The sequence below is a fragment of the Virgibacillus sp. Bac330 genome, from assembly GCF_003667845.1.
In the GTDB taxonomy this organism is placed as follows: Bacteria; Bacillota; Bacilli; order Bacillales; family Amphibacillaceae; genus Virgibacillus; species Virgibacillus chiguensis.
This window is the reverse complement of the sequence record NZ_CP033048.1, coordinates 2,249,183-2,479,868: the sequence shown is the minus strand read 5'-3', so window position 1 is coordinate 2,479,868 and position 230,686 is coordinate 2,249,183. Positions and strand designations below refer to the sequence as shown.

The following is a 230,686-nucleotide window of genomic DNA, read 5'->3' as shown; positions in this document are numbered from 1 at the left end:
ACTAGAAGATTTACAGCTTGCAGCAGAAGCAGCCTCTTTTTTACAGCATGAAGTGAACGAACAGGATTTTAAACGGTACGAGACGAGAGCATTTAATTTTACTGTGTGGCGACAAGAAGCAGAAACACATTATCAATTATTAGATACGATTACAGAAGAAGTTCGTACGTACGAACAATTAAAAAAACAGCTGGTAGAATTTCAAAAGCGCTTAGCTGACTCGTCGCTGCAGTTGGATACCGTTCGCCAAGAAGAAAAAGATTGGCAAAATGTATTTGAAGAGGATAAGCAGAAAAAACTTTCCGACATCTATCAGTGGGCAGAAGCAAATGATTTTTTAGCGATAGAAGAGGAAACATTACAAAAGACAGCTCGAGAGATGGAACAGCTTTATGAAGAAAATACGTTTGAAGATATACGTCAATTGTTTGTACAAAGAAGCACCGCTTATCAGATGGAAAAAAACGAACGCATTGCAACGTACAAAGGAAATTTGTCGCTTATACAGGATGCATTACAAGAAAAAGAAATAGAAAGAGCAACGTGGCAAAACAAACGTGATCCTGAACCACCTCATCAGAAAGAAAAAACGAAACAAGCAAGAGAAAAGTTAAAAGACAATCAATATGCATTTGCTCCTTTCTATGAAGTGGTTGAATTTCAAGATCATGTACCGGAAGAAATGTGTAAACAATTGGAGGCTATTCTACTAGATGCTGGTATACTAAATAGTTTAATTGCAGAGCACGGAACACCATTGCATCATGACCGTATTATTCAGCCTAACCCACAAATGATGGCTCATACACTTGCTGACTATTTAAAGCCTGATATTGATCATGAGCAATCGGTGTCGGAACAACTAGTAGATGATGTGCTTCGCAGTATCGTATTTGAAGAACAACTAGAAACGGGAAATTTTAGTATCAATGAAGACGGAAAGTATCGAATAGGATTGCTGAAAGGACATACGGAACCTGTAGATGTCGTTCGTTATATTGGGAAAAATGCCCGTAAACGTTACCGAGAGGAAATGATAGCGCAAATTGAAAAAGAGATACAAGATTTACAGCAACAAATGCAAGAACTGGAAACAAAAGTAAGCGATTCGGAAAAAAGTGTTGCTAAAGCACAAGTAGCTATGGATCGATTCCCTGACGATAAAGATTTACAAGTAAGTTATACAAAAAGGAAAGAAAAGCAGTTTGAACGCAAGCAACTGCAAAAAGAATTAGAACGAATGGATGCGGAGATGCAAGGAACGAATCGAAATTACCAAGAGAAAAAACGTATCCTTGATCAAAAAACGAGAGACTTAAATATTACCTTTTCCCTAGAAGGCTATATAGATGCGAAGCAAGAAATGCGTCAATACGAGAAGACGCTAAGCTCACTAGTTACGGCCCATAAAACTTTTTTACTACAACAAGAAAGTATTTTTCAGGCTAAAGATCGTTTAAGTCAAATGATAGCTGAAGTAGATGAATTAAACGGAGAGCTCAATGTATTAGCTGATAAAAAGGCAAAAGTAGCTGGCAACATAAAACAGATTGAACAACAATTGGATATGCACGGTGTAGCAGATGTTCGGAAGCAAATTCAAGAAGTGCAGCAATCGTTGCAACAGATAGGTAAAGAATATCTTGATAATCAAGCGAGTATTCCTAAGAAAGAAGCGACACGTGATATGCTTCAGCAACAAATTCAAGTAGGAAAACAGCAACTCACATTTTTAGAAAAGATGATGGAAGCTTGGGAAGATACCTTTGTTAAAGAGATGAAATATCAATTTATCGCTTTTCCTGCGTCCTATGAAACGAATGAGACTTGTGCAAAATGGATTCTCCAAAATTATAAGCATTGGTTAAAAGAAAAAAATTTAACGACGATTGAAGGTCAATTAACAAGTGTATATTACGAGCAGCATTCTAATTTAATGGAGTATCGTATGTCGGATTTACAAGTTCAAGCCGAAAATTACCCTTGGATGGATCATGATTGGACCGATGAGCAACTGTTAAAAATTCAATATTGGAAGGAGAAAGCTGCAAGGCGACTCATTCAACTTGATTATCAAGGGAAACGAGTTGACCCGTATGTTGTAAGTGAGAAACTAGAAGAGGATCGGTTGCAACAACAGCACTTATTGGACGATCAGGATCGCAAGTTGTATGAGGAAATCCTATTTGATTCTGTTGGCAAAAAACTGAGAAGCCGTATTAGTAGAGCACAACAATGGACGGAAAAAATGGACAAGCTGATGGCAGAAAGCGATTCTTCCTCAGGGTTATCTTTTTCAATTAAATGGAAACCTCGTACAGCAGAATCAGAAGCGGAACTGGATACAAAAGAGTTAGTCGATTTATTGCGTCGTGATTCTAGGTTATTGAAAGAAACAGATATGCTAAAAGTAATGGATCACTTTCGATCAAGAATTGCTAGAGCAAAAGAACTAGTTGAAATAAAAGGCGAAGGAAGTACGCTTTTACAAGTATTAAAAGATGTCTTAGATTATCGTAACTGGTTTTCGTTTGTATTATCTTACAAACGAAAAGGCGAACCGAAAAGAGAGCTTTCTAACCATGCGTTTTATCAATTTAGTGGTGGAGAAAAGGCGATGGCGATGTATATTCCATTATTTACAGCTTGTTATTCCAGATATAAAGAAGCTGCCAATACAGCGCCTTATATTATCTCATTAGATGAAGCTTTTGCAGGTGTGGACGAAGCTAATATTAGCGTCATGTTTCGTTTAGTTGAAGAATTAGGTTTTAACTATATGATGAACTCTCAGGTGCTTTGGGGAGATTATGAAACAATATCCAATCTCGCCATCTATGAGCTCGTTCGTCCCAAAAACCAAGACTTTGTAACGGTTATTCGTTACCATTGGGACGGGAATAAGCGCTCATTAGTTATAAATGATACAGAAGAAGAAAAAACAACTACGTTACATGCATAGGGATGAAGATGGGGAGAACCCGTTGTTTGCAGTGAAGAGGGAGCTTTTTAATCGAACGCTCCTTTTTCTTTTTTATCAAGGAAATTATTATCGACTTTCTAGTCGGTGGATTGTTGCCACACATAGGAATAACCAAGGTAATTACAAGAAATGTAAGAAAGTGGTGTACAACATATGAAAACGGAAGCTATTTTAAAAGCAGCTTGTTCATTTTTTAAAAGTGAACAGGCATATGATAAGTTATTCCAACAGTTTCGAAAAAAATATGAATCACTAGGCCGAATCGGGGGGACAGTACCGGTTCGACTATTTTCTGCGCATGAATTAGAAGTAATTGCACGTTTTTATGGTACGACAAAACAAGCGCTAGTGAAGAAGGGGGTGATTCATGTTGTGCAATTTGAAAAGCAATTACAAGAAACAAAATTTGCTGCAATAGGATTAAAGCAACTATTAGACAATTATTTTGATGAGGAAATAATTTCTAAGAAACAACGTAAGGAAATAGAACAACAACAACTCAGATCTCTTTTACAAGAGTTAGAAAGGTCTTACCCGTCACTTAAGGACTGGTTTCGTTATATACAATCTGTAACAAAAGAAAAAAGGTGGATAACTCGTATAGCGGAAAAGGATTTTACGTACTTTCATTATTTAATAAAGCAAGTAGCGAAAGCAAGAGAACAGCTCCCTTCTACACCTGAACGTTTACCTATGTTTAGCCAACGGATAACTGCTGATCCTCACGCCTTTGACATTCATACAGATTTAGGGAAGTTGCTTCTGGAGGTGCTAACTTTTTACCATCCTACTTGGCCTAATAATGAAGTACCACAAACAACAGAGTCGATTAATGAGCTGTTAAGAATGTATGGCATTTATCGTGATGATCTCTTGAATTTTGTTACTTGTTCAGGCTTACAAGCTCAAACGAAAGAAGGAATGCTACATCCAGTATGGCAAGCAGCTGTGGAAATGAATAGCGTACAAAATGTACCATTGCGAGAGCTGTTATCTATAGATAGAATATTCCCTGCAAGTGGTAAGCATGTATGGGTAGTAGAAAATTCTGGTGTATGTTCTGCTTTATTGGATGTGTTACCAAGCACACCAATAATTAGTACGAATGGACAATTTAAGCTAGCAGCGTGGATTGTGTTCGATTTACTAGCAAAGGAAGATTGTATCATTCATTATGCGAGTGATTTTGATCCAGAAGGAGTGGGAATGGCGGAAAGATTATTACATCGTTATGCACCCCAGTTGCGTCTATGGCAAATGGATGTAGCGGCATATCATAAAAGTAATCCTATGAAACCAATCGATAAAGAACGATTAAAAAAACTAGAGCGCATGGAACACACTACACTATTGCCACTTGTAAAAGAAATGAAACGAATGAAAAAAGCAGGCTATCAAGAAGCGCTAGTAAAAGATATGATCCAGGACATTAAAAATAAATGAAGAGGCGGGGAAGTTGGAACAAATTTGATGTGCGCTGCATTAAAAATCCAAATATATTCTCAAACTACTTCTATTTTGATCCGATAATAACAATAAAGAAGAGTTTTTAAACCCTTAGGAGTGTTCATATGGAGGCAATATCGCAAAAGCAGCTATCACAAGCGAACAACATATTACATACCATTGTTGAGGCAACAGAATATTTTTATCAGTTAGTAAAGCAAGAAGAAAGCCATCAGGCAATCTTTATATTTAGTTCTATTGTGGAAGGTGTACAATCCGTAAGTAAGACGTTTGAGAATGACGAGTTTTTACGAGATGACAAGCGTAAATTAGAAAACTATCTATTGCAAGTCGCTCAATTATTGGAAGCAAATAAATTCATTAAGATTACAGAAGTACTTCAATTTTCATTTTTGCCACTTTTAAAGAGAATGTTATCCTATATGGAAGAAATAGATGAGCAAAATAAAGCTGAAAAAGTGTATACAATTGGTGTCTTCTCCCCACAGGCGAATCCTGTAAAGTTCTTACCTCAACCAAGGCTTCAAGCTTTAGTTAAAGAAAGTCAACAACAACATGCCCGTTTACTATTCTTTACAGAAACAGATGTCGACCTAAAGAATAATGAGGTAGAAGCTGATACATATGTAAATGGAAACTGGGAGAGAATAACTGCTCCTTTTCCAGATGTCATTAATAATATAGGAACAATTAGACCTTCCCATGTCGAAAGGGAATTAAGACGGAAAATCCCTTTTACAAGCTATCATGTAGGTAACAAATTTTCTTTGCCTAAACGAATGGTTAAGTACCGTAAATATGCTGATTTACTCGTTCCGTTTAGACTTTGTCAAAAGGAAAGTGATGTTTTTGACTTTTTACAAGAAAATAATAAAGTAGTGTTTAAATCACTATTAAGTAACCGCGGGGAAAATATTTTCTTTGTTACCAAAAAAGGTAACCGTTACATTTTAATGGAGCATAAAAAAGAAAAAATTTTAAATCAAGATGTGTTTTCAAAATGGTTGCAAGAGCATATTTTAAGAAAAAAAGGTAGTTTTATTATTCAACGGTATATTCATACACGTACGAAAGATGATGAACCGTATCATATTCGCTCTCACGTCCAAAAGAATGGACGAGGGGATTGGATAATTACACACATATACCCGCGTGTTGGAAATAGAAAAAGTAATTTAAGTAATGTTGCTACAGAAGGAAGAGTAGAAGACTTTCATACATTTTTACTTCATGAGTACGGGGAACTTGGAGAAAAGTACGCACATGATATTTTGCAACTCTCCTTAGAAGTAGCGAGTCACTTAGATAAATTATACAACTTTGCATTAGATGAGCTTGGATTGGATTTTGCCATTGATGAAAATGGTAGATACTGGATGCATGAAGCGAATAATGGACCGCAAACTGCCTATCACGAAGAAAAACGAGCAGTTAATACAATAGCCTATGCGAAATACCTTGCTAAAAACGGTATATTTCGTTCTGATCGGATACTTCAGCAACGGTTTAATTCCAGTGTTACCAATATCTCCAATGCGTCAACGAATGGAAAAACTACAATAGGTATGTTAGTAGGAAAACATGTTCGAGATGAATTAACCGAGGAATTTGCAAAGCTGGCAGAACAAAAAGAATTTTATTTTTATGTATTTAGTCCCAAGGATGTTGATGAATATGAAAGAGTTATCCGCGGTTATGTATTAGAGGGTGGGGAGTGGACTGCTAAAATAATCGAGTATCCTGACATCGTGTTTGATAGATTGAAGATGAGAAATAGTAAACAGATGCAATGGCTGTATGAAGAATTATCTGAGAAAGCAAGCTTTACTAATAATTGGAATGATCTTATCGAACGATCTGATTTATATAACCTTCTAGCAGACAGGGAGTATATGTTACCTTTCCAACAAGTAAAGAGAACGAGAGATATTTTTAGAATGTTAGAGACCCATCAGCAGGTTGCACTAAAGCCTGAAGTTGGGGCATTAAATGATGAACATGTTATAAAGGAACTTGAACATGGTAAATATTTGCTTGTTCATGGAAAAAGAAAAACAGTGTATAGTCAACTTCCTTTGACAAATAAACTAAAGGAATTATTAGAGGAAAGAAGCTATGTTGTCCAAGTTGATCCACGTATTACAGATTTCGACAATAGAGATAATTTGGTTTCTATACATCTTCATTTAATGAACAAGGGAATGGAAGATTGGGATTTCATAAGTGGATATGTCAAAACGAAAAATTTTGAAGCAGAAAGCCATCCGACTGTTCACAGGCAAGATATCCTGGAGTATTTAACAGGGAAATACGATGATCAAGAGGTAAAGTTATTGGAATCAGAGCTTATAGCTATTGCTAAAAATGTTGCTTCTACTTTAAAAAACACGTATCAAGAAAGTATGTCTGAAGTAGCTATTAGCTTATCGATGAACGATTTGAGAAAAATTTATGTCCTAGATGTGAATCCTAGCGGTCCATCTTATATATACAATCCTACAATTTTAGCAAAACAATTGCTTTCCTATATTTCTGAGTTGTTCACAGGAAGAGGGTGATAAGGGGAATTATATCTTCTTCAACTAGTCCATGACTATTGCGGCTTAAAAATATAAAAAAAACTGTACCCAATTGGGTGCAGTTTTTTATACTATAGATTGTTCAACGTGCGAGTTTTAACTATATGGATAGTTTCTAGCCTTGTGCTGAACGCTAATCCATTTAAAAGTAGTAAAGGCATCTAAGCTCCATTCCCCATTTAAACGTCCTAAACCTGAATTTTTCATTCCCCCAAATGCGACATGAGGCTCGTCGTTAATGGTCCCGTCATTAATGTGGATCATCCCTGTATCTAATTGCTTTGCAAGCTCTGCACCACGCTCAACGTCTCTTGTATGAATAGCTCCACTTAGACCATATAAGGTATCATTTGCAATAGAAATGGCTTCTTCGTCGTTCGATGCTTGTAAAATCGACACGACAGGGGCAAATACTTCTTCTTTTGCTATAGACATAGTAGGAGTCACATCTGTGAAGATCACAGGTTCTATTACATTTCCTTCTATTTTTCCTTTAAGAATGGGTTTGGCTCCTTCTTCTATTGCTTTCGTAATGAAAGCTTTCGTTGTTTCTACTTGCTGTTGATTAATTAACGGCCCAATAATGGTGTTTGGATCTTTGGGATCTCCGCACGGTAATGTAGCTACTTTCGCTACATATTTTTCAATAAATTCTTTATAAACTGCTTCATGTATAATTAAGCGATTCGCAGACATGCAAATTTGCCCTTGATGCGTAAAACGGCTAAATACAGCAGCACTTACTGCTAAATCAATGTCCGCGTCTTCTAATACTATAAGTGCACTATTTCCTCCTAATTCTAAGTGTGCATCCTTTAAATGTTTTCCTGCAATGGCACCGATATGTTTCCCAACCTTTGTAGAACCGGTAAAAGAAATAGATCGAGGGATAGGGTGTGCAACAAAGTCATCCCCGATTTCCGAAATTTCTGTTGTGATTACATTGAGTAGACCTTTTGGTAATCCGGCATGTTCAAAAATAGATGCAATCATTGTTCCACCAGTAATTGGTGTATGTTCATGGGGTTTTAGCACAACTCCATTACCAGTTGCCAATGCTGTTGCGACCGATTTCATGGATAAGAAAAATGGAAAATTGAAAGGGCTGATTACGCCAACAACACCTACAGGAACACGGTAAACTCTATTTTCCTTATCATCAATAGGGGAGGTTAAAATTTTCCCATCCATTCGAAAAGGAAATGTGGTAGCTTCTTTTATAATGTTGGTTACAAGACCTATTTCAAATTCTGCTTTTAACCTTGTACCACCAATCTCTTCTATGATTATTTTAACAATGGATTCATAGTTATCGTTTATATATTGAACTGCGTTTTCAAACACCTCGCGCTTAGCGACAGGGTTGGTTTTTTCCCATTGTTTCTGTGCCGCATTTGCAGCTTGATAAGCATCATCCAAATCTTTTTTACTGCCTGCACGATATGTGGCGAGAAGGTCGCCATTATAAGGGTTTTTGTTTTCCATAATAAGGGGAGAAGCCCCCTCTTTCCACACGCCGTTAATATATTGACTTGGCAATTTTTTAAATGACATAGTTACCCCTCCGATAAATTAATTTTTCAGTTGCATATTTTCTTTGGCAAGTTGGGCTAGCATTTGAATATTACTATTTATTTCTTGCGCAGTTGCAGATAATTCTTCAATAGCCGCTGATTGGCTATCTGATTCTACATTCGTATCTTGAATATGCTTATTCAAATTAGCAATGACTTCTTTAATCGTATTTGTTATTGTTTGGATTTCAGACACATGCTCTTTGGAGTTTGTCGCCATTTTTCTAATTTCGTTTGCTACAACTGAAAATCCTTTCCCATGTTCACCAGCTCTGGCAGATTCAATGGCTGCATTTAACCCTAATAAATTGCTTTGGTCCGCTATTCCTTTCACCACATTGGAGACGTCTTCAATTGTATCTACTTGTTTGGTAACTTCTGTAGCTTTTTCTGAAACGACGGACATGTTATTTGCTAAACCGGAAATGGACTCTGCCATATCTTGTATGGTATTGGTTACATCTTCAAAAACCGTTGACAAATTGGAAGAAATTTCAGATAGCTGATTTGCTCTTTCTACGCTAAGCCCGACCCCAACACCCCCAATAAGGTTTCCAGTCTCATCATGAAGTGGTACAGCACGAGCAATTAAGTTCACACCAAATAACGAAGCAGGAACGATAGCTGATTGGTTTTTATTTTGCCGAATGGCATTTGTCACTATATCCCCTTCTACTAACGGATCGCCAGGTTGTACATTTAAAGAGAAGGTGTTAGCTGGAAAATTAATAATTAACTTCTCTGTGTCATAAATACCTATTGTAATATCATCGTTAATTAAATCTTGTAAAAATGGAGCAACAGTAACAAATGACTGCAGCAAAGGATGCGTATTTATTTGCTCAACTGTTGTTTCCTTCATTTTATCCACACTCCTAATCAGGTTGTAAAGTATATTGATTTGTTTTTTAATTCAATATGTTTTTAATACCTCTTTCTCCTCTTCTACGAGAAAGTCATTATAAGGATTTGTTAAATAAAGTAACAGCGAAGAATGTGTTATTTTCATTCACAGGAGAAAGACGTTCATTATTTATATCGGAAGTATAGCAATAATTATAAATAGCTCCATTTTTTTCCTTGATTATAAACGAAAGAAATATAAAAGGAGTAAGGTAGTTTTTGCCTCGCATTAAATAAGAAGATTTTATAAAAAAGCTTCATAGTTTGTACCTTTATACCGATAAAAAAATAAGTCCATTGCTGGAACTTAATGTTATTCACTTCTTAGCTATATCAATGTTTTAAATAATTATACCTCCGCGTTGGAGAAGGGAAAAATATATATGGATCTAAATGTTTATATAAAATTTACTTATTTATGATAAAAGCTTGGATTATCGCCAAATCTTTAGCAAGGATATGTTGTCGTTTTGCTATACTAACAACCTTATAATTTTATATTTTCCGATTGTGGAATAGCTAGATTTTATACAAAGGGGAAATGAACATGCGTAAGTTATTTACATTTAAAAGCATCCGGATGAAACTTTTTTTTGCTTTTTCGATTATCATCATTCTAGTTATTTTATTAGGAGTCACAAATGTAATAAGCATTAGCGGAAGTAATCAGGATACAGAAGAAATGATCAAACAAGATATGCAATTATTAGTTACTGAAGAACAATTGGCAATTAATATGGCTGAACGAACCGGCTATTTGCGAGGATACTTATTATATAATGATGAACGATATAAACAAAGCTTCCAAAATACAATTGATGAAACGATGGAATTGGAGAACTATGTTTTAAAACACAATAATTCGGAAGAAGTTCGGTTTTTAATGGATAAGAAAATAGAATGGGGAGAACTTACCGATAAGTTTTTCCAAGAAATGGATGAGGGGAATAGTGCTAAAGCCAAGGTGATTATGGCGAATGAAATTCAACCAATTGGAAATCAATTAATTGATGGTTTTAAAGAGTTAGCAAAAAAGAGTGAAAATAATATTACAAACAAAGGTGAGAACGTTATTCAAGCTGGAGAATTCACGCTAAGCTTTGGGGTAATCGTTACAGTATCCGTCGTAATATTAGGAGGAGTTATTGCTTTTCTAACTGCCCATTCCATAGCAAAACCATTAAAGCGTGTAAAAGAAAGAATGACGAAGATAGCTAACGGAGAACTGATTAATGAACCGCTAGATATAAAAGGGAAAGATGAAATTGCTGAGCTAATGGTAACAACGAATGAGATGAATGAGCAATTAAAAGAATTGTTAATTTCCATTAAAAACGTGTCTAGTGTGGTTGATGATAAATCGAAAGCTCTGAACCAAGCTTCTGATGAAATGCAACAAGGAACAGAGCAGGTGGCTGCGACGATGGAAGAGCTTGCTTCTGGGGCGGAAAATCAGGCAAATCATGCAGCTAATTTAGCAAGTATGATGAACGATTTAAATAATGTCATTCAAGAAGTAAGTCAGAACAGTACAGAAATAGAGCAAACCTCTGCTGGTGTTTTAGTAAAAACAAAATCTGGACATGATATTATGGGGACGACAAACGACCAAATGGTGAAGATAGATCATATTGTAAAGAATGCTGTAGAGAGCGTACGCGGTTTAGATATAAAAACGAAGGAAATTTCAAAATTAGTAACTGTGATAGGTGAAGTCGCTGAACAAACGAATTTATTAGCGCTAAATGCAGCTATTGAAGCAGCGAGGGCTGGAGAGCATGGGAAAGGATTTGCGGTCGTTGCCGATGAGGTACGGAAACTGGCAGAACAGGTATCTTTGTCACTAAATGATATTACAAAAGTAGTTAAAGATATTCAAACGGAGTCCAATCAAGTAACTACATCGCTTCAAGATGGTTATAAAGAGGTAACGAATGGTTCGGAACAAATGAAAGAAACAAAGGATACATTTGAATCTATTTATCATTCTGTTAATGAAATGGCAAATGCCATCTCTCAAGTTAAACAACATTTTGATCGGGTTTCTGAAAATAGTAAAGAGATGAATGGTTCTGTAGGAGAAATTGCCGCGATATCAGAAGAAGCTGCTGCTGGTATTGAGCAGACATCTGCGACTGCTCAGCAAGCTAGTAGTTCCATGCAAGAAGTATCTGCCAACGCTGATCGTCTTTCCAAACTCGCTGACAATCTAAAAACTTTAATGCAACGATTTACTATATAATGAAGCTTAATATGGAAAACAGCGGATATTTGCGTATAGTTATTCAGTTTTTTGGGTGCTAATGATTTTTAAGCACCAGCTAAAGTTATCCAGTTAGAAAAACTCGGTTGATCGCTACATCTTAAGGGCGGTCAACCGAGTTTTTCTATCTAGTTATTATTTTCGACAAAATTTGGTAAAACTAGTCAACTATTACTCTTATAAAAAAATTGACCGTGAGGATTTAATACGTTATAATTAACAATCGTATTAAGAAAAATTAATATTAAATTTAAATGGATTTAAAAGAACAAATTATGAATTTAACAATTTGAGGTGAAGAGAGTGAAGAAATTTATATCCAGTAAATTAGGATTCTTCGCGGTAGCACTAGTGCTTTTTTGGGTGAAAACGTATTTGATATATAAATTTGAATTCAGCTTAGGGGTAAGTGGAGTAATGCAAGAATTTCTATTATTCTTCAACCCGCTAAGTTCTGCCTTGATTTTTCTAGGACTAGCGTTATTTGCAAAAGGTAGAAGAGCTGGAATTTGGATTATCATTATTGATGCGATACTTACATTTATTTTATATGCGAATGTCGTGTTTTATCGTTTCAATAGTGATTTTATAACAATACCAACGATGCTTCAAACAGATAATTTCGGGAGTATAGGTGGAAGCATTGCTGACCTAGCACAGTGGAGTGATTTACTGTATACGATTGACATTATTTTATTAGTCGGGTTATTTGTTTTTGTGAGGAAGAATTGGTCTGTGCAACGGATGCAATTCCGTAAACCATTTTTAGTAATTGCAGCTGGGGTATTAGCTTTTAGTATTAATCTTGGTCTAGCGGAAGCAGACAGACCACAATTGCTAGAACGTACATTTGATAGAAACTATCTAGTAAAATATTTGGGGGCATTCAATTTTACAGTTTATGATGCTATTCAAAGTGCAAAGACGTCAACAAGGCGTGTTTTAGCTGATAGTAATGACATTACGAAAGTAGAAAATTACACGAAATCCAAGTATGCAGCTCCAAATGAAAAGTACTTCGGTAAAGGTAAAGGAAAAAATATTATTAAAATTCACTTAGAATCATTTCAATCATTTTTAATTGATTACGAACTCCATGGAGAAGAAGTAACACCATTTCTTAACTCCTTAGTTCATGATCAAGAGAAAGGTTTTACGTACTTTAATAACTTCTTCCATCAAACAGAGCAAGGGAAAACAGCGGATGCTGAATTAATGCTGGATACGTCGTTGTATGGTTTACCACAAGGTTCAGCTTTTGTTACAAAAGGTAATAATACGTATCAAGCATTACCGGCAATTCTCGAACAAGAGCAGAATTATACAAGTTCTATTTTTCATGGTGATGGAAAGTCGTTTTGGAATCGGGATGAAGTATATAAACACCTGGGAATTAATGAATTTTACCATGAAGATTTTTATGATATGAGTGAAGAAAATGTAATCAACTATGGATTGAAGGATAAACCTTTCTTTGAACAATCCATGCCGTATTTAGAAGATATGGATCAACCATTTTACGCGCATATGATGACGTTGACGCACCATCACCCATATTTAATTGATGAGGAAGATGCTACGATTGAACCTGCTGAAACGGGCGATGGATCAGTAGATCGATATTTCCAAACAGCTCGCTATTTAGATGAATCATTGGAACAATTCTTCAATGATTTGAAAGAAAAAGGACTCTATGAAGATTCGATTATTATGATTTATGGTGATCACTATGGTATTTCTGATAACCATAATCGTGCAATGAAAGAAATAACGGATGAAGAAATTACACCAATGAAAAACGCAGACTTACAACGTGTTCCGTTTATGATCAGAATTCCTGGTGTAGAGAGCGAAGGAACAGTAGAAACATATGCTGGTCAAATTGATGTCATGCCGACCATGCTTCATATTCTTGGTATTGATGCGAAAGACTATATTCAGTTCGGTACGGATATGTTCTCTGAAGAGCATCATGAGGTTGTTCCTTTCCGTAATGGAAACTTCATGTCCCCAGAGTACAGCTATGTAGACGGAGAATATTATGATAGTGAAACAAAAGAAGTCATTGAAGAGCCTACAGATGAAATGAAAGAAATGCATGAGAAAGTTATGAAAGAACTTGAACTCTCCGATGAAGTGCTATATGGCGATCTGCTTCGTTTTTACACACCGAATGAAAAGTGGGAAGCCGTTGATACAAGTGATTATTTCTATGGTGGTCCAGAAAGTATTGTAGATGAAAGTGAAAATAAAGAAGAATAAGAGGAATAAAGAAAATAACCAATCGTAGCCAGCCTTATAGTGTGCTCCGATTGGTTATTTCATTATAGAGTACGTTGCTTGTAATTTCGTGGAACTAAATGCCGGAGGACGCCGACATACTCCTGTTGCAGGAGCATGATTCCTAAAACTTTCGTTAATTCGTTCCGACAGTCGCTACGTTGCTAACTGGGCGCCCCGAGCCTTTGTTCATCATGCTCATGCCCTATAGGAAAGTGTAAAAAATGATAGCAGTTGCTATAATTTAACAAGTAAGCTTTTTAAACCGTTGAAAAATATGCATTTCGTATTAAATAACTATTTAGTTAATATACATTCCAAATGCATTACATCGTGGCACGGAAAGAACATATAATGAAGTATACAAGCTTTAGTAAGTGGCTTGTGGTTGCATATAGGTCTAAAGGAACGTTTGTTCTATTTTTGTGTATGGAATTCTATATGTATGGCATACTAAATACAGATAACGTTCTTATGGAGTCGGCGGCAAACCCTAAATGAAAGGGGGTGAGCCAGGTGAATGTATATGAAGTTTTTGTAGTGATTTTCGCATTTGGCACCTTTCTGGTGACACTGTTGACGTTAGTGGTACGCATCATGAATAAAAAATAGACCTCATGCTCTTAAAAAACGTCGTTCGCAGAGGCCTATCCTATAAAGCCGATCCTCTTTTGAGAACCGCTTATCCATAGACCACAGCTAGCACTGTGGTCTTTTTAGTATATGTGTTATTATAGCAAAGTTATACGGAAAATGCTAAAGAGTTTGTTTTGTTTCAGGGGCTAACCTTATTTTTTGTGCTATGATTAGAGAAGAGATTTTTAAAAAGGAGAGTAGCGACAGTGGAACAAATGAAAGAAAAGAAATCCGTTTTGTATCAATATGTATTAATAGCAGGCATTATTGTCGCTGCTTTTAACTTACGACCAGCAATTACTTCTGTTGGGCCGCTTATCGGTATGATACGTGACCAACTAGAATTAGCTAATTGGAGTGCAGGGTTACTTACGAGTCTGCCATTATTAGCATTTGCGGTTATGTCACCGCTTGTAGCGAAGTTCAGCTATCGATATTCCAATGAGATGGTTATGTTCATGGGGCTACTTACTTTATTTCTTGGTATTAGTTTACGCAGCGTTTCGGTGGTTTTATTTGTTTTTGCAGGAACATTATGCATTGGCTTAGGAATTGCGGTTTGTAATGTTCTTTTACCGAGTATAATAAAAGAAAAATTCCCAACGAAAGTAGCATGGATGACAAGCCTTTATTCTACAGCTATGGGAATTTTTGCAGCATTAGCTTCTGGAGTAAGTGTTCCTATAGCGGAAGGACTTGGACTTGGATGGCAGATGGCATTATGGATTTGGGCCATTCCGGCATTGATTGGGACGGTCGTATGGTTTTACCTAACAAAACGTGAAAAAATGAAGCGTCATGTTTCTTATCATGGGAATAGCAGTGGGAATGAACGAATATGGCTTTCATCACTAGCTTGGCAAGTTGCGGGGTTTATGGGGTTTCAATCTTTTTTATTTTATGTCACGATATCATGGATGCCAGAGATTTTGCAGGCAAATGAGGTTAGTGCTTCAACAGCAGGTTGGCTATTATCTTTTATGCAATTTATTGGATTGCCTGCAAGTTTTCTTGTGCCAGTAATCGCTGAGAAATTTCGTTCTCAACAAGGGCTTGTACTAGCATTAGGATTATTTTCTGTTAGTGGATATGCTGGTTTATTATTCGGAGGAACATTTTCCATTATGGTGATCAGTGTTATTTTAATTGGCTTTTCGTTAAGCGGTACATTTGCCTTGGCATTGACATTCCTAGGTATGCGAGCGAAAACTGCAAAACAAGCTGCCTATTTATCAGGAATGGCACAGACCCTTGGTTATATTCTTGCCGCTTTTGGACCGTTTTTAATAGGATTTATTTTTGATAAAACCAAGAACTGGGACGTACCATTAGTCGTGTTAATTATTGTTTCTGTAATTGTTGTAACATTTGGTTTTGGTGCAGGGAGAGACAAGTATGTTTTTGAAAAATAATGTAACAAAAGAAGAAAATTCAAATAAAACGATTGAAAAAAAACCATATAGTGTGAAAGATAGTTATTTTTGGAGGATTAATGCTAGTTTAGCGTTAGCATCTTTTTTTATTTTTGCTAGTATGTACGCAATTCAACCCCTATTGCCAGTCTTTGTTGATGAATTTCAAATTAGTGTTTCCGTCTCTAGTTTATCTATGTCATTTACTATTATTGGTTTAATTGCAGGTTTAATCATCTTGGGTTTTTTATCAGATCGAATGGGAAGAACGCAGTTTATTAAAATATCATTATTAGGAGCTATTTTTCCGTTTTTCATTATGCCGCTAACGGATAGCTTTATCATATTTATTATACTTCGGTTTATACAAGGCTTTGCTCTTGCTGGTTTACCAGCTGCAGCACTTGCTTATTTACATGAGGAGATTGAACCTAAAAGTGCCGCTTTTGCAACAGCATTATATATATCTAGTAATGCACTAGGAGGGATGGCTGGAAGAGTAATAACGGGGGTAGTGTCAGATGTTATGTCTTGGCAGGTTGCCTTTTATGGACTAGCAGCATTTGGAGGGCTTATTTTAATACTAACTCATTTCTTGCTTCCACATTCCAAACATTTTCAACCTAGCCGACTACCATTTAGTAAGGATATAGAGGGATTTCTATTTCATCTCAAAGATCCCCAATTATTGCTCGTTTTTGGATTAGGAATTGTTTTGCAAATGTCGTTCACAGGGGTTTGGACCTACTTGCCTTTTTATCTACAAGGAGAGCCGTTTTTATTATCATTGCATACTATTTCTTATTTTTTTCTGGCTTATGGGCTTGGAGTCATTGGTTCACCTTTAGCCGGGTGGCTTTCCAGTTTCATAGGTTTAGAAAAAGTTCGCATAGGTGGTATGATTACCTTAGGCATTGGTATATTGTTTACACTACATAACGCATTACCTATTATTGTGGTTGGGCTTTGCATTACTTGTCTTGGCTTTTTTACAGCACATTCATTAACAGCTTCTTCTGTCAGTGAAACAGTTACACACCATAAAGGGAGTGCTTCTAGCTTATATTTAGTTTCCTATTACATAGGTGTTACCTTAGGTAGTTCCGCTTTAGCGCCGATATGGGAGAATTTCCATTGGAAAGGACTAGCTGTGTTACTTGGACTACTACCAATGATTTATTTACTTATCATTCGCTCTATTCCACATGGCAGTCGTCAGAGCACTTCTAATTCTGCTTACATGAATAAATAAACTTACGTAGGTAACTCTTATGTGTTATAAAGAACTTTGCTTTATTATGGAAGGAGGAAAAATAGTTTATATGTTAAAACATTTGCTTTATGAATTAATTGGTTGGATTTTTACCGGTGTAGGGGCTTACTTCATTTATGAAGATCCAACACTTATTCTACCTTACATTAGCCTAGGGATAGGTTTAGCTTTCATCATTTTTCATTTACCGAAGAGTTTACGACGAAAAAAATAAGTGTGAGTTATATTTACGCAAATGCATATAGGTTCGATTTTGAAATACAGTTACGAAAATAATTAAAATTAACGAAATGTAATTTTAAAAGACGCCTAATTATGATATAGTTAACATGGAGCGAGCTGAAAACGCTTATATAAATTCATTTTATGAACACGAAAGGATAATGGAAATGTTAGAATCAGGGACGTCAAGCAATATTGTTATTGGTTTAATGTCTGGTACTTCTTTAGATGGTATTGATGCAGCGATCGTCAAAATAAATGAAGACCATGCATTAGATTTTGAACTACTTCATTTTGCTAGCTTTTCCTATTCAAAAGAAATGAAAGAAAGAATTTCAAACATGTGCAACCCGGAAACAGTACGTATTGAAGAAATATCAAGCATGAATATGTATCTTGGGAAGTTATTTGCAGATGCTTCGAAACAAGTGATGGAAGATGCTAGGTTGTCATCGGAACAAATTTTGTTAATTAGTTCACATGGTCAAACGATATATCATCAGCCAGAACCAAAGGAAGTAGAAGGAAATAAAGTTGTTTCAACGCTACAAATTGGGGATATCGGTATGATTGCAGAACTTACCGGTATTACAACAATTGGAGATTTTAGAACGAGAGATATGGCAGCTGGTGGACAAGGAGCTCCATTAGTACCATACACGGATTATAAGTTGTATCGGAAAGAAGAATACGGAAGAGCCCTAGTTAATATTGGAGGGATTTCCAATGTAACCATACTTCCAAAAGGATGTAAAGAAGCGGATGTACTAGCTTATGATACCGGGCCTGGAAATATGATAATGGACGCTTTTACAAGTTTAGCTACAAACGGTGTACAAAATTATGATGAGAATGGTGCTATAGCAGCTAAAGGAACAGTCAATGAAACCTGGTTATCGCAGCTTTTAGATCACCCTTACTTTCATCTAACAGCACCTAAAAGTACGGGAAGAGAATTATTCGGAGAAGCGTACTCTAACCAGCTATGGCTTGAAGCTGAGCGTCTTCAAATTGATAATGATGATAAAGTAGCTACGGTAACAGCTTTAACTGCAAAAACTATTGCTTTAGAGATTAATAAATATATCGCATCTGCTAGCTTAAAAGAAGTGTTTATTAGTGGTGGGGGCAGATATAATAAAACGCTATTAACGTTAATTTCTAAATATTTGTCTAAGGATGTCATTGTTTGCGGAACGGATGAAATTGGCATGCCTGCAGATGCCAAAGAGGCGATCTCTTTCGCTTTACTAGGATATCAATGCTATAAACAAAGAACGAATAATCTTCCTGCGGCAACTGGTGCAAAGAAACCAGTAGTTATGGGAAAAATATCGTGGTAGTCCACCATGCGAATGAGAAACATAAAGGAAAAAAAGGTTAAAGATGATAAGTAATCTGCCATTTACTACTACGTAAAAAAGCTACGCTTATTGTTCAATCTTTTTTATTGCTTTCCAATAGTATGAAAATAAACATGTGGGAATCTATTCGTTCCCACATGTTTATGAATAACAACAAACGTCACTGTCTGTTTCTGTTTATTTCACAAAATCAGGTACTTCTGTAATGTTTATTCCCCAAAGCATCGGCAGTAAGAAATAAATGGCTACCGTGACTAAAATAGAGCCTATTATATTTAACGCCACGCCAGCTTTAACCATATCTGGAATGCGTAAGTAACCTGAACCAAAAACGACCGCATTTGGTGGGGTAGCAACCGGTAACATAAAAGCACAAGATGAAGCTACACCAGCAGCAATCATAACTGCAAATGGATGGACTCCTAGAGCTAAAGCAAGCGCCGCCATGATAGGGTACATCATATTTGCTGTTGCGGTATTGGAAGTAATCTCTGTTAAGAATATAACTAGTCCTGCAACAACTAGCAATACAATGAAAATATGAATACCTTGCAATGCAGTTAATTGATTTCCGATCCATTCAGAAAGGCCAGACTGCGTAAATCCTGCTGCTACTGCTAAACCTCCCCCAAACAATAACAAGATCCCCCATGGTAGCTTCACAGCTGTATTCCAATCTAATAGAAATGTGTCTTTATAATTTTTGGAAGGTAGCAAAAACAAGAGGATAGCTGCGCTCATTGCGATAATCGCATCATTTATATTAGGATTAATTTGAACAAGTAAAAATGAACGAGTTATCCAAGCCAAAGCTGCTAGAATAAATACAGTGAAAACAGCCTTTTCCTCAGCCGAAGGTTTACCAAGCTTTTGCTTTTCTTGATGAATCACTGCTTTGCCACCAGGAAGCTGTTTTAGTTTTAATGGGTAAGCTATTTTAATTAGGTAAAACCAAATGATAAAAATAAATACCCATGCGATTGGCACGCCAAATAACATCCACTTTGCAAAGGATAGTTCTATTCCATACATTTTATTAATGACGCCTGCTAATGCTGCGTTAGGAGGTGTTCCTATTAGTGTAGCAATACCTCCAACAGATGCTGAATATGCAATACTCAGCATGAGAGCCTTTCCAAAAGCAAAGTTCTCTTTAGAAGTGTCGATGGAAGGATCGTCCTTTAAGGCGTCCGAAATTTGGTAAATAATAGCTAGACCAATGGGAACCATCATCATTGCTGTAGCGGTGTTAGAAATCCACATGGATAAAAAACCAGTTGCAACCATGAATCCTAGAATAATACGGTTCGTGTTCGTACCAATTACAGAAATAATGGATAGTGCAATTCTCCTATGTAGATTCCATTTTTCCATTGCTAGCGCTATCATAAAACCACCCATAAACAAAAATATGGTATCGCTTCCATAGGAAGATGTAGTAGTACCAATATCTAAGCCACCTGTTAAAGGAAATAAAATGATTGGTAATAAAGAAGTTGCTGGAATGGGGATTGCTTCGGTCATCCACCAAATTGCAACCCAAATCGTACTAGCTAAAATGGCTAATCCCTGTTGAGATAAGCCTTCAGGTGAAAAAAATAATAAAGTGATGGTAAATAATAATGGTCCAGCAATTAAACCAAAAAGCTGCCCAGGCTTATAGTTACGATTTTTTCCCGGCTCATTATTGTTTCCTACTAGACTATCGGAAGGGTCTATGGATCTACCAGTTGATAATCTAGAGGAATTAGCTTGAACAAAAAATGTAAAAAAAGATTTTAATTCGTCATGTTTCTCCCACATCCAATTCCAAGTTGACGAAATCATACATATTCCCCCTTTTTCTCCCATGTATAACATTATATTTAACTATCATAGTTTGAGCAAGATAAGATGATTTCGTTTTCATTGTCAATAGAAATTTTTCGCTTCATTTGGTAATTATTTTACTTTTCCGCAAGCAACTCGTTCATTGCATAGATAGGAGTGAGTTTAACTTTCAATGTATGTTATGATGTTCATGATAAGGCATTCTTTGTTGTAATGTTGGAGAAATAGGAAAAGGAGTTATAAATGATGAAAAAATTGTTGTTAACTGGTTTTGCAGCATTTTTAGATAATCCAATCAACCCTACAGAAAAAATAGTGGAAGAACTAGATGGAGGAGTAATAGATAGTTATAAAATTGTTGCTAGAAAATTGCCGGTTGATTTTATGACGGCAGGAAAACAATTGATTACACATATGGAAGAAGTAGAGCCACAAGCTGTTATTGCTTTGGGATTGGCTACAGGAAGAAGTGCTATTACACCTGAGCGGATTGCGATAAACTGTAATGACGGTTTAAAAGACAATCGAGGATACCAACCGCACGGAGAGAAAATAGTAACTGGTGGTGCAGATGGTTATTTTTCTACCTTACCTTTAAATAAAATAATTGATGCATTACATGACGAACAGCTACCTGCACATATATCAAATACTGCCGGTACATACGTATGCAACAACGTTATGTATCATGCATTACATTTTGCGCAGAAGCAAGCTCTATCCACTCCAATTGGTTTTATCCATCTTCCAGCATCTCATGCGCTCGCTTTGAAAAAACAACTTCCTAGCTGGTCGCAGTCCGATTTAACGCGTGCTGTAAAAACAATCATTTCTACTTTATCTTGAATAGAAGGTGCTAAAAACCCCAATTTGAACATTTACTAGAAGCATTGCAACTATGTTAATAAATTTTAACAGTATATGTAGAGCTACTTTATTGATTCGCTATCCGAAATGATTTAAAATAACGTAGACACGATCATAGGATAGAAGGTGATAGGTATGCCAAAACAAATTTGGCTACTCGTAATTGCAACAACGGTAAATGTCACTGGTGCTTCTTTCTTATGGCCATTAAACACTATATATATGCACAATGAATTGGGGAAAAGCCTTGCTTTTGCAGGGTTTATTTTAATGCTTAACCAAGGTGCATCTATTGCAGGTAACTTACTAGGCGGTATATTGTTTGATAAGTTCAGCCCTTATAAAACGATCCTTTACGGAACAGGGTTAGCAATGATGGCTTCTACCGTTATGGTATTATTGCATCATGACATTGTATATTATTCTATTGCGCTTATTCTAATAGGTTTTGGTTCTGGGATAACGTGGCCTGTTATGTTTGCGATGGCTGGTTCGATTTGGAAAGAAGGAGGAAGACGTGCGTTTAATGCCATATATGTTGCACAAAATTTTGGAGTTGCATTAGGAGCTACTGTCGGTGGCTATGTAGCAAGTATATCGTTTAATTATATTTTTATAAGCAATGCGATTTTGTTCTTTAGCTTTTTTCTTATTGTTTTCATGACGTTTAAACCAATGGACGCTTTTGTAGATCGCCAGATGCATACGACCGTTTTAAAACAGCAAGGAAAGATGAAAGATAAATCAGCCTTTATCTCCTTACTTATTTTATGTGGCGGCTTTTTAATAACTTGGATTGCTTATAGTCAATGGCAATCCACTATTGCTTCCTATACGCAAGATTTACAAATACCATTAGAATTATATAGTACTTTATGGGCAATTAATGGCTTTCTTATTGTGTTAGGTCAACCTCTCATAAAGTTGCTTACCACAAGGGTTACTTCACAAAAAAAGCAAATATATGTTGGCAATACCATTTTTCTTATATCTTTTCTGATTGCTTTATGGTCAGAAACCTTTAGCATGTTTGCCATAGCTATGGTAATCTTAACAGTGGGAGAAATGCTTGTTTGGCCTGCCGTTCCTACTTTGGCAAATGATTTAGCCCCACAAGGAAGGACAGGTTTTTATCAAGGAATAGTAAATAGTATTGGTGCCGCAGGAAGGATGGTCGGGCCATTATTAGGTGGGGTTATTGTAGATATGTTTAACATTGAATTGTTATTCTTTATTTTATTAGCACTACTCATTATTCCTTATATAACAACGAGTATGTATGATCGGGGTTTCGTTTTCACTAGAAATACTTGATAAATGGAGGCTAGAAAATGGAGCAAGCAAAGAATATTAAACTTATCGCTTTAGACATGGATGGCACGCTATTAACAAAGGATCATGAAATTACACCGCTTACTCGTCAAGCAATTTCAGAAGCAATGGATAAAGGAATTCATGTTGTATTAAGTACTGGACGTTGGTTGCAATCTTGTTACCCATTTGCGGAATCTTTAGGATTACAATCTTATCTCGTAACAGTGAATGGTGGAGAGATTTGGACGAAAGACAAAGAGCTTGTCGAGCAACATTTGTTTGACGCTAAGAAAATTGAACAGATGTACCATATCGCTGCAGGGCTTGGACTTACGACGTGGATGATCACTACAGAACAAGTATATCGTAATGAGTTGCCAGAAAATGTTCATGAGCTAAAATGGTTGAAATTTGGTTGTGAGTCTCATGACCCAGTCACTTTAGAAAAAATGATTAAAGAGTTATCGTTTATAGATGGGCTGGAAATGACGAATTCTTTACCAACAAACCTAGAGGTAAACCCTGAAGGAGTAAATAAGGCCAAAGGTTTAGAAAAAGTTTGTAACTTGGTTGGAATAACAATGGATGAAGTGATGGCGGTTGGAGATAGTTTGAATGATATAAAAATGATTCAACAAGCTGGAGTAGGTGTTGCTATGGGTAACGCGCAAGAAGCGGTAAAAAAAGCTGCGGATGATATTACAGATGTGAACAACGCAGATGGAGTTGGCAAAGCTATTAGACGGCACGCGCTGTAAATATATAGAACGTTAAACAAAAGGGGAGATATCTTTCTCTCCTTTTTATACGTATAGGAAAATTTATAGTATAATAAAATGACAGCGTTTTTCTAATAGCAAATGGAAGGTGTTGTAAGTTTATCGCTTCAAGAAGTGATGGGAAGTTTCATTTTTCACCTAGATTACACAAGTGACAATAAGATGCCTTGTGCACGGTTGTCACATGTAATTCCATACATAAATATTTTCTTATTAACATATAATATAAGTAGAATAGCCTTTTAAATCCTATAGACGGGATGCACCGAACGATAGTTGTATGCTTAGTAGCTTTCCTTCTGGCAACAATAGGCGTATAATAGAAGTTAGTATAAGAAAGGAGATGCTCACATGTCTTTTTCACGTGGACCAAAAGAACCGGTTCCAGAAGTGGAAACGAACATTTGGTCATGCACCAGTGACGACTGTCAAGGTTGGATGCGGGAGTCGTATAGTTTTGAGGAGGAACCAACATGTCCGTTATGTAAGTCCACTATGCAAAAGGAAGTAAGGACTCTTCCTGAACTTAAGTAGCATGAACCAATAAGTATCTCTTTATAAGATATAAACCACTGCTACTAGCCCTTGATAGAAATCAAGGGTTTTTTGCATGTATAATTTATCTTTATTGATTCGTTCGATTCGCTACGTTGCTAAAACTGGCGCTCGGCCTTCGCTCATATATTATAAGAATCGTATCATTCAAGATATGATAAAGCTTAGACATACTATACAAATAGATATAATCTTGCAATTATTCGAAATGATTTGTTATACTAAAATTACAATTAATTGAAAACGCTTTCTTAAAAGGGAGGAGAAAGTTTGATGAGGTATGCTAATCCAAATACGGAAAATGCTGTAGTTCATTTTAGGGAAAAATATGATAATTTTATAGGAGGAGAATACATTCCGCCAGCTAATGGAAATTATTTTGAAAATGCAAGTCCGGTAACTGGAGAAGTATTTTGTCAGATAGCAAGGTCGACAAAGGATGATGTAGAAGCTGCATTAGATGCCGCGCATGAGGCGAAAAAGATATGGAGTCAAACCTCAGTAACGGAAAGATCATTGTTGCTTCATAAAATCGCTGACCGAATGGAAGAGAACATGGAAAAGTTAGCTGTTGCAGAAACTTGGGATAATGGAAAGGCAGTCCGTGAACCGTTAGCTGCAGATATACCACTTGCTATCGATCATTTTCGTTATTTTGCAGGTGTGATTCGAGCGCAGGAAGGCGGAGTTAGTCAAATTGATAAAGATACGGTCGCTTATCATTTCCATGAACCTTTAGGAGTAGTAGGACAAATTATTCCTTGGAACTTCCCGTTATTAATGGCTACATGGAAATTAGCTCCTGCACTAGCTGCTGGAAACTGTGTTGTTTTAAAACCAGCTGAACAAACGCCAGCTTCTATTCATGTATGGCTTGATCTAGTGAAAGACTTAATTCCTGCAGGTGTTGTGAACGTGATTAATGGATTTGGTGTTGAAGCAGGTAAACCGCTAGCTTCAAATAGTAGAATTTCAAAAGTAGCCTTTACAGGGGAAACAACTACCGGACGATTAATTATGCAATATGCGTCGGAAAATATCATTCCTGTAACATTGGAGCTTGGTGGTAAATCTCCAAACATATTCTTTGCAGATGTAATGGATCGGGATGATGGTTTTTTAGAAAAAGCAGTCGAAGGGTTTACGATGTTTGCGTTAAATCAAGGAGAAGTATGTACATGTCCATCTAGAGCATTAATTGAAGAAACGATATATGATGAATTTATGGAGCGTGCTATAGATAGGGTCAAACAAATTAAGTTAGGGCATCCATTGGATACTACTACGATGATGGGTGCACAAGCATCTCAAGAACAAATGGAGAAAATCCAATCTTATTTAAATATAGGTAAGCAAGAGGGCGCAGAGGTTTTAATTGGTGGAAATGTACAAAAAGCTGATGACCCTGATTTGAAAAATGGCTATTATGTGGAGCCAACTATTTTTAAAGGGAATAATAAAATGCGCATTTTTCAAGAAGAGATATTTGGACCAGTTCTGTCAGTAACAACTTTTAAAGATAAAGAAGAAGCACTTACGGTTGCAAATGATACATTGTATGGACTAGGTGCAGGGGTCTGGACGAGAAATATGAATACCGCTTACCGTTTTGGTCGAAATATAGAGGCTGGTCGCATATGGACAAATTGTTATCATCAATACCCTGCACATGCAGCATTTGGCGGATACAAAAAGTCTGGTATTGGTAGGGAGAACCATTTAATGATGCTTAGCCACTATCAGCAAACGAAAAACTTGCTAATAAGCTATAGCGAAAGGCCGGCAGGATTATTTTAATGCAATAAAAAGTGGAAATGTTCTGTACTTCAAATGCGCCAAAAAGACCAATTTCACGATAAGAAATCGACAATAAACTATATTGTTTTAATAGGAGATGGGGAAATGGAGAGTGCTTTTAGAGCTCTATAGACTTTTTGTTAAAAGGGGGATCATATGGTAGAACGGGTAACAGCGACGAAAGAAGCACTTCAATTGTTAGAAAAGTTGAAACGTGAACATGGCGAATTAATGTTTCATCAGTCTGGAGGCTGCTGTGATGGAAGCTCACCAATGTGCTACCCTCTCCATGAGTTTCGTGTCGGTGATGCGGATGTGTTATTGGGGAGTATTGCTGGGGTGCCATTTTATATATCAAAGGATCAATATGAATATTGGAAGCATACACAGCTTATTATAGATGCAGTTAATGGCAGGGGAGGCATGTTCTCCCTAGAAGGGCCTGAAGGGAAGCGTTTTTTAACGAGATCTAGAGTTTTTACGGAACAAGAACAATTAACTTTAGAACAATAAGAAAAGGATACGCATATTCCCATGTGCGTATCCTTCTTCATACCAAGCGCTATTTCTCATGAATGGTAGTCAAAGTACGTTAACAGTTATTCTTTCATTTTATGGAGTATTTCTACTGCCTTTTCTGTAGAAAGACCACTATTGCCTTTTGTTTCTTCAATCATAATAGAAACAATAATGTCTTCATCGTCTGTAGGATAACCAACAAACCAACCGTTTTCCTGACCGTCACTATCACTAGTTAATTTTAACTCAGCCGTCCCCGTTTTACCCGAAACAGGGAATTTAGCATTTTTTGCAGAACGCTTTGCTGTTCCATCTACAACAACATCTCGCAGTGCTTCTTTGATTATGTCCGCTTGCTTTGGTGTAATTAATTTATCTTTCCACACTTGTGCCTTCTCTTCACTTGTTAATAAAGTTGGTTTTAGCATGTTCCCGTCATTTAAAAATGCTGTATAAGCTGTAGCTAGGTGTAACGAGCTCATTTCTACTTCGCCTTGACCATAGCTTGTATTTGCTAGTAGCACTTCATCATCTAGCTTTTCTGAAGTGGATATAGAAGATGCTGTAATCGGGTATTCAAATGGGAAATCCGTACCTAAGCCGAATGCTTTCAGTCCTTCAACGTAAGCTTTTGCACCCATATCGACAGCTTGCATGGCGAAATAGATATTATCAGATCGAACGATAGCATCATGTAGGTCAACAGGGCCGTTTGATTCGGATACACGTGTTACCTCATAATCTCCCCAGCCTTCTCCGTTACTCCAAGTAAGACCACTTATTTTTAACCCCTCTTTTGGATCAATCGTTCCATTTTTCATTCCAATTGCCCCAGTAATTGGTTTAATTACCGATCCAGGAGCATAGGTGGAAGAAAAACGATTTAAGAGTGGATTTTCTTTGTCCTCTTCTAGTTTTTTCCAAATATTTGCTGTTGATCCATATAATATCTCATTTGGATCAAAAGAAGGGCTGGATACTAAGCCAAGCGTTTCCCCTGTTTTTGCATCTATGACAGAGGTTGTAGACTTATCGCCATCTAGTGTGTTATAGATTTTCTCCTGCGCATTTATGTCGATGGTTAGCTTTACATTCTCGCCATCTTTGGCCTCTTTTTCTGTGAGAATCGTCTCTTCTCCATCATTTATAACTTTAACAGTACTCCCTTTTATGCCGCGTAGCTGTTTTTCATATAATTTTTCTAATCCTCTTTTACCAATAGTATCTTGTGCAGAGTAATTATTTTCCTTCTGTTTTTTTAACTCTTCTGCAGTTACTTGTCCGATATAACCGACGAGTGCTCCGGTAGCTGCTCCCCCTGGATAGATTCGTCCTGTCGTTTCTTGCCTAGTAATACCATTGATAGCAACAAGCTCATTCCAGAGCGCTTCATCCTCTTTCGTAATTTTTGCTATTGGCACAAATAAATTTGGCTCTACCCAACTGGCATTCAGTTTTTCGTCAATTGATTCAATAGATAGTCCAAGTAGTTGGGCGATTTTTTTCTTGTTTTGTTCTGCATCTTCCCCAAGGTTCTTAGGTACAATTCCTATTTCATAAATGGTATCATTCATCGCAAGAGGCATATCATTGCGATCACGAATCTCGCCTCGAGCAGGTGTTGTAGAATCAATCCGGAGCTCACCGCTATCTTTCATTTCTGGGAAAATAAAACCAGTGTCCCAATCTACATACCAGTTTTCTTTATCCTTATCCTCTTGCTTGATTAGATTTGCTTCGTAATCAAAAGATATAGGACCTGCTGTTGTTTTCATGCTTACGGAAAAAGGAATGGATACTTTTCCATCTTTCATCGCTTTTTCACTTTCTTTATCACTCAATGGTTCTGCTTCAATTTTTAAATCAGAAACATTTAAATCCTGATAAATTTTTTTATAACGATCGACGAATTGTTCTGTTGGATAATTTTCTTTAGCTGATTTGCTTAACATGGCATACATTTTATCGAATTCTTTCTCGTTCCAATGATTGATATAATTGGAAAAGCGATCGCTTGGTGTTGCGTTATCGTCAGAACAGGCAGTTATAGCTCCTACTAACAATATGATTGCGATAACAATTAATTTTCTCATAGTAACCTCCCTTTATTTTAAATTAGCAAAGTAACATGGACGTACAGTTCTTTCATGTTATTTTATTACAAACTATTTCGCATCCATATGCGTTTTAATCTCAGACTGTACACGACTGAACTCCGAGTCAGGGACAACATAAAACCAAACCCCACCAATCATTTGACCGTTCCCTTTCATTTCTATCGTGGATATGTTATTTCTCGTGTTTCGATAGTTGCTGAATAACGTCTGCATATCATCCATGTCCAAATTCGTCTTGACATTATCCCCGAGTATGGTAAGTATTTCTCCAAACTTAGTAATGCTTGAAAAGCTAGCTCCTTTATTAATAGCAGCCATGATTACTGCGCGCTGTCGTTCATTACGACCTAAGTCACCTCTGGGATCATTTTTTCGCATCCGTATGTAGTCTAATGCTTGTTCTCCGTTTAATTGCACGTCACCTTTTGGAAATTTAGAACCCCCTTGAGAAAAAGCGGTCTTATTCGTGACGGTCACTCCACCTAATGCATCAATCCCTTGTTTAAAACCTTCCATGTTGACACTGGCATAGTAATGTACTGGAATATTAAAGTTTTCCTCCACGGTTTGGACGGATAGTTCTACATCTCCGAACGCATATGCGTGATTAATTTTATCTTTTCCTCTACCAGGAATGTTGACATATGTATCACGGGGGATACTTATCATTTTCATTGCATTCGTTTTTGGATTAAGCGATAAAAGGATCATCGTATCCGATCTTCCTTTATCCCCGCTTCGTTCATCGACTCCGAGCAGTAAAACGTTCACAGCTTTTGTATCTTTAAAGATAGCTTCGAGTTCTTTTTGTCGTTCTGGATCATTGTCACGTGAAAGTGGGTTATGCATCGTGTCAACTGTGTTATCAATTTGATTCCAAATGTAAAAAATAGTTGCTCCTACAATTAACAGAATGGCTATGAAGATGCCACCTAGCCATAGCGGCCATTTCCGTTTCTTTTTGCTTTTCTCCATTCTCGTACTCAATAAATTCACTCCTATATCATTATTCTTGTTAAGTTAGCTATATTCCTTATGGGGAAACGAATTTTTAACAATGTATAAAGTATAAAAAATGTGCCGTTTATAAAAAAGTAAACTATATTGATTTAGAGATAACTAAAGTATTTCTAAAGATAATTATAAAGCCACCTTAATCTAACTTGGGCTTAACTACAGCCAGTTTGAACATGCGCTTATTTGAAAGTGTTTTTCTAAGATAATAGAAGGCTGTTAGTGTTATTTGTTCATATTTTACACCTTATTGCATTTGTCTAGATGCAAACTATAAAACCAATTACGGTTTGATTATATCGAAATTAGTCGTATTCGTCTATTTTTCCTCTCCTTTCAATTTTGTAAGCAAGTGCATATACCTGTAGATAAAGTATTCGTTTTGTACCAGAAGGAAATAATATAAAAAAATTTTTCGGGAAAATCGAACTATCACCAAAGATTATGGCGCATGCTTCTCCTTCGTTTTTACTTGTACTTCGCTGTTTTTATTCAGAGGGAATCCCAATTTTATTTTAGTGACATATAATATAGTGCCTAAAATATTTGGCGCACCTTTACTAAGAAACGTAAAAATTTCCCCGCCAGTTTTAGCAATAGGCCAAGTTTTTCTTATTTTAAAATAAGAGCGGGACGGAGGATTGCATTTTTAACACAAAATGAGCTACTTCAACCAACGCTAAAAGTAAGTAAGTAATAAGGATTCAACTTTATGTATATTCCTAATTATGAAAAAAATAGCGAAATCATTGTATAACTGTGTAAAGTTTAGTAGAATTTATAGTGATTTGGTAAAAAATTATAAAATTATTGAAGCTTCATGTCAATGATTCATTTACACAAAATGGAAGTTTAGAGGTGGGAAATGAATGGGTGAGCAGGAAAAGTATAAAAATTTATTAAAAAAGGTTATTCAAGAAACAGAGAATCAAAATATAAACTCTTCACAAGAAATGGTGAACATGCTTGTTAAAGAATTAAGGAGTATTACGTTAACAAGTTCAGTGGCACCTAAATCTTAAAACTAAGAAGTAGTATTTCAATATCTGGGATGCTACTTCTTCATATGTTATTAGCATTATATTTTTGAGGAATTTATGGTATAAATTATGTTGATAGCAAAAATTTGTCAGCAAATCGCAAAGTGATAACTGATTATAAAAAATGTGAAGGATAACACAAGTTGTGTTATTATGGTGCTTCATGCAAGAAATGATGTTTTTAATAGATAATGGTGATTTTGCTTTAATGCAGAATACATATTTTACGTCAAAGGAAGGAAGCGACCTGAAATGGATAAAACTTTGCCTATGTTCATTAAAAACGCTACTATATTCACAGAAACGACAATCATCAAAGATGGCAGTTTGCTTTTAGATGGAGGGAAAATTAGTTCTGTTCACCAACATGGTGATTTTCCATCTTGTTTACCTGAAGCAACACAAGTGATAGATGCAAATGGTTTATCTGTAATCCCAGGCTTTATTGATGGACATATTCATGGTGCGAATGGTTCAGATGTGATGGATGCTACGGAAGCAGCTATAGATACGATGAGTAAAACGCTTCCCAAAGAGGGGACGACTAGTTATTTAGCGACAACGATTACACAGTCTCCTGAACAAACGGAAGCGGCTTTAAGAAATATACGTGATTACGTCAATAAAATTGGTCAAGCAGAAGTTGTTGGGGTGCATTTGGAGGGGCCATTTATTGAAAAGAAAAAAGCGGGTGCTCAGCCATTACAATACATTAAAGATCCCGACATAGACGTATTCAACCGCTGGCAGGAACTATCTGGAAACAAAATAAAAACGATTACAATGGCTCCAGAGCTTGATTCGAATGGAGCGTTTATAAAAAAATTAGCTGCTGATGGGGTCAATGTGTCTGCAGGTCATACGAATGCTACCTTTTCTATGATGCAACAAGCTGTAAAGCATGGGGTTAAGCAAGTTACACATCTTTGTAATGCTATGAACGGTATTCATCACCGTGATATTGGCACAGTTGGTGCAGCAATGCAACTAAAAGAGATACGTGCGGAACTCATTGCAGATGGTATTCATGTTGTACCAGAAATGCTGCAACTTATTTATCAAAACATTGGTAGTAAGCGACTACTTTTAATTACAGATGCGATGCGGGCAAAATGTTTACCTGCTGGTGAGTATGAGTTAGGTGGACAGCCCGTACATGTTTCTACAGATAGAGCAGTATTAGAAAATGGTACTTTAGCGGGAAGCATTTTAAAGATGCAGGAAGGTGCGCAAAACATGTTGCGTTTAACAGAAGCTTCCATGCATAACATTATTGAAATGACTGCTGTAAATCCTGCCAAACAAATAAACATATATGATCGAAAAGGTAGTATCGCACCAGGAAAAGATGCCGATGTTCTCATTGTGGATGAACAGCTAGATATAAAGTATACATTTTGCAGAGGGAAAATAGCATTTAAAGGAGATAGAGAAAATGGAATTAATGAAGGTTCGTAATTATGAAGAGTTAAGTGAACGTGTCGGAGAAATGGTTATTGAAAAAGTAAATGCGCTTGAAAAACCAGTACTAGGTTTGGCAACAGGATCTACTCCGGAAGGCTTATATGAGTATTTAATTAACCAATATAAAGCGGAAAAAGTATCATTTGAACATGTTGTTACTTTTAATCTTGATGAATATGTAGGCTTAGAAAAAGAAGATATTAATAGCTATAACTACTATATGAATGAAAAACTATTTAAACATATTGGTATACCAGCTCATCAAACATACTTGCCAAATGGTAATGCACTTGATCTTAACGAAGAAGCTATAAATTATGAAAAACGTATTAAACAGGCAGGTAATATAGATTTGCAAATTCTTGGTCTAGGTTTAAATGGGCATATTGGTTTTAATGAACCAGGAACTCCGTTCACAAGCAGAACGCATATTGTGCAACTGGATGAGTCTACGCGTCAAGCAAATGCACGTTTTTTTATATCGCTTGATGAAGTACCTACGCAAGCAATAACAATGGGAATTGAAACCATTATGGAGAGTGAGCAAATTGTATTGCTTGTCTCAGGGGAAGGCAAAGCGGGAGCATTGAAACGAGTAGTAAATGGTGAAGTAAGTGAAGAATTTCCGGCTTCCATATTGCAAAAGCATAATAATGTTATTATTATAGCAGATGAAGCGGCGTGTAAGTTACTTTAATAAAGGGCTCACTATGAAGCAGTAGTAAGCGAATGTTTGAAGCTGGAGAGGAATAAAACAAGAGTCAAGGTAATGTTCATCTCCGAAGAAGTGAGTCTTAATTAGAAAAATTTTCAAGGGAACTCTTTTGAAAGAAGAGCTCCCTTGAAATGGTAAGAAGGATAATTATCAGCTTTTATACGTCTATTTCAAGGTAAGTCGTATCTGTTTTGTTTATTCTTGCTTGATCATTGGTTAATTCAACTATAAAAGCTTCAAAATCTGCTTCTGCTCCTACTTCGACATAAACATGGTATGTGACTTGATCTGTGTATTCTGTTTTGTGTAAAATGTATTCCGCTTGTCGTAGAGCATGTTCTAATTTACCAGATAATCCATAATCCGCAGTCACCGTATACCCTTGCATGCGCTGGCGCTTAACCACTCCAGTTGTTTTAATTGCTTGTGAAGTTGTGCTCCCATATGCTCGAATGAGACCACCTGCTCCAAGCTTAATACCTCCAAAATAACGTGTGACAACAACTGCAGTATCTTTCAATTTTTGTTTCTTCAGTACTTCTAGAATAGGCACTCCTGCTGTTCCGCTAGGTTCTCCGTCATCATTCGCTTTTTGAATTTGGTCGTGCTCCCCTATTATATAAGCAGAGCAGTTGTGTGTTGCATCATGATGTTTTTTCTTTATTTCTTGAATGAATTTTTGCGCATCTTCTTCCGTTTCAACTCTTTTAACATATCCGATAAACCGAGATTTTTGTATTACAATTTCGTCTTGTCCTTTTCGTTTTACAGTATAATAACGATCGAGCAATTTCCATTTCCTCCTTGGTATTTGCGTGTTAAAATAAGATAGATTCGTTTCGTAAACCGTTGGATTATAGTGCTAACAAACAGTGTATATTCTCGCGTTTTCTAGTATTAATACTTGCAATCAAACAGATTAACGATAAAATTATATAACCTACAACAAAGGTTTTATAGGTAGAAAAAGGGATATACATCATAAAGTGAATCTTTCATTCACAAGATTTTCTTTTATAGGCTATGGAAAAAAACGGCTTTACAAAAAATGTATAAACATGTCCTTTTATCCCGGGTATAAAGTGCTGTAAGGCACCCATTTCAAGCATTAAAAGATGCTAGCTGACCAAGCCTAAGTGGGTGATAACAGCCACTTTGTTCTATGATAAGAAAGTGTAAAATTTGATGCTATGGTATAACCAAATATACGAGTGGGCCCCGCCCGGCTCCATCATCCAACAACTAGGCGACTTCAGTCCATTGCCTTACGGTACGTCATCATCGGTCCGTTCTAAATAGGAAGGCCGACTAAAGACGGGCTTGCTGAAGGACGCGGCATACTCCTGTTGCAGGAGCGTGATTTCTAAAACTTTAGTTAATTCGTTCCAGTCGCTACGTTGCTAAACGGGCGCCCCGAGCCTTTGTTCATCTAAAAAATCAGTGGGGGTTAAAGAAACACCACACGGATTGAAGCTTCACTTTATAGTAACTAAAAGTAGGAATAGAGATTCGGTTATATTTATAAATTGAGTACAAAGATGCATTTTACGTCTATCTTATGTATGCTAAAAGACCCTATAAAAAGTTGGACAGTTTGCGTATAATTATAACATAGGTTGGTGGGAAATGATGGCGCAAAGAATTAGCGATCGAGTTTTAGATTATATTATTCATGAGATGATTGAAGTAGTGCAAAATAGTAAAGATGAAATTTTTAGTATTAGTGAAGAAGCAAGAAAAGAGCATGAACATCTTGTGAAAGAGTTGCAAGATACAAAAATAAGGGTAGCACAACATATTAATGATGGTGACGATTTGGAACAAAAAGTTCGCTTTTCTCGTAGGAGACTAGCTGAAGTGAGTAAGCATTTCGATAGATACACGGAAGCCGAGATAAGAGAAGTATATGAAAAGACACATGCTATGCAGACTAAACTAGCCATGTTGCGTCAGGAAGAAAGTGTACTGCGTGAAAAAAGAGATGATTTAGAGAGAAGATTAGTTTCTCTTGCACAAACCATTGAACGGGCTGAAGGGTTAGCTGGTAAAATATCTGTGGTTCTTAATTATTTACATGATGACTTTAAACAAGTAAATGAAATGCTTGAAGAAGCAAAAGAAAAGCAGGAGTTTGGCTTAAAAATTATTGAAGCCCAGGAAGAAGAACGACGGAAAATTTCCAGGGAAATTCATGATGGACCGGCACAAATGCTCGCGAATATTTTATTGCGATCTGAACTGGTAGAGCGTACTTTTCTTAACCAAGACGTAGATCAAGCGCTGGTAGAAATCAAAAGTGTGCGTGAGATGATACGAACCTCCTTATACGAAGTAAGAAGAATTATTTATGACCTCCGTCCGATGGCTTTGGATGATTTAGGTTTAATTCCTACCATGAAAAAATATATCTCTACCACCGCAGACTATAATAATTTGAAAATTGAATTTCATGCATTTGGAGAAAAAAAGCGATTGCATCAAAAATATGAAATTGCTGTTTTTCGATTAGTACAAGAAGCTTTACAAAATGCTGTAAAACACGCAGAAGCTTCTTTAATTCAAGTGAAATTGGACATAGGAAAAAGTGATTTAACGATGGTAATTAAAGATAATGGGGTAGGGTTTGACCCTTCTTTAAAAAAAGATAAATCATTTGGATTAATTGGTATGAGGGAGAGAGTGGAGATGCTTGAAGGTGAAATGAATATCTCTTCAAGTATAGGAAAAGGAACAACTATTTACATAAAGGTTCCTTATACGTCTGTATAACGGTATAATAAAATAGAAGGCTCTAAAATTCCGATATGAAACAGAAGTTTTTTTCTAATGAAGATATTAACAAACCTGAACTTGAAGAAGCTTATTCATCGTAGGTACGTCTAGATATAGATAATATTTGATTCTATCATAAGGAATTCCAGGGGAAAGAAATTTATTTTTGATGCAGGAGGAACTATTATAATGACTGAGGAAAGAAAAATACGTATTGTTTTAATAGACGACCATAAATTATTTCGTGAAGGCGTAAAAAGAATATTGGATTTTGAATCGGCATTTGAAGTAGTGGCAGAAGGTGATGACGGTTCAATGGCTGCCAAACTTGTAAAGGAAAATAATCCAGATGTCGTGTTAATGGATATTAATATGCCAAATATGAATGGAGTTCAGGCAACCAAGGATCTTGTCCGTTATTTTCCAAATACAAGCGTCATTATTTTATCTATCCATGATGATGAGAGCTATGTTACCCACGCTCTAAAAACTGGGGCACAAGGTTACTTATTGAAAGAAATGGATTCAGAGGCATTGATCGAAGCGATTAAGGTTGTCAGTGATGGCGGTTCTTATCTGCATCCAAAAGTGACACATAACTTAGTGATGGAGTATCGTAGACTAGCAAAAGACAATCTATCTTCATTAGCGGAAAATGGTATAGAGTATAGGCAACCACTCCATTTACTAACAAAAAGAGAGTGCCAGGTATTACAATTATTGGCAGATGGTAAAAGCAATCGAGCTGTAGCTGAAACACTTTATATTAGTGAAAAGACTGTAAAAAACCATGTAAGCAATATTCTACAAAAAATGAATGTAAATGATAGAACGCAGGCTGTTGTTGCTGCTATCCGTAAAGGGTGGGTAGAAGTGATTTAGTAAGCACTCGACTGCTTCTACTTATTCGTAAATGAAACTACCATTTACAACAAGGCAAATTGTAGCTAATCAAACTATAAAAAGGAGCTGTCGCAAAATGCATAAAATGCATTTGCTGACAGCTCCCTCTTTTTTTTTGCACTATAGGAAGTAGTTATGAGATTTTCCATCCCATGAAGGGAGTCTGCAGTGTATATAGTGAGAGCGATACCGTTAGCTAGGTACAGAAAAACACGAAAAGTGTAGGATTTTTCCGTAGCGCCCACTAGCCATATTCCGTTTACATGTATGTCGAAATAATTATTGGTTTAAAAATGCATAAAACTGTGCATAAATAGAGTGCTGGAAATGTAGCGGTTGTAATTATGTTTAGAAAACTTGAGGCATACGCATACTTCCTTTATTTAAAACATGCATTTTTTATTAATTTCATGTAGAATATAGTAGGATTGTTGTACTAGTATATAAAAGCAAAGACTATATAAAGAGGAGAAGGTTTGCATGAAAGTTGCTGTAATGACAGACAGCACGGCCTATATACCCAAAGAAATACGGAATAAATTTAATATACATATGGTGCCATTAAGTGTCCAGTTTACGGATACTTCTTTTCAGGAAGAAATTGATATTACAACGGAAGAGTTTTATCAAAAATTAAAGGAAACGAACGAACTGCCAAAAACTTCACAGCCTTCGATCGGTTATATAACAAATGTTTTAGAGGATTTGGCTAAAGAATATGATGCGGTTGTTTCCGTCCATCTTTCTAGTGGTATTAGTGGTACATATCAGGCGGTAGTAAGTGCTGGTGAAATGGTAGACGGAATTGAAGTTTATGCATATGATTCGGAAATTAGTTGTATGGCGCAAGGTTTTTATGTATTAGAAGCAGTAGATATGGTGCAAAAAGGAAAACAGCCTAAGCAAATTATCCGTCGATTCGATGAGATGAAGCAAACGATGCGTGGATATTTTATGGTAGACGATTTGAGTAATCTACATCGTGGAGGACGTCTTAATGGGGCACAGGCCATTTTAGGTAGTGTGCTACAAGTAAAGCCAATTCTTCATTTTGTAGATAAAATAATCGTGCCATACGAAAAAATTCGTACCAAGAAAAAAGCGCTACAGCGGATACTTGATATGCTGGAAAAAGATGCTTCTGAAGGTGGGGCAATCAAGGTAGCCTTTGTTCATGCAAATAATGAAGTTGACGCTCTTGATTTGGAACAACGATTTTTAAAAAAATACCCTGACGCTGAAACGACGATCAGTTATTTTGGACCTGTTATTGGCACACATCTTGGAGAAGGTGCATTGGGTGTGACATGGTATAAGCAGAAATAGCATTTGTTACACGCTATGATAGTATAAAATTCTTAAGTAAAAAAAGCCTCTTTACAAAGGAGGCTCTTTTCAGTATTGTTAGCTAACGGATTCCTTAGCATTACTATTTTGATAATGCATTTGTTTTCTCATAGATTTAAATCGAATATAGAACACAATCATAGAAAGTAATGTGAAAATACTAAAATATAGGAATAGCACGCCAACACTCTCCCATGTATTGGAGGTTATGCCTAAAGTTATAATACTTAGGTAACTTTCAAGCGAATACGTGAACGGTAAGAAGGTACTCATTTGACGTAATCCTTCTGGGAGCATATCAATTGGTAAAGATGATCCGGTGGTGGGCAATTGCAGGATAACGAATGCCAATGCTATAAATCTCCCAACATTTCCAGCTGCACTTACTAAGAATAAAATAATCATTAAGAAAGTTAAACTTACCATGATAGACAACAAGACGAAAGAAACACCACTTTGTACATCTAAATTTAGGAATACGAGTGTGTATAAAGATAGGATTAATGCTTGTAGAATAGCAAGCATTATTAGCTTTATTGCTTTGCCAGTAAACCAAGCTGTTGCTGATGGGGGAATAATAACAGGATTGCGATATTTAACTGCAAAGGACATAATTAAAATACCAACATAAAGCGCTAATGTTAAAATGTATGGAGCGTTTGAATCACGGTAAAAAGGAAAACTATTCATTACTTCTCCATCTAAAACAACAGGTTCCGCAAACATGGAAATATTTTCTTCGGCAAGGTTTAAATTGTTCGTTTGCGTAGCGCCTCCCTCTAAACCTGCTTGTAATTCTTCACTTCCATCCGATAATTCTGCTAGGCCCCCGTCTACTTGTGTAACCCCGTCGGTTAATGTTTCCCAGCCTTCTTCTACAGTTTGATTTCCTGCGCGTACTTGACTAGAACCATCTTCCAGTTCTATTGCACCAGCAGACAATTCTTGCCACCCACTCTCTACTGTTTTGTTTCCATCGCGTACTTGTCTGGAGCCATTATGCAATTGTTTCGTACCAGCTGTAAGTTCACTCCACCCACTTTTTACAGTTAGATTACCGTCTTTAATTTGCTTGGTTCCTTCCTGTAGTGTAGCTACGTTTGTCTGTAACTCTTTCCATCCTGTTTCTACGGTTTTATTCCCAGCTGCTACTTCATTCGCTCCTTCTTCTAGTTCGATTATACCGTTTTGAAATTGCTGTTGACCTTCTACAAGTTGCTCAAGACCGTTGTTCAAATCGGTCACACCCGCACTCAACTCATTTTTTATGCCGTCTCGTAATTGATTTGCTCCGGTAACAAGCTTCTGAAAATCTTTTTGTTTTTGTGGACTTGTTTTTAAATTTTCATTTAATTGAGCCATAATGATGTTGTATAAAGCATTATCTTCTAGCCCGTCAACACTGTTGGGTAATTCTTGCAGCGCTGTTTGTAAGCTTTGCATGGATTGAATGGTATCGTGAACACCTGCTTGGGCTTGTTGGACACCTGTCGCTAATTGTTCGCTTCCGGGGATAATCCTTTCACTAAGACCATTTTTTAGTTGTGTTGTTCCAACTTTTGCTTGTTTTGCGCCTGACAATAAATTTGTGGAACCAGTGTGCAGTTCGTTCGCTCCATCTGCTAATTCGGAAGCCCCATTCGATAGACGAGTAATATCAGCTGATTTTTCTTGTAAAGCGTTCATTAACTGTATCGTTCCTTCATGTACCTGTGAAGAGCCATCAGCTAATTTTGTGACATCATTTGTTTTATTTTGTAAGTTGCTTAAAAGTGTGCCTGTTCCTATATTTAATTCTCGCGCACCGTTAGCAAGACTTGTTATATCTTTCTGTTTATAAACTAGCGATTCTTTCATCGTTTGGGACCCATCTTCTAATTGTTGAGCTCCATCTGCTAATCGTTTGATATCGGAGGATTTTTCATTTAAAGAATCGAGAATTTGCTCAGACCCATTTTTTAGTTCATTAGACCCATGATTGATTTGTTTCGCCCCATCTGAGGCCTCTGTAAATCCACCTGATACTTCTTTTAATTGAGAGACTACATTTTCTACATATGTTGTGGTTATTTGTGTAGATAACTGCGTTTTTATTGATTCAGCAGCTTTATCAGTAACTTGTGCTGCCATGAAGTGTAGCCCTTCATTTTGCGTGTATTGTAATGTAGGTCTAATTGGCTCTTCATCCAGAACGGTCAAGGCTTTTGTTGAGAAGTCTTCTGGCACTTCAATCATCATATAATATTTCATATTATCCATGCCTTTTTTCGCTTCTTTGGACGATACAAACTCCCAGCCTAGCAATTCGTTTTCCTTCAAGCTAGCCATTAAACTATCGCCGATGTTTAGACGCTCACCATCTGACATCGCACCTTGGTCATTGTTTACTACTGCTACTGGTAAGTTATTCGTATTGTCATAAGGCCCCCATTTTGGTGACAACATAATCATTGCATATAGAAGTGGGACGAATATAGCTAAAGAGACGGTAAGAATTACATGTTTATTTTGGAAAATACGTTTTATTTCTGCGGAAATATAACCTGATTTTCCCATATCATATCCTCCTTTGAATTATCTTGTTGGCTTCTAGGTGTTGTTCAAATGCTTGTAAGCCGGCACTTCCTTTGTACAGTGGGCAGTGTGGAATTTTAAAGTATGTAGAAGTTTCCTCCAATAAGGGTTGACGGCAAGCCAAATTTTCTAAAAAACATGAATTAAGTATAGATTTTGATGTAAGATGTGTCGTTGTGATTTTCTATCTATTTACTCGATAGATTATAAGTTTAGGAAATTGACTTTAGTACCACTTTCTAAAAAGGCAATGAAAATCAATACAGATTTTCACTGCCAACTTCCATGTTTAATTAAAAATATACTTTCTAAACAAAGGTATGGAAGCGCCTGCAGCTAGAAGCATTGCACCAATTAATAATGTGAACGGTATGTTCGTTGCTGTATTTGGAAGCACTGCGCCACTACCAGGTTTATTGTCATTATTTCCTGCACCTAAATTATTTTCTTCTGGGTTTTCATCATCGTCTGGCTTTTCACCGTCATCAGTTTTTTCACCATTACCCGGTTTTTCGCCATCATCCTGTTGTTCATTATCACCTGGCTTTTTACCGTCACTAGGTTTTTCACCATCACTCGGCTTTTCATCATTGCCCGGCTTTGCACCGTCACTAGGTTTTTCATCATCGCCCGGATTTTCATCGTCACTCGGCTTTTCATCGTCATCTGGTTCTGCAGCTTCTACATATACAGTCCGAGTAGCTGTCGCTTGATTTCCAGCCTTATCTTCTACTGTATATGTAATGTTGTATTCCCCTGGTTTTTCAGTATTCACATCACCAGAAACTATGACTTGCTTAGTTAGGTCCCCATCTATTTCATCTTTAGCCATGACTCCTGGATCGTTGTATGTTTCACCCACTTTTATACTCATTGGGTTATCACCCTTTAACGTAATAACTGGTGCTTGATTATCCAGCTTTTCTTCCACTTTTACTGTTGTAAACAGTGTATCTTCTGGAGGCGTACAAGTGACAGGTAGATCAATTGGTGTCGTGCCTAATTTTGCATAAATTTCTGCTTCTATTTCACCTACATGAATGTTTACATCATTCTCACCTGCATTGAAACTTGTATCATTGCCACTAATTTGAAAGGAAATCTGGGTATCGTTGGGATCAAATGGGGTCTCGGGAATAGCCGCTCCTTCCGAACCAAACACATTCACTGTTTCATTTGACGATGTTAGGTCCAATTGGTTTACATGACCGTTAAATGGGTTAATAAATCCCTTTAATGGTTCGATTTGTCCGGTTAAGTCTACACCAATCGTAGTTTGTATATTAGAAACAGAAAACTCCTGATTGGCTTGTACTTTGTTTGGTACTGTGGCAGTTGGTGTAACGTTCATATTAATAGCGATCTCACCAAAAGAAGTATTGGCTGTACATACATAATTAAATGATTTTGTCGTTTCTTGAGCATGAGCCGTCTTCAACCCACCACTATAGAAAAACACAATAAAAATACTCAACAATACCATGATTAATTTTTTTGGGAATTTATGAATGAGAATCTCCTCCTTCTTCATTTATAATGCTTTCCTAAATGCGTTTTTTGGTATCACGCTCCTTTCAACGATGTTTGCATCATGTTGTAAACCTTTTCATTTTTTGTTAATATAAATTCAGTTATAGTACAGAAATGGAAAATCATATCTGTTATACTGAAAGTTGTTAATGTAACTGTAGATTCTTTTTGTTGTTTAATCAATTCCGAAAATTGTAGCATTTCAAAAAACAGAGCAGTACTACACCCTATAATTGTAGGATTGTCGTCTGGTTATGAATGAATAATCATTCATAAAAGGGGTTGGTGAGGTAATTGTTATTAACTTTTATCTAAAAAAGAAAAGGGGCGAAAGAAATGCGGTTAGACCAATATATGGATACTTTTTTTCAGTATGGTTTACGTTTATTAAGAGAAAACCAAAAACAAATTGAGTATCATTGGAAACAAGTTTCAGGGTATTTTGAAAGTGGTGAAACGAAGTTAGCAAAAATCCCTATTTCATTACAAATGCTTTCAAATTTAATCTTTGATTCTCAATATGATAAAGAAGCTTTATTAATTAAAATAAACGAAGTTGGGAAGAGAGAATCTGTAAGTCAACCCATGAACCAATTTGTTATTACTTTAATGGAAATTGCTGTCCATAGGGTAGTTAAACGGAAGTCAAAATATGATTATAGTGATCTGCAAGCCATTCAATATGTGTTTATGAAGATGCGGGACCATATGCTTAAAGATAAACATGATTTTCTATTTACTATAGATGATTTTCTTGATCAACTTGTAAATTCGGAACAATTTCCAATTGATTGGTTAGCAGTCGTGGAAAAAAATGAACAAGTATTTTACATCAGCAAATGGTTTCAGAGTAATAAACAATCGAACCGTCCATCTCATGATTTTAAAGCTAGCACCTTTTTTAATTTAACAGAAGAATTATTAAAAAGTATGCCATATTCCAATAACAAAAATACAATTACCATACCCTATAAGTATAGTACACTTTTAATATGTATAGATAGAAAAGGAGCTGGCTATACGATTCCTTTTATAAACTATATACTGCAATTATTTGAAAACAGTTCAAGGAGATTAAAGGTGCCTTGTCAAGAACAGCAATGGAAGGACTCTGTTATTATGTTTTATGAATCCATTATTCAAGCAAAAACATTTGATGAATCTGTGAAATTAGTTACACAAGGCTTCGTTAATTATTTACCTTTTGAAAGATGTGGTGTTTTTTCCTATTCATCAGATGATAGAGTGGGAAGTGGCTTGTTAGGTCATCAATTTGATAATAAAGCAATTCAAGAAATAATAGAGGATGTACGAAATCTTCCTTTGATTGACAAAGGAATGAAGTTATTGCAGCTGTTTGGAGAAGGGATGAAATATCTGCAGCCTCTTTTCATTACGGATGCAAAGGAAAGCTTTCCTATTGAATACATTAATAAATTTCAATTGAAGTCTATTGTTGTAGCTCCGCTGTATCAACCTTCAAATAATAGACTTATAGGTGCAGCTATTCTTGATCAAGGGCCTTATAGCCAATTTTCTATCTCTCAAGACGCATATACGGCTTTACTTAAATTTGGACAAAGTGCAGGAGAAGTGATTGGAAAGTTCGAAAAAAAACCGCTTATAGATAAACGCTCATTCTGCTTAACTGTGAGAGAAGTTGAAGTTTTAGCACTGATGGCAGAAGGAGAGTCAACGAGTAGTGCGGCTGATAAATTACATCTAAGCGAGTATACAGTCCGTGATTATATGACGGCAATTATGCGGAAAATGGGGGTAAAAAACAGGACAGAGGCGGTTGCTTATGCAATTAGAAAAGGTATCATGTGAACTGCTCTCTCCACATACCACCCTAACTTGAAGCTGGCATAATGAATTCGATCATTTACTGTTGGGTTGTGCTTTGAAGAAAAATGAACATAGTCATTTCAATGTTATATTATGAGACTGATTATACCAAATGTCAGAGAAAAGAACCTTAAAGCTATCGTCCAACCGAAATTCACTCCCCCTTACCATTGAGCTCAGCCCTTTACACGCTTGAAGAGGGAGACCTCTTTCGGAAGTCGTTAAAACTTAAACGGTCTTATTTTGATTATAAGCAGATAGAATACGTTCTAATTTTAATGCCAATTTCACATTTCCTTCCATTTTCAACTTACCAGTAAAGAGCGCCTTAGCCCCGTTTAATTTACCTGTCGCTAGCTGAAGAAAATGCTCTTCTTTCATAAATAAAATACAATCGGCTTCTATAGCTTCTCCTTCTACCACATAACTGTCTTTTCCGCGTAATAGTAGTTGGTAAGTGGTTGGATAATTGCCTTTTAAATTAAACTGATAAACGACATCCATATCATCTATTAAGGAAGAATCTTCTTTTAAAGCTTCCGTTATTTTCTTAAGCAGGTTAGCGGTTTGTGACATATAATTACATCCTCCTTATAAAAGCTCAATACGTTTAAATTATAAAAGTTCGTATCATTTTGTACTAGCACGAAAAAAGTAGGGTTTTTCACGAAATTTCTAGAGCAAATTTGCTTTTTTAGTTACGCGAAAGAAAACTTGCAATTGTCACTTTATAAACCCTATTTCATTTGCTATGATGGACTATATACGCCCCCTTCTGAACACCACCTATGAGCAGATAAGTAATTATATTTTGTTCTCCGGTAAGTCAAGTTCTCTAAAAAGTGTACCTCTATTGCTATCTGTCCTACTTTATATAATTAATACAAGTAAAGGAGATGAAGATGATCGAAAAACTTACTACCTCGCTATACTTAGAACTTGTCAAACGTTGTGAAGGAAAATTACTGCTCCGAAAAGAAATTCCTCTTGATGAAGATTTATTCCACGCGTTTCTCGGTCAAAACATATTTACCCCGATTTCATCTATCATAAAAACTCCATTTATCAAAATATGTCGACGTTGTGGGAATCGAAAAAAATCTCAATTCTCCAACATGTATGACTTCAATAAGAAACGCCTTATTGCATATTGCCGTAATTGCATCCAAATGGGACGAGTAATAGAGACAGAGCCACTGTATCGGTGGAATGGTGAGCCAGCTTGTTGGCAAAAGCATGAGTCGGCTTGTACTTGGGAAGGTCAACTCACTGATGCGCAAACCAAGGCTTCTGAAACAATCCGTGATGCTATTTTGCAGCAAGAATCTGCGCTTTTAGTATGGGCTGTTTGCGGATCTGGAAAAACAGAGATGCTATTTGCTGGTATTGAAGGAGCTTTACGGCAAGGGATGCGCATTTGTCTTGCTACTCCGAGAGTCGATGTAGTAAGGGAGCTACTTCCGAGAATACAAGAAGCTTTTTCAACCATACCGATTCAAGCGTTATACGGAGGCAGCGAGGAAAAGAGAGGCTCCTCGCAAATCATTATTGCTTCCACCCATCAACTTTTACGCTTTGAACATGCATTTGATGTGGTCATTATTGATGAGTTAGATGCTTTTCCATATCATGCAGATACTTCTTTAGCCTTTGCTACAGAAAGAGCTTTAAAGCCTTCAGGTACAATGATTTATTTAACTGCTACTCCTAGACGTAAAGAACGACGTAAACTACAGTGGAATCAGTTGAAACATGTTTTTGTGCCAACCCGTTATCACGGTTATCCCCTCCCTGTTCCTCAGATGTGCATGTGCTTTTCTCTACACAAGCAATTACAAGAGGGAACCGTTCCTCGCGCATTTATCCGGTGGCTTTGTCAGCGAGAAAACAAGCAACGTCAACTCTTGATTTTCCTTCCAACGATCTCTCTTACAGAAAAAGTAGCTAGTCAAATATATACTATTCTTTTTAACCATAAAATAATTAAAGATGCATCAGAAATAACCTCTGTACATGCATCTGATCCTGAAAGAGAACGAAAAATTTCTCAATTTCGAAATAAAAGGCTCCTAGTATTAGTCACCACGACCATTTTAGAAAGAGGCGTCACTTTTCCTTCTGTTGATGTGGCTATCATAGACGCTGGTCATTCTGTATTTGATGAAGCAGCGCTCGTTCAGATTGCAGGACGGGCAGGAAGAAGCGCAGAAGATCCTGACGGGGAAGTCGTTTTCTTTCATGATGGAAAAACAAATGCCATGGTGCGAGCCATCCGCTTCATTAAAAGAATGAATCAACTAGGAGGATATACATGATGACATGTCTACTTTGTGAAAAGAATATTCTCCCTGAAGTAACGTGGAGAACCGTGCTTTATCCAGAAGCAAAAGTTATTTGTAATGCTTGCAATGAGTTATTAGTGGCAATAGATGGCCCACGTTGCACAAGATGCAGTCGTTCGAGTACAAAAGGGAACTGTTTGGATTGTATCCATTGGGAAAAAACTCCTTCAAAGGATAGTTTAGCTAGGAACTATTCAGTTTACCCGTATAGTAATTTCATGCAAGAAATCATCACGAAATGGAAGTATCAAGGAGATTATGAACTTGGTAATGTGTTTAAAAAAACATTTCGTATCCACTTTAAACGCATGATAAAGACTACTTCAAAGGCGTATGTAGCAGTGCCGATTCCTTTAAGTGAAAAAAGACAAGAGGAGCGTGGATTTAATCAAGCAGCCATGTTAGCTGAGTTTCTCCCCATCCCAAAAGCGAATTATTTAGAACGGATTGGGAGTGAAAAACAAGCAAAAAAATCAAAAGAAGAAAGGATGAAATCCGCAAATCCCTTTAGATTAAAAAAATCGCTTAACAAACCTGTTGTTTTAGTCGATGATATATATACGACAGGAATGACATTGAGGCACGCAGCTAGAGTATTGTTAGAGCAAGGCTGCCCTAATGTAATTTCCTTTACACTTATTCGAAGCTAGTGTATGACCGTGTTATAATAAGAGAAAATGCTTGAAGCGGATTTCAATGGAAAGTGGGGATCTATTATGGCAGAATTAGCAAACTGTTCTCGTTGTGATCGTTTATTCTTAAAAGGAGCGCGTACAATTTGTCAAAATTGCTACCAACAAGAGGAGGAAGCGTTTCGAACTGTTTATCAATTTATGTCCAAACGGAAAAATAGAGAAGCGACAATGTCTGAAATTGTTGAAAACACAGGTGTAGATGAGGAATTAATTATTAAATTTATTAAAGAAAAACGTTTATTGCCATCTGAATTCCCGAACATTGGTTATCCATGTAGTCATTGTGGTAACCGCATTACTGCAGGCAATTTATGTATCTCCTGTAGAGAGAATTTAAAAAAAGACTTACAACAGTATGAAGCGCAAAAAGAAAGGCGAATAGAAGAAAAAGATAGACAAAAAACGTATTACTCGTTTGATAATTAATAACAATGGAATGTGGTACTAAGTATTATATGTTTATGCCAGATATAGGTGTGGAAAATTCCAATTAAGAAATATTGCTGCCCTAGTCTAACCAGAGCAATGAAAGAAAACGTCCAAGATTGAAGATTCACGTTTTAATAACATAGATCAATCACTTGTAAATAATAGCTTCAATAATTAATGATGTAATCCGATAATAGAAGTAGTCATTGGAATTTGCTCTAAAAGAGGTGGAGTGGAAATGAAAATAAATGGGCCTAATCAATCTGACTTTAACCCATACCATAAACAACAACTGCCTAAACAAATGGAAGTTAAACAAACAATGAAAAAAGACCAATTAGAAATATCAAATGAAGCAAAACAGTTGCATGAGGACAATAGGGAAAATAATACAAGAAATGCCAAAATAGATCTACTAAAAGAAATGATAGAATCTGGTGAGTATAAAATGAACTATGATCAAACAGCGCAGAAATTAATTGATTTCTTTACTGGAAAGTAATGAAGGAAAGGAGGATTTGCTTGAGTTTAAAACCGATTATAGACATATTAGAAGAATTATTACATTTACATGTAGAATTCGTTGATCTCTCAAAGACGAAAACAAACGTTGTAAAAAACGGCGATGTGGATACATTATCATCTATTATAGCTAGAGAACGTAAACTGTCTAGAAAAATGGAGAAAGTAGAGAAAGAACGACAACAATATATGGCTACTTGGTTTGAGGCTAATCAGCCTCAGAAGCAAGAGAAAACTGTTACGACGCTTCTATCTCAAGTAGAATCTGAAAATGACAAAGAACAGCTAATCGAAATAACAACGGAGCTAACGAGGACAATGGCGCAGTTGAAACAACAAGAGCAATTGAACCGTATGTTAATTCAACAGTCTTTACAATTTGTTCACTTTTCTCTGGATCTCATGAATCCAACAATTGAATCAATGAATTATGGAACGAATAAGGAAAAGCAAGTAAGATCTAAACAGTCTTTATTTGACTCAAAGGTTTAATAGGAGGCCGTAAGATGAGTAGTTTTCATGGATTAGAAATGGCAAAACGGGCGCTGTTTGCGCAACAATCAGCATTATATACAACGGGGCATAATATTTCCAATGCGAATACAGAAGGCTATACGAGGCAACGGGTTAATTTTGAAACGACGACTCCTTACCCTGCTGCTTCAAGAAACCGTCCTGAAATACCTGGACAAATAGGCACAGGTGTTGAAGCTGGCTCTGTTCAACGCGTACGCGATAAATTTTTAGATTATCAATTTCGGTCTGAAAATAGTAAATCAGGTTACTGGACTTCAAAATCAGAAGCTCTTAGCAGAATGGAAACAGTATTAAATGAGCCATCTGACAACGGATTAGCAAGTACAATGGAAAAATTTTGGAATTCCCTGCAAGAATTGGCAGTTAATCCCGATAACTCCGGAGCGAGATCTGTTGTTGCAAATCGTGGCATGGCAGTAGCAGAAACTTTTCAGCATTTATCTAAATCGTTATCTTCCCATAGAACAGACTTAAAAAATCAAATTGATACAACGGTAGAAGAAACAAATTCATTATTACGGCAAATTGGCAGTCTGAACGAACAAATTAGTGAGCTTGAGCCGCATGGTTATTTACCTAATGATCTATACGATCGTAGAGATAACCTCATTGATAAATTATCGAGTAAAATGAATATAAAAGTAACCTACTCTAAAAGCTCTGAAAGTTCGCCAAAGATAGCTGATGGAATAGCCTCCATTGAAGTTGTAGATAACACTGGTAATTCTTTTAAACCTAATAATATTTTTTTAATAAACGGAACATCTGGGCAACAGCAGATTAATGAGTTTGATGAGCCGGAGTATGGCTCTGATCCGTATGCATCAGTAACCGGCATAAGTGTAAATGGAGAAACAGTTAATGTTCTTGAATCAAATGGAACCTTAGGAGGCCTCATTGATTCTTATGGTCATGATATAGACGGTGATAGGGCAATTCAAGGCACTTACACGGATATGTTAACGAATTTAGATAAAATGGCAAAAGAAATGGCTATGGAATTTAATCGTGTACATAGAGAAGGAAAAGCTTTGGATGGAACGGACGGTGGTAATTTCTTCGTCTTTAAAAGCGGTAAGAGCGATGCTGCTGGAATTACGGTAAACCAACAACTTATTATGGATGAGCCAGATAACATTGCAGCAAGTACAAATGAAACGGATGGAGAAGGAGCAAATGCCTTAGCGCTTTCTGAAGTATTTACGAATAAATCATTAGCTGGAAATCCGTTAGGCGAAAATACATCGATTAATAGTTTTTATGATTCGTTAATTGGAGAAATGGGTGTAGAAGCCGAAGAAGCTAAACGGATGACAGAAAATACAGGGATCTTAAAATCGCAAGTAGAAGAACAACGGATGTCAGTGAGCAGTGTTTCCTTAGATGAAGAAATGTCTAACATGATTAAATTTCAACATGCTTATAACGCTGCTGCACGAAGTATGACAACCATTGATGAGATGCTAGACCGTATCATTAATAATATGGGTCTTGTTGGGAGGTAGATGGTAGTATGAGAATTACGCAGAGTATGCTTTCAAATAACATGTTACGGAATTTGTCCAATAGCTATACGAAGTTGGATACGTATATGGAACAAGTAAGAACAGGGAAAAAAATAAATCGCCCTTCGGATAATCCAGTTGTAGCAATGAAGGGGATTAATTATCGTAGGCAGGAAAATGAAGCGGAGCAGTACTTACGGAATACAGGCGAGGCACATAATTGGATGGATAACTCAGATGCAGCACTTGATCAGGCTACAAAAGCAATGCAAAAGTTACGGGAATTAGCAGTTAAGGCAAGTAATGGAACGAATGATGATGAAGAATATAAGAGTATAAAAGAAGAAGCTAAACAATTGAAAGAGCATTTAGTTAGTATAGCAGATACAAAAGTAAATGGTAAATACATATTCAATGGGACGGATACGACCAATTCCCCGTTTGATCAAAATGGCGATTTTTTACCTAATACGGAATCTGTTAACATTCCTATTGCTGCTGGTTTGGAACTACAAGCTAACGTGGACGGAGAAGCTGTGTTCGGTAATGGTTTATTTAATAAAGTCGATTCTTTTATTCAGAAGCTTGATGATTATGACAAAGAAGGTATTGAAGAGGACATTGGTGCAAGTATTACAGAACTTGATACAGGAATTAATCAAATTATTGATGCAAGAGCAGGCTTGGGAGCTCGCATGAATCGTTTGGAACTCGTGGAAAATAGACTGGGTGATCAGAAAATAATGGCTACAAAAATGATGTCCGATAATGAGGATATTAATTATAGTGAAGCCATTACTAATTTAATTACGCAGGAATTTTTACATCGCGCCGCATTATCAACGGGTTCTAGAATTATCCAGCCAACCCTTGTTGATTTCTTGAGATAATAATATAACCCTGTCCCTTTGTTAGGCGGCAGGGTTTCCGTTATGAATACGAAAGGAACGATGACGCATGAATATTCCTCAACTAAAAATGACATCCCAAATGGCTCAAATTGAACTGCAACAAACGAAACCAAAACAAACAATCCGGCAACCAAAAGCAGACATATCAATTCAACAGCCTAAGGCAGAAATGAGTATGCGGACAACTCCTAGTAAGTTAACTATTGATCAAACGAAGGCATTTGCCGATGCGAATTTAATGTCTATTTTCCAAAGAAATGATCAATTTGCAAGAGAAGGAAAACAAGCCGTTTTAGAGGGGATAGAGAGACGTGCGCAGCAAGGAACAGAACTAATGAAGATTGAGCAAAAAGGAAATCCTCTAATATCTCAAGCAAAAATGAATGCATATACACCAATGAAACGGTTAGGAATAGCTTTTATCCCTTCTCCGTTTTCAGTGAAAATAGACTATAAACCAGCAGAACTTCATATAGATGTACAAGCAAAAAAGCCAAATATTAAGGTGCAAACAAATTCACCTGAGCACCACTATGTACCAGGAGATGTATTGACCAAAATGAAGCAATACCAAGATTTGCAAATTGAAGTCGTTTATCCTGAAGATAAGGTATTATAAGACTCGTACTTCATGAAGAAAAGATATAAGCTGAACAAGTCTAATTAGGAAATAACTTCACCTAAAGCCCTTTTTTGTAAAAAGGCTTTAGGTCATTGGGGGGAAGAAACCCCGACGAATGGAAATTCACTATGTAATGAGGTTTGTCTTTGCATACAGAATATTGTAAATTTGTACTGCACGAATAGTAATATTCCATACTACAACAAGTGTAATAGTACGGTCATCTAACTTAATTAAAACATCATGCTTTGTAACCTATTAGATCAGTTAAAGAAATGGAAGGAGTACGATTATGCGTATAATGACAAAATATTTTGGAGAGATGGACATTGATTCAGCTAGAGTTATCCATTTTTCAACTGGTATATTAGGATTTCCTCAAGAAACAGAATTTGTTTTAATTGATTTTCCTAAGCCATCTGTATTCCAATTATTACAATCCACGAAAGAAAAAGAGATAGCATTTATTGTCATTAATCCCTACCATATGTATACAGATTATACATTTGAATTGGACGACAGTATTGTACAAGCATTAAAACTAAGAGACGAAACGGATATCGTTGTATTATCGATTGTTACTCTAAAGAAGCCTTTTAAGGATAGCACGATTAATTTGCAAGCTCCGATAATTATTAATGCAAACAACTGGTGTGGAAAGCAGTTTGTAATTAAGACGAACCAATACAACACGAGAGAGCCGATTACTGTAAACGATCCTTTAATGGCGAAGGGAGAATAAATATGCTTGTATTAACTCGTAAACGTAATGAGGCAATCCAAATCGGTGAAGATATTGAAATAAAAGTGCTTGGTATGGAAGGCGATCAAGTGAAAATCGGCATTAGTGCTCCTTCATCTGTAGATATCTATCGTAAAGAACTCTATTTAGATATCACTCATGAAAACAATAAAGCGGCAAATATTCCAAATGAAATAGTGAATCTTTTAAAAGATAATACATAGATAGTTTCATAACAAACCAGAGGATAAAATATTTTGCCGCATTGTTATAAGTTCTTAATTAATAGCATTTTTACTAAACAGATTAAATAATTGTACAGTTAATCCGATATAAAAATAAAAAGGTTGTGGAGCAAATGAATATGCGATTAGAGCGCATTGGGACCGGGTCACATCCTAAGTTACAAGAACAGAGTAACGATCGGCAAACGGTGATGAAGGAGGCAATTAATAACGTTCAAAGTCGGACCGATGTTATTCGTCCGTCCATGGTCGTGACAAAAGATAAACTGAAAACAGCCGTAGAAAAGCTGAACGAATTTATTGAGCCACTCCGAACAGATCTACGTTTTAAATTCCATGAAAAGCTGAATGAATACTATGTGACAGTAGTCAATCCATTAACAGATGAAGTTATAAAAGAAATACCGCCGAAAAAAATGCTAGATATGTATGCAGATATGGCGGAATATATGGGGATATTAATCGATGAGAAAATATAAAACGTTTAAAGTGGCTTCTGTACTATTGAGAGAGGAATTTTATACTCTCTTAAGCTTTAGAGAGGATAAAATTTTAGAGTATAAGTAAAATAATGGCGGTTTTCCGCCATAAAGGGTTTTGCGAAAAGCGAATTTTAAAAAACATTTGAATAATACGATGTAAAGGGGCGAGACAAATGGTCATGCGCGTTGGTGGCTTAGCAAGCGGTATGGATATTGAAGCAATGGTAGATAAATTAATGAAAGCGGAACGTATACCATTAAATAAATTAGAGCAAGACCGCACGAAATTAGAATGGAAACGAGACGCTTTTCGAGAAATCAACAGCAAGCTAACAGAGCTAGATGATTTAATGTTTGAAATGAGGAAGAGTGTAGCTTATAACGCAAAAAATGTTAGTTCAACCAAAGAAGGTGCAGTAACAGCAACTGCAAATGCGGATGTTGCCAATGGTACATATCAAATTAGAGTGAATCAATTAGCCAGTACAGCGATTAATGTAAGCACAAATACTGTAAAATCAGATGTACAGCTAGTTGAAGGTGATGAAATAGCATTTAATACGATAAATGAAAAAGGTGAAGAAGTACCATATACGTATACGATTCAAAAAGGCGATACATTAACGGGCGTATTAAAAAAAATATCTCGAGATGATAATAATGTACGTATGTTTTATGATGAACAATCGGAAAAAGTAATTATGGAAACGACAAGGACAGGAAATTACCGTGATGGTGCAGAAATTCAATTTGATAATAATTCATTTTTAGCTAACGTGCTTCACATGGATATGGATAAGGAATCAGGCGGTACTAATGCGAGGTTTGAATACAATAATAGCGGGTTAATCATGGAATCGAAAACAAATTCCTATAAGATAAATGGAATGACATTGGAATTTAAGCAAGAGACAGAGGGTGAAAACGTCAGCCTTACTGTAACAAATGATGTGGACGCTTCCTACGAGAGAATAACGGAATTTGTTGATAAGTATAATGAAGTCGTAGAAGCGCTACACAAGTCACAGTTAGAGGAGCGCCATCGTGATTACCCACCATTAACCGCTGAACAAAAAAAGGATATGTCGGAGAACGAAATTGAACTTTGGGAAAAAAGAGCTAAAAGTGGGCTTTTACGAGGAGACACGACAATTTCTAATGGCTTATTTAATCTGCGCTCTAGCTGGTACGAAAAGGTAGATACTGGCGGAGAATATACAACATTGACACAGGTTGGAATTGAAACATCCAAAGACTATTTAGATGGCGGAAAGCTCATAGTTAACGAAAAAGAGCTGAAAACAGCACTTCGGGAAAACCCTGCTGATGTACAAAATTTATTTACTAACAGTGACGAAGGAAATTCACGTGGACTAATCCAACGTTTAGAAGATTCTCTGGAAACAACAAAAGAGCAAATCAGTGAAAAAGCTGGTAGTATTTTAACACCTTCATTAGAAAGTTATACATTGGGGAAACGAATGAAAGATGTGGATGACCGGATGGAATCTCTTGAAGATCGAATTGCTCAGGCTGAAGCTCGTTATTGGAACCAATTCACAGCAATGGAAAAAGCAATTTCAAGAATGAATCAACAGTCAGCGCAATTAATGTCCCAATTCGGTGGTGGCATGTAAGGATGGGAGTGAGTGAACAATATGTCTTTTAATAAGCAACATCAAGTTTACCGAAATAACGCAGTAAATACAGCGTCACCTTCCGAATTAACGTTAATGCTTTATAACGGTTGCATAAAATTTATTAAACAAGCGATGAAGGATATAGATGGAGATCAGTTTGAAGCTAAAAATAAAAATATCCAAAAGGCGCAAAATATCATTCTTGAGTTAATGGTTACGTTAAATATGGAAGTTGATATTTCCAATCAGTTTATGTCACTTTATGAATATATGCATCACCGCTTAACAGAGGCGAACACACAACATGATAAAGCGGCATTGGAAGAAGTACTTAGCTTTGTTATCGAGTTTCGGGATACGTGGAAGCAAGTAATTTTACAAACTCGAAAAAAACAATACTCTAAAGGTGCTCAAGTGTGATGAATCGGTTAACTTCCTTGTATGATACTACCCAACATTTACATGATCTTCTTCAACAAGAAATAGAACCGAAAGAACGCGAATCGATCATCTCGAAAGTAAATGACTTGATTGAAGAACGTGGTGAACAAATGAATGCACTAAAACCGCCTTTTTCAGAGGAAGAAAAAGCTACAGCAAAAAAAATTATGCAATTAAACAAGTTAATTGAACACGGAATGCTGTTACTGTTTGATGATTTGAAAGTAGAATTGCGCCAAATGAAAAAACAAAAACAATCCAACCGAAAGTATATTCATCCATATGAAACGATACAAGCACGAGATGGAATCTATTTAGATCGGAAAAAATAAATGCAGTGTAATTTTATGCAATGGGATTGTGTTCATTTTCTATTACTCGATGAAGGATTACCAAGTTATTAAATAGATCGGAGGAAAAAAGTGCTTTTTCCTCCCGATTATTTTCCCCGATGTTAAGATAGAAATTTACCAAAAATACGTACTATCTTAACTTGTTTTTTAGTGTAAATTAACTAAACCTAGTTGTATCAAGGTTTAAACGATTTAATGTAACAATTTCTTTACATTTTAATAGTTTTTACAGGAAATTTAATGGGAAACGTTGTATAATGAAAGTAGCAGGAGAAAGGAGGACACTGATATGAATTTTAACATACGTGGTGAAAATCTTGAGGTAACAGGGGCTATACGTGATTACGTGGAGAAGAAGATAGGTAAGTTAGAAAGGTATTTTGATGCTCCACTAGCTTCTGATGTACATGTGAATTTAAGTGTCTATAATGATGAACAAAGGATTGAAGTGACGATTCCGATGACTAATTTGTTATTGCGCGGTGAGGTACAGCATGTTGACCTTTACGCTGCTATTGATTTAGTTGTCGATAAACTTGAAAGGCAAATTAGAAAACATAAAACAAAAGTAAATAGAAAGTTTAGACAAAAAGGATCTCCTAAGCATGTTTTTGCAGAATTAGAAAAAGACGCTTTAAATGGAGAGCAAGAAGAAGAGTCTTCCGATATAGAAATTGTGCGAACAAAACGATTCGACCTTAAACCAATGGACTCTGAAGAAGCGGTGTTACAAATGGATATGCTCGGTCATTCTTTTTACGTTTTTGAAAACGCTGTAAATGGTGAAACAAACGTTGTGTACCGAAGAAAAGATGGAAAGTACGGGTTAATTGAACCAAACGCATAAAAAATTTTATAAAAAGTAAAAGCCAGTTGTTTTATGACAGCTGGCTTTTACTTTTTTTAGTGGTCTAAGAAATTATAAAATTTTGCAGCTGTGGATAAACTAACTAAGTTATATAGCCACGTCCGGCTCCAGCGCCAGCAACTAGGCGACTTCACTACATTGCCTTAAGCTAAGTCATCATCGGTTCGTTCTAAATAGGAAGGCCGACTAAAGACGTATTGCCGGAGGGCGCCGGCATACTCCTGTTGCAGTAGCATGATTCCTAAAACTTTCGTTGATTCGTTCCACTCTTTACGTTGCTAACCGGGCGCTTGCACCTTTGTTCTTAAAATAATCTAGAACCACATTGTACCTACAGCTGTTTTGGTTATCACACTTCTATGATTTTAGTTGGTATGTTTTCTGCGTAGCTAATAAGGAAGGTGTTACTAACAGACTAAAAATCTTGTCGGAAATTGATGTCCATTATACTAAATTTAAATAATGTTTGTAAAAATGTTGTGAAATGTGGTAGGAACCCACTCATTCACTGGGTATTTTATCCTAAAATTGCAGAATTATGTCGTTTGTAAGCCTAAAAACTAATTTTGGCTGTTCGCTTCATGAAGGCTTTTTGTGATATAAAATATGTAAGGGTAGGAGGTGAGCCATTGGATTGTGACAAAAGTCTTTATCTAAAGCATATTACTCAAAAAATAGAGCAACATGAGAGAACGATTAGCCAACTTGTGGAAATTGTAGCAGTTTTAAATCGACAATTAGCTACATACAAGGAGGGAGTAATGGAACGAAAGCGATAAATTTCTCCGTAAAAATTTCCTCGCAATAAGTAAACTCCCAAAACCCCCAATTATCCTCTCTGAAAAGAGTGGTTCATCCCCGAACCACTCTTTTGTATGGTTTGAGCTGCATATTACTAGCATTTAGAATAAGCTCTTAGTGAATGATGACGTTTACTCATATTTTCTTGCTTTTTTCAAGACAGTGACGTTCTTTAGCATGGCTTTTTAACACTATAGGAAAACTACAACTTCCGCTATAAGACTCGGAGACAAGTCAAGTTTTTCTTAGAGAGGGGTGCAAAACAGTTCTGAACGATTACGCATAAATGAAACTGGTAAAAATGAAGTGCTAAAATAATGAAAATACATATTTGCGTCCTCTGACATGGATGTATATGTTCAAATGGTTGAGGGATAAAACTACATAGGGCCCGTCCACCTGTTCTTTTTTCATGCATATGTGTACAAGATTTAGGATGTGACCACTTTCTTTAGAAAGACATTGCTAGGTGTGATTTCATGCTACAAGTTGTCATCTATCTTTAGAAAGTGTTATGATAAATGATGGATGAAAATATTAAAACGAGTTTAACAATACACATCTCCAATTATCCAATGCTACATGTTAAGATATAGGGGATTCAAGAAATTTGTTATTTTTGATAAATATTGAGGTGCTGCGTAAATGGCAAGTATATTACAGAAAATTTTTGGTGATGGAACGCAACGACAATTGAAAAAACTTCAAAAAACTGTCGATCAAATTGAAGCGTTAGAACCGGAAATGGAAAAATTATCTGATGAGCAATTACAACAAAAAACAGAAGAGTTTAAAACAAGATATCAAAACGGAGAAACGCTAGACGAATTGCTAGTAGAAGCATATGCAGTTGTGCGAGAGGCTGCAAAACGCGTTTTAGGTATGCGTCCATTTCAAACCCAGTTAATGGGAGCAATCGCCTTACATGAAGGAAATATTGCAGAAATGAAAACAGGGGAAGGTAAAACATTAGCTTCCACAATGCCTGCATATTTAAATGCTATAGCTGGAAAAGGCGTCCATATAATTACAGTAAACGATTATTTAGCAAGTCGTGACGCAAAAGAGATGGGTGAACTTTATGAATTTCTCGGTTTAACAGTTGGACTTAACGGAAATGGACTTACAAAAGAACAAAAACGAGAGGCTTATAACCAAGATATTACGTACGGTACGAACAACGAGTATGGTTTCGATTACTTACGTGATAACATGGTTTTGTATAAAGAGCAGATGGTACAACGCCCGTTGAATTATGCAATTATTGACGAGGTGGACTCTATTTTAATTGATGAAGCAAGAACGCCATTAATTATATCAGGCTCTGCTAAAAAATCCGCAAGTTTATATCAACAGGCAAATGCATTTGTATCGACATTAACAAAAGATGACTATTCTTACGATGAGAAAACGAAAGGCGTTCAGTTGACAGAAGAAGGGATTAACAAAGCAGAACGTTATTTCTCTATCGATAATTTATTCGACTTGAATCATGTTTCTTTAACGCATCATATTAACCAAGCTTTAAAAGCACATATCTCGATGCACCGTGACGATGATTATGTTGTGGAAGATGGGGAAGTCGTTATTGTCGACCAATTTACTGGTCGTCTCATGAAAGGTCGCCGCTATAGTGACGGATTACATCAAGCAATAGAAGCAAAAGAAGGGTTACAAATTCAAAATGAAAGTATGACATTGGCATCGATTACGTTTCAAAACTTTTTCCGTATGTATAATAAACTTGCCGGAATGACAGGTACAGCTAAGACGGAAGAAGAAGAGTTTAGAAATATATACAATATGGATGTTATTGCCATCCCGACAAACAAGCCTATTATTCGAGATGATAAGCCTGATTTAATTTATAAGACCATGGAAGGAAAATTTCGTGCTGTTGTTGAAGATATTAAAGAACGCCACCAAAAAGGCCAACCCGTTCTCGTCGGTACGGTTGCCGTCGAAACTTCCGAACTCATTTCCAAGATGCTAAAAAAAGCGGGCATTAAACATGAAGTGTTGAATGCAAAGAATCACTTTCGTGAAGCGGAAATCATTGAAAATGCTGGGCAGCGTGGTGCCGTTACTATTGCAACGAACATGGCTGGTCGAGGAACAGATATTAAATTAGGCGAAGGCGTTGTGGAATTAGGTGGACTTGCTGTAATAGGAACGGAACGTCATGAATCTAGACGTATTGATAATCAGCTACGTGGACGTTCTGGACGTCAAGGAGATCCAGGTGTATCGCAATTTTACCTTTCCATGGAAGATGAATTGATGCGTCGATTTGGGTCTGATAACCTCCGTGCCATGATGGAGCGTTTAGGAATGGAAGATTCGCAACCAATTGAAAGTAAAATGGTTTCCCGTGCAGTAGAATCAGCACAAAAACGAGTGGAAGGGAATAACTTTGATGCGCGTAAGACGGTTCTTTCCTACGACGATGTTTTACGTGAACAACGCGAAATTATTTATAAACAGCGTTTTGAAGTGATTGATGCAGATGGCAATTTACGCGAAATTATTGAAAATATGATTGTGTCTGCATTGGAACGTGTTGTTACAACACATACTCAAGACGATGATGAAGATAAGTGGGATTATAAAGCAATTGTAGATTATGTAACAGGTAACTTGCTTGAACCTAATGACATATCAGAAGATGATCTCAAAGGAAAAGATCAAGAAGAAATAACCGAATGGATTATGGAAAAAGTAAAAGCTCGTTATGACGAAAAAGAACAAGAATTAACGGAAGAACAAATGCGAGAGTTTGAAAAAGTGATTCTCCTTCGTACTGTTGATACTAAATGGATGGACCATATTGATCAAATGGATCAGTTACGCCAGGGAATTCATTTACGTGCATACGGTCAAAACGATCCACTTCGGGAATATCAACTAGAGGGCTTCGCTATGTTTGAGTCGATGATCCAAAGTATTGAAGAGGAAGTAGCGAAGTATATCATGAAAGCCCAAATTCGTGATAACCTTCAACGTCAGGAAGTTGTGAAAAATACGCAAGCTGTTTCTGGCGATCAAGAAGAAAAGAAAAAAACGCGTAAACCATTTGTCAAACAGAACAACGTAGGTCGAAATGATCCATGCCCATGTGGTAGTGGAAAAAAATATAAAAATTGCCACGGGAAGTAAAAAGGAAGAAGCACTCCAAAAACGGAGTGCTTTCCTGACGCTTTGGCAACAATAATTACATAGAGGTGATTGAATTGGAACTAGTAGATATTAGAAACGATTTAGATAAGATGAATGGCCGCATCAACGATTTTAGGGGGTCTCTTTGACTTAGAGGCAAAGACAGAGCGTATTCATGAATTAGAGCTACAAATGACTGCTCCTGAATTTTGGGACGAGCAAGAAAAAGCTCAAGGCGTCATCAATGAAATGAATCATTTAAAAACATATGTCAATAATTTTTCTCAGCTTGAGCAACAGCTTGATAATTTAGAAGTTTCTTATGAGCTTGTAAAAGAAGAGAATGATCAAGAGTTATTAGAAGATTTAATTCAGCAATTAACTTCTTTACGACAACAATTCAATGACTTTGAATTACAAATTCTTTTGAGCGATCCATATGATGCCAATAACGCTATCTTGGAATTACATCCTGGTGCGGGTGGTACGGAATCTCAAGACTGGGGAAGCATGCTGTTACGAATGTATCAGCGCTGGGCAGAGAGAAAGAAATTTCAAGTTGAGACGTTAAATTATTTACCAGGTGATGAAGCAGGAATTAAAAGTGTAACATTGCTCATTAAAGGACATAATGCTTATGGTTATTTAAAAGCAGAAAAAGGCGTACATCGCCTTGTACGAATATCACCGTTTGATTCATCGGGTAGAAGACATACGTCGTTTGTTTCGTGTGAAGTGACGCCAGAAATGACGGAGGATGTAGATATCGAAGTAAAGTCGGAAGATATAAAAATCGATACGTACCGTGCTAGCGGAGCAGGAGGCCAACACGTAAACACAACGGATTCTGCTGTACGTATTACGCATGTACCGACAAACATCATTGTTACTTGTCAAAATGAACGGTCTCAAATTAAAAACCGAGAAGCAGCTATGAAAATGCTAAAGTCAAAATTATATCAACGTGAAATTGAAAAACAGAAGCAGGAATTGGCTGAGATTCGTGGTGACCAAATGGAAATTGGTTGGGGTAGTCAAATTCGTTCTTACGTTTTTCATCCCTATTCTATGGTGAAAGATCATCGCACAAATGTAGAAGTTGGTAATACGCAAGCGGTTATGGATGGAGAAATTGATACGTTTATTGATGCTTATCTAAGACAACAGGTGAATTAAAGCAGTATTAATTTTTCATAAATTCGTCATAATTGACTTTGCGAGTTGACCTATCAACCTTTAGCGCCTTTTTTGTAGTAATATTTGGAAACAGAAAGAGTTTTAAAACAGTAGTCTTTGGTTATAATAGAATTGATATATGATTAATAACATAGTTAGGGGGATTAGAATCATGAAAAAATGGTTATTAGCAATGCTGTTTGGTACTGTATTAGTGTTGGGCGCATGTGGGGGCGGCGATGATGAAAATGCTTCCGAAAAACCAGCTGATAAGGACGATACAAAAACAGAGGAAAATGGTGGAAGTGTAGATGCTACCGCTGCTGAAGGAGTCTACCAGGATAATTGTTTAAGTTGCCACGGAGCAGACTTATCTGGCGGTAGTGGCCCTGCTTTGACAGATGTTGGATCAAAGTATTCCTCAGATGAAATTGCTGACATTATTAAAAATGGAAAAGGAAGTATGCCTGCAGGAATGGCTGAAGGCGATGATGTTCAATTGCTTGCTGATTGGTTAGCAGAAAAGAAATAATGAATTTATTAACAAAGCTTACTTGGAAAAATGAACAAGTAAGCTTTTTATATATGCGCTCTGCATGGACGAAAACTTCTAAATGGATTTGAAAAGTCGCTGAAGTTCATCATATTTTCGCTTGAGTTTTATAAAAAATCGCTGAAGTTTACAAAATAGTTACTCGAAGTTCACGTAGAAGTCGCTGAAGTTCACAATTATTCACGATGAGTTGCTACACCTTAAATTAAGAAAAAACAGTAGCCTTTTACAATTGCTGCTGTTTTTTGTTTGTTAAAAAAACGCTAAATTTTTGCTTTTATACAAGTGGAGTTACTTAAACAAGTCTCTAAATCTTCCAAATATGCGTAGAGCCCTTCTTCGGCAATTGCTTCTTTTCACTTACGACATAATCGTGATTGGTAAGTATATCCACTCCTGAAAATAGTACAAAAGTCACTTGATTTTCTATAATATGACAATTTATTTCACATAACCCTCACTTTGAAATACAAATGTAATAATTTTGTGTCTAAAAATGGTGCGGAAAGATGTTATAATTATGTAGACACACTCCTCGAAACATTTATGAGTGGTTATCTTAACTCGATTTTTAAACGTGCTAGAGTCACTATCCTCAAAAGTGGATTTTGCGCAAAAAGGGGGAGTGAGAAAGACCTACGTCTACATATCCAAATTGTTTAGAACCCTTCAGTTATGCCAATTATATGATATTATTGCCTCATAATGATAAAAGGTTCCTATTCTGTTTGACGATGTGCATTATGCTTAACGTGGCACGCTACATTAAAAAAATAAAGGTGATTAATAAAATGATACATATGAAAGATGTATATAAAACGTATAATAATGGTGTTTCGGCACTAAATGGAATAAATATAAATATTGATCGTGGTGAATTTGTATACATAGTTGGTCCAAGTGGTGCAGGTAAGTCCACATTTATTCGGCTAATATTTCGAGAAGTAAAGCCAACAAAAGGAACGGTTTATGTAAATGAAATGAATGTTAATGAATTAAAAGAAAAGCAAGTGCCTTTGCTGCGGAGAAATGTTGGGGTCGTTTATCAGGATTTTAAATTGTTATCTAAACTGACAGTCTATGAAAACGTAGCTTTTGCGATGGAAGTAATCGAGTCCCATCCATCACTTATTCGAACACGCGTCATGGAAGTACTAGATTTAGTCGGCTTGAAAAATAAAGCCAGATTTCTCCCTCATGAATTATCAGGAGGTGAGCAACAACGTGTATCGATTGCACGAGCTATTGTGAACTACCCTAAGATTGTTATTGCTGATGAACCAACAGGTAACTTAGACCCAGATACTTCATGGGGAATTATGAAGGTTTTACAGGAAATCAATGACCGCGGAACAACAGTCATTATGGCTACACATAGTAAAGAGATTGTCAATACTTTTAAAAACCGTGTTGTTGCAATTGAAGACGGGTTAATTGTTAGAGATGAACATCGAGGTGAATACGGCTATGAAGGTTAGAATACTTATGCGACATATACGTGAAGGATTTAAAAACATCCGGCGTAATGGATGGATGACAATGGCCTCGATTGCAGCTGTGACAACGACATTAATTTTAGTTGCTGCTTTCTTAGCTTTAATGCTGAATTTAAACGAAATGGCAGACAACATAGAAAGAGATGTCCAACTTGATGTCATGATTGAACAAACGGCGACTCAGGAAGATATCCAAGCTTTAGGAGAATCTATCAATAAATTAGAAAACATTGATTCTGCTGTTTTTTCTTCCAAAGATGATGAGTTAAAAAAGTTAATTGAAAGCATGGGAGAGGATGGACAAGCTTGGGAAATGTTTGAGCAGGACAATCCATTGAACCATGTTTATATTGTGAAGGCAAAACAGCCTGAAGATACATCAGCTATAGCTGAAGAAATTAAACAAATGTCAGCTGTAGAAGAGGTCGTTTATGGACAAGACGTTGTGAAAAAATTATTTGAGTTTAACAAGTATGCAAGAACGATTGGTTTAGTGTTAATAATTGGGTTAGTATTTACGGCTATATTCTTAATTTCAAACACGATTAAAATCACGATTATGGCTAGAAGTAAAGAAATTGGCATTATGAAACTAGTTGGTGCGACCAATGGTTTTATTAGGTGGCCATTCTTCGTGGAAGGATTATTACTGGGTGTAATGGGTTCAATTATACCAATTATGATTGTGCTTACTGGGTATTATTACGTGGAAGATATTCTAAGTAAGCAAACGACGTACAAATTTATTGAACTTTTACCTTATGCTCCTTTCGCTTTTCAGCTATCGGGAATTATTTTAGCAATTGGTGCAGCTATAGGTGTTTGGGGAAGTTTGATGAGTGTTAGGAAATTCCTAAAAGTCTAACCAAATAATTTTATTGACACCATGAACATGCATAGGCTGAGATGTCCTTTGACATCTCTCTATGTAGAACATAACAAAAACAGAGGGAAAGGTGAACAGACCAATGAGAAAGTTTCCAGTCCTATTATCAACCATTGTTGCAGCTTCTACCATCACATTATCAACGACTTCCATATCCGCAGAATCAACGACAGATTTAAATGAAAAAATTGATGCATTGCAACAACAACAAAAACAACTTGAAGAAAAACAAGGTAAGTTACAGCGTGACACAGATAAAACAGATAAAAAGATTAATAAAAACCTAGATAAACAAGGATCTGTTGAAAAAGAAATTCATTCAATTGATACAGATCTACAAAAAACGTTAGAGCAAATAACAACGAAAGAAACAGAGATCAGTAACACCAATCAACAAATAGAGGAATTAGGAAAACAAATTCAAAAGCTCAAGAAAGAGATTACTATTCTTAAAGAACGTATTGCTAAACGAGAAGGATTATTAAAAGATCGCCTGCGTAATATTCAGCAAAATGGTGGCTCTATGAAATACATAGAAGTAATTTTAGGATCGAAAAGTTTTGGTGATTTTATTAGTCGTTCATCTGCTGTAAACACGATTATGGATCAAGATAAATCGATTATGGAGCAGCATGAAGCGGATAAAATAACTGTGGAAAAAAATAAAGTAGACGTAGAAAATAAAAAGTCCGAAGTGGAAGAACGAAAACAATCCTTGCAAGCTCAAAAACAGGATTTAGTTGCTTTAAAAGGACAGTTAGATAAACAATTGTCGAAAAAAGAAACACTAATGGCGAGCTTGGAAGAAGAACACAAAGAATTGGAAGCATACAAAGTAAGTGTAGAAGAAGAACAAGAAATTTTGGCACAACAGGCTGAAGCAGCGGAAAAAGCAAAACAGCTTGCTCAATCACAAAAGAGTGAATTAGAGCAGCTAGCTAAAGAAAAAGCAGCACAACAAGCAAAACAAGAAACGACGAAACCTAAGTCCAATAATCATTCATCTTCTGCTAATAGTAGCTCTAGTTCAAGTTCAAGTGGTGGTTCAGCACCGGCACCAGCGCCAGCTCCTGAACAAAATATGGGAGGGGATATGATGTATCCTATCTCTGCGCCAATCACTTCTCATTATGGCACTCGTTGGGGATCAATGCACCATGGTACAGATTTCGGTGCGCCAATAGGTACGCCGGTTCGTTCGGCAGCATCTGGAGTTGTTATTATGACGAATTCGGCTTCTCAAGCTGGGATGTCAGGTTATGGAAATGTTATTTTAGTGTCACATAATATAAATGGACAATCTTATACAACCTTATATGCTCATTTAAATAGTATCGGGGTAAGTCAAGGTCAAACTGTAAGTGCTGGCCAAGTTATTGGTGCTAGTGGAAATACTGGGCAATCTACAGGGCCACATTTGCATTTTGAAGTTCATCGCGGTGGTTGGAATGGTTCTAAAAGTAATTCCATTGATCCAATGACAGTTTTAAATTAGTTTTAATCTAAAGGCATCAATCAATTTCTAATTCGATTGATGCCTTTTTTGCTGATAACATGTATAATGACATCATAAAGAGAAGCTGAATGATTGGATGAGTTTAGGCAGCCTCTTAGGATTTACCTATTTCATGGATAGGTATGTTTATAAATGTATTGAGAAGAAAGTTAAAAAATCTCTCCAAAACGGAATAGCGATGGTAATTAATTTTTGAATTGCATATGTTATGATAACAAGAGAATATTTTAACATATTGAAGCATGCTCCTACAACGCTTGTTTGTTACTAAATGACAGTTGGTTTGAAGGTTTGCACAAGTGAGATTTTTATGTTTAATGAGTTGAGGTGAAAGGATGAAATTAAGAAAGCTACATATTGTACTACTTTTTATATTAGCTTTAGCTATTGGTCTGGCTGGAGGTTACACGGGAGTGAAGCTAGCTCAGAAAACAACTCCGCCTACAGAACAGTCAATGAAATTAGGTGGTGAAACGACTGCCAATGAAGCAATAACCCAAGATATGGAAAAAGTGGATCAAGCATTTCGGTTAATTAAAGAAAACTACTTAGAAGATATTGATGATAAGCAGTTAACAGAAGGTGCGATTCAAGGCATGCTTTCTACATTGGAAGATCCATACAGTTCTTATATGGATGCAGAAACAATGAAGAAATTTAATGAGCAAATTGAGTCTTCATTTGAAGGGATAGGAGCAGAGGTAAATAAAGTAGACGATGTATTAAGTATAGTAGCTCCGGTGAAGGACTCTCCAGCTGAAAAAGCAGGATTACGACCAAATGATCAAGTGCTTAAAGTTGACGGGAAAAGCTTAGAAGGCTTAAGTCAAAATGAATCTGTCGCTAAGATACGAGGAGAGAAAGGAACCGAAGTGGAGTTAACAATCCGCCGAGCTGGAGTTGCGGAACCTTTTAAAGTGACAATAGTAAGAGACACTATTCCTCAAGAAACGGTATACAGTAAAACGAAGAATGTAGACGGTAAAAAAACAGGTATTTTAGAAGTGACGAATTTTTCCGAACGCACAGCTCAGGAGTTCAATGAACAGCTGACAAAAATGGAAGACGATGGTATTGAAGGATTAGTGATTGACGTTCGAGGGAATCCTGGTGGGTTGTTAAATGTCATTGAAGATATTTTAAAACAATTTGTTCCAGAAGATATGCCTTACTTACAAGTGGAAGACCAAAAAGGTAACAAAACGCCATATCATTCCGATTTAAAGGAAAAGAAAAAGTATCCGATCAGTGTCATTATAGATGAAGGAAGTGCTTCAGCATCAGAAATATTAGCTGTGGCTATGAAAGAAATGGGTTATGACGTAGTTGGGCAACCAAGTTTTGGTAAAGGAACGATTCAGCAAGCAGTTCCTTTAGGGGATGAAAGTACCATTAAACTCACTTTTTTTAAATGGTTGTCACCAAAGGGGAAATGGATACATGAGAAAGGTGTCCAACCTACTATTAACCAAAAACAGCCTGAATATTACTATACAAGCCCTGTTGAAATCAAAGAGCCTTTAAAGCAAGACCAAACGGGAGATAAAATTAAAAATATCCAAGTTATGCTTCAAGGGTTAGATTACGATCCTGGACGTACAGATGGCTACTTTAGTATAGAAACAAAACAAGCAGTAATTTCTTTTCAACAAGATAATGATTTGCCAACATCTGGTGAAATTGATGCGCAGACAGCTAAGCTGATCGAAACCCAAGTTATTAAAAGCATTCGTGATGGGAAAGATGATAAACAATTAGATAAGGCATTAGAAGAAGTTTATAAGTAATTTCTAAGCAATAAAAATTTATGTCCGCGAGTATTTGCTCGCGGATTTTCCTGAAATGTCTCATATGAATGTAGCAATAAAAAACTATAGTTATGAAGCGCTGTTGCGCCTAATATACGGAGCATACCTAAAGTCAAGCTTCCATTACTGGGGTGATATTCATGCCTCGTATCAAAGGCTATGACTAAGGCCACTTACAAAAATTGGTGTAGCTGCTGTTATGCAGCCTCAAGCATTTCAAATTTTTGAATGAAGAGCCTGGCAGCTTCTATATAAACGCAAAACATATATTAGGACACCTAACTCGATGAAGATCATAGTAAGTTGTAGGAAAGCGACTTTGATTATTGGGGTGATAAACTTGTTAGAATCAGGCTTATTGGAAATCGCTAAAGGGATAGGTAAAATGTTTTTAAACCCGTTATTTTACTGGATCTTTATTCTAATTATTGTTACTGGAATGAAGCGGATAAAACGGGAAAGAGAAGACTTTGGTATTAAAATTTATGATTTGTATTCTGAGTGGAAAAATACGTTTTGGATGTCGTTTGTATTAGGACTGTTACTTTCTGCGTTTACACTAGGTGTGGGCGTTACACTTACATATCCTGTTATATTGTTATTCGGTTTCATAACTATACTGATTAGTATAACGGGAAGAATTAACTTACTATCGGCAAGCTATATTATTGGCGGAACATATTTAATCTTGATGTTTGTACCCGAATGGATAGACGTAGAGAAGATTCTTCCTTTTCGTATGCAGGTAGATGTTCACCTTTCAGGTTTAGTTAGTTTATTAGCCCTGTTATTGCTTGCCGAGAGCATCTTATTATTTGGCTCCAGAAGCGATGTAACCTATCCAGAGCTGACACTTAGTAAACGGGGAATATGGGTCGGACAGCATCATTTAAAGAAGCTGACAGTACTTCCGTTTTTTACACTTGTCCCAACAGGTTCACTAACTCCGTTTGCCGATTTTTGGCCTTATTTTACGTTAAATGGGGAGACATACGGTCTTGTAGTTATTCCTTTTATTCTCGGTTTTGATCATATTGTACGTGCGCAACACCCTTCATTTGCTGCTAAAAAGCTAGCGCGATCTACATTGTTATTAAGCTTCCTAGTCGCTGCGCTTGCAGTAGGTAGTATGTATTATTCCTTGTTTTCATTTATAGCGGTAATATGTGCTATTTTGGGAAGGGAATGGATAAACTATCGTTTTCGAATTAACGAACAAAATAAACCAGGGTATTTTCAATCAACGGATAAAGCGTTAAAAGTGCTTGCTGTACTTCCGAATTCTCCAGCTGATCGGTTAGGTATTCACGTAGGTACGTTGATCACTAAAGTAAACGGGAAGAAAGTGAATCAACCTGGATCGTTTTATCACGCCTTGCAAACGAGTGGAGCTTTTTTTAAGTTGGAAATTATTAATCGAGAAGGAGAAATAGAATTACTACAAGGGGCATGGTATGAGAGTGATCATCATGGTTTAGGACTATTATTTGCCTCTACCCCACACGATCATGAGCATTTTAATGTAAGTAATGGGGAAAGATAATTTATTAAATGTTAACCTTTTGTTTAACGCGTAATCGAAATGAATGAACCAAATAGCTATCGCATGAACCTGTCTTATTCTCTTTGTTAATGCTGGGATAAGTCAGGTTTTTCTGGTTGCTTTTCACTTCAAATATAAGTGCTGTAAAACGCCTATTTCAAGATGTTACCTGAACAGTGTTAGTGAGAGTGTCAACACTCATGAGGTGTAAACCTCTCCTTATTAAAGAATAGCGTTAACCCGATTATTGAGCTTTTATGCCGATGGGTAATAATATTGAAAAAATGTTGCAAGCTAATATAAAAAGTGTTGGAGTTGAGTGGCTCATGTTTATGCGCAACTGCTTTCTGTATTTTTGGGGAAGTATCGACCCAATTTATTTTACTTGCTCTAGGCTAACATATATTGTTGGGCCAAACCAAAAAAGGACGCTATTACGAGCTCGATTAACAAAATATAAAGGTGCTAAAATGGTTCTGTCTGATGGGACCGTAATAGAGAAGGATGATTTATTAGTAAAGATACATTTGCATAATGTTAAATTACTTAAAAAACTCTCGGAACAGTCGAATGACATGAAACGAGCGGTTATTATCTATCATAGTGTAAAACAAGCAATGCCGAGTTTAGCAACATATATTGAAAATCACGCGGAACAGGAAAGAGTAAAAGGGATAATTGGAATTACTAATTTATCAAAAGGTGGAAAGAAATTAGGGTTTGAAGAGAAAGCCTTGCAAAATAAATTTTATCGTATTTTCAAGAAAATAACATTATTCCCGATTAGCTTTTTAACTGGAAAAAAATCAATAAAACCTGTTTATTTATTTATGTCAAAAGGGAAGTTATTAATGAAATACGGGAATCGTTGTTAATGAAAAATTTTACTTTTTAATCTTTAAGCATAGATTTTTTTAAGCCTAGACAGTAGGAAATACAGTCTTTGCGATTGAACTCACTTTAAAAACGAACGATAGGATGAAACAAATGAGGCAAATCCAACCATCAGAAGCATTATTTCTTCCTTTTTTACAAATTCCAAGCGGGCATCACCACGTAGCAGATGCACTAATTGCTGAGTACAAAAGCATTTATCCAAATCATCCGTATGAAAAGGTGGACATACTTAGTTATGGGTATAAAAGTATAGAAAAGTTAGTTTCTTCTACGTATTTAACTTGGATCAAATATTTCCCGGAAGGATATGACCGTTTATACTCGTTTTTAGTTTATAAACAAGGGACTAAAAAAAGAACCAGACAATGGCATTATGAAACTTTATTTCGTCCAATACTACAAAAGGTAGTACAGCAAGCTGAAGCGAAGATACTGTTTTTTACACATGCTTTACCTTCCAATATGGCAAGTGTTTTAAAGCAACAAAGAAAAATAGAAGCTATTACAGTAAATGTGTATACAGATTTTTTTATAAATGCTTTATGGGGGATAGAGGGAATTGACTATCATTTCGTTCCGACACTTTCCATGAAAAAACATTTAATACAGTGTGGTGTAAAGGAAAGTAATATATTTGTTACTGGCATCCCTGTTCACCCATGTTTTTATTATACGGCTAGCAATCAAAATCAAAAAGAGGGACTGCAAATGCTAATAGCTGGGGGTAGTTTAGGGACGGGAGATTTAGAATGTTTGCTAAATGAATTAAATTTATCTTCTCGGGTACATCTGTATGTTTTATGCGGACAAAATGAGCAGTTATATCAAAAGCTTCATTCTAAAAAATGTTGTCATATAACACCATTACGCTATTTGCATTCTAAGCAAACAATGAATCAATTGTATGACCGTATAGATGCTGTTATAACGAAGCCTGGTGGTGTAACCGTTAGCGAGTGTCTTGTGAAGCGGAAACCGCTGTTTATATACAACGCTTTACCAGGCCAGGAAAGAATTAATTTGCAGGAATTAACACGTTTAGGTTTAGTACAAGCAATTGATAAAAACAAACCAATTGGCAAGCAAATAATGGATTATTTTTCAAATGATTACAAGCAACAACAACTGTATCAACAGTTGCATAACTACTTGGAAAATAGAGAGCAAGATTCTGTAGCATCCATTATAAAACGGATTACACAACAAACAAACCACAAAGGGGGAAATAGTATCTCCTATATATAAGATGGCGTAAAATAATCCACATAGATGAAGCCAAGCAAATAATAGCGAGTCAAGTATAGAGATAATAGCTGTGATAATAGGTAAGCTTTTTAGGGGAAAAGTAAAGATGTTTGAAGCATGTAGAGAGGATATTATCTGCATGCTTTTTTTACTAGAGGAAAGTATACGAATTTCGTGATTTAGCGTACAAGAAAAATGAAGGCAATCAAGATTATATGAAACAATTACTACTTCGCGGGAGTAAGTAATAAATGATAATTTTCCAAGGTTTAAGTTGCTATAAAAGAACAAATCATGCATTTATTTTATTATCAAAGGAGCCTGCGTTTAATTACAATATGAAGCTTAAACATACTTATTGATTAGCAATTCATAAAGCATATGTTAGCCTTTAGCTGAAGGGAATTTATTACAATAACGAATATTTGTTCGTTTTTCTGTTAACATATGTAAGGTTTATGATAAAATAAGTACTAGTTATGGACGGATCGGAGGAGAAGCTAGTGGAAAATCAATTTGAACTAGTTGCCAAATATGAACCAAAAGGTGATCAACCACAAGCAATTAAAGAAATTGTTGAACGTATTAAGGCAGGAAAAAGGCACCAAACACTTTTAGGCGCAACAGGAACTGGTAAAACTTTTACTATGTCGAATGTAATTAACGAGATTAATCGGCCAACTTTAGTGATTGCGCATAATAAAACTTTAGCCGGTCAACTATATAGTGAGTTTAAAGAATTCTTTCCTAATAATGCGGTGGAGTATTTTGTTAGCTACTACGATTACTATCAACCTGAAGCTTATGTACCATCCACCGATACATTTATTGAAAAAGATGCGAGTATAAATGATGAAATTGATAAACTAAGGCACTCTGCTACATCAGCATTGTTCGAGCGACGAGATGTTTTAATTGTTGCGAGTGTTTCCTGTATTTATGGATTAGGTTCTCCTGAAGAATATAAAAGTCAAGTACTCTCCATTCGGACAGGCATGGAAAAGGATCGAGATCAACTATTACGTGAACTTGTAGACATTCAATACGCTCGTAATGATATTAACTTCCAACGCGGGACGTTTCGAGTGCGTGGCGACTCTGTGGAGATAATTCCAGCTTCTAGAGAGGAACACTGTATACGCGTCGAATTCTTTGGTGATGAAGTCGACCGCATTCGTGAAGTGGATGCATTGACAGGGGAAATTATTGGCGATAGAGAGCATATTGCTATTTTTCCAGCCTCTCACTTCGTAACGCGAGAGGAAAAATTGAAGCTTGCTATTAAAAATATTGAAAAGGAATTAACAGAGCGTTTAAAAGAGTTACGAGATCAAGGGAAATTACTAGAAGCACAGCGTTTAGAACAACGGACGAATTACGATCTGGAAATGATGCATGAGATGGGCTTCTGTTCAGGCATTGAAAACTATTCACGCCATCTTACTTTGCGCGAAGCAGGTGCGACACCATATACATTGCTTGATTTCTTTCCTGATGACTTTCTAGTTATGATTGATGAATCACATGTCACACTCCCACAAATTCGTGGTATGTTTAACGGGGATCAAGCGCGAAAACAAGTACTTGTAGATCATGGATTCAGATTGCCGTCAGCGCTAGACAACCGCCCGTTACGCTTTGAAGAATTCGAAAAAGCTACGAACCAACTTGTTTATGTTTCTGCCACACCAGGGCCATACGAACAAGAGCATTCGCCAGTCATGACAGAACAAATCATTCGACCAACAGGTCTCTTAGATCCAGAGGTAGAAGTAAGACCAATTAAAGGACAAATTGATGACTTAATCGGGGAAATTCATAAACGTTCCGAGAAAAACGAACGTGTGCTAGTCACCACGTTAACGAAAAAAATGTCGGAAGATCTAACTGATTATTTAAAAGAACTTGGTATAAAAGTTGCTTACTTGCATTCAGAAATTAAAACATTGGAGCGAATTGAATTAATTCGTGATTTACGTGTTGGTAAATATGATGTTCTCGTTGGAATAAACTTATTACGTGAAGGTCTTGACATTCCAGAAGTATCTTTAGTAACAATTTTAGATGCGGATAAGGAGGGATTTTTACGTTCAGAAAGGTCCCTTATTCAAACGATGGGACGGGCTGCACGTAATGAAAATGGCATGGTTATTATGTATGCTGATAAAATTACGAAGTCGATGCAAATAGCCATTGATGAGACGTATCGTCGACGGGAAAAGCAGATTGCTTATAACGAAAAGTATGGTATTATTCCTACGACGATTAAGAAAGACGTACGAGATGTGATTCGAGCAACTGTTGCTGCTGAAGACCAAGAAACGTACGAAAGCAAAACAAAAAGTGTTACAAAGCTAGCAAAGCAGGATAAAGAAAAAGTAATAGCGAATATGGAAAAAGAAATGAAGGAAGCTGCCAAAGCATTAGATTTTGAAAAAGCAGCTGAACTTCGAGATGTCATACTTGAACTGAAAGCAGGAAGGTGATGAAATGCCTAGTAAATATATAACCATCCAAGGTGCTAGAGCTCATAATTTAAAAAACATTGATGTTAATATACCAAAGAATAAGCTGGTCGTCCTCACAGGCCTGTCTGGTTCTGGAAAGTCTTCTTTGGCTTTTGATACGATTTATGCTGAGGGTCAAAGGCGTTATGTTGAATCTTTATCTGCCTACGCAAGACAATTTTTAGGTCAAATGGATAAGCCGGATGTAGATGCTATTGAAGGCTTATCTCCAGCAATCTCGATTGACCAAAAAACGACAAGTAAAAATCCTCGTTCTACTGTAGGAACAGTGACAGAGATATATGATTATTTGCGTTTATTGTTTGCTCGAGTTGGTCACCCTACTTGTCCGAAGCATGGGGTAGAAATTACGTCGCAAACCGTAGAACAAATGGTAGATCGAATTATGGAATACCCTGAACGGACTAAAATACAAATTTTAGCACCAGTAGTATCTGGCCGAAAAGGGGAGCATGTAAAGGTATTTGAAAAATTAAAGCAAGAAGGTTATGTTCGCATTCGGGTAGATAAAGAAATGCGAGAAGTTACAGAGGAAATAAAGCTTGAAAAAAATAAGAAACATTCTATCGAAGTGGTGATTGATCGAATTGTTGTTAAAGAAGATATTGAAGGGCGGTTAAGTGATTCGATAGAGACAGCATTAGCTTTAGGCGAAGGAAAAATCATTGTTGATGTAATCGGTCAAGAAGAAATTACATTTAGTGAAAACCATGCATGTCCTATTTGTGGATTTTCGATTGAAGAATTAGAGCCACGTCTCTTCTCTTTTAACAGCCCTTACGGTGCATGTCCAACTTGTGATGGATTAGGTACAAATTTGGAAGTCGATTTAGACCTAGTTATTCCTGATTGGGATAAATCGTTAAATGAACATGCCCTTGCGCCTTGGGAACCGATTAGTTCGCAATATTATCCACAATTGTTAAACAGTGTTTGTAACCATTATGATATTGACATGGATATACCTGTAAAAGATATTCCAAAAGAGAAGATGGATAAAATTCTTTACGGCAGTGGTAAAGAAAAAATTCATTTTCACTATGAAAATGATTTCGGCAATGTTCGAGATAATCATATTATGTTTGAAGGTGTCGTTAATAATGTCGCTCGACGTTACCGAGAGACATCTTCGGATTTTATTCGTGAAAATTTAGAAAGATACATGGCTCAGAAAAACTGTCCATCTTGTAAAGGATATCGTTTAAAAGAAGAAGCGCTAGCTGTTCGAATCAACGAACGGCATATTAGTGAAGTGACCGATTTTTCTATTACAGAAGCACAGACCTTTTTTCAAGGATTACAGTTATCGGAAAAAGAAAAGCAAATTGCGAAGATGATTTTAAAAGAAATATCCAATCGGTTGGAGTTTTTAAATAATGTAGGTTTAGACTATTTAACCTTATCGCGAGCTGCAGGGACACTCTCTGGAGGAGAAGCGCAGCGGATACGGTTAGCTACACAAATCGGCTCTGCATTAACAGGGGTTTTGTATGTGCTAGATGAGCCTTCCATTGGATTACATCAACGTGATAATGATCGTTTAATTGGAACGCTAAAGCGCATGCGTGATTTGGATAACACACTCATTGTCGTAGAACATGATGAGGATACGATGCTTGCTGCTGACTGGCTAATTGACATTGGGCCTGGTGCGGGAGAGCATGGCGGTGAAATTGTAGCGAGCGACACACCTGAAAACGTGATGCGTCATGAACAATCACTAACAGGGCAATATTTAGCTGGTAAGAAATTCATCCCTTTACCCGCAAAAAGAAGGAAAAAGGATAAGCGTGTTATTGAGATCGTAGGGGCAGAAGAGAATAATCTGCAAAAGGTTTCTGTAAAGATTCCGATTGGTTTAATGACCGTCGTTACTGGTGTATCTGGATCGGGGAAAAGTACATTAGTAAATGAAATTTTATATAAAGCGTTAGCGAAAGAGTTATATACAGGAAAACATAAGCCAGGAAAGCATAAAGCAGTAAAAGGAATAGAGCATATTGAAAAGGTCATTGATATTGATCAATCACCAATTGGCAGGACTCCTCGTTCTAACCCTGCAACATATACGGGCGTATTTGATGATATTCGTGACGTATTTGCGCAAACAAATGAAGCCAAAGTGCGCGGATACAAGAAGGGGCGCTTCAGTTTTAACGTTAAAGGAGGCCGTTGTGAAGCTTGCCATGGTGATGGCATTATCAAAATAGAAATGCACTTTCTCCCAGATGTGTACGTTCCTTGTGAAGTGTGTCATGGGAGCAGATATAATAGGGAAACATTAGAAGTAAAGTATAAAGGAAAAAACATTTCTGATGTGCTTGGTTTAACGATTGAGGAGGCATTGGAATTCTTTGCGAATATCCCGAAAATAAAGCGGAAATTACAAACGATTTATGATGTTGGCCTCGGCTATATAAAGCTTGGTCAACCGGCTACAACTCTATCTGGTGGGGAAGCACAGCGCGTCAAGTTGGCAAGTGAACTGCATCGACGTTCCAATGGTAAATCCTTTTATATTTTAGATGAACCAACCACAGGTTTACATGCTGATGATATTAGTCGGCTGCTAAATGTGTTACAGCGGCTTGTCGAAAATGGGGATACCGTTCTTATCATTGAGCATAATTTAGACGTTATTAAAACAGCTGATCACATTATTGATTTAGGCCCTGAGGGCGGTGCTGGAGGGGGAACCATTATTGCTACTGGTACACCCGAACAAATTGCTAAAAAAGACAATTCTTATACAGGAAAATATTTAAAAAATGTTTTAGAGCGTGACCAGAAACGGATGGACGCTTTCATTAAAACGACAGAAAAGTTAGCGACAAAGTAAAGTGATTTTTACAGACTCTCGAAATATTTTTAAAAAGCATTGGATGTTAAAGGTATACTTTAATCAGTGGGCTTTTTCTCTCCCCCACTGATTGGGAGTACCCTTAGAAAAATTGCACAGTTCATCATACTCTTACTTCTTTCTTTTCCACGCCAAAAGCTTTCATCTCCTATACCATGTAATGTAGCCATTGTTATCTTCTTTTAGTAGGTCAATTGTTTGCTAAAAGAAACAATACCTCTCCTGTGTTTATGTTTTGACCATATCTCTTTCTTTCGTTAAGCTAAAAGGAGCAGAAAATGGGGAGGAACCACAATGAAACCAATTGAAATTAACCAAGTACAAAGATGGTTGGATAAATTCATAAACACGTCAGTTTATATTCATGTAGAAACAACAAATGGTGCTTATGCTAGTCATTTTGATGACAAAGCGTATAATGTAGGTGCTTATGCCAGGAATGTACAGATTACTTACACGCAAGCAAAAATTGTTGGCGAAGGGAATGCTTTTCGTGTTGGTTTAAAGACAAGCAATGGGTGGATTTATGCAGAAGGGTTAACGGATTGGACGATACATGAAGACACAAAAGTGCTACTTGCTGGTCATGATCGCGAAGGAAGATTAATGGTTGCTTTGCAACTAAGTGAAACCCCTTTTGATTATTAATTTACACTATAGGGAAACATGTAATTTGCTAGTTTATCTATAAGGTTAAGTACAAGCTTTACCACATAGACTGGTAATAAGTTAAGTTATTCTAAGAAAGAAGAAAGAACAGGTGATGAAATTGGATAAACACGTCGTTATCATATTACCACATCCAGATGATGAGTCATTTGGATCTGCTGGATCCATTGCGCAATTTCGAAGTCAGGGAATACCAGTAACTTATTTATGCGGCACACTTGGTGAAATGGGGAGAAATATGGGGAACCCGCCATTTGCCAACCGTGAGACTTTACCAGAAATTCGCAAGCAAGAATTAAAAAATGCATGTGAAGTGCTTGATATAGATGTAAAGATGCTTGGCTATCGAGATAAAACGATTGAATTTGAAGATCGAAATGCAGTCGCTAACCATTTGCAAGGCATTTTGGAGGAAATAAATCCTAGTCTAGTTATTACGCATTATCCAGGCTATGCCGTGCATCCAGATCATAACGCTTTAGGTGCAGCTGCAATTCAAGCTGTAGAGCAAATGGAAAAATCGCGTCGTCCTGTTATTTGGGCACAAGCATTTGCTCGAGGATTTCAAAAAGAATTGGGAGAGCCTGATATAATTAATGATGTAGAGGATCAGTTTGAAACAAAAATGAATGCTATTCTATGTCACCAATCACAGGCAGGCGGGATGATTGGACAATTAAAAAACTATAAAGATTTAGGAGCAGAAGTCTTACAAGAAGCAAAAGACCGATTTGGCAAAGAAGCATTTTTTACACTATAAGAAACTGCCGTGACGTGCTAAAAGGGTGCCAACACCATTGTTTTTGAAACTTCTAAACGTAAGTCAATGACACTTATTTCTTAAATAAGGATGGAGGCTATGATAATGAAAAAGTTGTATCGCTCAAATTCAAATCAGATGCTAGCAGGTGTTTTCGGTGGCTTAGAAGAATATTTCAATATTGATGCAACCATCTTACGGCTACTATTTGTTGTTTTGTTATTTATGAGCTTTTTCACGGTAGCTGTTATTTATCTTATTGCTGCAATGATTATTCCAGCTGAAGGGGAGATACGTTAAGCATGAAGAGATGGCTCTTATCAATTGTTCTTAATGCAGTTGCATTGATTGTCGTTGCTCAGCTATTTGATTCGTTTCATTTAGAAGGGTTTGGTACAGCAATGCTAGCAAGCTTTATTTTATCGCTATTAAACATCCTTGTAAAACCAATTTTAGTTATTTTAACGTTGCCCATTACGATGCTTACATTAGGATTATTTCTGTTTATCATCAATGCATTTACACTTATGATCACGCAAGCAGTTATGGGGAGTTCTTTTGCAATTAGTGGGTTTGGTACAGCTGTTTTAGCTTCCATTATTATTTCAGTTATCAATGTATTATTAAATCGTCTAGTGCGAGATTCCTTAGGCTAAAGCAGTTTTTGTTTGCACTATAAGGCTTCGTTTCGGCATAAAGACTTGACGCTAGCAAAGATTTTCTATACGCACAACCAATTCAAATAAATCATCGTAGGCATATTTGTCTACGATTTTTTTACGGTATGTGCTACAATGAAGAAAACTTTTGCTTCTTTTATGGGGAGCCATTTGGTATGGAGTGACTAACCATTTATAATGAAAATAGATTTCTAAATCAAAAATAACTTGTACACACTTTAAATTTCAAGTTATAACAAGAAAAACCTAGTGTTGCGATGTGTTTCTAACAATGTAGCGCTTTTACATAATTTTGTTTTTTGTTAAAAGGATCGCAGCAAAGATAAGCTAATAAAGCAACAGCATGTCAAAGTATAAAACTTTAAACGTTAAGGTATAAGCAAAACGACGGCGCTTTATCGCCTTAAATACTTGATGATAGCCAAGAAGCTTTTCTAATAAGCACTTAATTATAAACATGGTTAATTTACAGCGTGTGTCCGTTTGACTACAAGGAGGAAATAGAAACAATGTCAACAGTTCGTACGAAGGATTTATTGGATAATTTTAATTTAACATTAAAAGCTGGAAAAGACGGTTTGTTTAGAGAGATAACAACTGGAGATATTTCTAGACCTGGGATAGAAATGACAGGTTACTTCAAATACTATCCTAAGGAAAGACTTCAGTTAATAGGTAGAACAGAGATGGCATATTTCTTGGAATTAAATGATGAAGAAAAAGCCCATCGTGTTGACAAGTTATGTACAGATATTACTCCTGGGATAGTTGTCACAAGAAACATGGAAATTCCTCAAGTCTTGATGGATGCTGCTAATGAATCCGGTGTGCCAATTCTCCATTCCAAGCAAAAAACAACGCGAGTTATTAGTAGACTAACTAACTTTTTAGAGGCCAAATTTGCCCCTTTTACAGCTATTCATGGCGTTTTAGTTGATGTCTATGGAGTAGGTGTATTAATTATGGGGCAAAGTGGCGTTGGGAAAAGTGAAACTGCTTTGGAACTTGTTAAAAGAGGACATCGGTTAGTTGCAGATGATAGTGTGGAGATAAGACAGGAAGATTATGACACCCTCATTGGAAACTCCCCTCCTTTAATTGAACATTTATTGGAAATACGAGGGTTAGGAATTATTAATGTCATGACATTATTTGGAGCTGGATCAGTTCGAAACTTTAAAAAGATCTCTTTAATCATTAATTTGGAGAACTGGGATCAACATAAGCAATATGATCGCCTTGGTTTGGATGAAGACAAGATGAAGATTATGGATGTGGAATTACCAAAAGCAACGATACCTGTTCGCCCAGGAAGGAACCTCGCAGTTATTATCGAAGTGGCTGCGATGAATTTTCGTTTGAAACGCATGGGTGTTAATGCTGCTGAAGAGTTTTCAGAGCGGTTAACGAGTATGATTGATCAAGAGACAGAGGATCACTTATAAGGAGGATGATTGAATGAGCTGTTCAGCAGAACCATTAGATAGAGTATTTTTACAAATCGGTTCTTTCCCAATTTATTGGTACGGCGTCATTATTGCCGCTGGAGCCTTTTTAGCGCTTTTATTAGCAAATCGTGAAGCCAGTCGTTTAGGGATGAAAAAAGATATCATGGTAGATTTAGTAGTTTTTGCGATCCCTATAGCTATTATTTCAGCGAGAATGTACTATGTTATATTTGAATGGGATCAATATGCTGGTGGAAATTGGACGGATGTTTTTGCTATTTGGGAAGGCGGCATTGCTATTCATGGTGCACTTATTGGTTCTGTTCTGACTGCTATTATATATGCTCGAGTGAAGCGTGTATCTTTTTGGCAATTAGCTGATATTGCAGCGCCAAGTCTTATTTTAGGTCAAGCCATTGGGCGCTGGGGTAATTTCATGAATCAAGAAGCTCATGGAGGGCCTATTTCAGCATCTACATATGAAAGTTTCCATCAATATTTGCCTGATTTTATTATGAATCAAATGTGTATTGATGGCGTTATGTATCATCCAACATTCCTCTATGAATCTGTATGGAATTTGCTGGTTTTTGCATTGTTGCTTTTGTTTAGAAGGTTTAACCCGCATCGTGGCGAGTTATTTTTAAGTTATGCCATTATGTATTCTGTAGGACGTTTCTTTATTGAAGACATGCGTACTGACAGTTTGTATGTATTCGGCGAATTGCGTCAAGCGCAAGTAATTTCTATTGTAATTATAGTCGTTGCACTTGCACTAATTATTTACCGTCGTAAAACTTCACACGTTCGTTATTTGGATATCATGAAACGACAATCGCAAGCAAAGAAAACCAAAACAGGTGGAAAGAAAAAGAAGAAATAAAGTTAATTAGTAGTACGCACGTACTATCCATAAATACGTTTAGTTTATAAAGGACATTAGCCAAATATAAGAGGAGGAAAAACATGAAAGGGACGGCGCAAAGAGGATTAAAGCAAGGGCTTTTAACGACATGGACATTGGGGAAAGTTATTTTCCCCATCACGTTAATTGTAACCATTTTACAATTTACACCCGTACTTCCGTGGGTAATCAAACAACTAACACCTTTAATGGGGGTATTTGGTCTTTCCGGAGAAGCTGCTGTTCCATTAGTGCTAGGAAATGCGCTAAATTTATATGCAGGTATAGCAGCTATTGTCTCTTTTGAATTTACGGTAAAAGAAGTTTTTATTATGGCTATAATGCTGTCATTTTCTCATAACTTATTTATTGAATCAGCAGTAGCGTCCAGGGTGGGAGTTAGTTGGTGGCTCATTTCTGGCATTCGTATAGGTTTAGCGATATTTGCTGCAATTGTCGTTAACCTTGTATGGGATGGTGGTTTTGAACAAGCTGTTTACGGTTTTATTTCCAGTTCAGATACTAATTTAAATGGCTGGGGAGAAATAGTTTTACACGGTTTACAGACAGCAGCTATTGCGATAATTCAATTAGCACTTATCGTTATTCCACTTATGATCGTCATGCAATTTTTGCGCGAAATGGGTTGGCTAACAAAACTTTCCAAAGGCTTTGCTCCATTTACAAAAGCGCTTGGAATGAAAGAAAATACTTCGATGACGATGGTAGCAGGACTAACGATTGGTTTAGCTTATGGCGCTGGAGTTATGATACAGGCTGTGAAAGAAGATGGAGTAGAGAAAAAGGATATGATGCTTGCGCTAATCTTCCTTGTATCATGCCATGCTGTTGTAGAAGACACGCTCGTTTTTATTCCGCTAGGCATACCAGTTTGGCCGCTACTAATCATTCGTTTAGTAACAGCAATTGCATTAACGATGACTATAGCTTATTTTTGGAATAAACTAGATAAAAATAAAGGGAAGGAACCGACAACAAATGAGCATTCGTACAATACTTTTTGATTTAGATGGGACATTAATAGATACAAATGAGTTAATTATCGCCTCGTTTTTCCATACATTTAAGCAATATAATCTACAATTTACGCGAGAAGAAATTATTGAGTTTAATGGGCCTCCTTTAGTAGATACGTTTAAGGCAATCGATTTAGAAAAGGCAGACAGCATGGTGCAAACGTATCGAAGCCATAATATGAAAGAACATGATAATTATGTCAAGGTATTTCCTTATGTTATAGAAACATTGGAGCAGCTAAAACGAAACGGATTCAAATTAGGGGTTGTTACTACTAAGATGCGATCAGGCGTGGAAAAAGGGTTAGCTACTACAAAGCTAACAGCTTATTTTGATACGGTGATTACATTAGATGATGTCAAGAACCCAAAGCCACACGCAGAACCAGTATATAAAGCGATGGAAGAGTTAATGGCAGAACAACATTCAACATTGATGATCGGCGATAATGCACACGATATAGAGGCTGGGAAAAATGCGGGTGTGCAAACAGCTGGAGTAGCATGGTCTTTTAAAGGAAAAGAACGTTTATTACAATATGAACCAACATTTATGCTAGAGGATATGCGTGATCTTTTAAGCCTTACAGGAGTGTAAAACATGCGAAGAACAAAGCGTTACCCTGTGCAACATACAAATTCCTTATGGCAAATATATAAGACAGTGTCCTTTTGGAAAATCATGAGGAATTTTATCATCATTCAGCTAGCCAGATATACGCCGTTTTTACCTGTGAAAAACTGGCTTTATCGTACATGCTTATCGATGAAAATCGGTAAACAAACTGCTTTTGCGCTTATGGTTATGCCAGATATAATGTTTCCAGAAAAGATTTCGATAGGAAAAAATAGTGTCATTGGTTATAATACGACGATCTTAGCTCATGAATATTTAATTACAGAGTATCGTCTCGGAGAGGTTAGGATCGGTGATGAAGTCATGATAGGAGCGAACACGACTATTTTGCCGGGAGTTCATATTGGTGATAGGGCGATTGTTTCAGCTGGTACATTAGTGCACAAAGATGTGCCTGAAGGAGCTTTTGTTGGGGGAAATCCAATGCAAATAATTCATACAAAAAAAGAAAGGGAGGAAAAACATAATTCAAATGAAAGCAGGTGAGAGATTTGCACGTTCCGACTGGTATATTGCCGGCTATACGTAAGATGAAGGACTTTGATAAAGCATTAGAAACAGGATACCCGACTATTGTTATTTTAGAAACGCGTTTAGCACAAATTAAGAGTCTCGTTGCCCACACTAAAAAATCAAATAAAAATATTCTTATTCATTTCGATTTAATTCAAGGTTTAAAGTCGGATGATTACGGAATGGAATATGTACTTAGGGAAATCAAACCAGATGGTATTTTATCAACAAGAGCAAATGTTATTCGCATGGCTAAAAAACATGGCTTACTGGCTATTCAACGGGTGTTTCTATTGGACAGTTTAGCGCTGGAGCAAAATTTAAAGCAGATTGAAAATGCCAAGCCGGATTGTATTGAAGTATTACCAGGTCTAATCCCTACTATGATTCAATCGATAAATGAACAAACAAAGCTGCCAGTTATTGCTGGGGGACTCATTAAAACAAGTGATCAAGTAAGGCAAGCGCTAGAGGCTGGAGCTGTGGGAGTCTCAACTTCTAATACAGATCTTTGGTAATAGGGTAAAAGGAAACCATTGTTGATTGTCTACATATATGTTATACTTTAAGTAAGTTAATAGATGGACGGAGATATGGAGAAGCCGCAAAGCAACTAATATATGTTATATTAGTTTGTTTTGTGGCTTTCTTTTTTTACACTTGGTTTATCGTATACATCTAGCCAAGTTTTTCTAAACGCAGCATTGATGAATAATATTCGTTTATCCTTTTATGTGTAAATATATTTTCGTTCCATTTTATACATGCGTATCCTGTAAATGGGGTATGGATATATAGAAACAATAGTCGAATATTTAGGGAGTGATGGAGAATGCATACTTTTTCAAGCTTTCAACGTGAGGATAACTTAAAACATATGGAAAGTAAGCAGCTGGATTTATTGGTCATTGGCGGAGGGATTACTGGGTCCGGTATTGCTTTAGACGCTACAATGCGAGGGATGAAAACAGGGCTAGTGGAGATGCAAGATTTTGCAGCAGGAACTTCTAGTCGTTCAACAAAACTTGTCCATGGAGGGCTTCGTTACTTAAAGCAAATGGAAGTTAAAATGGTAGCAGAAGTAGGACGGGAAAGAGCCATTGTGTATGAAAATGGCCCACATGTAACAACGCCAGAATGGATGATGTTGCCGTTTTATAAAGGAGGCACATTTGGACCAGTTACGACAAATATTGGTTTGCGCGTATACGATTTGCTAGCTGGTGTAAAAAAATCAGAACGGCGAAAAATGTTAAATATGGAAGAGGCTTTGGCAAAGGAACCGTTGATTAAACAAGATGGCTTGAAAGGAGCCGGTTATTACGTAGAGTATAAGACGGATGACGCCCGATTAACGATCGAAGTATTGAAAAAAGCTGTACAAAAAGGGGCACATGCAGCTAACTATGCTAAAGTAGTGGACTTTATATATGATAAAAATAAACAAATAACAGGTGCTATTATTGAAGATCAAATTAAAGGAAAACGTTATCAAGTGCATGCAAAAAAAATGATTAATGCCGGTGGACCATGGGTGGATGAGTTAAGAGAAATAGACGGATCGAAACAAGGGAAAGCGCTACATTTAACAAAAGGGGTTCATCTTGTATTCTCAAAAAAAGTTTTCCCATTACAACAAGCTATTTACTTTGATAGCCCAGATGGTCGCATGATTTTTGCAATACCTCGTGAAAATGTAACCTATGTCGGTACAACAGATACGAGTTACAAAGGGGATATCGCGAATCCGACAACGACAGTTTCTGATCGTGACTATATTTTGAATGCTATTGATTATATGTTCCCGTCATTAAAAATTACTGCCGACCATGTAGAATCGAGCTGGGCTGGTTTACGCCCATTGATTGCTGAAGAAGGGAAAGACAATCCAGGAGAAATATCACGTAAAGACGAAATATTTGTCTCTGATTCTGGGCTGATTTCAATGGCTGGGGGGAAATTAACCGGCTACCGTAAGATGGCTGAAGATGTCGTGGATAAAGTTACACAGCAGTTAAAAGAAGAAGAAGGTATCTTATATTCTAAATCTGATACAGTACATCTCCCAATCTCAGGTGGAGAAGTTGGTGGTTCGCAAGGGTTTGCCAAATTTGTTATTCGTAAGACAGAAGAAGCAGTCTCAGAAGGGATGGATGATTCGACAGCTAGACGATTAATTTACAGGTATGGATCGAATTTTGATAAGATCTTAGAATTTTACCGTGATAGACAGCAAGAAGCAAGTGCTGAAGGAATTGAACGTTGTCTTTTTGCAGAACTTGTATATGCGTTAGAGTACGAGGCAGCGTATAAGCCTGTAGACTTCTTTATTCGACGAACTGGGGCATTATTTTTTGAAATAGAATGGGTGAAGGCTCATAAAGACAAAGTTATTTCATATATGGCTAAGGTATTACAATGGACGAAGGAGGAAGTAGAGAAGTATACAGATGAATTAAGTTTAGCAATGGAAGAGGCTATTCATCCGGTAGTAAATAATTAAAAACAGAAACGGGCATCTATTAGGAGATGCTCGTTTTTGTTGAAAGTTCACGGAGTTTTGTACAGAGATAAGAAAGTATAAAAATTTGATGTTATGTGATAACCAAATAACCGAATGAGCCACGTCCGACTCCATCGCCCAGCACTTAGGCGACTTCACGAATCGCCTTACGATAAGTCATCATCGTTTCGTTCCTAAATAGGAAGACAGACTAAAGACGTGCTTGCCGGAGTGCGCCGGCATACTCCTGTTGCAGGAGCATGATTCCTAAAACTTTCGTTGATTCGTTCCACTCGCTACGTTGCTAACCGGGCGCTTGCGCCTTTGTTCCTGTAGGATAGCTTCAAGCTTTACTCTTATTCGAACCTATACCAACGTGCTATTAAATATGGTATAATTTAATTTGTATGTCTACAAATTAGGGGGATATTTATGCAGCAAGTTACGAGTAAAACGAAAGGAAAACAAAATAACGTTCTCCCTTTTATTCCTGAAGGTGATTTTTATTTTACAAAAGGTATAGAAGCTTTCCAAAAAAGAAAATTTGATAGTGCTGTCAAGTGGGTAAAAAAGGCAATTGATCACAAGCCTGATGAAACTTTATATCAATGTCAATTATCTATTATATATACGGAAATTGGTGCATATCATGCTGCAAATGACCTTTTAATGAATATACTAAAGGTTTCTGAGAATGTCGATTGTTACTATTTAATAGCAAACAATTTCGCTCATTTAGGCTTATTAAATGATGCAAAAAAGTACGCTCATCTCTATATGGAAAAAGATCCGAATGGCGACTTTAAAGAAGAAGTACTCCATTTATTGGAACTACTAGAAATTGAAGAAGACCTAGAGGATGAAGAGTTGGAAGAAGAGGATGAGCTTCTTATCTACCAGGAAACGGTTTTTTACCATATGGAGCATCATGAGTGGGAAAAGGCGATGCATATTTTAGAGGAAATGCTTGTCTTGTTTCCAAATCAACCAAATATAAAGCATGAATACGCAGAAACGCTCTTTTTTTTAGGTTATGAACAGCGAGCGGTTCATATGGAGCTTGAAGAAATGGAATCAAATCCAACTTCACTATATGGGTGCAGTAATTTAGCTATATTTAATTATTATTTAGGTCAAATGGAAGCATATAATTTCTATATCGAGCCATTACTAAAAGTATATCCAATTCACGAGCAACAAAAATTACGTATTGCAGTAACATTAGCCCGAACAGGGCAGTATGCAGCTGCTGTAGATAGGTTTAAAATGCTTAAAAAAGACAAATTGAATGGGCATCTATCTTATTTTCGCTTTTATGCATTAGCTTCATACCATATAGGAGACCATGAAAAAGCCATGTCTATTTGGAGGGAAGGGTGTAAAAAACATCCTGAACTAAAAAACGAAAATACACCTTGGCATGAGTGTTGAAGCGCCTTGAGCAGAATAATAGACGAAAGTTGTTTTGTTTATTAAGCTAAGTATGGCTGAATTATTTATGAGAAAAGAGGCGAATACAATGTCTGATATTAAAATGTATGATGTAATCATTGCAGGAGCAGGCCCAGCCGGAATGACTGCGGCTGTCTATGCCTCTCGAGCTAATCTAGAGACACTAATGATTGAACGTGGTATACCGGGTGGCCAGATGGCGAATACAGAGGATGTTGAAAACTATCCAGGTTATGATCATATTTTAGGACCAGATTTATCAAATAAAATGTTTGAGCATGCGAAAAAGTTCGGTGCTACGTATGCGTATGGTGATATTAAAGAAGTAATAGATCATGGAGCGTACAAAACGATTGTTGCTGGACAAAAAGAATACCATACGCGAGCACTTATTATAACTACTGGTGCACAATATAAAAAATTGGGCATTCCTGGGGAAGAAGAGCTTAGCGGTCGAGGGGTTTCTTATTGTGCTGTTTGTGATGGAGCGTTTTTTAAAGATAAAAACCTTGTTGTTATTGGTGGGGGAGACTCTGCAGTGGAAGAAGGCATTTATTTAACGCGATTCGCTAACAAAGTAACCATTATTCATCGACGTGATGAATTACGTGCCCAACGTATTTTGCAAGATCGTGCTTTTGACAATGAAAAAATCGACTTTATTTGGGATACTGTCGTAGAAAAAATTAACGAAAGCGCCGGGAAAGTAGGAAGCGTTACGTTAAAGAACAATAACACTGGTGAAACCTACGATCATGAAATTGATGGTGTATTTGTTTATATCGGCATGGTACCTTTAAGTGAACCTTTTACATCGTTGGGTATTACCAATGAGGAAGGGTACATTCCAACCAATGAAAATATGGAAACAAAAATTCCTGGTATATTTGCTGCTGGTGATATTCGCGAAAAAACGTTACGTCAAATTGTTACAGCGACTGGTGATGGAAGTATTGCAGCTGAACAGGCCATTAAATATGTGGAAGATTTAATGGAAGAGTTAAAAGCAACACATTCGTAATTAGAGGTTTCTTTTAAGAAAAATTTACGATTAGTCATTGCTTTTTAATCGCGCTGTAATATAAGCGCAATATTCATGGGTTATAATAAAAATAACTAATTGACCCCCTTTTAATAGATAGATTAGTTAATGGACACAGATCACGTATCTGTGTTTTTTTCTGTTTTTAGACGTAAAGTATAACAAAAACAACAAAGATTTTCCCAAAAACACCCGGGTGATAGACAAGTTTTTGCGAAAAGAAGAAACGAAGACACTCCCGAAATTTGTTCTTGCTGTGTCATGAAGCGAAAAAGTCTGTTTTTCTCTCTCTTTAGTAGCGCCTCATTAGCATATGTTTCCATCTTCATATCATAGCTTGTCATTCTCTTGCTTTTAGGAAGTTTCATTTTCAACATAAAACTAGTATAATTAGATAGGGAAAGAAAGTTTGTTTATTTAGTTTCGGTTCATTTAGAGGTGATAGGAATGCAACAAGTAGCAAATTGCATATTATTAAAACAAGACCACATTTTATTATTAAAAAAACCGAAGCATGGCTGGTATGCAATGCCTGGTGGAAAGATGGAATCTGGTGAAACGATAAAAGAAGCCGTTATTAGAGAATATAAAGAGGAAACTAATTTGACTATTCAAAATCCGCGTTTAGCTGGGGTATTTACATTCAATGTTTTACAAGATGATCAACAGATGAAAGAATGGATGATGTATACATTCACTTGTCAAGACTACAGCGGTAAACTGGCAGATTTTTGTAGAGAAGGAGAGCTGCAATGGGTTCCCGTGAATCAAGTGTTACAGTTACCGATGGCTGAAGGTGACCGGTTAATTTATAAGCATATTCTGGAAAGTAAACATGTTGTATCAGGAACTTTTACTTATACACCTAAAGATGATTTGATTACCTATCGAATAGATGGTTCGTCCGATACGAAGTAATTTTCTAATGTCATTCTGCAAGGAAGCCAATGAAAGAGGGAGATAATGAATATGAGTAAAAATCTTGAAACAAAATTAGTAATTATTACAGGAATGTCAGGTGCCGGTAAAACGGTTGCAGTGCAAAGTTTTGAAGATTTAGGGTACTATTGCGTTGACAATCTTCCTCCTACATTATTGCCAAAATTTATTGAACTCATGAGAGATTCTACAAACAATATACAGCGGGTAGCTATTGTCATGGATTTACGTGCTAGAGAATTTTTTGATTCCTTGTTTGAATCTTTGGATACTTTAGCAGATGAAGAATGGTTAGATGAACATGTTCTATTCTTAGATGCAAAAGATGAAAAGCTTGTCAGTAGGTATAAAGAAACGAGGCGCTCACATCCGCTGGCGGTTGGAGGTTTACCGCTTAATGGAATCCGGCAAGAACGAGAAATATTGGATGAACTAAGAGGAAGAGCACAAAGAATTATTGACACGACGAATTTAAAGCCGAGAGAGCTTCGTGAAAAGATTGTTCAAAAGTATTCAGAAGAAGATCAAGAAGTATTTTCTGTGCACATGGTTTCATTTGGTTTCAAATATGGTCTACCAATTGACGCCGATCTTGTATTCGATGTTCGTTTTTTGCCGAATCCTCATTATGTAACGAATTTACAACCATTAACAGGTTTAAATAAAGATGTATCTTCTTATGTATTTCGATGGACAGATACACAAAAATTTATCGTAAAAGTACTTGATTTATTGCAATTCATGTTACCACAATATAAAAAAGAAGGAAAGTCACAATTGGTTGTTGCCATTGGTTGTACTGGTGGGCAGCATCGCTCCGTCGCACTGGCTGAACATTTCGCTAAAGAATTGCATAAAGATTATATTACACACGTCACGCATCGTGATATTGATAAAAGAAAGGGACAATAATATGACTGAGGAGAAACGTCCGAATGTAGTAGTTGTTGGAGGGGGAACGGGGATGCCTGTCCTACTCCGAGGTCTGAAGGATTTACCTATTCATTTAACAGCATTAGTTACTGTAGCCGATGATGGAGGAAGTACGGGAAGGTTACGTAATGAAATGGCAATTCCTGCTCCAGGGGATATTCGTAACGTGATTGCAGCTTTATCTGATGCTGAACCGATGTTAATTGAATTATTTCAGCATCGTTTTGATGTTTGTAATGGCTTATCTGGTCATTCACTTGGAAATTTACTCCTAGCAGCAATGAGTTCGATTACGGGGAATTTTAATATGGGGATTAGAGAAATCTCTCGCGTCCTAAATGTAAAAGGAAAAATATATCCGATCTCAAATGATAACATGTCGCTCCATGCTGAAATGGAGGACGGGACAATCGTGTCTGGGGAGTCGAAAATTCCTTTATCTAACAAAAGAATAAAACGTGTTTTTTTAAGCCCACAGCCTGTTGAACCATTACCGAATGCAGTACGTGCTCTAAATAATGCCGATTTAATCGTTATTGCACCTGGTAGCTTGTATACAAGTATCATGCCGACCATCATTATGCCACAAATAGCAGAAGCAATAAAAAATGCAAAATGCCAAGTGGTATATGTTTGTAATGTCATGACGCAAGAGGGCGAAACTACTGGTTATACAGCTGCTGACCACGTGCAAGCTATTTGTGATCATATTGGAGAAGCAAGTGTTGATGCGATTGTCGTACATAATGAACCCATTGAAAAAACGATACGAGAGATGTATGCAGAAGAAAACGCTTCTCCCGTGGTATATGATATAGAGCGTTTAATAGGTATGGGCCTGCAAATTATAGAGGGAGATATTATTGATCCGACACAGCCTACTTTAAGGCATGATAATCATAAAATTGCATCATTGCTACATTCGCTTTTGAACAAATGAATATTGTAGATAAAAAAGGTGTCACGTCAATTTTGTATTTGAAGAACTAGTGTAATAGGAGCAAGAAAGGAAATAGCTTTCACAGAAAAATTTATTTTAAAAACGAAACAATGTAATCTGTAGCCTTGATGGCCGCCATTAATAGCACCTACTATTGATCTGTAGAAGGGAGGGATAAGTATGTCCTTTGCTTCCGAAATAAAAAAAGAATTAACAGCAATCGAAGTAGATGATTGCTGTAAATATGCGGAATTAGCTGCATTAGTTCGAATGAATGGGACAATTTCAATATCAAAGCAAAAATATACTTTGGATATACAGACGGAAAATGCTGCTATAGCGAGAAGGATTTATTCTTTAATTAAAGCAACTTATAATACAAGAGTGGAATTATTAGTAAGAAAGAAAATGAAATTGAAAAAAAATAATGTATATATTGTTCGTTTGAATGAAGGTGTAAGACCAATTTTGGTAGATCTCCATATTTTGCAAGAACCAATGACGTTTAATCGGGTTATTTCTGATCATCTTATTCATAAGTCTTGTTGTAAGAGAGCTTATTTGCGTGGAGCATTTCTTGCTGGTGGGTCAGTGAACAATCCAGAGACGTCTTCTTACCATCTGGAAATTTTTAATATTTATGAGGAACATAATAATTCATTTTGTGATTTGCTTAACCAATTTGAATTACATGCTCGTAAATTACAACGAAAAAACGGGTATATAGTTTATATAAAAGAAGCAGAAAAAATTTCAGAATTCTTAAGTATAATTGGTGCTTATAATGCTCTATTTAAATTTGAAGATGTGCGTATTGTTCGAGATATGCGCAATTCGGTTAACCGTATTGTTAACTGTGAAACAGCAAACTTAAATAAAACAATTGGAGCAGCTTTTCGCCAAATTGAAAACATACAGTTCATTGATCGTACAGTTGGTTTGGAGCAGTTACCAGAAAAGCTCAAGGAAATTGCTGTTCTCCGTGTAAAACACCAAGAAGTTTCCTTGAAAGAATTAGGTGAATTAGTAGAAAGTGGTAAGATATCTAAATCAGGTGTAAATCATCGTTTGAAGAAAATCGATGACTTCGCCGAAAAAATTAGAAATGGCGAGTTTGTACCTTAATCTTTGCTTACAAAATGTACCATGATATAATGGTTGTAAATTATAAATATTTTGCATAGATAAGATAACATGGAGAGGGGTTCCTCTCTTCCATGTTGTAGTAATAGTTTGCATAAAGTAAAAGCAATATGGGAAGGCTTTTAGGTTGATTCTAGCGATATCAGAGGGTAATGATAACGCTTACTGTAGAGGGAGAGAGGATGATCTAATTGGTTGAACGGATAATTAAAGTAAATCTTTCTACTGGTCTACAAGCTAGACCAGCAGCGGAATTTGTTCAAGAAGCAAATCGTTTTCATGCTCATGTTTTTATTGAAAAAAATGGGAAAAAAGTGAACGCAAAAAGCATTATGGGATTAATGAGCATAGCTATAGTTGCTGGAGAAGAGATTACACTTATTGCTGACGGAACAGATGAAGAACAGGCTATTGAAAGGTTAACAAAGTTTGTTTCTGAAACATAGAAAGCCACCCAAAAAGGGTGGCTTTCTATGTTCTTTAATCAGGTTTACGCTCTAGTACCTTATCAATTAAACCATATTCTACAGACTTTTCAGCTGTCATGAAGTTATCGCGATCTGTGTCACGTTCAATGACTTCAATTGGCTGTCCTGTTCGTTCAGAAAGGATTTGATTAATTTTTTCACGCATTTGAATGATTCGACGTGCATGAATCTCTATGTCTGTTGCTTGCCCTTGTGTTCCACCTAGTGGTTGATGAATCATTACCTCACTATTAGGTAATGCGTAACGTTTGCCTTTGGCACCCGCAGTTAATAGGAATGCCCCCATAGATGCTGCCATTCCTGTACAGATTGTAGAAACGTCTGGCTTAATGAGTTGCATCGTATCGTAAATTGCCATGCCGGCAGTGATTGATCCACCTGGTGAGTTGATGTATAGTGAAATATCTTTTTCAGGATCCTCTGCGTCTAGAAATAATAATTGGGCTACAATGGAATTTGCAACGTTATCGTCAATCGCACTTCCTAACATAATGATTCGATCTTTAAGTAAGCGTGAGTAGATGTCATAGGCGCGTTCACCGCGGTTAGTTTGTTCAATTACTGTTGGTATTAAATTCATAACAATTATCCTCCTCTATCTATTCGTATATCTTTGATATCGATATATTTATCATAACTAATAGGTCAAATAAGGTCAAACAATAAACATTGAAGTTTGACAAATATACTTCCATTTATTCCCGTTTTCTATGAAAATAAACATACAAAAGAAAAAAGGGGTTGTCTATTATTAGAATACAGGTTATAATATCCTATGTGTCTTCATTCAAAATAAAAATATGCGCCCGTAGCTCAGGGGATAGAGCAACGGTTTCCGGTACCGTGAGTCGGGGGTTCAAATCCCTCCGGGCGCGTAAAAAAGATTTTATATCCGAGAAAACCATCGGAAGTTTTTATGGTATCTCATACTGTAATTTTTTATGATATTAGATGACTAAAACGTCTCTTTTTATTACTGTCTATGTAAGTAATAAAAGGGGCGTTTTTATTTTTTCTATAAAGGAATAGTTGTGCAGTACAAGTGCAGCATGCCAAAAAATGAATGGAATTAAAAAATCTAATGAGGTTAATTCTTAATGCTATAATTGTGGATTTAAAAAGAATGTGGTATATTGAATAAAGAATTTACTTTGTCATCTTTAAGGAAGGAGTATCTAGCTCATGAAGAAAAAAATACTTGCTTATTTATCAATGGGATATGGATACTCTACTGCTGTTTTTTTCTAAAAGTTATATAAATTGGTGAAGTGTGCCCAAAATAGCTTTTGAAGAATAATAGTAGAATAATTTGATGGCGAGGTAATAAAATGAACGGAAAAATTACTAGAAAAAACCCTGTAACAATGCCCACTCCAGTGGGTAACTATACGCATATTACAAGAATACCTAAAGAAGCAGATCTTTTTGTAACCTCAGGGCAAATTGGAGTGGACATGAAGGGAGATATCCCGATTGATTTTAACGCTCAAGTTAAAAACACCTTTATTAATATGAAACATGTTCTCGAATCGGAAGCATTAGATGAGAATAACATCATTAAAGTAAATATTTGGGCTACAGAAAAGATCGATTGGGACTATCTATATTCTGAGTGGGATGGCCTATTTGGTGAAAATTACCCTGCAATGACGATTGGCTATATTTCTGAATTAGGCTTACCTGAAATAAAGATTGAAATTGAACTATGGGCGGCTAAGCCTGAATAAAAGTATTTCTTTGCATTTTGGAATTTGTTTTGTATGCACCCTCCATTATTACTCATTTCGTAGCAATGGAGGGTGTGTTTTATATTTGCTGGAAAGTTTCATATTGATGTTGGAGTAATACGCCCTAAAGAACAGGCAAATTAATTACAACTTAGCTTGAGGTGTGGGGGTTCTCTCTATCGGTTCAAGGATACGCTTAATTTGTACTATAGTAAACTACCATGGCACGCATTTCGAGCCAGCATCTATTATGGAAATAACTAGTAAATGAAGTGGACGAACCGCAGAAGCCAGCATAAGTCGTTCACATGGGAAGCATTCAGCTGTTTTTGCGTAAATTTCTACTTCCGAAATCCGGGTTTTAAACTTACGAATGAAGGGAAAGGATTAGCTGCATTTTGAGAAAGATATTGGATAGGATCCGTGTGCATTTATAACTCCCACACAGATATGCGAGGGAAAGGAACACAATCCAAAAAGATAGGTTCCTTTCTCCTCGATCTATAAAGATTGGCGCTAACCAAGTTTTTCTAAAAAAACAAAGGAATTTGCTCTACCATTGTTAGAATGCCTAAGTAACCCATCAACACAACTACAATTCCTCCAGTTATTGTTAACCAAAGTGGATGTTTATACGAACCAACAATTTTTTTCTTATTTGCAGCCACCAATAGGGTTCCTAAAGCAAGTGGCAAGATAAGGGCATTTAAAGCCCCTACTAATATAAGCATCTGAACAGGTTTGCCAATGAAAGCAAATGTAGCTGTAGAAATGATAATAAATAAAATGGTAATCCAATTATGATATTTTTCAATCGTTGGACTAAAAGAACGAATAAATGAAACAGAGGTATAGGCTGCTCCAACTATAGAAGTTATAGCTGCTGCCCACATAATTACGCCAAACAGTCGATACCCTATATCACCAACGGCTAGTTGAAAAACGGAAGCTGGGGGATTGCTAGGGTCTATGCTTAGTCCTTGTGAGATAACACCGAGAACTGCTAAGAATAAGGCCACACGCATTACACCTGTAACAACGATGCCAGTTATAGAACTTTTTGTTACGTAGGATAAATTTTTTTCTCCTTTTATTCCAGCATCTAACAAACGATGTCCACCTGCAAAGGTGATGTAACCACCAACAGTTCCTCCAACTAAAGTAATGATGGCATACATGCTAATTTTTTCTGGCTTTACCGTGTTTATCATCGCTTCTCCAACAGGTGGAGAGGTTTTAAAAGCTACATAGAGCATTAATAATATCATAATAAAGCCAGCAACTTGTACCACTTTATCCATTGCTTTACTGGCCTCTTTTATGGTGAAAATCAAGATAGCAAAAATGGCGCTTATTATTGCTCCATAAATGGGGCTTAAACCGAGCATAGCATTTAAACCTAGGCCAGCTCCAGCAACGTTTCCTATATTAAAAGCGAGACCTCCTAACACGATGAGAATTGCTAAAATAATGCCAAGCCCAGGGAGGACTTTATTAGCAATTTCTTGACCTCGTAGCTCTGTTACTGCAATAATCCTCCAAATATTTAGCTGTGCAAACACATCTAATAATAAAGAAACGAATATGACAAAGGCAAAACTTGCAGCTAACTGTTGTGTAAATACAGTCGTTTGTGTTAAAAATCCTGGACCTACTGACGAAGTCGCCATTAAAAAGGCTGCTCCAAGAAGAATGCTTCTGTTAGATTTCTTTTTCACTTTTTTTGTCTCAAGTTGAGAATGTATTTTCTTTGCAGTCATGTAGTTTTTCCTTTCTCAATTAAACTGGGGAAATTCGGATGTTGTGTTTTTGGAACGCATCGGTTATATAAGCAGCAAATTCAAGAGCATGTTTACCATCTCCATGGATACAAATGGTATCTGCTTTTAGTGGAACAGCATTGTTTTGTGTAGAAATGACTTTACTCTCTGTCACCATACGAATTACTTGCAATACTGCTTGTTCTCTGTTGGTAATTAATGCATTATTTTCATTACGAGAAGTTAATGAGCCATCTGATTGGTAAGTGCGATCGGCAAATACTTCGTGGGCAGTCGTCAAACCGATTTTTTCTCCGGCTTTCGCAAGTTCACTGCCAGATAAAGCATACAATACTAGATTTGTGGAAAAATCATTTACAGCTTGCGCAATGGCAGCAGCCAATTCCTTGTCTTTGGCGGCCATATTATATAAGGCGCCGTGAGGCTTCACGTGTTGCATTTGCGCATTGTATGTAGTTAAGAAAGCATGTAGTGCGCCAATTTGATATACAACCATATCATAAGCCTGTTGAGCTGTGATCGCCATCTCTCGCCTTCCAAATCCAATTAAATCTGGCAAGCCAGGGTGCGCTCCGACCTTCACTCCATTTTCTAGAGCCAGTTGCACTGTTTCTCTCATTACAGTAGGGTCTCCGGCATGAAAACCACAAGCGATGTTAGCTGAGGAAACATACGTTAAAATTTCCTTTTGTTCACTTAGTTTATACCTTCCGAAACTTTCTCCCATATCACAATTTAAGTCTACTTGATATACCATTATCTTCTTCCTCTTCAATAGATTTAATACTAGTTTTTAAATTTTTAGTATAAAGAAATAGTAGCATATTGTTTTTATGTTGAAAAGATTGTTATTTATTGTTTAATTAGAATTTTGTCACATGTCATATTGACGTACTATTTTTATAAGTCGTATAATCAGTATATGTTTTTATCATTATTTCAAAAAATGGATTAAAGAAGGTAATTGGATGAGTTGTGTTCTAAATAAAGTAAAGATTTGGCCGTTTAATGAATCTGCTCTTATAGTACAATTAGGAGATGATTTAAACCCAATCGTACACCAAAAAATATTGCATTTCGTAACTCTTTTAGAAGATACCCCTTTTGTTGGATTTATAGAATGTGTGCCTGCTTACCTTAATGTGACTGTTTATTATGACCCTTATACGGTGTATGAATCGCAGCCTTTTCATATAACACCTGTATCTCCTTTTGAGATCGTAAAGACTTACATAAATGGGCTACTACATAAATTAAACGATGACAGGAAAATATTTATTGGCCAAAAGGTTGTCATCCCTGTTCTCTATGGTAGTGATTATGGTCCAGATTTAGAGTATGTCGCCAATTATCACAATTTGTCCATCGAGGATGTCATTCGTATTCATACGGAAAAAGAATATTTGGTCTATATGCTTGGTTTCGCTCCTGGTTTTCCTTTTATTGGTGGTATGAGTAAACAAATTGCTACTCCTCGCAAAAATACACCCCGCTTAACTATTGCACCAGGATCAGTGGGAATTGCTGGAGCACAAACAGGGGTATATCCTTTAGCGACGCCAGGAGGCTGGCAAATTATTGGCCGTACCCCCATTGATTTATTTTTACCTGATCAAGTACCGCCATCCTTGTTAAAAGCTGGTGATACGATACAGTTCGTATCCATATCCCTGGAGGAGTATAGGCAATATCGACGGGGAGGGAAGGAGAATGAATAGTGTACGTGTGCTCCAGGCAGGTCTGTATACAACAGTTCAGGATTTGGGTCGATTTGGCTATCAAAAATATGGAGTAATTGTAAGCGGACCAATGGATGCTTATTCTTTACGGATTGCTAACTTGCTTGTAGGAAATGAGGAAAAAGAAGCGGTAATAGAAATGGCGTTAGCTGGAGCAACCTTACAATTTAATGAATCGCATGTTATTGCTATTACTGGAGGCGATTTAACGCCCAAATTAGATGGGAAACCAGTACCTATGTGGCGTCCGATTTTAGTGAAAAAAGGTTCTGTTCTCCAGTTTCGATTTGCTATTAAAGGGTGCTATGCCTATGTTTCCTTTGCTGGAGGTATTCATGTACCAAAAATAATGGATAGTAAAAGTACGTATGTAAGAGCTGGCATAGGTGGATATGGTGGAAGGACCTTACAAAAAGGCGATACTTTTGCTTGTGGTGATAGGAGTCTTATAGCAGAAGCACTCGTGCATCAATTAGAACGCGCCCCTGATCATTTATCTTGGTCAGTCAATCCTTCTCCACTCATTACCTTTCATAATCATTCATTCATTCGAATTATGAAAGGTAATGAATTTGAGCAATTCGATAAAAGAAGTAAATACGCGTTCTTTCATGAAAATTATACCATTACAACGCAATCAGACCGAATGGGGTACCGCTTAACGGGTCACTTGCTATCCTTGACTGAAAAATTTGATATGCTTTCCGAAGCAGTTACATTTGGAACCATTCAAGTTCCTCCAAATGGACAACCTATTATTTTAATGGCCGACAGCCAAACTACAGGAGGTTATCCAAAAATTGCTCAAGTTATTTCGGCCGATTTAGCCACGCTTGCTCAAACACGACCAAATACTTCTGTTCGTTTTCAAGAGGTGCGTTTAGTGGAAGCGGAGGCGATATTGTTAGAACATAAGCGTATATTACAGCAAATAGCAGCTCGTATTAAATGGAAAGCCTTAGGATGAGCGAGAATATGTGCTGCGAGAGGGGTAGGGGGTGAAAAAGCGCTTTTCCTTTTTTTATAGTTTGTTCGTTTTGTTTTTGGGGCAAACTTATGGAAGGTGATGCATGATGAAGGCTTCAGAAGAAGAAAGTAAACAATTTGATAAAGCGTTAGATACTTTTATTGAGCTGTATAACAATATGGAAGCGGACGCCCCCCTCATTTCTTTTACTGATGATGTTGTCGAGCAAATTGAAGCAGCTAAACAAGTATATGGAGAAGCTCTTGTTCACGAAAAAATTAATTCCATTGTTCGAGAAGCACTTTCCTTGGTAGCATTAACGAAAGATCGGCAAGATACAGAATCTCAAGCGTAGGTTTCTTTTGCAATGACTAAAAAACGTACACACGTCCGGTTTTTTGTGGTATAATGAGAACAAACGTTCTTTAGGGGGCTATACGATGAACTCCATGTTACAGTGGTCAAAGGAGAACAAGCAAAAACTGGTTCTGTTTTATATGGATCAAAATAATCAAATAACACAACGATTCATACGTGTGATAGAGATATACGAAGACGCATTTATAGCATTTTGTTTTTATCGTAAAGAAGTTCGCAGGTTTAAATTTAGCTATATCCTTTCTTGTGATCGTGTGAAAAGAAAGGGAAGTGCATAAGATGAAGATATATGATCGAGGGACGATAAAATGGACCTCTATGATGTTACCAGAGCATGTGGATGTACTTCAGGATATGTGGGAAAAGCTTGAGCGCAAAAAAATGCCTATTTTGGACGAACAAAAGCTGGAGGAGTTGGATGTCCAATTACAAGCTGCCGTTCGTCAGGGTATCGTTATTGAAATTAAGTACTTCAATGGTCGTGATTTTTTAACTAGCAAAGGGAAGGTAAAGCAGATCACAAATGAGTGTCTTTATTTGCAATCAGGCAAAGCAATCAAGCGGAGGCAAGTGTTGGATATATGGACGTAGTAGTATGATGGTTGGTCTGCATTTCTAATTGGTGGGCCGCCCTTATGTGTATGACAAAATAAGGGAATGCTTTTGCTATCGCCAGAAAGGCTTGGCGATAGCCAAATTATTCTAAATCTGATGGACATTTATTAGCTCTTGAAAGTATCTTCGTTTATAAATATCACTTGTTGACATCCTACCTATTTCGTTTGCGGTTCGTAAATATCCCAAGCTGTTTTTAAAGCTTTTACAATATAATCTGCTACTTCTTCTATCATGAGAGAATCGGTCTGTACTGTTGAATGATGCGTTTGATAGATGACTTTACGTTCATGAAATAATTGCTTGATTTCTGCTATGCTTTTTCCTTGTAACACAGGTCTACTGTCAATGAGTAAATTAATTCTATCCTTCCATGAATCCCAAGATAAATCAAGGTAGAAAACAATACACTTTTCTAAGCAAATGCTTCTAATTTCCTCTTGTAGGAAAGCACCTCCACCTAATGAGATGATTTTTAATTTTTGCTCACATAAACTACGAATGATCTCTTTTTCTTTTTTTCTAAAAAACGGTTCGCCATATGTTTTAAATATATCTGTGGTTGGCATTTTAAATATGTTTTCAATGACCTGATCAGCATCAATAAAATCTCTGTACAGTTTTGCAGCTACTGATTTACCGATAGAAGTTTTACCAACTCCCATAAATCCAATTAAAACAATGCTTTTTTGACGTATAGGGGTTTCATTATACATTGGGTTACCTCTTTCTTTTTGACTTGCAAATAAAGCGAGTCTTCTATTTAATAAGGATCTTATTCTTCACTCATTTGGTTATTCATATGATTTACATGTTCTAATTTGGGGAGCGGAGGTGTAACAGCCCCTTACATCAAAGAAGTTTTGCTATCTTTCATTAGAGAAAAATACATGTAATAAGATTATTTTATTTTATAATGGCGCATCGGCTTCTAGCTAGTCATTACTTTTAACAAAAAGCAAACAATAAGTTATATTTTATTTATTATAAGCGAAAAGCTAGTAACTTGTACAAGGAAAATTATATTTTTGTTGGCAATCCTGTCTAATAGACTTATAATAAATATTTAATAGAAGCGGCGATATGTAAAACAGATGATTTGCTATTGTCTATGAATGATGATCAGGCTTGAACCAAGGTGCTGACTCCCAGCGGAAAGAGCATGAGCTTGCGCTTTTTGCGAATGTCAAGTATGTATAAAATTTCAAACAGAAAAACATAAAATGTTCGTAATAATGGGTGAAATAGTAAAAATAGTATACGAGGAGGCGTTAGGTGTGGAGACGGTAAAAATTAAAAATTTACATTTAGGAAAAGGAATGCCAAAGATTATCATTCCAATAATGGGAAAAACATTGCAAGAAATGAGCCATGAATTAAGTGAAGCTAAGCAGGAAAAACCTGATATGATAGAATGGCGTGCGGATGCTTTCTTACATGTCAATAATATAGAAAAAGTACTTCGTTCACTAGCAGAAATTAGAAAGTTAATCGATGATATTCCATTGCTTTTCACCTTCCGTACTTATAAAGAAGGGGGAGGAAAGAAGTAACGCTTAACTACTATGAAGAATTATTAAGTCAAGTTATAGAGTCAGGATGCATTGATGTCATTGATGTTGAACTATACATGGAACAAACGATTACAGAAAGACTAATACAATGCGCTCGACAAAATAATGTAATTGTTCTAATGTCTAACCATGATTTTCAAACCACTCCCGCTAATGGAGACATGTTAGCACGTCTAATAGCCATGCAAGAGACTGGAGCAGATATTGTAAAATTAGCGGTAATGCCGCAAAATGAAGAAGATGTTTTGCGTCTATTACAAGTTGCGGCAAAAATGAAATCAACCTATGCCCAAAAGCCATTCATTACTATAGCAATGGGGCCATTAGGTATATTAAGTAGGATTGGAGGAGAAGTTGTAGGTTCTGCCGCTTCTTTTGGCTCGGCGATACAAGCTTCTGCTCCCGGACAAATAACAGCTGTTGAATTAAGATATATGCTACAAACGATCCATCGTTATTCGAAATAATAATAAAAAGCTACCTCGCTATAAAACGATGTAGCTTTGCTTGTTGAAAGTTATTTTTAAAGTACTTCAAGCAATCCACAAGAGTGGAAAATGGTGGAGTTGTTGGCGACGAATAGAGAGAGTTGAACTTCTTGAACTTTTAGGAAAACATAAGATTAGACGACAAGCTAAGTTTTTCTCATATTTTTGATTAACAGAATAGAACGGTTTCACTAGGGAAAGTATAAATGTTTTAAGATTTATCGCATAAGCAACATTACGGCTTTTTCCACATTGAATTGGCAATTAGACCAGTTTTTCTAACATGCTTTCGCCTACCAAGCAACCTGCTCGTTAGTTTGTTCTTATATAATGTCGCAATGCTTCGCAAAACCAAAATTGGTATTCTATTTGGGCAATACCTCTTGAAATAGATGGAATGAAGATAGAATTTAATATCTTCCCACTGCTGGTCATACTCCTCCTGTTTAAATCTAGCAACATCGATTACTTTAATCGTATTCGCAGGTGTAAGAATAATATTTCGTAGATGGATATCAGCTGGGTTTAGACCTTGTCGTTTTGCATATGCAAATGCTTGATCAGCTTCATCAATATGCTTCTTTGTAAAAGGGATTCCTTGAACTAAACAATCGTATAAGGTAACTCCGTCAATATAATCGAGTACGAGATAATTAGCACCACTTGCGTATAGCTCCGGAAATAAAGCACAATCTTGTAATTGTTCATAAACAGTAGCTTCTTCGCGCGCTATATGCTCATAACCTGATGGAAATACTTTAATTACTCTATTTGTCGATCGGATTTTACATACAACTGCACTTCTTCCGCTTCCGATAAGCGTTAAAGCAGGGGACATACTAATAATAGTAAATCCATGCTTTTCTTCCCTTATGCTTATACTTGCTACTAAAACAGATATTTCGCCAGGGTCCAATGTAAACACTCCTTGTCTAAACAAGAATAACTTAAAAAACCTCAACTATTCTGCCTATTTGTTTGGTGCTGAATAGCTATTCTAGCTAATTTGTCTGCTTGCTTATTTTGTTTTTCCGGAATCCATTTAATAAAAAAGTGCGGAAAATCAGAGGCGAGCTCACATATTTGGTGTAATAATGGGATGAACAGGGTGTTTTTGGTGTGATTTTTCTCGATTGTATCTACAACGATTCTAGAATCAGATCGAAAAGATAAAATATCAGAAGGGAATGTATCTTTGCAGATCATTAAAGCTTTAATAACTGCATGAAATTCCGCTTCATGGTTGGAAAAATCCCCTAAAAAATAGCTGTATTTATAATGTTTCTGTCCATGTTTGATATAAACACCCGCACCACTTGGTCCTGGATTACCACAGGATGCACCGTCTGTATATACCTCTATCATGCGCATGATCCTCCTTATGTGTAAGCTGATTATAGCATATAAGATGGTGTAGAAACACGTTAATCACTTTTAGATGGAGAATAAAAGGGAAATAATCTATAAAATATGCTTTGCTATACGATAGAAAAGGATACAATGTTGACTTCATGATAGTAAAAGAATAGATTCCACATGTGTTATAAGTTCTTTTTAAACTTCTCTAGAAGGATTTTTGTTTTTATGGCACAATAAATGAAAGGGTAAAGAAAGGGGAATGGTCATGAAATTACAACTTGTTAATGAACAAGTCTTACAGTGGAAGATGAACCAATCCTTAATGCAATCGATTCAAATATTACAACTTTCCAATACAGAACTGGTGGATTATTTAAAAGAATTGGAAAAAGAAAACCCGCTCATTGAAGAAATAAACTATGATGACCCTACTCTTCCATATGGTTCATCAACGGACGATGTTATAGCACCTGGAGAAATCAATGCAAGTGAGTTAAGCATGTACGACCATTTGAAAAAACAGTTATATATATTACATATACCTGAAAAAATGCGACCTATTGTATTATATGGTATTGATTCCATAAATGAAAACGGTTACTTGGATGTTGAGTTACAACTTTGGGCAAAGCAGTGTCATGCGACATTAGAGCAGGTAGAGCAAGCGGTAAAACTTATCCAATCACTAGAACCAGCTGGAATTGGCGCCAGAACCTTAAGCGAATGTATTATATTACAATTAAAAATTTCTGCTGCGGATAAACCATTAGTACATAATTTATTAGAAAATCATTTACAATGGGTAGCGGAAGAAGATGTAGAAGCTGTAGCCAATGAATACGGTAAAAGTGAAACATATGTAAAGGGTTTATTTGCACAAATTAAAGCATGTCACCCGAAACCAGGGCACTTACTTGATACGAAGATAGATCATTACATTATTCCAGAAGCTTCTATTTATAAAGAAAATGGGAAATGGCAATTATCTTTTTATTCGTGGAGCAAGCCAAAAATCACTTTAAATGAGGCATATTTTCATATGGAAGGGGTTGGAAAAGAAACGGAGAAATATATTAAAGAAAAACAAACGCAAATAGAAATGGTGAAAAAAGCGATTACTTATCGAGGTGATACATTAGAACGTGTTATTCAATGTATGGTTGAAAAGCAATCTCTGTATTTTGAACAGGGCACACATATGATGCAGCCATTAACATTAAAAGATATTGCAGAAGAATTGGCATTACACGTTTCCACTATAAGTAGGGCCATTGCTCATAAATATGTGCAAACACCAAATGGCATTTTACCATTAAATTTCTTTTTGCAATCTGGCGTTAAGCAAAGCAACGGCACCAAAGCTTCTGCGCTTGCAATTAAGAATATGATTGCTGACCTTATAGCGCAGGAAGATAAGTATAAGCCGCTGTCTGATGAGAAGTTACGAAAATTGATCGCTGAGAAATATACAATTCAAATTGCGAGACGTACAGTCATGAAATATAGAGAGCAACTACAAATACCATCATCTACGAAAAGAAAGGAATGTTAGTTTGGTAACGATCCATTTTTATACAAAAAAAGCTTGCCTTTTATGTAATGAAGCAAAGTTTATGTTAGAATTTTTTCAAGATGAATACGATTTCGAAATTCGAGAATGTGATATTTATACGAATGATCTTTGGTTAGAGGAATACCAGTTATTAATTCCTTGTGTAAAAGTAAATAATGCAATATTGGACGCATCCCAACTAAATTGGCAGACGCTGAAAATTCTTTTAGATCAACATGTAGGTAATAAAAAATGAGATATGCACATTATTTTTCTTGCTAGTGCTTTATGTGCTTTTTTTCAAAAATACATCAAGTATTTGATATAAGCATAAAATATTTAAACATGCTGTACGAAGAGCTTATTAGAACATTAATCATATCTGATATAAGTTACTATCCTACAGTTTTTTAAAAATAATAGCGAAAGGTTGTTGTATATGGGGCATGTTGTTCTTATTCATGGGCTTGGGCAAAGTGCATCCAGTTGGCAGGATACGATTGCTTATTTAAGCGAATATCGTAATATATATAGTCCAAACCTTTCTGCGATGCTTCAGCATAAAGAGGTCACGTATCAAAATTTGTATGATAGTTTCAATACGTACTGTGAAAATTTTGACGAACCGTTACATCTTTGTGGGCTCTCATTAGGCGGAGTATTAGCTTTAAATTATACAATTGATTATCCTGAAAAGGTAGATTCATTAGTATTAATAGCGGTGCAATATAACATGCCGAAAATGTTGTTGAAATTGCAAAATATGGTATTTAAGTTTGTTCCGAAGTCTTCCTTTCAAAATATAGGCTTTGAAAAGAAAGACTTTATTCAGCTAACAAATACAATGACTACGCTTAATTTCAGTGGAAAATTAAGTGATATTATGTGCGATACGATGGTTGTTTGTGGTAGGAAAGACCATGTAAACAAAAAAGCAGCAAAAAAATTAGCAGAATACATTTCGAATTCTGAACTTCACATGGTTGACAATGCAGGACATGAAGTAAATGAACAAGCTTCGAGAGAATTAGCGAAAATACTAAAAGCTTTTTATGAGAGAAAATAACTGACTATCTATTCATTTTTGTCAACGATTTAACAAATTACTTATTTTGGTATTAAGGTTTATCGAATTAAGAAATTGTATTATTAATATAAAGACTTGGCGATAAGCCAAGTTTTACTTCATATTTTGTCTAATTAAATTTGCTTCACATAATTTTAACATTAAATCGGTTGTGTAAATAAATAAATTTGGTATAATATACATGTAAGCAAGAAAACATAAAGCAAGGAAAAATTTTTTTTGCAGCTTCCGGGACGTATTAATTCCACCCGGGACTCCAAAAGACCAGGTGAAGGAGTCCTTCGTAATGAGAAACTTGATTCAACTACAAAAAAGGCTGCTACCTGATCTGTTGGATGTGATGCAACGACGTTATGCAATGTTACGCACGATAGATTTGTTGGAGCCAATAGGTCGCAGGGGATTAGCTGATAACACAAATGTTACCGAGAGAACTGTACGAGGAGAAATAGAACTTTTACAGGAGCAAGATTTAATTCAAATTACTGCTAAAGGTATGTTTATCACAAAAGCGGGTAAATTAATTTTGGAACAGTTAGGTACATTTATGAATGAAATCATGGACTTGCGTGCACTAGAAAACAAATTAAAAGATGCACTGTCCATTACTGACGTTATCGTTGTTCCTGGAAATAGTGATGATCATGAGTGGGTCAAGCAAGAAATGGGAAAAGCTTGTGTAGCCAGTTTGAAAAACATGGTTGGTGAACATCCGACCATTGCTGTAACTGGTGGAACGACAATGGCTGCCATTGCAGCGGCAATGACACCTTTTGAACAAAGCAATGAAGCCCTTTTTCTTCCAGCTCGAGGGGGTATTGGTGAAAAGGTAGAGAACCAAGCGAACACAATCGCAGCTGAAATGGCTCGTAAAGCTCATGGTGACTATCGGCTACTTTATGTCCCTGATCCGTTAAGTGAATCGGCTTATCAAATGATTATCCAAGAGCCAAGCGTCAAAGAAACATTGCAGCAAATAAAAACTGCAACTGTTGTAATGCATGGTATTGGTGATGCGTTAACGATGGCATACAGAAGGAAAACAAATGCAGACATTGTGGAGAAACTACGCAAACATCAAGCAGTTAGTGAAGCATTTGGTTATTATTTCGACAAAAAGGGAAATGTTGTACATAAGGTGCGTACAGTCGGAATACAACTAGAAGATTTAGGGAAAGTTCCTTTTGTTGTTACCGTTGCTGGCGGTCGCTCCAAGGCGCAAGCAATTGCTTCCTATTTCAAACGAGCAACAACAAACCTGCTCATTACAGATGAAGCAGCGGCGGAAGAGATTTTAAAGGGAATATCCACCCTTTAATATATATAATTTAATTCATTTTTAGGAGGAATTATCATGGCAGTAAAAGTAGGAATTAACGGTTTCGGTAGAATAGGACGTCTCGTATTTCGTCTAGCTCTACAAAATGAAGATGTAGAAGTAGTAGCAATCAACGACTTAACTGACGCTGAAATGCTAGCTCATCTATTAAAGTATGACTCTGTCCATGGCATGTTGAAGGAAGAAGTTTCTGTCAATGGTTCAAATATTGTTGTTGGTGGAAAAGAAATTAAAGTAATGTCTGAAAGAGATCCTGCTCAATTAGGCTGGGATAAACTTGGTGTAGAAATTGTTATGGAATCTACAGGACGTTTTACAAATAGAGAAGATGCACAAAAGCATCTTGATGCAGGTGCAAAAAAAGTTATTATTTCTGCACCTGGTAAAAACGAAGATTTAACAGTAGTAATGGGTGTTAACGATAAAGAATATGACCCAGCTAACCATCATGTTGTATCGAATGCATCTTGTACGACAAACTGCTTGGCACCGTACGCTAAAGTATTACATGACAACTTTGGTATTAAACGTGGACTAATGACTACAATCCACTCTTATACAAATGATCAGCAAATCCTTGATTTGCCACATAAAGATTATCGTCGTGCTCGTGCAGCAGCACAAAATATTATTCCAACAACAACAGGTGCTGCTAAAGCAGTAGGGAAAGTTCTTCCAGAATTAAATGGTAAACTAAATGGTGGAGCTGTGCGTGTACCTACACCAGACGGTTCTCTAGTTGACCTTGTAGCTGAATTAGATAAGAATGTAACAGCAGAAGAAATCAATGCAGCACTAAAAGAAGCTGCAGACGGTGAACTAAAAGGTGTTCTTGAATACAGTGAAGCACCACTTGTATCTACAGATATTTTAGGTAACCAGCATTCTTCCATTGTGGATGGTTTGTCTACTATTGTTCTAGAAGATAACTTAGTGAAAGTTGTTTCTTGGTACGATAACGAAATGGGCTACTCTGCTCGCTGTGTTGATTTAGCAGTATTAATGAAAAACAAAGGACTATAAGAAAAAATAGCGGGGGAGGAGCATGGTTATTCCTCCTCCGTTTTTCCTTGTAAGAAAAGATATAAAATGTTTAAGTAGTCTTCGGAGAAAGGGATCTTTGTATAGTTTATGAAGAAACTGACAAAGTTAGAACTACGCTTGACATTTTAGCGATAGCTTAAATGAAAACAAGCGATTGGTGTGCTAAGACGAAGAATGAATGAAGTAGAAATTTATTTTTTGGATAGTTCTATTTCTTTGTACCTAACAATTCGATAAAGGGATAATTACATATCCTACATTTAGGAGGCAGAAGAACATGAATAAAATGTCAGTAAAAGACCTTGATGTTAAAGGGAAAAAAGTTTTTTGCCGTGTGGATTTTAATGTACCGATGAAGGATGGAGAGGTAACAGATGATACAAGAATTAAAGCAGCTCTCCCTACCATAGAATATTTATCCAATCAAGGTGCAATTATCATTTTAGCAAGCCATCTTGGTCGTCCTAAAGGGAAGGTCGTAGAAGAACTACGTCTCGACCCTGTAGCAAAACGACTAAGTGATTTAATTGGGAAAGAAGTAGTTAAAACAGATGCCGTATATGGTGAGGAAGTGCAAGAGGCTATTTCTAAGGTAAGCGAAGGCGACATTATTTTAGTTGAAAACGTTCGTTTCGAAGCGGGCGAAGAAAAGAATGACGAAGCATTGTCTCAGGCCTTTGCTGATCTAGCAGATGTGTATGTCAATGATGCATTTGGCGCAGCTCATCGTGCCCACGCTTCCACAACTGGTGTAGCTGAAAAGCTTCCAGCTGCTGCAGGATTTTTAATGGAAAAAGAATTATCCGTTTTAGGTAAAGCATTAGAAAATCCAGAACGTCCTTTCACAGCTATCATTGGTGGTGCGAAAGTAAAAGATAAAATCGATGTTATCGATCATTTACTTGAAAAAGTTGACCATTTAATTATTGGTGGTGGCTTAGCTTATACGTTTATTAAAGCGCAAGGTTATGAAATTGGTAATTCCCTATTGGAAGAAGACAAAATTGATCTAGCCAAGCAATTTATGCAAAAAGCTAAAGACAAAGGCGTAGATTTTGTTCTTCCAGTTGACGCTGTTGTAGCTGACAAATTTGCTGAAGATGCAAATAAAAAAGAAGTGGACATTGATCAAATTCCAGCGGATTGGGAAGCATTGGATATTGGTCCTAAAACATCAGAAAAGTATGCTGAAATTGTTGCTAAATCTAAATTAATTATTTGGAATGGTCCAATGGGAGTTTTCGAAATGGAAGCTTTCGCGGATGGTACAAAGGCAGTTGCTAATGCATTAGCAAAAACAGAAGGCTATACAGTAATCGGTGGTGGCGATTCAGCTGCTGCAGTAGAAAAATTTAGTCTAAGTGATAAAATGGATCATGTATCAACTGGTGGAGGAGCTTCTTTGGAATTTATGGAAGGTAAAGTTCTTCCAGGTGTAGCTGCTTTAACTGACAAATAAATTGGTATGAGGTGAGACGATGCGCAAAAAAGTAATTGCTGGAAACTGGAAAATGAACAAGCTAGCAAGTGAAGCGAGTCAGTTTGTCGATGAGGTGAAAGTAAAACTACCTCAATCAGACAAGGTGGAGGCTATCGTTTGTTCCCCATTTCCATACTTAGCTCAGCTTGTGGAAAAAGCAAAAGGTTCGAAGTTAGCAGTTGCTGCTCAAACGATGCATTATGAAGAAAGTGGTGCATTTACAGGCGAAGTAAGTCCTGAAATGCTTGCGGACTTAGGTGTAACTTATGTTGTTTTAGGGCATTCAGAGCGTAGAGAATATTATAACGAGACAGATGAAACAGTGAATAAGAAAGTGCATGCTGCATTTAAACACGGACTAACACCAATTGTTTGTGTTGGTGAAACACTAGAACAGCGTGAAGCTAACGAAACAATGGATCATGTCGAAATGCAAGTTACAAAAGCTCTAGAAGCGCTTAGCGAAGAACAAGTTGCTAACACAATTATTGCCTATGAGCCGATTTGGGCTATTGGTACAGGAAAAACAGCAACGAGTGAACAAGCAAATGAAGTTTGTACGCATATTCGTGAAGTGGTTGCAAAACTTACTTCTAAAGAAACGGCGAGCAAAGTCATTATTCAATATGGTGGCAGTGTAAAACCTGCAAATGTTGATGAATTACTGGCTCAATCCGATATTGATGGTGCATTAGTTGGTGGAGCAAGCCTTGAACCAGCATCATTCTTGCAATTAGTGGAGGCAGGTGCCAAATGAAACAAAACAAACTAGCGGCATTAATCATCTTAGATGGTTTCGCTATTCGTGACGAAGAAAAAGGGAATGCTGTCAAACATGCGAACAAGCCTAATTTTGACCGCTATTGGAATCAATACGCCCATAATCAGCTAACAGCTTGTGGTGAAGCTGTCGGTTTACCAGAAGGGCAAATGGGTAACTCTGAAGTCGGTCACTTAAATATTGGTGCAGGGAGAATTGTGTATCAAAGTTTAACCCGTGTTAATCTATCGATTAAAGAAGGCGAATTCTTTGAAAAAGAAGCGTTCATAAAATCGATGCAACATGCGAAAAAAAATGGGAAGGCGCTACACATTTTTGGTTTGCTTTCTGATGGTGGTGTACACAGCCATATTAATCACCTGTTTGCGCTTTTGAAGCTTGCAAAAGAACAAGAACTAGAGAAAGTTTATATCCATGCATTTTTAGACGGACGAGATGTTGGTCCACAGACTGCTAAAACATATATTAAGCAAACACAAGATAAGATAGCAGAATATGGAGTTGGGCAAATTGCGACGATTTCTGGACGTTATTATTCCATGGATCGGGACAAGCGTTGGGATCGTGTGAAAAAAGCATATGACGCCATGGTGTACGGAGAAGGTCCGAAATACACGGATCCACTCGCTGTTGTGGAAGAGTCTTATGCTAGTGAAATCTATGATGAGTTCGTCATTCCATCCGTTATTACGAATGAAGCTGGTGACCCAGTTGGAACTGTGGAAGATGGAGACTCCATTATCTTTTACAACTTCCGTCCAGATCGCGCTATTCAAATCTCACGTACATTTGCCAATGAAGATTTTCATGACTTTGACCGTGGAGACAAAGTGCCGAAAAACTTAGACTTTGTGATGTTAACGAACTTTAGCGAAACAGTAAACGGCTATGTTGCCTATGAACCGGTTAATTTAGATAATACAGTTGGTGAAGTTTTAGCACAGCATGATATGAAGCAATTGCGAATCGCTGAAACGGAGAAATACCCACATGTTACGTATTTCATGAGTGGGGGACGTGAAGCGGAATTTCCAGGTGAAAAAAGAATTTTAATTAATTCACCAAAAGTAGCGACATACGATTTAAAACCAGAAATGAGTGCTTACGAAGTGACGGACGCGTTATTAGAAGAACTCGAAACTGGTGACCGTAATGCGATTATTTTAAATTTCGCCAATCCAGATATGGTAGGACACTCTGGAAAATTAGAGCCAACTGTTAAAGCTATCGAAACCGTTGACGAGTGCCTCGGAAAAATTGTTGATAAGATTATTGAACTTGGCGGACACGCTATTATTACAGCTGACCACGGTAATTCGGATGAAGTCATTACACCAGACGGAAAGCCAATGACTGCTCATACAACGAATCCGGTTCCTGTTATCGTTACAAAAGAGGGGATCAGCTTACGTGAAGGCGGAATTTTAGCAGACTTAGCCCCAACCTTACTTGATTTATTAGATATTGAAAAGCCAAAAGAAATGACTGGCGAATCATTAATAAAATACTAAAACTAACAAACGTTTTGAAAAAAAAGGAGACGATTTGAATGCCATATATTACAGATGTTTACGCACGCGAAGTTTTAGATTCTCGCGGTAATCCAACCGTTGAAGTAGAAGTATTTACAGAATCAGGTGCTTTTGGTTCTGCATTAGTTCCTAGCGGAGCTTCTACAGGAGAATATGAAGCAGTAGAATTACGTGATGGCGATAAAAGCCGCTATCTAGGTAAAGGTGTCTTAAAAGCAGTGCAAAATGTGAATGAAGTAATTGCACCTGAACTATTAGGAATTGATGTAACGCGTCAAAATATTATCGATGCACTAATGATTGACTTAGATGGCACTGATAATAAAGGAAAATTAGGTGCAAATGCTATTCTAGGTGTTTCCATGGCTGTTGCACACGCTGCAGCAAGCTATTTAGAAGTACCACTTTACAACTATCTTGGTGGATTCAATGCCAAAACATTACCGACACCAATGATGAACATTTTAAATGGTGGGGAACATGCAGACAACAACGTAGATATTCAGGAATTTATGGTTATGCCAGTAGGAGCAGAAACGTTCCAAGAAGCACTTCGTACGGGCGCAGAGATTTTCCACTCCTTGAAAAATGTATTGAAATCAAAAGGTTACAACACTTCTGTAGGAGATGAAGGTGGTTTTGCACCTAACCTTGGCTCTAACGAAGAAGCATTACAAACGATTGTAGAAGCTATCGAAGCAGCTGGCTATAAGCCTGGTGAAGAAGTGAAATTAGCAATGGACGTAGCCGCTTCTGAAATTTACGAAGATGGCAAATACAACTTAAAAGGCGAAGGTGTTGTACGTACTTCTGCAGAAATGGTTGATTGGTATGAAGATATGATTAGTAAATATCCAATCGTTTCTATTGAAGATGGTCTAGATGAAAATGATTGGGATGGTTTCAAACTTCTAACAGATCGTCTAGGCAAAAAAGTACAACTAGTTGGAGATGACTTGTTCGTAACCAATACAGAAAAATTAGCTAGAGGTATTGAGCAAGGAATTGGTAACTCCATCCTTATTAAAGTGAACCAAATCGGTACTTTAACGGAAACATTTGAAGCTATCGAAATGGCAAAACGCGCTGGTTACACAGCTGTTATCTCTCACCGTTCTGGTGAAACAGAAGATGCTACCATTGCAGACATTGCTGTAGCAACAAATGCTGGCCAAATTAAAACAGGTGCTCCATCACGTACCGATCGTGTAGCTAAATACAATCAATTACTACGTATTGAAGATGAATTAGCTGGCATGGGCGAATACGCTGGAAAAACAGCATTTTACAACTTGAATAAATAACAAATAGTTAACGGCCTCCCTGTTCGTGTAATAGCGAATAGGGAGGTTTTTAATTGGCTTTTCACCCGCAACTTTAAGATAAACGAGGTTATATATTACTTTGTAGTGAAGGATTGGGAAGCTTTTCATGCTATCCAAACTAGCTTTCAGAAAATGCTTAAGATTCTATGGCTATAGTATAAAAAATACAATGATTTTCGTTATAGAGACTTGTTGGTAAGTCAAGTTTTTCCTTCTTTCCGCTGCGTTACTACATGAAGGTCAGGTATGGCTCTTCCAGCCAAACATCTATAAAGGTTTTTGGCTTTATTATGGTTTGTGCTTTAATTAGTGCAGTCATCTATTTCATATTGTTTAGGATCTGGAGCCTATCTGAAAATAATGGAGGGAATAGAGAAATAGCGTAAATGAAAAATTGGTGTAAAAGAGGTAGTAATTGTATAGGGTGACGTTTAGAAACCGAGAAAGCTAATTACAAATAAAGAATATTTATGGTAGTCCTGAATGCTAGTAAATATTATAATCTTGCAAAAAGTACCGAGAAAGGTATGTAAATAAAAAAATAGTAATGAAGAAATAGCTAAAAGATTTATGTGAACAGCTTCTTGATAGCGATTACAAGAAGGTAGTCGAGCAGCTTTAATTATCATCATTAATATGTAATTGTATTGTCTAAATCTAGCTTAAGTATAAACACGTTGCTAGTTTTTTCTCGAGAATGAAATCAGCTTAGAGCATGTTCTTTGTTGTGCTATCTACTTTTCAAATTTCTTTCTTCCTAATAATAGCTAAATACACGGATGATATAACACCTTGTAACAAAAATATCGCTAAGACATAAAAAGGGAAAAATTCTAACTCCATGATGTTAAAAATAGCTGTCAAGAACATACCTAGAAAAATTCCACCAGTTAAAAAGTTATATGATAGTGACTTAACTCTTAATAAAATAAGTCGACCTCTTTCATCTCTCGATTCAACTGATTTTTCAAAGTTTGATTTGTAAAGTTCTGAAACAATAATAATTACTAAAAAAATCATCACTAAGGTTGTAGACATTTAAATTTCCTCCTTGTAATTAAAAACTTCTGTAATTGGTTTACCTAAAGCTTTTGATACTTTAAATGCTAAAATGAGTGAAGGGTTATACTTTTTATTTTCCATAGCTGTAACTGTTTGGCGGCTTATACCTACTTCTTCAGCTAGTCTTTGTTGTGTCCATTTCTTTTCTGCCCTACATACTGCTATTCTATTGCTAAGCATGATGACCACCTTCTTTAGTCGTAATTATTAAAGGAACTTAAAGATATATTAAAAATATTACTTAGTAAAGTATTATATTCATAATGTAAAATATTATATTCTTTATGTCAAGTTTTTTATTCAATAAACATTCATTTTCCGAAGTTTATGTATTTATTATTTGTTACAGTTATTGGATATGTTTAATAAAAACATTTGGAAACAAGACATAGTTAATGCTATTTCCTTGCACAAAAAGACCTATTAAAACTTGCTAAATCCCTTCAAATATGGCATAGTTACTTATGGAAAGACAACTATTTAATAGCATACAAGCGTTGTAGGGGGACCAGTGTTGCTGGTTGAGATTGTATCCTTAAGATACGGACTCTTAGAACCTGATCTGGGTAAAACCAGCGTAGGGAACATGTCGATAAGAAAGTATCATTTGCATGTGCAAAAAGCCCTAGGTGTACGTAATCGCCTAAGGCTTTTTTTAAACTCATGCGTGCTTTTCAAAATGATAAACATCCAATATCAACAAAAAACCTAAGAGAGAATGGATTGTTGCTAGACTTCCCAATCAGGTTATTTATCCATCAATGAAGGGGAAAGCTAAGTCGATCGTGAAATAAAGTTTTCCTTATTCTCTGCACCTTACATAGCTGTAGTTATACTGGAGGAGGAGACAGATTGAAAAAATTTATTATGCTTAGTTTGCTCATTGTTTTACTAACAGCATGCAATGCAAATGACAGTGAGCAAGGTAAAGAAGAAAAATCAGCAGATAAAGCACGAAAAGAAGTTTCTGTAGTGCTTGATTGGACGCCAAATACGAATCATACAGGACTCTATGTAGCGAAGGAAAAAGGCTACTTTGAAGAGCAAGGATTGGATGTTGATATTAAGATGCCAGGAGAAGCAGGTGCTGATCAATTAGTGGCTTCTGGTAAGGCTGATTTTGGTGTAAGTTACCAAGAAGGGATTACGGAAGCAAGAGTACAAGATATCCCTATTGTATCAATTGCAGCAGTTATTCAGCATAATACGTCTGGATTTGCCTCGCCAAAGGAAAAAGATATTACAGAGCCTAAAGACTTCGAAGGAAAAACGTATGGCGGCTGGGGTGCCCCCCTTGAAAAAGCAGTAATTAGCTCGTTGATGAAGCAAGATGATGCTGACGTTGAGAAAGTGGACATTGTTAATATGGGCGATACCGATTTCTTTACTGCGGTAGAACGTGATATTGATTTTGCTTGGATATTTTATGGTTGGACAGGCATTGAAGCGGAACTTCGAAATGAAGAGATCAATATGGTTTATCTTACTGATTATACGGAAAAATTAGATTACTATACGCCAGTATTGGCAACCAATGAAACGATGATAGAAGAAGACCCAGATACGATTAAGCAATTTTTAGCTGCTGTAACAAAAGGGTATGAACTAGCAATTGAAAACCCTGATGAAGCGGCCGAGATTTTAATTCAAGCCGAGCCTGATTTGGACGCAGACTTAGTAAAAGCAAGTCAAAAATGGTTAGCGGATAAGTATCAAGATGATGCAGCTAGATGGGGCGAACAAAAATTAGAAGTATGGGAAAATTATTCGACCTGGATGTATGACAATGATTTACTGGATAAGCCTCTGGATAGCGAAAAAGCGTTTACGAATGAATTTTTACCAAACAATTAAGCAAGAGCAAGGATTCGTTAAACAATAAATGAGCAAACGTCACATTATTTTGTGGCGAACACTTAGATTCAAAACAGAAGTAACGGAGGAGACGTCATGGCTAATGCACTTGTAAGTGTACAAATTATACCAAAAACGAAAAACGGGGAAGATGTAATTCCTTATGTAGATGAAGCGATTGCAATTATTGATGCTTCTGGGGTTCCTTATCATGTAAGCCCTTTGGAAACGACGATGGAAGGGGAAATATCCAACTTGCTTGAGATTGTGGAGAAAATGAACCAGCGGATGGAAGAATTAGGTTGTCCAAGCGTTATTTCGCAAGTGAAGATATTTTTCCAGCCATCAGGGGCTTCGATGGATACGTTAACGGAGAAATATCGGTAATGGATAGGAATGTATTGAGAAGAGGATGGCGGCCAGCTTTGGTCCTCATCCTCTTGATTATCATTTGGGAGACAGCAAGTAAGCTATTTGAGGTTCCGGAGTGGATCTTGCCTCCTCCTACATCTATTGGGCAAGAAACCATCATTGGCTGGAGCGATTACAATCATCATCTCTGGGCAACCATTCAACTATCTGTGATAGGATTTGTTATTGGCAGTAGTGTTGGAATCCTAGTTGCTATTTGTTTACATTTAGTGCCAGTTTTACGAGAGGCGATCTATCCATTATTAATAATTTCACAAAATATCCCAATCATTATTTTAGCTCCATTACTCGTTGTTTGGTTCGGCTTTGGCATATTACCTAAATTAATTGTGATTACACTCGTCTGTTTTTTTCCAATCACCATAGCTACTTTGGGTGGGTTTCGACAAACAAGTCGTGAATTACATCATTATATGCTAATGGCTGGTGCCAATAAACGGCAAATCTTCTTCAAATTAGAATGGCCACATGCTTTACCATCCCTATTCAGTGGCTTGAAAATCGCAGCTACTTATAGTGTAATGGGGGCAGTTATTTCCGAATGGCTTGGTGCGAGTAAGGGAATTGGTTATTATATGACACTTGCTTCCTCATCGTTTCGAACGGATCGCGTATTTGTTGCGATTTTGTTTATTGTCACGTTAAGTTTACTGTTTTTTGGACTGCTTTCTTTTGTAGAACGAAAAGTGGTAAAAGCGCCTGCTCAAGAAGATGAATAATAACGCTATAGTTTTTCATTGCGATATGGAAGAAGGAGAATGAAATGGGGAAATTAGACGTACAAAATGTAAGTAAATCGTTTGGTAATCAGCAAGTGTTACAGCAACTTTCTTTTTCGGTTCAAGATGGTGAGTTTGTGTCTATATTAGGTCCATCAGGGAGCGGGAAGAGTACATTATTTAATATAATTGGTGGCATTACCGCTCCAGATACAGGTGCTATTTATTTAAATGGACAGGATATTTCGGGATTACGTGGAAATATTAGCTATATGCCACAGAACGCTTCGCTTTTTCCATGGCGAACAGTTTTACAAAATGTTTTGCTTGGGGAAGAAATTGTTCTTGGCAAGACAGATGAAGAAGAAGCACGGGAAATGATTGCCAAAGCTGGGTTACAAGGTTACGAGCAAGCATACCCGCATGAATTGTCAGGAGGCATGAAACAGCGTGTTTCTTTTCTTCGTAGTATGAAGAGTCCACAATCGATGATTTGTTTAGATGAACCTTTTTCTGCTTTGGATGAATTTACGAGAGCGGAAATGCAAAAGTGGTTACTATCTATATGGGAAAAACATCGAAGATCCATTTTGTTTGTTACCCATAATATTGAAGAAGCATTATTTTTATCCGATCGAATTCTTGTATTGTCAAATAAACCAGCAAGGATTCAAAGGGAGCTTGTTATCCCCTTTGAGAGACCACGTGAAGAGGAACTTGTGTTAAGCAAATCTTTTTTAGATTATAAAAAACAGCTTTATTATGAATTGAGGGAGTAAGCATGAATGTAGCTATTATCGATGCACATATCCATCTAGACATGTATAAACAAAAGGAACGACAACAAATCCTCCAGCAAACAGAGCGAACGGAACTAGAAGCAATGGTTAGTGTGTCCTATGACTTACCATCTTGCAAAGTAAATCTTGATTTACAAAGACAATATGAAGTGGTGAAGCCTGCGTTTGGTTTTCATCCTGAGCAAGCCCTTCCAACAGAGGAAGAACTGGCAGATTTATTGCTGTATATCGAAAAGCACCATCATGAAGCGGTCGCTATTGGTGAGGTTGGTTTACCATATTATAAACGGCGAGAAGATCCAGAATTAAAATTAGAAGCTTATATCAAAGTCCTAGAGGCATTTATAAAGATAGCCAAGCGACTTGACCTACCAATTAGTTTGCATGCCGTTTATGAAGATGCAGATGTCGTATGTGATCTATTAGAGAAGCATTCTATTCAAAAAGCACATTTTCATTGGTTCAAAGGCAGTAAACGGACCGTAGAACGGATGATAGAAAATGAATATTTAATATCGATTACGCCAGATGTTTGCTATGAACAAGAGATCCAACAGCTTGTACGAAGGTACCCCTTAACGCATATGATGGTGGAAACAGATGGGCCGTGGCCTTTTGAAGGGCCGTTCGCAGGCGAAATGACAGAACCGAGTATGATTCATCGAGCAGTACATAAAATGTCACAACTGAAAGCAGCACCATTAGAAGTTGTATATAAGCAATTATACGCGAATGCAAGTTATTTTTTCTCGCTGTTTTAAACAAAACAATTTTTTTGAATGAGAAAAAACAGACTAATAAGATCTTAGATCACATAAAATATCTTCCTAATTCCCAACGTAAAGGAATAGTCGTTAGTTATAAGCACCTAGAATGAGGCGGGGAAAATGTAATAACATCGGTCCTACTAAAAATTTTTCTTCACTTAGGGGAGAAGAGCGGATGAAAAGTGCTACGTAGGCTGTTAGCATGAATAATACAAGATGCGAATCGTGTTTCTTAAGTTAACCCTATACTACTGTAGACCTGCAGGGAGAGGGAATGAAGAAAAACGAAAACGCATATGCAATTGTACGATGACAAAAGACATATTAAAATAGTAGAATAAAACCGCAAAACGAAAGCGTCCTGCGGTTTTATCTAACTTATTCTGTTTTTTCTTTAATAAATTGGACCACTTCTTCAGCAGTGCTCATAGAAAGAAGTTCGTCCTTGTAGGATGCTAACTTTCCTTTATCTAGGTCACGTATTTGTGTACGTGCAGGTAAAATAGATGTAGCGCTCATACTGAATTCATCTAAGCCAAGACCGAGTAGAATAGGGATCGCAATAGCATCTCCTGCCATTTCTCCACACATGCCTACCCATTTATCTTCACTGTGAGCAGCTTCAATAACATTGTTTACCAAATTTAAAATGGCTGGGTGGTATGGTTGGTATAAGTAGGAAACTTGTTCGTTCATTCTGTCTGCGGCCATCGTATATTGGATCAGGTCGTTTGTACCGATACTGAAGAAGTCTACCTCTTTTGCAAATTGTTTTGCAATAACCGCAGTTGAAGGGATTTCTACCATAATCCCTATTTCAATATGATCAGATACTTCTTTTCCTTCTTTTAAAAGAGCCTCTTTTTCATCCATTAGAATGGCTTTTGCTTGGCGAAACTCTTCCAACGTAGCGATCATTGGGAACATAATTTTTAGATTTCCATAAACACTAGCCCGTAGTAATGCACGTAATTGTGGTCGGAACACATGCTCATTATCTAGGCAAAAACGAATGGCACGGAAACCTAGAAATGGATTTAATTCTTTAGGAAGATCTAAGTAATTTAACTCTTTGTCCCCACCAATGTCTAAAGTACGAACAACAACAGGTTTTCCTTCCATTTGCTCAAGCACGGATTTATATGCCGTGAACTGTTCTTCTTCTGTTGGGAGCTGACTCTTACCCATATATAAAAACTCTGTACGGTATAAGCCGACACCTTCCCCGCCATTGTCTAAAACGCCTAGTACGTCATCTGGTGTACCAATATTTGCTGCTAGTTCTACTTGTTCGCCATCAGCAGCTAATGTAGGTTCGTTTTTTAGTTTTGCCCATTCTTGTTTTTGCTTGGCAAATTCTTCTTGCTTTTTCTCATAAGTTGCGACTATTTCTTCCGTTGGGTTAACAATTACAACCCCTTCATTACCATCAACGATAATTAAATCATCTTTTTGGATGGTGTTTGTCACTTCTTTTGTACCAACAACTGCTGGGATCTCAAGCGATCTTGCCATAATAGCTGAGTGCGATGTACGGCCACCAATATCTGTCGCAAAACCTTTAACGAAATCTCTGTTTAATTGCGCAGTATCGGATGGTGTTAAGTCTTTTGCGATTACAATTACTTCTTCATCAATCAATGCAGGGTCTGGGAAAGTGACCCCTAATAGATGGGCTTTAACACGTTTCGTTACATCATATATATCTGCTGCTCTTTCTCGCATATAATCATTGTCCATATTTTTGAACATGTCGATAAACATGGTAGCAACTTCATCTAGCGCAGCTTCTGCGTTTACATTTTCTTCATTCATTTTATTCTTCATAGGATTAATCAATTCAGGGTCACTAAGTACTAACAAATGAGCAGAAAAAATTTCCGCATGTTCATCACCAATATTTTCTTTCGTATGAGCTTTAATTTGCTCTAATTCTTGCTTGGAAATCTCAAGTGCTTTGTCAAGTCGTTCTATTTCCACTTGTGGGGTAGCTGTCGTGATTTTTTCAAATGATAAGTCTGGAGTTTCTAATAGGTATGCTTTGGCAATAGCGATACCTGAAGATGCAGCAATTCCTTGAATGTTAGCCATAATCATTTTCCAACCTTTCTTTGTATCAATCATATCTATTTTAACTGCTTGTGTAGGAACGTACAAGCAATTAAAAGAGATTTTAAAAACTTTGTCGAAAACAAGCGCAAAAAGTAGTGAATTATGTGTATTATTTCCACACCATGTATTTTTATCCAGTCTAATTAAGATACATGACAATGTTCAGGAGTGTAAACAAAGTGAGTTTAAAGGCTATAAAAGTGTTCATGAGCAAAACTTTTATAAATAACGTTTTAAGCAATCGCTTTCTTCGTCCACTGCATAATCATTTCATATACTTCCTGTTTATTCCATTCATGAATTAGCTCATGTCTCGCGTTAGCAAACAGCATTGTTACAATCTGAGTTAAACCGCAATTGGTATAAAATTCAGCTGTCTTCCAAACACCTTTTGCGTAATTTCCAACTGGATCATGATCGCCGCTAATCAATAGTACTGGTAGATCGCGTCGTATTTGTAGATAACTGTTCGGGTTATGAATACTTCGCAAACCGGTAAATAAATCGTAAAAAAATTGTCCGGTTGGAATAAATCCAGTGTACGGATCTTTGATATACTCCTCAATTGCTTCTGTTGACCGTGTTAACCATTCAAATCCAGTAGGAGCGTGACCTACTTTTTTATTAAACGAACCAAAGACAAGCTTATTCATCCAAACGGCTTTTTCTTTCGGCGGAAGGAGAGATGCTAGACGTTGACCGGCTATTAATTGAGTTGTAGGATAATATCCAGTTCCAGAAAGGATAGCTCCAGAAATGGAATTACTATAAGACTGGATATAAGAACGGACAAAAAAAGATCCCATGCTATGTCCGAATAAGAATAAAGGTAATGATGGGTGAGCAGTCTGAATAAGTTCCGATACTTGGCGCAGATCATGAACCGCTTTGTAAAAGCCATCTGTTTCAGCGAAATAACCAAGCATACCTTGTTTTTCACCAGTTTTTCCGTGTCCCCTATGATCATTTCCATAAACGATAAACCCTTGAGACGTTAAATAAGTAGCAAAATCATGATATCTTTCTATATGCTCCATCATGCCATGAGCAATTTGAATAACCCCTTTCGCAGAAAAAGCGGGCTCCCATTTTTTTATAAATACGTTTGTATGATCATCAGTTTGGTACCAAAAAGTTTGCTGTTTCATAAGACATCAGCCTCCATTTCTTATTTCCTATCATAATTGTAGATTTCTTTTTCGTCTACTTAAAAAGGCTTGCTATAGTTCCTATAACTGTGCTAAAGTTATACGTAAGTCTACGTATGCTCTAAAAGCATACTTGTAAATTCGGGAAAAGTGTACGACGTGGTTGCTTATCTGTTACAGGAGGTATAATGAGTTATGCTTGGAATAGTTAATGTATTGTTAGTTATTGACGGACTTATAATGATTATATTAGTTCTACTACAATCTGGAAAAAGTGAAGGTTTATCAGGTGCTATTTCTGGAGGTGCTGAGCAGTTGTTCGGTAAACAGAAGGCAAGGGGAATTGATCTTGTATTACATCGAGGAACAATTGTCACAGCGGTCATTTTCTTTGTATTAGCATTTTTAAGTGCCTATGTATTACAATAAATGATATTTTAGACCCTTACCGCTTCTAACCTGGCAGGTAAGGGTTTTATTCTATTATTAGAAAGTCTTATGGCTCATGTTGCGAAATTTATTGTTTTCATAATAGATGGTGGTTCGAAATGCGAACCATGCTGGTTTCTTGTGTTTTTCAGAAAAATGAAGTCTTCCTATCGTCATAAAGACGCTGGCGATAGTCGAGTTTTACTGAAAAGTAAGAAAGTATAGAATGAAGAATTAACCGAGTAACCACGTCTAGTTCAAGCGCTCAGCAACTAGGCAACTTCACGAATCTCCCTAAGCTGAGTTATCATCGGTTTGTTACCCAAGGTGATTCCTTTATCTCGGTTGATTTGTTCCACTCGCTATGTTGCTAACCTTGCACCTTTGTTCCACTATAGGGAAGCATAAAAATTATTATTAATTATAGTATAAGGCTTCCGCTATGAGACTTGGCGGCAAGCCAATTTTTTCTAATAAAAGGCAGAAGTTTTGTTAAAAGGGTTCTAATTTGATTAAAATAAAATATGCAGTTCTCGTTGATGAAATAGTATATGAAACTGCAAGGTTACTAAAAAGGGGTAACTTGTTTCAATAAGGAGTTTACAATAAACGAAAATAGGTAATTGTAATAAAGCAGGAAAAGGAGTTATCAATCATGAAAATAAAACAACCTCAACCTTTTACTTTTGAAGCAGGGCCACGCGCCGTATTATTATTACATGGATTTACTGGACATTCTGCAGACGTCCGTATGTTAGGGCGATATTTAGAAAAACGCGGGTATACTAGTCATGCACCTATCTACAGAGGGCATGGATTACCGCCAGAAGACTTAATTCAATCGACACCAGACGAGTGGTGGGAGGATGTGTTAGAAGCATACCAGCATTTAAAAGATTTGGGGTATAGAGAAATTGCTGTTTCTGGCTTATCATTAGGTGGGGTACTAGGCTTGAAATTAGCATACACAGAACAAACAAAGGCTGTTATTCCAATGTGTTCACCTATGTTTTTTGATAATGAAACGCAATTAACAAAAGGGTTTCGACTATTTGCCAAAGAATATAAACAGCTGGAACGTAAAGATGATCATGTGATAGAACAAGAATTAGATACGTTATTAACAAATTCTAAACCGCTATTTAAACAATTAGGTGCATTTATTACTGAAGTAAAAAATGAAGTAGATACGATTTATACGCCAACAATGGTCGTTCAAGCTAGAAAGGATCAAATGATTAATACGGACAGTGCAAACTATATTTATGAAAATGTAGAAGCAGAGCATAAAACGATCAAGTGGTATGAAGAGTCAGGACACGTTATTACAATGGGAAAAGAAAAAGAGCAAGTTTTTGAGGATATTTATCAGTTTCTCGAAACTTTAAACTGGGAACAATGATTATAATAACAGTCAAATGAGAATAATAAATAGAAAGAGGGTGAAGAAACAATGAAAGAAAAAATTCAACAATATTTTAAAGAAAATGGTACAAAGCCTTTAACAGTCCATGAAATAGAAGAAGCGCTAGAGATTGAAGATGCAACAGAATTTAAAGAGCTCGTCAAAGCATTAAATGCGTTAGAGGAATCTGGGGAGCTCGTACGAACAAGAAAAAACAGATTTGGATTACCTGAAAAGATGAACCTTGTCCGTGGTAGAATTCAAATGCATGCCAAAGGGTTTGCTTTTTTAATCCCAGATGATGAATCACGCGATGATGTTTATATCCATTATTCTGATCTTGGCTCTGCTATGAACGGGGATAAAGTGCTTGTCCGTATTGAGAAAAGAAGTGATTCTGGAAATCGCTCGGAAGGAACTGTCATTCGGATTTTAGAAAGAGCGACATTACAAGTTGTCGGTACATTTGAAAATAATCGTTCGTTTGGCTTTGTTATTGCAGATGATAAGCGTATTCCTAATGATATTTTTATCCCTAAGGATAGTACGAATGGTGCTGTTAGCGGACATAAAGTAATTGCGCATATTACGAAATATCCAGAAGGAAGGAAAAGTGCGGAAGGGGAAATTATTCATATTTTAGGACATAAAAATGACCCTGGCATTGATATTATGTCCATTATTCATAAGCATGGCATTAAAGTAGACTTTCCTGAAGAAGTGTTAGAGCAAGCAGCGAATATACCTGAAACGATTACGAAAGAGGAAATGGAAGGACGTAAGGATCTTCGTGAGGAAACCATTGTAACCATTGACGGTGCAGATGCAAAAGATTTAGATGATGCTGTATCTGTAAAGCAATTAGACAATGGTAACTATCTTCTCGGAGTATATATTGCTGATGTGAGCCATTATATTGATCAAGGGAGTCCTATGGATGAAGAAGCCTTTGAAAGAGGTACTAGTGTTTACTTAGTTGATCGCGTCATTCCGATGATTCCACACCGTTTATCTAACGGAATTTGCTCACTGAACCCTAAAGTGGATAGATTGACATTGGGTTGCGAAATGGAAATAGATACTTCTGGCAACGTTGTAAAACATGAAATTTTCCCAAGCGTTATTCGAACAAACGAGCGGATGACCTATCATGATGTGAATCAAATCTTGGTAGAAAAAGATAGTTCTTTACAAGAACGATATCAAGATCTTATACCTATGTTTGAAAATATGGAAGCATTAGCTGCTATTTTGCGAAGAAAGCGAATGAATCGAGGTGCGATTGATTTTGACTTCAAAGAAGCAAAAGTAGTAGTAGATGAAAATGGAAAGCCACAGGATGTTGTGTTACGAGAGCGTTCTGTTGCAGAGCGACTGATAGAAGAATTTATGTTAGCGGCAAATGAAACGGTAGCAGAGCATTTCCATTGGATGGACGTGCCGTTTATTCATCGTATTCACCAAGACCCAGATCCTGATAAATTACAAACGTTTTTTGAATTTTTAGCGGGTCTTGGTTACGTGGTCAAAGGTATGAATAATGAAATTCATCCACAAGCGCTTCAAAAGGTGTTGGAAGAGGTAAAAGGAAAGCCAGAAGAAATGATCGTTTCGAAATTAATGCTTCGGTCGATGCAACAAGCAAAATATGACCCACAAAGTATTGGGCATTTCGGTTTAGCGACATCTTTTTATACACATTTTACTTCTCCAATTCGTCGTTATCCAGATCTAATGGTACACCGCTTGATTCGTACTTATCTAATTGATAAAAAGATGGATCAGCGAACATTGCAGAAGTGGAAAGACGAACTTCCAGAAATCGCTAGACAAACTTCTGCTGCTGAACGGCGAGCGGTCGACGCTGAACGGGAAACAGATGACTTGAAGAAGGCAGAATTTATGCAGGATAAAATTGGTGAAGAATATACTGGGGTAATTAGTTCCATTACGAATTTTGGTTTATTTGTGGAATTAGAGAATACAGTAGAAGGCTTGGTACATGTTAGTTATTTAACGGATGATTATTATCATTATGATCAGCGGAGTCAAGCAATGATTGGAGAAAGAACAGCTAAAGTGTACCGTATTGGAGAAGAAGTGCAAGTAAAAGTAGCAAGTGTTAACATTGATGAACGCACGGTTGATTTTTCCATTGTATACGATGAAGAAACGAAACCAAAGAAAAAAATCAAAGCGAAACGAATAAAGAAATAATTTACAGCCGCTGTTCTATATGGATGGCGGTTTTGTAAAACTATAGGATGGTTTAGAGTTTTAAGACTTATAGTATAAGAAAAATTATAGCTTACGTCAGAAAGATTTGACTATAAGCCAAGTTTTACATCGTTTAGCTTTTAGATTTTGTTTGTATGGTTCATATAGATATACAATTCATCAGAATAATATACATGTATTTATTGGAATATGGCTCGTATTTTGGTAGAATAAGGTGCATGTAAGAAGTAGGAGGAAGTACCGATGCCAAAAGGACAAGGAAAAGTAATTGCAACAAATAAAAGAGCATCTCATGACTATTTTATAGAAGATACGTATGAAGCAGGGATTGTTCTGCAAGGCACAGAGATTAAGTCGATTCGTGCTGGAAGGGTAAATATTAAGGATGCGCATGCGCGAATTGATCGTGGTGAAGTAAAATTAATTAATTTGCATATTGCAGAATATGCACAGGGGAATCGATTTAATCACGATCCAACTCGTACAAGAAAGCTGCTTTTACACCGTAAAGAAATTGATAAATTAATTGGTTTAACCCAACAGCAAGGGTATGCGCTTGTGCCATTGAAAATTTACATTAAAAATGGTTATGCAAAGGTACTGTTAGGGTTAGGAAAAGGTAAAAAGAAATACGACAAGCGTGAAGATTTGAAAAGAAAGCAAATGAAACGAGACGTGGATCGAGCTATCAAAGATCATATGCGTTAATAAATAGATAAGACTCGTTAGAGTAAAATGTTTATGGGAGAACATACACCCCCGTCATAGGTGTTGAAGTCGGAAGAGTTCAACACCTATGACGGGGCCAGCAAGCGAAGCGCGGTAGTTCTACTGTCGTTTTAGATGAAAAAAAGGACCTTCTTTTGTATAGTTAAGTTTACGACAACATCAACTATAGAAGGAGGCCCTCCATTGAAAGATATCATATCTACAATCACAATGAAAGAGTTAGAACAAATTACATACCGTGCATTACAGGAAAGTTTTTCCCAGGTGATGTCACAAACGCTTCAGGAATTAGATGAAACCATTGCAACAACAAGGGATAAGAAAAGGTTTTATTTCAAGGATAAGAGAACGTTAAAATTTGAATCTGTCTTCGGGCAGGTCGAGTTGAAAAGGAATTATTATCAAGATAGAGAAACGGGGAACTATGTATTTTTATTGGATCAATATTTAGCTTTTGACGGCACCAAGGGGATGAGTCCGGTGGTGCAGGATTTGGCGATTGAATTGGCTGTTACAGGTGTTTCTTACCGTCAGGCTAGTCGAGCAATGGAAAAGCTTTTAGGCTACCCTGTGATTAGTCATGAAGGCATACGCCAGCAGTTGTTGAATACGGAGGTTGTGCCAGAGAAGTCTGTCCCGCTTGAGCAGGATGTCGTGTTTGTGGAAGTGGACGGGCTTTATACGAAAAGTCAAGAAAAAAATAAAAAAGGCAGGGAAATTAAAATTGCCAGTGTACATCAGGGCTGGGAAATGAATGGCAAGCGGGCAAAACTGATAGAAAAAAGACATTTTATTCATGAAGGAAAGCTGCCGTTCTGGGAAGAGTTTGAGCAATATTTAATGGCTACATACGAGTATGATCCGACCAAACACCATCTCGTTATAAACGGGGACGGGGCAAAGTGGATCACGTCCTGCCGCGACTATTTCCGAAGCAATGCCACCTTTGTCATTGATCGCTTTCATGTTGCCCGTGATGTACAACGGTTATTTAGGAAACATCCAAGATATCGAGCCATTCGAAAAAAACTGGCAAACTATGACTGGGAAGGCTTTATGGTGGAGTTGAATAGTGCAGTTGGTACGCTTGAAAATGAAAAGAAGGAAGAACGGTTGGAAGAGTTAATAGCCCAGCTTTCTCAATATCCGGAAGCACTTGGAGACTACCGTGAGAAGCTGAGAGGCAAAGGTATAGACACCACAGGATTTCGCCCCATGGGAAGTGCAGAAGGAACGATGAGCGTGTTCGCCAGACGCCTTAAAAATGGGCGCAGCTGGTGTGAAAACGGACTTGATAAATTTATCGACATTATGGTTGCCCTAAAAGATAATCTTGAGATTAAGACACTACAAGGTATGCTTGAACCGACAATGGAAATAGCAGAAAAAAGCAAGAAAGAGAAGCCACCTAAACACTTTGTAGAGAAATTGAAGGACAGCGCTGCAGAAGCAACCCGGAACAACTTGGGTTATTTAAAAGGGGCTCTTGGGAAACCAGTTACGGCTGCTTTGAAAGGGTTGCGAGGCATTTAAAAAAAGCAAAAAAGCTTTAAAGAATAAAGGAAGGAAGAAATGAAATCGCTACCAAAAACTGAATCTAAAACCATGCAAAATAAGGGACTTTAAAAAATCTCCCACAAGTACTTGACTTAATCATAAGACTCGTGGTAGTTGACTTTTTTTCTACAAATGTTATAATAATTAGTGGACAAAAAAGAATAGTTGTTCAATCTTCCATAGCGCATCCTTTTTATGGGGACGTTACGGATTCGACAGGGATAGATTGAGCTCAGGTTGCACGTCGAGGTTACGACTCGTAAAACGTTATGCCTAATAATAACTGGCAAAACAAACAATAACACTGCTTTAGCAGCTGCCTAAGCACTGCTAAGCGATCCTTCCTGCTATCGCCCGTGTGGCAGATTTGAAGGGTCTCAAATGAAGCGGGCTATACTATCATTCACCGTCTGAGGATGATAGTTGAAATGAATCAGACTAGCTGCTCGAAAGCCTGTCAGTAGGCTGTAGAGTAAGCGAATGATAATATACTGACTAAGCGTGTAGAAACTTGAGTGGCGATATCTCTGGACGTGGGTTCGATTCCCACCGTCTCCACCAAATACATACAAGTATTGGTGTGATAGTGTTTTAAAGATACTGGTAACACTTTTAGTAAATTGATATATCTTAGCGGGTTTGAAGTCGTCTTCCATTTGGAGAGCGGCTTCTTTTCTGTACTTAGGTATAAACGGGCGCTATACTAATTGCGGTCTTACTCCTTATTGTGCTAATGAGCAGATAACCTAGAATTACTGATAAAAAGGTAAAGAAATACTTCTGCAGCTGGTAACAAAAGGAAGACCGATAAATGTGTTTCAAATAAATTTGGATGATTTCACCTCTAAATAATAGGCTACCTACGTACGACCTTCAACCTTTAAACTACGTGTTGGTGACAAAGCGGGTAAGCAGAATTTGTGTTTGTAAAACATATTAGCACTACTAAAAAGATGCTGGTTTTATAGCTTCAAAAGTATAACTTGGTGGTGTATCAATGGTGCTACTCCGTATAAAACGTAAAAAGTAGGGAAAAAGAATGGAAAGAGAAACTAAAGGATGGATGCAATGTGAAAAAAGTACCCATTTTTGTCCTTTGTATGGTTGTATTCCTGCTTTTAACGGGGTGTTGGGACCGAACGGAGATTGAAGATCAGGGGTTCGTGGTGGGATCAGCAATTGATCTTGAGGAAGAAAATGATAATGATCATTCATATAAAATAAAGCTTACAAATCAAATTGTACTTCCTGGCGGTTTGGGAACACCATTGCAAGGGGGGGGCAGGGAACAAGAGGCTTATCATAATATAACAATAACAGGAAGTAGTATTTTTGAAATTATAAGAGAGATGGCTACTTCTGCGAATGAGCGGCTTTTTTTTCAGCATATGAAAGTTGTTGTCGTGTCCGATAAAGTTGCGAGAGAACCTGGGTTATTCTCCAAGGTCATGGATGTGTATATACGTGACCATGAAATGCGAAGAGGAATGAGGATATTAATTGCCAAAGAAGGAACGGAAGCAAAAGATATTTTAGATGTACTCCCTCCTGGAGAAAAGGTTCCTGCACTTTATATTGATTCATTGTTGGAAAATAGCTATAAAATCGCTAGTTCTTTAGAGCCTCTTCAAGTTGGACAATTACAAGAACTGATGTTAAATAAGCGGAGTTTTACCATTCCCGAAATTCAATTAGGGGATAACCGAACGTTAAAATATAAAAATGCCGCTGTTTTTCAAGCCCCTGAAAATAGAATGGTTGCTTCCCTATCTGAAAAAGAGACGAGGGGAATAGCATTTTTAACAGAGCATGATCAAACAAGCCCGGTTATGGTTAATGTCGATGGCGAAGACGTTGTGATTGAATTAGTAGATATAAATCACACATATGATGTTTTACGTGATGATAAAGATAATCTAGCTTTTGAGATTTCCTTGAAGATAGAGGGAAGTATAACAGAAATGCTTGGAGAAGCTAAAGTGCTCAAAGCGTCATTTTTTAAAAAGTTGGAAAAAGATACTGAAAAAAAGGTGAAAGAAATTACAGAAAAAACGATAGAGGTAGTCCAGGATGATTTACAAGTAGATGTTATCAAAATAGGTGATACACTTTTTCAACGACACTATGATCTATGGCAAAAAGTAAAGGACAATTGGGATCAAGGGGAAAACTATTTCTCCAAAGCAGATATTCATGTAACAGTAGATGTGAATATTAGCAAAACAGGAGCTTCGGATAACTTTAAATAAATGTATTCATACCACAGCAATGCACAAATAAAAAAGTCGCTTTCATACTTCGAAGTTCTTAGAATGACTTCTTCCATAGAATACGGTTTTAGTTGCCAAGTTTTAGGTCGAAAGTCTTCGTTTTTTTTACGATAATCAAAAAAATCTTATGCTTTCGTGTAAAAATAATACAAATGTCCATTCTCATTCATATTAAGCCACACATAGACTATAAAGAAACATCCTTGAAAGAGGTGATGACATTGTTTCCTGAAAGGCGAAGAAAACAGCTACGACAAGATCGACCTAGACATGCACCTAATTGGATTGGAAAGCCTGCTCAGCCACACAAACAGGACCAAACATCTTCTGGTGTGATGCAACTATTAACTAACTTTCGTAATCAGGAAGGGCAAGTTGATTTTAACAAAGTGACAGAAGTAGCGTCACAGGTAAACAAATTATATGGCCAAGTGAGCCCACTCTTATCTTCTTTTATTAAAAAGTAGTTTTTATAAATAATCTCTCCCTCTTTAAAAATAGATGGAGGGATTTTTTCTATTAAAGGAAAGTAAAAAAGTATAAGCAAAACTACAGTTTCCCACATAAGACTTGGCGAAAAGCCAAGTTTTTCTAAAAAAATAAGCCGAATAAGCAAAAGCATTTTAGCCACCCTAAGCATAAAGGGAGGTTATATAATGAATCAGCAAATTCGTAACTATATGACACAAAATGTGTACACAGTAAATGATTCGCAAACTATTCAAGAAGCTGCAGCATTAATGAGTGAACATAATATTGGCGCCATACCTGTTGTAGATGCACAAGGGAATTTGGTAGGTATGTTGACAGATCGCGATATTACATTACGGTCTACGGCGCAAGGGGAAGCAGCACAAACCCCAGTTTCTCAAGTGATGACAGCACAAAAAATTGTTCATGGTACTCCTGAAATGGATATTCATGAAGCAGCTGAGTTAATGGCACAACAACAAATTAGACGTTTACCCGTTGTGGAAAATGGCAAAATTATTGGCATGGTTGCTTTAGGGGATTTAGCCGTAGATCATCAGCTACAGAATGAGGCAGGAGAAGCTTTGTCCAGTATTTCGAACCCTTCAAGTCCACAGCAATAAAAAAGTACGCTGCTGATTCTGGTCAGCGGCGTACTTTTTCGCGCTATAGGAAAGTATAAGGTTTATAAAGAAAAACGATCATACCAGTTTTCTTATCTAAACTGGTTGAAGCTACGTTTTATAAGACATAAACATATACAGTAATGAAATGGAATAAACTACCTGCTAGAATAAACAGGTGGAAAATTTCATGAAAGCCCATATGCTTAAAATTAAGTGCTTTTGGCTTTAATGCGTAGATGATACCGCCAACAGTATAGATGACTCCTCCCAAGACTAGAAATACCATTCCACCTTTATTTATGATAGGCGCTAAATTTGAACTGAAAAATACTACAATCCAGCCCATTCCTATATAGAGTAAAGTAGATAGCCACCTTGGGCAATGGAACCATACTAATTTAAATACTACACCTAAGGCTGCTAAGGTTGTAATAATAATAAAAAGTGTCCACCCTAACGTGCCTTTTAAACTGATGAGACATAATGGTGTATACGTTCCAGCTATTAATATATAAATCATGGAATGGTCTATACGTCGAAGAAAAGCAATGACCTGTTTTTTTGCAATAACCATATGGTATGTTGCTGATGCGGAATATAACAATGTCATACTTAAACCGAAAATTACAACTGCTGTAATGGCAAGCGGGGAACCAATTGTTTCATTTGCTTTAAAAATTAATGCCAAAAGACCGATAAACGACAATATTGCACCGAATAAATGAGTAAGCCCATTAATCGGTTCTCGAATATATACACCCATTTTAATCAACACCTCTATCTTGGTATGTAGTTTCAAAAACTATATAACAATAATATATGTATTTTAAGATGTAGTCAAGGTTTACTTCTTATTTTTAATTTCGTATAATAAATTGATAATAAATCAATTTACATTGAAGGTACAAAAGAGGGTATTGAATGGAAAATTTGCATGATTTCTTTAAACAAATTCAATTAAATAGCCAATTATCATTGGATGATATACCAAATTTAGATTTATATATGGACCAAGTTATTCAATTATTTGAAAATAAATTCGACGTGTTAAAGCGAGATGAACAAGAGAAAGTTTTAACGAAAACGATGATTAATAACTATGCGAAAGGGAAACTGTTCTATCCAATTGAAAATAAGAAATACTCTAAGGATCATTTAATGCTAATAGCGATGATTTACCAGCTAAAAGGTGCTCTATCTATTAATGATGTCAAAACAACGTTGTATCAACTGAACAAAATGATTACAGAAGAAAATTTTGCCTTAGCAAATTTATATGAAAGTTATGTACAGCTTGCTGAAGATAGTATGCAACAAATGAAATCAGAAACCGAACAATTAATTCATGATGTGGAAGAGCATAGTAAATCTTTACCTAGTCAGAATGCTGATTATTTACAGGAGCTTCTATTAGTTACTTCTCTTGCTAATATGAGTAATTATTATCGTCGAGCAGCAGAAAAGATGGTTGATCGCATTGCTAATAAAATGGATACATAATGTTTCAGTTACGTTCACTATAAGAAACATGAGCAAATAAGGGGGGAGATGATTGAAACTTAGTATTTTAGATCAATTGCCTGTATTAAATGGAGCTACACCAAAAGAGGCTATAACAGCTACGCTTGAATGAACAGATTAGCGGACAAGCTTGGTTTCTCACGTTATTGGGTAGCCGAACATCACGACATGAAACGATTTGCCTGCCCTGCTCCGGACATCCTTATCTGTTATAAAATGACCAAACAAATAGGGTAAATATGATGCAAAGGAAGAAATGGTATTAGAAAAAATAAAAAGTGAATATATATTTGGAGATAAATCCCAAGTTCATAGGCGACTCCAAGCATTGCAACTAGCATACCAGGCAGATGAAATGATGATTTTAACGAACACTCCTGATTATGTCAGTAGAAAGACTTCTTACCAATTAATTGCGCAAACCTGTTTAACCTAGCTAAACTACTTTCTTTGTAAGTCAACATGACAATTATAAAATCTAAATACCCTATCAGATTTGAAGCAATCGTGATGGGGTGATAAATTAGTTTGTGTTCATTATTTTGTCGGTTGATAGTAAAATAGTAAAACTAGGAGAGATTTAGATGCAACATTGGGTCACTTCAGTAATGGAAGAGTTAGGTTATATTGGTGTGTTTTTTATGATGGCTTTAGAAAACGTATTTCCTCCTATACCTTCAGAAATTGTTTTACCATTTGGAGGATTTCTAACAACAACGACTGATTTATCTGTCGTAGGTGTTATTGTTGCAGCAACAGTTGGATCAGTTCTTGGGGCAGTTATTTTATTTGGCATTGGTCTTTTGCTTGATGTTAAACAATTAGAAAAAATTATTCACAGATATGGCTCTATGCTAAGAATAAAAAAACAAGATATCCAAAGAGCAGATGCTTGGTTTGATAAGTACGGCTATTGGACGGTATTTATTTGTCGAATGGTCCCTTTGGTTAGAAGTTTAATATCCATTCCAGCAGGGATGTCAAACATGAATTTTGTCATGTTTTTATTCCTAACAGTTGCTGGTACATTGTTTTGGAATACTTTATTAATTTTGATCGGTGTTCAGCTCGGTGAATCATGGACCAACATATTATCATTTATGGAATTGTATTCTACAGTTATTTATATTTGTATCGGTGTAGGGATCGGTATTATCGTTTACTTATATATCAAACGGAGAAGGCAGCAATAATCTTGCTGTCTTTTTTGTGTCGTGCCGCAACAGACAGTGAACAAAGGCGCTGGGTCCGGACATGGCTAAATAACTTAGTAAGTTTAACTGTAGCTACAAAATTTTATAATTTCCTAGGCGAGAACAAACCAGAACATTATCTGTTACCAACCATTTTACTTCATTCATTGACTCCTAGTACGCCTTAAGTACTAGACGAAAATATGGCTATAGTTCATTACGAAACAAAGTATTAGCTTGTATGATAGAAGTAAGTTAAAGGAAGGAGGAGCTGCAGTGAAAAAATTTCTTTTGTTTCTAGCAGGGTTAGTAGCCTTCATGGTCCTACTTGCTAACATAGGACCAATGGTATTCTTCGCGCTAGGTATTTGGTTACTGTATGTTATTTTTAAGCAGTTTATGAAAACTGATTCAGTTGCAGGAAAAGTAGGCTGGGTTATTGTAGGGCTCATTGTTTTGAGTATGACCATTTCAAATATGTTTGCGTTAATAGGCGTTGCTGCGATAGCGGCACTCTACATGGTTTATAAAAGTTGGAAGAAAGAAGACGATGATCCAGTTGTACATCATATAAAAGAAGACGACCCATTTACAAATTTTGAACGTGAATGGGCAGAATTAAATAAGTGAACAAAAAGGAGAGATAATGAATGACTAACATTTTCACAAGAATGAAGGAGTCTGTCGTTAGCGATTTACACCACATGATGGATCAAAAGGAGCAAAAAAACCCTATTGCAGCTTTAAACCATTACTTGAGGCAAAGTGAGCAAGAGAAGGAAAAAGTACGGAAGCTTTTGGAACGCCAGTACAAGCTAAAAGATGAGTTTTTAAAGGAATATCAATTAGCGCAAGATTTAGCAGATAAACGGTTAAAGCAAGCTAATATTGCTGAAAAAGCCGGAGAAACAGAAATGTACGAATTTGCATTCCGCGAACATCAAGAATATCAAGCAAGAGCTGAGCGTATGAAAGCTTCTCGGGATGAGGCCGTTGCAGAACTTGATACATTAGAACAAAAGTACGAAAGTATGAAGCATAAGTTAAAGGATATGCATTTACGGCGCATGGAGTTAATGGGGCGAGAAAATATAGCACGCGCAAATTCTCAAATAAATCGGGTCATTGGTGAAACTGCGGACAAACCATTTTCTAAATTTGCTGAAATGGAACGTTATATCGAAGGGTTAGAATATAAAGTAAATAGCGCTTATTACTGTAGCACATTTGATCAAAAAATTACTAAACTAGAAAAAGAAATGAATGATAAAGAAGAAGTATAATTGGACATGTAGCAGAAGTTTTCACAGTGTTTTAAGTATTGCCTAGCGTTCTGTCAGTTCTTCTTTGTAATAGAAAAACATGGTATACTATACAGGCGCAAGATAGAGCGCCTGTTTTTCTTCTGGAATAGCTTGTCTAAAATGTATACGAAAAGTATATTTTATAATGGCGCTTTTGGTTACCAGGCAAGGCATAGAGTAAAGGAGCATTGTTTTTTGGAGGCGAACGAAGAAGTTAGCCAACCTTACTTCTCTTTTATTCCTTGAAAACAAATTTTTAGAAGGCTTGGCAAATGTAGGAGGGGTGCAGCATGTTTCATCGACTATCAACCGATACATTGAATTGGATACTGATTGTTGGTGTCATTCTCTTTGTATTAGAGATTACTTTTTTTGAAGGCGGCATGATTATTCCTGCGCTTTTTTTTGCCTTGCTTATTTATGTGGGAAGAAAAAATCTAAAACGTTTTTGGGGGAAATTATTTTTTTGGGCAGGTTTAATAGGAATTATTTTTTCCATTTTAAATATGCTTGCGATTCGATTTTTTGTTATTGCTACAATAGCCATATTTGTTATTCAATATTCGAAATCAAAAAAGGTAGCGAAATGGGTAAAACCTTATTTAAATACGGAAACGGCGCAGGTGGAACAAGAAGACCTTGTTCGTAAACACCCGTTTTTTGATCACCGCTTTTTTGATGACCAAAGAACGGATGATGTTGCTTATCAATGGAGAGATGTTAACATTCATGGAGCATTCGGTGATCGAGTTATAGATTTAAGTAATACTGTGTTACCAAATGATACGGCAGTCATCTCTATTCGCCATCTTGTAGGGAATATCGAGATTCATGTGCCATATGACGTAGAAGTTAGTATTCATCATAGCTCGGTTATTGGACGTGCGCACATTTTTGGAAATTACCATGATCGTATGATGAACCAAACGTTATTATATCAAACGAAAAATTATGATACGTCGTTCCCTCGTGTAAAAATAATTATAGCTATATTATCTGGAGATGTCGAGGTGAAACGAATATGAACCTGTTATTACGGCATATCTCTGCTGCAGTTTTATATAGTATTATTTTAACAATATTAGTAACAGGAGTAACACTTTTTGCGTTCGTAGATGATTGGAGTACGATAGTTAATAAAAAAATAGAAGATATCTCCTTCTTATTTATTTTATTTGTTATTCCTGTCACTGTTGGTATTATAACTGGGATAGTTGCAGGTATCTATTGGAGACAACGTGTTCACTTTGTGGAAAAGAGAATGGAAGAAATTGTTAAAGGACAAAAACTAAGTTTTGATTTGGAAATACCAAAAGGCTTGGAACAAATGCAGCATCATCTTGAGCAAATTCAACATAAATTTAGGATGCAAACGGAGCATGCCCAACGCTTAGCAACGGAACGAGCTGTAGAACGAGAACAAAGCTTACAGGAAATTGTTGTTCAAGAGAGAAATAGATTAGCTCGCGAATTACATGACTCCGTCAGTCAGCAATTATTTGCGGCTTCAATGATGATGTCGACAATTACAGAAACAAATCCACCTCAGGATGAAACAATGAAAAAACAACTTCGAATGGTAGAGAATATGATTCAACAATCGCAGTTAGAAATGCGAGCACTTCTTTTACATTTACGTCCTGTAGCTTTGAAAGGGAAATCTTTACAAGAAGGGACGAAGGAGTTGTTAATTGAACTCACACAAAAAGTGCCAATGCAAATTGATTGGAATATTGAGGATTTTACCGTTGATAAAGGTGTAGAGGATCAATTGTTTCGGATTATCCAAGAAGCTTTATCAAATACATTACGCCATGCAAAAGCTAATTCTTTACATGTCATGTTAGTAGAAAGAGATGGAAATATTATTTTGCGAGCAACGGATGATGGGGTTGGGTTTGATATGGAAAAATTAAAAACTGGATCATATGGTTTACAAAATATGCGAGAAAGAGCTTATGAAATAGGTGGCAGCTATAAAATAATCAGTTTTCCTAAGCAAGGCACGCGCCTAGAAGTAAAAGTTCCTTATTTTAAAGAAGGAGGAGAGATGGAATGATACATGTACTATTTGCTGATGACCATGAAATGGTACGTATTGGAGTAACTTCTTATTTAACGGCCCAGCCAGATATAGAAGTTGTTGCAGAGGCATCTGATGGAGGAGAAGCTGTAGAACTAGCGTTAACGCTAAAGCCGGATATTATTTTAATGGATCTTGTTATGAAAGAAATGGACGGAATTGAGGCAACACGGCTCATTATAGAACAATGGCCAGAAGCTAAAATAATTATTGTGACTAGCTTTTTAGATGATGAGAAGGTGTATCCGGCTTTAGAAGCAGGTGCAACAAGTTATATGTTGAAAACATCGAAAGCGGAAGAGATAGCTAAAGCAATTCGGGCAACCTTTAAAGGACAAACTGTGTTGGAGCCAGAGGTGACAGGGAAAATTATGAATCGTATGCGTTCTCCAGAACGAGCTTTGCACGAAGCTTTAACAGAAAGGGAATGGGAAATTTTGTTGTTAGTCGCTCAAGGAAAAACAAATCAAGAAATTGCCGATCAATTGTTTATTTCGTTAAAAACGGTAAAAGTACATGTAAGTAATATTTTATCTAAGTTAGAGGTGCAAGATCGCACGCAAGCGGTTATATATGCTTTTAAAAATCATTTAGTTGAATAAGTAAAAAAAACGAGTGCCGGAGAGCTCGTTTTTTGTAGTCTAGAAAATTATAAAATTTTGCAGTGAGGATAAACTTACTAAGTTTTTAGCCACGTCCGGTTCCGGCGCCCAGCAACTAGGCGACTTAACGAATCCACCCTATGATATGCCATCATTGGTTCGTACAACACCGTCTCACTATAATTCCTAAAACTTTAGTTACTTCGTTCCACTCGTTACATTGCTAACCAGGCGCTTTACCTTTGTCCTAAGGTAATATTTCCTGTGAAATAATTCATAGGTCAACGATAGAGTTTGGCATGAAACTTGGTGATAAGCTTAGCTTTATTACTTATTAACTGCACATCGTACTCCTTAATCAGATGACTTTACCACTTCAACCTTATTTCCATACTCTAAGAAACGATTCGTTAACTGACAAATAGTAAGTAACTCATACGTAATAATTAATTCGGGTGGAAGATTTGCAATATTTGCATCTGGTTTTCGACTGGCAACTCCATTTTCTCGCCAATAAAGTTCTCTTAGATTGCAAATGTCCGTTTGATTTAACTTGGTTTTATGGTAGAAAGTGTCCACCAATTCATCAACAACCTCTCTAATAATCTTTTTTTCATGGTCCATCCAAAGGTCATTTCTCAACTTCGTGGTAAGCACATTATCAATATGGTAATGAATTAGTTTTAAGCTTGCTAGCTGTTTTTCTATTTGCTTGAAAAATTCCTTTTCGTTACTTGTTAGTGGATGATATTTAGCCTCTTCTTTTTGGAATTGGATAAGTGTTTCCGTTTGGCGAATTTTTTTATATACATCATCCGATGATTGTAATGAATAGACCGCTGTTATTGGCTGTTCTGCTGTTACTGCATAGAATACTTTTTCAATTTTAGCTGCTAAACGTTTTCGAATGGCCATCATATTCTCCGTAATATGCGCTGTATAATCAGGTGGTAGAACGAACATATTGACTGTTGTAGAAACTACTAAGCCGATAGTAGTGGTGCCAAGACGAATGAGAAAAGATATAAAATAATTACTATGAATGACTTCAATCATTGCCACAGCTGTAAGCGTAGCAACTAATAGTCCTGCGTGCAGCTTTAATCGGAAACAAGTGACGATGGTCAATGTTGCTGCAAGCGCGTAGGTTATTGGTGAATTTCCAAATAAATATATAAAAAATACAGAGTAGGCAGCGCCAATTGCGGAGGCGGGAAAGCGTATAAAGCCTTTACGTATGGAATCAGCTACAGTTGGCTCGATTGTTACAATAGCTGTTATGACAGCGAACACGGCTGGTGCATGAAACAGTTCGCAAATCCAAGCGGTAAGGAAAACTGCGACACCAGTTTTTACAACTCTGCTGCCAATAAAATGGGAAGGTTTCACTATAGTTCATCTCCTAGATGTATTACATAAAAGCTTGTCCTATCGGATTATTTAGTACTATAAGAGTTAAAGTTACAAAGGAAAGGGTTCTAAGACGAAATCAAAAATTGTACAGCTTTATCTTCCCTTTCGCTTTTCCTTACAGAACACTTCAAAAGTGGGTGTAATAGCACTTTATATATATAAGACAAAATTTAATATCCTCATCTATTTTCCATGAATTTAAAAAAATTTTCAACCAAATTGAAAAAAAGGGTTGCATTTTTCGAGTATATCCCATAAACTGTTTTATAACAAAAGCATTTATATTGTAACTGTTATATAAAAGGAGGAGCGAACGTGCAAAAAGAATTTACAATGTGTCCAGAATGTGGGAAAGCTGTAGATGGAGAAAGCATCATTCAGGAATGTGATCATTGTCTTTCTAAAAAACAAGATTAATTTTTTTGGTATCTATGTTATATAACAATAAAATTTGTATTATAACAAAAAGAGTTTGTATTTACTAACAAAGGGGGAAATTTAAAATGATAACTGAACGTGTAGAAAAATTACAGAAAGCTTGGGAAAATGATGAACGGTGGATAGGTGTAGAAAGGCCTTATAGTGCGGAAGAAGTTATCCGTTTAAGGGGTTCCGTGGATATAGCATATACATTGGCAGAAAAAGGATCGGAGAAATTATGGGAATTATTACAAACGGAAGATTACATTCATGCACTTGGAGCTTTAACAGGAAATCAAGCTGTCCAACAAGTTAAAGCTGGATTAAAAGCAATTTATCTAAGTGGTTGGCAAGTAGCTGCAGATGCGAACTTAGCAGGGCAAATGTATCCAGACCAAAGCTTGTACCCTGTGAATAGTGTACCAAATGTAGTAAAGCGGATAAATCAAGCGTTGCAACGAGCGGATCAAATTCATTATTTAGAGGGGAAAGAGGATATCGATTGGTTTGCGCCAATTGTCGCTGATGCAGAAGCTGGTTTTGGTGGCCAATTAAATGTTTTTGAATTAATGAAATCCATGATTGAGGCAGGTGCTTCAGGAGTACATTTTGAGGATCAACTAGCTTCGGAGAAAAAATGTGGCCATTTAGGCGGAAAAGTATTGCTTCCTACACAAACAGCGGTACGAAATTTAATTGCTGCTCGATTGGCTGCGGATGTAATGGGAACACCAACTATTATTGTTGCTAGAACCGATGCAAATGCTGCCGATTTAATTACGAGCGACGTCGACCCTTATGATGCTCGATTTATTACTGGAGAGAGAACAACGGAAGGATTTTATAAGACAAAATCCGGCATTCATCAAGCGATCGCAAGGGGGCTTGCGTATGCGCCGTATGCTGATTTAATCTGGTGTGAAACTTCAGAACCAAATTACGAAGAAGCTAAACAATTTGCCGAGGCGATACACGAAAAATATCCAAACAAAATGTTAGCTTATAATTGTTCACCATCATTTAATTGGAAGAAAAAGTTGACAGACGAAGAAATTGCTCAGTTTCAGAATAGAATAGCAGAACTTGGATATAAGTTCCAGTTTGTTACGTTAGCAGGATTTCACGCTCTTAATTACAGTATGTTTGAATTGGCAAGAAAATATAAAACAGAAGGTATGAAGGCATATTCGGAGTTACAACAAAATGAATTTGATAGCGAAAAATTTGGATATACTGCTACAAGACATCAGCGAGAAGTAGGAACTGGGTATTTTGATGAAGTTGCACAGGTGGTTTCTGGAGGCACGTCCTCAATGGCTGCATTAAAAGGTTCCACAGAAGAAGAACAATTTTCTTTATAAGTAAAATGATCTAAGAACTTCATTTATGTTTCGAAAATATCCCAGGAGAAGCGTTGTTCGTTAGCGAATAAACGCTTCTTTTCATGAAAAGTTAAACATTATGTCGCATTTGAAATATAATTGTAATATTACTATAACACGCTTGCAACTTTTAGCTGTTATAATACGAGTTGCCTACTAAAGATAGTTATACATAATTAAACGTCTATTATTAGCTACAGCAAAAAGATAGATACATATAAAAAATTCTATGTAAAAAGCGGGGGAGTATTTTGAAGAAGTCAATTGTAACAGTTGCGACTGTAACAGTCGTTGGATTTAGCAGTGCATTTTTTCATACACAGGTGCAAGCGGAGACACTAGGGAACTTAAAAGATAAGCAAACAGAAATTAAAAGTGATCGAGAAGCAATTAAAGCCGATCTTTCAAAAGCAGAAGCGAAAATTGCTGATGTACTCGTTGAATTAGAAGAGTTGAATCAACAAATCACGCAATTCGATGATGCAATGAAAGAAAATAAAGCACAAATTGAAAAAGTGCAAGCCGATATTGCTAAAAAAGAACAAGAAGTGGACAAGCTTGAAAAAGAGATAGCAACATTGGAAGATGCAATCGAAAAGCGTTTTAATAAGTTAAAAGAACGTGCCGTTTCCTATCAAAAAAGTGGTGGCGACGTTAACTACTTAGAAGTTATTTTTGGTTCTAAGGACTTTGGTGAATTTATTAACCGTGTATCAGCTGTTAATAAAATTACAAATTCAGATGCTAATCTAATAGAAGAACAAGAAAAAGATAAAAAAGAAGTAAATGAAAAGAAAGATAAAGTTGTTAATAGTTTAGAGGAAATGGAAGCATTACAAGTTGAATTAAAAGGTATACAGGAAACTATTAAACAACAAAAAGAAGAAAACGAGAAAAAAGAAGCAAAACTAAAAGATAAAAAAGCTGATCTTGAAGGTTTAAAAGAAGACTTAGAAATCAAAGATAGTAATCTTGCTGATCTTCAAGCGGAAGTAAGACAAAGCATGCAAGTTGAACGTCAACCTGAAGCTACAACTCGTAGTAATGCTTCTAGTAGTAATGCTTCAAATGGTGGAGAATTGCAAACGCTAAGTAGTAAAAGCGAAACAAAAAGTAAAAGCTCTTCTGCTGCACCAAAAATGTCAGCTGGAAGTGGCAGCGTAAGTACAATTGTTAATTCTGGACGTCAACATTTAGGCGTGCCTTATGTTTGGGGAGGAAAGGGCCCAAGTGGATTTGATTGTTCTGGATTTGTATCTTGGGCATTTGCACAAGGTGGCTACTCTATTCCATCAAGCACAAGCGCATTAGTAAATGTAGGTCAAAAAATCTCATACAGTGAAATTCAACCCGGAGATCTAGTTTTCTTTGATACGTATAAGAAAAATGGACATGTCGCTATTTACATGGGTGGAGGTAATTTCATTGGTGCGCAAAGTACGCCAGGAGTATCCATAGAAAGCATGTCTAATTCATATTGGAGCAATGCATTTAAAGGGCATGTACGTCGCGTTCTTTAATCGAATAAGCCTAAGGCCGTTCTCAAGTGAGGACGGCCTTTTTTTGTGGTCTAGGAAATTATAAAAGAAGGTGTTTCAATCAGTGGGGTAATTCACTCCCACTGATTTCTAGCGTATTGTCCAAGCCTCGCCCTTCAAAAACGAAAACAAACCAACTTTATATGCAAAAATAAAACAGCCATGTAATTAGTGACGAGATTCTCTTCTGATGTAAAACAAAATACTCTATTTACCGTGCACTTTAACATGTGGATGATAGCTAGAAATCTCAATTAAATTTTGATCAGGATCTCTTACATAAATTGAAGTAATAGAACCAAGAGCACCTGAACGCTGAACCGGGCCTAATACAATAGACACTCTTTTTGCTTTAAGTTGTCGAAGTACTTCTTTCGGTGTATTTGTTGTAATAAGACAAAAATCTCCTGATCCAGGAGTTGGGTGACTAGCTTTAGGCGAAATTTCCTTATCAACTTCTTGAAAATTAATTTTTTGTAAACCAAATCTAGCTGCTTTTCTATTTTGGTTAAACGTTTCAATTTCCATCCCCAAAACGTCACCATAAAATTGTATTGATTGCTCGACACTCTCAACTGTTAAAACCAGGTGATCCATTCGTAATATTTCCAATTTAGTTCCTCCTATGACCTAATAAGTATTCCACTCGTAACTGCTCCTACCAAAAAATTAAAAGATCTGTATATTTTCAAGCTAGCCATTGTATTATACAGAACCCCACCATTTTTTAACCTATCCTCTATATTAATATTCATTTCGCGTTTCATTATAACTAAAGGTAATCATCTAAAAAAATATTAAGTGAAAAAAATGTTAAAATAGCTATATTATGACGCCTTTTAAAAAAGCAATACTGGAATCATTGACGAAGCGGAGCGAAGGACAAAGTCTTTACCCTTGATGGAATGATAGCGCGCCCCGAGCTTTTGTTCCACTATAGGAAAGCTCACACGCAAATATTAGAAAATTAGGTTTATTGTTTTTTTATTTGGGTATACATTAAGGTATCCCGCTTGTTTATTTTGTTCGCGTGTTACTCCCCGCTTATTTTAGAAATAAAACCGGTAAATCAAATAGAAAGGAATTGTTATGAAAAAAAATACTTTTAACAACCCAGTTTTTTATGTGTCAGCGTTTGTTGTACTATTACTTGTTATCGTCGGAGCGATTATGCCAAATCATTTTGGCGATGTAGCAGAAAAAATGTTTAATTTTACTACTATTAATTTTGGTTGGTTTTACCTCTTGGCTGTGTTTATCTTTGTTGCATTTTTACTTATTTTATCTGTTAGTAAGTATGGGAAGATAAAATTAGGAGCAGTGCATTCTAAACCAGAATATTCTTTTTTTACCTTTTTTTCAGCTGGTTTTGGAGCAGGTCTTGTTTTTTGGGGTGTAGCAGAACCAATGAGTCATTTTTTTAACACCCCATTTCCTGAAGTAGAAGCTATGACAGAAGAAGCAGCGAGAGTTGCTATGGGTTACGCCTTTTTTCATTGGGGAATTAGCCAATGGTCAGTATTTGCGATTGTAGGACTTGTTATATCCTATTTACAGTTTAGAAAAAAGCAACGAGGATTAATTTCAACTTCCATTCAACCAATCATAGGTGAAAATAAATCGATTGCCAATACAGTGGATACTCTAGCAGTAGTAGCGACTGTGATGGGAGTAGCAACGTCTTTGGGGTTAGGAATACTTCAGATGAATGGTGGCTTAAAGTCTGTTTTTGATGTACCGACTTCCATATGGGTACAAATGGGTATTGCTGGAGTCATGCTTGTAACCTACTTAATATCATCTAGCACAGGATTAGATAGAGGGATAAAATGGTTGAGCAATATTAATTTAGGGCTTTGTCTACTGTTACTAGTGTTTGTATTTCTAGCAGGCCCCACTGTTTTTATTTTAAATACATTCGTTTTAGGATTAGGTGATTACTTATCAAGTTACATTCATTACAGTCTTCGTTTAACCCCTTATACAGGAGATACTTGGGTAAGGGAATGGACTATTTTCTATTGGGCTTGGGCTACTGCTTGGTCTCCATTTGTTGGAGCATTTGTAGCGCGCGTATCTAGAGGAAGAAGTATTCGTCAATATGTTTTAGGAGTATTGGTTGTTTCACCAGCAATTGCTTGTATTTGGATTGCGACTTTTGGAGGGACAGCAGTATATAATGATCTAATGAATGGAACTTCTATAGCACAAGCTGTGAATGTAGATATTGCAGTAGCCTTGTTTGAAACGTATCAGCATTTGCCGATGACAAATATACTTTCTATCTTATCTATATTTCTAATATTTACATTCCTTGTGACTTCAGCAGACTCTGCAACATATATCCTTGGTGTAATGACTTCAAAAGGAAGCTTAAACCCAGCATTAGTGACAAAAATTGTTTGGGGGCTTTTAATAACTGCTATTGCTATTGTACTTTTATTAGCAGGAGGTTTAGAAGCTTTGCAAACCGTTTCGTTAATATCAGCACTCCCATTTACGGTCATATTGCTGCTGATGATCATCTCATTTACACGGATGTTGTCAAGTGATTATAAACAAGTAAAACAAGATAAAGAGAACTAGAAAGCAAGAAAGTGTGCACACTACATAGTATCCTTAATGGAAAAACTCTCATTTTGAGGATGTAAGCTGTTCTTTTTCAACAGGTTGTTACGGTTACATTAATTAAAAAATAGCTCAAGGTTATTTGTGAAAAATTTTAGTAAATCTATCTCATAATAGGCTTATGAAAAAAATCAACTAGTGCTATTGAAAATAAGAAAGTAGCTAGTCTGAATGTTTGCCGCATAGTAGACAAAAAGTATATTTGACAGACTTGTTTATGTATCGTTATAATAAGCCATAATGACTAAATTTTTAACCTAATTTTCTAGGGTTCCGCAGATGATAAGTTATTAACTGGTCTGGACCAAGAGAAAATGCGCGTTGTCCACAACGTGTACACGGAGGGATAAAAGCCCGGGAGGATATCTAAATATAGGATATCTTCCTGGGTTTTTTGTTTGCTTTTTTCTATTATAGAAAAGTATACGGTGTATAGCATAAGTAAAATGATGACTCATGCTATAAAGGTGTAGCGATAAGTCCCATTCGACCTTAAATCCAATGTCAAAGAACAAATTGTGTAGTTTATTACGTTGTACAAAAGTTCTTAGGTTAAATGCATCCCCCCTTACCGCTTGGTGGCACCCTTTATTTCTGAAAGAGGGAGACTACTTACGAAAGTACGTTAAAAATAGATCAGAAAAGGTGATGAGCATGAATAAAGATTGGAATACAGTATTTATCGCTAGCTTATTTGAAATTTGCTGGGTAATTGGTCTAAAACACTCAAACAGTTTAGTTGATTGGGGGTTAACGCTAATAGCTATTTATATTAGTATGCACTTGCTTATTATGGCTTCTCGCCGCTTGCCAGTTGGTACCAGTTATGCGGTATTCACCGGTATAGGGACGGCAGGGACAGTAATAGCAGACATAGTGATTTTTGGAGAGCCAATTCGACTTTTGAAAATGGCGCTCATTCTATTGTTAGTATCAGGAGTTATCGGCTTAAAATTAGTCACACCACAAAAAGATAGGAAAGAGGTGTCATAATGGATTGGCTTATACTTGTATTAGCAGGGTTTAGTGAAATTCTCGGTGTTACGGGAATTAATAAAGTGAATCAACGGATAAGTGTCATGTCCATTTTATGGTTATTTGGAGGTTTTGGACTAAGTTTCATACTGCTTGGTATTGCAATGGAAACAATTGCAATGAGTACGGCTTATGCTGTTTGGACAGGGATGGGAACAGTAGGCAGTGCCATTGTTGGTATGTTGTTTTTTAAAGAATCTAGCGATTGGAAGAGGTTGCTTTTTATTGGCATGATTTTAAGTGCAGCAGTTGGTTTGAAACTCATTTCATAGTTTCGTTCTACTATGGGGTGATATAGATTTTGAGGTCTAGCTTGTAAGACGACCTCCAAGTGAGGAAACAGCGATAGTTTAACTAGTTTTAAAAGTAGTATCTCTACCCATATGTTTATGATCTACTTTAATCGGTAATACATTACTAAGAAGCAAATAGCAACGAAGGAGTGAAGATAGAGATGGATTTAAACAAAAAACTAAAACAATTAGAGTCAATAAAAAGAGAAGGTCCTGATAAAATATTTAGCATGTATTTAAATACAGACCCATCTGACCCTGAACAACAAGGCGGGGAATGGAAAATTCATTTGAAAAACGGAATACGTAATTTCGAACAATATCTAGAAGAATCTGATGATAAGGAAGAACTTCGTAATTTTCAACATGTAAAACAAAACGTGGAAAATTTCATTAGAGGCAATGAACAACAATTTCGCAAAGGTGTTATTGTGTTTGCGACAGCAGATGAAGAAGTGTGGTTTGCAATACGAGTTCAAATGCGTTTAGAAACAGAATTTTTCTGGCAGGAAACGCCACAATTAGAACAATTAAAGAAATTGAAAGAAGAATACCCAAAAACTGGGATCGTATTGGTGCAGCAAAACGAAGTGAGAGTTATCGAATCCTATTTAAATGAATTGGATATGGAGAAGCATTTTGAATTAGATGTTAATGTAGATGATTGGCGTGAAAAAACGGCGATGGGACCAGGGAATCCTACGACTCAAAAGGACGATTTAAACGCTCGCTTTGAAGCGAATAAACATCGTTGGTATAAATCTGTAGCTCCTAAATTGGATAAGCTAGCTAAAGATGAGGGCTGGGAAAAAATAGTGGTAATAGGTGAACCAGGACAGGCGCAAGCATTGCAAGATCAAATGAATAAGCAACCTGATGAAGTGATCAATAAAAATATGCTAGATCATGCATCAGAGAGAATAATTGAGGAAGTTTTCGCATAATCCAAAGGGAGTTGTGAAGTACATCCCTGAATAACAGTAACAACATAATTCGTTATTCGGGATAGATATAGTAAAACAACAGTATTTTCAGCGTCAACAATATACACTTCACTTGTGTGTGTTTTAAAATTAGTAAAAGATACATGAAAATATAGAGGTTATAACTATGTCTAGAAAGACTTGATATATACATGGGCAGTCTTTCTAGACGCTGGTATTATAACGATAAAATCAATGTTGCTGGTAGAATAGAAACGATAAACGATAGGCTAATATAGCCGATAGCCTTATTCCATTGTTGTTGTAATAGTAATTGCATGGTTTCATTACCAAATGTGGAAAATGTGGTATAGGCTCCACAAAAACCGACTCCAAGAATAAGCCACCAAGTATGTGGAAGGATTTCTTTTGTGTATATAAATACAAGAGATGCTAAAAGGATAGATCCTGTGACGTTGGCAAGCCAAGTTCCAATTAATCGCTTATTTGCGATAATTGACAGTTGATAGCGGACAAAACTTCCACAAAAGCCTCCTAAAGCAACATAAAAAAAGCTCATATTCTTGCCTTCTTTCTAGTATGTATGGAAAATAAATAACCAATATAGCAGGATAAGAGGCCTCCGGCAATGCTAAGTAAAACATAGGTAATCGCTAAGAAAAAATGGCTATTCCAAAGCTCAATCGTTTCAACGGTAAAAGTGGAAAAAGTAGTAAATGAGCCAATTAATCCAGTCGTTAATGCTGTGAACAACGTTGGTGGCAAGTGTTTTTTAATTTGTTTATGATGTAATAAATAACTTAATAAAAAACAGCCAAGCAAGTTGGCGGACAACGTAGCAAATGGGAAGCCATCTGTTGAGAATATAAATGTTAGACTATACCTTCCCATTGCTCCAACTGCTCCGCCTAATCCAATTGCTGTGACTAATTTTATGTTTGTGCTAACATGCATCCAGGACACCTTCCGTAGATTTCAAATTTATGTCCTTCAATCGAATATGCAGCTAATAGTTGTTCGACTTCTTCCATAGGACAAATATCAATTTCTTTTGTTTTACCACAATCTTTACATATAAAATGGTGATGATGATGATGTGCACAATTCATTCGAAAATGCTTTTCACCACCTAATTCGGTTGTTTCCAAAATGCCTAAATCGTGGTAGAGATGTAAATTGCGGTAAATGGTATCAAAACTAATACCAGGATAATTTGCTTCTAAATGTGTAATTAAATCTTTAGCGGTACGGTAACCATCTGCTTTTTCAAAAAAAGATAAGATGTCTTCTCGTTTCCCCGTCATTTTATAGCCTTTTTTACGTAAAAGTGTGACAGCCTCTTGTCTATTCATACAGCTTCCCTCACTTCGTATTGTGCTTCATATGCTCCACATGGTATATTTCTACTTACATGTTTTATTAATAAGACCCCTGAAGTAATCATGTAATAAAACGTTTCTTAACATAAAGAGCTAAAAAGAAGTATTGCTTGTTTACATGTGGTTACAATTCTTAGGATGTTGCTTTTGAACGCTGCTTGCTTATAATGATGGATAATAATAACAGCGAAATGGATACTAATACAATCGTTCCACCTGGTGGAATACTTAAATAATACCCTGTTATTAACCCTATAATAACAGCTATTTCACCAAATACAATAGATAAATACACCATTTGCTTGAATCCTTTAGCAAAACGCATGCTAGCTGCAACAGGTAGTGTCATAAGAGCAGACACAAGTAACACTCCGACGATCCTCATCGAGATTGCAATAACTAGTGCAGTTAAAACGATAAATAATAAATGGATTGCTTTCGTGTGTAATCCAGAAATAGTTGCATGCTCCTCATCAAAAGAAAGTGTAAATAATTCTTTGAAAAACAGGACGATGATAATAATAATAAACCCTGCTATACCAGCTATAGAATAAAAATCGCTTTTACTTACTGCAGATACAGAGCCAAACAAATAGCTAAATAAATCTGTATTAAATCCATCTGCTATTGAAATAAATATAACGCTAAGCCCTACACCACCAGATAATATGATTGGAATAGCCAGCTCTTGAAATGCCTTATAAACGCCACGCAACTTTTCAATTAATATTGAACCGAACACAGAAAAAGCTATTCCGGTATACAGTGGACTGATCATGAGTGCGAATTTTTTTTCTAATAATAAACCGAATGCGATTCCAGCTAAAGTGACATGGGATAGCGCATCAGCTAGCAAAGACAATCTTCTGACCACAATAAATGTTCCTAGTAAAGGTGCGATAAGACCAATTATTATTCCAGTAAATAACGTATTTCTTAAAAAATCATATTCCAAAAAATCTGCTAGCATATGTCTTCCTCCAAATCAATGGTCGTGTGTAATTAAATGGATATTATGTCCATAAATATGAGACCACTCTTCGTTCGATATTCTTTTATAAGCTTCTGGTTTTCCGTGGAAATGCAATGTTTTATTTAAACATGCAATTTCAGTTGCTTGTTCAGCGATTGTTCCAGTGTCATGCGTTATCATAAGCATCGTAATGCCTTTATTGCGGTTTAGGTTATCAAGTAAATCGTAAAATCGCTGTACATTCTCATTATCCACCCCTACAGTCGGTTCATCTAAGATGAGTAGTTCGGGATCATTGACTAAAGATCTAGCAATAAAGATGCGTTGTTGTTGTCCACCAGATAAGTTACCGATATTTTCATGTGTATATGCCTTCATTCCAACTTGGTTAATTGCTTCCTTAACTTTTTCTTTATGTTTTTTTTGAAAGAATTTTAAATAGCCAACTTTGGCAGTTAGACCCATTGACACTACTTCGTATACGGTTGCTGGAAAACCTTTATTAAACGCATTTGCCTTTTGCGAAACAAAACCAATTTTATGCCAGTTGTTAAATTTTTCAATCGGTTGGCCAAATAATTGAATACTTCCAGCATCCGCTTTTTGTAAACCGAGAATTAATTTAATAAGTGTGGTCTTTCCACCTCCGTTTGGCCCAACCAAGCCCATAAATGAGCCTTTAGATACGGAAAAATTGATATGATCTAATATTTGCTTATTTTCATAAGAAAAACTGATGTTTTTCATGGAGATAATGGCTTCACTCACTTTTAAGCCTCCTATCTTTTTCATGACTCAATCAAGAATTAAGAAGTTACTTGATCGAGTGTTTTTAGATTTTTTTTCATAATGGAAAAATAATCTTCCTCATTTTCGAGATCTTTCTTTGTTAAGACAGATAAGTTATGAATAGTAACAGCTTGTGCTTGAATATGGTCTTGTATAACTTTTGATATACGATTGGACGTATTTTGTTCGAAGATGATATAATGAAGATCATCGTTTTCAGCTTGGTCGATAATTTCGGTTAGTTCTTTCTGTGATGGCTCATGGTTAGGTGACAACCCATTAATGGAAATTTGCTCTAAACCATAGCGCTCTTCCCAATACCCATAAGCTGCATGGGATACGAGAATATGTTTGTTTGTTGCTGCTTCCAAAACGGATGTAAAGTCGGCATCAAGCGATTGTAGCTGTTCTGTTAATTGATCAAAATTATTTTCGTAAAGCTGTTTATCGTCTGGGTTAAGTTTTATTAATCGTTCTTTTACCATGTCAGATAATGTAATCATTCGCAAAGGATCAAGCCATACATGTGGATCATGATCTCCGTGAGTATGACTTTCATGAGCTCCCGCTTTATCAGCATGCTCTCCATCTTCATGGGAGTGATCACTTACCGTATGGTTCGTTTCTTTATCAAAAAGATGCTCATTTTTGCCTAGCTCGACAAGCTCCACGTCTTCTGAACGCAGTGCGTCTGCTGCATTCTCTGCAAATCCTTCTAACCCTGCACCTAAGTAAATAAATGCATCGCTTTTAGCTATATTTGTCATGTCTTTAGAGGTTGGCTCATAGGTATGCGCATCTACTCCTGGCGGATAAACGGAATGCACATCAGCTGTGTCTCCAGCAATTTGCTCTACAGCAAACTGAATTGGATATATAGATGTATATATAGTTATATCAGTGTTCTTTTGATTAGCACCATCTGTTTTTGTACAACCGACAATAAATATTGTAATAAAGCCAAGTATAAGTATAGCAATCGATGTTCTCCTCAAAAGTTGTTCCTCCTCTTCTTAACTCTCCTTTACATATAATATCGTAATCATTCCGAAAAGTAAATAGGAACCGTTACGATTAATTAATATAGTAATCGGAAAAGACAATTTTATTTTGTTTCTAGGAAAGTGTCCAATAGAGTTTATCCTATTAGGGAAACGGTGACTTGTACCTTAAAGGTTTGGTGATAGACAAGTTTCTCTAAATTTAGCTTTCATCCATGAAGATATCTCTCCAATGATTGAAGGCGCATTGTAATAAATTTTTTTATAAAGACTTGTTCGGCGTTTGTGAAAAATGGTCTATCCGTTTCTAAACAAGGTTAAAGATTATGAATGAGAATGTTTTACGTATGTATTTGCAAGCTTATTAATAAAAAAATGTTTATAATTGTTGCGAAATATCAGTAAATACTTTATAGTAATAGGTAAGTAGATAGGAGACTATCTTTTTATTTTCGACATAAAATGAATGAGTATTCATTCAAAATGTGGATGGGAGGATAAACTATGAAGCAATTGATCAGGCGTGCTGCTGTTTTAGGATCTGGGGTAATGGGGTCAGGAATTGCGGCACACTTGGCTAATGTTGGTATACCAACAATTATGCTTGATATTGTACCGAAACAGGTAACAAAAAAGGAAGAAAACAAGGGGCTAACTTTAAATAATCCATCTGTTCGCAATCGAATTGCAACAGAGAGTAAAAAGGCGTTATTAAAACAAAAACCTTCCCCTATTGCAACGAAAGAGAGCCTTGATTTAATTGAAGTAGGAAATATGGAAGATGATATGGAAAAGCTAGCTGAGGTGGATTGGATTATTGAGGTTGTCGTCGAAAATTTGGAGATTAAACGAAAAGTTTTTGCGAATGTAGAACAGTATCGTAAACCAGGAACCATTGTAAGTTCAAATACATCTGGTATTTCTATTGAGGCAATGTCGAGCGAATGTTCGGAAGATTTTCGCAAACATTTCCTAGGCACACATTTCTTTAATCCACCAAGATACTTAAAATTACTTGAAGTCATTCCAACGAAAGATACTGATCCTGAAGTGCTGTCCTTTATGAAGCAATTTGGCGAAGATACTCTAGGAAAAGGTGTCGTTGAAGCTAAGGACACACCTAACTTTATTGCTAATCGAATTGGTACTTATGGCTTGTTAATTACTGTACAGGAAATGTTACGTGGCGGTTATAGTGTCGGCGAAGTTGATTCTGTAACAGGGCCGTTAATTGGTAGGGCGAAAAGTGCTACCTTCCGTACCCTTGATGTCGTAGGATTAGATACATTTATCCATGTAGCGAAGAATGTATATGATCAAGTGGAAGGAGAAGAAAAAGAGAAATTCTCTGTTCCTGAATTTATGCATACGATGCAAGAAAAAGGGTGGTTAGGCGCCAAAAGTGGTCAAGGATTTTTCTTAAAGAAAAAAGGGAAAGACGGGAGCGTTATTTATGAATTAAATCCAAAGACATTGGAATATGAAGATAGGAAAAAGCTTAAAACGAAAGCAACGGAAATGGCAAAACAAGAAAAGGGCTTGCATCGAAAAATGAAAACGCTTCTAGCGCAGAAAGATGATCGAGCAAGCGCGCTCATTTGGTCCATTTTAAAACCTGTATTTATATATGCTGCCGAACTAACAGGCGAAATAGCTGATGATATAGCAGCTATCGATGATGCGATGAAATGGGGCTTTGGCTGGGAACTAGGTCCATTTGAAACGTGGGATGCAATTGGTTTGCGTAAATCAGTTGAACGCATGCAAAGCGAAGGAGAAACGGTTCCTACATGGGTTTTACAATTATTAGAAGCAGGAAAGGAATCTTTCTATCAAACAGAAAATGGCAACGTCTACTTTTATGATCAAGGAACATATAAGAAAAAGGATGTCAATAAAAAAGAGATCCATTTGCGCAGTTTAAAAGAAGTACAGGGTGTTATTAAAAAGAATACAGGAGCTAGCTTAATAGATTTAGGCGACGGGGTAGCATGTTTAGAATTTCATTCTCGAAGCAATGCCATCGGATTAGATATTATGCAAATGGTTCATTTCGCCATAGAAGAAGTAGAGAAGAATTACGAGGGTCTCGTTATTGGTAATCAAGGTAAAAACTTCTGTGTAGGAGCTAATTTAGCCATGATGTTGATGGAGGCACAAGATGATAATTTCTTTGAACTAGATATGGTTATTCGGCAATTTCAAAATATGACGATGGCAATTAAATATGCTAATAAACCAGTCGTTGTAGCACCGTTTAATATGACGCTTGGTGGTGGTGCAGAAGTGTCCTTGCCAGCAGCTTCTATTCAAGCCTCAGCAGAAACTTATATGGGCCTTGTAGAATTTGGGGTAGGTCTTATTCCTGGGGGCGGTGGTACGAAAGAATTGTATGTAAAGATGCTTCGTCAACTTCCAAAAGGCGTGTCCTTTGATACGACGAAGGTAGCCAATGATGTTTTTGAAAAGGTAGCGACAGCGAAAGTATCTACTTCAGCTGCTGAAGCACGCGAATTTGGCTTTTTAGACCAATGTGATCGAATTAGCTTTAACCCAGACCATTTACTATATGATGCAAAGGAAAATGTCCTATCATTAGCGAAGTCAGGCTATCGGGCGCCAAAAAGAGAAAAAATTCCAGTAGTCGGTGATGCAGGTTATGCTGCCATGGTATTAGGAGCTAAAAATTTGTATTTAAGTGGTTATGCTTCCGAACATGATGTGAAAATGGCAGAGAAATTAGCCTATGTTTTGTCAGGGGGTAGAATTCAAGAAGGAACGAAAATAGATGAACAAGTAATGCTAGATTTAGAACGAGAAGCCTTTTTAAGCTTAATTGGAGAGCCAAAAACACAACAACGAATGCAACACATGTTGGTTAAAGGAAAACCATTACGTAATTAATGAAGGGGGAACTAGTGTGAAGGAAGCAGTAATTGTTGCGGGTGCAAGAACCCCTGTAGGCAAAGCAAATAAAGGGTCACTTGCTCAGTCAAGACCTGATGATTTAGCAGCGCTAACCATTAAAGAAACATTAAAACGTGCAGGAAATTATAATGGAAATATTGACGACGTGATTATTGGCACTGCTATGCCAGAAGCAGAACAAGGTATGAATATGGCTAGAAATATAGCTGGTCTTGCAGGTTTAGATCATAATGTACCTGGAATAACGGTTAATCGTTATTGTTCCTCAGGTTTGCAAAGCATTGCTTACGCTGCAGAGCGCATTATGGTTGGAGCTAGTGATACCATTATTGCAGGTGGGGCAGAATCTATGAGTTTAATACCAATGGGTGGCCATGTGATTAAACCGAATTCACACTTAGTAGAAAATGCCCCAGGATATTATATGGGAATGGGGCATACAGCAGAAGAGGTTGCCAATCGTTTTCAAATTTCTAGAGAAGATCAAGACGCTTTTGCGGTAAGAAGTCATCAACGCGCTGCTAAAGCAATCGAGGAAGGTAAATTTACGGATGAAATGGTGCCTGTTGAAGTAACGCATCGGTTCATTAATGATCAAAATAAACCAGAAGAGCAAAAGATGACATTTAAGATGGATGAAGGAGTACGTCCGGAAACATCTACTGAAATTTTAGCTAAATTAAGGCCTGCATTTCATATCAATGGATCGGTTACTGCAGGAAATTCATCACAAATGAGTGATGGAGCAGCATCCGTGTTAGTAATGGATAGAGAAAAAGCAGAAGCAGATGGGTTAATGCCAATGGTTAAATTTCGATCATTCGCTGTAGCTGGCGTGGAGCCAGAAATTATGGGAGTTGGTCCGGTAGCTGCTATCCCAAAGGCTTTAAAAATTGCTGGTTTAGAATTGGCGGACATTGATTTATTTGAATTGAACGAGGCGTTTGCTTCTCAATCCGTTCGTGTTATTCAAGCTTTGAATTTAGATATGGATAAAGTCAATGTCAATGGTGGTGCAATAGCGTTAGGACATCCACTAGGTATGACAGGAACGAAATTAACGCTAACACTTATGCATGAAATGAAACGCAGGAAAGTGCAATTTGGTGTTGTAACCATGTGTATTGGGGGAGGCATGGGAGCAGCAGGTGTTTTTGAACTGATATAATGCATGTTTGTTTGACAAAGATGAATAATCTAAAGTTTAAATTTTAAAGGGATACGTTTCATGGTGTAAAAATTAATAGAAAAGGGGTTCACATAGATGAGCGAAACAAAAGAAAAAGTATTCAAAGGCGGCGGTTTTTTAGTTGATGATTTAACGGCAGATGACGTCATTACTCCAGAGGATTTCACCGATGAGCATAAGATGATTGCGAAAACGACAGAAGAGTTTGTGGTTGGTGAAGTAGTTCCTAAAATTGACCATTTGGAAAATCATGAATTTGAGCATTCTGTAGATTTATTAAAAAAAGCTGGTGAGCTAGGGTTGTTAGGAGCGGATGTTCCTGAAGAATATGGCGGTTTAGCTTTAGACAAAATCAGTTCTTCTTTAATTACGGAAAAATTTGCTCTTGCGGGTGGTTTTTCGGTTACACATGGTGCACATGTAGGAATTGGCTCATTGCCAATCGTGTTTTTCGGCAACGAGGCGCAAAAGGAAAAGTACTTACCGAAATTAGCTACTGGAGAATTGTTAGCAGCATATGCTTTAACAGAACCAAGCTCAGGTTCAGACGCTTTAGGGGCAAAAGCTACAGCTACGTTAAATGAGACGGGAACACATTATATTTTAAATGGAGAAAAGCAATGGATAACGAATTCAGCTTTTGCTGATGTGTTTGTTGTTTATGCTAAGATTGATGGAGAACATTTCTCCGCATTTATTGTAGAACGTGAATTTCCAGGTGTATCCACAGGGCCTGAAGAAAAGAAAATGGGAATTAAGAGTTCCTCAACTCGTACGTTGATTTTAGAAGATGCTGAAGTACCAGTAGAAAACTTATTAGGTGAAAAAGGGCGCGGCCATATTATCGCATTTAATATTTTAAATGTTGGCCGTTATAAGCTTGCTATTGGTGGTGTTGGTGGAGCGAAGCGTGGCATTGAGTTAGCGGCGAAATATGTAAATGAACGTAAGCAATTTAATAAGCCTATTTCTAGCTTTTCCCTGACAAAAGAGAAACTAGCAACAATGGCTGCAGAAACATATGCAAATGAAAGTGCGGTATATCGTACGGTAGGCTTATTTGAGCAGCGAATGGGTGCACTTACGGAGGAGCAATTAAATGACGGTAGAGAAATTGCTAGAGCAATTGCCGAATACCAAATAGAATGTTCGATGAATAAGTATATGTGTACGGAACTATTGGATTTTGTAGCAGATGAAGCTGTTCAACTACATGGTGGCTACGGTTTTATGCAGGAATATGAAGTAGAGCGAATGTATCGCGATTCACGTATTAACCGTATTTTTGAAGGGACAAATGAAATTAATCGCTTATTAGTTCCTGGTACATTATTGAAGAAAGCAATGAAAGGTGAGTTACCTTTATTACAAAAGGCACAATCACTTCAAGAAGAGCTAATGATGATGATGCCAGAAGAAGTTGGCACAGATGCATTAGAACAAGAAAAACATCTGCTTAAAAATGCGAAGAAAATGGTATTGCTAGGAGCCGGTTTAGCGGCACAGAAATTTATGCAGAACATCGAAAACGAACAAGAAATTCTTGTGAACTTAGCTGATATGATAGCAGAAGTTTACAATATGGAGTCTGCCATTTTGCGTACAGAAAAGGCCATGCACCGAGATGGTGAGGAAAAGAGTATGCAAAAGCTGTTGTATACGCAAGTTTATGTACAAGAAGCGTTTAATCGCATGGAGGCAAATGCTAAAGAAACATTAATTGCTGTAGAAGAAGGAGACACTTTACGAATGATGCTTTCTTCTTTACGTAAGTTAACACGGCATACACCGACAAATGTAATTGCAAAAAAACGCGAAATTGCTACTGCCATTATTGAAGAAGAAAAATATACGCTATAAAAAAGCTATGTAAGAACAAAGGCGTGGTGCTCGTTTAGCAACGTAGCAACTGGATCGAATCAACGAGATAAAGAAATCGCGGTGAACAGATGATGACTTAGTGTAGGGCAATGGACTGAAGTTGCCTAATTGCTGGGCGATGGAGCCGGACGATACTTTTCGGTTATTTCGTGCTCTACAAGCATCTCATTTTATCATTTCAGATAATAAAAAAAGACGTGCTGAATCTAAGGAAATAACAGATTCTAGCTCGTCTTTTTTGTACTATAACACGACAGCTCTCCGCTATTTAGTATGGGAATCAGTCAGTAGGTAATTTAGGAGGTTTTACGTCGAGTGTGTGGCAAGATAGTATTTCTATGGGGGAACAATATTCCTTTCATATTGGCGTCTTGGCTCGTAAATTATACCCGCTGATGCTTCATGTCAAACCGACTACAATTACCTTTTAACTATGCTATAAACTAAAAAGGTTTATCCTTATCTATAGTGCACACTAAATGTTGTATTAAAAATCAATAGAATTTGCATGAATAGAATGCTGAAAATACAGAGGTTATAACTACGTTGAGGAAAACTTGACACATACAAACCCCATTTTATTCGAATTTCAATTGTTTATTTTGATATAATGATACATATTATAGATTGGGGGCTGTCTAATGCTGACTTTTTACTGGTATCCGAACTGTGGGACATGCAAAAAAGCGAAAAAATGGTTAGATAATCATCAAGTGAATTACAAACCGATACATATAGTTCAAAATCCACCAAATAAAGAAGATATACTTGAACTTATGCAGAAGAGTGGGATGCCTGCAAAGAAATTCTTTAACACAAGTGGTAAAAAATACCGTGAATTAAATATGAAGGAAAAAATAGCAGATGCCACGGAAGAAGAAATGGCGGAGATATTAGCCTCTGACGGAATGCTAATTAAGCGACCAATTGTAACAGATGGCTCTAACGTAACTGTTGGCTTCGAAGAGGAAGAATTTGAAAAAAATTGGCTATAATAGCTTATTCCAACCGAACTGTCGAATAAAACATCAAGTTGATGAAGGATTCTACAATGGTAACTACAAGTGAAGGGTAAAACTTTTGGAATAATCTATTTAAAATAATACTGGATAATTGGGACTGAACCTTGTATAGTGAAATTGGAATATATCATTTGGAGGGAATAAATATGAGCGTACCAAAGGATTTATTATATTCAAAAGAACACGAATGGGTAAAAAAAGAAGATGGAACTGTGCGCATTGGAATTACTGCATTTGCACAAGATGAGTTAGGTGACATTGTGTTCGTTGAACTACCTGAAGTCGGTGACGAATTAGAAATCAATGAGCCTTTCGGTAGTGTGGAGTCCGTGAAAACAGTGTCGGAATTATATGCTCCTATTAGTGGGAAAGTCGTTGAAATGAATGAAGAATTGGAAGATAGCCCTGAATTAGTGAATGAATCACCATACGAAAAGGCATGGATGGTCGTTGTTGAACCAACGAAGGAAACAGAATTGGATGACTTACTATCTGCGGAAGCTTACGAAGAAATTATCAGTGAATAAATATTAAAAAAACTAGGCTTGTCGCCAAAGTCTTATGGCGAAAGCCTTTGTTTTGGTCTAGGAAATTATAAATTTTAGCAGCTGTGGATAAACTAACTAAGTTATTTAGCCACGTCCGGCTCCAGTGGCCAGCAACTAGGCAACTTCACACCATTGCCCTAAGCTAAGTCATCATTGATTCGTGCGAAATAGGAAGGCCGACTAAAGACGGGCTTGCAGGAGTATGCTTTCTAAAACTTTCGTTGATTCGTTCCACTCTCTACGTTGCTAACCAGGCGCCCCGAGCCTTTGTTCTTCTTATATTATAAACCTGAAAAACTTGATACTTTCTTATAGTGTGTGAACAAAGCTGATTGCAATGCTTTGCAATCAACTTTGTTTATAAGATTGTTAATAATTGTCCGTCTGCCACATAAACTAGGAGTAAACTTATAGGTAATATGAAAACAAGCATTATAGTACAGAGATGACGTCCTGCTAAATGATGTATACATTCAATAGTCAAAAAGCCTCCTAGCTATGCAGTTATCCTTTTGTAAGTAGTATATATTCCCAGCTAGGTTTGCACTATTGAAAGACAGCTAAAGTAAATAAAATATATTTTATTGCAAGCTTGTTGCTTGATTTTTCAAGGAGTGCTGTGTGATGATTACAAATGGATCAGAAAAGGTTATGATTGTAGAAGGATTGACTGATAAGAAGCAAGTGAATAAAGTGATTGCCGAAGAGATCACCATTGTTTGCACAAATGGAACGCTTGGAGTAGAGAGATTTGATCACATGTTGGAAGAATATGGTTTAGATGATAAGGATGTTTTTATTCTTGTCGACGAAGATCCTTCTGGCATCAAGCTTCGTAAACAACTAGCAAGAGAATTGCCACATGCAGAACATGTATATGTAAGTAGCGAATACAGAGAAGTAGCTACGACACCTGAAAATGTACTAGCTCAAGTTTTAGTGAGTAAACGAATAGCGGTTAATCCTATATTTCTGATTTAATTTAAAGTAAAAAGGTGATAGTTTGCAACAAGTAACAAAAGAGCAACTACAGCAATCCAATTACTTTCTTTATATTTATACACCACTTTGCGGAACGTGTAATCTTGCTAAAAGTATGTTGCTTAAAATGGAACAAATGCAAAAGCAAGAGCTATTTTTAGAAATGAATGCATCACTACATCCAGAATTTATGCAAACGCATCAAATAGCAAGTGTTCCTTGTTTGCTTATAAAGAAAGATGGAGAGCTCGTTGAAAAAATGTATGCATTTCGTGATGTAGCAAATATATACCAACACTTGATCATGCATAGACCAGAATTGTTTTCATTTCGATAGTAAAATTACATTGACAGATAGCAAGCAACGTGTTATTATGATTTCTATTCCAATTAAATAATAATTAACTCTTATCTTGAGCGGTGGAGGGACTGGCCCTACGAACCCGCGGCAACCTTCAAATAAATGTTTTATTTTGAAAGGTGCTAATTCCTGCAAGGCTTATGTCTTGGTAGATGAGGGGACATTTTGACATGTATACGTCTTTCTGTTCTCTTGCAGAAAGGCGTTTTTAATTGCTGATGTGGGCATAATAGTAAAGGGACAAAAAGGAGGACTAAGTGTGATATCGATAGAGGGTTTGCGTAAAGTTTTTACTGCAAACAAGACAGAAACAACGGCTGTTGACGATGTAACCCTTTCGATTAAACAAGGAGATATCTTTGGTGTGATCGGTTATAGTGGTGCAGGAAAAAGTACGTTTGTGCGATTACTGAATCGTTTAGAAGAACCTACAGGTGGTAAGATTTTTATTCGTAATCAAGAAATAACAGCATTAAAAAAGAATGAATTGCGGTTAGCTAGACAAGATATTGGCATGGTATTCCAGCATTTTAATTTGTTATGGTCACGTACTGTAAAAGAAAATATAGCTTTCCCATTAGAAATAGCAGGTGTTGAAAAAGAAGAACGGAACCAACGTGTTCAATCTCTCATTGATTTGGTCGGTTTATCCGGGAAGGAAGCGACCTACCCTTCGCAATTAAGTGGTGGGCAAAAACAACGGGTTGGCATAGCGAGAGCATTAGCAAACAAGCCTTCCGTATTATTATGTGATGAAGCAACATCCGCATTAGATCCAGAAACAACGAATTCTATTTTGGACTTGCTTGTAGATATAAATCAGCAACTAGGCTTAACGATTATATTAATTACACATGAAATGCATGTGATTCGAAAAATATGTAAGCAGGTAGCCGTGATGGAAAATGGAAAAGTGGTAGAACATGGTAATGTATTGGATGTGTTTGCACACCCCAAAAAAGATGTTACGAAAAAGTTCGTTCAACAGCTAATGGGGGATGCAGAAGCCGAGAATGAGTTTGAACATTTAGTTCGCGCATTTGAGAATGGTAAGTTAATTCGTCTCCATTTTGTAGGCGAAACAACGAACGACGCTTTAATTAGTAAGCTTGTAAAGGCGTATAACATTGACATTAGTATTTTACAAGGGAAAATAACGCGAACGCAGGCCGGTGCGTACGGTACGCTATTTATCCAAATGACTGGTGAAGAATTAGAAATTACTAAAGCAATTCAACACGTAACAGAAAAGACTTCCGTAGAGTTAGAGGTGATCCGCGGTGTTCGCTGATTTATTTGCTACTATTAAAGTAGAAGACATTGTAGAAGCAACGAAAGAAACATTTTATATGACGATTATTGCTTTAATTGGAACCTTTATTTTGGGGATTTTACTTGGGTTACTGTTATTTCTCACTAATAAAGGGGGACTGTGGGAAAATAAATGGGTTAACTTTATCACGGCCACATTTGTAAATGTATTCCGTGCTATTCCTTTTATTATATTAATATTATTGTTATTCCCATTTACTGATTTTCTTGTTGGTACGATAAGAGGCCCTAACGCTGCGCTCCCGGCATTAATTATTGGAGCCGCGCCGTTTTATGGACGGTTGGTGGAAATTGCTTTAAGAGAAGTAGATAAAGGTGTCATAGAGGCTGCTAAAGCAATGGGCGCCAAGACCCGAACAATTATTTTTAAAGTATTGTTACCAGAAGCAATGCCAGCTTTAATTTCAGGACTTACCGTTACTGCCATTGCGCTAATAGGTTATACAGCAATGGCAGGAGCAATTGGGTCAGGAGGCCTGGGGAGCTATGCATATTACTCAGGCTTTCAACGTAGAGATTTTGATATTGTTTTACTTTGTTCCGTTATTATTGTGCTCATTGTATTTCTATTTCAATTTATTGGTGATTATATTACACGCAAATTAGATAAAAGATAAAGGAAATTAATAATTATTATAATGAAGTGTAATTTTGACAAGTGTATGCAAATAGAAACTTTGAAAGAGGAGTGTGTCAACATGAAAAAATATATTCTCTCCATTTTAATCCTTACTGCTTTAGGTGGTTTATTAACTGCTTGTGGTGGGGGAGAAGAAAAAGATGATAATAAAATAACCGTCGGGGCTTCAAGTGTACCACACGCAGAAATATTAGCAGAAGCAAAGCCGATTTTAGAAGAAGAAGGGATCACACTGGAAATTAGTGAATACCAAGACTATGTATTACCGAATGATGATCTTGCGAATGGAGAAATTGATGCTAACTATTATCAACACATCCCCTTTCTTGAGCAAACAATTGATGATACAGGTTACGATTTAGATTATATTGCTGGTATTCATATTGAACCGATGGGTGTATATTCCAAAGGCATATCTAGTGTGGAGGATATTCCAGAAGGAACGGAAGTTATTATGAGTAACTCCGTGCCAGATCACGGGCGAATTTTAACTTTGTTTGAAGAACAAGGACTTATTAAAATAGATGAAGATGTAGACAAAGCACGTGCTACTGTTGATGATATAGTAGAAAACCCAAAAAACTTGACTTTTTTACCTGAATATGAGGCTGCTGTCCTTCCAGAATACTATGAAAGGGAAGAGGATGCCCTTGTAGCTATTAATACGAACTATGCTATTGATGCTGGTCTAAAGCCAGAAGAAGACGGTTTATTTATTGAAGGCGATGAATCTACTTATGTGAATGTGTTGGCAGTGAAGAAAGAGGATAAAGACGATGAAGCATTAAATAAATTAGCTGAGATCTTACAATCAGAAGAAATTCAAGCTTTTATGAGGGAGAAATATAATGGAGCAATTGTTCCAGTAAAAGAAAAGAAATAAAATAGCAGCAATAGGCAAAGATTTAGCGGAATTTACTGTATGTGTAGGTATCGCCAACGTATCCGTCTATATGTGAAATTTAACCGCGATTATGCCGAATGAAGCGTTTATATCCATTTTGAGAAGGGAACTTGTCTTATGTTAAGCTTATGATGAGTCAAAACGAGGAAAGGATGATTCCCTATTCATAGTGGAATAAAAATGAAGTACACTTCTGAAATGGAAAAAGCAATGCAGCAATCGCATCATATTGGTTTTGCGGAGTATCAACGCAAGTTAAAACAACGGCTAGCAGTTGAAAAAAAACGGCAGCAAGAATATCAGAAGTGTAAGCTATTTACCTTAGCACATATGAACCAACAACACGGCTAATTATTTTAAAAATGTAGATAAATAATAGTGAAGGGCGTTTGCGATTTGCAATAAACGCCCTTTTGCTGTTGTTGTAAGGTGCCTGCTTCTACAATTTAAACAAGCCTAAGTGAGAAATAGCAACATCGAAATTTTGTCGTAAGAGGGCTTTAGGTGATACCCTTAAGCTACTAAAAAAAATATTTAGTGGGGGATGCAACAAACTAAAAGGACGAAAGATGCACTGCGGGTTTATATCCTGATAACCGTTGCCACCATGCATTTTAAATCGTTAAAATAAGTAGAGGCTAAGAATTTGAGTTGTCCATTATCATTAAGATATTATAAAGAATGTCCATTTATACATAGGATTTCCTGTTCTAAAGAGTTGATAATAAATTCGAAATGATTTAAGATTGTAATGAGAATAAATTGAGAATGAATATCACGTTTATAGAGATGTGATATCTATAATAATGAATTTGGAGGTATAAATATGGCTGGATCTACGCTAGAAATCAAGAATTTACACGTATCAATTGAAGATAAGGAGATACTAAAAGGTGTCGACTTAACAATAAAGGGTGGAGAATTTCATGCAATTATGGGACCAAATGGTACTGGAAAATCCACTTTAGCTTCTGCGATTATGGGGCACCCGAAGTATGAAGTTACAGAAGGAAGCATCTTATTGGATGGAGAAGATGTATTGGAAATGGAAGTAGATGAGCGTGCTCGTGCTGGTTTATTCCTTGCCATGCAATATCCAAGTGAAATTAGTGGTGTAACTACTTCAGACTTCTTGCGTTCTTCGATGAATGCTCGCCGTGGCGAAGGAAATGAGATTTCACTTATGAACTTTATTAAAGAAATGGATAATGTTCTTGATTATTTAGAAATTGATAAGAATATGGCGCAAAGATATTTGAATGAAGGTTTTTCTGGCGGGGAGAAAAAGCGTAACGAAATTCTGCAACTTATGCTACTGAAGCCTGAGATCGCCATTTTGGATGAAATCGACTCTGGTTTAGATATTGATGCATTAAAAATAGTGTCTAAAGGCATTAACAAGCTTCGTGACGAAAACTTTGGCTGCTTAATTATTACACACTATCAACGTTTATTAAACTATATAACTCCTGATTTCGTGCATGTCATGATGCAAGGCCGCGTTGTTAAATCTGGTGGACCAGAATTAGCTAAGCGTCTTGAATCAGAAGGTTATGAGTGGATTAAAGAAGAATTAGGTATCGAAGACCATACTGTTGAGCAAAATGCGTAACGTAAGGAGGGGTATTTATGACTGTAGAAACCAAGTTACCATACAATAAAGAGTACATTGAACAGTTTTCAAAAGAACGAAATGAACCACAATGGATGTTAGATTTACGACTGCAAGCGTTAAACAAAGCTGAAGATCTAGAATTGCCAAAACCGGATAAAACGAAGATTGGTAAATGGAATTTTACGGAGTTTAAACATACAGCAAAAGGTGAGGAAATTACTTCATTACAAGATCTGCCCGTTGAATTACAGGAATATTTGGATGAAAATAACTTGCCTGAGAACCTCCTAATTCAGCGTAACCATTCTGTTGCTCACAGTACATTAAGTAAAGAACTAGAAGATAAAGGTGTTATTTTCACAGATATTTTTACTGCTTTGCAGCAACATGGCGATCTTGTACAGCGCTATTATATGAAAGATGCCGTATCGGTTGATGAGCATCGTTTAACAGCCATGCATGCAGCTTTAATGAACGGTGGTGTTTTTGTTTACATTCCTAAAAATGTTGTTGTTGAAGCACCTTTACAAGCTATATTCTGGCAGGAAGATCCAGAGCTTTCTATGTTTAACCATGTGCTCGTGGTCGCAGAACAGGGCAGTTCAGTAACGTATGTAGAAAACTATATTTCTCATAATGAAAACGAATCAACGGTTGCAAATATTGTAACAGAAGTTATTGCCCAGGATAATGCAAAAGTTTCCTTTGGAGCGGTGGATAATTTTGCCGCAGGTACTACGGCTTACAATAACCGTCGTGGGGTTGCTTACCGGGACGCAACGATTGAGTGGGCACTAGGACAAATGAATGATGGTAACACCGTCTCAGAGAATATTACCCATTTAGTTGGCGAGAATTCACTTTCCAATGCGAAGACAGTATCTGTTGGCCGTGGGAAACAAACACAAAACTTTACTGCAAAAATTGTCCATTTTGGTAAAAATTCAGAAGGATATATTTTACAACACGGTGTAATGAAGGAAGGAGCTACTTCTATTTTTAACGGAATTGGTAAAATAGAACATGGCGCTTCTAAATCAAATGCGGAGCAAGAATCTCGTGTACTCATGTTAAGTGAGAAAGCTCGTGGAGATGCAAACCCGATTTTATTAATTGATGAAGATGATGTAACTGCTGGTCACGCAGCTTCTGTTGGGAGAGTAGACCCATTACAGCTCTATTATTTAATGAGTCGAGGAATTACACAAGAAGAAGCAGAACGTCTAATTATTCACGGTTTCTTAGCTCCAGTAGTAAATCAACTTCCAATTGAAGCGGTGAAAAATCAATTGACGCAAGTTATTGAAAGGAAGGTATATTAATGGATGTTAAAGCCATTCGGGAGCAATTTCCTATTCTCAACCAGGAAGTGAATGGCCATCCTTTTGTTTATTTAGATTCTTCAGCGACTTCACAAAAGCCTATCCAAGTGATTGAAGCTGTAGATACCTATTATCGGACATATAATTCCAATGTTCATCGTGGCGTGCATACGCTAGGGACAAAAGCAACAACTGCGTATGAGGGAGCAAGAGAAAAAGTGCGTCGTTTTATTCATGCATCCAGTAGTGCCGAAATTATTTTTACGCGAGGAACTACAACGGCAATTAATACCATTGCAACTAGCTACGCACGGACTAACTTACAAGCTGGGGATGAAATTATAATTACGCCAATGGAGCATCATAGTAATATCATCCCTTGGCAACAAGCTGCCAAAGCCACCGGTGCTACATTAAAATATATACCATTACAAGAGGATGGGACGATCCGGTTAGAAGATGTGAGGGAAATGGTTTCCGAACAAACAAAAATAGTTGCAATGACGCATGTATCTAATGTGTTAGGTACGATCAATCCAATAAAAGAAGTAGCCACTATAGCTCATGATCATGGTGCTATTATGGTAGTAGATGGAGCACAAGGCGCACCGCATATGAAAGTAGATGTTCAAGAGCTTGATTGTGATTTCTATGCTTTTTCAGGTCATAAAATGTGCGCTCCAACTGGTATTGGTGTACTTTATGGAAAAAAAGAATTGCTCGAAAATATGGAGCCAGTTGAATTTGGCGGAGAAATGATTGATTTCGTAAATCTTTATGACTCCACATGGAAAGAGCTTCCATGGAAATTTGAAGGTGGTACGCCAATTATTGCTGGTGCTATAGGTTTAGGCGCCGCTATTGATTTTATCGAAGCCATCGGTATGGATGCTATTTCAAAGCATGAGGAAAAACTTGCCACATATGCCTATGAAAAGATGCATGCGATGGATGGAATTACGATTTATGGTCCAAAACATCGTGCTGCGCTTATTACGTTTAATCTTGACGATGTCCATCCTCATGATACAGCAACCGTTTTAGATGCAGATGGCATTGCTGTTCGAGCAGGTCATCATTGTGCACAGCCATTGATGCGTTGGCTTGATGTGACAGCAACGGCGAGAGCAAGCCTCTATTTGTATAATACAGAAGAAGATGTTGACCGTCTCGTAGACGGACTCAAGAAGACAAAGGAGTATTTTGGGAATGGCTTTTAATAACCTAGATACACTTTACAGACAAGTAATTATGGATCATTATAAAAACCCGCGGAATAAAGGCAATTTAGATGGAGATACTTTGACAGTCGACATGAACAATCCTACTTGCGGAGATCGAATTCAGCTTAACATGCAAGTAGAAGATGGGGTTGTTAAAGATGCCAAATTTGAAGGTGAGGGCTGTTCGATTAGTATGGCCTCAGCTTCTATGATGACCCAAGCAATTAAAGGGTTAGAAGTTGAAAAAGCTTTGAAAATGTCCGAGATGTTCTCCAAAATGATGTTAGGAGAAGATGTTGATACGACAGGCCTAGATGTAGGAGATATTGAAGCGCTGCAAGGTGTATCCAAGTTTCCTGCAAGAATTAAATGTGCCACCCTTTGTTGGAAAGCAATGGAAAAGGGTGTTAAAGACGAATAAAAGTCAAATGCAATGAAGACGCGATTGACTCTATTTGAATTATCCTAAAAGGAGGGGTTTATTAATGGCAAAAAACATGCCAGAAATCGAAGAGTATAAATATGGGTTTCATGATCGTGACGTTTCTGTCTTTCGCTCAGGAAAAGGTCTGACTCGCGAAATTGTTGAAGAGATTTCCAGAATGAAGGAAGAACCGCAATGGATGCTTGATTACCGTCTTAAAGCGTTGGAACATTTCTATGAGCGTCCAATGCCTCAATGGGGTGGAGACCTTTCAGAGTTGAATTTTGATGAAATTGTTTACTATGTGAAGCCTTCAGAAAAACAAGGAAGAACATGGGATGAAGTACCAGAAGAAATCAAACGAACTTTTGATAAGCTAGGTATCCCTGAAGCGGAACAAAAATATTTAGCAGGCGTTTCTGCGCAATATGAATCTGAAGTTGTTTACCATAGTTTAAAAGAAGATTTAGAAGAAATGGGTATCGTATTTAAGGATACCGATACAGCACTAAAAGAAAATGAAGAGCTATTCAAAGAGTATTTTGGTAAAGTGATTCCAGCAACAGACAATAAATTTGCTGCTTTAAATTCAGCTGTTTGGTCTGGAGGTTCATTTATATATGTACCAAAAGGTGTAAAGACGACAACGCCACTCCAAGCTTATTTCCGTATTAACTCAGAAAACATGGGACAGTTTGAGCGTACGTTGATTATCGTTGATGAAGGTGCTTCTGTCCATTATGTAGAAGGTTGTACAGCACCAATTTATACGACTAATTCATTACACAGTGCAGTCGTAGAAATCTTTGTTAAAAAAGACGCTTATTGCCGTTACACTACGATCCAAAACTGGGCAAACAACGTTTATAACCTAGTAACTAAGCGTGCTACCTGTGATGAGAATGCGACAATGGAATGGATTGACGGTAATATTGGCTCTAAAATTACGATGAAGTATCCTGCAGTGCTTTTAAAAGGGGAAGGTTCTCGTGGTTATACACTTTCTATTGCCTTTGCTGGTAAAGGGCAGTTGCAAGATGCTGGTGCCAAAATGCATCACCTAGCACCTAATACGTCATCTTCAATTGTTTCGAAGTCTATTTCAAAAAATGGCGGAAAAGTATCTTACCGAGGACTTGTGCATTTTGGACGTAAAGCATCAGGTGCTCGCTCGAACATCGAATGCGATACGCTTATTATGGATAATGAATCCACATCCGATACGATTCCATACAATGAAATAAACAATGACAATATTTCATTGGAGCATGAAGCAAAAGTGTCCAAAGTTTCTGAAGAGCAGCTGTTCTATCTGATGAGCCGTGGCTTAACAGAGGAAGAAGCAACAGAAATGATCGTTATGGGCTTCATTGAACCATTCACAAAAGAACTACCAATGGAATATGCAGTTGAAATGAATCGGTTAATCTCGTTTGAAATGGAAGGATCTATTGGATAAGGGTTGATAGCAATGTTTTAGGTGTACTAATATAGCAGTCACCTACAAACCCTCCATAATTAACTGGATAAATATTTAATCTAAATACTGCTGATACATTTTTAGTGCGTCATCTTCCATCTTTTCGGTGATGTGCAAATATGTATCAGCAGTTGTTTTTATGCTAGAATGCCCTAACCGTTGTGATACATATTTGAGAGGCGCGCAGGCTTTAAGCAGATGAACTAAGTGTGAATGCCTTAAAGCGTGAGGTGAAAGAACAGGAATTGTGTATATTTGCAATATTCATATTTGTTTTTAGCCAGCGTCCGTCGTGCTGGTAAAACATAGGATCATCCTCTAAAGGTTTAAAAGGAGGATATTTTAAATACATTTCTTTCCGACTATTTTATGTGTCTTTTTAAAAGATCAATTACAGTCTTATCTTATCTAATTTAACTGTTCTGATGCTATTTTTGTTTAGGGATTGATAAGTACGGGGTGGAACTTAATGATTTGGATGGCACAACTGTTGCTGATAATCCATCAAAGCCTAGCAAGCCAAAATCCAAATCATTTAAGCGTGGACAAAAAGTAACGGTTAAAAAATTAGTAAGAAAATTTGCGGCAGGTGAGTCCAATGCTGACTTTGTTAAAGGCAACTCATATACGGTTAACCAGGTTAAGTCAGATCGTATTTTACTCGGTGGGGGCGTAGGAAAGACGTGTATTAATGTTAAAAAGCCCCGTCCCTCGTTGGATGGGGCGAAATATTGGTAAGTATTTAGAGTAAAAAAATTTCCGCTCTTAGCCTTAGTTGATAGGGAGTAAAATGAATTTGATCGTTAGTAATCAAAAAAAGCTGTTTGAGAAATAACTATAAATTTTTGTGTGGAATTCTTAAAGTTACTTGGAATATCGGCGAAAGTTAACAGCAAATAATTATATCGTTCAATATTTAAAGCTTTTGTTACTCTATCTAGTTTTTTTGAATATGCTATTGACTGTTCTATTAGACGTTTGTAGCCTCCCGAAGATTGATAGTTCCACCAAGAAGAAAATTGTTCTATAATATATTTTTTTCTGACTCAGGTGTGTTTTGAACGATTTGCTTTAAAAAAGCGCCCTCGGATTCAAGGTAATTATATAAACCCCTTTATTTTCGATTGTTTTAAAGATTCTGTCGCTCTATTAAAATCAAAAGTGAAGCCTGCATGTTCTCTAAGGGATATTTGGCCTGCTTCATACAAAGCGGTACTTATCGCGTTGAGATCTTCAAAAGAAGCATTCGTAATATCGTATTTTTCAGAAAGTTCTCTCCAAATATTCGGTGTATCTTTTTTTGCTGCTGATGTTTCTTGAGTTTGCTTCATGTCTTTGCTAAAATGGTCTTCCGTTTCTGTGTTTTTTATATTTGTATTTGCTGGTAGAGTATGGGCTGTTATTGCATTCATTTGACTAATATTCATATTATTTTCTCTTATTGTTTTTTGTTATCTTATATTCATTCTAGCGCTCATTGTATTCCAAGGTGCGTTGATAGAGGTAGCTTGATAAGTAAATCTACCATTCTCATATCCGCTGGCGTCCCACCACCGAAAATACCCATCAATGATTCGATCCCCATTCAAATCAATGGCTTCGTCCATAAGCATTGGGATATTTCCACCATTCATTTGGGCTATCCTTGATGTATTTCTACTATAGCCAATTTCCCTTGTAACAATGTACATTTCTTCTCCACCATGATCTTCAATAGATGTTAATTGATTTAGTGCAAAATATTCATACTGTGGGTAATGAGTGGAAATAGCTGCATATACACGTAAAGAAGTTAAAGGAGGAGCGGGTCCTTGAAGAGTTATACCTTCTACGGATCCGTCTTTCGCTACATCTTCTTCAATAAATTGAGCATCTGGATATTCCTCTTGAAGAGACTGTAAAGCTTGATCCTTTAGCAACTTTTTATGCAAAGTAATAGATTCGTCAACAGAAGACGCTGAAACTGCCCCTGCCGTTAAGAAGAACGTTAAGGCTATGACTACTGCGGTAAGTCCTTTTTTCATATAAATAAACCTCCTCATCGTTTTTTCTTAATTGAGTTAAGTTAACCCAATATTAGAATATGTTTATTTTATCGGAATATTAATGAAAAAATAGAGAAAATCATTTTTTATTATTCTTAGCTATAAATTATTTTGATAAAAGATGTTTTCTATAATTAATTGTTTACTATCCACTAATATGTAGCACAGATAAATGGAGCAACTTATGCGACAGACTTAATTAACTTTGGAAATGAAGATGGTGAGAAGAAAGGAGGAAATCAAAAAATAGATGTGTTTTAAAACTGGAGTATATAGAAGGCTTTAATCGATATAGTGTTTTACAAATAATTTTATGGATATAATGGTAAAAATATATGTTATAATAAATATAATCAGTTTACCGTTTCAGGAAGTCATGACTAAATGGCAAGATTAACAATTGAATCTAAGGAGTTTTAACAAGTCCTTGCTAATCTCCGTTTCGAAAACATGTTCCTTTCACCTGAGCTTTAAAAGAAAGTTGTCAGTCTAGTGAATAATGATGAAATGATTACTCAAGAGGCGGTAAAGAGGATTATTGCAAATGGATAAATATAATATAGAAAATCAAGCGGATTATTTATTAAAAAGCAATTTTTTGGAGCTACTTCATACGATGAACTAGAGCAACTGGAAGCGGTTGCTTTTTCTATACGTGCTTCACAAGTAGCGATTAATGGTTTTGATTGGCTTATCCCTTTCACAATGGAAACATTTAAGCAATTACATTTTTATTTATTTCAGGATATCTATTCGTTTGCTGTAAAATTAGAAACGTTCGACTGATATAAAAGGAAACTAAATCTTGTCAAGCTACATTATAATAAATGAGCATAGTAACACTTATTTACGGAGCAATTTAATATGAAAAGGTACAAGAAACCCAAATGCAATAATGTAAACAGCTATGGAAACAAAAGGATTCCACCCATTATATTTTATATAGTCCAAATGCACCATAATATATTCCATCATTGCGGCAATGCTCGTAAATATAATTACTAGCAACCACTTGTTTTTGTAGGTATAGAAGTTAATAAATAGAATGGACAAAGAGGAAGGGACAAACGTATATACTAAAATTTCCGCAAGTCCAGCTGTTTTTGGATCAGCAAGATCGATTAAATCCAATGTTCTGGCAACTAATGCATCACTAAGCCAAGTTATAAATGCAACAATTCCAAAAGTGGCGTATAACTCTTTCCAAGTAATATGTTTTTTAGGGGTAAAAAGCATAGTGAGCACTAAAATGATGCTAATTGTAATAGGAAACCAAATTCCTTTTGAATGCAAATCAAGATTGTGGATAACTTTATCCATATTTCATTCTCCTTTATTTAGACAGATATATAATTAACTTGGATTTATATTAGTCATTGTGTGCATAGCATAGTCACCATCTCCTGATGTTTCTAAAGTGGCTTAAAAAAATAATCATAAATTCTTTTGCACATCTTACCATAAAGTTAATCTCTATTTAATGAACGATTTTCTTTCATCACTTGCCCAAGCTTATCTACTCATTATGAATCTGGACTCTCAGAGCGCTTTACATCCGGCATAAAACTTAGGCGATAAACCAAGCTTGCCATAATAGCGGACACTCATACATAGTATTGGTTTTTTTTTAGGAGATATACACTATAAATAAGAATAAAAGGTGAGAAAGCTGACTTGTAAATATAAAATAATCAATCATCAAAAAAACATGATACAATGGGGGAATTCGTTAAGGAAAATTCCTCATCGAATTTGGTTTCAGCCAATAGAGGATGAAAAATGGAGCGTTGCAGAAATAATAAGTCATTTTATTCCATGGGATAAATTTGTAATTAACGATCGAGTTCCTGCTGTTTTAACAAACGCAGTTTTATGTCCTCCACCTGATAGAGAATTGGTAAACAAAATAGCTGCGATTAAAGGCCGTAATCATGAACAATCAATAACAATTAAACATTTTTTAAATGGTAGAGAGAGAATGTTCTCTATGTTAGAGGCAATGGAAATACATCATTTTGAGAAGGGCTTTTCTATTGGGGGAAGCAAGCTCACAATATGTACATATCTTGACGGTTTAGTTAGTCATGATCTACATCATAAAGCACAAATACATGGATACATTAATAGAACATATAACCTAAATCTAACTATCGATCGCTGGCAAGCGATGGTGGAGTAGATTTTAAAGGGGAATTATGAATGTTTACGTATACACGGAGCAATAATAGTACGATATTCGTTGAAAAAAATGTGTTTAATACGAACAAAATATATAACCAAATTGCTTTTGATAAACAGGAGCTCCATTGTGCTGACATTGTTCAACAACACATGGAGTCAAAGCGATTGCAAACGGAAAGGTACGTTATTCAAAATAACGGCATCCCTATGGGAATTTTGGAATATGGAATGCATAGTCCTCGAACGAATATGCCTTGGCTAACGCTTTTGCTTATAGATAAGAAATATCAAGGAAAGGGGCTAGCTAAAAATGTTTACTTACAGTTTGAAACATGGATGCAAGTAAACGGAGCTCCTAAGATCCAAATTGCTGTCCATGCTAACAATGAGAAAGCACTATTATTTTGGAGTGATATGGGTTTTAGGCAGTATGATGAACGTGTTTACCAAGCAAAGCGCTATTATAGTTTGGAAAAGAGATTATAAAGTGAATCTTCAATCGAAGTTTTTTCTTTCTGACTCATTAATATGGATTTTCGAAACGAGAAGCGCTCATATACACGTATACAACTGAGATGAAATTTTTAAGAGCTGGACGGCAAACCAGACTTATTAGGTATTAGGTAAGTTTTGAAAAAACAAGGCCATTTCCAACCGTGCAGTTACTATGTTGTTATGAAAATAATGATGGTAAAAGAATAAGATGTCATGTTTACTTAGATTTCTGATGATAGCTTTTTAGATTGGAGCTGAGGGTATTGATTACTGATGTCGTTACCAAAGAAAATTGGAAGCGTTTCATTCGTGAGGGGAGTTTGGCGGATGAAAATATCTCCTATGAGCTCGTTGACTCTTGGGAAAGATGTAAGCAAGAAGGTGTCGATCCGTTTGATGGGATTTCTAAATCGATTTTACAACCAGATGAACTCCAGCGGCGTGTAGAACAAAATGAACTGCTTTTTTCGTTAGTAGAAACGCAACGCAATCAATTACATTATTTTTTAAAGGGGTGGCAATATGTTACGACCTTGACAGATAAAGAGGGTTACATATTACAAAATAGAGGCGAGCAGTCAGTAGAAGCAAAAGCTTATGATATTTTATTTATTCAAGGCTCAAACTGGGGCGAAAAAGAAGTAGGAACAAATGCAATTGGATTAGCCCAGCTATATAAGAAGCCATTTACAGTAAAAGGTTATGGCCATTTTGCAGTAGCCTCACAAATGTGGAACTGCGCCGCTGCACCAATCGTTGATCATCATAATCAGTTAATTGGTATTCTTAATATATCAAGCCCCTATAAGCCAATAAACTTTAATTATGTACTGGCTTCAGTGAAAATGATTGCAGATTCTATTTCACTTGCTTGGCGAAAAACCATGTACGAGGATATGGAACAATTACAGAAATTATCTTGTTCTAAAAATGCAATTATTTGTTCCAATGATGATGTTATATGTAAATTACCGAGGCATTTGGAAAATAAGTATGGATATATGCTTGGTGAACCTTTAGATAACACAATATCAGAGTTAAGTTTACATCCTGTAAGAAAACCGTTGCTAATAAATGGCCGCTCCATAGGTTATGAGGTTTATGTGCAGGAAGAAATAAAGGAAAATCCTGTTTATTTTGCAGGTGTGACAGGAAAAAGTGATGTATTTCAAAAGGTATTGCAAAATATTCATAAAGTGGCTGCAACAGATGCTGCTGTTCATATATATGGAGAGACTGGTACAGGAAAAGAATTAGTTGCTGAAGCAATTCACCGTAATAGTGAACGTGCGCATCAACCTTTTGTTTCTATTAATTGTGGGGCGATCCCTGAACAGTTATTGGAAAGTGAGTTGTTTGGTTACGAACCCGGTGCATTCACCGGTGCTCATAAAAATGGCAGAAAGGGAAAGCTAGAAGCGGCAAACAAAGGCACTTTATTTCTAGATGAAATTGGTGATATGCCTTCATCCATGCAGGTTTCTTTGCTTCGGGTACTACAACAAAAGCAAGTAACTCGAATAGGAGGCTATAAACCTATTCCTATAGATGTACGCATTATTTCAGCAACAAATGTAGATATACGGCAATTAGTTGCAGACGAGACAATGCGGGCTGATCTCTTTTATCGTATTTACGGTTTTCCTATTTATGTACCTGCTTTACGACAACGCAAAGAAGATATTCCTTATTTTATCGATTATTATTGCAAGGAAAATCATTGGTATCCAAGCTGGATAAATAAATTAACAGCTACTTTTAAACATGGGAAATGGACAGGGAATATTCGTGAATTATTTAATGCTTTAGATCGCTGTCGCATTTTATTTCCAGAACAAACACCTGAGGAAGAAGAACTTTATCGTATTATTTCAATTTGGGATAACACAGAGCAGATTAGAGTAGAGAACAATGAAAAGGAAGCGCAAAGTTTTCGCAATCAGCTAGAAGTAGACAAGATTAAACAAGCCTTAAAAAAACATCACAATCATGTACCAAGTGCTGCAGCCGATTTAAATATGTCACGAAGTACATTATATCGTAAAATTAAAAAGTACCAATTATAGTGGGCATTTCAAATGCTTTTTTCTCTTCTCGCTTGTTGGATGATATACATTTATAAAAAGGATAGCACTCAAAAAGGTTTTTTAAGCCGATGTCCTAAAAGTCCTATATGATGTAGTCTCATACATATTCAATCTAGTATTACAAATGAATAAGCGGCCTTTTTAGGAATAGACCTTAAGAATAAAAAATGCGACAAAATGAGACAATTTGTGAAAGTTGTCTCATTTTTTGTCCCCCCTAAATGAAAACGCTTTATTAATACAACTTAAAAAGTTGGCATGTTTTTTGCTTGTATATCAGTGAATGCACAAAATATGAAGGAGGATTTCAAGATGGATAAGAAAATGGCAAGTTGGATGTTTACAAAAATGAATGACATTCGTAATTTTGAAAACCAAGTCCAAAAAATTTTTGCTACAGGGGAAATTCCGGGATTTGTACATTTATATGCAGGGGAAGAAGCTGTTGCAGTTGGAGTTTGTGCTCATTTAGAAAATTTAGATTATATAACCAGTACACATCGTGGGCATGGTCATTGTATTGCCAAGGGCTGTGACTTAAATGGAATGATGGCTGAAATATTTGGTAAAGAAACTGGTTTATGTAATGGAAAAGGCGGTTCCATGCATATAGCAGATTTGGAAGTCGGCATGCTTGGAGCTAACGGTATTGTTGGTGGAGGGTTTCCATTAGCTGTTGGTGCAGGTTTATCTGCTGATATTTTAGAAAACGGTGGCGTTGCAGTATGTTTCTTTGGCGATGGGGCAAATAATCATGGCACTTTTCATGAAGGAATTAATATTGCAGCAGCATTGAATCTACCAGTTGTTTTTGTCGCAGAAAATAATGGCTTTGGAGAAGCAACGCCATTTGAGTACGCTACTTCAGCAAAAACAATTGCTGATCGAGCAATCGCATATGATATACCTGGCGTACGCGTTGACGGAAATGATGTTACCAAGGTGTATGAAGTTGCCGAAGAAGCGATAGAAAGAGCTAGAAACGGAGAAGGGCCAACTTTAATTGAAGCTATTACTTATCGTACGAGTGGCCATTTTGAAGGAGATAATCAAGCGTACAAGTCAGAATCTGATAAAGAAAAGTGGCCAGTAGAAGTAGATTGTATAGAACAATTCAAAGCATATGCGTTAGAGAATAAACTGTTATGCAAAACGGAACTGGAAGAGTTGGAGAAGGCGTCTTTAAAAGCCGTGGAAGAAGCGGTTGAATTTGCGCATCACAGTAAAGTGCCAAATGAGGAAGCATTAACGGAGAATGTATACGTTTCTTACAAATAATATGAATGAGGTGAGATAAATGGCGAGAAAAATAACGTTTTCAAAGGCGATTAATGAAGCAATGGATATTGCAATGGAAAGAGATAATAAAGTCATTTTAATTGGAGAGGACGTAGCTGGAGGAGCAACCGTCGATCATCTACAAGATGAAGAAGCTTGGGGTGGCGTTTTTGGAGTAACGAAAGGATTAGGAAATAAGTTTGGACGTAAACGTGTCATCGATATGCCAATTGCTGAAGCTGGCTATATGGGAGCGTCAGTGGCCGCTGCGGTTACAGGTTTAAGACCAATATCAGAATTAATGTTTAACGATTTTATTGGCAGTGCCATGGATGAAATTATGAACCAAGGTGCTAAAATTCGTTATATGTTTGGTGGGAAAGCAGAAGTTCCATTAACGATTCGTACAAGCCATGGTGCAGGTGCAGGTGCTGCAGCGCAACATTCCCAATCATTATATGGCATGTTAACAGCTATCCCTGGATTAAAAGTCGTTGTTCCTTCTAACCCTTACGATGCTAAAGGCTTGTTATTAACGGCAATTGAAGATAATGATATGGTCGCCTTTTTTGAAGATAAAACACTATATAGTATGAAAGGTGAAGTACCCGAAGGATATTACACAATACCGTTAGGAAAGGCAGAGATTAAGCGTGCGGGGGATGATCTAACCATTGTGGCGATAGGTAAAATGGTACAAGTAGCTGAAAGCGCTGCAAATCAGCTTGCTAAACAAAATGTCGAGGTGGAAATTATTGACCCTAGATCATTATCTCCACTTGATGAGGATACGATTTTACAGTCCGTTGAGAAAACAGGGCGTCTATTGATTATTGATGAAGCAAATCCACGTTGTAATGTAGCAACGGATATTTCTGCTATGGTTGTAGATAAAGGTTTCGATTTTTTAGATGCGCCAATTAAGATGGTGACGGCTCCACATGCACCTACACCATTTGCCACAAACTTAGAGCAATTATATATACCACGAGCAGAAACAGTTGTACGAACAGTAAAAGACATGATTGGGGAATTGACCTTATCTAGATAATGAGGAGGGGATAATATGGCTACATCGATATTAATGCCAAAACTAGGTATGACGATGACAGAAGGAACGGTGGAAGAATGGCTTAAACAACCTGGAGACACCGTAAAAGAAGGTGAAGGAATTGTCACAATTAGTTCAGATAAATTAACGAGTGAAGTAGAAGCTCCAGCTGACGGTATATTATTAAAGGTTATAAAAAATGTGTCTGAAGAAGCAGAAGTTGGTGAATCGATTGGTATTGTTGGGCAAGCAGGAGAAGAAGTAGGGGAAGCGACATCGACTTTTGAAAAAGAAAAAGCTGAACCAACCGCTGAGGTACAAGAGAAGGCGGTTCAACAAGTAGAGAAGCAATCTGAAGGGCATCAAGACATGAAAGGTCCGCAACGAAAAAGGCGTATTTCTCCAGCTGCTCGTAAAAAAGCAAAAGCATTATCCGTAGATGTTTCTAAAGTAACAGGTACTGGCCCTAAGGGAAGGATTACTAGAAGAGATATTGAGCAAGTAGCTGAGCAGCAAGTAGCAGCGACCACAACGGAAGAACAGGTTACAACAAAACCAGCCGTTCATGAAGAAGAAGCAATGCAGGTTCAAGGTATGTCAGCAATGAGAAAATCAATTGCTGCTAATATGCAGCATAGCTTAGAAACAACCGCGCAATTAACATTACATCGGAAAGCTGATATAACAAACTTACTTGCTTTTCAAAAGAAAATGCGCACAGAAGCAGCGGAGAATAATTTAGATCTAAAGCTGACACTAACGGTATTTTTAGCTCGAGCTGTAACGTTAAGCTTACAAGCACATCCTGAAGTTAATACACATCTTATTCATGATCAGCTTCACCAATTTGAAGAAGTGCATTTAGGTATTGCAACCTCACTAGAAGAAGGATTGGTTGTTCCTGTTGTAAAACATGCGGAAAGATTGCCACTTGGTAGCTTAGCAAAGCAAATGAAACATGTCACAGAAACAGCTCGTGAAGGAAAAAATGCCAATTTAAGTGGAGCAACATTCACCATTTCTAATTTAGGTGCGCAAGGAATAGAATATTTCACACCAATTTTGAACCCACCAGAAAGTGGGATTTTGGGTGTAGGTACATTTGTAAAAGAGCTTATGTTAGATGAAAATGAGCAGGTGAAACAGATAACTTCGCTACCACTAAGCTTAACCTTTGATCACAGAGTATTAGATGGGGCTCCAGCAGCAGAATTCTTAAATACGATTGCTCATTATTTAGCAAAACCGTATTTGTTATTGCTGTAAAGAAATCAGAATAGAATCTATCCTATAAAGAACTTCGCTATGCGTATGAAAATAGAAAAGGAAACACTAAAATTAAACTCCTTCTCTGCTATGAGGACAAAGGTTTCGCAAATCTTATCGCGTGCAGAGAAGGACCTATCAATTTGATATTTTTAGCTATTCCAGACTAGAACATATAAAGGTTCTAAATTATAGAAGGAAGCTGTCTCAGCTGAGCGGTATCCTTCTATGTACTCCAATTCCCCTCCCCCTGACATTTCATGCATTATTATGGGCTATCTAAAAGGAAAAGCGTGCTTTAAGCTATAAAAAGAGAGACTACACAAAACTATTGACATATCTATCAATAGTTTAAGGAATTTTTAGTTTAATTAAATGATGTTGATAAATATTGTAAACTAGTCCATAATTAGGATGGTTGTAAAAAAATATATGGGGGCTAGAAATATGAAGAAGTACTTATTTGTTTTACTTGCTGTAATGTTAGTAGTTTTATCTGCCTGTGGTGGGTCAAGCGAAAGTAAAAACACAGAAAATGAAGAAAGCAAAGATAGCGCTGATGCAGCGAATGAAGATAGCAAAGAAAGCGCGGAAACAAACGAAAACGAAGATGTATATTTCAAAGATAATGAAGCTAAAATTGAAGATTTAAAAATCAAAATAAAAGAAACAAAGGTTATACCTGCTGGAGAAGAAGGAAATGAAACTGGAGAAAAACCAGTATTCGCTATCTGGTATGAGACAACGAACCTTACTGATAAAGACATAGATCCGTCAACAGCTTGGATAGCAGTATTTACAGCGTTGCAAGACAACGATCCAAATGCAGTAAACGAATTAGAAATGGGTAGCTTACCAGACGGAAACCATTTAGATACACAAACGGAAACGATAAAGAAAGATGGTACAGTAGAAAACTCCATTGCTTATGAATTAGATGATTTAGAAACTCCTGTAACCTTAGTAGCTACACAAGGCGTTATGGGAGAAGAGATTGGTAGACAAGATTTTGAAATTAAATAATAAGAAATAAGCAGAGACACTCAATAAAATGGGTGTCTTTGCTTTTTACATATATTTTAATAGTTTTATTTATGCAAATTCAGTACTATATGCCATTGTTGTTTATAGGTTTTATAGAAGTAAATACGTATAAGAGAAATAACATTTTTATTAGAATTAATAGAATTGTGGAAAAATTAAACTTTGAGTAGTATAATGGTTTTAGATTGTCAATGCTCCCAATACATCCAATATATTTTGAAAAGGAGTGTTTTAGTGGCTGAGAACAGGGGTGTCGTATATGTAGGTGCTGGTAAAGTAGAGGTGCAGGATATTCGTTATCCGGATTTAGTGTTACGAGATGGGCCAGGTGTAAATCCATTAAATGTGGGGCGTAAATGTCATCATGGCGTCATTGTTAAAGTAGTAACTACGAATATTTGCGGAAGTGATCAACACATGGTTCGAGGGAGGACTACAGCTCCCAGTGGGTTAGTGCTTGGTCATGAAATTACTGGAGAAGTTGTTGAAATAGGACGAGATGTTGAGTTTATCCAAATAGGAGATTTAGTATCTGTTCCATTTAACATTGCCTGCGGACGTTGTAGGAATTGTAAACAACAAGACACTCATATTTGCCAGAATGTAAATCCAGACAGACCGGGATCAGCCTATGGTTATGTTGATATGGGCGGATGGGTAGGCGGTCAATCGGAATATGTAATGGTTCCATATGCTGATTTTCAACTGCTTAAATTTCCTGATAAAGACCAGGCTATGGACAAAATACTTGATTTAACTATGTTATCAGATATTTTTCCGACAGGTTATCATGGAGCGGTAAGCGCCGGCGTTAAACCGGGATCAACGGTTTACGTTGCTGGAGCAGGTCCAGTAGGTCTTGCTGCTGCACATTCTGCCCAATTACTCGGTGCATCTGTCGTCATTGTCGGTGATTTAATTGAAGAAAGGCTGGCACAAGCACGCAGCTTCGGGTGTGAAACAATTAATTTACGTGAACATACGAATTTAGGAGAGCAAATGGAACAGATCCTAGGTGCACCAGAAGTAGATTGTGCGATTGATGCAGTTGGGTTTGAAGCTAGTGGTCACGGAGAAGGAGCAAGTGAAGCACCGGCAACTGTTTTAAACACGATTATGGGTATAACTCGGGCTGGAGGAAAATTAGGTATTCCAGGGTTATATGTTACAGGTGACCCAGGGGGCGTTGATAAAGATGCAAAAGAAGGAACGTTGAAAATTCGTTTCGGATTAGGATTTGCGAAAGCACATACATTCGTTACTGGCCAAACTCCAGTGATGAAATATCATCGTGATTTAATGATGGCAATTTTAAGTGGAAAGGCGCAAATTGCAAAAGCAGTGAATGCTACATTAATTTCGTTGCATGAAGCGCCAGCTGGATATGAAGCATTTGATGGTGGTGCGTCCAAGAAATTTGTTATTGATCCACATGGTTTGGTGAAAGCATAACGAAATGAGGTAATGAATGCGTATGCTGTCTGTACCATCAAACGATAATTAAAAGCATAAGCCTTATCCAGTTTTTCAACTGAATAAGGCTTCATTTCATTATATTTGATTTAAGAAGAGGTGTTTGCCTGAAATCTAAACGTGTTTGGGGGAAGGAAAAAATGAGGTCACGATTATTTTTGTTACTGTGCTTTTTTTTGATTCTACTTACGAGTTGCGATGAACGTTCAGATAGTAGTGATCAATCAAACTCAGTCTCTAGTAATCAAGATGACAAAACAACAATTCAAACAGAAGATAGTAGAGAAATGGATAATTCAGGAAATGGTCAGGAACAAACGGAACAGAAAGCCGAAGAAACGGAAGTGCCAAAAGCAGATACTTACGATGTGGATCAACGAAAAGTAATCTATACTGCGGATACACGTATAGAAGTAAAAGATTTACAGAAAAAAATAGCGACTTTGGAAAGTTTGATTATAGATTATGATGGTTATATTGTAGAATCATCTAGAAGTAATGATACAAAAGAAAATAATCGCACCGGTTTCATCACTGCAAGAGTACCACAAACGAATTTTAAATCTTTTATGGATAAAGTAGAATCGGGAGAAGGAAAATTATTAAGTAGTAATATTTCAGGTCAGGATGTCACCGAAGAATATGTGGATTTAGAGTCTCGACTTCAATCTAAAAAAGTAGTAGAGAAAAGGTTATTAGCTTTTATGGAACAAGCTGAAAAAACAGAGGATTTATTGGCTATTTCAGAAGACCTTGCAGAAGTACAGGAAGAAATAGAGCAAATTACTGGTCGAATGAATTATCTACAAAATAAAGCCGATTTGGCAACTGTTCATATCGAAATACAAGAAAATAATGTATCGTTAGAAGATGGAGACTTAAATACATGGGAGGCAACGAAACAGCAATTCATAAAGAGTATAAACTTTCTTTTGAAAGTGATTTCAAACGTGTTTGTATTTATAGCAGGTAACATGCCGGTTCTTATTCTAATTAGTGTATTAGGTTGGCTTGGTTGGATTTTTATAAGAAAATGGGTAAAGCAAAATCACAAGGAGAAATAGAGAAAACAGAATAAAAATGTGATTTTCTGTTACTGCAGTTTAAAGATAAACTGCAGTTTTTTTATTGTAAATGAGGTGTTAGTGGATAACGAAATAAGCGTATTTTATAGAGACATAACGCCTTTATGAGAGAGAATAATCCTCTTTATCCAGAATTATTCAGATATAACTAGAACATTACTAAAAGCTTATGTACGAAGAAGGAAACCAATTTGCTCCTTGCACGAAACAAATGATAAAAGAAGCCATTTCTGCTACAGTTAAATCACATCAAATTAACCAATAGAAAGGGTTAGTATAATGGCTACTTTATTAAACACTTTAGGTTGCATTAAAATGTAATAATATTCTTCCATCATTATCATTTTAAAAAAGAAGAAAAATAAGAAATTCGTATTAAATGATGAAGGCATTTATCGTGAAAAATATTCAATAGATTTATTTCATTTTATTTGACTTGTTTTTTTGGATATCAGTACTTATTTTAAAGGTTTTGGTTGGTTCGTAAAAGCGATATGCTTTAAAAATAAACCAATTATAAAGTTTCGATCATTTCGATTTTTATATGCTACATTAGCTTTAGTAGGAGGAAAGACCGATGGAAGAAAATATTTTACTTGTGGAAGACGATATGGAAATTGCACGTATCATTCGAGATATGCTCATGCGTAACCATTATCAGGTAGCATGGGCTACAACAGGGTTAGAAGGATGGGAAGATTTTAAAATTTCTAATTATGACCTTGTAATTGTAGATGTCATGCTTCCTGAAATGGATGGGTTTTCTTTATGTAAAAATATCCGCTTAAAAAGTGACGTACCAATGATTATCATAAGCGCTCGAAAAGCAGATGGGTATAAAGTAAAAGGTTTAGGGTTAGGGGCAGATGATTATATAGCAAAACCATTTAGTATGCTGGAATTAAAAGCCCGAGTAGAATCGCATTTACGTCGTTGGCGTAGGTTCCAAGGAGTTCCTAAACAGACAAAGCACACCTCTTATGTACATGGGTTAATGGTAGATTGGAAAGAGTGCCACGTTTCTCTTCAAGGCAAAAGAATTACGCTAACCGATAAAGAATGGGAGTTACTTACTGTTTTGGCTAAACATCCTGAGCAAACGTTCTCCAAGGAAGAGCTATATCAGCATATTTGGCAGCAAGTTGAATTAGATGGCGTACATACGGTAACGGTTCATATTAAATCATTAAGAGAAAAGTTGCAAGACTCTGTGAAGACGCCAAGGTACATACAAACGGTATGGGGAAAAGGCTATCGCTTTATTGGTGACATGCAATGAAAATAAAAACATGGCTTCTGGTATCTTATTTTGTTGTTATGGTTCTTCCTGTAATGGCAGGTTATTTATTATTTTTATTCATACAAGGGTACCATGATGAACTGAAAATACAAGAACATATTGAAACGGTAAAGGAAATAACAACATTAAAGGCATTACTTGCTGACCCAGAATTATACGAGTTTAATAGCGATTGGGGCAAAATCAAGCATAACATAGATGAGAATCAAGCTGTTACTTTACTAAATAAAGATGGCATGGTTATGTATGCATCTCATTCATCTGTTACTTCTGCTTTTCGAAAATATGGAAAAGAGCAGCTATATGAAGGTCTATATGATTTAGAACAAGGTTATCGCTCTTATACATATCGTCAACCTGTATTTATGAAAGATGAACTAATTGGATTTTTTGAAATACAAATCCCTAGAGAACAATGGGTGGAGGGAGTTACGAATCGAGCACTTTTAGTAGGTGTGAGCTTATTTATTGTTTTTATTGTTATTTATACGTTAGTTGTCCTGTTTGTGAATAAAAAAATAGTACGTCCATTGCACATGCTTATTAATGATATAAAACGATTTGCTGATGGGGAATTAATACATGAAAGAAAGACGGAAAAAGATGAAGTGGGGGAATTAACAGCACATTTTTATGTTATGAGTAGACAAATAAATAAGGCGAGAAAAATAGCTAAGCAAGAACAGCAAGCAAAGGAATACTTAGTTGCTAGCGTATCTCATGACTTAAAAACACCGTTGACTTCCATCAAAGCATACGCAGAGTCATTAGTATTTGAAAAAAATATCCATGTAAAGGAACAGAAGGAATATTTGCGTATCATTATGGAAAAAACAGATTTTCTAAAAGCAATGCTTGATGATTTATTAACCTACACGATGTTACGCTCATCAGAAAAGCAGCTGGAATTGGCTTTAGTAGATGGGGAAGAATTTTTTGACATGTTAACCTCAGACTTTGAAACGCTTTGTAAACAAAAAGGGGTTGACTTGCATGTTTCTTTGCAAGTCAAAGGGAAATACGAGGTAGACCCAAACCAAATGATACGTGTGATGGATAATCTTGTGAGCAATGCAATTTCCCATACGCCTACTAATGGGAATATTTGGTTAGGCGTTGTATCAGGAGACTTGCCAGATTGGACTTATTCCTTTGTGCGGCAAAACGTAGATTGGAAGGGGCAAGAGGAGAAAGCAGCTTTCATTTTCATACAAAATGAAGGGAAAGGGATTGATGAAGCGGTTTTGCCGTATGTGTTTGAACCATTTTACCAACATAATCCAGCGAGGAGTAAGCAAGAATTTCAAAGAAATGGTTTAGGGTTAAGTATTGCAAAACAAGTAATTGAAGAGCATGGAGGGTGGATACATATCTTCTCCCAAAAAAACGTAGGTACATGTGTTGTTTGTATGTTGCCTCAAACTTTGGAAAGGTGATCGTATGGAAAAATATAAGATAAGTATTTTAATCTGCCTCATGGGAGGAATCATATTATCAGCGTGTACACCAGGTTCAAATCAATTTACCCCAAAGGAAATGGTTCATAAAGTATTAGCCGCTGAAGAAGAAACAAATGTAGCTTATTATGGAGAGTCGACAACGGTAACGAAAGAAAATGAAACAGAAGTAGAACGGTTTGTAATGAAAGAATGGCGTGATGGTACAGGTAAAATTCGTGTGGAAATAGAAGGAAATAAAGAAGAACCTATATCTATTTCCGTTAATGATGGCTCATCTTTAATTAGTTACGAACCAAAGCAAAAACAAGCGCTCATCATGGATGACCGAGAAATGCTTGCATTAAATCAACCATCTCCTATGGATCAAGTGAATTTTATTTTAGAACAAATTTCAAAAACACATGAAATAAGCATGGGAAAAGAACAGAAGGTAGCTGGTCGTCAAACGCAACACGTCATCGCTAAGCCTAAAGCGAAAGATCAATTATATGGTCGACAAGAGTTATGGATAGATAAGGAAAACTGGATTGTTTTAAAAATGAAGGCAACGATAGGAAACCAAACAGTAGAAACAGAATATAACCAAATTAACTTTGAAGCAGATATAGCTGATGAAAAATACTCCTTGAAATTACCAAAAGATGTAGAAGTTAAAAATATGAATGAGTTAAATCCAAATCGCAAAGTTACTTTAGAAGAAGCGCGCGAACAGATGGGAAGTACATTCTTATATGTGCCTGAAGCAGAAAACATCGTGTTAAATAATGTTGAACTCATTGAACTGAAAGGTGAATTTTCGCGTACGGAAGTAAGCATGGATTATACAAATAACAACATACCGATATTTAACTTGTCTGTTTTTCCAACACCAAATGAAGATGATAATGGCATTGAATCGTTTACAGCGTCAAATGAAAAGCGGATCAGATTTCGAGGCGTGGAGGGGGTGTATACGGAGGATGATACGTATCAAATGTTGTTATGGGACGAACAAGGTCTGCGCTATTCTCTCATGATAATGGATGCAGATTTAAGTGTGAACCAAGTCAAACAATTCGTAAATAAAATGAAATATGTCCCGTAATTGGAGGAAAAGAATATGCAACTCGTTATCATAAGTGTTATTACAATTTTCTTTACCTTTATTTCTTTCATTCTTCCAAAGAAAATAAGTGTATGGTTACTTTTTATCAGTAGTTGTAGTATGATCGTATATTTATTCATGACGAATGAATTTTTCGATACAGCTTTGTCACTTAGTGTGATGTTCGTCACCTATTTCAGTTTTACTGTTGTTTTTGATCATGACAAAAAGGTAAAAAAACAGCAATTACAACAAAAGCTTTCGGTTACAAACTTTCAGATCGTTGAACTGAAAAGAGATGTTAGGCGAATTTTGATGGATATTTGGTTAGCTGGTGGAATAGCAGGAGTTTCTGTTATTTGCCTTCTTTTTCTTCCAGAAATGATTATTACGCTTAAGTATGTACTTGGCTACTATTTAATTTTGATGCTTCCACCATTTTTGAACCGCCTGTTAGATTATCTCTTTGCCAAAGTGTATATGCTGCCTGAGGAACAAGTACTGGTCATTATTTCCTTACTGGAAGCAAGAGAATTGCCAATGGAACATCTAGAAAGTATTCAAAAACAATCTAATCCAGATATGTTACGTCTTCATCCTAGTTTTGCCTTTTTATCTGAACGTAAAGATTATACAACTTCATTTGCAACCGTATTGCGTCTAACTTTTTCTGGAGAAACAATGTATTTAACACCTGTAAATGTAGAGGCGTGGTCCATGTACTGGGATCGTTTTATCCAAGTAGCGCAAGTAGAAACGGAAAAAAATATTCTTCCAATCTGGCATAGGAGCAATATAAAGCGCTTGTTATGGAAAGGCTATTTTGCAATTAGCGTTAAAGGTGTTGCTGCATATACAGCGTTACTAAGTATTTTGATTTTTCTTCATTGCCCGTGGTATGTGATTACTGTTTTTGTATTTTTATGGTGGCTGTTTAATATGTATATTGCAGACCGACTGCTTATTCATGCTTCAGACGCAGAAGAAGTTACAGCGGGAGAGTTATATCATATTTCCCAGGAAATTTTTTCGCAAGCTGGAATAACAGGCACTAGATTATATATGATTGATTCTGATGTATACAACGGTTTTGCAACGGGTATGCACATTGGAAAAGGTACGATAATGTTGACTAGCGCAACAACGAAATTATCTTCGTCTGCAGTGAAGGCTATTTTAGCACATGAGGCAATACACATAAAAAAACGGGATGTTATGGTGAATCAAATTGGGCGAATGGTGTTAATGATTGTTCTTGGATTTAGTATCTTTGTCTCTTTTGATTTACTAAAACAGTTAATAGAACAGCCATTACTATTTATTATATTAATAAATTTATTTTCGGCTATTTTTTTTATCTGTTTATCAGGGATTTCTCAATGGACAGAAATAAGGGCTGATTATTTGGGAGCTAAACTACTAGAGGCGGGAAATAGACATATGGCTGATGGATTGAAAGAATTAGCTGTTGCCCAAGATCAAGCAACAAACAAGGCATTACAATATAGCACTCTTGAAGAGAATAACCATAACAGCATAGAAAGAGGTAGCTGGTTGTCACGCTTCATGGAGTTTCAGTTTATGCCGCATCCGCCGTTATATTGGCGTATTCAACAACTATGTAAAGAAGAAAATTGGAAGAGTACGAGAAAAGCGTGGCTAATTGCACGGATAAAAGAATCGTTGCCGGATTTCTTCCAGCATAAAAGAGTTAACTTATAAGTTGTAGCACTCACTATCAAGACTTGTTCAACAAATCTTGATAGTGAGAAAAAAGAAACCATTTCATATATAGGAAGCGTGAGATAATGGTCCCAAATGCCCCTAAGGCCATTATCTAGAGAGCATTTCAGTACCCTGAAAATTGACATATCCAGTAATAGTAGGAGAAGGTAATCAGTTATTTGGCACTTAATGTGGTGGCTCCTGCGGGAAAAGCATGAGTATAGCGTTTTTTGCGAGTGAGGAGGCTCAAGCTGCCCTGAGGAAAGCGTCCACCTGCAGTGGAAAGTAACGGGGGCACTGGCAGATACAATCTTATAAAATTAGTTAGAATAAAATAGGCGGAAAAATAACGCCTAAACATAATATACGAGGAGTGATTACTTGGAAAAACAACTTTTCACTATTCATATTTTGCATCTCATTTTAATCTTATTACTACTGTTATATGGGCTTTTACATGGTTTGAACTTCGATTTCTTATTCTTTTTTGGAATAGTAATACTCATCTATTCCATGAGCATGGCCCGTTTAATCAACAAACAATCCAATGAAGCATTAGGAAAGTGATAGGGGGATTTCTAGAAGTTTTTCTAACAATGGTATAAGTTGGATAAAAAAAACATAAACGGACAGAAATAAGATAGACAGACGATGGAAGGGGACTTATGATGTCTATCTTACTATTTTTTTACGAACTAGGGAGAAAATTTTTTATATATAAAGTGTACGATCTTTCTGCACAAATGGCTTATTATTTCCTGCTATCTGTTTTTCCGTTTCTGTTCGTCATTTATTCGTTAATTCCTTATTTGCCCTTTAATGAAGATTATATTTTAACGCTAATTGAACCGTATGCACCAGATACAACGTATCGTCTCATTAGAAATACGTTAACTGCTGTGCTTGCAAATCAAAATCAACCTTTGCTTTCTTTGAGCTTGGTTATTTCTGTATGGCTTGCTTCAATGGGATTTCAATCCATGAAACGTATACTTAACACGGCTTATAACGTGCATGAGAAGGAAAGTATCGTAAGACAAGTAATCGAAGGGCTAATGTTAACGATAGGATTTATGATTGTTTTCTTGTTTTCTGTTGTTGTTCCTGTTTTGGAAAGAACACTGAGGGCATATTTGGTCGATATATTTACCAATGATAGTTTTCATCGTTTGTGGGATTTTATCCAATGGGGAGTTGGTAGTTTTTTAATCATGACTTTTTTTCTTCTACTTTATTATTTCACTCCAAATCTACGTGTCAAAGTAAAGCAAGTTCTTCCAGGTGCGCTTGTCGCTACAATTGGTTGGCAAATTATCTCCCTTCAATTTGCTACTTTTGTTAGTCGTAACGATTATACCGCTTTTTATGGACAATTAGGCGGTATTGTTGTATTAATGATTTGGTTTTATATGTCTGCTATGATCATTATTATTGGGGGACTAGTTAATGCTATGGTTTATCCGATTCAACGTAGCGAAAGGCGTTCTTTTTAGTTTTGAAAATCATGACATACGATATCGTTTGTATGAGCTGAGCGGATACTGTTTCCCCTGTTTTTTCTCCGACAAAAGTTTGAAACACTCGTAAATACAGGATCTTCGCTACCTTAACTACTATTTCGCAAACCTATTCATTTTTTAATCAGACAATAAATAACGGATTCTCTCCTATCTATATTCATGATTGGAACATGCCTTGAATATCTATATAGTAATACATTTGGGACGTAGTAGGAGGGGAATCCATGGTTGAATTTATGCTTAAATTATTTACATCAGAACAAAGAGTGGAAGCTATTTTAAGCAGCTCCATTATTGAGTTTATTTTTGTTGTCCTGTTTGTCATGTTTCTGTTGGCTTTGCTGATTCATTTTACCATTTACAATAAATTAAAAATGATTCGAAATCATCTTAAAACGACGGGGAATTTGAATGTAGATCCGTTAAAAACATTGAAAGAACAATATGAACAAAAGCAAAAACGAGAAATGGTTAAAGTGGAGACATTTGTTCAAGAGCAATTTTCGAACTGGCGTATATGGCAGGTGTCTGTCGTTAGTCTCATTAAAATGGTCCAAATGACCGTGTCAGTGTTTATATTATTAGGAGTACTTGGCACATTTATTGGCTTAACCTCTTCTTTAGGTAGTGTTGATTTACAAGGAAATGATGTGGTTACAGGGGTAGCAAGTGTATTAGCTGGTATTGATGTTGCTTTTTATACAAGTATTGTTGGGATGGGATTTTCATTAGTGATGACGGTATTAATAAAGGTATTCAATACAGAATTTATGTTAACAGATATTATGCTGATGACGGAGACAAGGTTAGAAGGCACAGAGGAAAAGGGACTGCAACGATTAGTAAGCATTTCAGAGGCGATTCATACCTCTATACAGCATTTACAAAAATCGAATCAACAGTCCTTTCAAACAATAGAAGCCGCCTTCGCTGGATTTCAAAATTACACCTCAAGTTTGGAACAATCCGCTAAAGACTTAGCTGCATTTAATCATGGGCTTTCAGATAATCTCGAATCATTTCAGCAATTATTTACACATATGCAAAAAGTAACCGATCGTTTTGCTACGGGAACGGACAATCTAAACGAAAATTTTGCTACATTATTTACGTATTTTAAACGTATGGATAGTCATAACGAACGACAGGAGAAAGCGTTCGAACAAACATATGAGAAGATAAAAGAAGCAACGATTTCGCAAATGGGCATGTTGCAAAATTTTTTAGATTCCACAGAGGAAATAAAACAATTCACATCTACTTTATTAGATGAACAAGCATCGTTACATCATAATTTCACCGCGATACAGGAAAAGAGCAAACAACTCGTTGTGCAAATGGAGTCACAGAACAGTGAATTTAGATCCATATTTGGTGCGGATCTATCGACAAAGCTATCAGGTGTGATTGAACAGCTACATGGACTGTCGAGAGAATTTGATAAAATGGGGGATGGTTTAACACAGCTTCCAAATGCTCTTGAAGTCATTAACCAAACGCAAGCAGAATATAAACATTTATTATCGGATCGTTTCCAAGAATTAAAAGAATTTAACCGTACATTTAGCAATCATATAAAATCACAGGCTACAAATACGACGGCATTTGAAAAACATTTACAGCAAACGATAAGTTCTTTTGAACAAATGGCTATGAAAAATAGTCAATTGTTACAAGAAATAAATGGAACCATTTCCCAAATGACGCAAACCCATCAGCAACGCGAGAACCATTTGGATAATAGTGTGCATATATTAAAGGATACGTTAGCCAATTATGTTCATAATTTGGAAGGGTCTGTAGGAAAACGATTAGATCAAATTGGTCAAGCTCTCCAATCGTCCATGCGTGAAGTAAATGAAGGGCTGCGCAATGAATGGAATGAACTAAGAAGAAGAAATGACACGACACAGCAAAATCAAGTAAGGGCAATCCAACAAAGCGTACAGGATCTGCAGCGGGAAATTCACATGTTTAACCAACAATTGGCTGCTTTTGCTCAACGTAATTACAATGCAAACAATCCGATAAGGCTGAACCAAAATGAATACTAAATATGATCGTTTATTTAGGCAGAATAGGGACGAAGGACATTTTTGGCCATCATTTACAGACTTACTTACAACGATTTTGCTTTGCTTTATTCTAATTTTTGTTGCTATGATGATTATTAAATCCTTACAAATAGAAGAAATGAAAAAGACGTTAGACCAAATTATGGGGGTACGAGCAAAGTTAGTGGAAGACTTAAAAGAAGAGTTCGGTGGTTCTGAATTAGGTGTTGAAGTCGACGAAAAGACGGGCGCCATCATTTTTAATACAGAGATTTTGTTTGCCTATGATAAGCACGAGTTAAAGGCTAACTCTTATACTTTTTTAGACGAATTTGTTCCCAAATATTTGGATATTTTGTTGCAAGAAGGATATGAAGAGTATGTTGCGGAGATCATTATTGAAGGTCATACGGACCGTGATGGGTCATATTTATATAATTTACAGTTAGCACAGAATAGGGCATATAGTGTTGCTGCCTATCTATTAAGTGATGATTTTCCATACAAGAATATCCAGCAGCATTTAGCAAATAAATTAACAGTAAACAGTAAATCATTCTCCGACGTTAGGATGGATGAGAAAGGGGATTATAGTGCAGAAGCTTCTCGTAGAGTGGAATTCAAATTTCGACTCAAGGACGAAGAAATATTAGATAAAACAAGAGATATATTAGGTGAGTAGAAAGACCTGCGGTAGTATGTCAAGTAAAAATTAAATAGTTTTTATCAAGATACAATTTGCTTAAAAAAGGCAACCCTAAACCGACTCCAGTAAATATGTGTAAAATATTAGAAATTACTCAAAGGATTAGAAGCTAATTATGCTTCAGGTATTGACGCTCCTTTGTGGCGTGTAAATTTGGTTTTTGCGTAGTAGCGCATCCACCAAACGCACTAATTTTCTTGCAGTTAAGACGAGGGCTCTTTTGTGTTGATGCTTTGGTACTTCATCGAACTTTTTCGCGTAATACTCTTTGTGTTCAGGAACATGCCTTCTTACCAAGTTGGCGGCTTCAACGAGGTAATAACGGAGATACTGATTTCCATTACGCGATAACGATGTGTCGTCAGCTGTAAAGCGACCAGATTGGTGTTTACGCCAATAGAGTCCTGCATATTTGGCGATCTTCGCTTCGTGAATTGTCCCAAATGATCCTAAGACCATTATCTAGGAACATCACGGAACGTCCGAGACATTTGACATATTATCTTAGGTCTTTACTAATTCATGAGTTTGTCCAAACCAAGTTACTTGGAACGGAAGGCGGCGACTCCAGCGGGAAAAGCATGAGACTTGAGACCCCGCAACGAGCGTTTTTTGCGAGTGAAGAGGCTCAATCAGCCCTGAGGAAAGCGTCCGCCTGCAGTGGAAAGTAACGGTAGCACTAGCAGATACAATTTTTATAAATTAGTTAGAATAAAATAGGCGGAAAAATAACGCCTAAACATAATATACGAGAGGGGATAAGCATTGTCATGCTACAGGAGCGTAATTGTAGAGAGATTCTGTATTAAAAATGACAGCTATCCCTATCTTCGTTGTCTCTTTAAAGTCAGAAAATCACTTTTAGCAGAATCACTTATACGATATCTGTCATACACTAGTTATTGATTACGTAAAAGTTCAGTTCAGAAAATGATGGAATGGGTATCAAATGGCATCTAATCTAAAGGAAATAACGGGATCTCTTCTTTCGGCAATTGGAACGATACAAGCGGCGATTGGTAGCACTCCCCAATTATCTTTAAGTGAAGATCAACGTTTTCAACTTCGATTAATAGGTAATGTATTACAAGCTCTAGGAAGCGGCGTCACTGCTGATGGGGAAACCACGGCTTCTTTTGAAAAATTAGGGTACCAAATTCAAGCTACGGGCAATTCAACTGTAATAGTAGGAATGTTGATTTATCGTTCTTCTGATCCTATAACAAAAGAAAAATGGTTTATAACAGGACTGTGGATGCAGGCATTGGGGAGTTTTCTAGTTGCTAGTGATGAATGGGCTGATCACACAAAGGGTGTGTGGGAAAATACTATCGGAGCATTATTGCAAGGTATTGGTAACTCTTTACAAGCAATAAGCGGCATTCAAACGCTTCAAAACAATCAGTCTGATCAGCGTATAATTGGGGTTGTAGGAAGTTGGATACAAGCAGTAGGCACCGTTATATCGTTTATTGGAGCATTTCAAGAAGAATAGTTATTGAAACGCATCTTAACGGGTGCTTTTCTTTTTACATTAAAGGAAAGCATACGTTTTTTTGGTTTATCACATAAAAAATACGAAGCATTCCCCCATTATGACTTGGCTAAGCCAATTTTTTCTAACACTTTATGGTAAATTCATACTGGTTTTATTTGAGAATAATTTTTGGAAAGCTAAAATTTTTTGGATTATAATGTTAGAATATAAAGAGAATCGGAATATGTTCGATGTGGGGTGAAGCCACTGGAAAAAGTAATTTGGATTTTGGTTGCCTATGTATTTGGCTGTTTAAATGGCGCTTATTATGTTGGTAAACTATTTTATCAACAAGATATTAGAGAATTAGGTAGTACGAATGCTGGAGCTAGAAATGCGGGGAGGGTCTTTAGTCGTTCTGCGTTTATTGTTACAGTAATCATAGATGCATGGAAGGTAATTATTCCGTTATGGATAGCTATCAGCTTTTGGGAAATGGATACGATTATATTAGGGTGTATGGCTATTGCCCTTCTCCTAGGTCATTTATGGCCAGTACAACTAGGTTTTCGTGGAGGAAAGGGAGTAGTTGTATACTTAGCTACAGCACTTATGTTAGCACCTATCCCTTTAGTTGTTTGTGGTTTTATCATCTTGGTAGGGTATCAGCTTCATAAAAATCTTACGTTAATAGCGATGATTGGGTTTAGTAGTATCCCGTTAAACTTGTTCATTTTCTTTAGAAATATCGAGTTGACAGTAGTTTATTTTATAATGCTGTCTGTTGTTGTAATTATGCATAGAAATGGGGACTAATGGTGAAAGAATCATACTTTGTAATTTATAAGATAGCAGACTTAGAAGAAGAGTTAGAGCAAATCTATCGTTTAAACTATGAAACGTTTGTTGAAGAGATTCCACAGCATGAAAAGAACAGCGACCATAGATTAGTAGACCGTTTTGACGATAAGAATACATATGTTATTGCTAAACGAGGCAAGGAAGTAATTGGCATGATTTCGGTTCATAATCAAAGACCTTTTTCGCTTGACCAGAAATTAGATAATGTGGATGATTATTTACCTGCATCTGCAACCCCTTGTGAAATACGTCTATTAGCTATAAAAAAGCAGTATCGAGGAGGGCGTATCTTTTATGGTCTCTGTGAAACGTTAGTAGACTATTGTTTGGAAAAAGGGTTTAATATGGCGGTTATTTCTGGAACATTAAGGCAAACCAAGCTCTATAAGCATTTAGGGTTTAAAGCGTTTGGACCATTAGTTGGAACAGAAGAAGCCCCGTATCAACCCATGTATTTAACGAAGAAAAACTTTGAGCGTGCCTCTAAATTATTTGAACGAATGTTGCGAAAAGAAGCACGGCAAGAGAATTATAATTTTCTACCAGGTCCTGTAGAGGTTTCTGATGCTGTAAAAAAAGCATGGAGCGATAAAGCAATATCTCATCGTGCGAAGGATGTACATAAAGTGATGGAAGAGGTACAGCAACAATTATGTGATGTAACCAATGCTAATTATGTAGAAATTGCAGTAGGGACAGGTACACTTGCAAATGATATGATCGCTGCTCAATTAACAACACTTCCAGGTGCAGGGTTAATTCTGTCAAATGGCGAATTTGGAGAACGTTTAATGGATCAAGCTGTTAGATTTGGCCTTTCTTTCCAAAGCATTTCTAAGTCGTGGAGTGCACCGATTACTTTAGAAGAAATAAAACGAACATTGGTGGAGCATCCAGAAATAGAATGGCTATGGACTGTCCATTGCGAGACATCAACAGGCTATGTTTATCCATTGGAAGATTTAAAGCAGCTATGTAACAAATATGGTGTCCGTTTATGTATAGATGCTTGTAGTACGGTTGGTGTTCTACCGCTTCATTTAGAGTCCGTTTATTTAGCAAGCACGGTAAGTGGAAAAGGTATCGGTTCATACCCGGGATTAGCTATTGTGTTTCATCACGAGAAGCTTTTTCCACAAAATTCAATACCTAGTTATTTAGACCTTGGTAGGTATCAAACAAGCGGTAGTATTCCGTTTACGCATTCATCCAATAGTTTGTTTGCCATGCAAGCTGCTTTACAGCAGTTTTGTCCAGATAAAACAAAGCTATTTCGAGATATAAGCAATGCCTTTCAAAGCGTCGGCATGCAAGTGCTTACTGGAGAAAATTATTCTCCGGGCATTGTGACGGTTTGTCTACCTCCTGAAATTCGTTCACGTCAGTTTGGTGATGTGTTAAAACAAAAAGGGGTTCAAGTTAGTTATGAAAGCAGTTATTTACTAAACCATAACTGGTTTCAAGTGGCTATTATGGGACAACAACAAGCCTCGCATATCATGAAAGGCATAGAGATTATTGTTGAGGTATATCAACAGTTTGCTAGGGAGAAGGAGATTCATTCATGCGAAAATTAACTCTGTTGATCGAAAGAAATGTATTGATGACGCTGATTATCTTATTATGGTTAAAATCAGTCATTATTTCTTTTACTACTTTTCAACTACCGCTTTATTCTTGGTTTGATATCATGGTCGTTTTTATCAACCCGATTGGCATTATTATGATCATGTTTGGGATTAGTTTCTTGTGGAGAAAACGTTTGTCTCCACTTATGCTATTTATCATTTATCTATTATTGTTAGGCTTATTGTATGCAAATGTGCTATATTATCGGTTTTATATTGATTTTGTTACCGTTTCTGTTTTACTACAATTGAACAATGTAGGAGGTTTAGGACCTAGCACGGTTGAACTCTTTTCCCCGCTTGATACGTTGTTATTTGTGGATGTTGCAGTTATTGGGTATGTTATTTTTAAAATGAACAGAAAGAAAAACCATCCAGTAGTACCTAATAAGAAAAGATATGCTTTTACTGGTGTGGGGTTGCTTGTCTTTACTTTGGCCATTGCGCTCATTCAAAATCCGTTTCTTTTACAAACAGATTACGATCGTGAAGAACTAGTGAAGTCATTAGGTTTATATAATTATCAGCTGATAAATATAGCAAATGGTGTTAAATCTCCCGTAATGAAAGCTTTTGCAGATGAGGCAGATGTAAAAGAAGTACAATCGTATATCCAAGGTAAGGAAGAAAAGGATTCGTTTCAGGAATTTGGAATAGCGGAAGGAAAGAATGTTGTTTTTATTAGTTTAGAGTCTACACAGAATTTTGTGGTTAACCAAAAAGTGAATGGCAAAGAAATAACCCCATTTTTAAATGAGCTGATTCAAGACAGTTTTTATTTTAACAATATATACGACCAAGCAGCGCAAGGAAAAACATCCGACGCTGAATTTATGATTAATACTGGCTTATATCCTTTACCAAGTGGATCTGTATTTGTACGCAGACCGAACAATGAATTTCAATCTTTACCGCATATCTTGCGAGAAGCAAATGGCTATACGGCTGCTGCTTTTCATGGAAATGATGCTTCTTTTTGGAATAGAGACGATATGTATCAATCGTTAGGGTTTGATAGATTTTTCTCGAAAAAAGATTATCATGTGACAGAAGAAAATTCGGTTAATTATGGGTTAAAAGATATTCCCTTTTTTGAACAATCAATGGAAAAATTACTTCATTTATCTGAACCTTATATGGCAAGTTTCCTTACGTTAACGAATCATTTTCCATTTTTATTAGAAGAAGAGGATCAATCTATTTCACCTGCGAATACATCTGTAGGTGTTGTTAATCGATATGTAACAACTGTTCGGTATGAGGATGAAGCATTAAAACGTTTTTTTGAATTAGTAAAGGAAAAAGACATGTATGAAGATACAGTGTTTGTTATCTATGGAGATCATTATGGTATTTCCCAAAAATATGAAGCTGGCGTTTATGAATTACTTGGGCAAGAGGATACGGAAATGAGCCACCTTGAGCTACAAAAGGTGCCAGTAATTATCCATGTACCAGGACAAGAAGGAAAAAAGATAGAAACAGTGGGAGGAACGATTGATATTCATGCAACTGTTTCTGAATTAATGGGTGTACGAGATAAGGAGCAAATAAATTTTAGTCGCAATCTATTTACGAGAGATAATGAAGCCCCTGTTGTGTTTCGTGATGGAAGCATCGTCACAGGTAAATATGCTTATGTAAATGGTCGTTGTTATGATAAGCACAAGCAACAGGTTGTCAAATCAAATACATGTACTGATTATTTAGAAACGGCGAGAAATGAATTATATGCTTCGGATCAAATTATCCTTGGTGATCTATTTCGCTTTATCGGAAAATAACCTTGAAGGAGAGGCTCTTTTGATGAAGCAGAATGAAGCAAAAAATTTGCTATTATATCTACGGTAAGCTATTCTTTGTGCATACTTATTACACTTATATCACTGAAATAATTGTTTAGAATTTTTAGATAGGTGTGCACGTAAGCATCGGTTGCATAGTCCCAGTCGTATTTCGATTGAGCTTGTAACTGTTTATTCATAATGTTATTTTCAACTTGAACTTATATTAACTATCCATAGATAAAGCAGGAGGGGACAGCTGTGAAACTTGTTGGAATAGCCGGCTCGTTAGTCGGTGAAAAAACGTCGCAAGTAGTACATGACGTTTTACGTGTAGCCAAACGTGTCGATAAACAAATAGAAATCGAATTAATCGACTTGAAAGAATATGATGTAGAGTTTGTTAAGGGGTCACCTTTAGCCTACTATAATAAAGACACATGGTATGTAGTAAATACGATTTTAGCAGCAGATATGATTGTTTTTGGTTCACCTATCTATCAAGCATCTATTTCAGGCGCGTTGAAAAATTTGCTCGACCATTTTCCAATCGACGCCTTCAAATCAAAAGTTACCGGAATTGTAACTACTGCTGGATCGGATAAGCACTTTCTCGTATCCGAATATCAATTAAAGCCAATACTTGCTTATTTGAAAGGAATCATACCTCGTTATAGTGTTTTTGTTAACAATGATTGTTTTAATGATGATAATGAGATTATTGACCAAGATGTACAAGAAAGGATAAACAAGCTCGCTCAGGAAATGATTACAATTAAAAAACGTACGTATAGCATTTAAATAAATGTAAGCAAAAATAAATAGATCTATCACTTATTTTTAAGTAAAGCGGATCTCTGTAACTCCATATAGTCATAGCCGAACAGTTAAAATAAAATTGTTCGGCTATTTGCATTTGAGGAAAGTATATGATGGAGGTTTACAGTTTTCGTTTTTAAGATTTTATGAAAAAAAGAATAGATTTCGCTCTTCTATGTGAAGATGCCTTTATACAAAAATGAACATAATTAATCTGTGTAGCTTGCTGCGACAACAGTTTTCATAAGATTTCATAAAAAGAGCACAATAGAACATAGCAACAGGCTACATAGTTTGGGCTGAAACACTGTTGAATCAACATTGTAAGCGCATTACAATAAAGTTAAAGGAGGGGCAAAGTTGTTTGATCAAAGGTCTTTTAAACTGTTTGAAGAAATTATTACGCATGATGAGATTACTGTTTCTCAACTCATACGAAAATTAGATGTTTCAGAACGGCAATTTAACTATGATTTGGAAAAAGTGAATAACACTTTAAAAAGTATGAAGTTAGAGCCAATTAAACTGCATGATCAACAATTTGTCGTTGATGCTAAAGTGAAGGATTTACTTCAAGCTGGTGCTCCTTTGGATATTTCTATGCATCACATTGTTTTATCAGAAGAGGAACGTATTTATTTACTCTATTTATACACGTTTATTCGCAAAGAACCTGTTTCCAATTATCATTATCAGCAATTGCTTTACGTAAGTAAGAATACAGCGCTAAGTGATGTGAAAAAAGCAAAAAAGTTGTGTCAAAAAAAAGGGGTTATCCTTCAATATTCAAGGAAAGATGGCTACCACTTAACTGGTACAGAAATGGAAAAAAGAAGGTTAGCAAGCTTTTGTATCAATTACTTGCTCACAAAGTCACTAGGAAAAGAGATGTTAGTACTCGTATTAAAATCGTGGAAACAGGAAGACTACTATGTGAATACGCAGTTAACGGTAAATGATGTGTTAAAAGCAAAGCAAATTCATTTAGTGAAGGATAGAAAAGCCGAAGTTATTTTTCATTTGACGTTTATAAGAGTCCGAACTGCAAACATCGAGCCATTGTTTTCTCAAGAAGAGAAACAGTTATTGCGTTCACAACGCTTGTTTGGGCTGGTAGAAGAGTTGGCACGACGATTATTTAAAAATAATCAATTAGAAGAACAATATTATTTGACCTTGCAATTATTAATTGCCTTACAGGAAGTGAAATTAGAAGAAAATCCATATTTAAGCAGACTGACCATGCAAATCATTGAAGCATTTGAAAAAAACACCTTGCTTCCGATTGATAATAAAACGTTCTTACAAAAAAGCTTGTATAACCACCTCGTTCCAGCTTTCTATCGAATTATATTTGAAATACCGCTTGTGAACCCTTTAACATCACAAATTAAACAAAAGTATGTGGAATTGTTTCAATTTGTCAAACGCTCGCTCGCTCCTTTATCTGATTGGACAAAAAAGCCAATTAGTGATGAGGAAATAGGTTATTTTACGCTTCATTTTGGCGGTTATCTTGAAAAAAATAGAAATAGGAATAAAACAGAAATTCATGGATTAATTGTTTGTTCTAACGGCGTTAGTTCTTCCATTATGTTGCGTGCACAGTTAAAGGAGATGTTTCCAAACATTCATTTTTCCAGAGTGCACACAGCTGAACAAGTGAGCTTACTTCCAACGTCTAGTTATGATCTGATCTTTACTACAGTAGATGTGGATTCGCCCAAGCCGATATTTACAGTGAAACCATTGCTTTCAAAAATAGAAAAAAATTATTTAATTGAATCCGTAATGAATCAATTCCCTATTTTCAATAATTACGATTTTTCGATGGATCAAATAATGGAAGTTATAGCAAAACATACAGAAATTAAAGATGAGAAACGGTTATTTTCAGACCTTGTTGATCTCATACATCTAAGTCATACCGATATAGGAGGGTATAAACCAATGCTTTCAGAATTACTTACCGAAGAAATGATTCAGTTTACAGATGAGCCTTTGAGCTGGAAAGAAGCGATAGAAATGGCTGCACAACCATTACTTGCAGCTCATAAAATTAGACCAGAATATATTGAGGCGATGAATAAAAAAGTCGAAGAAGTAGGAACTTATATTCATATAGGTAAAGGAATTGCTATTCCTCATGCACGACCAGAGGAAGGCGTAGTCCATTTAGGGATGTCATTTTTAAGAACAAACACACCAGTTAAATTGCTAGGAAAGGATGACCATCAAATTGATGTCTTTATTTGTTTAGCAGCGGTTGATAATGAGGCGCACTTAAAAGCATTATCTCATTTAACAAAGTTGCTGTCAGATAACGGAACACTACAAGCTTTAAAAGCAGCGCAAACAGCGCAAGAGGTCATGGAAATTATTAAATAAAAAGGAGATGGAAAAAATGAAATTTTTAGCAGTATGTGGGTCAGGATTAGGAACAAGTTTTATGGTGGAAATGAATATTCAACAAATTTTACAAGAGATAGGTGTCACGGGTGTTGAAGTGTCGCATTCTGATTTAAGTTCAGCAACACCTGGAGACGCAGATGTATTCTTTTTAGCAAAAGATATTGCTGAGGGAGGCGCCCATTTAGGTGAAGTAATCGTGTTAGATAATATTATAGATATGGATGAGTTGAGGGACAAGGTAACAAAAGTAGTAAAAGAAAAAAATCTAATTTAATACGAGGAAAGGATGACTACCATGAATGAATTCTTAAGTGTCTTAGTCGATATTTTAAGTCAGCCAGCCATTTTAGTTGCTGCCATTGCGCTAATTGGATTATTAGCGCAAAGAAAAAATTTGTCAGAAATCATGAAAGGCGCTATTAAAACATTCGTTGGGTTTATTGTTATTGCTTCGGGAGCTGGAATACTAGAACAAGGCCTTTCTCCATTTGGTGCTATGTTCCAAGAAGCATTTAATGTGTCAGGAGTAGTACCAAATAATGAGGCCATCGTTGCATTGGCGTTGAATGAATATGGGACAAATACAGCACTCATTATGTTTTTTGGAATGATTGTTAACGTTCTCATTGCCAGATTTACAAGATATAAATATATCTTCTTAACTGGACATCACACACTCTATATGGCTTGTATGCTTGCCGTAATAATGGCTGTAGCAGGGTTTGATACGATACCATTAATCGCTGCAGGTGCGGTTGCGTTAGGTATTATTATGACGCTATCTCCAGCTATTTTACAACCATTTATGCGACAGCTTACTGGTAATGATAATGTAGCTTTAGGACATTTTAGTGCGGTAGGGTATGCTATTAGCGGATTAACTGGAAAATTATTCAAAAAAAGCAAAGAGCATTCCACAGAGAATATTGATTTTCCAAAAGGACTTGGATTTTTACGCGATAGTACGGTAAGTATTGCTTTAACCATGATTGTTATGTATATCATTGTTGCGCTCTTTGCGGGCTCCACATTTATTGAAGCGGAACTTAGTGATGGTACAAACTACCTCGTGTTTTCTTTGATGAAAGGTGGTAGTTTTGCGGCTGGGGTGTTCATTATACTATCAGGTGTTCGTCTCGTGCTAGCAGAGATTATTCCAGCATTTAAAGGGATTTCTACGAAGATTGTTCCAAATGCAAAACCAGCTCTTGATGTTCCGATTATTTATACGTATGCACCGAACGCTGTTTTAATTGGTTTTTTCAGTAGTTTTATTGGCGGGATATTCAGTATGGGAATTATGTTTGTTTTAGGTACAACCATTATTCTTCCTGGTGTTGTGCCACACTTTTTCACAGGTGCAGCAGCTGGTGTTTTAGGTAATGCAACAGGTGGTATAAAAGGTTCTGTTGCCGGTTCGTTTGTAAACGGAATTATTATTTCGTTTTTACCAATATTTTTACTTCCAGTCCTAGGAGAGCTAGGTTTTGCCAATACAACCTTCTCTGATGCTGACTTTGGAGTATCCGGTATATTCTTTGGAACATTAGCAAATTATGCAGGCCCAATTGCAATCGTTATTAGCTTAATTGTCATTCTAGGGTTAATGCTTATTCCTTTTGGTAAGAAAAAAGAAGCAACAAAAAACGTTTAAATAGGAAAATAATACAAGAAAAAATGAACTGGAGGAGTCATCTATGACGAAATCAGGAAACAACATTGAAAACTTATCTATCAATACCATTCGTACCCTAACGATTGATGCGGTAGAACGTGCGCAACATGGTCATCCAGGTATGCCAATGGGAGCAGCGCCAATGGCATACAGCCTATGGAAACGCATCATGAATATGAATCCTAAAAACCCTGAATGGTTCAATCGAGATCGCTTTGTTTTATCGGCAGGTCACGGTTCTATGCTACATTACTGCTTATTACATCTAGCGGGTTACGATCTATCTTTAGATGAGTTGAAAAACTTCAGACAATTAGGTAGTAAAACAGCAGGACATCCAGAATTTGGGGTAACGCCAGGAGTGGAAATTACTACAGGACCACTTGGGCAAGGAATACCAGCTACTGTTGGTTTAGCTTTAGCTGAGAGGCATTTAGCTGAAACTTTTAATCGGGAAGGCTATCCAATTGTTGACCATTACACATATACCATTTGTGGTGATGGCGACTTAATGGAAGGTATTTCTTATGAAGCAGCATCTTTAGCAGGACATTTAAAGTTAGGTCGTTTAATTGTTTTATATGACTCTAATGACATTAGTTTAGATGGTGAACTAGCGTTATCGTTCTCAGAAGATATCAAACAGCGGTTTGAATCTTGCCATTGGCAATACCTTTATATTGAAGATGGAAATGATATAGAAGCAATTGAACAAGCAATTAAAGAAGCGAAAGCGGATGAAGACCGCCCAACAATTATCGAAATTAAAACAAAAATCGGCTATGGTGCTCCTACTATTGAAGGTAAAAGTGATGCACACAGTGATCCAATTGGTGTTGAAGAGATTAAACGTGCAAAAGCGTTTTATAAATGGAACTATGAAGAAGATTTCCATGTACCTGAAGAAGTATACGAAGATTTTCGTAGTATTTTAGAGAATGGAAGCAAAAAAGAGGAGCAATGGAATAAATTATTTAAGCAGTATGAAGAAGCGTATCCAGAGCTTGCTGTTGAATTAAAGCGATTAATCGCTGGTGATTTACCAAAAAACTGGGAAGATGATTTGCCTGTTTACAAAGAAGGAGAGGCAGTTGCGACACGTGCTTCCGCAAGTCAAGTGCAGCAAGCTTTAGCAGAGCACTTTACAGAACTAGTTGGGGGATCCGCAGATTTAAATGCTTCAACGAAAACAAGGTTACAATCATTTCCTGATTTAACATCACAAAATTATGCTGGTAGAAATATTTCATTTGGTGTTCGAGAATTTGCTATGGGTGCTATCGCAAACGGAATGGCACGTCATTATTTAAGACCATTTGTCAGTACATTCTTTGTATTTTCGGATTATTTACGACCAGCTATTCGACTGTCCGCTTTGATGGAGCAACCGGTAACCTTTGTGTTTACCCATGATAGTGTGGCGGTTGGACAAGATGGGCCAACTCACCAACCGGTTGAGCATTTAGCCTCTTTTCGAGCGATGCCTCATATTACCGTATTAAGACCTTCAGATGCGAATGAAACGAAAGAAGCTTGGAAAATTGCCGTAACACAAAAGGATCGTCCAACCATTCTCGTACTGGGGCGTCAAGCCGTCCCAACTTTAAGACAGACAGGGGAAAAGGCAGTAACAGGTGTTCCAAAAGGAGCTTATGTTATATCGGAGGCTGAAAAAACAGCAGAAGGAATTTTAATTGCTGCAGGATCAGAGGTTCACCTCGCTTTGAAGGCTCAGGCAAAGCTTGCTGAAGAAGATATCCATGTGAATGTTGTCAGTATGCCATCTTGGGATCTATTTGATAAACAGTCACCAGAATACAAAGAAAGTGTATTACCTTCGCATTTACAAACACGCTTATCCATTGAAATGGGTTCTAAGGTTGGTTGGAAGGAATATACAGGATGTAATGGTGCAGTAATGAGCATTGATTCATTTGGCGTTTCTGGACCAGGAGACCAAGTGATTGATAAATTTGGATTTACTGTAGAAAACGTCGTAGCCAACTTTAAAAACTTATTATAAACAAATGGTTCCATGGGGATACTTTTAAGATACGAGTATCCCCTACTTCTTTTTAAACAAATTTCATTTCGTTCTATCAAAAAATTAGTTCAATATACCATAAGTTGGATTTTAGGAGCTTTCATTATTTTAGTCTTACGTATAAGCGAAGGAGTTAAAACTCCTTATTCCAAAATGGTAAGAACAGTTTCACACCACGTTTATTAAAGGGTAAAAATTTACTATCAGCAATGATATGTGTTATATAGCCAATGAGACATGAATAATATACTCCTTTGATTTGAAGTGATTGATCTAAGTAATAGGCAATAAATCCAAAAAACAAAAGACCGACAATGGAATGTGTATAACTTCTATGTGCAACGAAAGAAGCAATAATAACATAAATTCCTAATAATAGCAGCCACTGTTCTTGCAATGCAACTCCACCAATAATAACACCTAATCCGGTTATGGTAAGCATATGTTTTTGTTTAAGGCGAATAGAGATGGAAAGCAAAGCAAATCCACTCCCAGCTCCAATCCATTGCTTGCTACCTACTCCTTCATAAAAGCTGTAAATAATAAGTAAAACACCGATAACCTGAGCAATTGTTCGAAACAGTTTATGCGATAGGGTAATCTTACCTCGTAATTTCCCATCAATATCTAAGTCTGGAATTAATGCTGAAATGGTCCCAAGACTAACAAGTAAAGCTGTTTCTGTAGGAGGGCTTTGTAAGTTATTTGCAATTATAAAGCCAGTTACCGTTCCGATTGCTGCGTGAGTTGTACCATTCATAAATATAAACCTCCTTCTAAGTTGTTTCGGAAAGTACTGAAATGCTTCTTGATGATAATTCGGCTACTAAAATGCACTTTTACCATTGTACACCAAAATGTATGTTCTGTTTAGTAGAATAGTTGATAACTGTTATAAAAATCTATTGGCATACAATTTTTTACGTATATATGTTCTACAAAAGATGGGTATGTAATATGTAGTGAGGGAAGCACGAAAATTACGCCTCCTTTTTTAAGCTATAGAAAAGCATGAAGTATTTAGGCTTGACGGCTGCCATAACCGAAAGAAGTGAAATTTCTTTATATAGTTTGGCATAATAAATTAGGAGAGAAGAAAGGGATTAATGCGAATGGATGATCTAAATATTTGTATGCTGTTAGAGTGAAAAAAGAAAAAAATTAGTACCAGATATTAAAACTATGTGTTAAAATAAACGCATACTATTGGTAGCAAGAAGGAGACGACTTTTATGTACTATTTTTGTACTTATGCATTAAAAATAATTCTCAGTTTGTTTGGCAGAATAAAGATTTATCAAAAGGAAAATACAGAAATATCTGGTGGTTTTGTTATCGCTTGTACCCATTCAGGGTGGGTAGATATTTTATGGCTGGGCGTTAGTATGTTACCTAAACAAATTCATTATATGGCTAAGAAAGAGTTGTTTCAGTCGACATTTTTGAAATGGCTAATGGAACAGTTGCATGCTTTTCCTGTTGATCGGGAAAATCCAGGACCAAGCGCAATAAAAACCCCAAGAAAACTATTGAAAAACGGTGAAATCGTCGGTGTATTTCCAAGTGGTACAAGAACAAGTGAAGAAGTGCCATTAAAACGAGGGGCGGTTACGATGGCTGGGTATGCGAAAACGCCGATTTTACCAGTAGCTTATCAAGGTCCCAATAATTTCACTGATCTTTTCAAACGGGTGAAGCCTAAAATTATTTTTGGACAACCTATCTATATGCCTGAAAATTTGCCGCTTAAACAAGGCATGGAAGTGATGATGGAACAGTTGGAAAAATCCTTACATGATTTGCAAACGCAACTTAGAGAAATAGAATAAGTTACGTTTAAGGTTAAATTCACGCATAAAGTGAACCTATTATCCGCGAGCCTTTTATCCCTACACTGATTGTTATCCTCAAGGTATGATCTCGAAAGGCTTCTTTACGAAAAAGGGGATGTAGGTGCTGTTATCTTCCAGTTCTTGAAGCGGGGCGCATACAGCACCTTTTATCCAGCATAAAAAATAGAGCCAAAGACTACTTCTGAATTCTCATAGTTAAAGGCTTTATACATATGAATGGTGGTTTGATGAAGAAATTAAACAAAAAGCGTTGGCTGTTTATTATTACAATTGGATTAGGAACATTACTAAATCCTTTAAATTCATCGATGATATCTGTTGCAGTTACACGTATGCAGGCAGATTTTGCTTTAACTTTTATCCATGCATCATGGTTAATTTCTATTTTTTATTTAGCAAGCGCAGCTGGACAGCCAGTAATGGGGAAATTAAGTGATATGTTTGGAGCTAAACGATTATTTTTAACAGGGTTGACGCTTGTAGCTTTTGCATCTTTACTGGCCCCGTTTTCTCCTAATTTTCCAATTTTATTAGCTTGTCGTGCATTGCAGGCGATTGGTAGCTCAACTTTATTCCCGAGTGGGATGAGCATGATACGAACGCACATTACAGAAGGACAAGGGCGGGCGCTGGCGATTTTATCCATCTTCGCTTCTACATCGGCAGCTTTTGGTCCTTCTATTGGTGGTTTTTTTATTCATTCTTGGGATTGGCAAGCTATTTTTATTATCAACTTTCCATTTATTATTGTGTCATTTGTATTAGCTATGTTTATTTTACCTGCTAAAAATGAAAAAGTAGAGATAAAACAGATAGATTTGTTAGGAATTTGTTTGTTTATTTTATCAATAACAAGCTTTATTTTGTTCTTGCTTTCGTTGGAGGAAGGAAATATCCGTTGGTGGACACTGTTCATTTGTATTGCAACTGCTGTGTTGTTTTACCGTTTTGAAGCTAAGCACCATGCCCCGTTTATGGATGTAAATAGGTTAAGAAAAGATACAAAAGAAACATTTGTGTATGTGCAATTTACGGGCATTAACCTGATATATTATTGTTATTTTTTTGGTTTTCCTATTTTTATGCAGCAAGCTCTAGCGTATAACGAAGCAAAAACGGGCGTTTTGATGCTTGCACTTGCAGGTTTTGGCGTTATCATTGCACCATTAGCAGGAAGTTTAATTGATAAGGTAGGTTCGAAATTACCTACTTTAATTGGAATTGGTTTACTCGTTATTGGAACCGGTTTATTGTTAACGTATCATGAAAGCTCGCCCATTGGTTGGTTACTTATCATTATGAGTGTTTTAGGCGCTAGTAATGGCTTTAACAATATATCAATGCAGACAGCGCTATATGAAAATGTAAGGCCTGAGAATACAGGGCAAGCTTCTGGTTTATTTCAAACGAGCAGATATATGGGAGCAATCTTATCCTCTAGTTTGCTAGGTGTAACGTTAAATGATCAGGTGAACCATGAAACATTACATTTGCTTGCGATTATTTGTTTTGTGTTTTCCGTTTTTGTATTTTTTATGACGTTAAAACTTCCAGGGAAATTAATGAGTAAAGCCAGTTCATAGTTCTTCCTCATTTCATTTATCACCTGTAAATAGTTCAATAAAACGTTTGGCGCTTTTTGGTAAGTAGCGATTTTTTAGCCAAATGATCGCTGAGTGAGAAGAGAAGGAATGATCTTTAATAGGTAGTTGTTTCAAACCACGTAATGTATGATTTTGTAGCGTCAATTCTGGAATGATAGTTGCTCCTACCTGTTCACTTACTAATTGCAAGATCATGTCCACATCTGGACACTCACAAATAATTTTTGGTGATAAACGGTGGTTTTCAAATTGCTCAAGAATTAACTCATATTGCCCTTGTCCTTGGATGCGGTGTAAGAGTAGTAATGGCAACTCACTTAATTTTTTCATGGTAATGGCTTTGGCGGTTGAAGTAGTAGACCAACTTTCCGGTATGACAGCTATGTAGTTTTCACTAGGAAGAGATTGTTTAGCAAAAAGGCTCATATCAAGAGGTAAGCGAACAACTGCTAGATCAATGGATCGCTGGATCAGTTCTTCTGCAAGCAAGTAAGAATCACCTTCTTTGAGCTGAAAATGAACATTCGGATATTTCCTATGAAAATATTTAAGCTTTTTTGGTATTTGCGGAAAGCATGTTTTTACACAACCAATGGATAGTATTCCTTTTATACCTGCTGCTGTATCTTTCACCTCTATGCAGGTCTCTTCCACATACTCAAACAGGTGAATTGTTTTTTGGTATAAAATATTACCTGCCTCTGTTAATTCCATTTTCCTGCCATTACGCTCCATTAATTTGACGCCTAAGTCGGTTTCTAAAGCTTTTAAGCTTTGACTTAAGGGTGGCTGAGCTATATGCAATTTTTTTGCTGCACGTGTGATTTGTCCTTCTCTGGCAATCGTTTGAAAATATCTTAATTGTCTTAAATCCAATTTTAGCACTCCTTGTATACTATATTTAGGCGTTATTATTCGCCCATTATTTTTACCATGTTATTTGTTTTGCTCCTCAAAATTGTTTGCGTGCTTGATCCTCCTCACTCGTAAAAAAGCGCCAAGATTGTGCTGCGATTAATTTAAATACAGAAGATCATGTATGTCTTATGAAGCTTTGGTATATAAATTTTATATAGTTTGTTAATGAAATAGATAATATGAATATAGCAGAAATAATGCTATTATTCTAATTAAAAGAATTATTCAGAAATGTGCACCAGAAGAAAATGTAAGCGTTTATTATTAGAGGAGGGAAAATATGCCAGCTAAAACAGGACAACAGTATATTCAACGTTTAAAGGAAGCAAATAATAATGTGTATATCCAGGGAGAAAGGGTTCAAGATGTAACAGAGCATCGTCTCTTTAAAAATGTCACCCAAACGATGGCAAAGCTATATGATCTCCAATATGAAAAGCCAGAGAAAATGCTCTATACATCACCAACAACAGGCGATCAAGTAAGTAAAACATTTATGGTGCCGACAACGATAGATGAATTAATGGAGCGTAGAGAGGCCATTATGGAATGGCAAAGTTTTACAAAAGGGTTAATGGGGAGGTCACCTGACTATTTAAATGCGGATGTCATGGCAATGGGGCAGGCAAGTGAATTTTATGCTGAAGGAGATCCGATGTTCGCTGAAAACGCTAGAAATTATGCAGCGTTTGCTCGGGAAAATGATATTAGCTTGACGCATACATTAATTCATCCTCAAGTAAACCGGGCAAAAATACAAGCAAAGCAAAAAGACGCAAATGTAGCATTACATGTTGTAGAGAAAAACGATGATGGAGTCGTAGTTGATGGAATTCGCTTGCTAGCAACCCAAGGAGCAATCACGGATGAAATTTTAGTTTTTCCTTCAACAGTTAAAAAATCAGGTGAGTTGGATGACCCTTACTCCTTAGCCTTTGCAATCCCAAATAATACGCCAGGTCTAAAATATTTAAGCCGTGAAGCTTTTGTCTATAGTGATAATTCATACGATCACCCGTTAAGCCAACAGTTTGAGGAAGGGGATACAATCGTTGCTTTTGATCATGTATTAGTACCATGGGACCGTATTTTTGTGCTGGAGAATTCATCCATTTGTAACCGGGCATTTGGTGAAACGAATGCTGTCGTTCATATGACGCATCAAGTAGTCATAAAAGATATTGCAAAAACAGAATTTTTACTTGGTGTTGTGCTGACATTAATGGATTCTATCGGTATTGATGGCTTTCAGCACGTGAAAGATAAAGGGACAGAAATTATGCTTACATTAGAAACGATGAAGTCACATTTATTCCGTGCAGAACATAATGCTAAGCTCGATAAATGGGGAATGATGACACCGGACTTTGCGGCGCTTGATGCAGCTAGAAATTGGTTCCCGCGTGTATATCCACGGATGGCAGAAATCATTCGAATTTTGGGAGCATCTGGAATGATGGGGATTCCAACACAGGCTGACTTTGAAAATGAGGAGATTGGACCTATTCTTCACCGTGCGATGCAAGGGAAAAATGTCCAAGGATATGAGCGTGTACAGATCTTTCGCTTAGCGTGGGACTTAACAATGAGTGCGTTTGGAAGCAGGCAGACCCATTATGAATATTATTTCTTTGGTGACCCAATTAAGATGGGAATGGCTTATTTTGATAAGTATGATAAACAAACTTATAAAGCGCAAGTGAGCGATTTTTTACACTATAGGAAAGCATAAAAGTCTATAGGTTTATAGTATAAGAAAAACTACGCCATTCGCCATAAGACTTGGCGACAAGCTAAGTTTTTCTAAAGTAGTCAAAAAATAATAAATTAGAAATTTAAAGCAAGGAAAAAGAAAGCTTCAATAACATAAAGGGGGTTAAATCTTATGGATAGTAGAGCTTTCCGAAATGCAATGGGGCGCTTCGCAACTGGAGTTACTGTCATTACAACTAAAATAGGAGAAGAGATCCATGGTATGACAGCAAACGCATTTATGTCCGTTTCCTTAGAGCCGAAATTAATTACAGTATCGATAGATAATCGAGCGAACATGTTAACAAAACTGCATAAATCTAATAAGTTTGCAGTTAATGTTCTAACAGATACGCAACAAGATATATCCATGCATTTTGCCAATCAAGCTAAAAGATGCGAGGAAATACCATTTAAAATCCTTCATTGTGTCCCAATTATTCAAGATGCGCTTGTTTCCGTTGTTTGTGAAGTGGAGCAGGATTTTGAAGTAGGGGATCATACCCTTTTTATTGGTAAAGTAATAGCAATGGAGTCTAATCAAGGCAGTCCGTTAACTTTTTATAAGGGACAGTATGGCAAATATGAGCCTGCAGAATACGTAAATTAATCTGTCTTTAAAAATTATATAGTACAGATATATTATATTCGGAATGTTTACAAAGGGGCGGATAAGCATGACAAATCAAATAACAGAACAACATTTTGAAATGAAGCAACAAGTGAAGGATGTTCCACATTATATTAATGGAAAATTTGTTTCTGCAGTTCAGGAGGAAGTCTTTGAAAATATTAGTCCATTTACCAATCAAACGATCAATCAAGTAGCGTCAGGGAATAAAGCGGATATAGATCTAGCTGTAAATGCTGCTAAAAAAGCATTTTACGGTGAGTGGGGGCAGTTAAAAATAAAGGAAAGGCTGGCTTATATTTATAAAATTGCCGAAGTCATCGATGAACATATTGACGAAATTGCGCCACTCGAGTCATTTGATACGGGGTTGCCAATAAGTCAGACAAAAAAAATGGTAAGTAGAGCAGCATATAATTTTCGTTTTTATGCAGAAATGGTTGCAACAAGGATGGTTGGAGAAGCATATCAAGTAGACGATGAATTTTTAAATTACACCATTCATAAGCCTGTTGGAGTAGCTGGTTTAATTACACCTTGGAATGCACCATTTATGTTAGAAACTTGGAAGCTTGCACCTGCACTTGCTACTGGAAATACTGTCGTGTTAAAACCAGCAGAATGGTCACCGTTAACAGCGAATCGTTTAGCGGAAATTATAGATAAAGTAGGGTTGCCAGATGGTGTGTTTAATGTTGTTCATGGTTATGGAGAAACAGCTGGAGCCGCACTGGTGTCACATCCTGATGTGTCTTTAATCTCATTCACTGGAGAAACAACAACAGGTTCAGAAATTATGAAAAATGGAGCGGATAGCTTGAAGCGTTTTTCGATGGAACTTGGTGGCAAGTCACCGATTATAGTGTTTGAAGATGCAGATGTAGAAAGAGCGTTAGATGCATGTACATGGGGAATTTTCTCTTTCAATGGGGAGCGTTGTACAGCTAATTCACGTCTCTATGTACATGAAAGTATCGCTTCCACCTTTATTGAACAGTTAAAAGAACGAATTTTCAATATAAAAGTTGGAGATCCGCTTAATGAAAATACACAAGTAGGACCGTTAATTCATAAAGAACATTATGAAAATGTGCGGAGTTATTTGGATTTAGCAAAAGAAGAAGGTTGTGAAGTAATAAGTGGCCATGCACCAAGGAATAGTGAGGGAAACTATGTTCCGCCGACTTTAATTCTCCATGCGAAAAATGATATGCGTATCGTTCAGGAAGAAATTTTTGGCCCTGTCATAGCAGCAATGACATTCACGGATGAAGCGGAAGTAATTCATTTAGCTAATGATGTCCGCTACGGGCTTGCAGGTTATGTGTGGACAAAAGATATACAACGTGGGCATCGGGTTGCTCAAGCCATTGATTCAGGAATGTTATGGGTTAATGCTCAAAATGTAAGGGATTTAAGGACGCCATTTGGAGGATCTAAGCATAGTGGTATAGGTCGTGAAGGTGGGCATTACGCATTTGATTTTTATACAGAAACGCAAATTATTCATATTGCATTGAAAGATCACTATATTCCACAATTTGGCAAATAAAGGAGGCTTGATGAAGGTGAATTTTAATATTATACGTGCCGGTCGTGCTGTCTTACATGTTACCGATATAGAAAAATCGCGTTTATTTTACGAAAAACTTGGATTTGTCGTCACGGATACTGATAATGAAAATTTGTTTCTTCGTGGTTTAGAAGAGCATAATCATCATAGCTTATGGTTAAAACAGAAACAAGAGCCAGCTGTGGAAGTAATTAGTTACAAAGTGACCTCAGAAAAAGATATAGATGAACTTGAAAGTTTTTTTAGGCGTCAAGGAAGAGAAGTAAAGCGGATCAAAGCAGGAGAACAGCCTGCTGTTGGTCAAACAATTCGTGTGCAGGATATAACAGGTATTCCAATAGAATTTTATGCACAAATGGAGACAGTGGAGCGACTCTTACAACGGTATGATTTGCACACAGGTGCAAAAGTTCAACGAATTGATCATTTTAACTGTATGGTGCGCGATGTGGAAACAGCTTACCACTATTATTTGCACAAACTAGATTTTGCCTGTTCAGAGTACACAGTAGGGGAACATCAAAAAATATGGGCAGCTTGGCTTCATCGTAAGCCTTCTGTTCATGACGTTGCGTTTATGAATGGAGTAGGCCCCCGTTTACATCATATTGGATTTTGGTTAAAAGATCCTATGAGCCTCATTGATGGATGTGATGTGCTAGCAGCGGCAGGATATAGCACCAATATAGAAAGAGGACCTGGTCGCCATGGGCTTTCGAACGCTTTTTTCCTATACGTGAGAGATCCAGATGGACACCGAATCGAACTATATAATGGTGATTATTTAACGAGTGACCCTGATTTCAAACCTATAAAATGGGATTTGGATGATCCAATGCGGCAAACCTTTTGGGGACATGAAGCTCCAGACAGTTGGTTTGATGAAGCTTCAGACGTTTTAGATATACAAACCGGTCAAAAAATAGCATTACAGCAGCCTAAACTGAAAAAAAGTAAGCCACAATTTATCATGTAGCATGAAGAAAGTGTGCAAGAATTTCATTAGCATCTCATCTCATTATATTTCGTCTTGATTCTTTTCGTTTATTCTCCATGTAAGGGGAGAAGCTGTAAGTCTCCTAATACAAGCGTATTGTAATCAGATGCTAGATGGTCCCCCTAATTATGAAATGGTTTAGGTCATACGCTTGCCATCTGTGGTGATTATTTATAAAAGATGTATGTTATTCATTTGGAATAGATGTGAAAATAATAGGAAGGGATGATTCATTTGGTTAAAAACTATGAGAATATAAAACAACGATTAAGAGGGTCTGTTACTCCGTTAATTACGCCTTTTAAAGCAAATTATGAAGTAGATTTTGAAAAACAAACAGAATTAATTGACTATCAACTTCAAAATGGAACACATGCTATTTCTGTTACGGGAACTTCGGGAGAACCAAGCTCGCTTACTTTAGAAGAACGTGTTTACGTAATGGAAAATGCCCACAAAGCCATTCGTGGAAGAGTGCCATTTGCTCCTGGAACAGGTTCTACAAATCATGAAGAAACGATGTACCTAACGAAAAAAGCTCAAGAGATTGGTGCGGATGCTGCTATGGTCATTGTTCCGTACTATAATAAACCAAATCAGCACGCTTTATTCAAGCATTTTAAAACCGTAGCTGATGTAGTAGACATACCGATTATTGTCTATAATATACCAGGTCGGACAGCTGTCAATATGGAAGTGGAAACATTAGCTAGATTAAGGGAAGAATGTCCTAATATTATTGGTGTTAAGGAATCGAATAAAGATTTTGAGCATGTAAATCGTGTATTGCTTCATTGTGGAAGAGATTTTATGCTGTTTTCAGGTATTGAACTGCTTTGTTATCCTATGCTTGCAATTGGTGGAGCAGGATCAATTAGTGCAACGTCGAATGTCGAGCCGAAAAAAGTAGCTGATATGCATAATGCCTGGGCAGAAGGTGATGTTGAACAGGCGCAGAATTTGCACTTTGAACTAATGAAGTTAAATGATGTTTTATTTAAAGATACGAATCCTGCTCCCGTTAAAGCAGCGCTTGGCATGATGGGGAAAATTGAACCAGTATTACGTTTGCCAATGGATGTTCCCTCTGAGAAATTACAGAACGAAATATATGAAACCTTAATGGATTATGGAAAGGTGTTGCAGCAAACGTAGGCTTCTTCATTTTAAATATATTTGAAAATAACAACTTTTTTCGAATCCTGCTTACGTTATGATGTCATTTTAATGCAACGAGTGAGGAAGGGTGAAAATAGTGCAGACAATTTATCTGAAGTTGTCAGGAGTAGGACCTTTACAAGAAGGTAGATTGGATTTAAGGAAGCAAACGATTATGATAGGGAACACCACCTATAAAGCAGATCAGATACCATTGGAAATTCCTGTAAACGGAACTGTATACGGGACATTATTAAACTACCATGGTGCCTATGAGCAATTAAAGCCAGCTATGAATGAAGCACCCTATGAAAAGCCACCTAAGGCACCAATTCTCTATATAAAACCGATGAATACATTTGCTGCAACAGCATCTTCTATTCCTTGTCCTGAAAGTGCGGTGGAAATAGGTGCAGCATTAGGGATTGTGATTGCAAAAACGGCAAAGAAAGTATCGGAAGCTAACGCGCTAGATTATATTAAAGGATATACAATTGCCAATGATGTTAGCATTCCGCATGATAGTGTTTATCGTCCAGCGGTAAAGGAAAAAGCACGAGATGGCTTTTGTCCAATTGGGCCATGGATTATGGATAAAACCGCAGTAGATAATCCTAATAACTTAGAGGTTCGTGTTCTCGTTAATGGAGTAGTTAAACAGCGTAGTAATACAAATCAATTGATTCGATCCGTAGAAAAATTGCTTTGTGATGTTACTGAGTTTATGACACTTGCAAAAGGAGATGTATTATTAGTAGGTATACCTGAGAATCCTCCACGAGTAAAAGCAAATGAACGCGTACAAATAGAAATTGAAAAGGTAGGTACACTTGAAAATACAATAGTAACGGAATCACTACCTGCAGGAGGAAGAATATGAAGTATGCACGGGTAGCATTTGAAGGAAGTATACAAGAAGCCATTGTGACAGAGAATAATATTCAACTACTTGATGGTCAGCTAGTCAAGGAAAATGAAGTAGTTTGGTTACCTCCTGTACAGCCGAATACAATTTTTACATTAGGATTAAATTATGCGGATCATGCGAAAGAACTATCATTTTCAGCAGTTCAAAAGGAACCGTTAGTCTTTTTTAAAGGCCCAAACACTTTAATTGGTCATAATGGAAAGACTGTTCGCCCAAATGATGTGACGTTTATGCATTATGAATGTGAATTAGTAGTAGTAATAGGTAAACAAGGAAAAAATATAAAGCAAGAAGAGGCTTATGACTATGTAAGAGGCTATACTGTAGCAAATGATTATGCCTTTCGAGATTACTTAGAAAATTATTATCGCCCAAACCTACGTGTGAAAAACCGTGATGCTGCAACACCGATTGGTCCTTGGCTTGTTGACAAAGAAGACGTAAAGGATCCGATGAACTTAACTTTACGAACGTTTGTTAATGGAAAACAAACACAACAAGGTTGGACAGGAGATATGCTTCTAAGCATACAAGAACTCATTGAATATTTGAGTAGTTTTATGACGTTATATCCAGGAGATATTATCTTAACAGGTACACCAAAAGGGTCCATTGATACAGTAGTGGGAGATGAGGTTATCACGGAAATTGAAGGGATTGGGCGTTTAATGAATACGATTATAAGTGAAGAAGCGTTAACAAACTTTAAAAACGAGTAGGGAGGGAGTTGCATGCCTCATTTAATCATCGAATATACTGCCAATATTCGAAAGGAAATAAATATCCATGATTTATTGAAACAGGTTCATCAGGTGTTATTATGCCATCGTGAGCTAATCCCCATAGGTGGACTTCGTTCTAGAGCAATTGCATTAGAAGAATATCTTGTCGCAGATGGTACAGAGGATGATGCGTTTGTTCATGCAACTTTAAAACTTGGAAAAGGGAGGACAGATGAGGAAAAAAAATTATTATGCAATGACTTGTTTACGGTGATGACAAACTATTTAGCTTCTTTATATAACGAAAAGTATTTAGCCATTTCCCTAGAATTATATGAATTTACTCTTCCAACCTACAAATTAAACAATATTCATCATCGCTATATACAAGAAAAATAATGTGTTTGCTTACTGCTAAACCCACCACAAGACGTGGACGGGTTTAGCAGAAATTTGTCCATAATCTTTCGTTGATTTGTTCCATTTGCAACGCGGCGCACCGAACTTTGTTTTGAACGATCTTATTTGCTTAGTAATTTTAATTTGAGGTGATAGGATGTTGCGAAATCACTACCTGCTTATAGGCTTTGTATGGTTATTTATTCTATCAGCTTGTTCTCAAGGAATAGCTTTAACCGAATCGGATCACCATTTGGTAATTTCCCATTTTTTACCTGGGAGCCACCCCATTCAAACGGATATTCTGAAAGAAATTGGCGATGAATGGACAGAGGAATCGAATCATTCGATTACATATGATTTATACCCTTCTAATGCATTAGGGAATGCAGGATCACAGTATGATATGGCCGTCACTGGAGAGGCAGACATTGCCTTAAGCGTTCATGGCTATTCACCTGGAAGATTTTCTTTAGTTTCTATACTGGAATTACCATTTTTTGCAGAGTCAGCAGTACACGGGTCAAAAATAATAGAACATTTATTTCATGAATTTCCTAGTATTCAAAAGCAACATGATGATAGCGTTCCATTATTTTTATTCACCGCAGATCCTGCTCAGTTAGTGACGAAAACAAAACGAATAAAGTCTCCAGAAGATGTAAAAGGGTTACGCATTCGATCACCTTCTCCATTAGCAAATGAAATATTAGAAGCGCTAGGTGCCGTTCCGGTATCTATGCCAATGGGAGATGTGTATGAATCTATGGAGCGAGGCGTCATTGATGGAGCAATGATTCCGTTAGAAGCTTTATATAATTACAACCTCCATGAAGTAATAAACTATATTACGATCGGAAACTTTTCAACAACGCCTTTTTTTGCTGTCATGAACAAACACAAGTATAATCAGTTTTCAAAATCGGAAAAATCAATGATACACGAATCCACTGGTTTAGAAGCAGCGATAAAAAGCGGCGAAGTTTTTGATCAAGATGGGAGAAAAGGAAGAAATCTAGCGGAAGAGAACGGTGCGAAAGTGTATGAGGTAGATAAAATTCAAATAGGTGAATGGAACGCAGCCTTAAAACCTGTCTTTGAGACATGGATAGAAGAAATGGAAAAAGAAGGTTATCCAGGCAGGGAAATTTATCGTCGAGCTTTAGAACTTAAAGAAGAGTTACGTTAAAAGAGGTGATATATAATTGAAAAGGTGGATAGAACAACTTGCAAGATTCTCTCATAGGCTAGCTCAATGTATTTTGTTTATGATGGCTATATATATTACCATAGATGTTTTATCAAGGTGGATGTGGAATAAACCCATATTAGGTGCTGTTGATTTTACGGAACTTGGTTTATCAATGGTGATTTTTTTAAGCATTGCTTATACACATGTAAAAGAAGAACATATTTCCATAGACTTTGTTTTCGAACGGTTTCCAAAGCGAATGCAATTGGTTTTACATGCCATCATTCATTTCCTCACCTTTATTTTAATGGTTTTAATAGGGTGGAGTACTAGCAAATACGCAATTCGTCTATACAATGCTAATACAACTACCGGAGATCTTACTATTCCTCTTTATCCTATTGCTTGGGTAGCTGTTATTGGATTAAGTTTATTCGCATTATCAGCCCTGCTACACGCTATACGTTATATGCATAAGGGGGTCTTCATAAATGACTCCTGAAATGATAGGGATGATAGGAATTATTGGATTAGTTGGCCTGTTGTTATTAAAAATACCTGTAGGCATCGCTTTAATTATAATTGCTCTAAGCGGAACAACACTTATTCGTGGTTGGGACGTGGCGTTTTCTCAATTAGGTAGAACGCCTTTTGATACAGCAAGTTCATACTCTTTAAGCGTTATTCCATTATTTATCTTGATGGGTATGATTCTTTCTTATACAGGTATGGGGAAAGATTTATACAAAGCTGTCGATAGTTGGATTGGTCATTGGAAAGGTGGCTTAGCCATGGCAACAATTGGTTCTGCAGCTATTTTTTCAGCCATATCAGGCTCTTTAAATGCTACAACTGCTACCGTATCGAAAATCACTTTACCTGAAATGGAAAAATATCGTTATAAGCCAAGCTTGTCTACAGCATGTGTGGCAGCGGGAGGAACATTAGGCATTCTGATTCCGCCAAGTGTGATTTTGATTTTATACGGCATTCAAACGAGAGAACCTATTGGAGAACTGCTTATTGCAGGAATCATTCCAGGAATGATTCAAATGCTTCTATTTATATTGATTGTAGTGTTTCTTGTGCGTAGAGACCCTACGTTAGCCCCTGCTAGAGAAGAAGGGAGCGCTTTAACAACGGAAAAAATGACCACACTAATACGCATGTGGCCCTTTGCAGCGCTTTTTTTAATTAGTATTGGAGGAATATATTTAGGGATATTTACCCCCACAGAAGCTGCTGGAGTAGGAGCTATCAGTGCTTTGTTTTTCTCCTTGCTTACTAGAAAAATGAATTGGCACCGGCTAAAACTAGCTTTTCATGAATCTGTAAAATTAACAGCTTATATCTTCTTTATTCTAATTGGAGCTACGTTGTTTAGTCAGTTTTTGACGATAAGTAGACTTCCTGTAGAATTAACTTATCTTGTCAGTCGTTTAGATTTAAATCACTATATCATTCTTATTGGTATATTACTAGCATTGTTTTTGCTTGGATGTTTTATTGAAGGGTTATCTCTGATTGTACTTACCATCCCAATTGTTTATCCAATAATCTTGGAACTAGGATTTAATGGTGTTTGGTTTGGAATTATAATGGTAATGGCAATTAATATTGGTTCTTTAACCCCCCCACTGGGAATTAGTATTTTTGTAATTAAAGGGGTCGCTCCTAATATACCTGTTCAAACTATATTTAAGGGAGCTATACCAATGATAGTCGGCATGATTATTTGCATTTTAATACTCATTATATTTCCTTCTTTTGTTACAATTTTGCCCAGTTTAATGAGATAAAACCCTTGCTTGTATTATAGAATTGTAGAAGGTTTATCGTATAAGAAATTCGCCATAAAGATTTGGTAATAAGTCTGTTTTTAAAGAGCTTTATTATAATAAGAGCTCTTTTTGTTTTGAAAATAAACCACACTCATTGGTTTTATGACGTTGCTCCATTTTTACAAACAAGGGAAGCCGACGTTGAAGGATGAGAATACTACCATGTTGTGTGTTTTTAAATACATGGAGGAGAATGACAAAAGCTTTATTAGTTATTTATTCATCTACTATTTTGTACATGAACATTTGTTCAAGCAATAGAATTTTTAATAATGATAGTCGGGTTGGTAAACTGTTATCATGCATAAGAATGTGATATTGTTAATGTAGATTTTAGCAGCACTGGAAGGATCTTTCCCGCTATAGGAAAATAAACATCTTTTCTTCCTATTAAGAACGTTTTTTCCTTCATAAAAACTTTGCTGTGAAACTGATTTTTTCTCTAAAAAATGCATAAACGTAAAGGGGCTTCTTCATGGATAGAGATGTAGTTGTGATTGTCTATCATGGATCTAAGGATGATGATAAGAATCAAGCGTTTTTAAACTTTGTTGATCATTTACAGGCTTGGGATGATGGAAATGCGCGCTTTATTGGATGTTATATTGAGCAAGCAGAGCCTACTATAAATCAAATTATGCAACAACGGGATAGCTTATACGGACGTGTTTACATTTTTCCATTGCTTTTCTTAAGAGGGAAGCATTATAACAAGGATGTAAAAGGGGTTATTGAAGCATACGAACAAGAAATAAATAAAAATACAGTATTGCTCCCACCACTTTGCGAAGACGATTTATTTTTAACCTATGTGGTTGAGCGTTTATATTCGGTTTATAATCAACCAGTTATTATTGCGGCACATGGGTCAGCTCATGACACTCGTGCAAATGATGCACTTGAACAGTTGACTACTCTTTTGGAACAACAATATTCCCGACCATCCTCGTCTCTGTTCTTATTTGGCGAAGGGCAACATGCCGTTTTAGAACAATTTTCTTTCCGTTATGAGTTGTTTTATATTTTGCCACTAACATTTGGAAAAGGGGCAGTTTACGAGCAGTTTAAAGACAGGGTGCTAGGCTATCCAAAAGCAAAGCTGTTGCCGCCTGTCTATTTTGATAAATCGTTGCAGAATTATGTTTTGTTGAAGTTAAAAAGTTTAAGGGAGGATGTTGAAAAGTGAAATTGAAGATTCAAAGAATTCATGGGGGAGAACCATTAGCTATTATTGAAGAAGGAAACCAAGTTCAAATTGTTTCAGAACAGGTAAATACCTATGAAATCATTGATCAATCCAATAAGTTGTGTCAAGAGGCTGTTACTGTGTTAAATTATATTGGTGTTTATAGTGAAAAAAGGGAGCGCTTTGAAGAACGTTTTTTACAACGCCCTAGAATGATAGAAAACGAACAAGGCTTTATTGCAATTCGCGTTTTACGGCCTTTACAAGATGATATATATATTGTTCTAACACAATGGCAAACGGAGGAAGATTTCCGAAATTGGCAAGCATCTACTGCGTACCAGCATGCGCATAAAAATAGAAATACGCAAAAAGGAATTGACCAAGAGCAAGGCGTACTTAAGGGAAAACCATATCATTATTTGTATCAAGCAAGCCATAGATAAAGTATGTCTTATACAAGATAATTTTGCAGGAAAGAGGAATCATTTGAATGAAGAAGCAACGACATGATAAATTGCATTTATTTGAAAAGGCATTAAATTATACGAGAGTCGGCTTAATTATAACTGATCCAAATATAGAAGATAATCCAATTATTTTTGTAAATAAAGGTTTTACTGAATTAACAGGATATGAAGAAAATGAAGTTATAGGTAAGAATTGTCGATTCTTGCAAGGTGAAGCTACGGAATCTTATAGTATGGATAGAATACGGTCTGCAATTTGGACAAAGGAGTCCATTTCGCTACAGCTATATAACTATAGAAAAGATGGGACTGGTTTTTGGAATGAGCTTTCGATTGATCCGATGTGGGTGGAAGAGGAGCAAAAATATTATTTCGTTGGCGTCCAAAAAGATGTTACAGAATTAAAAGAAAGTGAACGCCTATTACAAATGAGTTTGCAGGAGATCGATAAACTTTCCACGCCTATTGTACCCATTAGAGATGATGTCGCAGTCTTACCTCTTATCGGTAATATGAATGATCAGCGAATGGAAACGCTCATGACTAATATATCTACGTATATGGAGCAGGCAAATGAGGGATATATCATTATTGATTTATCTGGGCTATATGAAGTGGATACATATACTGTGTCACGTCTTCTAAAAGTTCATCAATTTATTTCATTAATGGGCAAAGAATTATTATTTGTTGGTTTTCGCCCAGATATGGCTCTGAAAACGGTGATTATTCAAGATACGTTTAAAGATATGAACACATTTAGAAATGTTAAAATGGCTTTAAATTACATAGATAAAATTAAGTAAATATTAATTATTCAATTGGGAAAATGCATCGGATTGAACAAGATGGTTATCAATTCGATTTAGGGCCAAGTATCGTTATGATGTTAGAGTTGTATCGAGAGATTTTCGAACTTACAGGGCGTAATCCGGATTAGATCCAATGTATACAGTAGAAGAGGAAATAACGCGTAGCGCAGAGAATTTTATGGCACTAAAATTCATGGAGCACATTTGCTCATTAGATAGATGTTTTCCTCTTTCCCTTTTTTATTTCCTTTCCAAATTCATAGAGGAATCTTATGGGCGATAATTCAATTAAATAAAAAAATTGGAAGCGCCGTTATTTGTGTTTAAGACTAGATTATATTATGATATACTATGGTTAATTTTTTAGATTAATTGTGAAAATAGTCACTTAATGGATATTTCATCTAGTATGTAGTAAAGGAGCTAGGAGCTTATTATGAAAATAGGAATAGATAAAATAGGATTTTACACGCCACATTTATATGTAGATATGAATGATTTGGCAAAAGCTAGGGACGTAGATCCAGCCAAATTCACCATTGGTATTGGTCAAGAAAAAATGGCTATCGCACCACTTACCCAGGATGCTGTTACGTTGGCTGCTAATGCTGCCTTGGAAATTATTGATGAATCAGATAGACAAGGTATTGACTTTGTAATATTTGGTACAGAAACAGGTGTAGATCATTCTAAAGCAGCAGGAGTATATGTTCACCATTTATTAGATCTCCAACCGCAAACAAGAACCGTGGAAGTAAAGCAGGCTTGTTTCGGAGCAACAGCTGGGATTCAAATGGCTAAAGCTCACATTGCTTTACATCCAAACAGCAAAGTTCTAGTATTGGCCTCAGATATTGCCAGATATGGACTACGAACTGGTGGAGAGGCAACACAAGGTGCAGGTGCAGTAGCCATGGTAATGAGTAAGAACCCTAAAATTATGGCAATAGAGGAGCCATCTGCCTATTTAACAGAAGATGTAATGGATTTTTGGCGACCTGTATACTCTGAATATGCTCAAGTAGATGGAAAATTATCAAATGAAATGTATTTGTCTTTTTTTGAAAAGATATGGGAAGCCTATCAACAAAAGACAGGCTTGGGAATTGGCGATTTTTCTGCCATTTGCTACCATCTCCCATATACGAAAATGGGTTTAAAAGCTCTAAGAATGATTTATGACCAAGGAACGGAAGCGGACAAAGAACGTCTGTTAGAAAACTTGGAACATAGTAAAATATACAATAAAAATGTCGGAAATATTTATACTGGCTCTTTGTATTTGAGCTTTCTGTCTTTAATTGAGCATCAAAATAATCTACGTGCTGGTGACAGGATTGGGTTGTTTAGTTATGGATCTGGAGCAGTAGGAGAATTTTTTGCGGGTATTTTACAACCTGGTTATCAAGAACATTTGCATGCAGAGCAACATCAGAAATTACTTTCTTCTAGAACAGAAGTAAGTGTAGAGGAGTACGAACGAATATTTGCAGCGACGTTGCCAAAAGATGGAACTGCTTATCAACTGGATGATCAAAATGATCCTGCAAAGATTAAACTTTCCGGGGTTGGTGAGCATAAACGCCATTATGCAAATAGCCTTGCAGTGAAAATGTAATAAAAGCGGTAAGGTGACTCAAATTGCCCACTGGAGCCATATGTCATACCTTTGGGCTACTAAACACAATTCGTGTTTGGGTAAAAGAAAACCTCCAAGGGTTGAAGATTCCCTTATGTAAGCAAGCTGAACAATGATAAGAATTGTTCAGCTTTTATTTTCGCTATATGAAGGATATGAAAATTTGGGCTTTATTGTATTTGCTTATGTCTTATAGAAGGTATAAAAATGAAAGGTTTATAATATAAGAAAAACTCCCTTTTTCCCATAAAAGCTTCGTAAAAAGATAAGTCATGATCGGTTCGTCATCTTACCGTAAATCTTTTATCCCAGTTCATTCATTTCATTCGCTACGTTGCTAAATGTGCGCCCCTTCTTTGTTCTTCCAATGTAGATTAAGAATGACTTTTGCTGTTGGTTATTTCTTGGGCAATTGCTTCCGTTAATTCTGTAGTCATCTTAGGTAGAAAGGATTTTAAAACTGGGTTAATAACTGGTCCCATCATCCCCTCAGCTTTCATGTCTAGATGACCTGTCATTTTTGTTGTATCTGAATTTATTGCTAAAGCATGAAAGTAACCACTACCGGTGAATTTCTCACTTATTCCTTTTAAATTAAAAGTTACTTTTTCAGGTTTTTCCCACTTTGTTATAAGTACTTTTAGTTGTACTTTTTTTTGAACAATACCGAGATCCCCTTTGAATTTCCATGTGGATTCGGTATCGTTTATAATCTCATGATCAATATAGCCAGGTACTAACGGAGCCCAGTGGTTCATATCGCTAACAAAATCCCATACTTGTTCAATTGGCGCTTGAAGAGTCATTTCCTTTGTTCCGCTAGGCATACATGCATCCTCCTTAGAATAAAATGAAATTTTCCCCTGTATAGATAATTTTTTTGGAACACAGACTGCTCTAATTCATGACACTTATATGTTATGTTATACCACAATAAAGATCCATTTAACCATCAAAAAAGACAAATAGGTAAAAAGATTTTGAAAGTAAAAGTAACTATGGATATAATAAATACATATATAATCCAAAATAAATCCAAAATATTCCTTATAGCGTGTCAAATAAAAGTGTGGTTAAAAGTAAAGCACATGCTGGTAAGCGCAGTAATGTATTACTTCGTTAGAATAGGTATTTTTAAAGAGGGGTGGTTTGTTGTCCATATTGATGCAAGGTAAAAATATGTCAAAAAACATAAATAAAAAACATATTTTACAGAACCTAAACTTTACTTTTTATCAACAGAAAACAGTAGCAATTATTGGCGCTAATGGATCAGGTAAGAGCACTTTACTACGAATTTTAGCAGGAATTACACTTCCGTCAAGTGGAAGCATTCGACGTGAGCATATCCGGATAGGGTATGTACCAGAGCAATTTCCTTCGAATATGACGTTTACAGGATTTAATTATCTTTATCATTTAGGAAGAATAGGAGGACTCTCACGTGAAGTCGCAAAAGAACGTGTTGGTCAGCTCTTTGATCAGTTTAACTTTACTGCCCAGTTTGAAGCAATTAAGCATTATTCGAAGGGAATGAGACAAAAAATAAATATCATGCAAGCACTCTTACATCAACCTTCTTTGCTCATATTAGATGAACCCTTATCAGGGTTAGATGAGTCTGTTCAGTTAGAAGTAGAATCTATGTTATATCAATTAAAGCAGCAAGGTTTAACGATTTTTTTTACATGCCATGACTCGCCACTAGTGCATCGTTTAGCAGACCGTACCGTTACATTACAAAATGGGAAGCTTATGGAAAGTGTAATCACTTATGATTATGTCGAGGAGAGTCTTGTTACGATAAAGTCGACGCTTCCAGCAGATGTATCTATTCTTACACAAATAAGCGCTATCTATGGTATCAATCATGAAACAATACACAAAAAGAAGATTCAATTTACTGTAAATTCACGACAAAGTGATGAAATCATTGCTCTATTAATTCAAAGTGGAGCGTCCATTTATTCTGTATGGCATATTCCATAAAAAGCGTTTTCTATGTACGAAGTATAGAATTTCAAAGTTTATTGTGTAAGGCAAGTTTTCTAAGCAAAGGAGGGAACGAAATGAGATCTTTGATGACTTATCATCTTATATCATACATAAAATCATACAATTATGTAGCGCCTATGAGTTTTTTTATTATCATTTTAGTGGTCAACTATGCTATTTATCCAAACCCTGTGTTAGCTAGTTATGGCGTGACTTCGATATATTTGTATATCATAGCAGCTTGGATTACGGTTCGTTTTTTTCATACAGAAGATCCGGTTCAACAGCAAATAACGATGCTTCACGCTAAAAATGAGATGCGATATTTTTGCAGTAAATATGTAACAGCCAGTAGTTTTGTCGTTTTGTTAGCTCTTATTTCGACTAGTTACCCTATTGTTTTTGGAATGTTTAGCAAGAACCCAACAGTATCAGAAGTCACTGTTGGCTTTTTTACTCATTTTTTGTTGGGGCTGGTTGCCGTTACTGTCAGTGTGTTATTTTCTAGAATAATTTTAGTTAAAAAGATTAATTCCTGGTTGGGGCTTAGTCTTGTGCTTGTAATATCTATTGTCTCCTTAGGAGTAGAACCATTATTGCCAGGATATTGGAAATACATATTAATAGTATTTCCGCCAGTATCAGAATTAGCTTTACTTATGAACGATCCATTGGACAGTACGAGACTGCTCCTTATTTATTTATGGATATTCCTTTATGCAGTCGTGATGGTAGGTTTGTTTGCGATATTGTATCGTCATAAAAAGAAATTTTCATAAATTAAGCTGGTTTGCGAAAAAATGAGCATATTGCTTTCAAAAACGTGTATTATGCAATACTATTCTATGTACACTTTTCAATTTTATGGCTCTCTCATTTACTGTAATAGAAAAGAAGCAAATGATTAGTTTCACAGCGGGATTTAGAGTCGGGAAATGCCAAGTCGTTGTGACGAAAGATAGATAGAAATTTTAGTATTACAGTAAAAAGGAGGGGATTCACTTGTTTGATTTAACCATTTTGGACTGGTTCATCGTAATTGCTTGTGCTTTATTTATTGGTTTTTCTAAATCTGGAATTCCAAATTTAGTTATTTTAGTGGTCACAATAATTATGTTTGTTTTTCCAGCAAAGGAATCAGTGGGCGTTCTGCTTCCTATGCTTTTGATTGGCGATTTATTTGCTGTCATTTATTATCGTCGTCATGTTGTTTGGAAAAATCTTATACCGCTTATTCCATGGATTTTAGTTGGAATTCTTGGTGGGTTCTTTGTTTTAAGACAAGTGAATGATGAACAGTTAAAGCCAATCATAGGAACGATCGTTCTCGTTATAATCGGTTTAAACGTCATTCGTAATCAATTTGGTGAGCGGTTTAATCAGCTGTTACCAACCTCCATTAGTTTTACAATAACTATGGGAATCCTTAGTGGTTTTACGACGATGGTAGGGAATGCTGCTGGTGCAATCATGACGATTTATTTGTTAGTAAAAAGAGTTCCTAAAAAAGAATTTGTGGGTACAAGTGCGTGGTTTTTTATAACTGTAAATACGATAAAGGTTCCTCTTTATTTGCATCTAAATTTAATTAGCAGTGCATCTTTTAGCCTGAATTTATTAATGCTTCCAGTAATTTTATTTGGGGCCATCATCGGGGCTAAAGTGCTACCGTGGATACCGCAAAACGTGTTTACAATTATAGTGTTGCTGTTAGCTGCTTTAGGAGGGTTATATTTAGTAATTGGTTAGATGATAACTTGATATAAATATAGGTGTACGAATATAAAGGCCAGAAAGAAAATGAGTGGGTTAAAGTTTGGGAATTTCTCAAACTATGGAGTTTTTAAACATAATAAATGATCATCACAACAAGCGAAATTACTAATTTCCCTAAAAATT

General features: G+C 36.6%; 209 protein-coding genes, 1 tRNA gene, 1 other RNA gene, 2 pseudogenes and 3 riboswitches (1 of these 216 only partly in view). Of the genes and pseudogenes, 177 read left to right on the top strand and 36 right to left on the bottom strand.

What is annotated here, in order from left to right:
• From D9780_RS11555 to D9780_RS11545, 3 genes are all read left to right on the top strand, one after another.
• Positions 1–2,962, top strand: partial view of a TIGR02680 family protein gene (locus D9780_RS11555; protein WP_162985852.1) — the 3' portion only. It extends 1,190 nt beyond the left edge of the window; the window shows 2,962 of its 4,152 coding nt (coding positions 1,191–4,152); the start codon falls outside the window, past its left edge; the stop codon is at positions 2,960–2,962.
• Positions 2,963–3,136: 174 nt separating this feature from the next.
• On the top strand, positions 3,137–4,426 hold the full coding sequence (locus tag D9780_RS11550; RefSeq protein WP_121640175.1) for a TIGR02679 family protein: 1,290 nt from the start codon (positions 3,137–3,139) through the stop codon (positions 4,424–4,426).
• Positions 4,427–4,554: 128 nt separating this feature from the next.
• On the top strand, positions 4,555–7,008 hold the full coding sequence (locus D9780_RS11545; protein WP_121640174.1) for a YheC/YheD family protein: 2,454 nt from the start codon (positions 4,555–4,557) through the stop codon (positions 7,006–7,008).
• A 117-nt stretch (positions 7,009–7,125) separates the two neighbouring features.
• Here the strand turns inward: D9780_RS11545 and D9780_RS11540 are convergent, their stop codons facing one another.
• On the bottom strand, positions 7,126–8,583 hold the full coding sequence (locus D9780_RS11540; RefSeq protein WP_121640173.1) for an aldehyde dehydrogenase family protein: 1,458 nt from the start codon (positions 8,581–8,583) through the stop codon (positions 7,126–7,128).
• Positions 8,584–8,601: 18 nt separating this feature from the next.
• Positions 8,602–9,465 carry a methyl-accepting chemotaxis protein gene (locus D9780_RS11535; RefSeq protein ID WP_162985851.1) on the bottom strand — a complete coding sequence of 288 codons (864 nt, stop codon included), beginning with the start codon at positions 9,463–9,465 and terminating at the stop codon, positions 8,602–8,604.
• A gap of 588 nt (positions 9,466–10,053) precedes the next feature.
• Between D9780_RS11535 and D9780_RS11530 the strand changes: the two genes are divergently transcribed.
• The 7 genes from D9780_RS11530 to D9780_RS11505 all read left to right on the top strand — a co-directional run bounded on the left by D9780_RS11530 (position 10,054) and on the right by D9780_RS11505 (position 18,935).
• Positions 10,054–11,748: a methyl-accepting chemotaxis protein gene (locus tag D9780_RS11530; RefSeq protein WP_162985850.1), complete on the top strand. Its 1,695-nt coding sequence runs from the start codon at positions 10,054–10,056 to the stop codon at positions 11,746–11,748.
• Between the two features lie 324 nt (positions 11,749–12,072).
• Positions 12,073–14,031 carry a lipoteichoic acid synthase gene (locus tag D9780_RS11525; protein WP_121640170.1) on the top strand — a complete coding sequence of 653 codons (1,959 nt, stop codon included), beginning with the start codon at positions 12,073–12,075 and terminating at the stop codon, positions 14,029–14,031.
• A 525-nt stretch (positions 14,032–14,556) separates the two neighbouring features.
• Positions 14,557–14,661 carry a putative holin-like toxin gene (locus tag D9780_RS11520; protein ID WP_073007685.1) on the top strand — a complete coding sequence of 35 codons (105 nt, stop codon included), beginning with the start codon at positions 14,557–14,559 and terminating at the stop codon, positions 14,659–14,661.
• 239 nt (positions 14,662–14,900) lie between these two features.
• Positions 14,901–16,097, top strand: coding sequence for a CynX/NimT family MFS transporter (locus D9780_RS11515; RefSeq protein WP_121641479.1), 1,197 nt, complete (start codon positions 14,901–14,903; stop codon positions 16,095–16,097).
• Positions 16,081–17,349, top strand: a complete 1,269-nt coding sequence (locus D9780_RS11510) for an MFS transporter (protein ID WP_121640169.1) — start codon at positions 16,081–16,083, stop codon at positions 17,347–17,349. Before D9780_RS11515 ends, D9780_RS11510 begins: the two co-directional genes overlap by 17 nt.
• Positions 17,350–17,419: 70 nt before the next feature.
• Positions 17,420–17,584 carry a hypothetical protein gene (locus D9780_RS21115; protein WP_162985849.1) on the top strand — a complete coding sequence of 55 codons (165 nt, stop codon included), beginning with the start codon at positions 17,420–17,422 and terminating at the stop codon, positions 17,582–17,584.
• Positions 17,585–17,759: 175 nt separating this feature from the next.
• Positions 17,760–18,935 (top strand): anhydro-N-acetylmuramic acid kinase, encoded by a 1,176-nt coding sequence (locus D9780_RS11505; RefSeq protein WP_205601077.1) that lies wholly within the window; start codon positions 17,760–17,762, stop codon positions 18,933–18,935.
• A gap of 198 nt (positions 18,936–19,133) precedes the next feature.
• Here D9780_RS11505 and D9780_RS11500 read toward each other — a convergent pair whose 3' ends face one another.
• On the bottom strand, positions 19,134–20,783 hold the full coding sequence (locus tag D9780_RS11500; RefSeq protein WP_073007681.1) for an SLC13 family permease: 1,650 nt from the start codon (positions 20,781–20,783) through the stop codon (positions 19,134–19,136).
• A gap of 246 nt (positions 20,784–21,029) precedes the next feature.
• On the opposite strand from D9780_RS11500, the gene D9780_RS11495 reads away from it, so the two are divergent.
• The 6 genes from D9780_RS11495 to D9780_RS11470 all read left to right on the top strand — a co-directional run bounded on the left by D9780_RS11495 (position 21,030) and on the right by D9780_RS11470 (position 26,611).
• On the top strand, positions 21,030–21,632 hold the full coding sequence (locus D9780_RS11495; RefSeq protein WP_371413654.1) for a pyroglutamyl-peptidase I: 603 nt from the start codon (positions 21,030–21,032) through the stop codon (positions 21,630–21,632).
• 156 nt (positions 21,633–21,788) lie between these two features.
• Complete coding sequence (locus tag D9780_RS11490) at positions 21,789–22,967, top strand: MDR family MFS transporter (protein WP_121640167.1); 1,179 nt, start codon at positions 21,789–21,791, stop codon at positions 22,965–22,967.
• 17 nt (positions 22,968–22,984) lie between these two features.
• Positions 22,985–23,725: a Cof-type HAD-IIB family hydrolase gene (locus tag D9780_RS11485; protein WP_073007673.1), complete on the top strand. Its 741-nt coding sequence runs from the start codon at positions 22,985–22,987 to the stop codon at positions 23,723–23,725.
• Between the two features lie 372 nt (positions 23,726–24,097).
• Positions 24,098–24,280 carry a cold-shock protein gene (locus tag D9780_RS11480; protein WP_073007670.1) on the top strand — a complete coding sequence of 61 codons (183 nt, stop codon included), beginning with the start codon at positions 24,098–24,100 and terminating at the stop codon, positions 24,278–24,280.
• 294 nt (positions 24,281–24,574) lie between these two features.
• Positions 24,575–26,098 (top strand): acetaldehyde dehydrogenase ExaC, encoded by a 1,524-nt coding sequence (locus D9780_RS11475; protein WP_121640166.1) that lies wholly within the window; start codon positions 24,575–24,577, stop codon positions 26,096–26,098.
• A 156-nt stretch (positions 26,099–26,254) separates the two neighbouring features.
• Positions 26,255–26,611: a DUF779 domain-containing protein gene (locus D9780_RS11470; RefSeq protein ID WP_073007665.1), complete on the top strand. Its 357-nt coding sequence runs from the start codon at positions 26,255–26,257 to the stop codon at positions 26,609–26,611.
• A gap of 86 nt (positions 26,612–26,697) precedes the next feature.
• On the opposite strand, the gene D9780_RS11465 is transcribed toward D9780_RS11470, so the two are convergent.
• Positions 26,698–28,710, bottom strand: a complete 2,013-nt coding sequence (locus tag D9780_RS11465) for a penicillin-binding transpeptidase domain-containing protein (protein WP_121640165.1) — start codon at positions 28,708–28,710, stop codon at positions 26,698–26,700.
• A 72-nt stretch (positions 28,711–28,782) separates the two neighbouring features.
• Positions 28,783–29,730, bottom strand: a complete 948-nt coding sequence (locus D9780_RS11460) for an LCP family glycopolymer transferase (protein ID WP_342068349.1) — start codon at positions 29,728–29,730, stop codon at positions 28,783–28,785.
• A gap of 887 nt (positions 29,731–30,617) precedes the next feature.
• On the opposite strand from D9780_RS11460, the gene D9780_RS21110 reads away from it, so the two are divergent.
• The 3 genes from D9780_RS21110 (at position 30,618) to nagB (ending at position 32,949) form a co-directional block, all read left to right on the top strand.
• On the top strand, positions 30,618–30,770 hold the full coding sequence (locus D9780_RS21110; RefSeq protein ID WP_162985848.1) for a hypothetical protein: 153 nt from the start codon (positions 30,618–30,620) through the stop codon (positions 30,768–30,770).
• A gap of 270 nt (positions 30,771–31,040) precedes the next feature.
• Complete coding sequence (gene nagA, locus D9780_RS11455; protein WP_121640164.1) at positions 31,041–32,246, top strand: N-acetylglucosamine-6-phosphate deacetylase; 1,206 nt, start codon at positions 31,041–31,043, stop codon at positions 32,244–32,246.
• Positions 32,224–32,949, top strand: a complete 726-nt coding sequence (gene nagB, locus D9780_RS11450; RefSeq protein ID WP_121640163.1) for a glucosamine-6-phosphate deaminase — start codon at positions 32,224–32,226, stop codon at positions 32,947–32,949. Before nagA ends, nagB begins: the two co-directional genes overlap by 23 nt.
• Before the next feature lie 175 nt (positions 32,950–33,124).
• Here nagB and D9780_RS11445 read toward each other — a convergent pair whose 3' ends face one another.
• Complete coding sequence (locus D9780_RS11445; RefSeq protein WP_073007656.1) at positions 33,125–33,757, bottom strand: YigZ family protein; 633 nt, start codon at positions 33,755–33,757, stop codon at positions 33,125–33,127.
• A gap of 839 nt (positions 33,758–34,596) precedes the next feature.
• Here D9780_RS11445 and D9780_RS11440 point away from each other — a divergent pair.
• The 3 genes from D9780_RS11440 (at position 34,597) to D9780_RS11430 (ending at position 37,968) form a co-directional block, all read left to right on the top strand.
• Complete coding sequence (locus D9780_RS11440) at positions 34,597–35,736, top strand: sensor histidine kinase (RefSeq protein ID WP_073007653.1); 1,140 nt, start codon at positions 34,597–34,599, stop codon at positions 35,734–35,736.
• Positions 35,737–35,928: 192 nt separating this feature from the next.
• Positions 35,929–36,621 (top strand): response regulator, encoded by a 693-nt coding sequence (locus tag D9780_RS11435; RefSeq protein WP_073007650.1) that lies wholly within the window; start codon positions 35,929–35,931, stop codon positions 36,619–36,621.
• 501 nt (positions 36,622–37,122) lie between these two features.
• On the top strand, positions 37,123–37,968 hold the full coding sequence (locus tag D9780_RS11430; RefSeq protein WP_121640162.1) for a DegV family protein: 846 nt from the start codon (positions 37,123–37,125) through the stop codon (positions 37,966–37,968).
• A gap of 78 nt (positions 37,969–38,046) precedes the next feature.
• Here the strand turns inward: D9780_RS11430 and D9780_RS11425 are convergent, their stop codons facing one another.
• Both D9780_RS11425 and D9780_RS11420 read right to left on the bottom strand, forming a co-directional pair.
• Positions 38,047–40,545, bottom strand: a complete 2,499-nt coding sequence (locus D9780_RS11425; protein ID WP_121640161.1) for a YhgE/Pip domain-containing protein — start codon at positions 40,543–40,545, stop codon at positions 38,047–38,049.
• Positions 40,546–40,852: 307 nt separating this feature from the next.
• A complete protein-coding gene (locus tag D9780_RS11420; protein ID WP_121640160.1) occupies positions 40,853–42,094 on the bottom strand; it encodes a DUF5011 domain-containing protein in 1,242 nt (413 codons plus the stop codon).
• Between the two features lie 335 nt (positions 42,095–42,429).
• On the opposite strand from D9780_RS11420, the gene D9780_RS11415 reads away from it, so the two are divergent.
• Entirely contained in the window at positions 42,430–43,923 is a 1,494-nt protein-coding gene (locus D9780_RS11415; protein WP_121640159.1) for a helix-turn-helix transcriptional regulator, read from the top strand.
• A 246-nt stretch (positions 43,924–44,169) separates the two neighbouring features.
• Here the strand turns inward: D9780_RS11415 and D9780_RS11410 are convergent, their stop codons facing one another.
• The gene (locus D9780_RS11410; RefSeq protein WP_121640158.1) at positions 44,170–44,517 is read right to left on the bottom strand and encodes an SCP2 sterol-binding domain-containing protein; all 348 of its coding nucleotides are present in this window, start codon (positions 44,515–44,517) and stop codon (positions 44,170–44,172) included.
• 326 nt (positions 44,518–44,843) lie between these two features.
• Between D9780_RS11410 and D9780_RS11405 the strand changes: the two genes are divergently transcribed.
• The 46 genes from D9780_RS11405 (at position 44,844) to D9780_RS11185 (ending at position 92,786) form a co-directional block, all read left to right on the top strand.
• A complete protein-coding gene (locus tag D9780_RS11405; protein ID WP_121640157.1) occupies positions 44,844–46,256 on the top strand; it encodes an ATP-dependent helicase ComFA in 1,413 nt (470 codons plus the stop codon).
• Positions 46,253–46,933 carry a ComF family protein gene (locus D9780_RS11400; protein WP_240458671.1) on the top strand — a complete coding sequence of 227 codons (681 nt, stop codon included), beginning with the start codon at positions 46,253–46,255 and terminating at the stop codon, positions 46,931–46,933. Before D9780_RS11405 ends, D9780_RS11400 begins: the two co-directional genes overlap by 4 nt.
• A gap of 66 nt (positions 46,934–46,999) precedes the next feature.
• A complete protein-coding gene (locus D9780_RS11395) occupies positions 47,000–47,404 on the top strand; it encodes a TIGR03826 family flagellar region protein (protein ID WP_073007626.1) in 405 nt (134 codons plus the stop codon).
• Between the two features lie 241 nt (positions 47,405–47,645).
• Positions 47,646–47,909, top strand: a complete 264-nt coding sequence (gene flgM / locus D9780_RS11390) for a flagellar biosynthesis anti-sigma factor FlgM (protein WP_121640156.1) — start codon at positions 47,646–47,648, stop codon at positions 47,907–47,909.
• A 20-nt stretch (positions 47,910–47,929) separates the two neighbouring features.
• On the top strand, positions 47,930–48,421 hold the full coding sequence (locus D9780_RS11385) for a flagellar protein FlgN (RefSeq protein ID WP_073007620.1): 492 nt from the start codon (positions 47,930–47,932) through the stop codon (positions 48,419–48,421).
• A 14-nt stretch (positions 48,422–48,435) separates the two neighbouring features.
• Positions 48,436–49,971 carry a flagellar hook-associated protein FlgK gene (gene flgK / locus D9780_RS11380; RefSeq protein WP_121640155.1) on the top strand — a complete coding sequence of 512 codons (1,536 nt, stop codon included), beginning with the start codon at positions 48,436–48,438 and terminating at the stop codon, positions 49,969–49,971.
• Positions 49,972–49,979: 8 nt separating this feature from the next.
• Positions 49,980–50,861, top strand: coding sequence for a flagellar hook-associated protein FlgL (gene flgL, locus D9780_RS11375; RefSeq protein WP_121640154.1), 882 nt, complete (start codon positions 49,980–49,982; stop codon positions 50,859–50,861).
• A gap of 67 nt (positions 50,862–50,928) precedes the next feature.
• A complete protein-coding gene (locus D9780_RS11370) occupies positions 50,929–51,501 on the top strand; it encodes a DUF6470 family protein (protein WP_121640153.1) in 573 nt (190 codons plus the stop codon).
• Positions 51,502–51,796: 295 nt separating this feature from the next.
• Positions 51,797–52,246, top strand: a complete 450-nt coding sequence (gene fliW / locus D9780_RS11365) for a flagellar assembly protein FliW (protein WP_121640152.1) — start codon at positions 51,797–51,799, stop codon at positions 52,244–52,246.
• 2 nt (positions 52,247–52,248) lie between these two features.
• Entirely contained in the window at positions 52,249–52,470 is a 222-nt protein-coding gene (gene csrA, locus D9780_RS11360) for a carbon storage regulator CsrA (protein ID WP_077705343.1), read from the top strand.
• A 134-nt stretch (positions 52,471–52,604) separates the two neighbouring features.
• Positions 52,605–52,970 (top strand): flagellar protein FlaG, encoded by a 366-nt coding sequence (gene flaG, locus D9780_RS11355; protein WP_240458670.1) that lies wholly within the window; start codon positions 52,605–52,607, stop codon positions 52,968–52,970.
• A 176-nt stretch (positions 52,971–53,146) separates the two neighbouring features.
• On the top strand, positions 53,147–54,610 hold the full coding sequence (locus tag D9780_RS11350; RefSeq protein ID WP_240458669.1) for a flagellar hook-associated protein 2: 1,464 nt from the start codon (positions 53,147–53,149) through the stop codon (positions 54,608–54,610).
• 21 nt (positions 54,611–54,631) lie between these two features.
• Positions 54,632–55,033, top strand: coding sequence for a flagellar export chaperone FliS (gene fliS, locus D9780_RS11345; protein WP_116278659.1), 402 nt, complete (start codon positions 54,632–54,634; stop codon positions 55,031–55,033).
• Positions 55,030–55,386, top strand: a complete 357-nt coding sequence (locus tag D9780_RS11340; protein ID WP_139300126.1) for a flagellar protein FliT — start codon at positions 55,030–55,032, stop codon at positions 55,384–55,386. Before fliS ends, D9780_RS11340 begins: the two co-directional genes overlap by 4 nt.
• Before the next feature lie 310 nt (positions 55,387–55,696).
• Positions 55,697–56,254: a ribosome hibernation-promoting factor, HPF/YfiA family gene (gene hpf / locus D9780_RS11335; protein ID WP_073007597.1), complete on the top strand. Its 558-nt coding sequence runs from the start codon at positions 55,697–55,699 to the stop codon at positions 56,252–56,254.
• 650 nt (positions 56,255–56,904) lie between these two features.
• A complete protein-coding gene (locus D9780_RS21105; protein WP_162985847.1) occupies positions 56,905–57,054 on the top strand; it encodes a hypothetical protein in 150 nt (49 codons plus the stop codon).
• Positions 57,055–57,721: 667 nt separating this feature from the next.
• Positions 57,722–60,232, top strand: a complete 2,511-nt coding sequence (gene secA, locus D9780_RS11330; protein WP_073007594.1) for a preprotein translocase subunit SecA — start codon at positions 57,722–57,724, stop codon at positions 60,230–60,232.
• Between the two features lie 74 nt (positions 60,233–60,306).
• Positions 60,307–61,408, top strand: a protein-coding gene (gene prfB / locus D9780_RS11325) for a peptide chain release factor 2 (protein ID WP_121640150.1) whose coding sequence is annotated in 2 segments (ribosomal slippage) — positions 60,307–60,378 and positions 60,380–61,408 — 1,101 coding nt in all. Because the reading frame shifts where the segments join, the coding sequence is not laid out codon by codon here.
• Positions 61,409–61,580: 172 nt separating this feature from the next.
• Positions 61,581–61,940 (top strand): cytochrome c551, encoded by a 360-nt coding sequence (gene cccB / locus D9780_RS11320; protein ID WP_121640149.1) that lies wholly within the window; start codon positions 61,581–61,583, stop codon positions 61,938–61,940.
• A gap of 812 nt (positions 61,941–62,752) precedes the next feature.
• Positions 62,753–63,439 (top strand): cell division ATP-binding protein FtsE, encoded by a 687-nt coding sequence (ftsE, locus tag D9780_RS11315; protein WP_073007589.1) that lies wholly within the window; start codon positions 62,753–62,755, stop codon positions 63,437–63,439.
• Positions 63,429–64,322 (top strand): permease-like cell division protein FtsX, encoded by an 894-nt coding sequence (gene ftsX / locus D9780_RS11310; RefSeq protein ID WP_121640148.1) that lies wholly within the window; start codon positions 63,429–63,431, stop codon positions 64,320–64,322. The genes ftsE and ftsX overlap by 11 nt, the downstream gene beginning before the upstream one ends.
• 103 nt (positions 64,323–64,425) lie before the next feature.
• Positions 64,426–65,838 (top strand): murein hydrolase activator EnvC family protein, encoded by a 1,413-nt coding sequence (locus tag D9780_RS11305; RefSeq protein ID WP_121640147.1) that lies wholly within the window; start codon positions 64,426–64,428, stop codon positions 65,836–65,838.
• Between the two features lie 356 nt (positions 65,839–66,194).
• Positions 66,195–67,646, top strand: coding sequence for a S41 family peptidase (locus D9780_RS11300; protein ID WP_121640146.1), 1,452 nt, complete (start codon positions 66,195–66,197; stop codon positions 67,644–67,646).
• A gap of 361 nt (positions 67,647–68,007) precedes the next feature.
• Positions 68,008–69,210, top strand: a complete 1,203-nt coding sequence (locus tag D9780_RS11295; protein WP_162985846.1) for a PDZ domain-containing protein — start codon at positions 68,008–68,010, stop codon at positions 69,208–69,210.
• Positions 69,211–69,473: 263 nt separating this feature from the next.
• Positions 69,474–70,085, top strand: a complete 612-nt coding sequence (locus tag D9780_RS11290) for a YkoP family protein (protein WP_309545311.1) — start codon at positions 69,474–69,476, stop codon at positions 70,083–70,085.
• 112 nt (positions 70,086–70,197) lie between these two features.
• Positions 70,198–71,352 carry an MGDG synthase family glycosyltransferase gene (locus D9780_RS11285; protein WP_073007579.1) on the top strand — a complete coding sequence of 385 codons (1,155 nt, stop codon included), beginning with the start codon at positions 70,198–70,200 and terminating at the stop codon, positions 71,350–71,352.
• Positions 71,353–71,855: 503 nt separating this feature from the next.
• The gene (gene uvrB, locus D9780_RS11280) at positions 71,856–73,838 is read left to right on the top strand and encodes an excinuclease ABC subunit UvrB (RefSeq protein ID WP_116279206.1); all 1,983 of its coding nucleotides are present in this window, start codon (positions 71,856–71,858) and stop codon (positions 73,836–73,838) included.
• 4 nt (positions 73,839–73,842) lie between these two features.
• A complete protein-coding gene (gene uvrA, locus D9780_RS11275) occupies positions 73,843–76,719 on the top strand; it encodes an excinuclease ABC subunit UvrA (RefSeq protein WP_121640144.1) in 2,877 nt (958 codons plus the stop codon).
• 315 nt (positions 76,720–77,034) lie between these two features.
• Positions 77,035–77,388: a YojF family protein gene (locus D9780_RS11270; protein ID WP_121640143.1), complete on the top strand. Its 354-nt coding sequence runs from the start codon at positions 77,035–77,037 to the stop codon at positions 77,386–77,388.
• Positions 77,389–77,509: 121 nt separating this feature from the next.
• A complete protein-coding gene (bshB2, locus tag D9780_RS11265) occupies positions 77,510–78,169 on the top strand; it encodes a bacillithiol biosynthesis deacetylase BshB2 (protein WP_073007852.1) in 660 nt (219 codons plus the stop codon).
• 105 nt (positions 78,170–78,274) lie between these two features.
• On the top strand, positions 78,275–78,469 hold the full coding sequence (locus tag D9780_RS11260; RefSeq protein WP_073007568.1) for a PspC domain-containing protein: 195 nt from the start codon (positions 78,275–78,277) through the stop codon (positions 78,467–78,469).
• Positions 78,470–78,471: 2 nt separating this feature from the next.
• Positions 78,472–78,825 (top strand): phage holin family protein, encoded by a 354-nt coding sequence (locus D9780_RS11255; protein WP_073007565.1) that lies wholly within the window; start codon positions 78,472–78,474, stop codon positions 78,823–78,825.
• A 533-nt stretch (positions 78,826–79,358) separates the two neighbouring features.
• Complete coding sequence (gene hprK, locus D9780_RS11250) at positions 79,359–80,294, top strand: HPr(Ser) kinase/phosphatase (RefSeq protein ID WP_073007563.1); 936 nt, start codon at positions 79,359–79,361, stop codon at positions 80,292–80,294.
• 13 nt (positions 80,295–80,307) lie between these two features.
• A complete protein-coding gene (gene lgt, locus D9780_RS11245; RefSeq protein ID WP_121640142.1) occupies positions 80,308–81,180 on the top strand; it encodes a prolipoprotein diacylglyceryl transferase in 873 nt (290 codons plus the stop codon).
• An 83-nt stretch (positions 81,181–81,263) separates the two neighbouring features.
• Positions 81,264–82,226 (top strand): nucleoside recognition domain-containing protein, encoded by a 963-nt coding sequence (locus D9780_RS11240; protein WP_121640141.1) that lies wholly within the window; start codon positions 81,264–81,266, stop codon positions 82,224–82,226.
• Positions 82,201–82,836 carry a pyrophosphatase PpaX gene (gene ppaX / locus D9780_RS11235; RefSeq protein ID WP_116279202.1) on the top strand — a complete coding sequence of 212 codons (636 nt, stop codon included), beginning with the start codon at positions 82,201–82,203 and terminating at the stop codon, positions 82,834–82,836. The genes D9780_RS11240 and ppaX overlap by 26 nt, the downstream gene beginning before the upstream one ends.
• A gap of 3 nt (positions 82,837–82,839) precedes the next feature.
• Positions 82,840–83,361, top strand: coding sequence for an acyltransferase (locus D9780_RS11230; protein ID WP_073007552.1), 522 nt, complete (start codon positions 82,840–82,842; stop codon positions 83,359–83,361).
• Between the two features lie 5 nt (positions 83,362–83,366).
• Positions 83,367–83,906, top strand: a complete 540-nt coding sequence (locus tag D9780_RS11225) for a glycerol-3-phosphate responsive antiterminator (RefSeq protein WP_073007849.1) — start codon at positions 83,367–83,369, stop codon at positions 83,904–83,906.
• Between the two features lie 314 nt (positions 83,907–84,220).
• Positions 84,221–85,891, top strand: a complete 1,671-nt coding sequence (locus tag D9780_RS11220; protein ID WP_121640140.1) for a glycerol-3-phosphate dehydrogenase/oxidase — start codon at positions 84,221–84,223, stop codon at positions 85,889–85,891.
• A 432-nt stretch (positions 85,892–86,323) separates the two neighbouring features.
• Positions 86,324–87,322 (top strand): tetratricopeptide repeat protein, encoded by a 999-nt coding sequence (locus D9780_RS11215; RefSeq protein ID WP_073007546.1) that lies wholly within the window; start codon positions 86,324–86,326, stop codon positions 87,320–87,322.
• Positions 87,323–87,410: 88 nt separating this feature from the next.
• Positions 87,411–88,364, top strand: coding sequence for a thioredoxin-disulfide reductase (gene trxB / locus D9780_RS11210; RefSeq protein WP_240458668.1), 954 nt, complete (start codon positions 87,411–87,413; stop codon positions 88,362–88,364).
• Positions 88,365–88,832: 468 nt separating this feature from the next.
• Positions 88,833–89,303: an NUDIX hydrolase gene (locus D9780_RS11205; protein WP_073007544.1), complete on the top strand. Its 471-nt coding sequence runs from the start codon at positions 88,833–88,835 to the stop codon at positions 89,301–89,303.
• Between the two features lie 51 nt (positions 89,304–89,354).
• Positions 89,355–90,236 carry an RNase adapter RapZ gene (gene rapZ / locus D9780_RS11200; RefSeq protein ID WP_073007825.1) on the top strand — a complete coding sequence of 294 codons (882 nt, stop codon included), beginning with the start codon at positions 89,355–89,357 and terminating at the stop codon, positions 90,234–90,236.
• A 1-nt stretch (position 90,237) separates the two neighbouring features.
• The gene (yvcK, locus tag D9780_RS11195; protein WP_073007542.1) at positions 90,238–91,197 is read left to right on the top strand and encodes a gluconeogenesis factor YvcK family protein; all 960 of its coding nucleotides are present in this window, start codon (positions 90,238–90,240) and stop codon (positions 91,195–91,197) included.
• Between the two features lie 180 nt (positions 91,198–91,377).
• A complete protein-coding gene (gene whiA, locus D9780_RS11190) occupies positions 91,378–92,322 on the top strand; it encodes a DNA-binding protein WhiA (RefSeq protein ID WP_121640139.1) in 945 nt (314 codons plus the stop codon).
• Positions 92,323–92,531: 209 nt separating this feature from the next.
• A complete protein-coding gene (locus D9780_RS11185) occupies positions 92,532–92,786 on the top strand; it encodes an HPr family phosphocarrier protein (RefSeq protein ID WP_073007535.1) in 255 nt (84 codons plus the stop codon).
• Between the two features lie 34 nt (positions 92,787–92,820).
• On the opposite strand, the gene clpP is transcribed toward D9780_RS11185, so the two are convergent.
• Positions 92,821–93,408, bottom strand: a complete 588-nt coding sequence (gene clpP / locus D9780_RS11180; protein WP_077705264.1) for an ATP-dependent Clp endopeptidase proteolytic subunit ClpP — start codon at positions 93,406–93,408, stop codon at positions 92,821–92,823.
• Positions 93,409–93,630: 222 nt separating this feature from the next.
• Here clpP and D9780_RS11175 point away from each other — a divergent pair.
• Both D9780_RS11175 and D9780_RS11170 read left to right on the top strand, forming a co-directional pair.
• Positions 93,631–93,703 (top strand) — tRNA-Arg (locus tag D9780_RS11175).
• A gap of 453 nt (positions 93,704–94,156) precedes the next feature.
• Complete coding sequence (locus D9780_RS11170; RefSeq protein WP_116279218.1) at positions 94,157–94,555, top strand: RidA family protein; 399 nt, start codon at positions 94,157–94,159, stop codon at positions 94,553–94,555.
• A gap of 530 nt (positions 94,556–95,085) precedes the next feature.
• Here D9780_RS11170 and D9780_RS11165 read toward each other — a convergent pair.
• On the bottom strand, positions 95,086–96,315 hold the full coding sequence (locus D9780_RS11165; RefSeq protein WP_121640138.1) for an NRAMP family divalent metal transporter: 1,230 nt from the start codon (positions 96,313–96,315) through the stop codon (positions 95,086–95,088).
• A 19-nt stretch (positions 96,316–96,334) separates the two neighbouring features.
• The gene (locus D9780_RS11160; RefSeq protein ID WP_121640137.1) at positions 96,335–97,093 is read right to left on the bottom strand and encodes a LamB/YcsF family protein; all 759 of its coding nucleotides are present in this window, start codon (positions 97,091–97,093) and stop codon (positions 96,335–96,337) included.
• Positions 97,094–97,304: 211 nt separating this feature from the next.
• On the opposite strand from D9780_RS11160, the gene pxpB reads away from it, so the two are divergent.
• The 5 genes from pxpB (at position 97,305) to D9780_RS11135 (ending at position 100,011) form a co-directional block, all read left to right on the top strand.
• The gene (gene pxpB, locus D9780_RS11155) at positions 97,305–98,054 is read left to right on the top strand and encodes a 5-oxoprolinase subunit PxpB (protein ID WP_121640136.1); all 750 of its coding nucleotides are present in this window, start codon (positions 97,305–97,307) and stop codon (positions 98,052–98,054) included.
• Positions 98,047–99,042, top strand: a complete 996-nt coding sequence (locus tag D9780_RS11150) for a 5-oxoprolinase subunit C family protein (protein WP_121640135.1) — start codon at positions 98,047–98,049, stop codon at positions 99,040–99,042. The genes pxpB and D9780_RS11150 overlap by 8 nt, the downstream gene beginning before the upstream one ends.
• A 103-nt stretch (positions 99,043–99,145) precedes the next feature.
• The gene (locus D9780_RS11145; protein WP_240458667.1) at positions 99,146–99,397 is read left to right on the top strand and encodes an atypical membrane-integrating protein (Mistic protein); all 252 of its coding nucleotides are present in this window, start codon (positions 99,146–99,148) and stop codon (positions 99,395–99,397) included.
• Between the two features lie 85 nt (positions 99,398–99,482).
• Positions 99,483–99,698: a hypothetical protein gene (locus D9780_RS11140; RefSeq protein ID WP_073007515.1), complete on the top strand. Its 216-nt coding sequence runs from the start codon at positions 99,483–99,485 to the stop codon at positions 99,696–99,698.
• 1 nt (position 99,699) lies between these two features.
• Positions 99,700–100,011, top strand: coding sequence for a YolD-like family protein (locus tag D9780_RS11135; RefSeq protein WP_073007513.1), 312 nt, complete (start codon positions 99,700–99,702; stop codon positions 100,009–100,011).
• 182 nt (positions 100,012–100,193) lie between these two features.
• On the opposite strand, the gene D9780_RS11130 is transcribed toward D9780_RS11135, so the two are convergent.
• On the bottom strand, positions 100,194–100,751 hold the full coding sequence (locus tag D9780_RS11130; RefSeq protein ID WP_121640134.1) for a shikimate kinase: 558 nt from the start codon (positions 100,749–100,751) through the stop codon (positions 100,194–100,196).
• A gap of 507 nt (positions 100,752–101,258) precedes the next feature.
• Between D9780_RS11130 and aroD the strand changes: the two are divergent.
• Positions 101,259–102,076: pseudogene (aroD, locus tag D9780_RS21660) on the top strand (type I 3-dehydroquinate dehydratase).
• 256 nt (positions 102,077–102,332) lie between these two features.
• On the opposite strand, the gene D9780_RS11115 reads toward aroD, so the two are convergent.
• Together D9780_RS11115 and D9780_RS11110 are read right to left on the bottom strand one after the other, a co-directional pair.
• Positions 102,333–103,013, bottom strand: coding sequence for a protein kinase family protein (locus D9780_RS11115; protein ID WP_121640131.1), 681 nt, complete (start codon positions 103,011–103,013; stop codon positions 102,333–102,335).
• A gap of 41 nt (positions 103,014–103,054) precedes the next feature.
• Positions 103,055–103,462: a ribonuclease HI family protein gene (locus tag D9780_RS11110; RefSeq protein WP_121640130.1), complete on the bottom strand. Its 408-nt coding sequence runs from the start codon at positions 103,460–103,462 to the stop codon at positions 103,055–103,057.
• Between the two features lie 259 nt (positions 103,463–103,721).
• Between D9780_RS11110 and rpoN the strand changes: the two genes are divergently transcribed.
• From rpoN to eno, 9 genes are all read left to right on the top strand, one after another.
• Entirely contained in the window at positions 103,722–105,008 is a 1,287-nt protein-coding gene (gene rpoN / locus D9780_RS11105; RefSeq protein WP_121640129.1) for an RNA polymerase factor sigma-54, read from the top strand.
• 61 nt (positions 105,009–105,069) lie between these two features.
• On the top strand, positions 105,070–105,264 hold the full coding sequence (locus D9780_RS11100; RefSeq protein ID WP_240458666.1) for a glutaredoxin family protein: 195 nt from the start codon (positions 105,070–105,072) through the stop codon (positions 105,262–105,264).
• Positions 105,265–105,447: 183 nt separating this feature from the next.
• Positions 105,448–106,074, top strand: a complete 627-nt coding sequence (locus D9780_RS11095; protein WP_121640127.1) for an alpha/beta fold hydrolase — start codon at positions 105,448–105,450, stop codon at positions 106,072–106,074.
• Positions 106,075–106,381: 307 nt separating this feature from the next.
• Positions 106,382–107,413 (top strand): sugar-binding transcriptional regulator, encoded by a 1,032-nt coding sequence (locus tag D9780_RS11090; protein ID WP_121640126.1) that lies wholly within the window; start codon positions 106,382–106,384, stop codon positions 107,411–107,413.
• A gap of 36 nt (positions 107,414–107,449) precedes the next feature.
• Positions 107,450–108,457: a type I glyceraldehyde-3-phosphate dehydrogenase gene (gene gap, locus D9780_RS11085; RefSeq protein WP_073007494.1), complete on the top strand. Its 1,008-nt coding sequence runs from the start codon at positions 107,450–107,452 to the stop codon at positions 108,455–108,457.
• A gap of 298 nt (positions 108,458–108,755) precedes the next feature.
• A complete protein-coding gene (pgk, locus tag D9780_RS11080; RefSeq protein ID WP_121640125.1) occupies positions 108,756–109,937 on the top strand; it encodes a phosphoglycerate kinase in 1,182 nt (393 codons plus the stop codon).
• 19 nt (positions 109,938–109,956) lie between these two features.
• Positions 109,957–110,715: a triose-phosphate isomerase gene (gene tpiA, locus D9780_RS11075; RefSeq protein WP_116279233.1), complete on the top strand. Its 759-nt coding sequence runs from the start codon at positions 109,957–109,959 to the stop codon at positions 110,713–110,715.
• Positions 110,712–112,250, top strand: a complete 1,539-nt coding sequence (gene gpmI, locus D9780_RS11070; protein WP_073007488.1) for a 2,3-bisphosphoglycerate-independent phosphoglycerate mutase — start codon at positions 110,712–110,714, stop codon at positions 112,248–112,250. The genes tpiA and gpmI overlap by 4 nt, the downstream gene beginning before the upstream one ends.
• Positions 112,251–112,288: 38 nt before the next feature.
• The gene (gene eno / locus D9780_RS11065; protein WP_073007485.1) at positions 112,289–113,575 is read left to right on the top strand and encodes a phosphopyruvate hydratase; all 1,287 of its coding nucleotides are present in this window, start codon (positions 112,289–112,291) and stop codon (positions 113,573–113,575) included.
• A gap of 762 nt (positions 113,576–114,337) precedes the next feature.
• On the opposite strand, the gene D9780_RS11060 is transcribed toward eno, so the two are convergent.
• Both D9780_RS11060 and D9780_RS11055 read right to left on the bottom strand, forming a co-directional pair.
• Positions 114,338–114,634, bottom strand: coding sequence for a hypothetical protein (locus D9780_RS11060; protein WP_073007482.1), 297 nt, complete (start codon positions 114,632–114,634; stop codon positions 114,338–114,340).
• Positions 114,635–114,838 (bottom strand): helix-turn-helix transcriptional regulator, encoded by a 204-nt coding sequence (locus D9780_RS11055; protein WP_073007481.1) that lies wholly within the window; start codon positions 114,836–114,838, stop codon positions 114,635–114,637. It abuts the gene before it with no gap.
• A gap of 311 nt (positions 114,839–115,149) precedes the next feature.
• A riboswitch (TPP riboswitch) is annotated at positions 115,150–115,259 on the top strand.
• A 251-nt stretch (positions 115,260–115,510) separates the two neighbouring features.
• Between D9780_RS11055 and D9780_RS11050 the strand changes: the two genes are divergently transcribed.
• The 5 genes from D9780_RS11050 to D9780_RS11030 all read left to right on the top strand — a co-directional run bounded on the left by D9780_RS11050 (position 115,511) and on the right by D9780_RS11030 (position 119,224).
• Complete coding sequence (locus tag D9780_RS11050) at positions 115,511–116,512, top strand: ABC transporter substrate-binding protein (protein WP_121640124.1); 1,002 nt, start codon at positions 115,511–115,513, stop codon at positions 116,510–116,512.
• Between the two features lie 96 nt (positions 116,513–116,608).
• Positions 116,609–116,899 carry a thiamine-binding protein gene (locus tag D9780_RS11045; protein ID WP_121640123.1) on the top strand — a complete coding sequence of 97 codons (291 nt, stop codon included), beginning with the start codon at positions 116,609–116,611 and terminating at the stop codon, positions 116,897–116,899.
• Complete coding sequence (locus tag D9780_RS11040; protein ID WP_121640122.1) at positions 116,899–117,663, top strand: ABC transporter permease; 765 nt, start codon at positions 116,899–116,901, stop codon at positions 117,661–117,663. The genes D9780_RS11045 and D9780_RS11040 overlap by 1 nt, the downstream gene beginning before the upstream one ends.
• Before the next feature lie 44 nt (positions 117,664–117,707).
• Positions 117,708–118,442 carry an ABC transporter ATP-binding protein gene (locus D9780_RS11035; protein ID WP_077705190.1) on the top strand — a complete coding sequence of 245 codons (735 nt, stop codon included), beginning with the start codon at positions 117,708–117,710 and terminating at the stop codon, positions 118,440–118,442.
• Positions 118,443–118,444: 2 nt separating this feature from the next.
• Positions 118,445–119,224 carry a TatD family hydrolase gene (locus D9780_RS11030; protein WP_121640121.1) on the top strand — a complete coding sequence of 260 codons (780 nt, stop codon included), beginning with the start codon at positions 118,445–118,447 and terminating at the stop codon, positions 119,222–119,224.
• Between the two features lie 384 nt (positions 119,225–119,608).
• On the opposite strand, the gene ptsP is transcribed toward D9780_RS11030, so the two are convergent.
• Positions 119,609–121,321, bottom strand: coding sequence for a phosphoenolpyruvate--protein phosphotransferase (gene ptsP, locus D9780_RS11025; RefSeq protein WP_116277978.1), 1,713 nt, complete (start codon positions 121,319–121,321; stop codon positions 119,609–119,611).
• 254 nt (positions 121,322–121,575) lie between these two features.
• Complete coding sequence (locus D9780_RS11015; protein ID WP_121640119.1) at positions 121,576–122,490, bottom strand: alpha/beta fold hydrolase; 915 nt, start codon at positions 122,488–122,490, stop codon at positions 121,576–121,578.
• 195 nt (positions 122,491–122,685) lie between these two features.
• On the opposite strand from D9780_RS11015, the gene secG reads away from it, so the two are divergent.
• The 9 genes from secG (at position 122,686) to D9780_RS10970 (ending at position 132,212) form a co-directional block, all read left to right on the top strand.
• Positions 122,686–122,919 carry a preprotein translocase subunit SecG gene (gene secG / locus D9780_RS11010; protein ID WP_073007446.1) on the top strand — a complete coding sequence of 78 codons (234 nt, stop codon included), beginning with the start codon at positions 122,686–122,688 and terminating at the stop codon, positions 122,917–122,919.
• A gap of 655 nt (positions 122,920–123,574) precedes the next feature.
• Complete coding sequence (locus D9780_RS11005) at positions 123,575–124,321, top strand: alpha/beta hydrolase (RefSeq protein ID WP_073007443.1); 747 nt, start codon at positions 123,575–123,577, stop codon at positions 124,319–124,321.
• A 51-nt stretch (positions 124,322–124,372) separates the two neighbouring features.
• Positions 124,373–126,541, top strand: coding sequence for a ribonuclease R (gene rnr, locus D9780_RS11000; protein WP_121640118.1), 2,169 nt, complete (start codon positions 124,373–124,375; stop codon positions 126,539–126,541).
• 264 nt (positions 126,542–126,805) lie between these two features.
• A complete protein-coding gene (gene smpB / locus D9780_RS10995) occupies positions 126,806–127,270 on the top strand; it encodes an SsrA-binding protein SmpB (RefSeq protein ID WP_077705176.1) in 465 nt (154 codons plus the stop codon).
• A 204-nt stretch (positions 127,271–127,474) separates the two neighbouring features.
• Entirely contained in the window at positions 127,475–128,824 is a 1,350-nt protein-coding gene (locus D9780_RS10990; RefSeq protein ID WP_240458665.1) for an ISLre2 family transposase, read from the top strand.
• Between the two features lie 221 nt (positions 128,825–129,045).
• Positions 129,046–129,409: a transfer-messenger RNA gene (gene ssrA, locus D9780_RS10985) on the top strand.
• A gap of 509 nt (positions 129,410–129,918) precedes the next feature.
• Positions 129,919–131,097 carry a Ger(x)C family spore germination protein gene (locus D9780_RS10980; RefSeq protein WP_121640117.1) on the top strand — a complete coding sequence of 393 codons (1,179 nt, stop codon included), beginning with the start codon at positions 129,919–129,921 and terminating at the stop codon, positions 131,095–131,097.
• A gap of 242 nt (positions 131,098–131,339) precedes the next feature.
• Positions 131,340–131,585, top strand: a complete 246-nt coding sequence (locus D9780_RS10975; RefSeq protein ID WP_162985844.1) for a YppG family protein — start codon at positions 131,340–131,342, stop codon at positions 131,583–131,585.
• A gap of 189 nt (positions 131,586–131,774) precedes the next feature.
• The gene (locus D9780_RS10970) at positions 131,775–132,212 is read left to right on the top strand and encodes a CBS domain-containing protein (protein WP_116277937.1); all 438 of its coding nucleotides are present in this window, start codon (positions 131,775–131,777) and stop codon (positions 132,210–132,212) included.
• Positions 132,213–132,330: 118 nt separating this feature from the next.
• Here D9780_RS10970 and D9780_RS10965 read toward each other — a convergent pair whose 3' ends face one another.
• A complete protein-coding gene (locus tag D9780_RS10965; protein ID WP_121640115.1) occupies positions 132,331–132,978 on the bottom strand; it encodes a PAQR family membrane homeostasis protein TrhA in 648 nt (215 codons plus the stop codon).
• Between the two features lie 158 nt (positions 132,979–133,136).
• Here D9780_RS10965 and D9780_RS10960 point away from each other — a divergent pair, with 158 nt between their 5' ends.
• The 8 genes from D9780_RS10960 to D9780_RS10925 all read left to right on the top strand — a co-directional run bounded on the left by D9780_RS10960 (position 133,137) and on the right by D9780_RS10925 (position 138,918).
• Complete coding sequence (locus D9780_RS10960) at positions 133,137–133,715, top strand: DUF1836 domain-containing protein (RefSeq protein ID WP_121640114.1); 579 nt, start codon at positions 133,137–133,139, stop codon at positions 133,713–133,715.
• A 277-nt stretch (positions 133,716–133,992) separates the two neighbouring features.
• Entirely contained in the window at positions 133,993–134,172 is a 180-nt protein-coding gene (locus tag D9780_RS10955; protein ID WP_121640113.1) for a hypothetical protein, read from the top strand.
• A 148-nt stretch (positions 134,173–134,320) separates the two neighbouring features.
• The gene (locus D9780_RS10950; RefSeq protein WP_121640112.1) at positions 134,321–134,929 is read left to right on the top strand and encodes a DedA family protein; all 609 of its coding nucleotides are present in this window, start codon (positions 134,321–134,323) and stop codon (positions 134,927–134,929) included.
• A 276-nt stretch (positions 134,930–135,205) separates the two neighbouring features.
• On the top strand, positions 135,206–135,559 hold the full coding sequence (locus D9780_RS10945; protein ID WP_121640111.1) for a lmo0954 family membrane protein: 354 nt from the start codon (positions 135,206–135,208) through the stop codon (positions 135,557–135,559).
• 20 nt (positions 135,560–135,579) lie between these two features.
• Positions 135,580–136,212 (top strand): PspA/IM30 family protein, encoded by a 633-nt coding sequence (locus D9780_RS10940; protein WP_121640110.1) that lies wholly within the window; start codon positions 135,580–135,582, stop codon positions 136,210–136,212.
• A gap of 311 nt (positions 136,213–136,523) precedes the next feature.
• Positions 136,524–137,258: a cell wall-active antibiotics response protein LiaF gene (gene liaF / locus D9780_RS10935; protein ID WP_121640109.1), complete on the top strand. Its 735-nt coding sequence runs from the start codon at positions 136,524–136,526 to the stop codon at positions 137,256–137,258.
• Positions 137,255–138,292, top strand: coding sequence for a sensor histidine kinase (locus D9780_RS10930; RefSeq protein WP_121640108.1), 1,038 nt, complete (start codon positions 137,255–137,257; stop codon positions 138,290–138,292). The genes liaF and D9780_RS10930 overlap by 4 nt, the downstream gene beginning before the upstream one ends.
• On the top strand, positions 138,289–138,918 hold the full coding sequence (locus D9780_RS10925) for a response regulator (protein WP_116277944.1): 630 nt from the start codon (positions 138,289–138,291) through the stop codon (positions 138,916–138,918). The genes D9780_RS10930 and D9780_RS10925 overlap by 4 nt, the downstream gene beginning before the upstream one ends.
• A gap of 354 nt (positions 138,919–139,272) precedes the next feature.
• Here D9780_RS10925 and D9780_RS10920 read toward each other — a convergent pair whose 3' ends face one another.
• The gene (locus tag D9780_RS10920) at positions 139,273–140,307 is read right to left on the bottom strand and encodes an aromatic acid exporter family protein (RefSeq protein WP_073007395.1); all 1,035 of its coding nucleotides are present in this window, start codon (positions 140,305–140,307) and stop codon (positions 139,273–139,275) included.
• A 527-nt stretch (positions 140,308–140,834) separates the two neighbouring features.
• Here D9780_RS10920 and aceA point away from each other — a divergent pair.
• Positions 140,835–142,112 (top strand): isocitrate lyase, encoded by a 1,278-nt coding sequence (gene aceA, locus D9780_RS10915; RefSeq protein WP_121640107.1) that lies wholly within the window; start codon positions 140,835–140,837, stop codon positions 142,110–142,112.
• Positions 142,113–142,384: 272 nt separating this feature from the next.
• A complete protein-coding gene (locus tag D9780_RS10910) occupies positions 142,385–143,653 on the top strand; it encodes a C40 family peptidase (protein ID WP_240458664.1) in 1,269 nt (422 codons plus the stop codon).
• 225 nt (positions 143,654–143,878) lie between these two features.
• Here D9780_RS10910 and D9780_RS10905 read toward each other — a convergent pair whose 3' ends face one another.
• Complete coding sequence (locus D9780_RS10905) at positions 143,879–144,268, bottom strand: VOC family protein (RefSeq protein ID WP_205601133.1); 390 nt, start codon at positions 144,266–144,268, stop codon at positions 143,879–143,881.
• Between the two features lie 492 nt (positions 144,269–144,760).
• Here D9780_RS10905 and D9780_RS10900 point away from each other — a divergent pair, with 492 nt between their 5' ends.
• The 4 genes from D9780_RS10900 to D9780_RS10885 all read left to right on the top strand — a co-directional run bounded on the left by D9780_RS10900 (position 144,761) and on the right by D9780_RS10885 (position 148,571).
• Positions 144,761–146,257 (top strand): BCCT family transporter, encoded by a 1,497-nt coding sequence (locus tag D9780_RS10900; RefSeq protein ID WP_121640104.1) that lies wholly within the window; start codon positions 144,761–144,763, stop codon positions 146,255–146,257.
• Between the two features lie 296 nt (positions 146,258–146,553).
• Positions 146,554–146,662, top strand: a riboswitch (guanidine-I (ykkC/yxkD leader).
• Positions 146,663–146,953: 291 nt separating this feature from the next.
• Complete coding sequence (locus D9780_RS10895; protein WP_116277950.1) at positions 146,954–147,292, top strand: DMT family transporter; 339 nt, start codon at positions 146,954–146,956, stop codon at positions 147,290–147,292.
• Positions 147,292–147,606, top strand: a complete 315-nt coding sequence (locus D9780_RS10890) for a DMT family transporter (RefSeq protein ID WP_077705102.1) — start codon at positions 147,292–147,294, stop codon at positions 147,604–147,606. Before D9780_RS10895 ends, D9780_RS10890 begins: the two co-directional genes overlap by 1 nt.
• 182 nt (positions 147,607–147,788) lie before the next feature.
• Positions 147,789–148,571 (top strand): VLRF1 family aeRF1-type release factor, encoded by a 783-nt coding sequence (locus D9780_RS10885; RefSeq protein WP_121640103.1) that lies wholly within the window; start codon positions 147,789–147,791, stop codon positions 148,569–148,571.
• Positions 148,572–148,788: 217 nt separating this feature from the next.
• On the opposite strand, the gene D9780_RS10880 is transcribed toward D9780_RS10885, so the two are convergent.
• The 6 genes from D9780_RS10880 to D9780_RS10855 form a co-directional block, all read right to left on the bottom strand.
• Complete coding sequence (locus D9780_RS10880) at positions 148,789–149,130, bottom strand: fluoride efflux transporter FluC (protein WP_121640102.1); 342 nt, start codon at positions 149,128–149,130, stop codon at positions 148,789–148,791.
• Positions 149,127–149,525, bottom strand: coding sequence for a fluoride efflux transporter CrcB (gene crcB / locus D9780_RS10875; RefSeq protein ID WP_073007372.1), 399 nt, complete (start codon positions 149,523–149,525; stop codon positions 149,127–149,129). The genes D9780_RS10880 and crcB overlap by 4 nt, the downstream gene beginning before the upstream one ends.
• The gene (locus D9780_RS10870; RefSeq protein WP_121640101.1) at positions 149,504–149,923 is read right to left on the bottom strand and encodes a Fur family transcriptional regulator; all 420 of its coding nucleotides are present in this window, start codon (positions 149,921–149,923) and stop codon (positions 149,504–149,506) included. Before D9780_RS10870 ends, crcB begins: the two co-directional genes overlap by 22 nt.
• Positions 149,924–150,083: 160 nt before the next feature.
• A complete protein-coding gene (locus tag D9780_RS10865) occupies positions 150,084–150,920 on the bottom strand; it encodes a metal ABC transporter permease (protein ID WP_121640100.1) in 837 nt (278 codons plus the stop codon).
• Positions 150,921–150,935: 15 nt separating this feature from the next.
• On the bottom strand, positions 150,936–151,691 hold the full coding sequence (locus D9780_RS10860) for a metal ABC transporter ATP-binding protein (RefSeq protein ID WP_121640099.1): 756 nt from the start codon (positions 151,689–151,691) through the stop codon (positions 150,936–150,938).
• 38 nt (positions 151,692–151,729) lie between these two features.
• Positions 151,730–152,707 carry a metal ABC transporter solute-binding protein, Zn/Mn family gene (locus D9780_RS10855; protein WP_073007361.1) on the bottom strand — a complete coding sequence of 326 codons (978 nt, stop codon included), beginning with the start codon at positions 152,705–152,707 and terminating at the stop codon, positions 151,730–151,732.
• Positions 152,708–153,217: 510 nt separating this feature from the next.
• On the opposite strand from D9780_RS10855, the gene D9780_RS10850 reads away from it, so the two are divergent.
• The 16 genes from D9780_RS10850 to sufB all read left to right on the top strand — a co-directional run bounded on the left by D9780_RS10850 (position 153,218) and on the right by sufB (position 170,542).
• Positions 153,218–155,617 (top strand): 3-hydroxyacyl-CoA dehydrogenase/enoyl-CoA hydratase family protein, encoded by a 2,400-nt coding sequence (locus D9780_RS10850; protein WP_121640098.1) that lies wholly within the window; start codon positions 153,218–153,220, stop codon positions 155,615–155,617.
• A 16-nt stretch (positions 155,618–155,633) separates the two neighbouring features.
• Positions 155,634–156,809, top strand: coding sequence for an acetyl-CoA C-acetyltransferase (locus tag D9780_RS10845; protein WP_121640097.1), 1,176 nt, complete (start codon positions 155,634–155,636; stop codon positions 156,807–156,809).
• 96 nt (positions 156,810–156,905) lie between these two features.
• Positions 156,906–158,690 (top strand): acyl-CoA dehydrogenase family protein, encoded by a 1,785-nt coding sequence (locus D9780_RS10840; RefSeq protein ID WP_121640096.1) that lies wholly within the window; start codon positions 156,906–156,908, stop codon positions 158,688–158,690.
• A gap of 662 nt (positions 158,691–159,352) precedes the next feature.
• Entirely contained in the window at positions 159,353–159,706 is a 354-nt protein-coding gene (locus D9780_RS10835; RefSeq protein ID WP_121640095.1) for an arsenate reductase family protein, read from the top strand.
• A gap of 173 nt (positions 159,707–159,879) precedes the next feature.
• Positions 159,880–160,260: a glycine cleavage system protein GcvH gene (gene gcvH / locus D9780_RS10830; RefSeq protein WP_073007348.1), complete on the top strand. Its 381-nt coding sequence runs from the start codon at positions 159,880–159,882 to the stop codon at positions 160,258–160,260.
• Between the two features lie 645 nt (positions 160,261–160,905).
• Positions 160,906–161,262 (top strand): toprim domain-containing protein, encoded by a 357-nt coding sequence (locus D9780_RS10825; protein WP_073007345.1) that lies wholly within the window; start codon positions 160,906–160,908, stop codon positions 161,260–161,262.
• Positions 161,263–161,284: 22 nt separating this feature from the next.
• Positions 161,285–161,599: a thioredoxin family protein gene (locus D9780_RS10820; RefSeq protein ID WP_121640094.1), complete on the top strand. Its 315-nt coding sequence runs from the start codon at positions 161,285–161,287 to the stop codon at positions 161,597–161,599.
• 68 nt (positions 161,600–161,667) lie between these two features.
• Positions 161,668–161,782, top strand: a riboswitch (SAM riboswitch).
• A gap of 100 nt (positions 161,783–161,882) precedes the next feature.
• Positions 161,883–162,914 (top strand): methionine ABC transporter ATP-binding protein, encoded by a 1,032-nt coding sequence (locus tag D9780_RS10815; protein WP_121640093.1) that lies wholly within the window; start codon positions 161,883–161,885, stop codon positions 162,912–162,914.
• Complete coding sequence (locus D9780_RS10810) at positions 162,904–163,572, top strand: methionine ABC transporter permease (protein WP_073007337.1); 669 nt, start codon at positions 162,904–162,906, stop codon at positions 163,570–163,572. The genes D9780_RS10815 and D9780_RS10810 overlap by 11 nt, the downstream gene beginning before the upstream one ends.
• 81 nt (positions 163,573–163,653) lie before the next feature.
• Positions 163,654–164,478 (top strand): MetQ/NlpA family ABC transporter substrate-binding protein, encoded by an 825-nt coding sequence (locus D9780_RS10805; RefSeq protein WP_121640092.1) that lies wholly within the window; start codon positions 163,654–163,656, stop codon positions 164,476–164,478.
• A gap of 201 nt (positions 164,479–164,679) precedes the next feature.
• On the top strand, positions 164,680–164,850 hold the full coding sequence (locus tag D9780_RS21100) for a YuzK family famiily protein (protein WP_162985740.1): 171 nt from the start codon (positions 164,680–164,682) through the stop codon (positions 164,848–164,850).
• Positions 164,851–165,325: 475 nt separating this feature from the next.
• Complete coding sequence (gene sufC, locus D9780_RS10800; protein ID WP_073007331.1) at positions 165,326–166,111, top strand: Fe-S cluster assembly ATPase SufC; 786 nt, start codon at positions 165,326–165,328, stop codon at positions 166,109–166,111.
• Between the two features lie 17 nt (positions 166,112–166,128).
• Positions 166,129–167,436, top strand: a complete 1,308-nt coding sequence (gene sufD, locus D9780_RS10795; RefSeq protein ID WP_073007330.1) for a Fe-S cluster assembly protein SufD — start codon at positions 166,129–166,131, stop codon at positions 167,434–167,436.
• Positions 167,436–168,656, top strand: a complete 1,221-nt coding sequence (locus D9780_RS10790; RefSeq protein ID WP_121640091.1) for a cysteine desulfurase — start codon at positions 167,436–167,438, stop codon at positions 168,654–168,656. Before sufD ends, D9780_RS10790 begins: the two co-directional genes overlap by 1 nt.
• Positions 168,646–169,080 (top strand): Fe-S cluster assembly sulfur transfer protein SufU, encoded by a 435-nt coding sequence (sufU, locus tag D9780_RS10785; RefSeq protein ID WP_121640090.1) that lies wholly within the window; start codon positions 168,646–168,648, stop codon positions 169,078–169,080. The genes D9780_RS10790 and sufU overlap by 11 nt, the downstream gene beginning before the upstream one ends.
• A 64-nt stretch (positions 169,081–169,144) precedes the next feature.
• Positions 169,145–170,542: a Fe-S cluster assembly protein SufB gene (sufB, locus tag D9780_RS10780; RefSeq protein ID WP_073007322.1), complete on the top strand. Its 1,398-nt coding sequence runs from the start codon at positions 169,145–169,147 to the stop codon at positions 170,540–170,542.
• A 75-nt stretch (positions 170,543–170,617) separates the two neighbouring features.
• On the opposite strand, the gene D9780_RS21655 is transcribed toward sufB, so the two are convergent.
• Entirely contained in the window at positions 170,618–170,824 is a 207-nt protein-coding gene (locus tag D9780_RS21655; protein ID WP_162985843.1) for a tyrosine-type recombinase/integrase, read from the bottom strand.
• A 213-nt stretch (positions 170,825–171,037) separates the two neighbouring features.
• Here D9780_RS21655 and D9780_RS10770 point away from each other — a divergent pair, with 213 nt between their 5' ends.
• Positions 171,038–171,301 (top strand): hypothetical protein, encoded by a 264-nt coding sequence (locus D9780_RS10770; RefSeq protein WP_121640089.1) that lies wholly within the window; start codon positions 171,038–171,040, stop codon positions 171,299–171,301.
• A gap of 362 nt (positions 171,302–171,663) precedes the next feature.
• Here the strand turns inward: D9780_RS10770 and D9780_RS10765 are convergent, their stop codons facing one another.
• From D9780_RS10765 to D9780_RS10755, 3 genes are all read right to left on the bottom strand, one after another.
• Entirely contained in the window at positions 171,664–171,990 is a 327-nt protein-coding gene (locus D9780_RS10765) for a hypothetical protein (protein ID WP_121640088.1), read from the bottom strand.
• Positions 171,991–172,014: 24 nt separating this feature from the next.
• Positions 172,015–172,587 carry a DUF4879 domain-containing protein gene (locus tag D9780_RS10760; protein WP_205601076.1) on the bottom strand — a complete coding sequence of 191 codons (573 nt, stop codon included), beginning with the start codon at positions 172,585–172,587 and terminating at the stop codon, positions 172,015–172,017.
• A gap of 864 nt (positions 172,588–173,451) precedes the next feature.
• Positions 173,452–173,928, bottom strand: coding sequence for a hypothetical protein (locus tag D9780_RS10755; RefSeq protein WP_121640086.1), 477 nt, complete (start codon positions 173,926–173,928; stop codon positions 173,452–173,454).
• A 340-nt stretch (positions 173,929–174,268) separates the two neighbouring features.
• Between D9780_RS10755 and D9780_RS10750 the strand changes: the two genes are divergently transcribed.
• The 17 genes from D9780_RS10750 (at position 174,269) to D9780_RS10670 (ending at position 194,393) form a co-directional block, all read left to right on the top strand.
• Positions 174,269–174,787 carry a hypothetical protein gene (locus D9780_RS10750; RefSeq protein WP_121640085.1) on the top strand — a complete coding sequence of 173 codons (519 nt, stop codon included), beginning with the start codon at positions 174,269–174,271 and terminating at the stop codon, positions 174,785–174,787.
• A gap of 20 nt (positions 174,788–174,807) precedes the next feature.
• Entirely contained in the window at positions 174,808–175,275 is a 468-nt protein-coding gene (locus D9780_RS10745; RefSeq protein ID WP_121640084.1) for a GNAT family N-acetyltransferase, read from the top strand.
• A gap of 272 nt (positions 175,276–175,547) precedes the next feature.
• Positions 175,548–177,350: a sigma-54-dependent Fis family transcriptional regulator gene (locus tag D9780_RS10740; RefSeq protein WP_162985842.1), complete on the top strand. Its 1,803-nt coding sequence runs from the start codon at positions 175,548–175,550 to the stop codon at positions 177,348–177,350.
• A 333-nt stretch (positions 177,351–177,683) separates the two neighbouring features.
• Positions 177,684–178,649, top strand: coding sequence for a thiamine pyrophosphate-dependent dehydrogenase E1 component subunit alpha (locus tag D9780_RS10735; RefSeq protein ID WP_305847179.1), 966 nt, complete (start codon positions 177,684–177,686; stop codon positions 178,647–178,649).
• Between the two features lie 19 nt (positions 178,650–178,668).
• Entirely contained in the window at positions 178,669–179,700 is a 1,032-nt protein-coding gene (locus D9780_RS10730) for an alpha-ketoacid dehydrogenase subunit beta (RefSeq protein WP_073007305.1), read from the top strand.
• Between the two features lie 15 nt (positions 179,701–179,715).
• Complete coding sequence (locus tag D9780_RS10725) at positions 179,716–180,966, top strand: dihydrolipoamide acetyltransferase family protein (RefSeq protein WP_121640081.1); 1,251 nt, start codon at positions 179,716–179,718, stop codon at positions 180,964–180,966.
• Positions 180,967–181,413: 447 nt separating this feature from the next.
• Entirely contained in the window at positions 181,414–181,989 is a 576-nt protein-coding gene (locus D9780_RS10720) for a DUF5067 domain-containing protein (protein WP_121640080.1), read from the top strand.
• Positions 181,990–182,244: 255 nt separating this feature from the next.
• The gene (gene fdhA / locus D9780_RS10715) at positions 182,245–183,462 is read left to right on the top strand and encodes a formaldehyde dehydrogenase, glutathione-independent (protein WP_121640079.1); all 1,218 of its coding nucleotides are present in this window, start codon (positions 182,245–182,247) and stop codon (positions 183,460–183,462) included.
• Between the two features lie 161 nt (positions 183,463–183,623).
• Positions 183,624–184,547: a DUF4349 domain-containing protein gene (locus D9780_RS10710; RefSeq protein WP_121640078.1), complete on the top strand. Its 924-nt coding sequence runs from the start codon at positions 183,624–183,626 to the stop codon at positions 184,545–184,547.
• Between the two features lie 598 nt (positions 184,548–185,145).
• Positions 185,146–185,847, top strand: coding sequence for a response regulator transcription factor (locus tag D9780_RS10705; RefSeq protein ID WP_121640077.1), 702 nt, complete (start codon positions 185,146–185,148; stop codon positions 185,845–185,847).
• Positions 185,844–187,304, top strand: coding sequence for a sensor histidine kinase (locus tag D9780_RS10700; RefSeq protein WP_121640076.1), 1,461 nt, complete (start codon positions 185,844–185,846; stop codon positions 187,302–187,304). The genes D9780_RS10705 and D9780_RS10700 overlap by 4 nt, the downstream gene beginning before the upstream one ends.
• 4 nt (positions 187,305–187,308) lie before the next feature.
• Positions 187,309–188,412, top strand: a complete 1,104-nt coding sequence (locus D9780_RS10695; protein ID WP_121640075.1) for a LolA family protein — start codon at positions 187,309–187,311, stop codon at positions 188,410–188,412.
• Between the two features lie 15 nt (positions 188,413–188,427).
• Positions 188,428–190,134 carry a M56 family metallopeptidase gene (locus D9780_RS10690; RefSeq protein WP_121640074.1) on the top strand — a complete coding sequence of 569 codons (1,707 nt, stop codon included), beginning with the start codon at positions 188,428–188,430 and terminating at the stop codon, positions 190,132–190,134.
• Positions 190,135–190,518: 384 nt separating this feature from the next.
• Positions 190,519–190,704 (top strand): hypothetical protein, encoded by a 186-nt coding sequence (locus D9780_RS10685; RefSeq protein ID WP_073007274.1) that lies wholly within the window; start codon positions 190,519–190,521, stop codon positions 190,702–190,704.
• Positions 190,705–190,802: 98 nt separating this feature from the next.
• On the top strand, positions 190,803–191,630 hold the full coding sequence (locus D9780_RS10680) for a YihY/virulence factor BrkB family protein (protein ID WP_121640073.1): 828 nt from the start codon (positions 190,803–190,805) through the stop codon (positions 191,628–191,630).
• Between the two features lie 251 nt (positions 191,631–191,881).
• The gene (locus D9780_RS10675; RefSeq protein WP_121640072.1) at positions 191,882–193,711 is read left to right on the top strand and encodes a MotA/TolQ/ExbB proton channel family protein; all 1,830 of its coding nucleotides are present in this window, start codon (positions 191,882–191,884) and stop codon (positions 193,709–193,711) included.
• The gene (locus D9780_RS10670; protein ID WP_121640071.1) at positions 193,701–194,393 is read left to right on the top strand and encodes an OmpA family protein; all 693 of its coding nucleotides are present in this window, start codon (positions 193,701–193,703) and stop codon (positions 194,391–194,393) included. Before D9780_RS10675 ends, D9780_RS10670 begins: the two co-directional genes overlap by 11 nt.
• Positions 194,394–194,537: 144 nt before the next feature.
• Here the strand turns inward: D9780_RS10670 and D9780_RS10665 are convergent.
• Positions 194,538–194,846: pseudogene (locus D9780_RS10665) on the bottom strand (transposase); the annotation flags it as partial.
• A 520-nt stretch (positions 194,847–195,366) separates the two neighbouring features.
• On the opposite strand from D9780_RS10665, the gene D9780_RS10660 reads away from it, so the two are divergent.
• The 9 genes from D9780_RS10660 to tkt all read left to right on the top strand — a co-directional run bounded on the left by D9780_RS10660 (position 195,367) and on the right by tkt (position 207,096).
• On the top strand, positions 195,367–195,912 hold the full coding sequence (locus D9780_RS10660; RefSeq protein WP_121640070.1) for a DUF6944 family repetitive protein: 546 nt from the start codon (positions 195,367–195,369) through the stop codon (positions 195,910–195,912).
• 240 nt (positions 195,913–196,152) lie between these two features.
• Positions 196,153–196,710 (top strand): glycerol-3-phosphate acyltransferase, encoded by a 558-nt coding sequence (locus D9780_RS10650; RefSeq protein ID WP_240458663.1) that lies wholly within the window; start codon positions 196,153–196,155, stop codon positions 196,708–196,710.
• The gene (locus D9780_RS10645; RefSeq protein WP_121640069.1) at positions 196,710–198,332 is read left to right on the top strand and encodes a GNAT family N-acetyltransferase; all 1,623 of its coding nucleotides are present in this window, start codon (positions 196,710–196,712) and stop codon (positions 198,330–198,332) included. Before D9780_RS10650 ends, D9780_RS10645 begins: the two co-directional genes overlap by 1 nt.
• Positions 198,320–200,167, top strand: a complete 1,848-nt coding sequence (locus D9780_RS10640; protein WP_121640068.1) for an LTA synthase family protein — start codon at positions 198,320–198,322, stop codon at positions 200,165–200,167. The genes D9780_RS10645 and D9780_RS10640 overlap by 13 nt, the downstream gene beginning before the upstream one ends.
• A 261-nt stretch (positions 200,168–200,428) precedes the next feature.
• Positions 200,429–200,968, top strand: a complete 540-nt coding sequence (locus D9780_RS10635; RefSeq protein WP_073007251.1) for an NADPH-dependent FMN reductase — start codon at positions 200,429–200,431, stop codon at positions 200,966–200,968.
• 378 nt (positions 200,969–201,346) lie between these two features.
• Entirely contained in the window at positions 201,347–203,374 is a 2,028-nt protein-coding gene (locus tag D9780_RS10630) for a BglG family transcription antiterminator (protein ID WP_121640067.1), read from the top strand.
• A 16-nt stretch (positions 203,375–203,390) separates the two neighbouring features.
• A complete protein-coding gene (locus D9780_RS10625) occupies positions 203,391–203,672 on the top strand; it encodes a PTS sugar transporter subunit IIB (protein ID WP_073007245.1) in 282 nt (93 codons plus the stop codon).
• 21 nt (positions 203,673–203,693) lie between these two features.
• Complete coding sequence (locus tag D9780_RS10620; protein ID WP_073007243.1) at positions 203,694–205,052, top strand: PTS ascorbate transporter subunit IIC; 1,359 nt, start codon at positions 203,694–203,696, stop codon at positions 205,050–205,052.
• A gap of 43 nt (positions 205,053–205,095) precedes the next feature.
• Positions 205,096–207,096, top strand: coding sequence for a transketolase (gene tkt, locus D9780_RS10615; protein WP_121640066.1), 2,001 nt, complete (start codon positions 205,096–205,098; stop codon positions 207,094–207,096).
• A gap of 154 nt (positions 207,097–207,250) precedes the next feature.
• On the opposite strand, the gene D9780_RS10610 is transcribed toward tkt, so the two are convergent.
• Complete coding sequence (locus D9780_RS10610; RefSeq protein ID WP_116278980.1) at positions 207,251–207,877, bottom strand: metal-dependent hydrolase; 627 nt, start codon at positions 207,875–207,877, stop codon at positions 207,251–207,253.
• Between the two features lie 472 nt (positions 207,878–208,349).
• Between D9780_RS10610 and D9780_RS10605 the strand changes: the two genes are divergently transcribed.
• Together D9780_RS10605 and D9780_RS10600 are read left to right on the top strand one after the other, a co-directional pair.
• On the top strand, positions 208,350–208,946 hold the full coding sequence (locus D9780_RS10605) for a lysophospholipid acyltransferase family protein (protein ID WP_116278981.1): 597 nt from the start codon (positions 208,350–208,352) through the stop codon (positions 208,944–208,946).
• 251 nt (positions 208,947–209,197) lie between these two features.
• Positions 209,198–210,553, top strand: a complete 1,356-nt coding sequence (locus D9780_RS10600; RefSeq protein WP_162985841.1) for an MFS transporter — start codon at positions 209,198–209,200, stop codon at positions 210,551–210,553.
• A 12-nt stretch (positions 210,554–210,565) separates the two neighbouring features.
• Here the strand turns inward: D9780_RS10600 and D9780_RS10595 are convergent, their stop codons facing one another.
• Complete coding sequence (locus tag D9780_RS10595; protein ID WP_121640064.1) at positions 210,566–211,450, bottom strand: LysR family transcriptional regulator; 885 nt, start codon at positions 211,448–211,450, stop codon at positions 210,566–210,568.
• A 322-nt stretch (positions 211,451–211,772) separates the two neighbouring features.
• On the opposite strand from D9780_RS10595, the gene hpaB reads away from it, so the two are divergent.
• The 15 genes from hpaB to D9780_RS10520 all read left to right on the top strand — a co-directional run bounded on the left by hpaB (position 211,773) and on the right by D9780_RS10520 (position 226,771).
• Entirely contained in the window at positions 211,773–213,224 is a 1,452-nt protein-coding gene (gene hpaB / locus D9780_RS10590; RefSeq protein WP_116278985.1) for a 4-hydroxyphenylacetate 3-monooxygenase, oxygenase component, read from the top strand.
• Positions 213,225–213,377: 153 nt separating this feature from the next.
• Positions 213,378–213,854: a flavin reductase family protein gene (locus D9780_RS10585; RefSeq protein WP_116278986.1), complete on the top strand. Its 477-nt coding sequence runs from the start codon at positions 213,378–213,380 to the stop codon at positions 213,852–213,854.
• 100 nt (positions 213,855–213,954) lie between these two features.
• Positions 213,955–215,427 (top strand): 5-carboxymethyl-2-hydroxymuconate semialdehyde dehydrogenase, encoded by a 1,473-nt coding sequence (gene hpaE / locus D9780_RS10580; RefSeq protein WP_121641473.1) that lies wholly within the window; start codon positions 213,955–213,957, stop codon positions 215,425–215,427.
• A 16-nt stretch (positions 215,428–215,443) separates the two neighbouring features.
• The gene (gene hpaD, locus D9780_RS10575) at positions 215,444–216,424 is read left to right on the top strand and encodes a 3,4-dihydroxyphenylacetate 2,3-dioxygenase (RefSeq protein WP_116279006.1); all 981 of its coding nucleotides are present in this window, start codon (positions 215,444–215,446) and stop codon (positions 216,422–216,424) included.
• Between the two features lie 255 nt (positions 216,425–216,679).
• Entirely contained in the window at positions 216,680–217,600 is a 921-nt protein-coding gene (gene hpaI / locus D9780_RS10570) for a 2,4-dihydroxyhept-2-ene-1,7-dioic acid aldolase (protein ID WP_240458662.1), read from the top strand.
• A gap of 100 nt (positions 217,601–217,700) precedes the next feature.
• Entirely contained in the window at positions 217,701–218,483 is a 783-nt protein-coding gene (locus tag D9780_RS10565) for a fumarylacetoacetate hydrolase family protein (RefSeq protein WP_240458661.1), read from the top strand.
• Entirely contained in the window at positions 218,480–219,250 is a 771-nt protein-coding gene (locus tag D9780_RS10560) for a fumarylacetoacetate hydrolase family protein (RefSeq protein WP_116278988.1), read from the top strand. Before D9780_RS10565 ends, D9780_RS10560 begins: the two co-directional genes overlap by 4 nt.
• Positions 219,251–219,262: 12 nt before the next feature.
• Complete coding sequence (locus D9780_RS10555) at positions 219,263–219,652, top strand: 5-carboxymethyl-2-hydroxymuconate Delta-isomerase (protein ID WP_116278989.1); 390 nt, start codon at positions 219,263–219,265, stop codon at positions 219,650–219,652.
• Positions 219,653–219,809: 157 nt separating this feature from the next.
• Positions 219,810–220,841: a TRAP transporter substrate-binding protein gene (locus D9780_RS10550; RefSeq protein ID WP_121640062.1), complete on the top strand. Its 1,032-nt coding sequence runs from the start codon at positions 219,810–219,812 to the stop codon at positions 220,839–220,841.
• 16 nt (positions 220,842–220,857) lie between these two features.
• A complete protein-coding gene (locus D9780_RS10545; protein ID WP_121640061.1) occupies positions 220,858–221,346 on the top strand; it encodes a TRAP transporter small permease in 489 nt (162 codons plus the stop codon).
• Positions 221,336–222,643 carry a TRAP transporter large permease gene (locus tag D9780_RS10540; RefSeq protein WP_121640060.1) on the top strand — a complete coding sequence of 436 codons (1,308 nt, stop codon included), beginning with the start codon at positions 221,336–221,338 and terminating at the stop codon, positions 222,641–222,643. Before D9780_RS10545 ends, D9780_RS10540 begins: the two co-directional genes overlap by 11 nt.
• A gap of 517 nt (positions 222,644–223,160) precedes the next feature.
• Entirely contained in the window at positions 223,161–223,871 is a 711-nt protein-coding gene (locus D9780_RS10535) for a sirohydrochlorin chelatase (RefSeq protein WP_121640059.1), read from the top strand.
• Entirely contained in the window at positions 223,868–224,317 is a 450-nt protein-coding gene (locus D9780_RS10530) for an antibiotic biosynthesis monooxygenase family protein (protein ID WP_116278996.1), read from the top strand. The genes D9780_RS10535 and D9780_RS10530 overlap by 4 nt, the downstream gene beginning before the upstream one ends.
• A gap of 47 nt (positions 224,318–224,364) precedes the next feature.
• A complete protein-coding gene (locus tag D9780_RS10525) occupies positions 224,365–225,147 on the top strand; it encodes a YtvA family blue-light photoreceptor (RefSeq protein ID WP_121640058.1) in 783 nt (260 codons plus the stop codon).
• 442 nt (positions 225,148–225,589) lie between these two features.
• Positions 225,590–226,771 carry a hydroxymethylglutaryl-CoA synthase gene (locus tag D9780_RS10520; RefSeq protein ID WP_121640057.1) on the top strand — a complete coding sequence of 394 codons (1,182 nt, stop codon included), beginning with the start codon at positions 225,590–225,592 and terminating at the stop codon, positions 226,769–226,771.
• Positions 226,772–227,166: 395 nt separating this feature from the next.
• On the opposite strand, the gene D9780_RS10515 is transcribed toward D9780_RS10520, so the two are convergent.
• Entirely contained in the window at positions 227,167–227,619 is a 453-nt protein-coding gene (locus D9780_RS10515) for an SRPBCC family protein (RefSeq protein ID WP_073005653.1), read from the bottom strand.
• 325 nt (positions 227,620–227,944) lie between these two features.
• On the opposite strand from D9780_RS10515, the gene D9780_RS10505 reads away from it, so the two are divergent.
• The 3 genes from D9780_RS10505 to D9780_RS10495 all read left to right on the top strand — a co-directional run bounded on the left by D9780_RS10505 (position 227,945) and on the right by D9780_RS10495 (position 230,536).
• Complete coding sequence (locus D9780_RS10505; protein WP_084723529.1) at positions 227,945–228,781, top strand: ABC transporter ATP-binding protein; 837 nt, start codon at positions 227,945–227,947, stop codon at positions 228,779–228,781.
• 80 nt (positions 228,782–228,861) lie between these two features.
• Positions 228,862–229,566: a hypothetical protein gene (locus D9780_RS10500; RefSeq protein ID WP_121640055.1), complete on the top strand. Its 705-nt coding sequence runs from the start codon at positions 228,862–228,864 to the stop codon at positions 229,564–229,566.
• 223 nt (positions 229,567–229,789) lie between these two features.
• Positions 229,790–230,536: a sulfite exporter TauE/SafE family protein gene (locus D9780_RS10495; protein WP_121640054.1), complete on the top strand. Its 747-nt coding sequence runs from the start codon at positions 229,790–229,792 to the stop codon at positions 230,534–230,536.
• Positions 230,537–230,686: the final 150 nt, after the last annotated feature.

Coding starts and splice junctions, on each gene's coding strand:
- D9780_RS11550 (WP_121640175.1), top strand. CDS start 3,137: ATGAAAACGGAAGCTATTTTAAAAGCAGCTTGTTCATTTTTTAAAAGT.
- D9780_RS11545 (WP_121640174.1), top strand. CDS start 4,555: ATGGAGGCAATATCGCAAAAGCAGCTATCACAAGCGAACAACATATTA.
- D9780_RS11540 (WP_121640173.1), bottom strand. CDS start 8,583: ATGTCATTTAAAAAATTGCCAAGTCAATATATTAACGGCGTGTGGAAA.
- D9780_RS11535 (WP_162985851.1), bottom strand. CDS start 9,465: ATGAAGGAAACAACAGTTGAGCAAATAAATACGCATCCTTTGCTGCAG.
- D9780_RS11530 (WP_162985850.1), top strand. CDS start 10,054: ATGCGTAAGTTATTTACATTTAAAAGCATCCGGATGAAACTTTTTTTT.
- D9780_RS11515 (WP_121641479.1), top strand. CDS start 14,901: ATGAAAGAAAAGAAATCCGTTTTGTATCAATATGTATTAATAGCAGGC.
- D9780_RS11510 (WP_121640169.1), top strand. CDS start 16,081: ATGTTTTTGAAAAATAATGTAACAAAAGAAGAAAATTCAAATAAAACG.
- D9780_RS21115 (WP_162985849.1), top strand. CDS start 17,420: ATGTTAAAACATTTGCTTTATGAATTAATTGGTTGGATTTTTACCGGT.
- D9780_RS11505 (WP_205601077.1), top strand. CDS start 17,760: ATGTTAGAATCAGGGACGTCAAGCAATATTGTTATTGGTTTAATGTCT.
- D9780_RS11500 (WP_073007681.1), bottom strand. CDS start 20,783: ATGATTTCGTCAACTTGGAATTGGATGTGGGAGAAACATGACGAATTA.
- D9780_RS11495 (WP_371413654.1), top strand. CDS start 21,030: ATGATGAAAAAATTGTTGTTAACTGGTTTTGCAGCATTTTTAGATAAT.
- D9780_RS11490 (WP_121640167.1), top strand. CDS start 21,789: ATGCCAAAACAAATTTGGCTACTCGTAATTGCAACAACGGTAAATGTC.
- D9780_RS11485 (WP_073007673.1), top strand. CDS start 22,985: ATGGAGCAAGCAAAGAATATTAAACTTATCGCTTTAGACATGGATGGC.
- D9780_RS11480 (WP_073007670.1), top strand. CDS start 24,098: ATGTCTTTTTCACGTGGACCAAAAGAACCGGTTCCAGAAGTGGAAACG.
- D9780_RS11475 (WP_121640166.1), top strand. CDS start 24,575: ATGAGGTATGCTAATCCAAATACGGAAAATGCTGTAGTTCATTTTAGG.
- D9780_RS11470 (WP_073007665.1), top strand. CDS start 26,255: ATGGTAGAACGGGTAACAGCGACGAAAGAAGCACTTCAATTGTTAGAA.
- D9780_RS11465 (WP_121640165.1), bottom strand. CDS start 28,710: ATGAGAAAATTAATTGTTATCGCAATCATATTGTTAGTAGGAGCTATA.
- D9780_RS21110 (WP_162985848.1), top strand. CDS start 30,618: ATGGGTGAGCAGGAAAAGTATAAAAATTTATTAAAAAAGGTTATTCAA.
- nagA (WP_121640164.1), top strand. CDS start 31,041: ATGGATAAAACTTTGCCTATGTTCATTAAAAACGCTACTATATTCACA.
- nagB (WP_121640163.1), top strand. CDS start 32,224: ATGGAATTAATGAAGGTTCGTAATTATGAAGAGTTAAGTGAACGTGTC.
- D9780_RS11440 (WP_073007653.1), top strand. CDS start 34,597: ATGGCGCAAAGAATTAGCGATCGAGTTTTAGATTATATTATTCATGAG.
- D9780_RS11435 (WP_073007650.1), top strand. CDS start 35,929: ATGACTGAGGAAAGAAAAATACGTATTGTTTTAATAGACGACCATAAA.
- D9780_RS11430 (WP_121640162.1), top strand. CDS start 37,123: ATGAAAGTTGCTGTAATGACAGACAGCACGGCCTATATACCCAAAGAA.
- D9780_RS11425 (WP_121640161.1), bottom strand. CDS start 40,545: ATGGGAAAATCAGGTTATATTTCCGCAGAAATAAAACGTATTTTCCAA.
- D9780_RS11420 (WP_121640160.1), bottom strand. CDS start 42,094: ATGAAGAAGGAGGAGATTCTCATTCATAAATTCCCAAAAAAATTAATC.
- D9780_RS11415 (WP_121640159.1), top strand. CDS start 42,430: ATGCGGTTAGACCAATATATGGATACTTTTTTTCAGTATGGTTTACGT.
- D9780_RS11410 (WP_121640158.1), bottom strand. CDS start 44,517: ATGTCACAAACCGCTAACCTGCTTAAGAAAATAACGGAAGCTTTAAAA.
- D9780_RS11405 (WP_121640157.1), top strand. CDS start 44,844: ATGATCGAAAAACTTACTACCTCGCTATACTTAGAACTTGTCAAACGT.
- D9780_RS11400 (WP_240458671.1), top strand. CDS start 46,253: ATGATGACATGTCTACTTTGTGAAAAGAATATTCTCCCTGAAGTAACG.
- D9780_RS11395 (WP_073007626.1), top strand. CDS start 47,000: ATGGCAGAATTAGCAAACTGTTCTCGTTGTGATCGTTTATTCTTAAAA.
- flgM (WP_121640156.1), top strand. CDS start 47,646: ATGAAAATAAATGGGCCTAATCAATCTGACTTTAACCCATACCATAAA.
- flgK (WP_121640155.1), top strand. CDS start 48,436: ATGAGTAGTTTTCATGGATTAGAAATGGCAAAACGGGCGCTGTTTGCG.
- flgL (WP_121640154.1), top strand. CDS start 49,980: ATGAGAATTACGCAGAGTATGCTTTCAAATAACATGTTACGGAATTTG.
- D9780_RS11370 (WP_121640153.1), top strand. CDS start 50,929: ATGAATATTCCTCAACTAAAAATGACATCCCAAATGGCTCAAATTGAA.
- fliW (WP_121640152.1), top strand. CDS start 51,797: ATGCGTATAATGACAAAATATTTTGGAGAGATGGACATTGATTCAGCT.
- csrA (WP_077705343.1), top strand. CDS start 52,249: ATGCTTGTATTAACTCGTAAACGTAATGAGGCAATCCAAATCGGTGAA.
- flaG (WP_240458670.1), top strand. CDS start 52,605: ATGAATATGCGATTAGAGCGCATTGGGACCGGGTCACATCCTAAGTTA.
- D9780_RS11350 (WP_240458669.1), top strand. CDS start 53,147: ATGGTCATGCGCGTTGGTGGCTTAGCAAGCGGTATGGATATTGAAGCA.
- fliS (WP_116278659.1), top strand. CDS start 54,632: ATGTCTTTTAATAAGCAACATCAAGTTTACCGAAATAACGCAGTAAAT.
- hpf (WP_073007597.1), top strand. CDS start 55,697: ATGAATTTTAACATACGTGGTGAAAATCTTGAGGTAACAGGGGCTATA.
- secA (WP_073007594.1), top strand. CDS start 57,722: ATGGCAAGTATATTACAGAAAATTTTTGGTGATGGAACGCAACGACAA.
- cccB (WP_121640149.1), top strand. CDS start 61,581: ATGAAAAAATGGTTATTAGCAATGCTGTTTGGTACTGTATTAGTGTTG.
- ftsE (WP_073007589.1), top strand. CDS start 62,753: ATGATACATATGAAAGATGTATATAAAACGTATAATAATGGTGTTTCG.
- ftsX (WP_121640148.1), top strand. CDS start 63,429: ATGAAGGTTAGAATACTTATGCGACATATACGTGAAGGATTTAAAAAC.
- D9780_RS11305 (WP_121640147.1), top strand. CDS start 64,426: ATGAGAAAGTTTCCAGTCCTATTATCAACCATTGTTGCAGCTTCTACC.
- D9780_RS11300 (WP_121640146.1), top strand. CDS start 66,195: ATGAAATTAAGAAAGCTACATATTGTACTACTTTTTATATTAGCTTTA.
- D9780_RS11290 (WP_309545311.1), top strand. CDS start 69,474: ATGGGTAATAATATTGAAAAAATGTTGCAAGCTAATATAAAAAGTGTT.
- D9780_RS11285 (WP_073007579.1), top strand. CDS start 70,198: ATGAGGCAAATCCAACCATCAGAAGCATTATTTCTTCCTTTTTTACAA.
- uvrA (WP_121640144.1), top strand. CDS start 73,843: ATGCCTAGTAAATATATAACCATCCAAGGTGCTAGAGCTCATAATTTA.
- D9780_RS11270 (WP_121640143.1), top strand. CDS start 77,035: ATGAAACCAATTGAAATTAACCAAGTACAAAGATGGTTGGATAAATTC.
- D9780_RS11260 (WP_073007568.1), top strand. CDS start 78,275: ATGAAAAAGTTGTATCGCTCAAATTCAAATCAGATGCTAGCAGGTGTT.
- D9780_RS11255 (WP_073007565.1), top strand. CDS start 78,472: ATGAAGAGATGGCTCTTATCAATTGTTCTTAATGCAGTTGCATTGATT.
- hprK (WP_073007563.1), top strand. CDS start 79,359: ATGTCAACAGTTCGTACGAAGGATTTATTGGATAATTTTAATTTAACA.
- lgt (WP_121640142.1), top strand. CDS start 80,308: ATGAGCTGTTCAGCAGAACCATTAGATAGAGTATTTTTACAAATCGGT.
- D9780_RS11240 (WP_121640141.1), top strand. CDS start 81,264: ATGAAAGGGACGGCGCAAAGAGGATTAAAGCAAGGGCTTTTAACGACA.
- ppaX (WP_116279202.1), top strand. CDS start 82,201: ATGAGCATTCGTACAATACTTTTTGATTTAGATGGGACATTAATAGAT.
- D9780_RS11230 (WP_073007552.1), top strand. CDS start 82,840: ATGCGAAGAACAAAGCGTTACCCTGTGCAACATACAAATTCCTTATGG.
- D9780_RS11220 (WP_121640140.1), top strand. CDS start 84,221: ATGCATACTTTTTCAAGCTTTCAACGTGAGGATAACTTAAAACATATG.
- D9780_RS11215 (WP_073007546.1), top strand. CDS start 86,324: ATGCAGCAAGTTACGAGTAAAACGAAAGGAAAACAAAATAACGTTCTC.
- trxB (WP_240458668.1), top strand. CDS start 87,411: ATGTCTGATATTAAAATGTATGATGTAATCATTGCAGGAGCAGGCCCA.
- D9780_RS11205 (WP_073007544.1), top strand. CDS start 88,833: ATGCAACAAGTAGCAAATTGCATATTATTAAAACAAGACCACATTTTA.
- rapZ (WP_073007825.1), top strand. CDS start 89,355: ATGAGTAAAAATCTTGAAACAAAATTAGTAATTATTACAGGAATGTCA.
- yvcK (WP_073007542.1), top strand. CDS start 90,238: ATGACTGAGGAGAAACGTCCGAATGTAGTAGTTGTTGGAGGGGGAACG.
- whiA (WP_121640139.1), top strand. CDS start 91,378: ATGTCCTTTGCTTCCGAAATAAAAAAAGAATTAACAGCAATCGAAGTA.
- clpP (WP_077705264.1), bottom strand. CDS start 93,408: ATGAATTTAATACCAACAGTAATTGAACAAACTAACCGCGGTGAACGC.
- D9780_RS11170 (WP_116279218.1), top strand. CDS start 94,157: ATGAACGGAAAAATTACTAGAAAAAACCCTGTAACAATGCCCACTCCA.
- D9780_RS11165 (WP_121640138.1), bottom strand. CDS start 96,315: ATGACTGCAAAGAAAATACATTCTCAACTTGAGACAAAAAAAGTGAAA.
- D9780_RS11160 (WP_121640137.1), bottom strand. CDS start 97,093: ATGGTATATCAAGTAGACTTAAATTGTGATATGGGAGAAAGTTTCGGA.
- pxpB (WP_121640136.1), top strand. CDS start 97,305: ATGAGTTGTGTTCTAAATAAAGTAAAGATTTGGCCGTTTAATGAATCT.
- D9780_RS11150 (WP_121640135.1), top strand. CDS start 98,047: ATGAATAGTGTACGTGTGCTCCAGGCAGGTCTGTATACAACAGTTCAG.
- D9780_RS11145 (WP_240458667.1), top strand. CDS start 99,146: ATGATGAAGGCTTCAGAAGAAGAAAGTAAACAATTTGATAAAGCGTTA.
- D9780_RS11140 (WP_073007515.1), top strand. CDS start 99,483: ATGAACTCCATGTTACAGTGGTCAAAGGAGAACAAGCAAAAACTGGTT.
- D9780_RS11135 (WP_073007513.1), top strand. CDS start 99,700: ATGAAGATATATGATCGAGGGACGATAAAATGGACCTCTATGATGTTA.
- D9780_RS11130 (WP_121640134.1), bottom strand. CDS start 100,751: ATGTATAATGAAACCCCTATACGTCAAAAAAGCATTGTTTTAATTGGA.
- D9780_RS11110 (WP_121640130.1), bottom strand. CDS start 103,462: ATGATAGAGGTATATACAGACGGTGCATCCTGTGGTAATCCAGGACCA.
- rpoN (WP_121640129.1), top strand. CDS start 103,722: ATGAAATTACAACTTGTTAATGAACAAGTCTTACAGTGGAAGATGAAC.
- D9780_RS11100 (WP_240458666.1), top strand. CDS start 105,070: ATGTTAGAATTTTTTCAAGATGAATACGATTTCGAAATTCGAGAATGT.
- D9780_RS11095 (WP_121640127.1), top strand. CDS start 105,448: ATGGGGCATGTTGTTCTTATTCATGGGCTTGGGCAAAGTGCATCCAGT.
- D9780_RS11090 (WP_121640126.1), top strand. CDS start 106,382: ATGAGAAACTTGATTCAACTACAAAAAAGGCTGCTACCTGATCTGTTG.
- gap (WP_073007494.1), top strand. CDS start 107,450: ATGGCAGTAAAAGTAGGAATTAACGGTTTCGGTAGAATAGGACGTCTC.
- pgk (WP_121640125.1), top strand. CDS start 108,756: ATGAATAAAATGTCAGTAAAAGACCTTGATGTTAAAGGGAAAAAAGTT.
- tpiA (WP_116279233.1), top strand. CDS start 109,957: ATGCGCAAAAAAGTAATTGCTGGAAACTGGAAAATGAACAAGCTAGCA.
- gpmI (WP_073007488.1), top strand. CDS start 110,712: ATGAAACAAAACAAACTAGCGGCATTAATCATCTTAGATGGTTTCGCT.
- eno (WP_073007485.1), top strand. CDS start 112,289: ATGCCATATATTACAGATGTTTACGCACGCGAAGTTTTAGATTCTCGC.
- D9780_RS11060 (WP_073007482.1), bottom strand. CDS start 114,634: ATGTCTACAACCTTAGTGATGATTTTTTTAGTAATTATTATTGTTTCA.
- D9780_RS11055 (WP_073007481.1), bottom strand. CDS start 114,838: ATGCTTAGCAATAGAATAGCAGTATGTAGGGCAGAAAAGAAATGGACA.
- D9780_RS11045 (WP_121640123.1), top strand. CDS start 116,609: ATGGCTAATGCACTTGTAAGTGTACAAATTATACCAAAAACGAAAAAC.
- D9780_RS11040 (WP_121640122.1), top strand. CDS start 116,899: ATGGATAGGAATGTATTGAGAAGAGGATGGCGGCCAGCTTTGGTCCTC.
- D9780_RS11035 (WP_077705190.1), top strand. CDS start 117,708: ATGGGGAAATTAGACGTACAAAATGTAAGTAAATCGTTTGGTAATCAG.
- D9780_RS11030 (WP_121640121.1), top strand. CDS start 118,445: ATGAATGTAGCTATTATCGATGCACATATCCATCTAGACATGTATAAA.
- ptsP (WP_116277978.1), bottom strand. CDS start 121,321: ATGGCTAACATTCAAGGAATTGCTGCATCTTCAGGTATCGCTATTGCC.
- D9780_RS11015 (WP_121640119.1), bottom strand. CDS start 122,490: ATGAAACAGCAAACTTTTTGGTACCAAACTGATGATCATACAAACGTA.
- secG (WP_073007446.1), top strand. CDS start 122,686: ATGCTTGGAATAGTTAATGTATTGTTAGTTATTGACGGACTTATAATG.
- D9780_RS11005 (WP_073007443.1), top strand. CDS start 123,575: ATGAAAATAAAACAACCTCAACCTTTTACTTTTGAAGCAGGGCCACGC.
- rnr (WP_121640118.1), top strand. CDS start 124,373: ATGAAAGAAAAAATTCAACAATATTTTAAAGAAAATGGTACAAAGCCT.
- smpB (WP_077705176.1), top strand. CDS start 126,806: ATGCCAAAAGGACAAGGAAAAGTAATTGCAACAAATAAAAGAGCATCT.
- D9780_RS10970 (WP_116277937.1), top strand. CDS start 131,775: ATGAATCAGCAAATTCGTAACTATATGACACAAAATGTGTACACAGTA.
- D9780_RS10965 (WP_121640115.1), bottom strand. CDS start 132,978: ATGGGTGTATATATTCGAGAACCGATTAATGGGCTTACTCATTTATTC.
- D9780_RS10960 (WP_121640114.1), top strand. CDS start 133,137: ATGGAAAATTTGCATGATTTCTTTAAACAAATTCAATTAAATAGCCAA.
- D9780_RS10955 (WP_121640113.1), top strand. CDS start 133,993: ATGGTATTAGAAAAAATAAAAAGTGAATATATATTTGGAGATAAATCC.
- D9780_RS10950 (WP_121640112.1), top strand. CDS start 134,321: ATGCAACATTGGGTCACTTCAGTAATGGAAGAGTTAGGTTATATTGGT.
- D9780_RS10940 (WP_121640110.1), top strand. CDS start 135,580: ATGACTAACATTTTCACAAGAATGAAGGAGTCTGTCGTTAGCGATTTA.
- liaF (WP_121640109.1), top strand. CDS start 136,524: ATGTTTCATCGACTATCAACCGATACATTGAATTGGATACTGATTGTT.
- D9780_RS10930 (WP_121640108.1), top strand. CDS start 137,255: ATGAACCTGTTATTACGGCATATCTCTGCTGCAGTTTTATATAGTATT.
- D9780_RS10925 (WP_116277944.1), top strand. CDS start 138,289: ATGATACATGTACTATTTGCTGATGACCATGAAATGGTACGTATTGGA.
- aceA (WP_121640107.1), top strand. CDS start 140,835: ATGATAACTGAACGTGTAGAAAAATTACAGAAAGCTTGGGAAAATGAT.
- D9780_RS10905 (WP_205601133.1), bottom strand. CDS start 144,268: ATGGATCACCTGGTTTTAACAGTTGAGAGTGTCGAGCAATCAATACAA.
- D9780_RS10900 (WP_121640104.1), top strand. CDS start 144,761: ATGAAAAAAAATACTTTTAACAACCCAGTTTTTTATGTGTCAGCGTTT.
- D9780_RS10895 (WP_116277950.1), top strand. CDS start 146,954: ATGAATAAAGATTGGAATACAGTATTTATCGCTAGCTTATTTGAAATT.
- D9780_RS10890 (WP_077705102.1), top strand. CDS start 147,292: ATGGATTGGCTTATACTTGTATTAGCAGGGTTTAGTGAAATTCTCGGT.
- D9780_RS10885 (WP_121640103.1), top strand. CDS start 147,789: ATGGATTTAAACAAAAAACTAAAACAATTAGAGTCAATAAAAAGAGAA.
- D9780_RS10880 (WP_121640102.1), bottom strand. CDS start 149,130: ATGAGCTTTTTTTATGTTGCTTTAGGAGGCTTTTGTGGAAGTTTTGTC.
- crcB (WP_073007372.1), bottom strand. CDS start 149,525: ATGCATGTTAGCACAAACATAAAATTAGTCACAGCAATTGGATTAGGC.
- D9780_RS10870 (WP_121640101.1), bottom strand. CDS start 149,923: ATGAATAGACAAGAGGCTGTCACACTTTTACGTAAAAAAGGCTATAAA.
- D9780_RS10865 (WP_121640100.1), bottom strand. CDS start 150,920: ATGCTAGCAGATTTTTTGGAATATGATTTTTTAAGAAATACGTTATTT.
- D9780_RS10850 (WP_121640098.1), top strand. CDS start 153,218: ATGAAGCAATTGATCAGGCGTGCTGCTGTTTTAGGATCTGGGGTAATG.
- D9780_RS10840 (WP_121640096.1), top strand. CDS start 156,906: ATGAGCGAAACAAAAGAAAAAGTATTCAAAGGCGGCGGTTTTTTAGTT.
- D9780_RS10835 (WP_121640095.1), top strand. CDS start 159,353: ATGCTGACTTTTTACTGGTATCCGAACTGTGGGACATGCAAAAAAGCG.
- gcvH (WP_073007348.1), top strand. CDS start 159,880: ATGAGCGTACCAAAGGATTTATTATATTCAAAAGAACACGAATGGGTA.
- D9780_RS10825 (WP_073007345.1), top strand. CDS start 160,906: ATGATTACAAATGGATCAGAAAAGGTTATGATTGTAGAAGGATTGACT.
- D9780_RS10805 (WP_121640092.1), top strand. CDS start 163,654: ATGAAAAAATATATTCTCTCCATTTTAATCCTTACTGCTTTAGGTGGT.
- D9780_RS21100 (WP_162985740.1), top strand. CDS start 164,680: ATGAAGTACACTTCTGAAATGGAAAAAGCAATGCAGCAATCGCATCAT.
- sufC (WP_073007331.1), top strand. CDS start 165,326: ATGGCTGGATCTACGCTAGAAATCAAGAATTTACACGTATCAATTGAA.
- sufD (WP_073007330.1), top strand. CDS start 166,129: ATGACTGTAGAAACCAAGTTACCATACAATAAAGAGTACATTGAACAG.
- D9780_RS10790 (WP_121640091.1), top strand. CDS start 167,436: ATGGATGTTAAAGCCATTCGGGAGCAATTTCCTATTCTCAACCAGGAA.
- sufU (WP_121640090.1), top strand. CDS start 168,646: ATGGCTTTTAATAACCTAGATACACTTTACAGACAAGTAATTATGGAT.
- sufB (WP_073007322.1), top strand. CDS start 169,145: ATGGCAAAAAACATGCCAGAAATCGAAGAGTATAAATATGGGTTTCAT.
- D9780_RS10765 (WP_121640088.1), bottom strand. CDS start 171,990: ATGAATATTAGTCAAATGAATGCAATAACAGCCCATACTCTACCAGCA.
- D9780_RS10760 (WP_205601076.1), bottom strand. CDS start 172,587: ATGAAAAAAGGACTTACCGCAGTAGTCATAGCCTTAACGTTCTTCTTA.
- D9780_RS10755 (WP_121640086.1), bottom strand. CDS start 173,928: ATGGATAAAGTTATCCACAATCTTGATTTGCATTCAAAAGGAATTTGG.
- D9780_RS10745 (WP_121640084.1), top strand. CDS start 174,808: ATGTTTACGTATACACGGAGCAATAATAGTACGATATTCGTTGAAAAA.
- D9780_RS10735 (WP_305847179.1), top strand. CDS start 177,684: ATGGATAAGAAAATGGCAAGTTGGATGTTTACAAAAATGAATGACATT.
- D9780_RS10730 (WP_073007305.1), top strand. CDS start 178,669: ATGGCGAGAAAAATAACGTTTTCAAAGGCGATTAATGAAGCAATGGAT.
- D9780_RS10725 (WP_121640081.1), top strand. CDS start 179,716: ATGGCTACATCGATATTAATGCCAAAACTAGGTATGACGATGACAGAA.
- D9780_RS10720 (WP_121640080.1), top strand. CDS start 181,414: ATGAAGAAGTACTTATTTGTTTTACTTGCTGTAATGTTAGTAGTTTTA.
- D9780_RS10710 (WP_121640078.1), top strand. CDS start 183,624: ATGAGGTCACGATTATTTTTGTTACTGTGCTTTTTTTTGATTCTACTT.
- D9780_RS10705 (WP_121640077.1), top strand. CDS start 185,146: ATGGAAGAAAATATTTTACTTGTGGAAGACGATATGGAAATTGCACGT.
- D9780_RS10700 (WP_121640076.1), top strand. CDS start 185,844: ATGAAAATAAAAACATGGCTTCTGGTATCTTATTTTGTTGTTATGGTT.
- D9780_RS10695 (WP_121640075.1), top strand. CDS start 187,309: ATGGAAAAATATAAGATAAGTATTTTAATCTGCCTCATGGGAGGAATC.
- D9780_RS10690 (WP_121640074.1), top strand. CDS start 188,428: ATGCAACTCGTTATCATAAGTGTTATTACAATTTTCTTTACCTTTATT.
- D9780_RS10680 (WP_121640073.1), top strand. CDS start 190,803: ATGATGTCTATCTTACTATTTTTTTACGAACTAGGGAGAAAATTTTTT.
- D9780_RS10675 (WP_121640072.1), top strand. CDS start 191,882: ATGGTTGAATTTATGCTTAAATTATTTACATCAGAACAAAGAGTGGAA.
- D9780_RS10670 (WP_121640071.1), top strand. CDS start 193,701: ATGAATACTAAATATGATCGTTTATTTAGGCAGAATAGGGACGAAGGA.
- D9780_RS10660 (WP_121640070.1), top strand. CDS start 195,367: ATGGCATCTAATCTAAAGGAAATAACGGGATCTCTTCTTTCGGCAATT.
- D9780_RS10645 (WP_121640069.1), top strand. CDS start 196,710: ATGGTGAAAGAATCATACTTTGTAATTTATAAGATAGCAGACTTAGAA.
- D9780_RS10640 (WP_121640068.1), top strand. CDS start 198,320: ATGCGAAAATTAACTCTGTTGATCGAAAGAAATGTATTGATGACGCTG.
- D9780_RS10625 (WP_073007245.1), top strand. CDS start 203,391: ATGAAATTTTTAGCAGTATGTGGGTCAGGATTAGGAACAAGTTTTATG.
- D9780_RS10620 (WP_073007243.1), top strand. CDS start 203,694: ATGAATGAATTCTTAAGTGTCTTAGTCGATATTTTAAGTCAGCCAGCC.
- tkt (WP_121640066.1), top strand. CDS start 205,096: ATGACGAAATCAGGAAACAACATTGAAAACTTATCTATCAATACCATT.
- D9780_RS10610 (WP_116278980.1), bottom strand. CDS start 207,877: ATGAATGGTACAACTCACGCAGCAATCGGAACGGTAACTGGCTTTATA.
- D9780_RS10605 (WP_116278981.1), top strand. CDS start 208,350: ATGTACTATTTTTGTACTTATGCATTAAAAATAATTCTCAGTTTGTTT.
- D9780_RS10600 (WP_162985841.1), top strand. CDS start 209,198: ATGAAGAAATTAAACAAAAAGCGTTGGCTGTTTATTATTACAATTGGA.
- hpaB (WP_116278985.1), top strand. CDS start 211,773: ATGCCAGCTAAAACAGGACAACAGTATATTCAACGTTTAAAGGAAGCA.
- D9780_RS10585 (WP_116278986.1), top strand. CDS start 213,378: ATGGATAGTAGAGCTTTCCGAAATGCAATGGGGCGCTTCGCAACTGGA.
- hpaE (WP_121641473.1), top strand. CDS start 213,955: ATGAAGCAACAAGTGAAGGATGTTCCACATTATATTAATGGAAAATTT.
- D9780_RS10560 (WP_116278988.1), top strand. CDS start 218,480: ATGAAGTATGCACGGGTAGCATTTGAAGGAAGTATACAAGAAGCCATT.
- D9780_RS10555 (WP_116278989.1), top strand. CDS start 219,263: ATGCCTCATTTAATCATCGAATATACTGCCAATATTCGAAAGGAAATA.
- D9780_RS10550 (WP_121640062.1), top strand. CDS start 219,810: ATGTTGCGAAATCACTACCTGCTTATAGGCTTTGTATGGTTATTTATT.
- D9780_RS10540 (WP_121640060.1), top strand. CDS start 221,336: ATGACTCCTGAAATGATAGGGATGATAGGAATTATTGGATTAGTTGGC.
- D9780_RS10535 (WP_121640059.1), top strand. CDS start 223,161: ATGGATAGAGATGTAGTTGTGATTGTCTATCATGGATCTAAGGATGAT.
- D9780_RS10525 (WP_121640058.1), top strand. CDS start 224,365: ATGAAGAAGCAACGACATGATAAATTGCATTTATTTGAAAAGGCATTA.
- D9780_RS10520 (WP_121640057.1), top strand. CDS start 225,590: ATGAAAATAGGAATAGATAAAATAGGATTTTACACGCCACATTTATAT.
- D9780_RS10515 (WP_073005653.1), bottom strand. CDS start 227,619: ATGCCTAGCGGAACAAAGGAAATGACTCTTCAAGCGCCAATTGAACAA.
- D9780_RS10500 (WP_121640055.1), top strand. CDS start 228,862: ATGAGATCTTTGATGACTTATCATCTTATATCATACATAAAATCATAC.